This window comes from Aeromonas sp. TECH754, assembly GCF_056279295.1.
Genome location: NZ_JBWBRA010000001.1, coordinates 921,040 through 1,151,725, shown reverse-complemented (window position 1 = coordinate 1,151,725; position 230,686 = coordinate 921,040). Strand labels below are relative to the sequence as shown.

Genomic DNA, 230,686 nt, shown 5'->3' with positions numbered 1-230,686 from the left:
ACGAACAAATAGGGCATTGAAGTTGGAGACCAAGCTCTGCTTGTCGTGATAGAGAGTATGTTATTTAATTACAAAACGACTAATCACCTCTTATGTACAGTGGCAGGCAGACGTCGAACATTGCTCATTATTGTGTCGGCAGTCAGCAGGAATGCACTGGCCGGGGGCTTTGATCAGATGCGATTGAAGAGGATCCAGCCATGGGTGGGAACAACTCTCCTGATGACTTACTGAATCTGAATACCCAAACTTCTGAGCAATTCAGTTGTCATTGTCCCTGTGGCACTTAACCCATAGTCACGCTGATAGCGTTTTATCTGGGCACGGGTTTTGGGGCCAAGCTTGCCGTCAATGATGCCCACATCATAGCCTTTGGTGAACAGGGATATTTGTACTCGCATAATCAGATCCATCATTGCACTGTCATTTGCAGTAGGGCGTTTTACCGTAGAGGAAGAGCCGGTTGCAGGGTACAGACTGTCGGTACTGCGAGTGGCGCTATTGGCGCTGCTGCCCGTTGAGATGGACGGTGTAGCCACGGGCGCTGAATAGGTCGAGGTACCGTAGCCCGAGTAGTGGGAACGATGGCTTGAATGTGAGCGATGCGAACTGTGCGAGCGATGTGCTGCATAGAGGTTATTTACGTTCAGATTCAGCGACGACTCCATGTTTGGCAGGTTGTCCAAGTTCAACTGGTTCAACGCTTCGTCGGAAAAATGCGCTTGGCTGGCCGTGGCACCATGCCCGCCCAACACACCCAGACCCAATACCCCCCATCGTTGCAACGTAGACATGAGTTTTTTCATAGCTGCTCTTTTACCCCAATATAAGATTCATCATTAATGCTACTTAATGATTTAATTAAAACACCGGATTTATGATAAAGGTTCGACTCAAAAAAGCCACAACAGATCGCTTTCGAGGCACAGTCGTCACAGCCTTGAGGAAATCCATTTTTCCAGTCTGAAATACTTTGCACAGAAAAATCTCGCAAGCTCAGTGGAAGATGACATTGTGGAATATTGTAAAGGCAGGGCTGAACACCATTCATTTTCAGAGTATTCGTGGCTGAGAGCAAAGCGGGTAAATACTCAGCCATTGGGGAGTACACCATGGCGTAATTCCGCTTGGCAAAACCGGTTAATTCGACACCCATGAGCGCCACAAATGAGACAAACGATAAATTTCTGGCGATAAACTCGCACAACGCCTCGATATTGTTCAGCACATCTTTGGTTAAGACGATACGCAGCTCAATATGTTGCCCAATGGTTTTTAGGTGATAGAGGCCATTGATGGTCTGGTTGAATGCGCCGTGAGACTGCACATGGTAATCGTGTTCGAAGGCAGTCGCCCCATACAGCGGGACACCCCACAGTACACACTGGTGACCGATCTGCTGAATTTCTTTGATGAAATCCCTGTTACTCAGTTTTTTGCCATTGGTCAGAATGTGGAGCTGGGTTTGAGGCAGTTTCTCACGACAGTGGGCCAAGACTTTTAAAAAGCCGGTTCCAAGGGTTGTCGGCTCACCGCCACTGATCCCCAATGTTCGTGGCTCATCATCAAGCAAATTAATGATACCCAGTGCGTCATTCACCCGCCAAGAGTCATCAACATTTTTCGGCGGCTGCGAGCACATGATGCAGAAGTTATCGCACCGTTCGGTCAGAAACAGCGAGTTGGAGTCACTGCGCTGCTTGTATGCGATATACACAGCATCCATTAAGGTCACAATAATGTCGCCATCCTCAAGGCGCTCGGCTAGCTCGGTCACCTGGATGATTTGACCTTTAAAAAGCGGGGTTGCTTGGCCATAAATGACAACCGCCCCCCAATTGATGGCGAGCAGGGCTTCTCCTTGGTCTTGTCAGTCTAAGTAGATCAGACAGAGATCTTCCGGTGATCGCCCAGTAGCAATGTAGCTCTCAATCGTCGCCACCCGCAGCGGGCGGCGAGTGGTAGAGGGATGGTGAATGTCAGCTTTTAATTTCAGTTTGAAGCTCATCGCACTTACCCTTTTGTGATCCATGAAGTGAATACGTCCTTGTTGTCTTCAAGGAGGGTGAACAGGTGGCGATACAACGGCTTTTGCTTATTGCAAAAGTCATTCTTGGCCCTGTGTCCGCACATATCCCCAGTACGGGAATAGTTTTGGATGGGGTTGGCACCACAGTAAGGTAAATAGGCACAATAGGCACAGCCCGGAAGGGATTCGGCCACCCCATTCAGCAAGATCTCAGCCATTACATCAGACGAAATTAGCTCCACGTAAGGTGTATCTACCGGGCCCAAACAGAACTTGTTGTCGCCCATGTCATAGAGCATTCGGGCTTCATCGGAGGGATAAACGTAACCATTGTAGTGGTAGACCAGCACCCCTGTACCATCCCCACAGGGCGAGCGCAGATCTACATAGCCCACCGCACGTCCTGTCAGCATATTGTTCAGTGCCAAGGACGCCGTGACCTCATCGAGGTAGTAGCCTGCTTTGTTGATGTCAATGACGTATTGCAGGCTCTTTTGATAAAACTCAAAATATTCGGTAGAGGTATAGCTAACCTTACTTTCCTTTTTTACGGCAAAGCCATACATGTTGAGCGGGCGCAAGAAGATGGAATGAAACCCATGCTTTACATACTCGTCAACGATCTCTTGGTGATAGGGCAGACTCTCTTTGGTGATAGTGGTCATGGCAGCGATGGAGTCATCGCCAATGATATCTCTCACCTTCCGAATACCCGCGAGGGTACTTTGATAGCTGTTACCGCAAGTGGATGGCCGGTTTTTGTTGTGCAACCACTCTGGGCCATCCAGCGAAGTGGAGACCTGAATGCCGTTGAGCTTGATGAAATCCAGCATCTCATCGGTGATGCATTGAAGGCTGGTGGCAATGACAAACACCAGGCTCTTGCCATGAGCACGATTTTTATCGTGAGTGTAATCAACGATAAATTTAATTAAATCGAAGGCTAGCAAGGGCTCACCACCCTGAAACTCAATGGTGATGTGCTGGTTGGGTGATTCGAACACCCGATCTACCGAATGTCTGGCCGTCTCTTGTGACATATCGTGCTGTGATGAGACCACCGATTTCCGGCTCGCCTGACAATACTCACAGGAATTTCCACATCGCAACGTCACCACGAATATATGTAGTCCTGGCCCACCGTTCAGGAAGGATTTCCGCTGCCTGTATTTGGCGGATAAGCATCGCAGTGCGTAGCTATCCTCTGAGCCCGCTAAGAAGCTCTTTCGTTTTAACTCTTGATACAACTCAGTATCAGTTGGCAGTTTACCCACTACCAAGTCTTGCAACTCGCAATGTTTAACAAATGAATATTCGCCCACCAAATTGACTATTAGTACGTCTTTTGAATTCAGTCGTTCAAAATTGAAGGGCAACAGCGAGTAATCTTTGTCGGCGAAATCCATTTTACTTTTAAATTTAGCACTCATCAGATGGCTCGCTCCACGCTTCGCGCAGCGCAGCATAAACTAGGGCGTCTTTCACCACCTTTGTTTTTTCCTCAATCACCACCCGTAATTCATAGTCAATCAACGCATTTTTAAATTCAGCCTCAAAGCTGCTGACTATCGGAGTGACGCCCAATGCCGTTACAGTAATGGAATACATATCATTCTTCATTTGGATATCGAAGTAAAAACAATCTTCGAATTTGTAACAAGTTCGCAATATGGCATCCTTGCTGAAAAAACGGTCGATAAGTATGATCATGATAACACTCAGGCAATAAATTTGAGGGAAACAAAGAACGTAGTCATTACACCACAGATGAGGTATTTTAGTGAATTTACAAGTTAGGATTATTTGGATTATTTGAACAATGTTTGTGATAGCTCAATATTTAGGTGCAACTCCATCTGCTGAATATCACATCTCAGGTGTTGTTACCGTTGTGTGTTGGTAAGTCATGTTACGCTCTATGCACCCATTGATAGGTGTCTCTCGGAGACCAAGCTATCCTTGGAAACCATGCCAGTGGTTCGCCAGATAGACGAATTTGAGCAATGATGCCAATTTCTTATTAAATATACGGCGCCCTTGAAATATAAATGCCACCGATCTATTAACAACACTCCGACATATTCTTCACTTGTAATTTAATTACATTTTATCAGGGCAAAATAAAAAAGCCCTGCTGTTACAGGGCCTTTTAGTTTCCAACTTCAATGTCACGGTTTCCAACTTAAATGGCCGTGATCAGTCGCCGCTATCAGTCAGCGTAATCCTCGGTCGGGATGCAGGAGCAGAACAGGTTGCGATCGCCGTAGACGTCGTCGATGCGATTGACCGACGGCCACAGTTTGCTGGCGCGCACCGCGTCGGACGGGAACACCGCCTCGGCGCGGGTATAGCCGCGAGCCCACTGCTCGTCCATGACATCATCCTGGGTGTGAGGCGCGTGCACCAGCGGGTTGTCGGTCAGGCTCCAGTGGCCGTCCTGCACCTTGCCAATCTCGGCGCGGATGCGCGTCATGGCCTCGACGAAGCGATCCAGCTCGCGCTTGGATTCGGATTCGGTCGGCTCGACCATCAGGGTGCCCGCCACCGGGAAGCTCATGGTCGGCGCGTGGAAGCCGTAGTCCATCAACCGCTTGGCCACGTCCATCTCGCTGATGCCGGAGGCTTCCTTGAGCGGACGAATGTCCAGGATGCACTCGTGGGCGACGCGGTTGTTGCGACCGGTGTAGAGCACGGGGAAGGATTCCCCCAGCTTCTTGGCCAGATAGTTGGCGTTGAGGATGGCCACCTGAGTGGACTTCTTCAGCCCCTCGTCACCCAGCATGGCGATGTACATCCAGCTGATGGGCAGGATGCTGGCCGAACCGAACGGGGCCGCCGACACGGCGCCGTTGTTGCGGCTCTCCTTGTCGGTCTTGACCACGGCGTGACCGGCCACGAAGGGGGCCAGATGCTGCTTGACGCCGATGGGGCCCATGCCCGGACCGCCACCGCCATGGGGAATGGCGAAGGTCTTGTGCAGGTTGAGGTGAGAGACGTCCGCGCCGATGAAGCCCGGTGCCGTCAGCCCAACCTGGGCGTTCATGTTGGCGCCATCCAGATACACCTGACCACCGTGCTGGTGCACGATGTCGCACACCTCCTTGATGGTCTCCTCGTACACCCCGTGGGTGGAGGGGTAGGTCACCATCAGGCAGGAGAGTTGATCCCCTACCTCGGCGGCCTTGGCGCGCAGGTCGTCCAGATCCACGTTGCCGAACTTGTCGCAGGCGGTGACGATGACCTTGAGGCCGGCCATCTGGGCGGAAGCCGGATTGGTGCCATGGGCAGAGGCCGGGATCAGACAGACATCGCGATGCCCCTCACCACGGGACTCGTGATACTTCTTGATGGCCAACAGGCCCGCGTACTCGCCCTGGGCACCGGAGTTCGGCTGCATGCAGACGGCGTCGTAGCCGGTCACCTTCACCAGCCAGTCTTCGAGGTCGGCCAGCAGCAGCTGATAGCCCTTGGTCTGGGCCAGCGGGGCGAAGGGGTGCAGCTTGCCGAACTCGGGCCAGGTCACCGGGATCATCTCGGCGGTGGCGTTGAGCTTCATGGTGCAGGAGCCCAAGGAAATCATGGCGTAGTTGAGCGCCAGATCTTTGGCCTCGAGACGGTGGATGTAGCGCAACATCTCGGTCTCGGAGTGGTACTTGTTGAACACCTCGTGGGTCAGCACCGCATCGCTGCGCAGCAGATCCTGCGGGATACCGTGGTGAGACTGCGCCTTGGCATCCAGGGCGGCGACATCCAGCCCGTGACCCAGGCCCAGGAAGAGTGCGAACAGCTCGGCGACATCCTCACGGGTGGTGGTCTCGGACAGAGACACGCCCACGGCACCGTCCAGATCAGTACGCAGGTTGATGCCCTGCACCTCGGCGCGAGCGATCAGCGCCGCCTTGTCGGCGGTCAGCACGGTGAGGGTATCGAACCAGCTGTCGTGCTTGAGGATCAGCCCCTTGGCCTTGAGGCCGAGTGCCAGGATGCTGGTCAGGCGATGGACGCGGGAGGCGATGGTCTTGAGCCCCACCGGGCCGTGGTAGACGGCGTAGAAGCTCGCCATGTTGGCCAAGAGCACCTGGGCGGTACAGATGTTGGAGTTCGCCTTCTCGCGGCGGATGTGTTGCTCGCGGGTCTGCATCGCCATGCGCAGGGCGGCCTTGCCACGGGCGTCCTTGGAGACGCCGATGATGCGGCCTGGCATGGAGCGCTTGTAGGCGTCGCGGGTGGCGAAGAAGGCGGCATGGGGGCCACCGTAACCCATGGGCACGCCGAAGCGCTGGGCGGAGCCGAACACCACGTCGGCACCCAGCTCACCCGGGGATTTGAGCAGCAACAGGGAGAGCATGTCGGTGCCGACGCAGGCCAGCCCTTTCTGGGCCTGGACCGCGGCGATCAAGGCCCGCAGATCGGTCACGTTGCCGGTGGTGCCGGGGTACTGGAACATGGCCCCGAACACTTCCTCGCTCACCGCCTCGCTGGCGGGACCGACGGCGACCTCGAAACCGAAGTGCACCGCCCGCTCCTTGACCACGTCGATCACCTGAGGGTGCACGTCGTCGGCCACGAAGAAGAGGTTGGACTTGGATTTCGCCATGCGCTTGGCAAGCGCCATGGCCTCGGCGGCGGCGGTGGCCTCATCCAGCAGGGAGGCGCTGGCCAAGTCCATGCCGGTCAAATCCAGGGTCAGCTGCTGGAAGTTCAGCAGCGCCTCGAGACGGCCCTGGGCCAGCTCGGGTTGATAAGGGGTGTAGGCGGTGTACCAGCCCGGGTTTTCCAGCACGTTGCGCAAGATGACGTGGGGCACGTGGGTGTCGTGATAGCCCATGCCGATGTAGCTCTTGGCGATCCGGTTCTGGGCGGCATAGCCTCTGAGTTTGGCCAGGGCCTCCACTTCGGTCATGGGGGCACCGATGCCGAGGGGGCCGGGGCGGCGGATGGCGGCAGGCACGGTCTGATCGATGAGATCGTCAAGGCTCTCGGCGCCGACTTCCGCCAGCAGGGCACGCAACTCTTCCTCACCCGGGCCAATGTGGCGGCGGATGAAATCGGTTTTTTGTTCAAGTTCAAACAGTGACTGGGTCATTTCCCTATTCCTGCTAATTAAGTCCTGATAGATATTTCTGAGCCGGCATGGGCCGACTCCACTCATGTTCGGGTGTCGCGGGCACGGTGTGCGGACACGGGATGCGGCGGGCGCATCCATGGGGGTCGCGGTTCTGGCGCCCTCTCCTGCACCGCGCAAGGCGAGCAGAGAGGAGGCGCGGGCGACTTCACCCGACCGCCACAGGACGCGGGTCGCTGGCGGCCATACAAAAAAGCCCTGCAAATCATTGCAGGGCCCGACATCATTACGCTTCGTCCACCACGTTCTGGTAGCCGTCGGCATCCAGCAGGTTGGCCAGCTCCTCTTCGTCGTCCAGCTTGATGCGGAACAACCAGCCAGCACCGTAAGGGTCGGAGTTGACCAGCTCGGGGCTGCCTTCCAGCTCTTCGTTGATGGCCAAGATCTCGCCGCTCACCGGACTGTAGATATCGGAGGCGGCTTTCACCGACTCGGCCACGGCGCAATCGTCGCCGGCACCAATTTGTTTGCCTACTTCCGGCAGATCGACGAACACCATGTCTCCCAGCAGATCCTGGGCGTGCTCGGTGATACCGACCACGGCCTCACCGTTGGCTTCAACGCGGATCCACTCGTGGGAGGTGGCATATTTCAGTTCGCTCGGGATATGGCTCATGTGTGCTTCCTTTATGCTCTTGAATCGCTTCTACAAAAAAACTGGCGAAGGGGGTCGCCCTTCGCCGCAATAGATTGTTACACCAGTGGCTGGCCGTTGCGCACGAACACCGGCTTGGTGACCTTCACGGTGACCAGCTTCTTGCGGATCTCCACCTCGGCCTGATCCCCGATGTCACGGGGCACCCGTGCCAGGGCGATGCTGTAGCCCAGGGTCGGCGAGAAAGAACCCGAGGTGATCACCCCTTCCCGCTGCTCACCGCTCGCGGTGGTAAAGGTGACTGGCATGCCGGCGCGCAATACGCCCTTCTCGGTCATCACCAGCCCCACTAGCTTGGGCTGTGTACCCGCCGCCTTTTGGGCTTCCAGCGCGGCGCGGCCGATAAACTGACGGTCACTCGGCTCCCAGGCCAGGGTCCAGGCCATGTTGGCGGCGAGCGGGCTGATGCTTTCGTCCATGTCCTGGCCGTAGAGGTTCATGCCCGCTTCCAACCGCAGGGTGTCGCGGGCGCCGAGGCCGCAGGGGGCCACGCCGTTGTCCAGCAGCGCCTGCCACAGGGCGCAGGCCTGCGGCTCGGGCACCACGATCTCGTAACCGTCTTCGCCGGTGTAGCCGGTGGTGGCGATGAAGAGATCCCCCGCCTGCACCCCGAAGAAGGGTTTCATTCCCGCCACGGCGGCGTTTTGTTCTGCACTGAACACCTTGGCCGCCTTGGCCTTGGCCTGGGGGCCCTGCACCGCGATCATGGCGAGCTCGGGGCGCTCACAGACGCTCACCCCGAAGTCGATGGCGTGGTGGCGGATCCAGGCCAAGTCTTTCTCGCGGGTGGCGGAGTTCACCACCACGCGGTAGAACGTATCGCCAAGATAATAGGTGATGAGGTCATCGATGACGCCACCTTCCGGATTGAGCATGCCGCTGTAGAGGGCCTTGCCGGGGACGGTGAGTTTGGCCACGTCGTTGGCCAGCAGGTGTTGCAGGAAGGCTTTGACCCGCTCGCCGGTCAGGTCGACGATGGTCATGTGGGAGACATCGAACATGCCCGCATCGCTGCGCACCGCGTGGTGCTCTTCCAGCTGGGAGCCGTAGTTGATGGGCATTTCCCAACCGTGGAAGTCCACCATCTTGGCGCCGGCTTCCAGGTGCTTGGGATGCAGTACAGTAGTCTGGATCATCGCATTCTTTCCTTAGCAAAGAGCCCTAAAGCGTTAGCGACAACACTCGCGACCCATCCTTCTCTCTTACCTCTCGGGAAGAGAGACAGGATCACAAGGTCTGTGCTCGTTCCTGCCCTTGCCGGGCAAGAGTGATTCCTTGAACGGAGCGGATTATATGACAAGAGCAGGATGCTGCCGCTCAAAAAAAACTAATCCCCTCCCCGTAAACTGGCACCAGACACTAAGGCAAAAACAGTGATAAAAACAGTATTGACCGGACATTTGCGAGATTTTATTTTGATTTTTACCGTTTCATCACAATTTACAGAAAAACGTTTCGCTTCGCGCCAACATTAAAGGCTGATGCCCCACAGGGGCATTTTGCCTCATCAGATTAGTTTTGTTGTGAAAAACCCTGAGTAGTATTAGATTTTTTCACCCTTGGCCAGGGCGGGCAACTCGCCATCGAGTCCCATCGCGGAGCGGATCACCTGCCCCTTGAGCGGGGTCAGGGCATCGAACGCCCGCAGCCCCACCCCACGCACCAGCTTCTTGAGCGGGTGGCTGCCACCGAACAGCCGCTTGAGCCCCTCCATCGCCGCCAGCATGCGGGCGGCCTCGCTCTTGCGCCAGCGCTCGTAGCCGCGCAGGTTCGCGAGCTGGCCGATATCGGCCCCCGCACGCTGGCTCTTGAGCAGTTGCTCGGCCAGGGCCGCCGCGTCCAGCAGGCCGAGATTGACCCCCTGCCCCGCCAGCGGGTGTATGGTGTGGGCCGCATCCCCCACCAGCACCAGCCGCTCGCGGGCAAAGTCGCGGGCATAGCGGGCGGTGAGCGGGATGGCGCCGCGCGCCCCTTCCACCTTGCACAGCCCAAGCCTTGCGTCGAACGCCGCGGTGAGCTGACGGTTGAATTGTTCGTCATCGCAGGCACACAGTGCCTCGGCCCGGGCGGCGGGCACCGACCAGACGATGGAGCAGAGATCGGGCTGCCACAGGGGCAGGAAGGCGAGCGGCCCTTCCGGGGTGAAGATCTGGCGCGCCACCGCCTCGTGGGGCTCGCTGCTGCGCACCGTCGCCACCAGGGCGTGATGACCATAGTCCCAGCTGGTGAGCGGAATGTCCGCCTGACGGCGCACCCAGGAGTGGGCCCCGTCGGCCGCCACCACCAGTTTGGCCGAGAGGGCGCGGCCATCCTCCAGCAGCAGGACGGCTCCCGCCTCGCCACATTGCAGGCTCTGGGCCCGGGCGGGGGTGAGCAACTGGATGTTGCTTGTACCTTGAATGGCATCGAGCAGCGCCAGCTGGATGACCCGGTTCTCGACGATGTGGCCGAGGGCGCTCTGGCGCAGGCTGGCGGCATCGAACGCGATGTGGCCGAAGCTGTCTTGCTCCCACACCGCCATCTTGTCGTAAGGCTGCAGGCGACGCGCCTCGACCCCGGCCCAGGCACCAACCCCCTGCAGGATGCGCTGGCTGGCGAGGCTCAGGGCGCTGACCCGGTTGTCCGGCGCCTCCCCGAGCGCGGCTTCGGGCAACTGTCCCTCTACCACGGCCACGCTCAACGCACTGTTTTTAAGGGCGGCGGCGAGCCCAAGGCCCACCATGCCGCCCCCTACGATCACCACATCCACCGTCTGCATTTGCATTCTTTAGTTCCTTCGCTGGCCGGCCGCCTCGGCCACCGGCATCATCAATCGGTTAGCAGGCGAGCCTGCCTGTCGGAGCCGCCACGCTCATCTCGTCGTCTGGTTGACGAAGCCCAGGGTCTGGGCCGCCAGCGGCCCCTTGAGGCAGGCAAATCGTCCCATCAGGGAGAGCGCCAGGTTGCGACCCGCCACCAGCGGGCCGTGGCCGTTGGAGAAGAGCTGGGCCAGGGACGAAGTCAGCCAGATGGTGTGGGCCTGATCGTCCTGACGCTGGCGCCAGTAACCGCTCAGCACCCCGAAACTGCCGATGTCCTCCCCCGCCGCGAGCGCGCCGGCGACGGCCCGGGTCAGCAAGTCCAGATCCCGCATGCCGAGGTTGAACCCCTGGCCGGCGATGGGATGCAGCAGGTGGGCGGCATTGCCCACCAGCACGGTGCGCTGGGCCAGCGGATAGTCGGCGGCGGTCAGCGCCAGCGGATAGCGGTGGCGCGCGCCGGTGCGCTCGAAGCGCCCGAGCCGCCAGCCGAAGGCCTGTTGCAGGCGGGCGAGGAAGGCGGCGTCATCCAGTGCCATCAACCCGTCCGCGTCGTCATGCCTTACGCTCCACACCAGGGAAGAGAGCCCGTCCTGCATCGGCAGCAACGCCAGGGGGCCCCCCTCGGTGAAGCGCTCGAACGCCCGCCCCGCAGGCGCCTTGGCCGTCTTGACTGTGGCGATGATGGCGCTCTGCTCATAGTCGTGGCGGCTGACCGCCATCTTGAAGTGCTGACGCACGAAGGAGTTGCCTCCATCGGCCGCCACCAGCAGCCGGGTCTGGTAATGCTCACCGCTGGCCAGGGTCAGTTTCACCCCCTCTTCCTGCGGCTCGATCGTCGAGAGCTGGGCCGGGCAGCACAGCCGGATCTGCGGACAGGCGGCGAGCCCCTGCTGCAGCACGATGCCTGCTGCCGACAGCTCGATCACCTGACCGAGTGCCGGTAAGCCGTATTCCGCCGCCGACAGGCGAGCCTGGCCGAGATGGCCCCTGTCCGAGACATGGATGTCGGTGATGGGGGCGCAGTGCGGGGCGAGACGGGACCAGAGGCCGTGACGGGCCAGCGCCTCGCAGGTGCCCGCCGACAGCGCGATGGCACGGGCATCGAAACCGGGGTGAGCGTTGAGTTCGGGGGCGCTCGCCTCCAGCAGCAGGATCTGCAGGGGGGCACCTGTCGGCCCGCGCAGGGCCGCGAGGGAGAGCGCCAGCACGGCGCCACTCATACCACCGCCGACGATAGCCACATCGACGTGAACCAGAGAGGATTGAGACATGAGATGAGGGGAAGCAGCTGAAAACATGAAGGAGATGCTACCACAAAGCCGCTCCCCGGGATGCGAAGCCACGGGCAAAAACCGCGTTGAGGCCATATGTTGGCCGCGCCGGCACCCGGCGCCCCGCCATGCAAAAGAGCGCCACCGGGACGCTCTCTTGATAGGGACTGACAGTCGCCTGCTGGCGGGGATCAGTGCAGGGTCGGTGGCGTGCTCGGGGCGTCCGGGCGCTTGCCGAACTCCTCGAAGGCCATCATGACCCCGAGCCGCACGTGCTCGTAGAGCACCAGGAAGGAGGCTTCGTTCTCGTCGTCCTCCTGATCGAACTCGGCGGAGACCTGGGTGATGCTGGCGATGTCCTGGATCATCTCCTGCAGCTCTTCCGAGGCCCGAGACAGCTCCTGCTGCACCACGCCAAAACCGGCGAGGAAGGCCTGGGACCAATCCACCAACGCGTCGATGCGCTCATCCAGCGGCGCCTCGTCGCTTGGCAGCAACAACTCGACGCCCTTTTGTGCCATCAGGCCCTCGATGACGCCCTGATAGAGATCGGTCATCACCTGGCGCACCGGTGCCGGCAAGCCGAAACCGTCGTTGACCAGATCGTTGAAGGGCGGCAGCCAGCTCTTGTCATCCAGTACCACACCACCGCAGACCAGGCCGCAGATCACGCCATGGGCCTCGACAGCCGTTGCCATCAGCTCATGTCGCTCCATCAGGTCGGCCACGGCCGCGTATTTCAGGGGGTTTGTTTTGCTCATCTAAGATCCGCTCAAAGTTCAGGCAAATATGCGAAATTTATGGTCAGGATCCTAGCATTCTGCCCCTTCCAGAGCCAGCAAGGCCTTGAAACTTCTGCATCTGCGCTATATAGTCCCGCCCAGTTGTCCACGTGGATAAAGGCGGAAATCAGCCCCGCCGTATTGAGGAAGGCATGAGCATAGAGGCCGTAGAAATCGTCATTCTGGGACGTCCCTACAAGGTATCCTGTCCCCTGGGACAACAGGACGCCCTGCGCCAGGCCGCCGACCAGCTGACTGACAAGCTCATCGAGCTGCGTCAACGCTCCAAGGTCTCCAGCAACGAACAGCTTGCCGTCATGGCGGCGCTCAATTTCTGTCATGAGCTCTGCCTTGAAAAAGAGAAAAACCACCAATACTCTGAGACCATGGACAAGCGGATCAAGATGCTGCAGCGCACCATAGAAGCGGCCCTGATCGAACACGGACAATATGGCGAATCCAGCGAAGAGGGCCGACAGCCCTAAGCGCGACCCGTTTTAAAATTCCCTGGGATGTTTGTCAGCCGGTTCAAGTCCCCGAGCCGATAATCATACCCAACAGGAGGTCTATCTTCTGACTATTGCGCATGCTCGGCCCGACCGAGAAGCCTGCGGCCAGTTTAGATCTCCGCCTTGAACTCACGGTTCAAGGGCCCAAACCGGCAACGGCATTCCGGGGTACCAACAGCAAAAAGCCCGTCAGCATATGACGGGCTTTTTCTTTGCCTGCGAAGAAGACTTCCCCGCCCCTCATCGCACAAGCAGTGCACCAGCACTCTATTCTTGCGCTCAACCAGCCGTTTTCTCTACCACCATGACCTCTCCTCCCGGCCATGACCAAGTGTCGCCCTCTCCTTCACCCGCAGTCAGGCAATAAAAAGCCCGCCGACGAGGGCGGGCTGTTTGCTGCAAGCGAGCGAGCTAGACGGCCATCTGCTCGTGGGGCGAGCCGTGGTGGCGCAGCCAGGCGAAGCTCATGGCCACCAGCACCACCATCAGCGTCATGATGGCCCCCAGGGTCAGCTGGCCCTGCATCGGGAAGCTGGCGGCCAGCAGGGTGACCACACCGGCCCCCAGGTTCTGCATGCCCCCGAGGATGGCACCGGCGGTACCCGCCTGACCCGGGAAGGGCTCGATGGCGCAGGAGGTGGCGGTCGGGTAGAGGATGCCGCTACCGATGAAATAGACTGCCGCGCCGCCCACCAGGGAAGCCGCACTCACCAGCCCGAACAGGCCGGGCACCAGGATGATGAGGGAGCCCAGCGCCAGGAAGGCAATGCCAAGGCGCATCAGCTTGCCCTGACTCAGGCGAAAACTCAGCTTGGCGGAGAGCCAGGCGCCAAACAGGTAGCCGGGCAGCGGCAGCACGAACAACACGCTGACGGTACGGGCGCTGAGCTTGAGCACATCGCCGAGCAACACCCCGGCCGCCGCCTCGAATACCGCCAGACCGGCGAAGGTCGCCATCAGGCAGAGCAGGTTGCCCTGAAAACGCGGATTACCGAGCACGTGGCGATAGGCGGCGCTAACCCGCAGCGGCTGCTGACGAGCGGCCTCCGGCAGGGTCTCGCCAAACCAGGCAAGCAGCGCCAGAGTGGTCAGGGCGCCAAAGCCGAACAGGAACCAGTAACCGGCGCGCCAGTTAAACAGCTCGGTCAACCAGCCACCCAGCACAGGCGCCAGCAGCGGGGAGAAGATCACCCCCATGCTCACCAGGCTGTTGGCCCGGTTCAGCTCGGCACCGTTGTAGCGATCGCGCATCACAGTCCGGCTCATGGCGCCACCGGCGCCGGTGCCCAGGCCCTGGATGAAGCTGCCAGCCAGCAGGGCACTGAAGTGCGGGATCAACTGGATCACCAGGGTCCCGACCAGAAACACCATCATGCCGATGAGCAGCACGGGGCGACGACCAATCCTGTCCGACAGCGGCCCGTAGACGAACTGGGAGAGGCCGTACGGAATGAGGTAACAGGCCATCACCGCCTGCAACTGGCCGGAGGCCACGTTGAAGTCCCCCGCCATCATGGGAATGGAGGGCACATACAGGGTCTGGGTCATCTGACCCACGGCGACCATCAGGATGGTCAGAAAAAACAGAGGATAGAAACTGTGCCGAGTCATAGCTGTAGTCCCGCAAATCATCAAAAAGCTGCCACGCCCCTGGCAGATTGCTGCAGGGGATCCAAACAAGGGTCACTGAAGGGTAAAAACAAGGCGGAGGACCCGCACCAGCCGAAAGCAGGACGCTCTCTTGGCTGCGGTAATATTAGTGATTCATGTCACAAAAAACGAACGAATCTTTATAATCTGCTTTCCCCAGTTTTTCTAATGTGACCTGATTTCTTCTTTGTTGTGGATGAAAATCAAGCGGTTATTGCCGGCGACTCCCCTGTCTCAGCCCACGAACTAGGCCGATGGCGCAGGGGCCAGCGCTTGTGCAGAGCCCGGGCCCGATATGCCGCTCACGAGTCCAGGTAAAAGGCCCCTTTTTATCAAGCTAGGCCTCGTTTGTGCATCGACAGGGATCCGGCCCTGCTCTACCAGCCTCCAGCGAGGCTTCCTCCTCTGATCGGCCAGCACCTCAATATGCTCACCGACAAGAGGCCACGGCCCATTTCACCCGAGCGAGACCGATTTTTCCTTCGCGGTACTGGCCGGGAGACGCCAGCCTGAAGAGAGTGTTGTCGACAAATGACACCGAATATCCCCACGGCGGCATTCTAAACAGCCCAATAAAATCAACGATATATAATTTTGTTATTTTTTTGTTACTACAAACTTGCGAACTCGGCTGACCTCGCCTAAAAATGTAATCGATTACATTTCACCCGCAGGTAACTGGAATGAGCCGAGCCCCCTCCCCCGTCAATCCCGTCTCCATGGCCGCCGTGGCGGTTCAGGCCGGGGTGTCGGTCGCCACCGTCTCAAGGGTGCTCAACCAGCAGGAGGGGGTCACCACCAAGACCCGGGCCAAGGTGGAGCGCGCCGTCCACGAGCTCGGCTACAGGGTCAATCATCTGGCCACCAGCCTGCGCACCGCCAAGAGCGGGTTGCTGCTCATCATGGTGCCCGACCTCACCAACCCCTTCTACATCGAGGTGGTGCGCGGCATCGACCGGGTAGCCCGCCAGCACGGCTACTTCGTGCTGCTGTGCGACACCGGCGCAGATCCGGGTCGGGAGCGCTCGGCCTTCGAGCTGCTGCGCACCCACAGGGCGGATGGCGCCATCTGCCTGGACCCCGACTCCATCCAGCAGGGGCTGAGCCAGGAGATCAACGCCCTGCCCTGGGTCGCCTGCTGCGAATTTGATCCCGCCATGGCCGTGCCCTACGTGGGCATCGACAATCAGGCAGCGGCCGCGGCGGCGGTGCGCTATCTGCTGAGCCGGGGCCATCGCCGCATCGCACTGATAGGGGCGGATCCCGCCTACCTCTATGCCCGCCAGCGGGAGGCGGGGGTACGCCAGGCTCTGGCCGAGGCCGGCCTCACCCTGGCACAGGAGTGGAACATCCAAGTCACCAGCTTCAGCTTTCTGGCCGGGGCCGAGGCGGCGCAGCAGTTGCTGCGCTGCCCCCAGCGCCCGACCGCCATCTTCGCCGTCGCCGATGCCCTGGCCATCGGCCTGATGCACAGCTTGCAAGAGGCGGGGCTGCGCATCCCGGATGACATCGCCATCATGGGGTTCGATGACATAGCGCTGGCCGCCCAGCTCAATCCGCCGCTCACCACCATGGCCCAACCCATGGACGAGCTCGGCGCCGAGGCGGCCCGCCTGTTGCTGCAACGGCTGAGCGCCCCCGAAGCCCCGCCGACCGGCTCTCTGCTCCCCCACCGGCTCGTCGTCAGAGGCAGCGTCTGATGCCCCTCATCCCGCGTTGCCTGCAGCCTGAACGGGTCTGCCATCACAGGAGAATGTCATGAGTCTCAGTGTCGAATTTCGCGGCGTCTGCAAGGACTTTGGCCCCATACGGGTGCTGCACGGGGTCGATTTCGACCTGGCGGCAGGCCGGGTCTACGGCCTGCTCGGGGAGAATGGCGCCGGCAAGTCCACCCTGATGAAGATCCTCGCCGGTTATGAACCCATCAGCACCGGCGAGATCCGCATCGATGGCGAGGCTTGTCGCTGGCGCTCCTCCCGCGAGGCGGAGCAGGCGGGGATAGTGCTCATTCACCAGGAGCTCAACCTGGCCGAGCACCTGACTCTGACCCAGAACCTGTTCCTCGGCCATGAGCTGAAGCGGGGCTGGTTGCTGGACGAGGCCACCATGGCCAGCCAGACCCGACATTATCTGGAGCTGGTCGGGCTGCAGCGCCCCCCGGCCACCAAAGTGCGGCAGCTTATCGTGGCGGAGAAGCAGCTGGTGGAGATCGCCAAGGCCCTGTCGCGCCAGGCACGGCTGCTGATCATGGACGAACCGACCGCCACCCTGACCCCGGGGGAGACGGCGCGACTGTTTGCCCTCATCGCCAGGCTCAAGGCCCAGGGCACCACCATCGTCTACATCTCCCACAAGCTGGACGAGGTCAAGCGAGTCACCGACGAGATAGTGGTGATGCGCGACGGCCGCTTCGTCAGCCGTGGCGAGACGGCGGCGTTCAGCCGCCAGCAGATGGCCAACCTCATGGTCGGGCGCGAGATGTCGGACATGTTTCCCCCGCGCCGCCCTCCCCCACAAGGTAGCGACATCGCCCTCGCGGTGAACGGGCTTTGCGTCCCCGGCTGGGTGGAGAGCCTCGATTTCGAGGTACGCAGCGGCGAGATCTATGGCTTCGCCGGGCTGGTGGGGGCCGGTCGCACCGAGGCATTCGAGGCCATCCTGGGGCTGCGCGAGCGCCAGGCGGGCAGCATCCGGCTGGCCGGCAAAGAGGTGCGCATCGACAGTCCGCGCGCCGCCATGAAGCAGGGGCTCACCTACCTGCCGGAGGATCGCAAAGGCAAAGGACTGCACATCGACCTCGGGCTGACCGAGAACCTCACCCTGATGACGCTGGCCCGCTATGCCCATCCCTGGCTGGACAAGGGCGCCGAGCGGGCGGCCCTCGGCCGCGCCATCACCGATTTTGGCATCAAGGCCGGCGCCCACGGGATCCGGGCCCGCATGATGTCGGGGGGCAATCAGCAAAAACTGGCCCTCGCCAAGTTCCTGCACCCGGACCCCAGGGTCATCGTCCTCGACGAGCCGACCCGGGGGGTGGATGTCGGCGCCAAGCGCGACATCTATTTCCTGATCCAGCAGCTGGCCGCCGAGGGGCGCGCCGTCATCGTCATCTCAAGCGAACTCATTGAACTGATCGGCCTGTGCCACCGGGTCGCCGTGCTGCGGGCAGGTCGCCTGCAGGCGGTGCTGCCCGCCCATCATCTGACTGAAGAGGAGTTGATCGCCTATGCAACCGGTACCCACTGACACCCGCAAAGCGCGGCTCTCTTCCCTGCTGTCGGGCACGGGACCGCTGCTTGGCCTGATCCTGCTGTGCCTGCTCGGGACCCTGCTCAATCCCGACTTCGCCACCCTGGACAACCTGCTCAACGTGCTGACCCGCACCGCCTTCATCGGCATCATCGCGGTGGGCATGACCTTCGTTATCATGTCCGGCGGCATCGATCTGTCGGTCGGCGCCATGGCGGCCCTGATCGCCGGCGCCATGATCCTCATCATGAACCAGCTCGGCACCGGAGCACTGGCGGATGCCCCCCTGCTGGTGGTGATCATCGGTATCCTGCTGGCCCTGGGGCTCGGCCTGCTGTTCGGGGCCGGTCACGGCCTGCTCATCACCAGCGGCAAGATAGAACCCTTCATCGTCACCCTCGGCACCCTCGGCATCTTCCGGGCCGTGCTGACCTATCTGGCCGATGGCGGCGCCCTGACCCTGGACGATACCCTCGGCAATGTCTACGGCCCCGTCTATTACGGCAGCCTGTTGGGGATCCCCATCCCGGTCTGGGTCTTCCTGCTGGTGGCGCTGGCCGGGGGGCTGCTGCTCAACCGTACCGCCTTCGGTCGCCATGTGCAGGCCATCGGCTCCAACGAACAGGTGGCGCGCTACGCCACCATCCGGGTCGATCGAGTCAAGCTGCTCAGTTATGCGCTGCTCGGGCTCTGCGTCGGCATCGCCACCCTGCTCTATGTGCCACGTCTGGGCTCCGCCACCCCCACCACCGGACTGTTGTGGGAGCTCGAAGCCATCGCGGCCGTGGTGGTGGGCGGCACCTCCCTCAAGGGGGGCGAGGGGCGCATCTTCGGCACCCTGGTGGGCGCCATCCTGCTGTCGGTCATCAGCAACATCCTCAATCTGACCAGCATCATCAGTGTTTACCTCAATGCGGCCGTGCAGGGCGTCGTGATCATCATGGTCGCCTTCATGCAGCGCAGGCGTTGAGGCGGATAGAAAAAAGGCAACACAGAAGTGAAAGAGGTAAACCCCGTGGCGAGGCCTCCCCTCGCCGGACAAGGAATGGGCAGATGCCCAACAGTCAAGAGGCTATCAAGATGAACAAGATGCTACACACTCTGGGCGCCTGCGCCCTTATGCTCGGTGCCGGCAGTGGCTGGGCGGCCGAGAAGATGACCCTCGGGGTCTCGATCCCGACCGCGACCCACAGCTTCACCGCCGGCATCGTCTGGTGGGCCAACAAGGCCAAGGCGGATCTGGAGAAAGCCCACCCCGACCTCAAGGTGATCGTCAAGACCGCCGCCACGGCGCCGGATCAGGCCAACCAGTTGCAGGATCTGCTGACGGTCAACAAGATAGACACGCTAGTCATCTTCCCGTTCGAGTCAGCCTCCCTGACCAAGCCCGTGGCCCAGCTCAAGCAGAAGGGGGTCTATGTCACCGTGGTCGATCGCGGGCTGACCGACACCAGCGCCCAGGACGCCTACGTGGCCGGGGACAACACCGCCTTCGGCAAACTGCCGGCGGAATTCATGGCCAAGACCCTCAATGGCAAGGGCAATATCGTCGCCCTGCGCGGCATTCCGACCACCCTCGACAACGAGCGCTTCGACGCCTTCACCGGCGTGATGAAGCAACACGGCGACATCAAGATCCTCGACGCCAAATACGGCAACTGGAACCGGGATGACGCCTTCAAGGTGATGCAGGACTTCCTGACCCGCTTCAAGCACATCGATGCGGTCTGGGCGGCGGATGACGACATGGCGGTCGGGGTGCTCAAGGCCATCGATCAGGCCAAGCGCACCGACATCAAGCTGGTGTTCGGCGGTGCCGGTGCCAAGGGGGCGATCAAGACCCTGATGGAGGGCAGCGATCCCCGCATCCAGGCCAACGTCTCCTACTCCCCCAAGTTCATGTATGACGCCATCATGATCACCGCAGAGGCGCGCCTCAAGGGTGAGCGCCTGCCGGCCAACACCATCATCCCCTCGGTGCTGATCACCCCGCAGACCGCCAAGGAGTTCTACTTCCCCGACTCCCCGTTCTAAGCCGTCACTGGCGACCGGCCCCGCCGGTCGCTCATTTAATCCGCTTATCGCACTTTTATTCAGGAGTGCCCATGAAGACCATCAAGGGACCGGCCATCTTCCTCGCCCAGTTCATGGGAGACCAGCCACCGTTCGATACCCTCACCGGGCTCGCAGACTGGGCCGCCGGCCTCGGCTTTCGCGGCCTGCAACTGCCAACAGACCCGCGCCTGTTCGATCTGACCAAGGCGGCCGACAGCCAGGATTATTGCGACGAGGTCAGCGGCCTGCTGGCCGAGCGGGGGCTCGTCATCACCGAGCTCTCCACCCATCTGCAGGGCCAGCTGCTGGCGGTCCATCCCGCCTATGACACGCTGTTTGACGGCTTCGCCCCCCCGGCGGTGCGCGGCAAGCCCGCCGCCCGCACCCAGTGGGCGGCCGATCAGCTCAAGGCAGCCGCCAAAGCCTCCCAACGACTCGGCCTCGATGCCCATGTCACCTTCTCCGGCGCCCTCGCCTGGCCCTATCTCTATCCCTGGCCCCAGCGCCCCGCCGGGCTCATCGAGGAGGCCTTCGCCGAGCTAGCCCGTCGCTGGCTCCCCTTGCTGCAGGCCTTTGACGAGGCCGGGGTCGATCTCTGCTACGAGCTGCACCCGGGGGAAGATTTGTTCGATGGCACCACGCTGGAGCGTTTCCTCGAGGCGACCAACCACCACCCCCGGGTCAACGTGCTCTACGATCCCAGCCACATGCTGTTGCAGCAGCTCGATTACCTCGCCTTCCTCGACAACTATCACGAGCGGGTGCGCGCCTTCCACGTGAAGGACGCCGAGTTCAGGCCCTCGGGACGCCAGGGCGTCTACGGCGGCTACGCCCCGTGGCTGGAGCGGGCGGGACGCTTCCGCTCCCTGGGGGATGGCCAGATCGATTTTGGCGCCATCTTCAGCAAGCTTGCCCAGTACGACTATCCCGGCTGGGCCGTGCTGGAGTGGGAGTGCGCCCTCAAACACCCGGAGGATGGCGCCGCCGAAGGGGCCGACTTCATTCGCCGCCATATCATCCGGGTTGCCGAGCACGCCTTCGATGACTTCGCAGGCAGTGGCCTGGCACAGGAAGAGGTCAGACAGCTGCTCGGCCTCGGCGATCATCCGAGTGATAAAAAAGGAGCTAAAAAATGACACGACGACTGCGTCTGGGCATGGTGGGCGGCGGCCAGGGAGCCTTTATCGGCGCTGTGCATCGGCTGGCCGCCCGCATGGACGATCACTATGAGCTGGTCGCCGCCGCCCTCTCCGCCGATCCCACCAACGCCCGGACGAGTGCCCTCGCCCTCGGGCTGGATCCAACCCGTAGCTACGAGGATTACGCCGCCATGGCCCAGGCAGAGGCGGCCCGGCCCGACGGCATCGAAGTGGTAGCCATCACCACCCCCAACCACCTGCATGCCCCGGTGGCGAGCGCCTTTCTCAGGGCCGGGATCCACGTGATCTGCGACAAACCACTCGCGCTGTCCCTCGCCGAGGGGGAGGCGCTAGCCCAGCTCGCCCACCAGCAGCAACGACTGTTCGCCCTCACCCACACCTACTCCGGCTACCCCATGGTGCGCCACGCCCGCGAGCTGGTCGCCGCTGGAGAGCTGGGAGAGCTGCGGTATGTGCAGGTGGAGTACCTACAAGATTGGCTCGCCCACGCCATCCCCCCTGGCCAGAACAAGCAAGCAGACTGGCGGGGGGATCCCGCCCGCGCCGGGCGGGCGGGTTGCCTCGGTGATATCGGCACCCACGCCTACCAGTTGGCGGCCTTCATCACGGGACAGCTGCCGAGCGAGCTTGCCGCCGAACTCCACAGCCTGGTGCCGGGGCGGCCGCTGGATGACCATCTGCAAGTCTGGCTGCGCTACTCTAACGGTGCCCGTGGCTCGCTCAACGCGAGCCAGGTCGCCAGCGGCGAGGAGAACCGGTTGCAGATCCGCCTCTATGGCAGCAAGGCCAGTCTGGTCTTTCGTCAGGAGGAGCCGAACCAGCTCTGGTTTACCCCGATCGGGGGCAGTAGCCAGCGTCTGACCCGGGGCCGGGTGGATAGCCCGGCGGCGCGCCATGCCAGCCGCGTGCCTGCCGGCCACCCCGAGGGCTATCTGGAGGCCTTCGCCCAGCTCTACACCGATGCGGCCCTGCAGATCCACGCCCTCCAGGCGGGCCAGGCCCCTCCCCCCGAGAGCCTGGCGCTGACCACGGTCGAGGACGGGGTGGCCGGCATGCGTTTCATCGAAGCCAGCCTGGCCAGTCACGCCGCTGACGGACGTTGGCACCCGCTCTCCCCCTGACGCCGCGCTGGGGGAAGAGCCTCGACAGACAGGCCGGACGGCGCCATTCACCCGGCGCCGTCCGGCGGTTTGTCAGCGGTTGTACCGGTTTGAGCTTATGCACCCTCATCTCCTTTTCATCGCGGGACACCCCTGCCAGTGGCAGTGTGTCGAACTTTAAATTATCAAAAATTCAGTCATTTATTTCATCATTGCGGAATATTATGTCGCGAATTGCGCACGATCTTGCCGCCACTGTGACGGGGTCATCCGCCCTGCGAAGGGGCGGCTCAAAGAGCCCGCCTCGATAAGCCGCCCGGCTGTTTTCATCCAGCCCACCATCTGGCTGTCGTTCCTCGCCCCTCAGCCAGACGGCCCGCCCCCCAGCCGCAGGCAGCGATCGCCGACCTTGTCGGCCAGGGCCTCGTCGTGGGTCACCAGCAGCAGGGCGCAGCCGATCTCGCCGAGCTCCTCCAACAGGCAGGCCATGGTCTGCTGCTGGCTGAGGGGATCAAGCCGGGAGCTGGGCTCGTCGGCAAACAGCAGCACGGGGCGCAGCAGCAGGGCCCGGATCAGGGACAGGCGCTGCAGCTCGCCCCCGGATACCTGGGTCGGCAGGCGCATCAACAGGCGCTCGTCGAGCCCGAGCCTCCCTAGATAGTCCGCGAGGCGCTGGCGGGGCAGCCGATGGCGGCGCAGCAGATCGTCAAACAGGGTGCCGAGGCGCACCCGGCTGGCGAAGGCCTGCACCGGATCCTGATAGAGCTTCTGCCAGCGGTGGGGGGCTATCCCTTCCCGGCGCAGCACCCGCCCTTGCAGGGGCCGCTGCAAGCCGAGCAGCACGTTGCCGAGGGTGCTCTTGCCCGCCCCGCTCGGCGCCATGATGGCCAGTCGCTCCCCTTGCGCCAGCTGCACATCGAGCGCCTCGAACAGCCGCTGCTCGCCATAGCCCATGGTCAGGCCCTCCCCCCGCAGCAGCCAGTCACCGGGCACGGGAGCACTCGCCCTCGGCCAGGCCCCAGGCTCCGCCGCCAGCAGGGAGCGGGTGTAGGGGTGGGCTGGCTGTTGCAGTACCCGCTCGGCGGGCCCCTGCTCCACTATCTCACCCCCCTTGACCACCAGCACCCAACCTCCCAGGGCGCGGGCCAGGGCCAGATCATGGGTAATGGTCAGCAGTTGGCTGCCCCGCGCCAGATAGCCGAGCAGCAACTCTTGCAGCCTCGTACAGGCCTGCCGGTCGAGCCCCTTGGTGGGTTCATCGGCGATGAGCAGCCGGGCCTGCCCCAGGGTGGCCGCCGCGAAGGCGGCGCGCTGGGCCATGCCACCGGAGAGCTGGTGCGGCAGCTGACGCTCGTGCCCCGCCAGCCCCAGGCGCTCGAGCAATGCCCGGGCCCGCGAGCGCGCGCAGGGGCCGTTAGCCAGCCAGCCCTCCTCCACCTGACGCAGCAACCCCATGGTGGGATCCAGCGCCAGCACCGGCTCCTGCGGCAGCATCGCCAGCGCCCGCCCCCACAGGGTCCGCAGCCGACGGGGCTCGGCCAGATCGTGATGCTGAGCCGCCACCTCGAGCCGCCCCAGAGCCCGCAGGGGCGCGGGCAACGTGCCCATCAGGGCGTGGGCCAGCAGGGATTTGCCCGAGCCGCTCTCCCCTATCAGAGTCAGCGCCCTGCCCGGCGTCAGGGTCAAGTCCAGCGCCTGCAGCAAGACCTGCCTGCCGTCGCGCACCTGCAGGCCCTTGATATGCATGGCCGTCATGGGGTAACTCCTTGTGAACAACGGGAATGAGGGGCGGCCCGCTGATTGAGCAGCACCAGTGCCAGCAGCATCAGCCCCATCACCACGATCGGGGCCAGCAACAGGCGAGGCGCCTCCTGATAATGGGGCAGCGCCTCCGTCATCATCAGCCCCAGCTCCGGGGTGGGCGGCTGAATGCCCACCCCGACGAACCCCAGGGTCGAGAGGGTCAGGATGGTGCCGCCGAGGCCAAACGCCATCATGGTCAGCAACTGGGGCGCCAGCACGGGCCAGAGGTGGCGGCGCGCTATGTAGCCATGGCCAAAGCCAAGCAACCGGGACGCCTCCACCTCGGGCGAGGCGAGCAAACTGCGGCTGCGGGCCCGCACCACCCGGTAGTACTCCACCCACTGCGCCATCGCCAGACCGAGGTAGAGGATGGCGAAACCGCCCTGGGCCATGGCGGAGAACAGCAGCACCAGCAGCAGGCTCGGCAGGGCCAGCACGGCGTCGGCCAGGCTGCGCAGCAGCCCATCCACCCACCCCCCGCGCCAGGCGCAGAGCCACCCCAGCAGCATGCCGAGCAGGGCGGCGGTCATGACGCACAAGATCCCCAGCAGCAAAGACAAACGGGTCGCCGCCCCGAGCCGCGCCATCAGGCTGCGGCCCAGCTGATCGCGGCCCAGCGGCTCCTGCCAGCTTGGGCCCGCCAGGAAATGGGCCAGATCCTGGGCGGCGGGATCGGACCAGACGAGGGGGGCCAGCACGGCAAACAGCAGCACCAGCAGGAGCAGACCCGCCCCCGCTTTGACGGAAAAAGACATGATCAGGACTCCTTGGGACCGCGGGGATCGATGGCGAGGCACAGCAGATCGGTCAGGGTGTTGAGCAGCACGAACAGCGCCGCCAGCACCAGCACAGTGCCCTGCACCATGGGCACGTCGCGCCAGAAGATGGCATGCACCAGCGCATGGCCGATGCCGGGCCAGGCGAACAGGCTCTCGACCACCACCACCCCCTCGATCAGGATCACCAGTTGCACGCCGGTGTAGGCGATGACGCTGACCCCGATGTTGCGCAGCCCGTGCCGCCAGAATACCCGCCAGGGGGAGAGCCCCTTGGTGAGGGCGAAGCGGTAATAATCGGACTGCACCACGCCGAGCACGCTTTCCCGCACCACCCGGGCCAGCACGCCGGACAGGCCGAGCCCCAGGGTGAGCGCGGGCAGCCAGAGGTTGTGTCCCTCCCCGTGGCCGGCGGCGCGAAACCAGCCCAGCTCGACCGAGAGCAGCACCATCAACACCAGCCCGAGCAGGAAGGGCGGCAACGCCCGCATCACCGTGCTCCAGCCCAGGGTCAGCCGATCCCACAGCCCGCCCGGGTGCAGGGCGCTCAGGCTGCCAAGGGGCAGCGCCAGCAGCAGGGCCAGCACCACGGCGGTGAAGGCCAGCGACAGGGTCGCCCCCAGATGATGGGCAATCTCGCCCGCCACCGGGGCCCCCGTCACCAGCGAGCTGCCAAGATCCCCCTGCAGCAGGGCGCCCAGCCAGTCCCCGAAGCGGGCCAGGGCCGAACCCGCCAGCCCCAGCTCGCTGCGCACCGCACTCGCAGCCTCTGCGGTGACATAGTCATAGCCGTAGCGACCCGCGGCGATGCGAAAGGCGATGTCGCCTGGCAGGGCTTGCACCATCAGAAAACAGAGCCCGGCCACCAGCAGCGCCACCATCAGCGCCTGTATCAACCGCTGGCCGAGGAGAGCCACGACGCTCGACAAGGGAGAGACCATCATTGGGCGCCCCATGTCAGCCTGGTCAGGTAATAACTGCGTTCCTGGGGATCCAGTTCGAAGCCCTTGAGCTCCCGGCTGACCGCCGCACTCTGGCGATACCAGGCGATGGGCAGCAACGGCAGATCCTGTTGCAAGATGCTGGCGATGCCCCGGCGCAGCGCAGCGGCCTCCTCCGCTGGCAGGGTTTCACGTCCAAGCCGCGCCAGTTGGCTATCAAGGACGGGGGATCGCCAGTTCATCACCCCCCAGTCGGCACCTGCGGGCGCCAGATCCCCCAGCAGGGTCACCAGGGGATCCGGCACCAGCGCATAGTTGCGGGCATAGAGGCCGAGCTGGAGCGAGCCATCCTGATGGCCGGCCGGGATCTCGCTCGAGTTGCCCACCGCCACCTTGAGCTCGACCCCCACTTCCTTCCACTGCGCCTGCAACGCCGTCGCCAACTGCGGCAACTCGGGGCGATCCGGGAAGGTACGCAGGGTCAGGGCAAAGCGCTGCTGTCCCTTGTGCAATACCCCGTCGGCTCCCCTCTGCCAGCCCGCCGCGGCAAAGGCCGCCTGCGCCGCCTTCACGTCATAGGCAAGGGGAGTCAGGCCGGGTTGGTGCCATTCCCTCAGGCTGGGAGGAAACAACTGGGTCGCCGCCATCTCGGGATCCCGCAGCAGGGCGGCCGCCATACCGCGGCGGTTGATGGCAAGACTGAGTGCGCGGCGCACCGCCGGATCCCTCAGGTGCGGATCGGCCCCATTGAGTTTGAGCTGTATGGTGCGCGGCAGGGTCACCGAGGCGATGGTCACGCGAGGGGCCTGCTGCAGACGGCGGATGCTGACCGGATCCAGTCCCCAGGCGATGTCGGCCTGACCGCTCTCGGCCATCAGGGTGCGGCTCTCGGCGCGGCCGACCGTCAGATAGCTGACCTGCTCGATGGCGGCTTGGGCGCCATCCCAACCCTCGAAGCGGCTGACGTCAATGCGTTGCGGTTGCTGCAAACGGGTGATGCGATAGGGACCCGAGCCAATCACCCGAGTCACCTCTCCCTTGTCGTCATAGGCCCCCCTGGCCAGGATCTGGGTACTGGGATGGGCCAGCACCGCCGCCAGCGAGGGGAATGGCCGGGCCAGGGTAACGAGCAGCCTCCCCTCGTTGGCCTCGATGGTGGCGATCGGCGCACTGGTCAGTACCCCCGGCTTGCGCCAGGCCTGTTGCAAGGCGAAGGCGACCTGCCCGGCATTCACCTCGCTGCCATCGTGAAAATGGGCGTGGGGGCGCAGCCTGAACTGCCACTGCAAGCCATCCTCGGAGCTCGACCAGGCACGGGCCAGTCCGGGTTGCAGGCGGCCCTTGCTATCAACCTCCACCAAGGTCTCGGCGACTTGCAAGCGGGTAAAGAAGACCCCGTTGCTGGCCGGATCCAAGCTGTGGATCTCCCAGGGTCCCACCATGGTCAGCGGCTTGCCATGGGCCGCGTTCATCCCGACCAGCAGTGCCAGTGCGCACCATCCTGAATAGGCGTACTTTTTTGTCATTCTCTCCACCAGAACAATAATCATTATCGACGAAATTGGTTTCGTTATAACATAACAATTTCTCTGGCAAAATAGCGTTTATCTCTTGATGAATCGCTTATTTGACGAAGGTGAATGGCGCAATCAGCCCTTGAGGATCAGGGCCCTGTCGAGATGACCAGTGGGAATAACGATGTAAAAACGAGGGAAAAAATACTGAAAAAATGGCCCCTCACAGGGCCATCCTTGTCAGCTTAACGAGTAACCATCTGCTGCACCCGCTTGGCCGCCTCTTCTGGCGTCTCCTCCTTGCGCGGGGGTATGGTGATCCCTTTCTGGCAGGCGGGGCGAGCATCCAGACGCGCCATCCAGGCCTGCAGATGGGGCAAACCCTCGATGGAGATCCCGCTCCAGTCGTAAATTCTCACCCAGGGCCAGGTGGCGATGTCGGCGATGCTGTATTCGTCCGCCAGATACTCGTGGTGGGCCAGATGCGCATCGAGCACCTCGAACAGACGACGCCCCTCCTTCTGGTAGCGTTCGATGGCCGCCGGGATCTTCTCGGGGAAGTAGCGATAGAAGACGTTGGCCTGCCCCATCATGGGACCCACCCCGCCCATCTGGAACATCAGCCACTGGATGGCCTGAGAGCGGCGCTTGGGATCCTGCGGCAACAGCTTGCCCGCCTTCTCCGCCAGATAGAGCAGGATGGCGCCGGATTCGAACACCGCGAAGTCGCCGTTGTCCCGATCGACGATGGCCGGGATGCGACCGTTCGGATTGATCGCCAGGAAATCGGGCTGCTTCTGATCCAGCGCCGACAGATCGAGGGGGATCACCCGGTAGGGCAACCCCAGCTCCTCGAGGGCGATGGTAACCTTGAAGCCATTGGGGGTGGCGGCGGTATAGAGATCGATCATGCTGGACTCCTTGTGATTCAGGCCTTGGCGCTGGGACGGGCACTGACCCGCTCGTGCCAGGCCTGCAAATGAAACTGGGTTGGGCCGATGCGCAAGTCCACGACCTTGCCAAAGTCGATGGTGCACAGGGCCAGAATGTCGGCGATGGTGAAGCGCTCACCGGCGATATAGGGGACGTCCGCGAGGCGGGCGTCCAGCTTGTCAAACCACGCCTGTGCGTTCTTCTTGCACTCCTCTCCCCACTCGGGGAAGGTGGTCTCTCTGTCCTTGTAAAATCCCGTGATATGGCGAAACGCCATGCCGGTGGGCAGCCATAAATTGAACTCGATAAAGCGGCTCCACATCTCGATGGTTGCCCTCTCCAGCGGCGTGTTGCCAAACAGATTGGGCTCAGGATTGAGCTCTTCGAAGTAACGGCAGATGGCCAGGGTTTCACTGAGATGGGTACCGTCATCGAGCTCGAGCACCGGGATGCGCCCCGCCGGGTTCTTGGCGAGAAATTCAGGTGCAAGGTTCTCCCCCGCCCCCAGATCCACCTGCTGGTACGTCATCTCGATGCCTTTTTCCGCCAGAAACATCCTGACCCGGCGGGCGTTGGGGGCACGCCTCAGCTCATACACCTTCATCTCATTCTCCGTTGACCTGGCACTCGCTTGTCGTCATCGCCCGCAAGCTTGGGCATGGCAGCGATCACGACGGCGCAATACCGGTCTGTTATGACAAATATTGCGCCGTTTGAATAGTCCGGTATGAGAAGCAGAGCCTAGTTGCGCAGACCCAGAGGCTGGCGCTGACGCAGCAGGGTGAGGCGGGAGAGGAGCGGGAAATAGGACTCGAGCTTGCTCTGCAAGATATGGCTGCAGGCGGGATCCGCCAGCTCCGCCTCATCCAGCACTATGCCATTGGAAACAAAGTAGAAACGCGGGTCTCTGACATCCGGTCCCTGGGGAAGGCTGTCATCCTGGCGGTGTACCAGCAACGGCAACACGGGCAACCCGAGAGGGTCACCGCTGGCGGACCAGGCCAATTCGGGCCAGGTGTCATCGTCCCCTTCCAGCAACAAGATGGCCGCCTCCTCCTTCGAGGGTTGCCATTGGCCTGGCTGTGCGACCCGCACCTCGCTGAAATAGTCCCCATATCCGCTGGAGGCTCGCAGCGCAGCCAGCACTCCCAGCGTCGTCGCGGCTGACGGTTTTTGACTGACTAATGACAGATTCATGGTTCATATCCCTATGCTCACCACAGCCTGTTATCCGGCTGCCGCAATAAGACTAGACCAAAAAGAGTCTTTATTGGAGCCGTCAGATCTGGCAGTCAATCCCGTGACGGCGTCTGCGGATAACGGTTGCCATTCCAGAATATCTTGGTAAGATACCGCGTCCTTTTATCCCCCGTTCTTTAACATCCAGTGGTGAACCTATGCATCCGATGCTGAATATCGCCGTGCGCGCTGCGCGCAACGCCGGTCAAGTTGTAGTAAAAGCCTTCTCCCAGCCTGAAAACATCGAGGCTATCCAGAAAGGCAGCCATGACTTCGTGACCAACGTTGACCGTGAAGCCGAAGCGGCCATCATTCATACCATCAAAAAATCTTACCCGGAACACAGCATCGTGGCTGAAGAGTCTGGTGAGATCGCCGGTACCAATCCGGATTACCAATGGATCATCGACCCACTGGATGGCACGACCAACCTGGTCAAAGGCATTCCGCACTTTGCCGTCTCCATCGCCCTGCGCGTCAAGGGCAAGACCGAACAAGCCGTTGTCTACGATCCGATCCGCGATGAACTGTTTACCTCTACCCGTGGTAACGGCGCCCAGCTGAACGGCTACCGCATCCGTGTCGGCAAGGCCAAAGAGATGGCCGGCACCGTGCTCGCGACCGGTTTCCCGTTCAAGCAGAAGCACCACATCGAACCTTACCTGAAGATGTTCCAGAGCATGTTCATCGAGTGTGCCGACATCCGCCGTGCCGGCGCCCCTGCGCTGGATCTGGCCTACGTGGCCGCCGGCCGCATCGACGGTTTCTGGGAAATCGGCCTCAAGCCTTGGGAAACCGCAGCCGGTGAGCTGCTGGCCAAGGAAGCCGGCGCCATCGTCACCGACTTCGTGGGTGGTCACAACTACGAGAACTCCGGCAACATCGTGGTCGCCAACCCGCGCGTGCTCAAAGAGATGCTCGGCAAGATCCGCGAAAACCTGCCGGACTCTCTGGCCAGATAAGCTCAGGCTTTCCTGAAAAAAATGCCAGTCGGCCCAGTCGACTGGCATTTTTTATGCCCGTTACTCATGAAAAACAGGGAGCGCCAAGGGAGTTCGGCAGACGCCGGGAGGCACGGGATCTGGCTGGCACTGACCAGCATAACACTTCGATTACGAGTGAAATAAAAGCAGGAGACAAGGGGATATGACAGTTGAGCAGTCTAAAAGACTGCCCGCCTAGATGGTGCCGTTGCGACCCATATTGATCACCACTCGCCGGTTCTTGGCGCGACCGCCGTCCGTCTCGTTGGACGCCACATGCTGCTTCTCGCCGTGTCCCTCCACCGAGATCTTGCCCTCCTCGATCCCCAGATCCACAAACACCTGCTTGATGGCATCCGCGCGCTTCTCGGAGAGTTTCTGGTTGGGCCAGCGCCCGCCGTAGCTGTCGCTGTAGGCGTCGATCACCACCACATTGATGCTCTTGTCCGCCTTCACATAGTCGCCGATCATCGCCAGCCGACGCTTGGAGGCCGGCGACAGGGCATCGCTGTTTTTGTCGTAGGAGAGCACGCTGAAGGCGATGTCGTTGAAGCTGTAGGGCAGCAGGCCACTCAGGCAGTCCATGAAGGCCTGGTATTTGACCCTGAAGTTGACCGAGGAGAGCGACACCCGCACCGGTTGATCCTGACGATACCAGTCCCGGTACTGGAAGGTTGGCATGCGCCCTCCCTCCAGCTCGTCCAGCATGGTCCAGGCGGTCTGCCCGGCCACCAGGCCGTCGAACTGCTGGTAGAGCTGCAACTGGCTGATCTCGCGGCCCGCCACGCCCGGTCGCCAGACCGGCGGCATGATGCCGAGGCTCACCCGCTGGGTACGGGCCTGGGGCCGTTGCCCCTTCAATTCAAAATCCAGGTTGATCTTGCGGCCGGCACGGCTGACGAAGGCCCCGGTTCCCCAGCGGGGAATGGGGTGCTCGAGGCGACATTCGATCTGGCTGTCCGAGGTCAATCGCCAGACGGATTGATCCAGGCCGGCACCGAATTCGGTGACCCCCGCCTGCAATTGCATACTCACTGATATGCTGACCAACCCTAACACCCAAGCATTCAACGGCTTGCCCTCCATACGATCTCGGATTAACTATCGGCAGGGGGCTGGCAAGCTTTAGCAACAAAGCGGGGAAAACCGGGTGGCGACGCATCGGGCCCCAGGACGGGGCCGCAAGCCCCCTGGTGCTGGCGGACGCCGCGGGCCGGGCGTGAACCACCCCATCGCTCGGGAGGGACAAGGCCGTGCTTTTTTGCCATAATGCCGCCTCCTTTCACGCCGACAGAGATACCATGACCGACGCCGTTCACACTCTCAAGGGCCGCTTTCGAGGCTTTTTCCCCGTCGTCATCGATGTTGAAACCGCCGGGTTCAATGCCAGCACCGACGCCTTGCTGGAGATCGCCGCCTATACCCTCAAGATGGATGAGCAGGGCTGGCTCATGCCCGATCAGATCTTCCATTTCCATGTGGAGCCATTTGAAGGTGCCAATCTGGAGAAGGCCGCGCTGGAATTCACCGGCATCGATCCCTTCAACCCGCTGCGCGGCGCCGTCAGCGAGAAAGAGGCGCTGACCGAGATCTTCAAGGGGGTGCGCAAGGGCATGAAGGAGAGCGACTGCGGCCGGGCCATCATCGTCGCCCACAACGCCACCTTCGATCACGGTTTCGTGACCGCGGCGGCCGAGCGTGCCGGCCTCAAGCGCAATCCGTTCCACCCCTTCGCCACCTTCGATACCGCCGCGCTCGCCGGCCTCGCGCTGGGCCAGACGGTGCTGGCCAAGGCGTGCCAGAGCGCCCGCATTCCGTTTGACAATAAAGAGGCGCACTCCGCCCTCTATGACACCGAGCGCACCACTGAGCTGTTCTGCCACATCGTCAATCGCTGGAAGAGCCTGGGGGGCTGGCCACCGGCCAACCCGGACGAGATGCCCGCTGACGAGCCGGATGCCTGAGTCAATCCCGACCTCGCCCAGACAGGCTGCCAGATGGCAGCCTGTCTGTTTTTAGCGGGGCAAAACGGGGAATAAGGCGGCCGCGCTGGTTTGACCAGAAGCCAGTGCTGGCGCGGCTGGCAGACCAAACGCCGGTCTCGATCAATTTTGTGCAACAAGATGCTGCCCAGTAGCCTGTTTGCCTGATTTTTTACTAGACATTTGTCACATTTTTCGCAAACTAGCTGCCTTTCAGACGACAGACAGCTATACAAACTATAAGGAAAACAAATGAATCCTGTTGTTATCGCGGTGGCGCTGATGCTGGTGCTCAGCCTGCTGCGGATCAATGTGGTGGTCTCCCTCGCCATCGGCGCCATCGTCGGCGGCCTGATCGGTGGGCTCTCCCTCGAGCAGACCCTCAGCACCTTCAGCGGTGGCCTCGGTGGTGGTGCCGAGATCGCCCTCTCCTACGCCATGCTGGGGGCCTTCGCGGTCGCCATCTCCCGCTCCGGGATCACCGATCTGCTGGCCCGCAAGGTGATAAGCCAACTGGGCAAGGATGCCAGCAGCTCCCGCATCCTCTGGGTCAAGACCCTGTTGCTCAGCTCGGTACTGGGGGTCTCCATCTCCTCCCAGAACCTGATCCCGGTGCACATCGCCTTCATTCCCATCCTGATCCCGCCGCTGTTGCACGTCATGGCCCAGATGCAGATCGACCGCCGTCAGGTGGCCTGCGTCATCACCTTCGGCCTGACCGCGACCTACATGCTGCTGCCGGTCGGCTTTGGTGGCATCTTCCTCAACAACATCCTGGCCAAGAACCTGATCGACAACGGTGTTGCCGTAGAGCACAGCCAGTTGCCGCTGGCCATGGCCATCCCGGTGTTTGGCATGTTCATCGGCCTGCTGATCGCGTTGTTCTTCAGCTATCGCAAGCCGCGCCAGTATGACCTGGAGAAGATCCTGGCCGCCGAGCCCGAGACGGTCAATCTCAACCTCAACCACATCTGGGTGGCCCTGCTGGCCATCGCCGTGGCGCTGGGGCTGCAGCTGATGACCAACAGCATCGTCCTCGGTGCATTGGCCGGTTTTGTCATCTTCACCTGTGGCGGCGTCATCAAGTTTCGCGAGAGTCAGGACGCCTTCACCCAGGGCGTACGCATGATGTCCCTCATCGGCTTCATCATGATCTCCGCCGCCGGTTTTGCCGCCGTGATGAAAGAGACCCACGGGGTGGAAAGCCTGGTGCAGGCCGTCTCCGGCATGATGGCTGGTCACAAGGGACTGGCCGCCTTCCTGATGCTGCTGGTGGGTCTGCTGATCACCATGGGAATAGGCTCGTCCTTCTCCACCGTGCCCATCATCGCCACCATCTATGTGCCGCTGTGCATCCATCTGGGCTTCTCCCCGCTGGCCACCATCTCCCTGGTGGGGACCGCCGGTGCGCTGGGGGATGCGGGCTCTCCCGCCTCCGACTCGACCCTGGGCCCCACCTCGGGTCTCAACGCCGACGGCCAGCATGACCATATCTGGGACAGCGTGGTGCCCACCTTCATCCACTACAACATCCCGCTCATCATCTTCGGCTGGATTGCCGCCATGGTGCTCTAAAGGCGCGGCGACTGTCATTGCATGCAAAAGGCGACCCTGGGGTCGCCTTTCTCGTTTTCATCCCTCTACCGCTGGCTGCACCTCATGAATTGGCCGGGCTTGTCCCCTTGCCGAGCACGCCGCTGAGCAGCGCCAACGACGCCAGCACCAGTCCCACGACGCCCACGCCTGCCCAATCCCCCTGTTGCCAGGCCAGCATGGCCAGGCTCGAACCCAGGGTGCCTCCGAGGAACATGCCGGTCATGAACAGGGTATTCACCCGCCCCCTCGCCTCTGCCCGCAGGCCGTAGATCAGTTGCTGATGGGCGATGAGGGCACTCTGTACCCCCAGATCCAGCAGGATGACCCCCAGCGCCAGCCCGAGCAGGGAGTGCCATGCCTCGAAGCCTATCCAGGCCAGTACCACCAGCAAGGCCCCTGCCAGCACCACGGATCTCGCACCCAGCTTGTCGGCCATCCGTCCGGCCAGCGGCGCGGCTACCACCCCCGCGACCCCGATCACCCCGAACAGGCCGGCGACCTCGGACCCGAGCCGGTATTCGGGAGCCGCGAGGTAGAAAGCCAGCACAGTCCAGAAGGCGCTGAAGGAGGCAAACAGCAGGGCCTGGGTCAGGGTCGCACGGCGCAGGCTGGGCTCTTCACGCCACAGGCCGACGAGGGAGCGCAACAACCCGCCATAGCTCAAGCGGGAGCGAGGCAAGCCAAGCGGGATCATCCGGGCCATCAACAGCGCCCCCAGCAGGGCCAGAGGCACTCCGAGCCAGAACATGGCCCGCCAGCTACCATAGGCCGTGATGACACCGGCCAGGGTGCGGCTGAGCAGGATCCCGCCGAGCAGCCCGCTCATCACGCTGCCAACCACCGCGCCCCGTCTGGCAGGGTCCGCCAGCGTCGCCGCCACCGGCACTATCTGCTGGGCAGCCGTGGCACCGATGCCAAGCAGTATCGAGGCCAGCATCAGCATGCCGGGTCCGCTGGCCAGCGCCGCCAGCATGGAGGCCAGTGCGATCAGCACAAACTGCCCCACGATGAGCCAGCGCCGCACCAGCACATCCCCGAGCGGCACCAGCAGCAACAGGCCGGCGGCATAGCCGAGTTGCGTCAGCATGGCGATCATCGGGATGGCGGATTGGCCGGGAAAATCTTGCGCCATCACCGCCAGCATGGGCTGGTTGTAATAGATGTTGGCCACCGCCAGGCCGCACGACAGCGCCATGGCGAAGACAAGTCCAGGGCTGAGCAGAGTCACTGGCGCCGTGGTTGGCTGGGTGGATATCGATGTACTCATGTTGTCATCCTCGATGATTGAAGACCATGTCAGGCACGGTCTGGATGAGCACAGCCTAATCATGTGCGGGGCGCCGCAGTAGCCGGCCCGGCGTGATAACAGCTATTCCTGGCGGGAATAAGCCTGCGACTGCAGAGCGGGCAAGCTGGTCACGAACTCCACGAAGGCGCGGGACTTGGCACTGAGCTCGCGGCCGGAAGGAAACAGGGCCCACAGCTCGAGCCTGGGGAGCTGCCAGTCGGCAAGAACAGGGATCACCTCGCCCCTGGCCAGCTCGGGAGCAAACATCCACTCCGAGCTGATGGCCAGCCCCATGCCCGCGAGCACGGCGGCGCGCATGCCCTCGGCGGCGGAGACCGTCAGTCGTCCGCGGCCGGCAAAGGCGGCTTGCTCGTCCCCCCGACGGAACTGCCACTGCAGCCCCATGCCGGGTTTCGGGCTGTAGATCACCAGGGCGTGCTCCTGCAGATCGACGGGCGACATCGGCATGCCCCTGGCTGCAAAATAGGCCGGCGTCCCCACCACTCGCCGCGCACAATGGGACAAGCGGCGGGCAACCAGCGCCGAGTCCGCCTGCTCTCCGAGCCGCAGGGCGACGTCTATCCCGGCCGAGATGAGATCGACGTTGCCATCGTCCAGTAGGATCTCGATATCGAGCTTAGGGTGAGCGTCGAGGAACTCAGGCAGATGGGGAATGATGTGCAAGCGGGCGAAGGTAACGGGTGCGCTCACCCGCAGGCGACCGCTCAATTCGCCGCGGCACTGCGCCACCAGGGCGTCCGCCTCCCGGATGTCGCCCAGGATCTGCCTGGCTCGCAGGTAGTAGGCCTCACCGGCCTCGGTCGGGGTCAGGCCGCGGGTCGAGCGCAACAGCAACCGACTGCCAAGCTGCGCCTCCAGCTGGGCGATCAGCTTGGACACCGCGGGCTGACCCAGGCTCAGCCGACGGGCCACCGCCGAGAAGGATCCCGTCTCCACCGCCAGCACGAAGGCCTCCATCGCCCCTAATCGATCCATCCGTCCATCTCCCATCCATCTCGCCACGCGGCGGCTTGCAGCCAGCGCCCACTCTCCAGTAGCACAAGGTAACACCCTGCCCCTCATCGGCTCCACCGCTGTTCCATCAAGGCGCCACCAGAATAGGCGTTCGACGAGGCGACATCAGGCCGTACAGGTCACTTTCCAGGTTTGCGCAGGCAACAAAAAGGCCGCTCGATGAGCGGCCTTTTATCAGTGCAATCAGGACTTAGCTGTCGCGGCGCTTGTTGCCACCGAACTTGCGATCCTTGTTGAAGCCACCTTCACGGCGCTCTCCGCTCTTGTTGAACGGACGGTCACCGGCAGGACGGCGATCCTTGTTGAAAGGACGGTCCTTGTTGAAGGCAGGACGATCGCTGGACGGACGGGGAGCCGTGTTGGTGCCGGCCGGTACTTCGGTGTAGCGGCTGATCTGCAGCGGACGCTGGCAGACACGGGCCTTCTTGATCACTTCCAGCACATCGGCGGTCATGCCCTTGGGCAGATCGACGGTGGAGAAGTCATCGGCGATGTCGATGTTGCCGATGAAACGGCTCTCGATGTTCGCTTCGTTGGCGATGGCGCCCACGATCTGACCCGGCTTGACGCCGTGATGGGCACCCACGTCTACGCGGTAGCGTTCCATCTCTACGTCAGGATTGTCTTTCAGCGGACGCGGCTCGAGGGACGGCATGCGACGGGCAGGACGATCGCCACGGTCGGCGAAGTCACGGCCACCACGGTCATTGAAGTCACGACCACCGCGATCGTTGAAGTCACGACGCTCGAAGCTACCGCGATCGTTGCCGGCGTTGAACGCAGGATCCGGGATGGATTCATCCAGCAGCAGCGGCTGGTCGCCTTGTACCAGTTTGGCCAGTGCGGCAGCCAGTTCCAGCGGATCGGCGGAGTCTTCCTGGATCAGCTCGTTCACTAGGTTGTGGTAGATCTCCAGCTCTTCGCCCATCATGGTTTCCCGGATGCGCTCCTTGAACTTGGTCATGCGGTGCTGGTTGATGTCCTCGGTGCTCGGCATCTTCATCGGCTCGATGGCCTGACGAGTGGCGTGCTCGATGGCGCGCAGCATGCGGCGCTCGCGCGGTGCCACGAACAGGATGGCCTCGCCCTTGCGACCGGCACGACCGGTACGACCGATACGGTGTACGTAGGATTCGGTATCGTAGGGAATGTCGTAGTTCACCACGTGGGTGATGCGCTCAACGTCCAGACCACGGGCGACCACGTCGGTGGCGATCAGGATGTCCAGCTGGCCTTGACGCAGCTTGTCGACGGTACGCTCACGCAGCTTCTGCGGGATGTCACCGTGCAGGGCTTCACAGGCATGGCCGCGCGCAGCCAGCTTGCCAGCCAACTCTTCGGCAGCGTTCTTGGTACGAACGAACACCAGCACGGCTTCGTAGGGCTCGACTTCCAGCAGACGGGTCATGGCGTCCAGCTTGTGCAGACCGGTCACCTGCCAGTAGCGCTGACGGATGGTCGGTGCAGTGGAGGTCTTGGAGACGATCTTGATCTCTTTGGGCTGTTTCAGGTGCTTCTGGGCCACACGACGGATCTGATCCGGCATGGTGGCGGAGAACAGGGCAACCTGACGAGTGCTCGGGCACTGATCCATGATCCAGTCGACGTCGTCGATGAAGCCCATGCGCAGCATTTCATCGGCTTCGTCCAGTACCAGGGCTTTCAGACCGGAGAGATCCAGGTTCTTGCGACGGATCAGGTCCATCACACGACCTGGGGTACCCACGACGACCTGAGCACCGCGACGCAGGGCGCGGGTCTGGGTTTCGTAGGAGGCGCCACCGTAGATCGGCAGCACGTGGAAGTCAGGCATGTGGTGGGCATAGCGTTGGCACGCTTCGGCCACCTGCAGCGCCAGCTCACGGGTCGGTGCCAGCACCAAAATCTGAGTGTTACGGTTACCAGCTTCCAGACGAGACAACAGAGGCAAGGCAAAAGCAGCGGTCTTCCCTGTACCGGTTTGCGCCTGCCCCAGCAGATCGTGTCCCGCCATCAGGTGGGGGATTGCTGCGGCCTGGATGGGAGACGGGCGCTCATAGCCCACGTCCTGCAGCGCTTTCAGTACAGGCGCGGCGAGTCCAAGCTCACTAAAAAGGGGCAGTTGTTCGGTATCAGACATAGATTCTTCCAGATTAAGGCAGGCGGCTAAACACCGCGGAATAGCAAAAAGGCGGCGATTATAGCGCCACTTTGTTCTGCTGTCTTGAAAAATGTGATAAGCATCTCAAGACGTTGGCAATTATAGAGGGATCTCGCGACTATGGCTTGCATATTTTGCACTCATGGTGCGTTATTGCAGATCACTCCTCGCGGGAGTCCTTGTCCCGCTTGTGTTTGAGCACCGCCATGGTCAGTCGGCTGGTGCACAATAAACGCGCACGCTCATCCCGGATCTCTATCTGCCACACCTGAGTCGTCGTCCCCAGATGCAGAGGGATACAACGCCCGGTTACCACCCCTTCCCGCTTGGCTCGCAGATGGTTGGCATTGACCTCCAGTCCCACGCAATAGCTATCCTCCCCGACCGCCATGTTGGCCGCAAGCGATCCCAGCGTTTCCGCCAGCACCACGGAGGCGCCGCCGTGCAGCATGCCGAGCGGCTGATGGGTACGGTGATCGACCGGCATGCTGGCCTCCAGCCAGTCGGGGCCAAAGGCGGTATAGAGGATGCCAAGGTGCGCCATCAGGGTGTTGCTGGAGCTGGCGTTGAGGCCGTCCAGACTCATGGGCTTGCGCCAGATGGGGGCGTTCTCTTGACTCATGATAGTCAGACTCCTTATATGATTAATGAGTATGATCAATGGGTTGGCATTAACGATATCAAAACGACCGGGGTCAGTGCAAAACGGTTCGATAAAAAATGCCCCGCTCAGGGGCATTGAATAGAGGGAGCCAGCAGGTGCTCGACCTCACCAGGGATAGGTCACTCCTGGCCACTCCTCCCAGGGCACTTCTCGCCCCGGCAGGCAGGGTGTCGACCAGTGCCAGGCCTTGCCAAGCCAGGCGCGCAACTCGGTCTCCAGCTCGACATCTCCAAGGGTTGCCTCGGCCACCTTCCAGAAGAACAGCTCGACTTCAACCTCCGGCAACACCGAAGGATAGAGGTAGACTCCGCCCCAGAACTGCGGCTCCCGCTCCGGGCTCCAGAGGCCATAAGCAAAGGAGCGCTTGGCCAGAAACTCGGAATGCTGCCACTCCAGATCCGCCTCGTGCTGGCTCAGGCTGAAGCTGGCAGAGGGCCAGAGATCATCCGGCCGAAACAATCGGTGCAACTGATCCCGCTCGCGCAGCATGGCCACGAACTCCACCACTGCCTGAGTCGGGCTGGTCGGTATCAACAAGAAGCTCGGGTGCCGATAGGCTTGCGGCACCCGAAACCGCTTGGGCAGCGTCAGCATCAGAGCAGTTCCAACAGGGCCTGCAACGGGTGCTTGAGTTTCTCCCCCTCCATCCGTTTCACCTGGCTGCGGCAGGAATAGCCGGTGGCCAGACAACGCGCCTTGGGCAGACGAGCGAGCGGCTCGGCCCAGCTAAGCCCATAGATCCCCTTGGAGTTGTCTACCTGTTTGGCGTCGTGACCATAGGTACCGGCCATGCCGCAGCAACCGACCGACACCGGCTGCAACCTGGCACCGAAGCGCTGGAACAGGCTGCCCCAGTCGCCGTGAGTCGAGGGCTTGGCGGTCTTCTCGGTGCAGTGGGCGAACAGATACCAGGGCTCGGCCTCGGCCTGCTCGGCGGCGTCCATCCTGGGGACCGGTAGCGTTTCTGCTGGTAAAGAGAGCAGCCACTCCTGGGGCAACATCACCTGGAAATCGCCGCGGGCGGGACCGAGCACCTTGGCGTACTCGTCCCGATAACAGAGCACCAGTGAGGGGTCGACCCCCACCATGGGAATACCCAGCGCTGCCATCCTGTTGAGGAACTGGGCGCCGCTCGCCGCGGTGCGGGCGAAGGCGCGCAGGAACCCCTTCACGTGCTGGGGCTTGCCGTTGGGCTTGAACGGCAGCAAATAGGGCTGAAGCCCGAGTTTGCTGGCGAGTTTCACCAAGTCGCGCACCACGGGGGCGTCGTAATAACTGGTGAAGGGATCCTGCACGATGAGAACCACTTTTTGACGCTGCTCTGGGCTCATGGCCTCCAGGCCCGGCAGGTCGAAGTAGCGAGCCTTGTGATCGCGCAACTCCTCCGCCAGGGTCGGCACCGAGAGCAGCGGCACGTCCACCATGCCGATGCTCTTCTCGGTCGCCTTCTGGGCCCACTCTTTTTCCAGGAAGAAGTTGACCAGTTTCGGCGCCTTGGCGAGCAGGGGGGCATAGCTCTCGACGGTGCCGACGAAGTAATCCTTGGGACCGCGCAGGTAGCGGCTGTGGTAGAGCTGCATGAAGCGGGCACGGAAGGTAGGCACATCCACCTTGATGGGACACTGGCTGGTGCACGCCTTGCACGCCAGACAGCCTTCCATCGCCTCCATCACCTCGTGGGAGAAGTCATACTGGCCGCGGGCGCGGGCCAGGGTGTAGCGGGCCTTGTCGACGATGGCCTTGAAACGCAGACCGCCGCTTTGCAGCGCCACCTCCTCGGCCAGGGGATCGAAGCCCTGCTCCGCCAGCTGGCGCAGCCATTCGCGCATCAGCCCCGCCCGTCCTTTCGGCGAGTGGCGTCTGTCCTTGCTGATCTTGACCGAGGGACACATGGGGGAGTCGGTCTCGAAGGTGAAGCACAGGCCGTTGCCGTTGCAGTCCAGCGCCCGGGTATAACTGGTCCGCACCGCGAGGGGGATCTGGCGGTCGAACTTGCCACGTTTGGGCCCGTCCACCGACACCAGCTCGGCCCCGCTACCATAGGGCACGCAGATCTTGCCGGGGTTGATGCGGTTCTGGGGATCGAAGGCCCCCTTCACCCGCTGCAGCTCCTCCCACAGCACCCCGAAGAAGGCGGGGCTGTATTCGGATCGGAACCCCTTGCCGTGCTCCCCCCACATCAGGCCGCCATATTTGGCGGTGAGCGCCACCACCTGATCCGAGATGGCGCGCAGCAGCACCTCCTGCTCGGGGTCGCACAAGTCCAGCGCCGGGCGCACGTGCAAGACGCCCGCGTCCACGTGGCCGAACATACCGTAATCCAGGCCCTTGTCATCGAGCAGGGCGCGGAACTCCATGATGAAGTCGGCAAGGGATTCCGGCGGCACGGCGGTATCTTCGGTGAAGGCCACCGGCTTCTTGCGTCCCTCGGCGTTACCGAGCAGTCCCACCGACTTCTTGCGCATGGCGTAGATGGTTTCGATGCTCGGCAGGTGGTTGCACACTTGGTAGCCGATGATGCCCGCCTCCCCTTTCGCCAGCAGCCCGTCGATACGGCGGCACAGCTCGGCCACCTTGGCCCCATGCTCCGTCTCGTCGGTGTCCGCAAACTCGACGATGTTGAGGCCTTGCAGATCCTTGCCCGGCACATCCTGAATGAACGCCTTGACCGAGTGCCAGATGATGTCGGCCCGGGCCAGCCCCAGCACCCGGGAGTCCACCGTCTCCACCGACAGCGCATGGGCCTGCACCATGAAGGGGGCATTGCGCAGGGCCGACGGGAAGCTGTCGTACTTGACGTTGACCAGGGTGCGATAACGGGGGATGGGGGTGATGTTGAGGCGCGCCTCGGTGATGAAGCCGAGGGACCCTTCCGAGCCGCACAACACCCGGCTGACGTCCAGGGTATCGGTCTCAGGGGTATAAAGGTGCTTGAGATCGTAGCCGGTCAGGAAACGGTTGAGCTTGGGGAAGATGGCCTCGACGTCGGCGCGGCGTTCCTTGCCGATGCGGTACAGGGTGCGATAGATCTCCCCCTCCCGGTTGTCGAGCGCCAGCTTGTCCGCCAGACGTGAGCCATTGACCGGCTCCGTGGTCATGAGGTCGCCGTTCTCCAGCACGGCTTTGAGCCCCAGCACGTGATCCGAGGTCTTGCCGTACACCAGCGACCCTTGTCCGGAGGCATCGGTGTTGACCATGCCCCCCAGGGTGGCGCGGTTGGAGGTGGAGAGATCCGGCGAGAAGAAGTAGCCGTGGGGCTTCAAATAGGCATTGAGCTGATCCTTGATCACCCCGGCCTGGGCTCTCACCCACCCCTCCTCCAGGTTAATTTCCAGGATCTGGTTCATATGGCGAGAGAGATCGACGATAATGCCGCCGCCCAGCGACTGGCCATTGGTGCCGGTGCCGCCGCCGCGAGGGAAGAAACTCAAGGCCGCATAGGCACTCTCCTGGGCCAATCTGAGCATCACTGCAATATCGTCCGCGCTGCGCGGATAGAGGACCGCCTCTGGAATAACCTGATAGACGCTGTTGTCCGTCGCCATCGCCAACCGGCTTGCATAAGACTTTTCGATATCACCACGAAATGCGCTGCGTCCCAATACATCGAGGAACTGCAGGGTTGTGGATGACAAACTGTCCTGGTAATCGAGTCTCGGGATCATGAATCCTTGTTCCCTTCCTTTGCTTGATGCCGGAACACCGGCGACAACGACCGCCAGACCCGCCTCTCTCGGGCTGCCTTGGCCGGTCCGCTCACATGTGAGCCGGCAGTATATCAGCTAGAAAACCGCTTGCGCGCTCAATCTTCACCATTTGAAAGGAGGACTTTTATGGCTCATTACAGCCATGTTATCAGTACGCTTATTCGCACCGAGAAACAGGCCCTGACCCTGTCGCTGTTCGGCTGCATCGGCTTCGCCCTGTTCGGGATCGGCTACGGTCTGTTCGTCGGCTCCAACGCCATCATGCTCGATGGCATCTTCACCCTGTTCAGCATGGGCATGACGGGCCTCGGGCTCATCACCGCCTATCTCGTCACCCGCCCCTCCGATGCGCGCTTCCAGTACGGCTACGCCCACTTCGAGCCCATCACCAATGTCATCAACGGCAGCATCATCCTGCTGCTCTGCCTCGGCGCCTTCTACAGCGGCATCACCACCCTGCTGGACGGCGGACGGGAGATCGATCTCGGCCATGCCCTCGTCTACGCGGCCGTCTCCACCTTCTTCTGCGCCATCATCTACCGGGTCGAGGCCGAGGTCGCCGAGCGGGTCAACTCCGAGCTGGTGCGGGTCGACTCCAAGGAGTGGCTGGTCGACACCCTGCTCAGCGCCACCCTGCTGGTGGGCTTCGTGGTCGCCATCGGCCTCGATGCCCTCGGCTACGGCCACTACAACCGCTACATAGATCCGGTGCTGGTCACCCTGCTCGCCCTGTGCGCCACCCTGATCCCCATCAAGGTGCTGGGCCGCAACCTGCGCGAGGTGCTGAAAGTCGCCCCCAAGGGGGAGGTCACCGAGCGGGTCGAGCACGAAATAGAGGCTCTGCGCCAGCGCCATGGCATCGAGTGTTACAGCCATCTGGCGAAAAGCGGGCGCCGCTTCGATCTCGAACTCAACATCCTGGTCGCACCGGGGCAGGAGTGGCCCATCGAGCGCCAGGATGCCCTGCGCCATGAGCTCTGGTCCCGCCTCGGCGATACCCTGGGGGATGCTTGGCTGTCGGTCTGCTTCACCCGCGAGAAACGCTGGCTCTGACCCGTTTCGCCCGTGCATGTCACGCGGGGCCCTGCCCCGCGTGACCGTCTGCCGGCAACACCACTTCTTCCATATCCCCTCCAGGCCATCCATCCCCTGTCCCACGACCAACGGCAAGCCACCATAATCCATCCTCGCGAGTCTCCTCCCATCGTTATGTTTCCCCCTTATTCGCAACAGGTTTTGAATATGGATATCACCCGATTTAAATACCGTTCCCACGGACAAGGAATCAATAACCATTATCAGCACCAAAAATAACTCGCAAAAATTCGTTGCTAAAATTAAGTATCGCGGTTATTTATTTCCAGCACGGATGAAAGGCTATCTCCGCCCGACAATGGAATTGTTACCAACCGGAAAAACAACATAATAAATAACGTATCATTTAACAGTGAAGGTAATGTCCATGAAGAAAATACTGATGACAGTCATGACGCTGGCCATGGCAGGTACGGCCCATGCCGCGCTTCCCCAATTGAACTATCAGTGTCCGGGTCAGATCCAGATGCACAGCGACGAAGGTGGCTCCGTCTATATCAATGGCAAGCAGGCCAAGCTCAAGAAGTACAGCGATGACTTCCATGAGGCCAAGGGCGCCGGCGTCACCCTCTCCATCAGCAAGACCGGCAACCAGTACGATGTCTCCTACAGCAGCAAGAAGGGTTCGGGCGTCTGCCAACCCGTCGCAGGCAGTGCCCCCCAGGCAGCCAGGGCCAGCAAGGCCTCGCCCGCCGAGCAAGCCTGTCTGAAGGCGGTCTCCGCCAAGACCGACGTGGCCCTGAGCCAGTTGCAGGTCATCGACGTGATGGACTCCGAAGCCGGGGTCGGTGTCACCATCAAGGTGCCGGGCGCCGACGCGCCCTGGTCCTGCCTGAGTGACAAGAAGGGCCACGTTCAGGGCGCCGCCTACACCGGCAACTAATGCCGTCTGCCTGCCGCGCACCGCGCGACTCGGCATGAGAGCTGTGTGATCACAAACGAGGAGGCACTGCCTCCTTGCTTTATGTTTACGACCCCGCGTTATTGGCACAGCCCCACGATCTGTACAGCCCAATATATCAGTGACAATTATCACATTAGTAAATGCAGCGTTAACTTGAGAATAAAGGCTCTATATTTGTTTGATATGGATCAAATCCTGTCCAAGCCAAGCGCCGACATGTTGAAATATATCCAGCAGGAAAGAGCGAGAAATGATTTGTTACAATATTGGAACCCGGCGTAATAACGACAATTATCGTCAAAGCCCTTGCCGGCGATAATAACGACTCTTCGCACCGCGTCATGGTCACGGCAAGATCCCGTCAACGTCAGCCGATGGTCTGCCGATATTCTCATCCCCTCAATACCGTTTCGCGGCAGTGAGTGCCCGTTGCCGCCACCCTGACCGGCACCGGTCCCTCATACCCCCGCGAGCTGCGCGGATGACAAGCCCCCACGCGGCGAAGAGAGCCTGCCGGCGCGCCCCTGGCGCCACATCGCCATAACCCCTCTTGCCAAATCAACGACAGCCGTTATCATCAGGGTTCATTTTTAACCCGAGGTTTTATTGCCCATCATGGACAATCCCCGAAGTTGCCCTTCGATTTTTCCCATCAAAGCCTATCTTTACCTGCTCAATCAGCGCCTCTGAACAACAGCCTTGCACTGCCGCGGCCCTTGCCGTGACTGACATCCATTCTGTTTGTTTTTATTGAGGTTTTTGACATGGAATTCTTGCTGGACCCCTCTATCTGGGTCGGTCTCTTTACCCTGATCATCCTGGAGATAGTGCTCGGGATCGACAACCTGGTCTTCATCGCCATCCTGGTGAAAAAACTGCCCCCCGCCCAGCGGGACAGGGCGCGGATCATCGGCCTGTCGCTGGCGCTGCTGATGCGCCTGGGGCTGCTGAGCGTGATGTCCTGGCTGGTGACGCTGACCACCCCCATCTTGCAACTCGGCGACTTCGCCTTCTCCGGTCGGGATCTGATCCTGATGGGGGGGGGTCTGTTCCTGCTGTTCAAGGCCACCACCGAGCTGCACGAGCGACTCGAAGCCAAACCCGAAGAGCATGGTCAGGTCGGCGTCTATGCCGGTTTCGGGGTGGTGATCGCCCAGATCCTGGTGCTGGATGCGGTCTTCTCCCTGGATTCCATCATCACCGCCGTCGGCATGGTGGATCACCTCGGCGTCATGATGGCAGCCGTGACCATCGCCATGGTGGTGATGGTGCTGGCCTCCAAGCCGCTGACCCGCTTCGTCAACGCCCACCCCACCGTCGTCGTGCTCTGCCTGAGCTTCCTGCTGATGATCGGCTTCAGCCTGGTGGCGGAAGGCTTCGGCTTCCACATTCCCAAGGGCTATCTCTACGCCGCCATCGGCTTCTCGGTGCTGATCGAGTTCTTCAACCAGCTGGCCCAGCGCAGTGCCCAGCGCCACGAGTCCAGGCAGCCCCTGCGTGAGCGCACCACCGCCGCCATCTTCACGCTGATGGGCGGCAGCAAGGCCGGCCAGCACCTGCAGCAGGATGAGGAAGAGGAGCAAGATGCCCCGCGCCCCATCAGCTTCGGTGAGGAGGAACGTTACATGGTGACCGGGGTGCTCTCCCTGGCTGAGCGATCCATTCGTACCATCATGACCCCCCGCGCCGAGATGGAGTGGATCGACGTCAATGACAGCATCGACGAGATCCGCGCCCTGCTGCAACGGGCTCCCCACAGCCTGTTCCCGGTCTGCGACGGCGGGCTGGACGATCTCGTCGGGGTGGTAAAGACGCGGGATCTGCTGTTTGCGCTGAACGAGGGTCAATCCTTGAGCGAACTCGCACGCCAGAACGATCCGGTCATAGTGCCGCAGAGCATCAACGTGATCCGGCTGCTGGCGGAGCTGCGTCAGGCCAGGGGCAGCCTCATCCTGGTGACCGACGAGTTCGGCATCATCCAGGGGCTGGTCACCACCCACGATCTGCTGGAGGCCATCGTCGGCGAACTGCCGGACGAGGACGAGACCCCGGACGTGGTGCGCGAGGGCGACACCTGGCTCATCAACGGCAGCACCAACATCCACCAGGTAGAGCAGGCGCTGGGGATCGACGGACTGGTGAGCGAGAGCGACGAGTACGTGACGCTGGCGGGCATGCTGCTCTCCCACTTCGGCAGCCTGCCCAGCACGGGTCAGCAACTGCGACTCGGTCAGCACTGTTTCGAGGTGCTGGCGGTGAGCGAGCGGCGCATCGAGCGGGTGCGTGTCACCCCGCAGGGCGCCTGAGCCGACCACCGGTAACGACGGGCAAAACTATACCAAGAGGGCCCGACGGCCCTCTTTTTCATTCCCCCATTGCTGCACACTCTGCAATTCTCTTCTGCAATTACCCCTCTTTTTCACAATGACATTGGCACGTAGAGTGGCCTCAATCCCAAATGAGGAATTCAAGATGAGCCACGACAACCTGTTCTGCCCCCTGCGCCTCGGTCAATTGCACCTGAACAACCGCATCGTCATGCCGCCGATGACTCGCTCCCGCGCCAGTCAACCCGGCGATGTGGCCAACGCCATGATGGCGACCTATTACGCCCAGCGCGCCGAGGCCGGCCTCATCATCTCCGAGGGCACCCAGGTAGACCCCCTTGGCAAGGGCTATGCCTGGACACCGGGCATCTATAGCGCCGAGCAAGTCGCGGGCTGGAAGCAAGTGACTGAGGCGGTGCACGCCAAGGGCGGCACCATCTTCGCCCAGCTCTGGCACGTGGGCCGGGTCACCCACCCTGACAACATCGGCGGCGCCCAGCCCATCTCGGCCTCCGCCATTCCAGCCGCAGGGGTCAGGGTCTTCGTCGATAACGGCAGTGACGCTCCCGGCATGGTCGACACCGTCACCCCGCGCGCCATGACCCAGGCCGACATCGATGCGGTGGTGGCACAGTTCCGCCAGGCCGCCCGCAACGCCATGGATGCCGGGTTCGACGGCATCGAGCTGCACGCCGCCAACGGCTACCTCATCAACCAGTTCCTGGACTCCGAGTCCAATGCCCGCACCGACAACTACGGCGGCTCCCTGGAGAACCGGTTGCGCTTCTTGAGAGAAGTGACAGAGGCGGTCAGCGCCGAGATAGGCGCAGACAGAGTCGGCGTGCGCCTGGCCCCGCTCACCACCCTCAACGGCACCGTCGATGCGAATCCGGAGCAGACCTATCTGGCCGCCGCCCGCCTGCTGGGTGAACTCAATGTCACCTATCTGCACATCGCCGAGGCGGACTGGGACGATGCCCCCCTGATGCCGGAGAACTTCAAGCAGGGGCTGCGGACGGCCTTCCCCAACACCCTCATCTATGCAGGCAAGTACGACGGCGAGCGGGCACGGGCCGCGCTCAAGGCGGGCTGGGCCGACATGATTGGCTTCGGTCGTCCCTTCGTGGCGAACCCGGATCTGCCAAACCGGCTGCGCCACGGCTACCCCTGGACCCTGCACGATCCGGCCACCCTGTTTGGCGGCGCCGAGCTGGGGCTGACGGACTATCCCGTCTATCAGGGCGCCGCCGAGCCGCAACCGGCCTGATCCGATAACCCGGCTCAAATAAAAACAGCGCATCCGCATGGCGGGTGCGCTGTTTTTTTGGGCGCGATAAACGCAGACATCACGAGAGCACCGTCAGCAAGCAGGGCCCGAGTCCTCCCCTGCGGCGGATAGCTTGCCGCTAGATGGCGACTCCGTGACTGGCCCCGTGGGCACGAATGTCGTGGGTCAGCCGCGCCTTGTCCGCGAAGCCGAGCCAGCTCGCCTCCACCGCATTGAGGGAGAGCCGACAGAGTTGCGTCCGGCTGGCGCCGAGATCGCTGGCCAACGCCTGGAAATTGGCTCCCAGGTATCCGCCGAAATAAGCAGGATCGTCTGAATTAACAGTGATACATAGACCCCGTTCTAACAGAGTTAGTACATTGTGCTGCTCCATCCGCTCAAACACCTTGAGTCGAGTATTGGAGAGCGGGCAGACGGTGAGCGGCAGCCGGGTATCGGCGAGATGGCGCAGCAGCTCGGGGTCGTCGATGCAGCGCACCCCGTGATCGATGCGCCGCACCTGCAACTCATTGATCGCTTGCCAGATATAGGCCGCCGGCCCCTCCTCTCCCGCGTGACAGACCACCGGCAAGCCGAACGCCCTCGCCTTGGCAAAGACCCCGGTGAACTTGGCCGGCGGGTTGCCAAGCTCCCCCGAATCGAGCCCGACCCCGTGAATGCGCGCGAGATGAGGCTCGGCCTCGGCCAGGGTGGTGAAGGCTTCCTCCTCGCTGAGGTGGCGCAGGAAACTCATGATGAGTCGCCAGCTGATCCCGAAGGTCTCTTCGCCGGCCTGCAAGGCCTGCTCTATGCCCCTCAGCACGGTGGCGAAGGGCACGCCGCGGGCAGTGTGGGCCTGGGGATCGAAGAAGATCTCCACGTGCACGACCTTGTCGGCAGCGCAGCGCTCCAGATAGGCGAAGGTGAGATCGAAAAAGTCCTGCTCGGTGATGAGCACACTGGCACCGAGGTAGTAGAGATCGAGGAAGGATTGCAGGCAGTCGAACTCGTAGGCGGCCCGCAGACTCCCGATGTCGGGCCAGGGCAGGGCCACACCGTTGCGGGTGGCCAAGGCAAACATCAGCTCGGGCTCCAGGGTGCCCTCGATATGCAGGTGCAACTCCAGCTTGGGCAAGCCGGCAATAAAGTTATCCATGGTAGCGGCCTCCTTGTCAGACTCCGGGCGCTCAGGCGGGTTGGACACCAGCTGCACGCCCCTCCATCACCATTGTGCACCCATCCGTCGCGCCGGGGGAGACTTGTCATCAAAGCGCCTTATAATGGCGGCACAAAAACCATAACTGATTGAAGACATTCGAGGTTGGCCACCACCTCCCCCTACAAGGAGTCCCTATGAAGAAAAACGTCATCTGCGATATCGACGGCGTCATACTGCACAACAACGATCTCATCCCCGGGGCCGACCGCTTCGTGCACCGCCTGCTGGAGCAGGGCAGCAAGCTGCTGTTTCTCACCAACTACCCAGCCCAGACCCAGAAGGATCTGCAAAACCGCTTCCGCTCCGCGGGCATAGAGGTGCCGGAAGAGTGCTTCTATACCTCCGCCATGGGCACCGCCGATTTTCTCAAGCGCCAGGACGGCAAGAAGGCCTACGTGATCGGCGAAGGGGCCCTGACCCACGAGCTCTACAAGGCCGGCTTCACCATCACCGACATCGATCCCGACTTCGTGGTGGTGGGCGAAACCCGCAACTACAACTGGACCATGATGCAGCTCGGCGCCAAGTTTGTGGATCAGGGGGCGCGCTTCATCGCCACCAACCCGGACACCCACGGCCCCATGATGCACCCGGCCTGCGGCGCCCTCTGCGCCCCCATCGAGCGGATGACCGGCAAGAAGCCGTTCTATGTCGGCAAGCCGAGCGCCTGGATCATCCGCGCCGCACTCAACCGGATGGAGTCCCACTCCGACGACACCATCATCATCGGCGACAACCTGCGCACCGACATCCTGGCGGGCTTCCAGGCCGGTCTGGAAACCGTGCTGGTGCTGTCCGGCGTGAGCAAGGTGGCGGACATCGACCGCATGCCGTTCAGACCGAACCACATCTTCGACTCGGTGGTCGACATCGATATCGTCTGACATCGCCGCCCGAACCACGGGCGGCCCTCTTGGCAAGTCGGGGCAGATCGTTTAACTTAAACGCAACATTGTTAAGAAAAGTAAACGAACACGGGATCAGGACGGTCCCGTTGCCCCTCAAGCCCTTGCAAGGAAGCCCTATGAAGAGCCTCAACGACTGGATCCTGCTGGACGATCATTTCGTCACCGCTACCCCTCTCACCCCACCAGCAGATCGCATCAAATCCGGCAACCCGAGCCAGACCCTCTGGAACCACTATTCGGATCCGAGCCAGCAGTTTCACGTGGGCTTCTGGGCCTGCGAGCCGGGGCGCTGGGCCGTGCACTACACCGAGCACGAATATTGCCAACTGCTGGAGGGTGAGGCCCTGATCCACGACGGCCAGGGCGGCAAGCTGCACCTCACCCCGGGCAGTCAGTTCGTCATCCCGGCGGGCTTCGTCGGCGAGTGGGAGACCCTGGTTGCCTGCCGCAAACTCTATGTGATCTTCGAGCCCGCCGCGGCCTGACGCGCGCGTCAACCCCGCCCCTTTTTCCTGCCTGCTGCCGAGACCGCCGACTTGACGTTGGCGGCATGATTTTGTGCGGTTTTCCCGCTTGCAAAAGGGTTTTGCGCTAGGCATTGTGATTGGCGAGGAATGTAAATGGAATTTCGAGCCCAAACGTGGGGGGCTCCATAAAAATCAAGAGGATTACCGCCAATGTGTTCTATTTTCGGCATTCTGGACATCAAATCCGATGCAGCAACCCTGCGTAAATCGGCACTGGAAATGTCCAAGCGACTGCGTCACCGCGGACCCGACTGGTCCGGCGTCTACAGCTCCGACAAGGCCATCCTGGTGCACGAGCGCCTCGCCATCGTCGATCCGGGCAATGGCGCCCAGCCGCTCTACAACCCCGAGCGCACCCACGTGCTGGCCGTCAACGGCGAGATCTACAACCACAAGGAGCTGGAGAAGGGCCTCAAGGTCGACTTCCAGTTCCAGACCCACTCCGATTGCGAGGTGCTGCTGGCGCTCTACAAGGAGAAAGGCCCCGCCTTCCTGGACGATCTGAACGGCATCTTCGCCTTCATCCTCTACGATGCAGAACAAGACGCCTACCTGATTGGTCGCGATCACATGGGGGTCATCCCGCTCTACACCGGCCGCGACGAGCACGGCAACTTCTATGTCGCCTCCGAGATGAAGGCGCTGGTGCCGGTGTGTAAGAGCGTCGAAACCTTCCCGCCGGGACACTACCTGTGGAGCAAGGACGGCGAGCTGAAACAGTGGTACCAGCGCGACTGGGCGGAATACGGCGCGGTCGAGCATAACCACAGCGACAAAGCCGAACTGAAAGCCGCGCTGGAAGCGGCGGTCAAACGCCAGCTGATGTGCGACGTGCCCTACGGCGTGCTGCTCTCCGGCGGTCTGGACTCCTCCGTCATCTCCGCCATTGCCAAGATCTACGCCGCCCGCCGGGTGGAAGACGACGACAAGAGCGCAGCCTGGTGGCCCCAGCTGCACTCCTTCGCCGTGGGCCTGGATGGCTCGCCGGATCTCGCCGCCGCCCGCAAGGTGGCCGATCATCTGGGCACCGTCCACCACCAGATCCACTTCACGGTGCAAGAGGGGCTCGATGCCCTGCGGGACGTCATCTATCACCTCGAGACCTATGACGTCACCACCATCCGCGCCTCCACCCCCATGTACCTGATGGCGCGCTACATCAAGGCGATGGGCATCAAGATGGTGCTCTCCGGCGAGGGCTCCGACGAGCTGTTTGGCGGCTACCTCTACTTCCACAAGGCGCCGAACGCCAAAGAGTTCCACGAAGAGAACGTGCGCAAGCTCGCCTCCCTGCACCTCTATGACTGCCTGCGGGCCAACAAATCCATGGCCGCCTGGGGTGTGGAGGGTCGCGTGCCCTTCCTCGACAAGGAGTTCATGGACGTGGCGATGCGCCTGAACCCCGCCGACAAGATGTGTGGCAACGGCAAGATCGAGAAACACATCCTGCGGGAAGCCTTCGAGGAACTGCTGCCCCACGAGGTCGCCTGGCGCCAGAAGGAGCAGTTCTCCGACGGCGTGGGTTACTCCTGGATTGACAGCCTGAAGGCCATGGTCGAGGTCGAAGTGACGGATCAGATGTTCGAGGCGGCGGCGTTCCGCTTCCCCGTCAACACCCCGCTCACCAAGGAGGCCTACTACTACCGCGCCATCTTCGACGAGCACTTCCCGCTGCCATCGGCCGCCCTCACCGTGCCCTATGGCAAATCGGTCGCCTGCTCCACCCCCACCGCACTGGAGTGGGATGCCAAGTTCAAGGAAATGGCCGACCCCTCCGGTCGCGCCGTGATGGACGTGCATCAGCAGAGTTACTGATCCGCTGACGGACATTCCTGTAGGCCCAACCGCCCACATCAAAAAGCCCCTCTCGAGGGGCTTTCTTTTTATCGCGAGCGCTCGTCGGCGCAGCTAACCACCGCTGCCGCTTGTGACGGCATCAATCCTTCTTCGCCTTGTTGGCAAAGAAGATATCGGCCTGAATATCCTGAGTGCGGACGGTGAAGACCTGGTTGGTCAGATCGTCGGTCAGTGCTTCCGCCTCCTTCATCACCCGCAGATTGAAGTCGTTGAGCATACGGTTGGCGGCGGCCTTATCTGTTTTGACCGTTTTCAGGTACTTGGCCTCCATCTCTGTTTGCTCTTTGGCGATCTTCGCCTCCCAGCTCTGGTATGCCTGCTTCACCATGGGCGCCAGCTTGGGGTAATCGGTCATCACCAGGGTCTGCAGCTTGCGATATTTCCAGTAGATGGAGTCACTGTCCGCCTTGTCGCTGCCCAGGGCATAGTGGGCAGGATAGGCCTCCAGGCCGCTGTAATAGGGCACAAACGCGGTCAAGTCCGCCATCCCGAGGCCCACATAGGTCACCTCTCCCACCTCTTTCGGCATCCAGGGACGCACTTGCATCACATGGGCCTCGTAGGTACGAAACACGCTGATGGGGCGCCACGGCTCCTGGCCGTTCAACCCCTTGCTGTAGGGATCATGCTCGGTGCCGTCATAGTGATTGCGCAGCACCGCCTTGACCTCATCCAGGGTCATCTTCTTCTCGGGGATCAGGGTGACAGGGAATTGTCGTCCCGCGTCAACCGCCTGCTTGAGTGAGGGGTTGAATATCTGCTGTATGGTCCAGACCCGGGGATCGTTATAGGTACGATCCCGCTCGTCATCGCGGGTATAGGCTTTCGAGAAATTGAACTTCCCATCCTTTTGTGGCTGGTAGAGCCCCTTCTCGGTAGCGAACTCGATGAGATTTTTCGAGCCCATCATGTCGTCACTCTTGGGATCGTATTGCTGCAGGCGCCCCTGATTGCCCGAGGCAAAATACTGGTCCTTGGGCAGACGCTGCGCCATCCAGCGGTGACCGGTGGCGGTCTCCAGATACCAGAGCTCGTTATCGTCCACGACGGCGACGCCGAAGCCCTCACCCGCCCCTATGGTTTCGATGATATTGCCAAGCAGGGCAACGGCCTCGCGGGCCGTACCGGCGCGGGAGAGCAACACATCGGGAATATCATCTTCCGTAATGCCCTTATCCTCGACGTAGGGGTCGAAGGCGAGCGCCGCGGGTGACGCGAAAATGGACTCGGTACCACTGACTCCGACCCCTTTCTCGTTGAAACCCGTGGCGCCGTGCAACTGGGTCTTCCAGTTCGGCACAGTGGTGTAACGCAGGGAGTTTTTGGGCAACGGGTAGCTGAAATCATTGGCGCCGTTATGGGCTTTTGAGCTGTGAACGCCGCTCTGCCCCTGTTTCGCCGGATGGATCACGAAATGCTGGGCCTTCAGCGCATCGCTGTCGGCACTGCGGGCCACAATCATGGAGCCATCGGCGGTGGCCTCACTGCCAACCAGCAGGGTCGTACAGGCGAACGCCGAAGAGAACAGAGCAAGATTGATGGAGAGTGCAACGACGCACTTCTTGAAGGAATGCATGATATCTCCTTGTTGCAAAATAGCGCTGGCTCGCCCGCACGCTGGCATCCATCACAACGAGTCGCGGCGGTTTGCCCAAATCAGGCGGTATATAGCGGGCCATAAAGCAATAACAAACGAGGAAGAGAGGCGCGAGTCGATGTTGCATCGCCCACCATGCACCAGGTATTGCGGGATAACAGGCGACCTGTTCGCATCTCCCCTTGGCCTGGCGATACTAGGCCTTATCTAGGGGTTTAAGTGTGACAGGCAGCTCAAAACACCAACAATAAATGAAATGTCAATTTAAAATATTAATACACATAAACAATACCGAATTTACATCTAAAAAACTGTATCCCCTCACCAGCCCAGACAAGCCGAGTACGGCGCACCCTGGCCTCCCTCGGAACAGGGCTGCACTGTGTGGAGATGAAACAGGCAGATCTTCGGTTCAGCCGGCAGGGGCCTGACGAGGGGGAAACGAAGCGTGCTGGTGAAGGCGAGGTTGATAGCCAGAGTCGCAGCACACACATCAGAAAGGGGCACATCACGCGAGGGGGGATGGCCAGAAAGCGGGGATGGCGTGATAACACCATCCCGTTGTTCCCTGATGTCTCAGATCAGGCCTGCGCATCCGGTTGATTGGCTGGGGCGGCCTTGATAAAGGCCTGCAACTGCTCGCAGTTGGCGACGATGCGGGCGATGGTGGGGTAGTCGTCCAGCGTCATGTTGAAGCGGTGGGCGTTGTAGACCTGGGGCACCAGCATGCAGTCCGCCAGGGTTATCTCGTTGCCGACGCTGTAGACACCGGCGGTGGTCATCAGCAACTGCTCCAGGGCGGTGAAGGTCTCGTCAATCCAGTGGCGATACCAGATGTCCCGCTGCATCTTGCCCTGCCCCAGCTCCTGCTCCAGATAATTGAGCACCCGCAGGTTGTTCAGGGGGTGGGTGTCGCAGGCGATCATATTGACTATCTGCCGCACCCTGGCCCGATCGATGGGTGCCGAGGGCATCAGGGGATAGGCGGGATAGGTCTCGTCAAGGTATTCCATGATGGCCACGGACTGGCCAACCTGCACCTCGTCGTCGATGAGATAAGGCACCAGCCCCTGAGGATTGAGCCGGCGATAGGCTTTCTCTTTCTGTTCGCCCTTGCCCAGATGCACCGGGTGCTGCTCATAACTGAGCCCCTTGAGTTGCAGCACCAGACGCACCCGATAGCTTGCCGATGAACGCCAATATCCAAACAACTGCAGCATATTCTGTCCCTGTGATGGCAGGTGTCCGCCACCTGCCGTGTCGCCTACCGGCCTTCTAGCGGCCCAGGCTTCCCTCGCTCGCCTGACTGGCCTCCATTTGCGTGACGCGCTGCAAAATGGTGCCAAACAGACTCATCCCGTTGCGATCCTGCATCGCGATGGACACTGTATCACCAAAGCGCAGGAAGGGTGTAGTGGCTTGACCTGACTCGATAATTTCCAGCATGCGCAGCTCGGCAAGGCAGGAAGATCCCCTGCTTCTGTCGTAGTTGGAGACGGTGCCGGAGCCGATGATGCAGCCCGCCCCGAGCGGCCGGGTCTTGGCGGCATGGGCCACCAGCTCGAAGAAATTGAAGGTCATGTCAAGCCCCGCATCCGGGGCGCCAAACAGGGCGCCGTTGAGGTGAGTCAGCAGCGGCAGGTGCACCTTGCCTTCGCGCCAATCCTGGCCGAGCTCGTCCGGGGTGATGGCCACCGGTGAGAAGCCGCTGGACGGCTTGGACTGGAAGAAGCCAAAGCCCTTGGCGAGCTCACCGGGGATGAGGTTGCGCAGGCTGACATCGTTCACCAGCATCAGCAGCTTGATGTGCTGGGCGGCGCCGTCCGGCTGGGTGCCCATGGGCACGTCGTCGGTGATGATGGCCACCTCGGATTCAAAATCGATGCCCCACTCCTCCGAACCCATGCAGATGGGGCCCCGGGGGGCGAGGAAGCTGTCGGAGCCCCCCTGATACATCAGGGGCTCGTGCCAGAAGCTGTCCGGCAGCTCGGCACCACGGGCCTTGCGCACCAGCTCCACGTGATTGACATAGGCACTGCCATCGGCCCACTGATAGGCACGGGGCAACGGCGAGAGACAGGCCGTCTCATCGAAGGGGAAGGCATCGGCCCGGGCGCCGTCATTGAGTGCCTGATAGATGACGGCAAGCTGCGGGGCAAGCTCGGCCCAGTCGTCGAGGGCCGCCTGCAGGGTCGAGGCTATCTGGGTCACGCGCACCGCAAGGCGCAGGTCGCGACTCACCACCACCAGGGCGCCATCGCGTTTGCCGTTAGTTAGCGTGGCGAATTTCATAGAAGCTCCTCATGGTTGACGAACCAGGTGATCGTCGTCTGCGTGGCATAAGCCCGACTCACCGCCATACTCGGGGCGCCATCGCGCTTGCCATTGTTCAAGGTTGCCAGTTTCATAGAGGATCCTTATTTGCCGCTTGGCGCAGTAGAGGGGGCGGGACGCAGCCAGCTGTTGACGTAGCGGGGGTTCTCCACCCCCTCGCACAGACTGCCCACACTCAGGGCATCGCGGGTATCGAGCATCACCGCCACCTCGTCGGTGAAGGTCTTGGCATGGGCGCGACCGGCCGCAAACGCCTTGGGATGGGGACCGTGGGTGAAACCGGCGGGGTGGAAGGTGACCATACCCCGCTCGATGTTGTCCCGGCTGAAGAAGTCTCCGGCGTGGTAGAAGAGCACCTCGTCGAAGTCGTCGTTGCTGTGGTAGAAGGGCACCCGCAGGGCACCGGGATCACTCTCGATGGGGCGCGGCACGAAAGTGCAGACCACGAAGCGGCTCGCCACGAAGGTGGAATGAGCCGAGGGTGGCAGGTGGTAGCGATGGCTCATCAACGGGCGAATGTCGCGCCAGTTGAGGCGCACCACGCACAGATCCCCGTGCCAGCCCTGAGCATCGAGCGGGTTGAACGGCCAGGTGACGACCGACACCTGGTTGTGGCGCTTGATCTGCAACGACCAGGGCTGCTCATCCTGCTGGGCCAAAAAGGCCGGGTCGATGGCGGGCACGTCCAGCGCCGCCGGATCGAAGATGGCATGATTGCCCACCAGCCCCTTGTCCGGCAGCTGATAGCTGTCGTCCGTCGCCTCTATCATCAGGATAAACAGCGGTGCTGTAGGCGCGATGCGCCACATGGTGCCACGGGGGATCACCACATAGTCCCCATCTTTCAGCGTGAGATGGCCGTAGTCACAATAAAAATCGCCGCTCCCCTCGTGGATGAACAGCAGTTCATCGCCATCGGCGTTGCGCACCAGAAACGGCATGGGCTCACTCAAGCGCCAGACCCGGTAGCGACAATGGGCATTGTGCAGTATGTCCGGCATCACCCAGGGGGAGAGAGAGCTTATCTCCTCCTGCAAGCCGTTGAGATCGAAGGCCCTGGGCCGCAGCGGCCCCTCCCAGCCCACCCAGTCGGTGGGCGGGTGTTTGTGATGCATGTGCGTGGCGGGGCCGAAGAAGCCGGCACGCCCGATCTCGCGCTCGTAGATGGCCTGCTCGGGCAGGTCGGCATGGGCCTGACGGGAGTGGGTCCCCTCCCGGTGGGGGAAACTTATCCAGTTACGCATCGTTCAGTTCTCCATTTTTCTCGCCATGCCCCTCTCCAGCCAGTACGCCACGGCGAATTTGGTCCAGTTCGATGGATTCGAACAGTGCCTGGAAGTTGCCTTCCCCGAACCCTTCGTTGCCCTTGCGCTGGATGATCTCAAAGAACACGGGGCCGATGACGGTGTCGGTGAAGATCTGCAGCAGGATGCCGTCCTTGGTGGGCGAGCCGTCGATCAGGATGCGCAGCTCCTTGAGCGCCGCCAGATCCTCCTGATGGCCCTCCACCCGGCGATTCACTCCCTCGTAATAAGTATCCGGCGTCGGCATGAAGCCGGTGCCCCGGCCACGCAGGGTGCGGATGGTCTGGTAGATGTCGCTGGAAGCGAGGGCGATGTGCTGGATCCCCTCCCCCTTGTATTGACGCAGGTACTCCTCGATCTGGGACTTGTCATCGGAGGACTCGTTGATGGGGATGCGAATTTTGCCGCAGGGGGCGGTCATGGCGCGGGAGTGCAGGCCGGTCAGCTTGCCCTCGATGTCGAAGTAGCGAATTTCCCGGAAATTGCCGATCCGCTCGTAGAACTGGGACCAGAGGTCCATGTTGCCGCGCTGCACGTTGTGGGTCAGGTGGTCAATCTCGTAAAGCCCGGCGTCTACCTCGGCCATGCGCGCCTGCCAGCCGGGGTAAAAGACGAAGTCCACGTCATAGATGGAGCCCTTGTCACCGTAGCGGTCCACAAAGGAGAGGGTGCTCTCGCCGATCCCGTAGATGGCGGGGATGTTGAGCTCCATGGGCCCTATCTTGCCGACGAACGGCTTGGCCCCCTTGGCGATGGCATGTTGCTGGGCACGGCCCGCATCCGATACCCGAAACGCCATGCCGCACACGCTCGGCCCGTGCGCGCCGGCGAACTGCTCCGCCTGGGAGTGGGGCTCGGCGTTGACCACGAAGTTGATGTCCCCCTGACGATAAAGCCAGCACTGCTTGTGCTTGTGCTGCGCCACCTCGGCAAACCCCAGGGAGACGAACAGCGCCTTGAGGGCAGCAATGCCGGCGGCCGTCGGCGCCGTGTATTCGACGAACTCGAAACCATCGGAACCAAGGGGATTGATGGTGCGGGAAGAGGAAGAAGAGGGGGTCATGATGTGCTCCTTGCGACTGGCCTGTGAACGAAACGGGGTAACGCCGGATTGACGGAGCGGGCCAAGGCCTGGTGCTCGCCAATCGAGATTGTTAACAACTTGTTTCATTAGAGACATGAGGAAAGCAGAAGAGAAGAGGCAGGCGTCAGATAGTCTTGCGGGCTGGCACCCGCAAAGATGTAAATAGATTGTAACACTGGGATCGCGGCCTTGTGGCTAGCCTCTTTACGACTCCCGGGGCTGTCAGCTTTGCCTTACAGGGACCAGTACTTGGGCCGAATATGCGGCAAACGAGCCTGTATTTTTTGCAGCCGCGCCGGGGTCGGGTTGATGAGCCAGGCCTGCTCACCCAGCGCCAACAGCGGCAGATCGTGCGGGCTGTCGCTCAGGCTCAGCGCAGGTGCGAGGGCGCGTATCTGCGGCAGCAGCTTGTATTGGCCGTGGCAGTAGAAGCGTGGCAGCAGGCCGCCAAAGCGGTAGTGCATGCGCGAACCCAGAATGCGGTGGGGCAGCCTGCCTGGCAGTTGCCGATGGAGCTGCGCGCGCACCAGGGCGCGGGGACTCGCGGAGATCACCCAGCAGCGGCTCCCTTGCTCCAGCAGCAGGGTTCGCGCCTCCCGATAGAGGCCGGGCCGGATGCGGCAATAGGCGCGCACCAGCGTGCGCCAACCGAGGGGCGAGAGGCCGAGGGTGATGGCCCACCAGATGAGGGAGATGCCCTGCCGGCGCCGGTTTGGCAGCAGATAGATGGCGCCCCCCAGCGCGATGACCGGCAGCAACAGCAAGGGCCAGAGGCGACGGCGCAAGATGAACCGCAGCAGACCGGCGTGGCTGTCATCCGGCGCCAGGGTGTCGTCAAAATCCGCCAGGATCCAGCCCTTGGGCGGCACTCCATCTACCGGGATCATTCCTCCAGTCCGGCGATCGCTTGGTGCAACTCGGGCAGGAGGAACAACGACCCTTCGTCCGGGGAACAGACGAAGTCGAACGCCTCATCCGCCAGGCTGAAACCCAGCCGCCAGGCGTGCAGGTAGCCGCGCTCCGCCGCCGTGCCGCCGTAGCGCTCGTCCCCGAGAATGGGGGCGCCGATGCTCTTCATCGCGACCCTGATCTGGTGGGTCTTGCCGGTCTGAGGCTTGATGCGATAGAGCCGCAAACCCTCGCGCACCGGGCCGGAGTCAAACCAGCTGATGGCGGGGTTGTCCTGGGTTCGCGCCAGCATCCAGCTGCCGCCACGCCCCTTTTGCATGTCTCCCTTGACCCAGCCCTGCTTCTTCTTGGGCTTGCGATCCGACAGTGCCAGGTACTGTTTGCTCACCCGCCGCTCGGCAAACGCCATGCTCAGCGCCCGGTTGGCCTCAGGCGTGCGGGCCAGCAACAGCAGCCCCGAGGTCATCTTGTCGAGCCGGTGCACCGGATAGAGCTCCAACCCCGTCTCGGCACGTACTCTATTGACCAGGCCGGGTGCACCCGCTTCATCGTGCATACCAAGGCCAGGCCCCTTGTTGATCACCATGAAATCTTTATGCTGTGACAGTATCCGGTACATCTAGAACCCTTTAGAATGTCATTTATTAATAAAATGTGAATGGGCCTTCAGGCCATATCCCATGGACCCTCAGCACAAGAATCGCACGGATGAAGATATGCTTGTTTTGGCTGCTATTGCTTGGCGCCAGTTATGCTTTCCCCCTCCTGGCAAGCGACCGCTCCCATGAGCCGGAACGGGTGGTGTTGCAGCTGCGTTGGCTGCATCAGCCCCAGTTTGTGGGCTACCACATGGCCAAGGCCAAGGGATACTATGCCGACGCCGGGCTGGATGTCGAGATAAGACCCGGCGGCAAGGGGATAAGCCCGGTGCAGGAGGTGCTGGCCGGGCGCGCCGATTTCGGGGTCGGCAACACCGAGGTGCTGACCAGCTACGCCAGCGGAGAGCCCCTGCTGGCTCTCGCCAGCGTCTATCAGCATTCACCGTCCATCTTCCTGGCCCGGCGCGACAGCGGCATTCTCACCGTTGCGGACATGCGTGGCAAACGGATCATGATGTTTCCCGGCCACCAGGACGCCGAGCTGCTCGCCACCCTCTACTATCAGGGGCTGCACGAGCGCGAGCTCACCCCCGTTCCCACCTCGGTCAATGTCGACGACCTGATCGCGGGCAAGATCGATATCTTCAACGCCTATCTGAGCAATGAGCCCTTCTATCTGGAAGAACGCGGCATCCCTATCTCCATCATCAATCCCCGCAACTACGGCATCGATTTTTACAGCGACATTCTCTTCACCACCCAGGCCGAGGAGCAGGCCAGCCCGGATCGGGTGGAGCGTTTTCGCAGTGCCAGCCTGAAGGGGTGGCGCTACGCCCTCTCCCACCCGGCCGAGGCCATCGCCCTGTTGCGCCAGGAGTATGGCGTCCAGCGCAGTCAGGCCCACATGGAATACGAGCTGCAAATGAGCAAGGAGATGATCCAGCCGCTCTATGTGGAGATCGGGTATATGAATCCGGATCGCTTCGCCCACATCATGCAGCAGCTGACAGAGATAGGCCTCATCCCGCGGCCCGTGCCGCTGACGGACTTCCTCTATCAGGCCCCCTCGGAGCAGTGGGCATTCTGGCGTCCCTGGTTCTTGCTGAGCCTGGGGGTCGGTACCCTCATCCTGCTGCTCGCCATCTATTTGTTCGTCAGCAACAAGCGGCTCAATCGGGAGGTGGCCCTGCGCAAGCAGCGGGAAGAAGAGATCCTGCAACTGGCCCGCCATGATCCCCTCACCGGCCTGCCCAACCGCCTGAGTCTGATGGAGCAGTTGGACAAGCAGGTGCGGGGGGCCAACCCCGGCTGCCTGCTGTTTTGCGATCTCGATGACTTCAAGCGCATCAATGACAACTTCGGCCACAGCCAGGGGGATGCCATCCTCTGTCAACTGGCCCGGAGGATCGACGATGCCATCGATCACCGCTGTTTCTTTGCCCGGCTGGCGGGGGACGAGTTCATCATGCTGCTGCCCGATTGCGGTGTCCGGCAGGCCGAGGATGTGACCGAGGTGATCCGGCTGGCCATGGCGGCGCCGTTCGAGGTGGATGGCCAGCTCATGCACATCGGGATCAGCATAGGTGTCAGCCACTATCAGCGCGGCTGGAGTGCGGAACAGTGGCTCATCGAGGCGGACAGGGCCATGTATTGCGACAAGAGCGGCAGCGTCACCGCCCTGGTGGGGCAATCCGGTTGACCTCCTCGCCGCGCTCTGCGAGAGCGGTATTCCCTCTCTTGCATTGAACCGTCGATGAGTGCCAAGTCAGCAACCGCAAAGAAGCAGCGAGGCCACCCCGGGGTGGCCTCGCTGCATGCTGACGGCTGACTCGCAAGCTCGGGGCTCAGCCGAAGGTCTGCCCCAGAGATTTGAGCTGGCGCGCCTTGGTGAGCAGAATATCGCTCGATGCATCCATGTCCTGCATCTTGTTGCTGTTGGTGTGGGAGTGCTGGGAGATGGCGTTGACGTTCTGGCTGATGTCTTCCACCACCGCCTGCTGCTGCTCCGCCGCCGCCGAGATCTGGGTCGACAGGTCGACCACCTGTTCTATCTCCGCCAGCACCTGGTGCAGGCTAGCTGAGCCCTGCCGGGTCAGAGTCACGCATGACTGGGTCTGATCCAGGTTCTGCTGCATCATCCCCTTCCAGCCGTTCAGGGTGCGCTGGATCTGGCCAATGCTGCCCTGGATCTGCTCCGTCGCCTTGTGGGTGCGCGTGGAGAGGGTGCGCACCTCGTCGGCCACCACCGCGAAGCCGCGTCCCTGCTCACCGGCCCGTGCCGCCTCGATGGCCGCATTGAGGGCCAGCAGATTGGTCTGATCCGCGATGCCCTGGATCTCGCTCATCAATACCCCGATGCGATCGGACTCCTCCGCCAGCGCTACCGCCGCACTGAAGGCCTGCTCGGCCTGAGTGGCCAGCTCGGTCACCCTGTGCTGGGTGTCTTCCAGCTGCTTGTTGGTGTGCTGGCAATGCACCTTGGCCTGGGATATCTGGTTGTCCGTCTCCTGGATGTTGCGGGCTATCTCGTGGGCCGTCGCCGCCATCTCGGTGATGGCGGTCGCCACCTGTTGGGTCTGGATATCCTGCTCGGCGATGTCGGCACTCGCCTCGCTGGACGCCGTCTTGAGGTGCACCGCCAGCTCCTGCAGGGAGAGCGTCGCGTCATCCACCCGCCCGAGCACGGTCCGGATCCTGGCCTGCAGCAGCTTGATGTGAAAATCGGCGATGGCGCTGGGCTCATTCCCCGAGTAGATGAGCCGGGTCAGGCTGTCATACTCGCGGCTCAACTGCCCCAGATAGCGGGGAGTGGTGATGATCTCGTGCCGATAGATAAGGGCGAGCCACAACAGCGGCAGCAGCATCAACAGGGGTTCCCATCCCCCCATCCAATAGGCCCCCGCCGCCAGCATCACTACCAACCCGGCGATGGCCAGTCCATGGCGCATTTGACCGAGGGAGAAACCGGCCTTGCGCTCTCCCCGCTCGATCGCCTTCAGCCTGGCGTAGGTGCGGGTCGCGATGGCTTTCAGCTCCGGCTCGGCGCGGTTGCGCACCGACTGGTAGCCGTTGATCCGGCCCTGCTCGAAAATGGGAGTGACATAGGCATCCACCCAGTAGTAGCGGCCATCCTTGCAGCGGTTCTTCACCATGCCGCGCCAGGCCTTGCCCTGTTTCAGCTTGCCCCAGAGATCGGCAAAAGCCGCCTTGGGCATATCGGAGTGGCGCACCATGTTGTGGTGCTGGCCTATCATCTCGGCCCGGCTGTAGCCCGCTACCCGACAGAAGTGATCATTGGCATAGGTGATGACTCCCTGCAGATCCGTGGTGGAGACAAGTTGTTCATTAGCTGGAAAATCCACCTCTTCATCCACGAGATGAGTCTGGGTTTTATTCATGACGCACGCCTCTTGTGTGATAACTCAACTAGCGTAGTCAAGCGAGTAGGGCCAAGCAACGCGGCCCCTCAGACAATAAGGATACCTGAGGGGCCGCGGTGCGATTTTATGATGGCGCGCTCAATTCCCGCTCGGCGCATCTTGCTCCCGCTCACGAATCAGCTTCTTGTTCACCTTGCCGACGCTGGTCTTGGGGATCTCCAGGACGATGCGGATCTGGCGCGGGATGGCCCAGCGATTGATGCGACCACTCTCCACATATTCCTGCAGATGCGCCTTGATGACCTGGGGATCCAGACACTCCCCCTCCTTGCCGACCACCAGCGCCAGCGGGCGCTCTCCCCACTGCTCATCCGGCACCCCCACCACGGCCACCGCGTGGACCGAGGCATGGGCACTGATGAGGTTCTCCAGCGCCAGGGAGCTGATCCACTCGCCACCGGTCTTGATCACATCCTTGATGCGATCCTTGATTTCGACCGTGCCACCCGGGGTGATGGAGGCCATGTCCCCGGTGTGCAGCCAGCCACCCAGCCAGAGCTCGGCCCCCTTGTCCGGCTCCTTCAGATAGCCCTGAGCCAGCCAGGGGGCGCGCACCACTATCTCGCCCATGGTCTCCCCATCGTGCGCCACCTCGCGGCCCTGCTCATCGATGATGCGCAAGTCCACCAGCCCGATGGGTTTGCCGGTGCGGATCCGCAAGGGCAGTTGCTCATCCATGGGCAGCGCCAGCTCGGCCTCGCCGAGGTGCACCACGCACAGCAGCGGGCAGGTTTCAGACATGCCGTAGCCGGCGTGTACCAGAATGCCCTTGCGCTGGGCCTGGGACGCGAGCCCAAGCGGCAGCGCACTGCCCCCGAGCAGCATCTTCCAGCCGTCAAAGGAGCTCTGCTTCGCCTCGTCGCAGTCGAGGATCATCTGCAAGATGGTCGGCACGCAGTGGGAGAAGGTCACCCCCTCGTCCCGATACAGCCGCACCAGTTTGTTGGGCTCATAACGCCCCGGATAGACCTGCTTCACCCCCAGCATGGTTGCCACATAGGGGACGCCCCAGGCGTGCACGTGGAACATGGGGGTGATGGGCATGTAGACATCGTTTGATTGCAGCAGCGACTGGCCGGCGTGAGCCGCCAGGGTGCCCAATTCATTCAGGGTGTGCAGCACCAGCTGGCGGTGGCTGAAGTAGACCCCCTTGGGATCCCCCGTGGTGCCCGTGGTGTAGAACAGGGTCGCCACCGAGTTCTCATCGAAGTCGGGGAAATCGAACTGGCTCTGTGCATCGGCCAGCAGCGTCTCATACTCTCCCAGCACCGGCAGGCTGGTGGCGGCCGCGTGCTCGTCGGTCAGCTGAATGTAACCGCGCACCGTGGGCAGCTGATGCTGGATGGACTCCAGCACGGGCAGGAAGTCGTCGTGCACCAGCACCAGATGATCCTCGGCGTGGTTCATGGTGTAGGCGACCTGCTCGGGGGAGAAACGCACGTTCACCGTGTGCAGCACGGCGCCGATCATGGGCACCGCGAAGAAACATTCGAGGGAGCGGTGGCTGTCCCAGTCGAGCAACGCCACCGTGTCGCCGGGGCCCACTCCCGCCGCCGTCAGCAGGTTGGCCAGCCGATGGATGCGCTGGTTGAGGGTGCGATAGTCATAGCGCAACCTGTCGGCATAGACGATCTCCTGATCGGGATAGTAACGGCTCCCCGACAACAGCAGGCTCTTGATCAGCAGCGGATAAGCATGGGCTCCCTGCGCTGGCGGTATGATCCGGGTCTTCACCATATGGACTCCTTTCGATTCATGCTCACAGAGGTGTGGACTGCAGGGGAAACTCCGTCCCCTTGAAGAAATAGATAATCAGCACTCGAGGCGGGCCAGCAGCGCTCGTGCCTGAGGCCAGGGACCGAAGCCACTGGCCGGGTTGAGGTGACCCACGGCCCCCGCGTCCACCAGCTCGCTCCCCCAGTCAAAGGCCATGGCCTGCACCGCCTCGCAGCTGGCCAGGGGATCGTTGTGGCTCATCACCACCAGGCTCGGGAACGGCAACCGGGTGCGTGGCAGCGGGTGCCAGCCGCCGGCCTGCATGGCCTCCGCGCTCGGGTACTGGGCTGGCCAGCTGGCCGCCAGATCCGGTGGCGTCACCAGCAGGGCACCCTGGATCTGGCGCTTCGTCTGTGCGGCCCAGTGCACCGTCATCAGCACGCCGGCGCTGTGAGCCACCAGGATCACCGGCCCCTCGATGGTGGCAAGTGCCTGCTCGATGGCCTCGACCCTGGCCTGGCAGTTGAGCTTGTCCGAGGTTAAAGGCGGCACTGTGACCACCCTGTCCAGCTCGGCGGCGAGCAGCGTCTGCCAGTGATCCGCCACATGATCGCGCAAACCAGGCACGATCAGCACTGTGGCCTTGGGCTGCATTGGTTTCATCTCACGACCCTCTCCAGGTAACCCGGCGACGACCGGGCGATATGGTCATCACAGTAAGATGCGCGGCGCCCGGCTGCTTTACCTTGGGTGCCATGGACTTGTCTTTTTGTGACAGAGACGCAGTTGCCTTGTGACAAGGTCGCGGCCATCCAGTGACAAAAATGCAACCCTATGATGACAAAGAGGAAGCGGCGAACAGATCCGTGAAAGAGGCCTGAGGAGCGGGATGATCGCATGAAACCCTGACGCTCTACGACTAATAGACCTATTAATAAGCCTTTCCATGATGTAAGCAAAATGATAAAAAACGGTTAACAACCAGCAGATGAGCTGTCGCCATGGGAACCGCATTATGACCCTCCTTGCCAGAGCCGCCACCCTCACCAATTATCTCGACGTCGCCCGTCAACTGGGCCTGAACACCCCCAACCTGTTGTCCCAAGCCGGACTCAGCGCCTCCATTCTGGATGTCCCCAACCAACGCATCCCCGTCGCCACCATCGTCAATCTGCTCGAGCTCTCGGCCCGCACCGGCGACTGCCAGAGCCTGGGACTGCGCATGGCGGAGCATCGCCAATTGTCAGATTTTGGCGAGGTGAGCCTGTTGCTCAGCTATCAGCCCAATCTGCGCGAGGCCCTGCAGGTGATGGTGCAATACATCCACCTGTTCAATAATGCGCTGGCCATCTACATCGAGGAGGCGGGCAAGGCGGTCATCATCCGCGAGGAGATCATCACCGACGCCCCCATGCCATCGCGCCAGGCCACCGAGCTCGCGGTCGGCGTCATGTTCCGCTTCTGCGCATCTCAGGTCGGAGTCGGCGCCAACTGGCATCCCATCAGTGTCAACTTCACCCATGCGGCGCCGGCGGATCTCTCCATCCACAAGCGCCTGTTCGGCTGCAAGCTGGAATTTGGCAGCGAGTTCAATGGCATCGTCTGCCAATCCGCCGATCTGGATATCCCCAACCCCCTGGCCAACCAGGCCATGGCTCGCCACGCGCGCCAGTATCTCGACACCCTGCTGGTGGAGACCCAGCAATCCCTGCTGACCGATGTGCGCAAGGCCATCTACCTGCTACTGCCCATGGGACGCGCCACCATAGAGCAGATCGCCCGCACCCTGGGGATGAACGTACGCACCCTGCAGCGCCATCTGGAAGAGAGCGGCGCCACCTTCAGCGAACTCATCAACGAGGTGCGCCGGGACCTGGTGATGCGCTACCTGCAAAACTCCGGCTACTCCCTCGGTCACATAGCAGACATGCTGGGCTACTCCATGCCAAGCTCCTTCACCCGCTGGTTCAACGCCCAGTTCGGCATGCCGCCGGCCACCTGGCGCACCCGCCACAAGATAGTGCCCAAGGTACCCCAGAGCGTGCGCACCAGCCTGGCCTACGGCTAATTTGCCAGACGGGCATAAGAAGGGAGGCTGATGCCTCCCTCTTCTTTTGCTTGTTAACCCCTCCCTATCTTCCTTTCACAGGGGAGATGCCTTTGCCCTCCTCTCGCATAAGTGAGGCGTATTCGCCTCCTCTCAACCTTCCCTGTGCAAGAGAGCCGCGGTTCGGCTCCCTTATGAAGAGGAGAGAAAGGTGGCGCTCCTGCCATCTTCTTTGGCGACGACTCGGGGCTGGCAATAGCAAAAAGAGGAGGGAGGCATGGTGCCTCCCTCCTCTTTTTCAGGGGAACAACCCCCTCCCGATCTCCCCCTTCGTCAGGGAGAGTCAATACCCCTGGCGGGCATCGGCCGGCAGCGGCTCCGCCGCCATCCTCCCCTGAGGTGTGCCGTGCTCCTCATGTGTATGCGGTACCTCGACCGCAGTCTTTGCCTCTGCCGGGGCTTGCCCGATGTCTCGCAGCAGGAAGTAGGAGAGCGCAGGCACCCCGATCAACGCTCCCAACATGTTCCACAGGAACATGAAGGTGAGCAGTATCCCCATATCCGCCTGGAACTTGATTGGCGACCAGGCCCAACCCACCACACCGGCGGCCAGGGTGATCCCCACCAGCCCCACTACCCGGCCGGTGAAGGCCACTGCGTTGCGGTAGGACTCCACCAACGAGAGACCCTGGCGCTGATGGTGCAGTTGCACGCTCAGCAGATAGAGCGCGTAGTCCACGCCTATGCCGACCCCGAGCGCGATCACCGGCAGGGTCGCCACCTTGACGCCGATCCCCATGAATACCATCAGCGCCTCGCACAGCACCGAGGTGAGCATCAGGGGCACCAGGGCCACCACGGTCGCCCGCCAGCTGCGGAAGGTGATGAGGCAGAAGACGGTCACCGCCAGATAGACGTAGAGCAACATGGTGCGGTTGGCCTCGTGCACCACCAGATTGGTGGCGGCCTCGATGCCGGCCGAGCCTGCGGCGAGCAGGAACTGGCGATCCGCCGTGCTGTTGTCACGGGCAAACTGCTCGGCGATGGCGACCACGCCGCTCAGGGTCTCGGCCTTGTGATCTTTCAAGTAGGCGATCACCGGCATCAGCGAGCAGTCGGTGTTGAACAGCTCCGGGCTGTTGACCGAGGCCTGCTGGGCTGCGTAGTTCAGCACGTTCTGGTTGCGCTGGATGCCGGCAAGCTTGGGGTTGCCCTCATAGGTGCCGGCAGTGATCTGGCGCACCGCATTGACCAGCGAGGTGGTGGCCTGCACCCCGGGGTGCTGCTGCAACTCCCAACCCAGGCGATCCGCCAGGATCAGGGTCTTGTAGTCGAGGCAGCCTTCCGGCGCAGTCTTGATCATCACCGCAAACAGGTCGCTCGAGAGCGCATAGTGGCTGGTGATGTAACCGTTGTCCTTGTTGTAGCGGGAATCGGCGCGCAGCTCAGGCGCCCCGCTGTCCAGATCGCCGACCTTGAGGTTCAGACTCACCAGATAGCCGCCTATCCCCATGGCCAGGCCCAGCACCACGACAACGGTGGCCCACTTGCGCTCGGTGCAGCGATCCAGCAGATCCCAGAGCCTGCCAAAGCCCTTGTGGACGGCGGCGTTGTTCTCCATCCGCAGGGCCCGCTCGGCCGCCTTGCGACCGACCCCCACATAGGAGAGGGCCACCGGCATCAACAGCAGGGAGGTGAAGATCAGCACGGCCACGCCGATGCTGGCGGTGATGGCAAGATCCTGGATGACCGGGATGTCGATCAGCATCAACACAGCGAAACCCACCGCATCGGCGAGCAGTGCCGTGACCCCGGCCAAAAACAGCCGGCGGAAGGTGTAGCGAGCCGCTATCTGGCGATGGGTGCCGCGGGCGATGTCCTGCATGATGCCGTTCATCTTCTGGGCCGCGTGGGAGACCCCGATGGCGAAGATGAGGAAGGGTACCAGCACAGAGTAGGGATCGATGGCGTAGCCGAGCCAGGCGACGAGCCCAAGCTGCCACACCACGGCGATGAGGGAGCATCCCACCACCAGCAAGGTGCTGCGCACGCAGCGGGTGTAGAGGAAGATGATGGCGAGCGAGGTTGCCACCGCCAGGGCGAAGAACATGATCACCTGAATGAGGCCATCGATGAGATCCCCCACCAGCTTGGCAAAGCCGATGACCCGGATCTTGTACTTGCCCGTGCCCTCCTCCCCCGCCTTGTGGGGCTGGCCGGAAAACTCGATCTTGCCGCGCAACTGCTCGATACGCTGGGAGAACTCGTGATAATTGAGGGGCTTGCCGGTGGCCGATGCCTTGTCCAGCAGAGGCACGATCAACATGGTGGACTTGAAGTCGCTCGCCACCAGGCTGCCGACGATGCCGGCGCGGTTGATGTTCTGGCGCAACTGTTCGATGTCAGAGGCAGACCCCTGATAGGCATCCGGCATCACGGGGCCACCCTGGAAGCCCTCCTCGGTCACCTCGGTCCAGCGCACCGCCGGGCTCCAGAGGGATTTCATCCAGGCCCGGTCGACCCCTTCGGTGAGAAACAGCTCGTCATTGACCTGCTTGAGCACGCCGAGGTAGTCGGGGTCGAAGATGTCTCCCTGGGTGTTCTCCACCACCACCCGCACTGAGTTGCCGAGGCCGCGCAGGGAGCTGCGATTCTCCAGGAAGTTTTTGATGTAGGGCTGGCTCTGGGGGATCATCTTCTCGAAGCTGGGTGCCAGCACCAGGCGAGTCGTCGCCATGTAGCCAAGCACCAGGGTCGCCAACGTCATCAACAGCATGAACAGCGGGCGGTGGTTGAACACCAGCCGTTCCAGCAGATTGCCGGAGCGCCGATCGAACTGTGCCAACTCGCGGATCACCGGCATCGCATCTTGCTTCACATGGCCCATGTCTGGATCCTCATTCTCTTGTTATCGTTATCGGCCGTCATTCCATGACGGCTTTATTTGACGGTCAGGGTGCGCACACCGCGACTGCCGACCAGCGCCAAGACCCCATCCGGGGTCAGCACGGCGCCCGCCACCGGTGCGGGCTCGGCCTCTGCCACCAGTGTCAGCGGATCATTGCCACGCTGGCGCAACATGTGTCCGGCCTGGGTGAACAGGCGGAAGTGACCGTCGGCATCCTGCACCGCCGCACTGATGCTGATGGGCAGTTGGCTCACCAACCGGGTCCAGTTTTCGCCCCCGTCCGTACTGCGATAGACGTGGCCGCGCAGGCCGTAGACCAGCAGTTCGCCGGGTCGACCGATGAGACCGAAATAGCTGCCCTCGTAGGGCGTCGGCAAGGCAACGAAACGTTGCGCCGCCTCGTCCCACTTGCGCAGCAACCCCTGCTCGCCAGCGAGGTAGAGACCCTCCCCCGTCGAGTTGATGGCATTGAGGTGCAGTCCATCCGGGTTGTCGGTGCGATCCTGCATCGGCGTCCAGTGCTGGCCGCCATCGTCGGTGCGCAGAATGAGGTTGAAGACCCCGACCACGTAGCCCACCTTGTCGTTCTGGAACCAGACGTCGAGCAGCGGCTTGTCGGCCCCCTCCTCCACCAGACGCTGACCCTCTTCCACCAGCGCGGCCCACTGTTCGTTATCCGGCTCGATCTCGGCCTTGGCGGAATAGTACTGGTGTACCAAGTCGCCAATCTGACGACCGTCCAGCTGTTTTTGCCAGCTGAGGCCGGCGTCCTGGCTGTGCAGTACCACCCCATCACCGCCCACCGCCCAGCCCTGCTCGGCCGTGGGGAAGGCGACGGCGGTGAGATCCGCGCTGACCGGCACCCTGGCCTGCTGCCAGCGCTGACCCTCGTCATCGGAATAGAGGATGTGACCCCGCTGTCCCACCGCCACCAGCCGGCTGCCGGCACGGGCCAGATCCAGCAAGGGGCTCTGCTTGGCCAGTGCGCTCGGCTTGGCCGGCAAGTCCAGCACGTCCACATAAGCGGTCGCCTGCCCGGCCAGCACCCCGGCGCTCTGCAGCAGCAGGGCGCAGCACAGCGCCAACGTCTTGAATGAACCCATACTACGTCCTTGTCTCACGGTGCATCGGGACGCGAGAGCGGCCCGACGCCAACATCGAGGAGCCCGGTTCGCCAATGACGAACCGGGCTCCTGTTAGGGCTAGCGGATCCCGGCGCCAGCCAGGGACTCCGGTGACCACTTCGCCTTCGACAGGGAGGCACCGTACTTGATGCCGCCGTAGGGCCCTACCACGCCGTTGATGTTGTAGGTCCCCGCCACCAGGTCATAGATCATGAAGGGGGTGGCGTCCGGGGTCTGCTTGTCGTAGCTCTGGCTCAGGAAGGCGAAGGAGCCGCGATAGAGCTGACCACGGGCGTCGTACTGATCCGAGGCCAGGGCCACCCAGCTGTCTTCGTCCAGATAGAAGCGACGCTTGGCATAGATGTGGCGCTCACCGGCCTTGAGGTTGCCCTCCACCACCCAGACCCGGTGCTTCTCCCAACGCACGTGATCCGGCGACAGGAAGTTCGGGGTGGTCAGCGCCTTGGCATTGGGCTCATAGGTCAGCTTGTAGGTGTTGTAGGGGACGATCATCTCCTGCTTGCCCACCAGCTTCCAATCGAAGCGGTCCAGCGCGCCGTTGAAGACGAAGACGTCGTCATAGGTGCCGGCGCCGGAGGTGCCCGGGTTCGGGGTATCGTAGGCCAGGTTCGGTGCCAGCTTGACCCGGCGCTGCCCCGGCAGGTACTGCCAGGCCTTGCGCGGCTGCTCAAGGGGGTTGGCGGCATCGCGCAGCATGATGGCTTCACCGGCACGGCGGGCGGGCCCGGTGTAGTACAGCTTCATCTGGTAGTAGGTGTCTTTGGCCGCGATGGGCTTCTTCATGTCCTCGTAGATGGCGTAGTTGATAAACGCCTGCCCGGTGGTGGAGAGGGCCGCGACCCCGGCAGAGTCGACGTTCCAGGAGTCGTATTTGGTGGCGATGTTCACCCCCTGGTAACGCAGCAGGAAGTTCCACATCGCCTCGGCGCCGGTCTGCGGGATCGGGAAGGGAATGCCCGGCAGCACCTGATCCACCGCCATGCCCCCTTCCAGGGTCTTGGCGTTCAGCGCGTTCTGCTTGGTGTTGTCCAGCACCGCCTGGGGCAGCGCCACGCTGCGGTGAGTCGGGTAGACATCGACTCTGAAGTCCGGGAAGCGGCTCAGCAACTCGGCGGTGGTGGCGGTCAGCTCGCCCTTGTACTTGGCCGCGTTCTTGCCGTCGATCACCAGCTGCGGCTTGTCGCCCGCATAAGGATCCGGGCGCATGCTGTCACCGGCCTTGAAGCTGGCGGGCGCTGTGGTCAGGCCGCCGGTATAGGCGGGGATGGAGCCGTCGGCGTTGGCCGCGGCATCGGCGCCGACCTGGGTCAGGCTGGTGCCCAGCTTGCCCGCTTCGCTCGCGGAGACCGCCGCCTGGGCCTGGCTGGTGAAGGCCAGGGCGAGGGACAGGGCCAGCATTGTCTGTTTATGTTTCATCATCTTGTTCTCCGACTCGGTCGCTTGACTCAATAAGTGCTCTTCAGGGTCAGGTAGACGGCCCCTCTGTCTTCCGTGGTGGCGCCGCCACCGGAGAAGGAGGAGTAACCGCCGGCATAACAGGTATTGCGCTGGGTCGCATCCAGGGCATTGGGGGTGGAGCCATCGGTGGCGCCGTCGTTACAGTCGGCAGACTTGCCGAAGGAGTCCACGTACTTCAGATCGACGAAATACTGGTTGTAGATAGTGGCGCCGAGGCCAACCGCGTAGTTGCCGGTGTCCCTGGCGCCGCCGCCCTGCACCGGTGATACCCCCGCCAGACCGAGGTTGACCGACAGCGGCATGCTCATGTCGACACCGGGGAACACCTGATACCAGGTCGGGGTGAAGTTGACCGCCAGGCCCCAGTTGTCGGTGGTCGACTTGTCCAGGCCCTGGTAGCTGTCCTCGCCCTTGTAGAGCGCCTTGTTGTGGTCGTTGAGGCTCAGCAGATTGCTGTAATAGAGCTCAGCCAGCAGGGCGGCGCCATCGAACAACGGGGTGTCGGCGATGGTCATCAGGCCGTTCAGGGTCCAGTGCAGGGTCTCGCCGGTGGCGCTGTAGCCATCGCTGTCATCGGTGATCACCCCGGTGCTGTCATTGCGGGCAGGCAGTGCACCGAGACCCTGTTTCAACCCGAATGGACCCGATGCACTCAGCAGCGCCGGAATGCTGGAGAGCGGCATGTTGTGGCGATAGTTCAGATCGCTGCCGACGCTGACCCCGGCGATGTCCTTGGACAGGCTCAGACCGAAGATATCGATGTCTTCTCCGTAGGCCAGGGAATAGCTGGTATTGGCAATCGAATTACGCAGGTTGGGAATTGCCCCGGCCGGCAGGGGATTGGTCCCGCGGACACTCAGGCCGCGAGCATCCAGTACCGCCTGGGGCAGGATGTCGGCAGTACGACGGTAGTAGGCACCGAGGGTGGCATCCAGCGCCTCTGGGGACCACTTGGTCATCATGCCCCAGTCACCGTGCTTGCCCGGCTCGATGTCATCACCGCGGCGAATGTTGCTCAAGGTACCGTTTGGCCCGGCCAGACCGGGGCCGCCGGTGTGACCAAGCAGGAAGGCGCGGGCTCCGTAGCCCACCAGATCCGAGCTACCGTAGAAGGTGCCGGCCTCGGGCAGGCGGGCCGCATCCCAGTCAAAGAAATACTGGGCGGCGAAGGTCCACTCCGGATTCAGGGTGAAGGAGGCGGAGATCTGCTTGCGGGGCATGAACAGCTCTTTTGCCTCGGTGCCAGGGGATGCCGCGAGCTTCGCGAGATCCAGGCCGGACTGGCCGTAGCTGATGGAGTGCACCGGATTGAGCAGGGTCTCGCCCCAGAAGATGTTGTGCTGGCCTATCTTGACGCCGAGCAGCGACTCGTCACCGATCTCCATGTTATGGAACACGAAGGCGTCGAGGATCTCGCCGGAGGGACCGTTGTAGTAGCGATCCGCATAGTCGCTCAACCCCGGCTGGCCAAACATGGTCGACCTGGCGGGGTTGGATCCCCAGCCCGGGATACCGGAGGCATCGCCGTTGTTGTTCAAAAAGGGGTTGTCACTCGCGCCGACATCGTCATAGGCATAGTCGTACCAGCTCGCCGCACTGATGCGAAAGCCGGTGTTGCCCTTGTTCACCACGTCCAGCTCGGTCAGCAGATCGAAACGGGTGGTGACGGTGTCGCCGGCATCTTTGAAGTTGTAGTCACCGTCGTTGTTGTTCGGGGTGGCGAGCATGCGGGAGTCCGCGCTCTCGGTGCGCACGCCATAGTTGAACTTGCCGGTGTTGTCGAAGCGCACGGACCAGTCTTCACTGTCCGTGTCTATCTCGACCGCCTGAACGGTTGGCAGGAGAACGGCCGCGATGGCCGTCGCCAGCAGGCTGAGGCGCAGGGCACCGCAACCATGACTCGTGTGCTTGTAATCCATTACAGTCTCTCCGAGTATCGTCATCTGTTATTTGTTGTTTGTTTTTCTATGTTTAATCGCCGTTTCCGTTGGCTTTTTCTTCATGCAAGGGGAGATGACCTTCCTCATGGCGCACCGCCTTGTTTGGCTCGCGAGGATGCAGCTCTGTGTTTGCATCGGCCCCGGGGTGTCGCTCACTGTGATGAGACAGTCTTTCTCTCTTGTGTGCCGACTGTAAGGCCTAGCTCCAGGGCCGCGCTTGCCATTGAACGTCAGCCACTTTTCATTTGATGACAGGGGCGACAAGCACTGACAACGGCCCCCGAAAGCGGTGTCAGACAGTTCCTGTTCAAGGCTGTCTACCGATGAAAATAGAGCGGGTAGCAAGGGGGTTCAGTCTCAAGGGCGCGGGTCAGCCTGGTCACCACAAGGAAAAATACGAGCGCACCAAAGTAAAAACGGCGGGGAAGGCCCAGGCCCCCTTCCCCACCGAAAACTCACGAGATCAGCGTGCGATGGCGCAGCCGGTCGCGGCCTGCAGCTGTTCGAAGTCGATGCCGGGGGCCATCTCCACCAGCTTGAGGCCACTCGGGGTGACATCCAGCACGGCGAGATCACTGATGATGCGATCCACCACCCCGACCCCGGTCAGCGGCAGGTTGCACCACGGAAGTATCTTGTGCTCGCCGCCCTTGGCGCAGTGCTCCATCAGCACCACCACCCGCTTGACCCCGGCCACCAGATCCATGGCACCGCCCATGCCCTTGACCATCTTGCCGGGGATCATCCAGTTCGCGAGATCGCCGCGCTCGGACACCTGCATGGCCCCGAGCAGCGCCAGGTTGATGTGGCCGCCACGGATCATGCCGAAACTCTCGGCGCTGTCGAAGAAGCTGCTGCCGGGCAGGGTGGTGATGGTCTGCTTGCCGGCGTTGATGAGATCCGGATCCAGCTCGGCCTCGCTCGGGAAGGGGCCGATGCCGAGCAAGCCATTCTCGCTCTGCAGCCACACCTCCATGCCGGCGGGAATGTAGTTGGCCACCAGGGTCGGCAGACCGATGCCGAGGTTCACGTAGAAGCCGTCCTGCAGCTCCTGAGCGGCGCGCTGCGCCATTTCTTCACGGGTCCAGGCCATGATTTAGTTCCTCGCTGCGCACGGTTGGAAAAAGAAAGCCAATGGAAGCTTCTGGGGGATGTACTGCACCAACTCTTCACGGGTCCAGAGCATGTCAGTTTTTCTCCATGACGGTACGCACTTCGATGCGCTTCTCGGGATGGGGGTTGAGCACCAGTCGCTGCACATAGATGCCGGGCAGGTGGATCTCGTCAGGGGCCAGCTCGCCGACCTCGACTATCTCCTCCACCTCGGCGATGCAGACGCGGCCCGCCTTGGCGCAGAGCGGGTTGAAGTTGCGTGCGGTCTTGTTGAACATCAGGTTGCCCGCCTTGTCTGCCTTGGCGCCCTTGATCAGTGCGATATCGGCGGTCAGGGCGCGCTCCATCACGAACCACTCGCCGTCAAACTGGCGGGTCTCCTTGCCCTCGGCGATGAGGGTGCCGTAACCGGTCCTGGTGAAGAAGGCGGGAATGCCGGCGCCACCGGCGCGCAGCTTCTCGGCCAAGGTCCCCTGGGGGGTGAATTCCAGCTCCAGCTCGCCTGCGAGATACTGGCGCTCAAACTCCTTGTTGCCCCCCACGTAGGAGGAGATCATCTTCTTGATCTGGCGGCTGTAGAGCAGCGGCCCCAGCCCGAACTCATCCACTCCACAGTTGTTGCTGATGACGGTGAAGCCACGCTTGCCGGTCCCCTGCAGCGCCTCGATGAGGCGCTCGGGGATACCGCACAGGCCAAATCCGCCCGAGGCGATGGTGATGTCGTCCTGCACCAGGTCCGCGAGGGCCGTGCTGGCGTCGGGATATATCTTGTTCATGAATACCTCTTTCGGCTAATCCGTTGGCCACAGGGGCGCTGTCGTTTTATTGCTGTTTTCTTGATTCGGCGGTGTGCCTGGTGCGCAGCCCCTCCCCTTTATCAAGGGGAGGGAGTCGCTCTTTAGGGTTTCACGCCCCAATGCATCAGCACCAACACCAGAGCGATGAGGAAGAGGGTCTCCCCCACCATCAGCAGGATGGGTTTGATGCCGACCGCGGCCAATTCTTTCAGCTGGGTCTTCATACCGATGGCGCCGATGGCGATCACCAGGCACCAGCGCGACAGATCGTTGACCCCGCTCTGGATGATGCCGGGCACCCAGCCGGTGCTGTTGATGCAGGCCAGCACCAGGAAGCCGACGGCGAACATGGGCAACAGGGGTGGACGCTTGCCGGAGGCGGGATCCGCCCCCTGCATGCGGGTAATGGTGGCGGCGACGACGATCACCGGCAGCAGCATGGCGACTCGCATCAGCTTGACCACGGTCGCCACGTCCCCGGTCTCGGTAGACATGCTGTAGCCGGCGCCGACCACCTGAGCCACGTCGTGAATAGTGGCGCCAAGGAAGACCCCCGCCTCCACCGGCGTCAGCTCGAAATAGCGGGCGATCATGGGATAGGTGATCATCGCGATCGTCGAGAGCACCGACACCCCGATCACCGTGAACAGGGTGGCACGCTCTTTTTGCGGGTGATTGGGCAGGGAAGCGGCCAGCGCCAGGGCGGCGGAGGCGCCACAGATCGCGGTGGCACCGCCGGTCAGCATGCCGAACAGGCGTTGGAACCCCATCAGCTTGGCCGCGACCACCGACAGGCTGATGGTCACCACCACCAGGGTCACTACCAGGGCAACCGGCATCCAGCCGAGCTCGGCTATCTGGCCGAGGGTGATGCGCATGCCGAGCAAGGCGACGCCGATGCGCAAGACGCTGCGCGCCGTGAACTCGATCCCCTTCTTGCAGGTGCCCTCGGCGCTAAGGAAGTTCAGCGCCATGCCGAGCAGCAGGGCAAACAGCAGCACAGGAGCACCGTAGTGTTCGGCCAGGAAGGTGGCGGCGGCAGCCACCACCAGACTCACCACCATACCGGGGGCGAGCTCGCGTACCCGCGAGACATGGTTCGTCAGAGCGAGGGCGTGCATGGGAGACTCTCCTGTGAGGCGATGACAATAAAGAGGCGGCCCCCCTCCTGCTCGACCGGGTAGCGGCCGACGTTGAGCTGGGTCGATCCCAGCAGGTATCCGGTACGCAGGTTGAAGCGCAGGCCGTGGGAGCGGCACTGAACCACCTCTCCCTCCAGCTTGCCACCACACAGGGAGGCACCCTGATGAGGGCAACTGTCATCGATGGCATGAAACTCGCCGTCGATGTTGAACAGCACCAGACTCTTGCCCTGATCTTCGACCAGGATGCGTTGGCCGGGGGCCGGCACCCGGTTGGCGGGCACCTCGATGCGCGTCTCCTGCTCCCTCGGCTGAGTCGCCACGGCCTGGCGCAAGCTGGCGAGCAGATGTTCGACCGGCTGGGCACCGGAGAGGGTCAGCGCGCCACCGATCACAAAGCTGGGCACCCCCTGACTGGCGGGCCCCACGGCGACGCCAAGGAAGGGACTGCCATCCCCGTGCAGGCCGCTCACCAGCGTCTCCAGCGCAAAGCCAGCCTCGTCGGCGAGTTTCAGCAGGGTGCTGCCATCCCCCAGATCGCCCCCTTGCTGGAAATGACAGGCAAACAATCGCTCCAGCAAAGCCTCTTGCTGGGCCGGCGAACCAGACTGGCTGGCCCGCTGCCACAGGCGATGGGCATCGGCCGTGTTTGGCATACGCGGGATAGTGGTGAAGTCCAGGGTCACGCCTACGCTGGCCGCAGCCTGCTGTACCTGAGCCTGGCGCAAACGCACCGCCTGCTCGCCACCGAGCCTGCGCAGATAGAAGGCGTGGAAATCCTCCCCCTGTGCCGGCAGATAGGGCAGCAGTTGCACCCCGTGCCAACACAGTTCCACCCGCAGATCGGGCCGATCGGCCCGCAGCAGGGCCAGGGCCTGATCCAGCTGACGCTTGCCAATCAGGCACCAGGGGCAGATGAAATCGAAATAAATCTCTATTTTCAGCGTCTTTTGCAGGGTACTGCTCATGCCCTTCTCTCCGTGTTATCAACCTCAGTCCGGCGAGTCGCCGCCGGACAGATAAAACTCACTGTGCTCCAGCGGGCGCTTCAGGCCCTCGCCTCGGCGGGCGCCGGGTCGACGAGAGAGGCATTGGCAACCGGCGGCGACTGCTCCCCTTCCAGCCTGGCCACATCTTTGTGGTAGTGGCGCTTGGCATAGAGGAAGACGATCGCCGCCGCGATGCTGATGAGCGGCACCAGCTGGAATGCCTTGTCCAGACCGATATGGTCGGACACCTTGCCGGTGATGAAGGGGCCAGGCGCGAGGCCGAGCAGGTTGTTGGCAAGCGTCAGGGTGGCAAAGGCGGTACCGTGGATGCTGGCGTGAGTCAGGTTCGCCACCATGGCGCCGGCCGGGCCCGAGGTGCCGGTGGCGATGAACATGCCGAGGCAGATCAGCAATATCTGTGGCAGACCCACCGGCAGGGCGAACGCCAGGGAGAGCAAGGCACAACTGCCGAGGCAATAGCCGATGGCGAGGCTTATCTTGTGATCCGGGCGGGCCTTGCACAGCTTGTCGCTCAGCATGCCGCACAGGATCATGCCGGCGCCGCTGCACAGCACTATGATGGCCGCCGCCGCCCCCGCCTTGTCCGTCTCCATGCCGTAGTAACGGTTGAAGTAGCTCGGCATCCAGACGATGACGGTGCCGCCGACAAACAGTTGCAGACCGCTGCCCACGTAGGCGGAGATCACCGAACGGCTGGAGTAGAGACTGCGCAGGGGATTGCGGGTCGCCTTGCCTGCCTGGGACGTCCGATTGGCCGGCGAGATCCGCGCCTCCTTGACGATCAGCGGATAGAGCGCCGCCAACAGCAGGCCGAACAAGGCCATGCCGGCGAAGGCCCAGCGCCAGCCCATCAGATGGGCCAGTACGCCCCCCGTGGCCATGCCGAGCACCGAGCCGAACAGGCCGCCGGAGATGAAGGCTGCGGAAAGGGTGGCTCGCATCTCCCGTGGGAAGACGGAGACCACCACGGCGATGCCGACGCTGCCGTAGGCAGCCTCCCCCACCCCCACCAGGAAGCGGGCGACAAACATCTGCTCGTAGTTCTGGGCCAGGGCGCACCCCAGGGTCGCCAGACTCCAGAGCGCGGCCATCAGGGCCAGGCTCTTCACCCGACCGAAGCGATCGGCGAGCAGGGAGAGCGGGAAGGTCAAGAGCCCGACCATGAGCGCGACTATGCCGCTCAGCAGGCCAAGCTGGGTATCCGAGAGCACCCATTCCCCCTTGAGCATGGGGAACACGGCATTGAGCACCTGGCGCGACATATAGTCGGAGATGAGCAGACCAAAGGTCAGTGCAAACACTATCCAGGCATAACGACGGGGCACGGCAACCTTGCCAGCCTCTGCGTCATCATCGATATGATACGTAGCCATACAATCCCTCGCGCTACCACAAGATGGGTTGAGTTCTCGGTCGACGAACCGACGGACGGCTCGACAATATTGATTCATCCCTCAATATGCCCGAGTGCTGCATAGTGCAAGGACAAACGGTTTTTGGCAAACAGAGTTAGAACAGGTTCTTAGGGTCGCCACCCGCAGAATGGCGACCCTTTTTACTTATGGCGCTTGGCTTGTGGCCTTGCGCCCCGACACGCAGATCTGCGTGGGTATTACACCCTATGCCTGCAGGCCAATCACTTCGTCAGGAAGCCCTGCTGACCGCCCTTTGGATTCGGAGCGAAGCCGTTGGCTGCAAGGGTTTCTTCAACCGTCTCATAGAAAACACCGATTTTGAGGATCTCGCGGGCTTCCTTACCGTTGGCAACTGGACGGCCGATCTCGTTGGCAAGGCGCACCAACTGCTCGATCTGCTCGACGGAGGTCATCTTACGCGAACGGTCCTGGGTCCAGAGGTTATCCTCAATACCGCAGCGCACGTGCAGGCCCATCGCCATGCCCATCAGGTTGATTGGCAGGGTGTTGAGCATGGAACTTTCCACCGTCAGCATGGTGCCGTCAGGGATGGCGCGCAGGAAGTTGGCCATGCTGTAGATATGCGGCTGGTCCATGCCACCGCCAATCGCCACCCAGTTGCATACCAGCGGGCCCTTATAGACACCGCGGCGGATCAGGCGCTCCACCGACTCGTAGCTGTTGATGTTGTAAAACTGGAAGGCACTCTGGATGCCAGCGGCACTCAGACGCTTGACGTGCTCCTCGATGAAGCCAGGGCCGGAGGGCACGATCATCTCGCGGTACGCTTCGTAGGTATCGGTCCCCATAGAGGTGCCGGCGTAGTCACGCTTATCCATCTGCTCGACCACGTTCATCTGCGTGGTGTTGACGGTCACAGTGACTTGGTCGGGTTTGGGCTCGAGTTCGGCGAGCATGTGCCGAGTGTCGTCGTGCAACCACTTGGCGGCCGCGCCATCTTCTGGCGGCGCGAAGGAGATGGAGCCGCCGACCTGGATGATCATGTCCGGCACGGCCTTGCGCACACCGGCGATCAGTTCGTTGAACATCGACAGGCGCTTGGATCCCTTGCCGTCCAGTTCACGCACGTGCAAGTGCAGTACGGCGGCGCCCGCTTCGTAACAGTCAACGGCCTTCTGGACCTGCTCTTCCATGGTCACCGGGATGTCTTCCGGATAGTCGGAGGGGAACCATTCTGGCCCATATGGAGCTACGGTAATAACCAACTTGTCTTGATTTTCAGGGAAGAGAGAACCATCAAGGAAATTCATGTCTATTGCCTCAAGTTATTGAAAATTAGCGGTATCACTGGGATGTTACGACTCAGTAAGGTTTGTCGCCCATGATCCCGGCGCGTTCCATCTTGCGATGGCAAGGTGCGTAATCCATGGCGGCGTAGTGCTGAGTGCTGCGATTGTCCCAGATGGCGATGCTGTTGGGCTGCCAGCGCCAGCGCACCTGATACTCCGGGATATAGGCCTGGCTTATCAGGTAGCGCAGCAGATCGCTGCCCCCCATGCTGTAGTCCTGACCGACCCGCACGAAGGCCGGGGTGTGGAAATTGGTGAGGTGCGTGGCGAAGGCGTTGACGAACAGGATCTTCTCGTCCGTCTCGGGATGAGTGCGCACCACAGGGTGCTCGGCATCCGGGAACTGCGCCTTCAAGGCGAGCCGCTTCTCGATGGGCATGGCCGCCCCGAAGCTCGCCTCTATGCTGTGGCGAGCCCGCAGCCCCGCGATCTTCTGTTTGATCTCCTCAGGCAGCTGCTCGTAGGCCACCACCATGTTGGCCCAGAGCGTATCGCCTCCCACCGGCGGGGTCTCCACGCAGCGCAGCACGCAGCCAAAGGGCGGCTTTTCGCGCCAGGTGGCGTCGGTGTGCCAGGCGTTCTCGTAGCGATCGTTTGGCACCTCCGGCGACTTGTAGATCCGCACCAACCCGGGATGTTCCGGATCGCTGCCGGCCACCGGGTGATCCTCCAGCTCGCCAAAGCGGCGGGCGAAGGCCACGTGATCCCCCCGGCTGATGTCCTGATTGCGTAAAAACAGCACCTTGTGCTTGAGCAGCAGGGAGCGGATCTCCGTAAACAGGCCACCATCGTGGACGGCATCCGCCAGATTGACGCCGCTGAGTTCGGCGCCGATATGACAGGTCAGTTGTTCTACACGCATGTCTCTCTCCCTAGATGACAAGTCGGTGCTGCCCGGCAGACCCGGGCACCGCCTCTATGGGCAGGCCCGGGCCACTGGCCTAGATAACGAAGACGGAGGAACCCGTGGTCTTGCGCGACTCCAGATCGCGATGAGCCTCTGCGGCATCCTGCAGCTGGTACTTCTGGTTGACTTCGATCTTGATCCGCCCGCTGGCGACGTGGCCGAACAGCTCGCCTGCCAGGGCCGTTTTCTCGGCCGGATCGGCGATGTAGTCGGCCAGTGCAGGACGGGTCAGATAGAGGGAGCCCTTCATGGCCAGCAACTGCGGATTGAAACCGTCGATGGGGCCGGAGGCGGTACCGACGCAGACCATCAGGCCACGGCGTTTGAGGGAATCGAGCGAGCCCAGGAAGGTGCTCTTGCCGACGCTGTCGAACACCACGTCGACACCGGCCCCCTCGGTCAGGGCGCGCACCCGCTGGGCCACGTCCTCGTGGCTGTAGTCGATGGTGTAATCACAGCCGTGGGCACGGGCCACCTCGGCCTTGGCATCGCTGGAGACGGTACCGATCACGGTCAGGCCCAGCAGCTTGGCCCACTGGGCGACGATGAGGCCGACCCCGCCCGCTGCCGCGTGCAGCAGGATGCTGTCGCCCGGCTTGAAGCCATGGATGCGGCGCATCAAATAGGCGGACGTCAGGCCACGCATGGTCATGGCGGCGGCGGTCTCGCAGGAGATGTTGTCCGGCAGCTTGATGAGCGGCGCGGCCGGGATCAGGCGCTCGGTGGCATAAGCGCCGAGGGTATTGATGAAACCTGTGTAGGTGACCCGATCGCCGACGGCGACGTTGGTGACACCCTCGCCCACCGCCTCCACGATACCTGCCGCCTCGACCCCCAGGCCGTTTGGCAGCGGGATCGGGTAGGTGCCGTTACGGAAATAGGTGTCGGCATAGTTCAGGCCGACCGCAGCATGGCGCAGGCGGACCTGGCCCGGGCCGGGTTCACCGACGGTCACTTCTTCGTAGCGCAGGACCTCGGGGCCCCCGGTTTCATAAAAGCGTATGGCGTGGGCCATGGCTGTTCTCCAGATTCATTCATGGGTGAAAACATCGTCCAGAGTGAATCTAGGGGGTTACGTAAACGTCCGCTTTGCATCGGGCGACAGCCACTTTTCATCTCATGACACCCCCCGTCGAATTCGTTGCCCGCCCGAGGTGAAGAGGCCAGAATCCCCCTGACCTGGAGTGGCGACAGCCCCATAAACAGTGGCAATACGCCGCAATGAACGGGCTATCGACGTGAATGGAATAACGCATTGCCCCGCCCGGGAAAGGGGCCGGCCAGCGCCGGATCTTCTACCTAAGCAGCATTGACGTTAACGTAAACGTGGTGTGAGATGGTTCTATCCGCAGCAAGACATGAGCAGCATGAAAGGAGTCAGTATGTCCAAGCTATCCCCCTCGGCCGGCCAGCGTTTTCGCATCGCCCTTGCCAACGAAAAACCCCTGCAGATCGTCGGCACCATCAACGCCTACATGGCGCTGATGGCCGAGCGTAGCGGCTTCAAGGCCCTCTATCTGTCCGGTGCCGGGGTGGCCAACGCCTCCTATGGCCTGCCGGATCTCGGCATGACCTCCATGAATGACGTGCTGATCGACGCCGAACGGATCACCGCCGCCACCCAGGTTCCTCTGCTGGTGGATATCGATACCGGCTGGGGCGGCGCCTTCAACATCGCCCGCACCATCCGCGCCTTCGAGCGGGCCGGTGTCGCCGCCGTGCACATGGAAGATCAGGTCGCCCAGAAGCGCTGTGGTCACCGCCCGAACAAGGCCGTGGTCAGCATCACCGAGATGGTGGATCGCATCAAGGCGGCGGTGGATGCCCGCCAGGATCAGGACTTCGTCATCATGGCCCGCACCGACGCCCTGGCGGTGGAAGGGTTGGGCTCGGCCCTCGAGCGCGCCGCGGCCTACAAGGAAGCGGGCGCCGACATGATCTTCGCCGAGGCCGTCACCGAGCTGGAACAGTACGATCGCTTCAAGCAGGCGGCCGGGGTGCCCATCCTTGCCAACATGACCGAGTTCGGCAAGACCGAGCTGTTTGACAAGGAAGCGCTCGCAGCGCACGGCGTGGACATGGTGCTCTACCCCTTGAGCGCCACCCGCGCGGCCAACCAGGCGGCACTGAACGTCTATCAGCAACTGCGCCACGATGGCCACCAGCGCGCCGTGGTCGACACCATGCAGACCCGGGAGTCTCTCTACGACTTCCTCGGTTACCACCATTACGAGCAGACCCTGGATCGTCTGTTCACCAAGGACTAACCCCAGCGACCAGCCGTCTCATGCTGGCGGCTGGCGCTTCAACGGACTGAATGAGGAAACATGTGATGAGCGCCATTCCAGAAACCACCGGCTTCAAGCCGAAGAAATCCGTCGCCCTCTCCGGCACCGCCGCCGGCAACACCGCCCTGTGCACCGTCGGCCTCTCCGGCAACGATCTGCACTACCGTGGCTATGACATCCTGGATGTTGCCACCACCTGCGAATTCGAAGAGATCGCCCACCTGCTGGTACACGGCAAGTTGCCCAATGCCGCCGAGCTGGCCGGCTACAAGGCCAAGCTGAAGGCCCTGCGCGGCCTGCCGGCCGGAGTCAAAACCGCCCTCGAGCAGTTGCCGCCATCTGCCCACCCGATGGACGTGATGCGCACCGCCGTCTCGGTGCTGGGCTGCCTCTCCCCCGAGAAGGACGATCACAATCACCCTGGTGCCCGCGACATCGCCGACAAGCTGATGGCCTGCCTGGGGTCGGTGCTGCTCTACTGGTATCACTTCAGCCACAACGGCAAGCGCATCCACGTCGAGACCGACGACGACTCCATCGGCGGCCACTTCCTGCACCTGCTGCACGGTGAGAAGCCGCGCGACTCCTGGGTGCGCGCCATGCACACCTCCCTCATCCTCTATGCCGAGCATGAGTTCAACGCCTCCACCTTCACCGGCCGCGTCATCGCCGGCACCGGCTCCGACATGTACTCCTGCATCACCGGCGCCATCGGTGCCCTGCGCGGGCCCAAGCACGGCGGCGCCAACGAGGTGGCCTTCGAGATCCAGAAGCGCTATGACAACCCGGCCGAGGCCGAGGCCGACATCCGCGCCCGGGTCGAGAAGAAGGAAGTGGTCATCGGTTTCGGCCACCCGGTCTACACCGTCTCCGATCCCCGCAACAAGGTGATCAAGGAGGTGGCGCGCGAGCTCAGCGAGGAACAGCACAACACCAAGATGTTCGACATCGCCGAGCGGCTGGAATCCACCATGTGGGAGGTCAAGAAGATGTTCCCGAACCTCGACTGGTTCAGCGCCGTCAGCTACCACATGATGGGCGTGCCCACCGCCATGTTCACCCCGCTGTTCGTCATCGCCCGCACCTCCGGCTGGTCGGCCCATGTCATCGAGCAGCGCATCGACGGCAAGATCATCCGCCCGAGCGCCAACTATGTCGGCCCGGAAGATCTGGTGTTCGTCCCGCTCAAGGATCGCAAGTGATGATAAACACTCAGTATCGCAAGCCCCTGCCCGGCACGGCACTGGACTACTTCGACGCCCGTGCGGCGGTCGAAGTCATCCAGCCAGGCGCCTGGGACAGGCTGCCCTACACCTCCCGCGTCCACGCCGAAAACCTGGTTCGCAAGTGCGATCCGGCCATCCTCACCGAGTGCCTGACCCAGATTGCGCTGGGCAAGCGTGAGCGCGACTTCCCCTGGTTCCCGGCGCGCGTGGTGTGCCACGACATCCTGGGCCAGACCGCCCTGGTGGACTTGGCCGGCCTGCGCGATGCCATCGCCGATCAGGGCGGTGACCCCGCCCAAGTCAACCCCGTGGTGCCGGTGCAGCTGATCGTCGATCATTCCCTTGCCGTCGAGTGTGGCGGCTTCGATCCCCAGGCGTTCGAGAAGAACCGTGCCATCGAGGATCGCCGCAACGAGGATCGCTTCCACTTCATCAACTGGACCAAGCAGGCGTTCAAGAACATCGAGGTGATCCAGCCCGGCAACGGCATCATGCACCAGATCAATCTGGAGAAGATGAGCCCGGTCATTCACAGCGATCGTGGCATCGCCTACCCGGATACCTGCGTCGGCACCGACAGTCACACCCCCCACGTGGATGCCCTCGGCGTCATCGCCATCGGCGTCGGTGGCCTCGAAGCGGAGAACGTGATGCTGGGTCGCGCCTCCTGGATGCGGCTGCCGGAGATCGTCGGCGTCGAGCTGACGGGCAAGCCGCAAGCCGGCATCACCGCCACCGACGTGGTGCTCTCCTTAACCGAGTTCCTGCGTCAGCAGAAAGTGGTCGGTGCCTATCTGGAGTTCCGGGGTGAGGGCGCCGCCGCCCTCACCCTCGGCGATCGGGCGACCATCTCCAACATGGCACCGGAATACGGCGCCACTGCGGCGATGTTCTTCATCGACAACCAGACCATCGACTACCTGCGCCTCACCGGCCGCGATGCCGAACAGGTCAAGCTGGTGGAAACCTACGCCAAGGAGGCGGGCCTCTGGGCCGACGCCCTGGTGAACGCCCAGTACGAGCGCGTGCTCAGTTTCGATCTCTCCACCGTAGTGCGCACCCTAGCCGGCCCGTCCAACCCCCATCGTCGCCTGCCGGTCTCGGCATTGGCCGAGCGCGGTATCGCGGTGGATCTGGACAAGGCCCGCGCCCAGGAGGCCGAGGGCCTGCTGCCGGACGGCGCCGTGATCATCGCCGCCATCACCAGCTGTACCAACACCAGCAACCCGCGCAACGTGATTGCCGCTGGGCTGCTGGCACGCAACGCCAACAAGCTCGGGCTGGTACGCAAACCCTGGGTCAAATCCTCTCTGGCGCCCGGTTCCAAGACCGTCGCCTTGTACTTGAAAGAGGCCGGTCTGGACGAAGAGCTGACGCGGCTCGGTTTCGGTATCGTCGCCTTCGCCTGCACCACCTGCAACGGCATGTCCGGCGCGCTGGATCCGGTTATCCAGCAGGAGATCATCGACCGGGATCTGTATGCCACGGCGGTGCTCTCGGGCAACCGCAACTTCGACGGCCGCATCCATCCCTACGCCAAGCAGGCGTTCCTGGCCTCCCCGCCGCTGGTGGTGGCCTACGCCATCGCGGGCACCATCCGCTTTGACATCGAGAAGGATGTGCTGGGCGTGGTGGACGGCAAAGAGATCCGTCTCAAAGACATCTGGCCGACCGATGAAGAGATCGACGCCGTGGTGGGTGCCTCGGTGAAGCCGGAGCAGTTCCGTCAGGTCTATATCCCGATGTTCACCATCGAGGAGGATCACGGTCCCAAGGTTGCTCCGCTCTATGACTGGCGCCCGCAGAGCACCTATATCCGCCGCCCCCCCTACTGGGAAGGCGCCCTGGCGGGCGAGCGCACCCTGCGTGGCATGCGGCCGCTGGCAGTGCTGCCGGACAACATCACCACCGACCACCTGTCGCCCTCCAACGCCATCATGATGAACAGCGCGGCGGGCGAATACCTGCACAAGATGGGCCTGCCGGAGGAGGACTTCAACTCCTACGCGACCCACCGTGGCGATCACCTGACCGCTCAGCGCGCCACCTTCGCCAACCCCCAGCTGGTGAACGAGATGGCGGTGGTCGATGGAGAGGTCAAGAAGGGATCGCTGGCGCGTATCGAGCCGGACGGCAAGGTCACTCGCATGTGGGAAGCCATCGAAACCTATATGGCGCGCAAACAGCCGCTGATCATCGTCGCCGGTGCCGATTACGGCCAGGGCAGCTCCCGTGACTGGGCAGCCAAGGGCGTGCGGCTGGCGGGGGTGGAGGTGATCGCGGCCGAAGGTTTCGAGCGCATTCACCGCACCAACCTGATCGGCATGGGCGTGCTGCCGCTGGAGTTCAAGCCGGGCACCACCCGCCTGACCCTCGGCCTCGATGGCACCGAGACCTATGATGTGCTGGGTGAGCGCAAGCCCCGCGCCGATCTCACGCTGGTGATCCGTCGCCGCAACGGTGACACTGTCGAGGTGCCCATGACCTGCCGTCTCGACACCGCCGAGGAGGTCTCGGTCTACGAGGCGGGCGGCGTGCTGCAACGCTTCGCCCAGGACTTCCTGGAGTCGACGACCCACAAGGCTGCCAGCTAACATCCCCCTCCCAACCTCCCTCTTTATAAGGGGGAGGAAGATAAGAGGAAGGAGTAAAGCCCCTCTCCCTTTGGGAGAGGGTTGGGGTGAGGGGAAATCCCCCTCATCCGCCCTTCGGGCACCTTCTCCCCAAGGGGGAAGGGTTTATCACCCATTTCAGGACTACCCTATGGCCCACACACCTCAAGTCAGAATCCCGGCCACCTATATTCGCGGCGGCACCAGCAAGGGCGTCTTCTTCCGCTTGGGCGATCTGCCCGAGCGCTGCCAGCAGCCAGGCCCGGCCCGCGACAAGCTGTTTATGCGGGTCATCGGCAGCCCCGACCCCTACAGCGCCCATATCGACGGCATGGGGGGCGCCACCTCTTCGACCTCCAAGTGCGTGATCCTCTCCAAGAGCCAGCAGCCCGATCACGACGTGGACTATCTCTACGGCCAGGTCGCCATCGACAAGGCGTTCGTGGACTGGAGCGGCAACTGCGGCAACCTCTCCACCGCCGCCGGTGCCTTCGCCATCCACGCCGGATTGGTGGATGCTGCCCGCATCCCCGACAGCGGTATCTGCGTGGTGCGCATCTGGCAGGCCAACATCGGCAAGACCATCATCGCCCATGTGCCGGTGACCCATGGTCAGGTGCAGGAAACCGGTGACTTCGAGCTGGACGGGGTCACCTTCCCCGCCGCCGAAATCGCGCTGGAGTTTCTCGACCCCTCCGACGACGGTGAAGACGGCGGCGCCCTCTTCCCCACCGGCAATCTCATCGACGAGCTGGAAGTCCCCGGTATCGGTACCCTCAAGGCCACCATGATCAGCGCTGGCATCCCCACGATATTCGTCGAGGCCGAGGCCATCGGCTACACCGGCACAGAGCTGCGGGAAGCCATCAACACCGATCCAGAAGCCCTCGCCCGCTTCGAGCAGATCCGCATCGCCGGCGCCCTGCGCATGGGCCTCATCAAGACATCTGAAGAGGCGGCGACCCGCCAGCACACCCCCAAGATAGCCTTCGTGGCCAGGCCGAAGGACTACCTCAGCGCCAGCGGCAAGCAGGTCAAGGCTGGTGATATCGACTTGCTGGTGCGCGCACTCTCCATGGGCAAGCTGCACCACGCCATGATGGGCACCTGCGCGGTGGCCATCGGCACCGCCGCGGCCATTCCCGGCACTTTGGTGAACCAGGCTGCGGGCGGCGGCGAGCGCGAGGCGGTACGCTTCGGCCATCCGTCCGGCTCCCTGCGGGTTGGCGCCCAGGCTCGACAGGTGGATGGGGAGTGGATGGTCACCAAGGCCATCATGTCCCGCTCCGCCCGCATCCTGATGGAAGGTTGGGTACGCGTACCGGGAGATGCCTTCTAATTCGCCGGGCCGCGACCTGCCTGCCGACGACAGAAACGCAGAACCCAGGCGACGGCCTGGGTTCTTTTTTAGCAAATATTGTACTGACTAATTCGTATTCTTCACTTTAGACGTGCCACGCACTCCACCTGACGCGGGATATTCTTCTGCGCATCTCCCCCGATCAGCTGCTTTACCTGACCGGCCGGGCACTGGCCATCGTCCACATAGACCTTCTTCCCGTACGCAATGCCGCCCGGCGGGGGATCCTGCGGCAGATATTCGATGGGGGCCGGGGTGACGATGGCACAACCGGACACCAGGCTCACCACTGGCAACAGCGCCAGCAACATCGTTCTCTTCCATGCAACAGCCATAGGCCACTCCCTCTGTGTGATCCGAATGCGCCTGGTTCATACCCCAGGCCGCATCGACTCACGCAGTGTAGTCACCCCTGCCCCCGAGCCGATACCCATCCCCGGCTGCGCTGTGACGGATCCAGACACAAACAAGCCAAATATGACGAAGGCCAGCCCCGCGAGAGTCGGGCTCGCTCATGGTCGGCTCCCGACCCGGCTCAGCCCCGGCAGCAGCGCTTCACCGCCCGCACCACGTTCTGGTAGCCGGTGCAGCGGCAGAGGTTGCCGGCCAGACCGCGGCGGATCTCCTCGTCGGTCAGTGGATGGCGATCCGTCTTGTCCAGCAGGGCGGCGCTCGCCATCACCAGTCCCGGGGTGCAGAAGCCGCACTGTACCGCCCCCTCGTCGATGAAGGCCTGTTGCAAATCGGAGAGCTGGTTCCCCTTGCGCTCTCCCTCCACGGTGCGGATGGACTTGCCATCGGCCCAGACCGCCAGATAGAGACAGCTGTCGATGGCTACCCCATCGACCCGCACTGTACAGGCGCCGCACTCACCGACGCTGCACCCCTCCTTGACGCTGATGAGCCCCTGTCCGCGCAAAAAATGGAGCAGCGACATGCTGGGGGAGACCGCATAGGAGTAAGGCTTGCCGTTGATCTCGCACTGGATCGCCACGGCGGGACAGGCTTGTGGTTGCATCATAGGATCTGGCCTCCGGCCCGTTCGACGGCGCAGGCGACCACCCGCTGCGCCAGGATCTGGATAAGATGCAGGCGAAATGCTTTCTCCGCCCGCCAGGAGGAGCGCGGCGCCACGTCCGCCACCACCGCCTCGGCGATGGCCGCGAGCGTCGCCTGGGTCAGGGGTTGCCCCTCGGCCGCGGCTTCTGCGTGAGGTGTTCGCACCGGCGTCGGCGCCGCCACCCCGTAGGCGAGGCGCAGCGTCTTGAAGTGGCCATCCTCGAGCTGGCAGTAGGCGGCACAGCCGATGGTGGCGATGTCCATGGCACCGCGCATGGCGTATTTGAAGTAGTGGGAGCCCACCTGGGGATGGGGATCCGGCGCGAAGTGAAACGCCACCAGCACTTCCGCTGCTTGCAGCGCAACCTTGCCGGGGCCGGTGTGAAAACCGGCGATGGGAACGCGGCGAGTGCCGACGGGCCCTGCTATCTCGAGCTCGGCCTCCAGCGCCACCGTGGGGGCCGCCGAATCGGCACTGGTGGCGCCGTTGCAGATGTTGCCGCCATAGGTGGCTATGTTGCGGATCTGCGGGCCGGCGAGGGTGGCGGCCGCCTCCGCCAACATGGGCAGGCGCCGTCGCACCAGTTCATTTTCAATCAGCTCGGTGAAGGTGGTGCCCGAGCCGATGCGAACCGAGCCGTCGGGGATCTCGCTCACCCCCTTGAGCTCGGGCAGGTCGTGAATGTCGACGATGTGGCGATAGGCGGGGTTGAGGTGATGCAGCTGGATCATCACATCGGTGCCGCCGGCCAGCAGCCGCGCTTGCGGGTCTGCCTGCAGCAGGGCCACGGCCTCGGCGATGCTGCCAGCCTTGTGGTAGCGGGCGATATCAAACATGGCGTTGCTCCTCCCTTGCGCCCTCGATGAGGCCGGCCCGCACAAACTCCCGGTAGAGGGTCTTGGGGGTGATGGGCAGTTCATTGATGGCGACCCCGGTGGCCATGCGGATGGCGTTACGGATGGCGGGCCCCGGCGAGATGATGGGGGGCTCCCCGAGGGACTTGTGGCCATAGACCGACTGGGGCTCAAAGGTCTGCACGAAGTCACACTCGAGCTCGGGCAGGTCCAGCATGGTGGGGAACTTGTAGTCGAGCAGGTTGGGATTGCGCACCACCCCGGTCCTGGCGTCGATGATCATCTCCTCGAACAGGGACCAGCCGATCCCCATCCCCATGCCGCCGTGCACCTGCCCCTCTGCCAACTGCGGATTGAGGATCTTGCCCGCATCGTGCAGGTTGAGAATGCGGTTGATGGTCGCCTTGCAGAGATCGATGTCGACACTGAGATCGACGAAGGTGCAACCAAAGCTCGGCGGGTTGGTGGTGGTCTTGTGGGAGACTTCCGATGTGATCTGGCCGCCGATGGTGAGGTGGTAATAGGCATTGACCGACACCTCGGCGACGCTTATCAGCACCTTGTCCGGCGCGCCAGCCAGCACCACGTAGCCGTCGATCAGGGTCAGCGAACCCACATCCTGATGGCAGAGCTGGGCCGCCAATGAGAGGATGCGCGCCCGCAGTTGCAACGCCGCCTGATGGATGGCGGGGGCCGCCACATAGCTCTGGCGCGAGGCGAACGAGCCCGGATCGTAGGCGGTGATGTCGGTATCCTGGGTCGAGATGACCCGGATCTGCTCAAACGGGATCCCCAGGGTCTGGGCCGCCATCTGGGCAAAGACGGTATCCGATCCCTGCCCTATCTCGGTGGCGCCGATCTGCAGATTGACGGTGCCATCCTGGTTGAGCAGCATGCGGGCGCCGGCAATTTCGACCCCCACCGGGTAGGTGTTGGAGCCGTAGCTAAAGCACGCAACCCCGATGCCGCGCCGCACCCTGAGCCGGGGATCCTGCGCCAGACACTCGGCCTTGAGCTGCTCCCACTCGAACTGCTCGCCGCCCCGTCGCAGACACTCGGGCAAGCCCGCGCTGTAGATGGTCTTCTGGTTGACCTGGTTGACGTCCCCCTCGCGGGCCACGTTGGCGATGCGCACCGCAAGCGGGTCGAGCCCCAGCTCGGCACAGGCGTCATCCAGCAGGCACTCGAGGGCGAACACCACCTGGGGCGCACCGTAGCCGCGCATGGCCCCGGCGGTGGGCAGGTTGCTGTAGAAGGTGCGGGCATCGTAGCCAAAGGCGCTGCGTGGGTAGAGGTAACTTATCTTGTTGGCTCCGGCGCTGGCGATGGAGTGGCCGTGGGAGGCGTAGCCACCGGTGTTGGAGAGCACGTCGAGGCGATAGCCTTCGAGCACGCCGTCCCGACTCATGCCGAGTTCGCCGTCGATGGCGAAGCCGTGGCGGGTGCGGGACGCGAAGAAGCACTCCTCCCGGCTCAGGGTCACCTTGACCGGCACGCCGCCGAGCTTGTGGCTGAGGAAGGCCGCCATCGGCTCCTCCAGCACGTCCTGCTTGTTGCCAAAACCGCCCCCCATGTAGGGCTTGATCACCCGCACGCTGGACCAGGGCAGGCCGAGGGACTTGGCCACCCGGCTGCGCACTATCTGGGGGATCTGGGTGCTGGAGACCACGACTATATGATCCGGCTGATCCATGTAGGCGTAGCAGGTCACCGTCTCCAGGTGGCAGTGCTGCACCACCGGGGTCCGATAATGGCCCCGATACTGAAACGCCGCCCCGGCGATGCGCTGCTCGGGCTCCCCCGCCCGGATCTGGCTCTGGCGCAGCAGGTTGCCGCTCGGGTGTATGGGGTAGGCGTTCTCGGCCAGGGCACTCTGGGCGTCCGTCATTACCGGCAGCGGCTCGTAGGTCACCTTGACCAGGGCAGCGGCCTTCTCGGCGACCAGCGGATCGCGCGCTACTACGATGGCGACACCATCACCAAAGTGGCGCACATGGTCGGTGAGCAGCCGCCTGTCTTTGACGTCGCGCTTGGCCTCATCGAGGGACCAGGCGTGGCCGGCGGTGCGAAAACAGCGGCTGGGTACATCCTCGTGGGTGAACACGGCCTCGACCCCGTGCAGGGCGAGTGCCTCGGTGCAATCGATGGCGAGCACCCAGCCGTGGGCGATGGGGCTGCGCACGTACTTGGCGTGGCGCATCCCCAGCATGATGTGGTCATCGGTATAGCGGGCGCCGCCAGTCACCTTGGCCTCGGCATCGACCCGCTTGAGCGGTAATCCTATGGACATGATCAAGTCCTTGTGTCGCAGGAATAAAATCCAGAACCAAGACCAAAACAGCAAGATATGTGCCGATTTCCCGGTCGGCCGACCACCATGGGGATAAATGGAGAGAAGTGTGAAGAAGATCCCGTCCGGCACCCGATTACACCTTCAGGACGGAGCGGCGAGTGGCGTGAACGGGCGGGTTGAACCCGGCGGCCTTATCAATCTGGTAGGCCCCATTATCAAAATGGTACCGGGCCTTGAAAAAAACGGGGCCACCCGGTGGCCCCTGTCCCGTTGCGCGCCGCGCTAGATGGCCCAGCCGCCGGCATAGAAGAGCACCAGCGCCAGGGCGATGATGACGGTGCCCGGGTTAAGTCTGCGCCACTCGTTGGAGCAGATGCGGCCTATCACCAGCGCGCTGAAGCCCAGCATGATACCGGTGACTATGTTGCAGGTGAGCACGATGAAGACGGCGCACACCAGGCCGGACATGGCGCCCACGAAGTCATCGAAGTCGAGCTTGGTAACGTTGCTCAGCATCAGCAGCCCCACGTACATCAGGGCCGGCGCCGTGGCATAGGCCGGCACCAGATAGGAGAGTGGCGAGAGGAACAGCATCAGCAGAAACAGCCCCCCCACCACGGTGGCGGTGAGGCCCGTCTTGCCGCCCGCAGCCGTTCCCGCCGCAGATTCGATGTAGACCGCGGCCGGCGCCGCCCCCACCAGACCGGAGAAGATGCTGCTGATGGAGTCGGCGCTCAGCGCCTTGCCGCTGTTGATGATGTGGCCGTCCTTGTCCAGCAGGTTGGCCTGCCCCGCCACCGCCCTGATGGTGCCGGTGGCATCGAACACTGCCGTCATCACCAGCGCCAGCACGCTCGGCAGCACCAGGGGCGAGAGGGCCCCCATGATATCGAGGCTGAAAATGAGGGAGTTGCCCTGCTCATCGGCGAGGCTCGGCATGGCGAACAGCCCCTGATAGGTCACCGCCGGATCGAAGATGAGCCCGAACAGGGAGATCCCGATGATCACCAGCAGGATCCCGCCAGGCACCCGAAGCTTCTCCAGGCCGACGATCATCGCCAGCCCGATGAGGGACAGCATGACCGGCATGGAGGTAAAGGCCCCGAGCGCCACCGGCAGCCCCTCCAGCGGGTTCTTGATCACCAGCCCCACCCCGTTGGCGGCGATCAGCAGCAGGAAGAGCCCGATGCCGATGCCGGTACCGTGGGCTATCCCCATCGGCAGGTTGTCAAGGATCCAGCTGCGCACCCCGGTCACCGAGATAGCGGTGAACAGGATCCCCATCAGGAAGACGGCGCCGAGGGCCACCGGAATGGAGATCTGTTGCCCCAGCACCAGGCTGAAGGCGGTGAAAGCGGTGAGTGAGATGGCGCAGCCGATGGCCATGGGCAGCTTGGCCCAGAGCCCCATCAACAGCGACCCCAGCCCCGCAACCAGGCAGGTGGCTACGAACACGGCCCCCGGCGGAAAACCCGCCTTGCCGAGCATGCTCGGCACCACTATCACCGAGTAGACCATGGCGAGGAAGGTGGTGAGCCCCGCCAGCACCTCCTGGCGCACGTTGCTGCCCCGTTCGCTGATCATGAAGTAACGATCGAGTGCTCCGATGTCGGATGGCTGTTGCCCCTGGTCCTGGCCTGCGACGGCCGCTTCCACACTGCTTGTTCTGTTTGCCTGGCTCATAGCCAACTCCTTCCTGCATCCCTGAATATGTCGTGACGAAATGGTGGCCAGTGCCGTGGTCTCTGCTGTCACGGTCGCAGGCATCATGGGTTTGCAGGCAAGACAAAGGTTTGACTTGCCATTCAAAAAAACCGGGCCATTTCACCTTCTGTTGCGGGACAAACGCCCCGCCCGTCGTGCGGGGCCGGCACCTTGCGGGGTGCCAGCCACCGTATTTGCCTCCCTAACCCCGCTCGTGCACCAGCTGACCGGCCACATAGGTGCGGTAGATGGATCTGTCATCCCCCAGGGTCAGCAGCACAAAGAGCTTGTCCCGCAGGGTGGTGGAGTTGTCATAACGCAGTTGCTGCAACGGGGTGGCGACCGGGTCCAGCACCACGAAATCCGCCTCCTTGCCGATGGTAAAGCTGCCTATCTTCTCGTCCAGCCCGAGCGCATGGGCGCCACCCAGGGTTGCGAGATAGAAGGCCTGATAGGCCGACAACCGCTCCCCCTGCAGCTGCATCACCTTGTAAGCCTCGTTGAGGGTCTGCAGCATGTTGAAGGTGGTGCCGGCGCCGATATCCGTGCCCATGCCCACCTTCACCTGTTTGCGCCACGCCTTGTGCAGCTTGAACAGACCGCTGCCCAGATACAGGTTGGAGGTGGGGCAGAAGGCGATGGTGGAGCCGGTCTGCTGCAGGCAGTCCCACTCCTGTTCTTCGAGATGCACGCAGTGGGCAAACACGCAGTTATGACCGGTCAGTCCGTGCTGGTGGTAGACGTCGAGATAGCCCTGATGCGTCGGGAAGAGCGACTTCACCCAAGCGATCTCGTCCTTGTTCTCGCTCAGGTGAGTGTGCAGATAGGTGCTGGGGTACTCTTCGCGCAGACGCCTGGCCATGGCCAGTTGCTCGGGGGTCGAGGTGGGGGCGAAGCGCGGCGTGATGGCGTAGAGCAAACGCCCCTGACCGTGCCAGCGCTCGATGAGCGCCTTGCTCTGCTCATAACTGCTCTGCGCGCTATCCAGCAGATAGTCGGGGGCGTTGCGATCCATCATCACCTTGCCCGCGATCATCCGCATATTGATGCGGCTCGCCGCCTCGAACAGGGCATCCACCGACTCGGGGTGGACTGTTCCGAACACCAGCGCCGTGGTGGTGCCGTTGCGCAGCAACTGCTTGATGAAGAAGGTGGACATCTCGCGGGCATAGTCGAGATCCTGATAGCGCCGCTCCGCCGGAAAAGTGTGGCGATTGAGCCACTCCAGCAGTTGTTCCCCATAGGCGCCCACCATTTCGCTCTGGGGATAGTGGATATGGGTGTCGACGAAGCCCGGCACGATGAGCTTGCCGCGGTAGTCGCGGATCCGCACCTCGGGCGGGACCCGCGTCCGGCCCTCCTCCCACTGGCCGATCCAGTCGATGCGGCCCTGGCGGATGATCAGCAACCCATCCTCCATGAGCCGTGCACTGGCCTCTATTTCCTCGGGCTGCGCCACCACCTTGGTGATGTCGAAGAAGCTGCCCCTTATCGCCTTGATTCCGTTGTCATGGTTCATCTGTCACTCTCCTCTGATCCGAACCGATGAGAGCACGGGCTCGTCAACCAGGATGCCGGCGGGCGACAGGGGGTCGCTCTTTTCGGAGACCACCTGGGTGGCCACCTCGGCCTTGTCGCTGAGCCGGATCAGCTCCACCTCCCGCTGGTTCGCCGCCGCGGCTTGCTGCTTGCGACTGAGGGGGATCAGCAGGTTCATGATGATGGCGGTGATGCCGCCGGCGCAGATGGGGTTCTCCACCAGCACGTAAAGGGCGTCAGGCAGCACCCTGAACACGCTCGGATCATAGGAGACCCCGAGCCCCAGCCCGAGGGAGGTCGCCACTATCAGGGTCTCCCGCCGATCCATGCCATTGGTCATGATGATGCGGATCCCCGCGATCGCTATCATGGAGAACATCAAGGTCATGGCGCCCCCCAGCACCGGCGAGGGAATGGTGGTGAAGAAGCGCCCCACCACCGGGAAGAGCCCCATGATCACCAGGATCATGGCGATGAACTTGCCCACGTGGCGCGAGGCCACCCCGGTCATCTGGATCACCCCGTTGTTCTGGGAGAAGGTGGTGAGCGGCAGAGAGCCGAGAGCCGAGGCGATCACCGAGACCAGACCATCCGCCAATACGCCCCCCGTCAGGCGACTCTGGTACTCCTCCCCCTCCACCGGGCGATGTGAAACCATGGCCGTAGCGGTCAGGGCACCCACCGCCTCCAGCACGCTCAGCAGGTAGATGGTGCCCGCCACCAGGAAGGCACCAAAATCAAACGAGAAGCCAAATTTGAACGGCACCGGCACCGTCACCAGCGGCAACCCCTGCAGCACGGAGAAATCCACCATGCCCAGCATGATGGAGGCCAGGTAGCCCGCCAGCAGCCCGATGGCGATCCCCCCCATCCTCAGCAACGGGCTCTTGCAGCAGTTGAACCCGATGACCACCGCCAGCACCAGCAGCCCCACCCCTATGTTCTCGTAAGTGCCGAAGGTGCCGCTGCTCTTGGCCGACATGCCGCCACCAAAATCGATGATGCCGACCTTGATGAGGCAAAGCCCGATCATCAACACCACCACGCCGCTCACGGTCGGGGTGATCACCCGGGTCAGGTAGGGCAGCACGAAGGAGGCCCCCATCACCAGGAAGGCCCCGACAAAGGAGATCCCCAGCAAGGAAGAGATGATCTGGGCTTCGTCTATTCCCTCCTGCCCCATGGCGGTGCCGATGGAGATCATCACGGTGACAAAGGAGAAGTTGACCGACTGGATCGACAGCAGGCCCGAGCCGATGGGCCCGTAACGGTTCACCTGCAGCCAGGTGCCGATGCCGGAGGCGATCATGGACATGGAGACCAGATAAGTGGTGGTCTCTGGCGAGAGCTTGAGGGCGGCCCCGACGATCAGCGCCGGGGCAACCATGGGAACCAGTATGGCGAGCAGATGAGTCACGGCCCCGATCAGCGACTGGCCGAAGGGGGGCTTGTCTTCCAAGGCGTAGATCAGCTCAAATTCCGAGCGCGATTTATCAGACATCCTTATAACTCCCGGGTTATCGAAATGAGGGCCTGCCATCCCGGAGCCCGGGCAGTGCCCGGAATCCGGATTGGCCGATCGGCCGGCGCAGGCCCGCCGATCGGTATCAGGCGATGCCGTTACTGCAGCTTGCCCAGCCCCCGCAGAATCTGCTCCGGCGTGAAGTGCCAGCGGCGCAACCAGACCCCGCAGGCGTCGTGGATGGCGATGGCGATGGCCGGCGCCGCCCCGTTCACCCCGATCTCCGAGATGGACTTGGCACCGTAGGGGCCGACCTTGTCGTCACTCGGCACCAGATAGGCCCGGAAGTCCCGCGGGATGTCGCCTATCTTGGGGGCGCCATAGCTCTTGAGATCCCGGGTGATCGGGTTGCCCTTGCCGTCGTAGCAGATCTCCTCGGTCAGGGAGTGGCCGATGGCACGCAGGGTGGCGCCATAGATCTGGCCAAGCGCCAGCTCCGGGTTGATGGGGGTGCCGCAATCGAGCAGGGCGTGGAACTTGTCGAGCCGGATCTCGCCGGTTCTGAGGTTGACCGCCAGCTCGACGAAGTTGGCCCCGTACGGGAAGGCCAGCTCGGTGGTGATGTAGCTGGCGGTGCCCACCAGGACCCCGAAGCCGGTGCCGGTCTCGGCCTTGTGGGCTATCTTGGCCACAGACACCTCCCCCAGCTTGCCGCACACTATCCCGGGATGGGTAAGCTCGACGTCCTCCACCGGCTCGCCCAGCATGGCCGCACCGTGGAACAGGATCTTCTCCTTGAGGTTCTCGGCCGCCTTCTTGGCCGCGTTGCCGGAGAAGCAGGTGCCGGACGAGGCGTAGGCCCCCTTGTCGAACAGGGCGTGGTCCGTGTCCCCCGAGATGACGTGCACATCACCGAGCGGGCAGTTGAGCACCTCGGCGGTCAGCTTGGTCACCACGGTATCGAGGCCAGTGCCCAGATCGGCGCCGCCGGAGTGGACGATGAAGGTGCCGTCCGATTCCAGCTTGACCATGCAGTTGGCCTGATCTATGTCCGGGATCCCGGATTTTTGCATGATGATGGCGACCCCACGGCCGATACGCCAATCCCCCTCTGCGGCTTTGGGGCTGTCCCACTGGATCAGCTCCCGCCCCTTTTTGAGGATGGGCTCGAGCGCGCAGCTGGCGGCGTGGGGCACCGAGGTCGGCATCTTGCCCTCACCTATGGCCCCCAGCACCTTGAGCACGTCCCCTTCCCGCACCCGGTTGCGCTCCACCATCTCGAGCTGATCGATGCCGAGCTGCTCCGCCAGTTCGGCAATCGCCATGGTCAGCGCGAAGTTGCCCTTGGGGGCACCATAGCCCTGATAGGCACCGGTCGGGCAGATGTTGCTGTAATAGGTGTTGACACAGAAACGCACGTTGTCGCAGGGGTAGAGCGGCAGGGAGAGCGCCGGGCCATTGCTCGGCACCGTCAGGGAGTGGTTGCCGTAAGGGCCGGTGTTGGCGCGAAAATCCATCTCGATGGCGGTCAGGGTGCCATCTTTCTTCGCGCCGACCTTGACGGTGACCTTGGCCACGTGGCGGGAAGTGTTGCTGATGAACTCCTCCTCGCGGGTGTAGCGGAACAGGACGGGACGGCCGGTGACCTTGGTGGCCCAGGCACAGACCTCCTCCAGCAGAATGTCCTGCTTGGAACCAAAGCCCCCCCCTACCCGCTCCTTGATCACATGCACCTGATGCTGCTTCATGCCGAGGATGCGCGCGACCTGACGGCGCACGTGCCAGGGCACCTGGGTGGAGGCGTGAATGACCAGCCGGTCCCCATCCATGTAGGTGAAGCAGATATGGGGTTCGGTCGGACACTGTTGCGCCTGGGTCGACTCGTAGGTGCGCTCCAGCACCAGATCCGCCTCGGCGAAGCCCTTGGCCACGTCGCCAATCTGGCCGTGGACGCTGGCGGCCAGGTTCTCGTGGGGACGCGATCCTATCGGGAAGTTGATGACCATGTGCTCGTCGCCGCGATAGACGGCATTGGCGTTCTGCGCCTCCAGATCCGCCGGTGCTCCCGCCATGTAGACGATGGGTTCGTCGTGCACCAGGGGGGCATTGGGCGCCATCGCCTCGTCGATGCTCATGACCGCGGGCAGCACCCGGTATTCCACCTCGATCAACCTGAGGGCGGCGAGCGCAATGGCCTCGCTCTCGGCCACCACGGCGGCGATCCTGTCCCCCACGTGACGCAGCTTGCGGCCAAACATGCGCCGATCAAGCGGTGACGGCTCGGGGGCACTCTGACCCCCCGGGGTGTAGTAGACATCCGGGCAGTTGAGGTGGGTGATGACGTGCACCACGCCGGGCAGCGCCTCGGCCCGGCTCACATCCAGCCTCGTGATCAGGGCATGGGGGTGGGGGCTGCGCAGCATCTTGATCACCAGCGCGTCCGGGCTGACCCTGTCCTCCACATAGCAGGGCTTGGCCTGCACCATCTTGGCGGCGTCCACCTTGGGACAGCTCTTGCCGATGTGGCGCAGATCGCTTCGAAACTCGGGGGCGACCTGGCACAGGTAGTCGGGATCCTTCATCCGCGCGCTGGCAAGCTCGATGGCCTGATAGAACTGCTGGTAACCGCCATCGCGGTGGAACAGGCCGGAGAGCGCGTCGTCCACCTGGGCACGGGTCGGCTCGGGATGGCGATCCAGCAAGTCGGTGACGATCAGGGCGGCGGCGGGATCGTTGTAACCGGACTGCACCACGCCGACGTCCACCATGGCCTGTTGCGCCAGGCTCAGCTGATTCCAGCTGCCGAGGGATTCGGCGGTGCGCACCTGAGCCCCGTTCAGCTGGGCGGCGATCAGCAGGGAGGCATTGACCAGCTTGCCGTTGAACAGTATGGCGTCGGAGCCGGCGAAACCGAAACCGTCGTCGCTGTTGCGCACCGAATGCATGCGGCACTGTTCGAACAGCAAGCGCTGGGCATTTTCCCCCGCCGGGCAGATGACGGTGCGCAGGGCACCGTTCAGTATGAAGTTGAGTTCCATCATGCTTGCACCTCCTGCTGCTGGCAGTCCACCAGCAGATCCGCCACCACCACGCCGCTGATATAGCGCTTGTACGCCACGCTGCCCGCCAGATCGGCGCGGGGCACCAGCAGGTTGCTCACCGCCGTCTCCAGCGCCCCGTCATGAAGGCCGTGGCGCTCCACGTCCCGCAGCCGCATCGGCTGTGGTGTCACTCCGGCCAGGGCCACCCGCATCTCGCCGAGGCTGTCGAGGGCCACGGCGGCGGTCATCACCGAGAGGCCATCGGCGTTGCGGCTGATGCGACGGGTGGCGCAGCGCAACTCAGGCTCAGGCAGCACCAGCCCCAGGATCAGGGCGTTGCGCTGGCCGGCCAGGTATTCCTCTATGGGTTGCAGCCGGTTGTGCTCCAGCACCAGCACCGCCTCCAGCACCAGCAGCACCGGCAACAGGGGGGAGTCCTGCTGCTGGCAGGCCAGCTCGCCACCGAGGGTGGCCTGATTGCGCAGGTGACGGGAGTAGACGAAGCCCAGCGCCTCGCGCAAACAGGCCGGGGTACGGGGATCATCCCTGAGCGCCTGCAGGGTGACGGTGGCGCCGATGTGGAGCTGGCCGTGCTGTTGCTCGATCTGATCCAGCCCCAGCCGACTCAGGGAGATGGCGACCTTCTTGTCGGTACGGGTCGGGGTGGCGTTGAGCTTGCTGCCGCCCCCCATGTAGACGGCGTCGTTGCCAAAACGGGCCTTGACATCCAGGGCCTGACCCAGGAGTTCGGGTCGGAAGAATTGCTCTATCATGTGTCGTCCTTACTGTCCGGATCCCCGCCCGGCACGGGCAGGAGATCACTTGCGTTAGCTTGAGCGCGCAGGAAAAACCCTCACGCCAGTTCATCCATGCGCCGCCACAGGCGGCTCGCCACCTTGCGCGCCTGCTCATAGATCGGGACCACATCGAACGGGAACTCCCGGTCCTGATAGACCATGCGCCCCTCCACCATCACGCTGTTGACGCAGGCAGACCCCAGGCCGAAGGCGAGATGGCCGCCGAGATTGCGTGGCGCGAGCGGGGTCGGCGGGTCGTAGTCACAGATGGTGAGATCGGCCTTGTAGCCAGCCTCCAGTCGGCCAAATCTGGCGCCGAAGTTGCGCTCGAGCAGGGTGTTGCCGCTCCACAGGAAGTGCGCAAAGCTGTCGGGCCAGAGCGCGCCCCCCGCATCCTTGTGCTTGAAGTAGGCAAACTTGAGCTCCTCGAACATGTCGGCGCCGATGCCGTCGGTGCCGAGCGCCAGGTTGCGGTACTCCGGCAGGTGCCGGTTGTAGCCGACGTAGTTGTTCATGTTGGAGCGGGCGTTGTGTACCAGGAAGGCATCCTGGCCGTTGAGCAGTTCGATGTCCGCCAGCGACAGGTAGAGGCCGTGGGCCACCAGGGTCTTGTGGTCGATGAGGCCAAACTCCGCCAAGCGGGCGATGGGCTCCTTGCCATGGTGGTGATGGCCGTGCGCCATGTCGTAGCGGTCTTCCGCCACGTGGATGTGCAGGCCGCGACCGGTGGTCTGCACCGCCTCGCGCAGCATGGCCAGCCCCTCGTCCGGGACGGTGAAGGGGGCGTGCGCGCCGATGTGGGCCTCCACCAGATAGGGCTCACTCCCCTTCGCCCGGGCGGCGTCTATCTGCTGGGCGAACAGGATGTTCTCCTCCACTCCGGCCTGCAGCTCCCCCAGGCCGCCGTTGCGATCCGTGGCCTCGAAGCAGGTCATGCCGCGCAGGCCCGTCTCCATGAAGCCCTTGCGCAGTATGTTCAGGGATCCCTTGATGAGGTTCGGCGAGGCGTGGTGATCGATCACCGCGCTGCAGCCGCTCTTGAGCGCCTCCAGCGAGCAGATGAGGCCGCTGTAGTAGAGGGACTCCTCATCCAGCGCCCGATCCAGCCGCCACCAGAGGTTCTTCAGGGTGGAGATGAAGTCCGGACAGGGGGCTATGTTGGCCATGATCCCCCGTGACAGACCCGAGTAGAAATGGTTGTGGGCGCAGACGATGCCCGGCATCACCAGCTTGCCCCCCATCTCCCGGTAGTTGGCCTCGGGGTAAAGGGCCCGCAGGTTGGGGCCAATCGCCTTGATGAGGGTGCCCTCGATGGCGATGTCCACCCCTTCCAGCACCTGGGTCGGCTCAAACTGCACGGCGGTGACGTTTTTCAGAATCAACATGGCTTACTCCTCGACCCGCCCCAGCAGGTAGTGATGATGGGCGTGAACATGGCTGATGATGCGGCACAGATCGGCCAGTGCGGCGGGCACCTCCTGGATCCGGCTCTGCCCATCGATGTGCAGACGGTGGATTTCCCCCTGCTGGCGCACCAGCAGCTGACCGCCCCCCTCCTGGCCATGGGCCAGATAGAAGCCGGGGTTCTGGCTGTGCTCGAAGTCCTGGGGCAGGCTGAAGATGGTGACCTTGTCCTGATAGGGCTTGCCCTGCCAGGGGCAGAACTGGGCACAGTTGCCGCACTCGTTGCAGTAGGCATCCAGGTGCAGGGTCTGGAACTGGTCCTTGAAGCCCGGCACGGCGATGGCGACGTTGGCCCGGTTCGGGCAGACATCCACGCACTTGCTGCACAGGGTGTTGCACTCGAGGCAGCGGTGCGCCTCCTGGGCGATGAAGGCGGTGCGCTCGCCCTTGTCCACCAGGGTGACGGCGATGCTGCCCTTGCGGCGGTAAATCTCGCCCTGATCGGAGGCCTGCGTCGGTACCTGCTGCTGGCTGGCGATGTGCTCGCGGGCCAACACCAGATCCACGGCGCGGCGAGCCCCGCCGATGGCGCCGACGATGGAGGACGGGCCGCTCTGCACGTCACCGATGAGGAAGACGTTGCGCCGAGCTGTCTCATTGGTCAGGGGATCCACCGCTGGCCAGCCGTCGCTCCCCAGCGGCACGCCCATGGCTTCGATGATGTCGCAGTCGGGCTGTTCGCCGATGGCGGTGATCAGCGCATCCATCTGCAGCACCTCGGTCTGCTCCGTGGGCACAGGACGGCGGCGCCCCTGCGCGTCCGGCTCGCCGAGCACCATGGTCCGCACGGTCAGACGGCCGTCGGCCTCGAAGCGCTCCGGATTGGTGAGGAAGCAGAAACGCACCCCATCCTCCACCGCCTCCAGGTACTCCTCGCGATAGGCCGGCATCTCTTTCTCGCTGCGGCGATAGATGACGGTCACCTCGCTCACCCCGGGCACCTTGAGGGCCGCACGGGCGCAATCCATGGCGGTGTTGCCCGCCCCGATCACCGCCACCTGGCGGCCCAGCGGCAGCGGTTTGCCCTGGTTGAAGCTGCGCAGGAAGTGGAAGGATTTGTAGACCCGATCATGACCTCCTTCCAGACGCATGCCGCCGTTCTTGTCGGCACCTATGCCGACGAAGACATAGGTAAAGCCCTGGGCGTGGAGCTTGTCGACGGTGAGCGCCGGATCGCAGCCAAACTCGAACTTGACCCCGTGGGCGGCGACAAAATCGATGTCGTGCGCGATGAGCTCCGCCGGGATGCGGAACGCGGGGATGATGTGCTTGACCACGCCACCGGCATCCGCCTCGCGCTCGAAGATGGTGACCGGATGGCCGGCACGGGCCAGGAAGTAACCGGCGGAGAGGCCGGCGGGGCCTGCCCCAATCACCGCCACCGGGTGCTTGTCACCGCTGCCTGCCGGCTTGTGCCAGCGGGCCTTGTACCCTTCCCAACCCAACTCGAGGGCCACCTTTTTCAGCTCGCGGATGTTGAGCGGGCTGTCGTAGTCCAGGCGGGTGCAGTTGTACTGGCACTGGTGATCGCAGATATGGCCGGTGATGGCGGGCAGGGCGTTGCGCTGATAGATGAGCTCAAGGGCCGCCACGTACTCCCCCTCGCCCATCAGGCGAATGTACTCGGGGATGTCCTGGTGAATGGCGCAGGCGGTGACGCAGGGCGCCACGTAACAGTCGGTCATCGGCAGCGCGCCACCCACCTCGATGCGATCCTCGGACTTCCACTCTTTTTGGGTGTAATCCATGGTGAGCGCCCTGGCGGCCAGGGCCTCCAGCTTAGCCACATCCACCCGGGTCATGTCCCAGCTGGCGGAGGCATCGATCTCGTTCAGGCACTCCAGCTGGCGCAGGTAGCCACCGGGTTTGAGCAGATCGGTCGCCATGGTGATGGGGCGAATGCCGGTCTCGAAGATATCGCTGATGTTGAACTTGCTGGCACCGCCCGAGTAGGAGATGGGCAATTTGCCGTCGAAGGCGCGGGAGAGCACCGCCGCCACGTTGATGGAGAGCGGGAACAGGGCGCGGCCGGACATGTACATCTCATCCCCCGGCAGCGCCCCCTTGCGGTTGATCGTGCCCAGGGTGTTGGTCAGCTTGACCCCGAAGGCGAGCCCCTTCTCGGCCCCCAGCGCCATCAGCCGTGCCAGCATCGCCTTGGCCTGATCCAGTTTCAGATCGTGATCGAAGGACGCCTCATTCAGGCCGATGTAATCGAAGCCGCAGGTATCGAGGATCTCGCGCACCTGCGGATAACCGAGCAGGGTCGGGTTGAGTTTGACGAAGGTGTTGAGCCCCTTCTCCTCCAGCATGTAGCGGCAGATGGCCTCGATCTCGTTCGGCGGGCAGCCGTGCATGGTGGAGAGGGTGACCCCCTGCACCAGCCTGGCGGGGACCGTCTCCGCCAGGCTCTGCAGGCCAGCGCGACTACTCTCCAGCCCCAGCCCGGCGAGCAGGGTCTCGTCCTTGAGCCAGTCGCGCAGCACCTGCCGGTACTCGGCAAACTGCGGGCTCTGGCTCGCATCCATCAGGCTGTGGATGAACTGCTGCATGGGGGGCTGCTTGATGCCGTCCAGGTTGTAACCGACGCTCATGTTGAAGATGAAGGACTTCGCCTCCCCCTCCTGGCGGGGGTCGAACAAGGCCTCCAGCAGGTGGAGGGCAAACCAGGCCTTGAGGTACTCGTCGAAGGCCTTTTGCAGGGTGAATTCGGTGGACCACTCGGTGTTGAAGCACTCGTCCTCCGCATCGATGCAGGGCTTCTCCAGCTCGAGGCGATCCAGAATCTGCACCGTCTTGAGTTCGATGAAACGACCGCCCGTGAGCCAGGAGGTGACGATGTTCTGGGCCAGCTGGGTGTGGGGACCGGCGGCCGGCCCTATGGGGGTCTCGCAGGTTTCACCGAAGACGGTAATCTTGCGCTCGTCCTGCTTGCGATAGAATTGCGCGGCGGGAATGCCGAAGATGGTGTGGCTCTCTTTATATTCTTCGCAAATACGGGTCAACAGGTCCTTGAACGGGACGGGTCGCATTATATCGCCCATGATGATCTCCTCGCAGCTAATCTGCTCTTATCGTGAATACATGGGACAAACTCACCGTGTTGTCCCTTGCTACAGACAGGAGCAACATTCAGGCCAGACCCGTTTCGTTTTTATTTACGAGGATAAAAGCGTGAGGCACATCGAATTAATGAAACATCGAAAGGCGATGTCTGTTTTGGGGATGATAGTGGCTATCAACATCAAATTTAAATAATGACTCAAAGCTGAACCCCAGCTTGCACAATCTCATTAAGGTAGGCCGAAATATCAGTTTGATAATGCCTGGCCGCCCCGATTATCAGGCGGCATCGGGTGATAATGCGCGAGAAGGGATACTGCCGACAGCGTAATTATGCTCAATGGATGGATAGGTAGATTTGTAATCAACCCGATTGATCGGCGGCTAACAGCCTCTGATAGCGCTCGGGTGTGTCCACATCCAGCAGGATGGCATCGCTTTGCACCTCGATGAAGCGATGGGGATGGGCCAGCAACCAGCGGCGGACTGAGCCCTGTAACGGCGCCGCAGCCAGCGCCTGTCCCAGCTTGCGTGGCAGCAACACCGGGTGACCCGCCTCCCCCTGGCAGCACGGGAACAGGCTGTGCTCCCCCCGTGCCTGCCAGAGCGTCCGATAGACCTCCCGGGGGATGCAGGGCAGATCGCCGTGGGTGATGAAGAGGTAGTCACTGGTGCTGGCCGCGAGCGCCAGCCGGATGGAACCGCCGAGCCCCAATGCATAATCATGATTATCCACCAGCTGGATCTCGGGGCGACCACCATAGCGGGCGATCAGTTCATCACCGCGATGCCCCACCACCAGAATAACCCGATCACAGAATGTGAGCGCATTTTTGAGACTCTCATCAAGAATCGTACTCTGGCGATACGGTAGCATCATTTTCCATGCCCCCATCCGCGACGAGAGCCCGGCGGCCGTTATTATGCAATCGCATCTCTTCGGTGAGTCACAATATATATCGCCGTTGTCACTATAATTTGGAACTGCCTCTTTCATGTCCCTTCCCCTGCCCACCTCGATTGCTTTTCCCGATATTAACGCACTATTAGCCCCCTTGCTTGCCAATAAAGATGGCCACACCAGCCTAATTAGCCTGTGCGGTGCCGGTGGCAAAACCAGTACCCTGTACTGGCTGGCCGAATATTTTTATCGGCAGGGTAAAAAGGTGCTGATTACCACCAGCACCAACATGTTTCTGCCGGCCCCCTCACAATACCGGCATCTGATCATCGAGGCCGATCCCGCGCTGCAACTCGCTCGCTGCCAGCCAGGCTCGGATGCCCCCTGCCTGCTGGCCCTGTTCAGCCACCACGACAAGGCCAGCGGCAAGGTGCGCGGGCTCGCCCCCGAGCAGATCGACCGCATCAAGGCGAGCCAGCGTTTCGATCTCATCCTGGTGGAGGCCGATGGCGCCCATCAGAAGCTGCTCAAAGTGCCCGCCTTGCACGAACCTTGCATTCCCCACAGCAGCGACTGGGTGATCGCCCTGGTGGGGGGCGCCATGCTGGGGGCCAGCGCCGAGCCGGCGCAGATCCACCGCTGGGTCGAACTCCAGGCGCTGTGCGGGATAGCGGCCGGTGAGCCGCTGGACTGGGCCCTGTTCGATAGGCTGCTGTCCCACCCCCTTGGACTGTTCAAGGGCACCCCGGCGCGGGCACGGCGGATCTGGTTTATCAACGGGGATTATCAAAATGAGCGGCTGTGGCAGCCGGCATTGATAAACCTGCTGCGAGGACACCCCGAGCTTCACGCTATCTGGCAGGGGGCCGTGCGCGAGCACATCGCCATTCGTCGCTGTCTGGTTCACACCCCATCGGGGCATACCGCCATCCATGATGGGCCAAGGATAATCTGAGGTACCTTATGAATTTGTTTGCACATGCAGCCCGACTGGAACAAGAGAACCGACCCTTCGCCCTGGCCCAGATCATCGAGAGCCGCGGCTCCACCCCGCGCCATCAGGGACAGATGCTGGTGATGGCCGATGGCCAGATCCTTGGCACCATAGGCGGTGGCATGGTGGAGCGGCTGGTGATCGACGAGGCCCTTGCCGCCCTGGCCGAGCGCAAGCCCCGCATCTTCCACGGCCGCATGGCCCGCAACGGCGACCACGCTGTGGGCTCCGACTGTGGCGGCGCCATGTCGGTCTACATTGATGTCCATGGCTTGAAGCCAAGACTGGTGCTGATCGGCGCCGGCCACGTCAACCGGGCCCTGGCCCAGGCGGCGGCCCCCCTCGGCTTCGACATCCACGTGGGGGACTGCTTCGAGGGGAGCCTCAACCCGGATCTCTTCCCGGCCGGCACCCACCTCAAGCAGGCCGACACCATGAGCGCGGTGATCGAGGCGCTGGCCATCGAACCCGCCAACTTCGTCATCATCGCCACCAACCATCAGGACAAGGAGGCACTGGAGAGGCTAGTCGATCGCCCCCTCGCCTATCTCGGCCTGCTCGCCAGCAAGCGCAAGGTGCAGACCTTCACCCAGGCTCTGCGCCAGCGTGGCGTGCCCCACGAACAGCTGCAGCAACTGCACGCCCCCATCGGCTACAACATCGGCGCCGAGACCCCGGAGGAGATCGCTATCAGCATACTGGCGGAGCTGTTGCAGGTAAAAAATGGCAAGACGGTTGGCCTGCTGCAAGACGACGTCCGCCTCAAGCGAGATCGGCTGGTGGTGATTCGCGGCTCGGGCGACATCGCCACCGGGGTGGCGCTGCGGCTGCACCACAGCGGTTTCAAGGTGGTGATGCTGGATCTCGATAAGCCCACGGTGATCCGCCGCACCATTGCCTTCGCCCAGGCCATGTTCGACGGTGAAACGACGGTGGAAGGCGTCTGCGCCAGGCGTGCCGAGCACGTCGAGCAGGCATTCGCGCTGCTGGATCAGGGGATCATTCCGCTGCTGGTCGATGAGGATTGTCAGACGCTGAGCGAGCTCAAGCCCCGTTACCTGGTGGATGCCATCCTGGCCAAACAGAACCTCGGCACCCACAAGGCGCTGGCCCCCATCACGGTGGCGCTGGGACCGGGCTTCGAGGCCGGGCGGGATTGCGATGCAGTGATCGAGACCAACCGTGGCCACCACCTGGGCCGGGTCATCTATCAGGGGCCCGCCCAGCCCAACACCGGCATTCCCGGGGTCATCGAGGGGCATTCGGCGCGGCGGGTGGTGCGCGCCACTGCCGCCGGGGTGATGAAGAGCCTGATCCGGCTCGGCGATCTGGTACAGGAAGGGGATCTGATGGCCCACGTGGGGGATGCCCCCATCATAGCGCCGCTGTCCGGCATGGTGCGGGGGCTCTTGAGCGATGGCATAGAGGTGCCGGTCGGCTTCAAGATCGGTGACATAGACCCCCGTGGCGAGCGGGCCGATGCCACTACGGTATCGGACAAGGCCCGCGCCATCGCTGGCGCCGTGCTGGAAGCCATGATGCACCTGTCACAGCCCAGATAAGAGCCCCTGGCCTCGCCATCTCGCTGAGGGCTCCCTTCACCCAACATAAGCAGGCCCGCCATTGGCGGGCCTGCTGCCGTCTGCCTGCGAGAAAGTCCGCTCAACGACGGGTCGGCGACTCGGTACCCTTCTCCCTCACCACGGAAGTTCGCTTGCGCATGCTGAGCACCAGGAGTGCCAGCACGATCAGCCCGATGCCGCTCCCCTCCACCGGCCCCGGCTCCTCCCCGAGCAGCCACCAGGAGAGCAGCACGCCGCTCACCGGCACCGCCAGGATGCTGAGCCCGGCGATCCCCGCCGGCAGTGCCTTCAGCACGAACAGCCAGAGGCTCCAGGCCAGGGCGGTGGCGAAGATGGCGCTGTAGGCCAGGGCACCGAACACATAGGGTTGCCAGTCGATGGGACGCTCCGGCACCAGGGCGGCCACCAGCGCCATGATCAGGGTGGCGTAGATCATCTGCCAGGTGGTCAGCCGCAGCAGATCGCCCCCCGGGTGGCGGCCATACATGCGCTTGGCGATGATGGCGCTGATCCCCCAGCAGATACCGGAGGCTATCCCGAGCAACGCGCTCTTCATGGAATCGAGGTGCAGCTGCCAGGGCTCGATCACCAGCAGCAGGCCCCAGGCGGCCACCCCGACCGCCACATAGTGCAGCCTGCGCATCCGCTCGCCGAGGAAGAGGGCGGCGAAGATCACCACCCAGAATGGCATGGTGTAGCTCAGGATGGCCACCTTGCCTGCCCCACCACTGATGAGCGCCCACTGGGCCAGCCCCACCATGCCACAGGTCTGGAACAGGGCTATGCCTAAGGTGTAGCGAAAGGGGGTGGGTCTCAAGTAGCGGCGGCCGCGCAGACACTGCACCAGCAGCAACACCAGGGCACCACACAGGCAGCGCAGGGCGGTGAATTCGAAGGCCCCCGCGTAGAGCATCACCTGCTTCATCACTATCCAGCTGTAACTCCAGATGGCGGTGAGCAAACCCAAGCCCCCCAGCGCCGCTATATTGATCTTCGTGCTCATCGCTCTGACTTCCCGCCTCTTCGCTGTTGCTGGCCAACCTGTGCCAAGGGGGGCCATCTTACGCCTCTCCCTCCGTCCTGCCCATCGTGGATCACAGGGTCATTGCGGCCAATGCAAAGGGGGCCCGCGGCCCCCTTTGCTTGTTCAGGTGAAGCAGGATTACTGGCTGATCAGGGTGCCCGTCTTGCCGGCGATCCCCTCGGCCGCCTTCTCCAGCAGGGTGATGAGGGACTTGCGCCCCGCCAGGGAGCCGGCAAACGAGACTGCCGCCTCCACCTTGGGCAGCATGGAGCCTTTGGCAAACTGCCCCTCGGCGATCAGGCCCTCGGCATCGGCCACGCTCAGGGTATCGAGCCACTGCACGTTCGGCTTGCCGAAGTGGATGGCCACCTTCTCCACCGCGGTCAGGATGATCAGCATGTCGGCATCAATGAGCTCCGCCAGCCTGGCGCTGGCCCAATCCTTGTCGATCACCGCGCTGGCACCGCGCAGGTGATTGCCCTCCCGCAACACGGGAATGCCGCCACCCCCGACGGTGATCACCACCTGACCCGCCGCCAGCAGGGCGCTGACAGTCTCCTTCTCGATGATGTCGATGGGCCTGGGGGACGCCACCACCCGCCGATAGCCACGACCGGCGTCCTCCTTGAGCCGCTCCCCTTTGGCCATCAGCGCCTGGGCCTCCTCCTTGCTGAAGAAACCGCCGATGGGTTTGCTGGGGTCGAGGAAGGCGGGGTCATTTTTATCCACCTCCACCTGGGTCACCAGGGTGACCACCGGCTTGTGGATACCGCGCGCGAGCAGCGCCTCGCGCAGGGCATTTTGCAGGTCATAGCCGATGTAGCCCTGACTCAGGGCCACGCACACCGACATGGGCAGGTGCGGCGCGTTGGCGTCGTGGCGGGCGGCCACCTCGAACGCCTGCTGGATCATCCCCACCTGGGGGCCGTTGCCGTGGGTCACCACCACTTCGTGGCCTTCTGCGATAAGCTCGGCGATGGTGCGGGCCGTGCCCTGCACCGCCTGCATCTGCTCGGCCAGGTTGTTGCCAAGGGCGTTGCCCCCCAATGCCAGTACGATTCGCTGTTTCATCTCGTTGTCTCCGGGTGAAGAGGTGGGCCGGCGCCAGGCCGACCCAGTAGATCAAGGTGTGTAGTGCCTTAGTGCAGCACCCCGTTGAGGCCGGGATCGAAGGGCAGGCGCGCCAGGAAGCGGCCGCGGCCCCGCTGGCCGAGAAACGCCCCCTCCTTCGCCACTATTTCGCCACGGCTGAGGGCCATTCTCAGCTGGCCGCGGCAACGCATTCCCTCGTAGGGGCTGTAGTCGCCGTTATCGTGCAGTGCGGTGTGGCGGATGTGTGTCTCACCGCGGGGATCCAGGATCACCAGATCCCCATCGGATCCGGGTTGCAGATTGCCCTTGCGAGGCCAGAGGCCAAACAGTCTGGCGGGGTTGGCGCTGGTGAGTGCCACGAAACGGGACGGCGAGAGGCGGCCGCTCAGCACGCCCTCCGAGAACAGCAGCAGCATCCGGTTCTCCACGCCAGGCAGGCCGTTGGGGCAGCGGCTGAAATCCCCCCCGGACAGGGCCAGGCGCTGGGCGTGGGAGAAATTGCAGTGATCGGTGGCGACGGTGTCGATGTCGCCGACGGCGAGCCCGACCCAGAGCTTGTCCAGCTCCGCGCGGGCGCGCAGCGGCGGGCTGAGCAGGTAGTCCAGCCCGTTCTCCTGGTGATAACACCGCTCGTCGAGCAACAGGTACTGGGGGCAGGTTTCCACCCAGACCGGCTGACCCTGGTGGCGCGCCAGTTTCAGGTACTCCAGCCCCAGGCCGTTGGAGAGGTGAACGATGTAAAGCGGCGCATCCCCGGCCAGCCGGGACAAATTGATCATCCGGCCGATGGCCTCCGCCTCGCACGCCAGCGGGCGACTCTCGGCGTGATGCCAGGGCGCGCGGTGGCCGGCGGCCAGCAGGGCCGCCCGGCGCACGGCGATGGCGGCGTCGTTCTCGGGGTGAACGGTGGTGAGCGCCCCCACCTCCTTGAGGCGAGCCAGGGCACGCAGCACGTCGTCGTCCCCCAGCTTGTACTGGTAGGTGAGGTAGAGCTTGAAGCTGCTGATCCCCTCCTCCACCATGGCGGCCATCTCGTGGAGGATGGCGTCGTCCACGTGCTGGACGACGCCGTGAAAGCCGTAGTCGATCACCGCCTGACTGGCGGCGTCATCGTGATAGCGGGCCAGCTGATGATGCAGGTTGCAGCCCGCCGGGCCAAACCCCATGTGATCGATGATGGTGGTGGTGCCACCACAGGCGGCAGCCCGGGTACCGCTGAAGAAATCATCGCAGCTGCGGGCAATCCCGACATCTATGTTGAAGTGGGTGTGTACGTCTATCCCCCCCGGCATCACATAGCAGCCGCCGGCATCGATCACCTCGGTCTCGCCATCGGGCTGGATATCGGCAGCCCGAGCCCGGATCACCCCGTTTTCGAGCAGCAGATCCTGGCGATACTCCGCATCCGCATCGACCAACACGCCGTTTTTGATCAGTCGTCTCATCCCTCGCTCCTTAAACGCCTGCGCCCCGGCTCGGTTCAGAGGCGGGGCGGGATCAAGATGGACGGCGGTGGCAGGCCACCGCCGTCTTGGCGCTTAGTCTTCCAGCTCGGCCAGATAGAGCAGCGGGATCACCGCGTACATGGCGGCGCACTTGACCAGGTGATCCTTCCAGGTCTTCTCGTTCGGGGCGTGGGCCTCCGGCTCCTTGCCGGGACCGAAGCCGATCACCGGGATGCCGTGACGGCCCATGATGGAGACCCCGTTGGTGGAGAAGGTCCACTTGTCGACCACGGGTGCCTTGTTAAACAGCCCCACATAGGCCTTTGACAGGGTCTTGACCGTGATGTGATCCTCTTCGACCTTCCAGGTCGGGAAGTAGCACTCGGTGGGATAGACCAGGCCGGTGTAGGCCGGACGATCGTACTGGTACATGGAGACCTCGGCACCGGCTGCCTTGACCGCTGGCAGCGCGCGGATTTCCTCTAGCGCACCCTGCCAGCTCTCGCCCCAGGTGAGGCGACGGTCGATGGAGATGGCGCAGCTGTCCGCCACGGCGCAGCGGCTCGGCGAGGTGAAGAAGATCTCGGAGACGGTGAGGGTACCCTTGCCTAGGAAGTCGTCGTGGCCGAGGTGCTGACTCAGCTCCTGCAGCTCGCCCAGGATGGGGCCCATCTTGAAGATGGCGTTGTCACCGCGCTCCGGCGCCGAGCCGTGGCAGCTCACCCCCTGCACCTCGACCCGGATCTCCATGCGGCCACGCTGGCCACGGTAGATCTGGCAGTCGGTCGGCTCGGTACTGACCACGAATTCCGGGCGGATCTGGCTCTGCTCTATGATGTACTGCCAGCAGAGGCCGTCACAGTCCTCCTCCTGCACTGTGCCGGTCACCAGCAAGGTGTACTGATCCTCCAGCCCCAGATCCTTGATGATCTTGCCGGCATAGACCATGGAGGCCATGCCCCCCTCCTGATCGGAGGCGCCGCGACCACCGATGATCTCGTGATCCTCCATCCCCTCATAGGGATCGAAGGTCCAGTTAGCCATGTTGCCGATCCCCACGGTATCGATGTGGGCATCCATGGCGATCAGGTGCGGGCCATGGCCGATGTAGCCGAGCACGTTGCCCATGGGATCGATCTCGACCTTGTCGAAGCCGACCTTCTCCATCTCCTCCTTGATGCGCAGCACCACCCGCTTCTCGTCGCAGCTTTCGCTGGGGATGGCGATCATGTCGCGCAGGAACTGACTCATCTCGGCCTTGTACTGGTGGGCCTTCTCCAACACCATTTCAAACGGAATTTGCTTGCTCATTGTGATTCTCCATAACGACTGAGAGTGCGAAGCCTTAGTCACCAGCCCCGTCCCGTATCTTTCATGGCACCGCCGGTGCCGTCAGCGCTTCGATTGCCTTAATCGCAGGCGGGGTGCTTGCCTTCCCACACCACTTCCCGATAGTGCGCCACATCGGTATCCCCCTCGGTGTTGATGATGAGCACCACCGAGTCCTCGTTCAGGCCGAGACGGGCCATCAGGGCCTCCCGCTCGGGGTGATGACGCACCGCTACCAGCACCCCGGTGCCGACCGAGCCGGATTCACCGGAGAGGATGCGGGGATCCTGGCCAAGGGGGTTACCGAGCACCCGCATGCCCAGCGCCGAGACCTTGTCATGACAGGAGATGAACTGGGTGCTGCAGTTGCGCAGCACGGGCCAGCCGAGGGGATTGGGTTCGCCGCACGCCAGGCCCGCCATGATGGTGCGCATGTCGCCACCGACGTTGACCATCTCGCCGGCGACGCCGGAGCGGTAGATGCAGTCGGCCTGATCCGGCTCGACGATGATGCTGTGCAGGTTGTGGGCCCCGAAGCTGTCCGCCAGATAGCCGAGCACCCCGCCCGCCAGCGCCCCGACCCCGGCCTGCAACAGCACGTGGGTGGGCTGGGGAATGCCGTGCTCTTGCATCTGCTCAACCGCCTCGTCGGCCAGGGTGGTGTAGCCCTGCATGATCCAGGTCGGGATCTCGGTGTACCCCTCCCAGGCGGTGTCCTGCACTATGTACCAGCCGTGCTCCTCGGCCATCTGCATGGTGAGGCGCACCGTGTCGTCATAGTTCATGTCGGTGACGATGCACTCGGCCCCCAGGGCCCGGATGTGCTCCACCCGCTCCTGAGCCGAGCCCTTGGGCATGTAGACCACGGCGTGCTGTCCCACCTGCTTGGCGGCCCAGGCGATGCCACGGCCATGGTTGCCATCCGTGGTGGTGGCGAAGGTCATGGGGGCCTTGATGGTGGCCTTGATGAGATCGAAGGAGAAATCCTCGACCGCGACCCCGAATTTCGCGCACAGGAGGTTGGCGATGGCATAGACCCCCCCCAGCATCTTGAAGGCATTGAGGCCAAAACGTTTCGACTCGTCCTTGACCAGGATCTTGCTCACCCCAACGTGGGTGGCCAGCGCATCCAGGCTGCACAGTGGCGTCGGCTGATAGCCCGCCAGCTTCTGGTGAAAGGCCCGCGCTTTCTGCGCTTCGAGCCGGGAGAATTGCGGGAGAGACTCACCGGTAAAAAAGCGATTATCGGCGATATCCATTTTCAGCGAAAATTCAGACATAGAAACCTCGCAGGCATTATTCCCTGTGACAAAGAGCAGGACGCAGTCTGCCGCGCCCTGTCTATGGCTAACTGTTATTTAACCCGAGGCTGAGCTTCTTTTATCAACTGCTCGAGGGCGACACCCGGTGCGGAGAATTTACGGGCGACTATAATCGCGGCGATAATATAAGGCTTCCAGCTCGCCTCCTTATAAGTGGCGATACGGTATTTCTCGAATACCCCTTCGGTCACTTCGCCCTCCTCACAGGAGACCCCGGAAATATCCGCCGGCAGACAGTGCATATAGAGCGCTTCGCCCCCTTTGGTGAGGCTCATCATCTCTTCGGTGCAGTGCCAATCCTTGTGCTTGGCATTCTGTGCCAGGCACTGCTGCTCCAATGCCTTGAGGCCGGAGTGGTCGCTCGCGCGCAGCAGCTCGGTGCGCTGCTCCATCACCTTGTAGGGGGCCCAGGACTTGGGATAGACGATGTCAGCGTCCTTGAACGCCTCTTCCATGGAACTGACCTGACGGAAGCTGCCACCGGAGGCCTTGGCATTCTCGTGGGCCACGGCGATCACGTCCGGGATCAGGTCATAGCCGTCCGGGTGCGCCAGGGTCACGTCCATGCCGAAGCGGGTCATCAGGCCTATGATGCCCTGGGGCACCGAGAGCGGCTTGCCGTAGCTCGGGGAGTAGGCCCAGGTCATGGCAATCTTCTTGCCCTTGAGGCTCTCCAGGCTGCCGAAGTGCTCCTGCAGCCAGGCGAGATCCGCCATGGACTGGGTCGGGTGATCGATGTCGCACTGCAGGTTGACCAGCGCCGGGCGCTGGGGCAGCACCCCCTTCTCGAACCCTTCATCCAGCGCCGCCCCCACCTCACGCATGTAGGCGTTGCCGGCACCGAGGAACATGTCGTCGCGAATGCCGATGGCATCGGCGCAAAACGAGATCATGTTGGCGGTCTCGCGCACCGTCTCGCCGTGGGCTATCTGGGATTTACCTTCGTCCAGATCCTGCTGGGCGAGGCCGAGCAGGTTGAGGGCAGAGGCGTAGGAGAAGCGGGTACGAGTGGAGTTGTCGCGAAACACCGAGATGCCGAGGCCGGTGTTGAACAGCCTGGTGGCGATGTTTTCGGTGCGCAAATTCTTCAGGGCTTCGGCCAGCTTGAGTACCAGCTCCAGCTCCTGGGGACTCTGCTCCCAGGTCAACAGGAAGTCTTTTTCATGCAGGTTGGATGTGAGTGCATTGATCTCTTTGATTAGCTGATTCACTGCTTTCATCGTTAACTCCAATCTAGTGATGAGATATGGAATGCCGCCCTTCCACTCGCAGGTCATCAGAATATGGCCATCGGTGAGTTCGTCGGTTAGCGTCGAATAAGAGCAATCAATTAGCGTGCCAAGCCGATAATTCGAATAAAAGAAACAGACCGGTCTGCATATATGTGAGCCAGGCCACGAATTAATTGAAAGCGGAGCACGTCTTTGGGCTATCAATCGATGGCTGGATGTGAATTCAAGGTCGCTCGCGGATATATCGACAAGGTCCATTGATAATTATCAGCGGGCACCTCGGGATCCTGGCTGGAATTGATAGGTGGGTGGGGGATTTTCTCATAATGATAATGATGCGCGACTCGCCGGATTAAATAGGGCTGGGCCTGGGGCCACAACGGGGATGTTCCGCTTGCCATGCCGGCGCGTTGTGAGTCTCGCTATCCCGGAGTGAACACGAAATGGGCAGGCCCGAAATTGTCCCTTCGCAAGAAGAGTCGCCAGCCGCAGCAGACCCGCCCTCTGGCGGGTCCGTGTCAGAGCTGCGCGGCGATATCGTACTTCTTTATCTTGCGATAGAGGGTGGCAATCCCGATCCCCAGCGCCTGTGCGGCCAGCTTCTTGTTGCCAAGGCGCAGCAGCGTCTCCTCAATCATCTGCTTCTCCATGCTCTCGAGCCCCAGCTCGGCCACCGGCGGCTCAATGGGTTTCGCCGCCAGAGGCGCTGCTGGCTCCGGCGCCATGACAGCCGCGCCTTGCCCCTCGCCGGGCATGCCGCGCCACTGATTGCGCAGAATGCTGGGGGGCAGCAGGCTGCTCTCGATCACCTCCCCCGCCTGGATCACGTTGACCAGGTACTCGATGAGGTTGCTGAGTTCGCGCACGTTGCCAGGCCAGCGGTATCCCTCGAGCAGCGCCATCACCTCCGGCGTCAGTCCAGGGTAGACGAGGCCGATGCGGCTGGTGTGCAGGTTCAGGAAATAGTGGGTCAGGAGCGCCACGTCCCCGATCCGCTCGCGCAGCGGCGGCAGGTTGAGCGGGATCACGTTGAGGCGATAGAAGAGATCTTCGCGAAACTTGCCCTCGGCGATGTACTGCTCCAGATGCTGGTGAGTGGCGGCGATGATGCGAATGTCTACCGGCACCGGCCGGCTGGCACCTATGGGGGTCACCTCCCGCAACTCCAGCACCCGCAGCAACTTGGCCTGCATGGTGAGCGGCATGTCCCCTATCTCGTCGAGAAACAGAGTGCCCTTGTGCGCCGCCTGAACCAGCCCCTGCTTGCCACCGCTGGAGGCGCCGGTGAAGGCCCCCTTCACATAACCGAACAGCTCGCTCTCCAGCAGTTGCTCCGGGATGGCGGCACAGTTGATGGCGATAAAGGGTTTGTCGCGGCGCGGGCTGAGCCGGTGCACGGCACGTGCCACCACCTCCTTGCCGGTGCCGCTCTCGCCACAGATCAGCACGCTGGAGGGGCTCAGGGCGATGCGATGGAGCAACTTCTTGAGCGTGCGCATGGGCTGGCTTTCACCGATCAGCTGCATCAGCCCCTCCTCGGACTCCGGCGGCTGGCTCGGAACCCCGTGGGACTGATGGAACGCCATCAGAAACAGCTGCTGCCCCTGCACATGGTGCAGCTGGCCGATGATGATCTCCTGGCGATCCGCCAGGGTGATGATGTGCTGCATGTGCCCCGTCAGCCCCTGCTGGCCAAAGGTGAGCGGGCGCAGACCTATCTCGCGGCCCAGCAACTGCTCCTTGGGGCAGTGGAGCTGTTTGAGAGCCACCTCGTTGGCATAGCGCACCTGGCTCTGCTCATCGAGCAGCAGACAGCCTTGATCCATGTTGGCCATCAGATCCAAGAACACCTTGTTGACCCCCTCAGACAGGCCGCGGGAGTCGAGCAACTTGGTCACGAAGAGCCGGGAGATGTGCTGCACATAGTCGCACACCTCCTGCAGATTGTGGTTGAGTCGGGCCTGCTGCACGGTGTTGAAGGCCACCAGGCTGATGACCCCGATGCAGCGATCCTCCACCATGATGGGCACACCGAGAAAGGCGCGCTCCCGACAGTTATCCCTGCCGCCACACCCCTCGCAGACCGGATCCTCACTGGTGTGGGTGACTATCTTTTCGCGCTGGTGCTCGATCACATGGCGCAACAGGCGGGAGTCTCCCTCCAGCTGGCGACCGAAGAACTGGCCATAGGGGCCCGTTCCTGCCACCCGCACCATGTTGGCATCGACGATTTCGACTTCCAGTTGCAGCACGCTGGCCAGCATCTTGGCGAAGCGCAAGATGGTGGGCTGGATCTGCATCAACAGGCATTCATTACTGACGGGCATCATGTCTCTATCCCTTGCCTCGGCCCCTCTTTAGGGATAGCCAGATGTTATGCTAATAGACTCTGGACAACTCAGGTCAAGATCACGAAAAGAGAATCACAACAGTATCTTGTGCTAAGCCCGAGCTGCCTGTACTTGGATCAGGCACCTCCATCCCGCCGAAGCGAACCGTGAGGCATGTGAACCCGCCCCTCACGGCTGCAACCGGCTTATCGCGGTTGCAGCCAGGGCTCGGCTCCCGAGCTTATTTTCCGTAATAGTGCTTGATCAGGGCATCTGCCTCGGCCGGGGAGATCTGCTTCTGGGGCCAGCGAGTCGCCTTGTCCCTGATATCCTTCAGATTCTCCTGCTCCGGCTTGAGCTCGCTGCCAAGTTGCCGGTTCAGGACATCGTAGCGGGCGATGACCCCCTGCCGGTTGAAGACCCCCGGGGTCAAGTCCAGCCGGTAGCCCCGAAACAACCACTGCAACCCCTGATAGACCGCCAGGTGGTAGACGCTGTGGTGATCTTCCTCCTCATAGTAGCGATGGGTGACGTGCAGGTGCTGGCCGGGTCGGGCCATCACGCTCCGGGCAAACTGGCGCAGGTGATTCCGGTGAAACTCGGAGCGCCCGAAGCCTGGCGTGTAGGGGTTGTTGACCACCGCGATAAACAGCGAGGCCGGGTGCTTGAGTGACCGGGTCAGGGCCCGCTCGATGCGCTGGTAGTTGGCCGGATAGTCAAACCAGAGGCTGGCATCCACCGAGAGGTAGCCCTGAAACTCGCCTTTGTCTTTTGCCACCGTGTCCAGAGTCAGCAAGCCCCCGAGTGAGTGGCCCACCAGCAGGGCCGGTGAGGCGGTGCGATAGCGACTCTCGATGAGGGGGCACAGCTCCTTGGTCAGGTACCGCATGAAGGCAGGGCCGCCCCCGGTCTTGGCATAGCCGGCCCCCGCCGGCGCCCCGTTGGGCAGCGCCATGGTGTGGCTCGGGGTGTAGTCCCGCATCCGATCGGTGTTGTGCACCGCCACTATGATGAGGGACGGGATCGCCGGATTGAGCCCGGCCCGCAGCGCCTGGGTGATGCCAGCCACCTCCAGCAGGAACTTCTCCCCGTCCAGGAGATAGAGCACCAGGAAGCGCTGGTCCGGCTTTTGTACATAGTCATCCGGCAGATAGACGCTGTATTGCCGGGTTTCGTCGAGCAGGGCCGAGTGATGGCTGAAACCCTCGGCGTAATGGCGCATGTCGGCCTGGGCAGACGAGAGAGTGATCATGGTGAGCAGTATCGCGATGAGTCTTGTCATAGGGTGAATCGGACGAAGTGGGTTCGGATAGGTGACAACAGGGCCACCGGGCCCTGTTTTCCCTTGGGTTACAGCTTGTAGCTGAAGCCCGCCATCAGGTTGGCCGGTTCGCCATACATGTTGAAGGTGGTGGTGGAGCCGACGCGATAGAAGTACTCGCGATCCAGGATGTTGTAGAGGTTCAGGGTCGCCTGCATCCTGTCGTTGATCTCATAGCGCACTGCCGCATCAAACAGGGCATAGCCCCCCTGATGAGTCGAGATCCCCTTCTGGTTGAAGGAGTAGTCGCTGACCGCCGTCATCCCGCCCCCCAGATGCAGCCCCTGTACCCAGTCCGCCAGGTGGTAGTCGGTCCAGAGGGAGAGGGTGTGGCGCGGAATAGCATCGAATTTCGGATTGTGATCGCCGGATTTCTCCTCGATGTCGGTGAAGGTATAGCCGGTCATGACCATCCAGTGCTGGCTCAGGTAGCCGGTCGCCTCCAGCTCCACCCCCTGGGTCTCCACCTTGCCGGTGGCCCAGTAGGTGTTGGTGATGGCGATACCCTGATCGTCATAGGCCTGGGCCGCGATGTTGGCGTCCTTCATCAGGAAGGCGGTCGCCCGGGTATTGAGCAGGCCGTCCAGCAGGGAGGACTTGATGCCGGTTTCCCACTGGCTACCCTCCCGCGGCGTGAGCATCTCCCCCTTTTCATCCTGACTGGTCTGCGGCTTGAACACCTTGGAGTAGCTGGCATAGAGCGCATGCTCCCCGGTCAGGTCATAGACGGCCCCGGCATAGGGGGTAAATTTCCCCTTGAAGTCACCGGACTGGCTGCTCTGCGCCCCCGAGCTCAGGGTGGTGTTGACGACCTCGGTGTCATACCAGGAGACCCGGGCCCCGGTGATCACCGCCAGCGGCTCCAGCAGCCGCCAGGTCACCTTGCCATAGAGGCCCAGCTCGGACTGCTCTTCGTGGTCGTTCTTGGTGTACTGGTAGTTTGGCTTGGCGACCCCGGTCGGATCGAAGTCGAACACGTTGATCTTGCCGATGTTGCGGTTGGTGTAGGTCTGGATGTCGGACTCGTAGCGCTTGTAGTCAGAGCCCAGCACGAACTCGCTCTTGTGCCCAAGCAGGCCGAACAACTGGCTGTAGTTGGCATCGAACGCCATGTTTTTCTGCTGGTTCGCCTGGGCATTGAACATCAGCCCCGTGTTCCCTGCGGCATCCACTGGGCCATTGGTGTAGGTCTGCTCCAGGCGCATGTCGTGGTCCATGTAGCGGGCCGAGAACTGCGCCACGCCTCCGTTGGCGAAGGCATGCTGGAGGGCGGCCCCCACATCCGTGGTGCTTGCATCGAAGAAATCTTCATCCGAGCCCAGATAGGTGCTGCGGCCGATGTCGAGCATGGTGCCATCGCGGTAGGCCGGCAGGCCATTGGTGGGCAGTATGTCCTTGGTCTGGTGCAGGGCATAGACAGACAGCAGGGTGCGATCCGACAGGTCGAACTCCAGGGTACCGTAATAGGTGCCGTTGTCGTTGTTGTTGTAGTCGACCTGGTTCTTGATGTCGGCGTTGGCCACCACCAGGCGACCGAGCACCGAGCCCTCCTCGTTGAGTGCCCCGCCCAGGTCCGCCTCCAGATAGTGTCTGTCCCAGCTGCCATAGCGCGCCGTGACCGAGCCCTTGAACTCGTCGGTCGGACGCTTGAGCACCATGTTGATGACGCCCCCCAGCTCGCTGGTGCTGTTGAACAGGCCGGAGGGGCCGCGCATGATCTCTACCCTGTCCACGGCCGCCAGAGACGGCAGGGTGCCGAACTTGCTCTGCATAGGCGATGGCAGGCCGTTGAGGTTCACCTCATCGTATTCGTAGCCGCGGGAGAAGATGGAGGAGCGGCCGCTGTCGTTGACCATGGTGCGCAGGCCCGGCGTGTACTTGGCCAAGTCGTCCACCGCGACGAAGTTGCGCTCCTCTATGTAGTCGTTGGTCAGCACAGTGATCGACTGGGGAATGTCTTTCAGGGCCGCCGGGGTCTTGGTCCCGACGGTGGCCGAGTCGACGCCGTAGCCCCCCGTCTCCTCCGACGGCGCCATCCCGTAGAGCGGGTTGCCATAGACAACCAGGGTTTCATCCGGCTCGATGTTCGCCGTTTGTGCCCGGACCGGGGAAACGACAGTGACAGCCAGGGCGGCAGAGACGGCCAGAGCCAGCGGGCTCGGCGCTTTATCCTTGAAGACAACCATAGAAAGAGTGACCCCCAAACAGAGATGATAATCATTTTCATTTAATTTTGCGGGGGCTAATATAGCATTCGAGTATCCGCAGTAGTTTTGCGGGTTGGTCATTTAATACTTCGAAATGGTCAAAGTGAGCATGACTGACACTGTGGTAAGAGATACCCGCGTTCGCAAACGGGGTTTGTTCACAGGAAGAGTAGAGAACCTGATGATTCAGGACGGCATCCTCTTTCACAACAAGGACATCGTCCACAAGGCCGACTTTGCCACCGAGCGGGAGCTGCCGCCGCAGCTCATCATCGCCATCCCCCTCGAGAGCAAGGCGCTGATGACCTATGGGGCCACCCATCAGCTGCGAGGCTGCCGTTTTCACACGTCCGATCCCATCGTCGCCACCGCCATCTTCTATGCCAGACCCGACATGGTGCAGGGCGCCGCCAAGGCCCAGGTGCGCAGTCGCAGCATAGTCCTGTCGCTCAGTCCCGCCTGGCTTGAGCGCAAGATGACGGGCCCCCAGCGCGAGCGGTTCGAGCGGGTATTCAGCCATCACCTGAGTCGCGTCGACTGGTCGCTGCCCCCGCATCTGGGGCAGATTGCGGAGGCGCTGAACCTCACCAGCAGCCAGAATGCCCCCGAGATGCTGATGCGGGAGGCGTTTGCCCTCACCGTCTGGGAGAGCCTGATGGTCAACCTTCAGCAGATCGCCTTCGTCTCCAGCCAGCGGCACAACGAACAGCCGACTCGCCTGAAGATGTTGCTGATGGATGAGAAGGTGGACGAGATGACCCTCGCCGACATTGCCGATGCGCTCGGCATGAGCGTCTCCACCCTGCAGCGGGCGGCCAAGAAGGAGCTGGGCATCAGCCTGCAGCGCTACTTGCGCGAGCGAAAGTTGCAGGAGGTAAAGGTGAGGCTGGAGGAGCGCAGCATGTCGCTGCAGGACGCCGCCGAGCATGCGGGCTACAACCACGCAGCCAACTTCATCACGGCATTTCGAAAGCTGTTTGGCTTCTCGCCAAGGCAGATCATCAGACAGGGCGCGGCAAGCGCAGAGGTGTGACGGGCGGCGAGCCCGGTAGCGACCCAATCCCCTTTCCCACCTAGTCCGGCGGTACATCAGAGATTACAGATACAAAAAAGCCCATCTCAATCGATGAGATGGGCCGTATAGATGGCGGAGGAGGTGCCCGCCGCAATTAAGTCCAACCCACTCCACATCAATCAAGAAAGCCCTTTACTATCATCATATTAGAAACAAACTCTGTCCAATCCATCCCAATCACATATTACCACTGCGCATGCTTGGTGGCATACTGTGTGGCATACTCAATTCTCAAGGAGGTTACCTGATGGCAATCCTCACCGATACCAAAGCTCGTAGCATCAAGCCGGAAGATAAACCCCTTGCTCACGGTGGCGTCACAGGGTTGACGCTACATTCCTCAACCGTCAAAGGAAGAGGTAAGTGGGTATTCCGCTATGTCAGCCCAGCGACAAAGAAACGACGTAACGCTGGCCTCGGGACTTACCCCGAGATCTCAATAGCTGACGCAGCTCGAGACGCACAGACAATGCGGGAGCAGTTGGCGAATAATCGGGATCCGCTAGAGATCCGACTGCAGGAGCAGAACAAGCCGAAGATCCCGACATTGGAAGCATCCGCCAGACTCATCTATGAAAGCTTGTTACCTGGTTGGAAGAACCCAAAACACGGCAAGCAATGGATCACCACATTGGAACAATATGCCTTTCCTACCATTGGCCCTGTCTCTATTGATGCCATCACCCCAACTCATATCGCTTCCGTTTTGCAACCGATATGGCTGACAATCCCGGAAACAGCAAGCCGTGTTAAGCAGCGCCTACACGCAGTGATGGCTTGGGCATGGGCCCATGGCTATACCTCTGCAAACCCAGTGGATGTGGTAAGCCACCTATTACCGACTCAACCCAGCAAATCTGTGCGAGTAGAGCATCAGCCTGCTATGCCCTGGCGTGATATCCCTGCATTTGTGCAAAAACACCTGAGAACAGCGCAACAGTACGATGTAACCCGTTCGATGCTCGAGCTCTTGATCCTGACTGCATGCCGTTCAGGTGAGGTCCGAGCAATGAAATGGTCTGAGGTAGATCTGGAGGCAAGGGTCTGGACCCTGCCAGCCGAGCGTATGAAGGCCAAGCAACAACATCGTGTTCCGTTATCTCTTCGTGCCGTCGAGATCCTGCTGGGGTTAAGGGGATTACATGACGAGTTGGTATTTCCTTCTCCCAGAGACCAGGTACCGCTCTCAGACACAGTGCTGACGATGTTTCTGAGAAGAGCCAAAGCTGCAAGCTGTACTCCTGGCCGAATGGCAACAGCTCATGGTTTTCGTTCCAGCTTTCGGGACTGGTGCAGCGAGCAGGGCTATGCCAGAGATCTTGCTGAACGAGCGCTCGCCCACCTTATACAGAACAAGGTAGAAGCTGCGTACCACCGCACTGACTTGCTGGATCAACGTCGACCTATGATGGATGCTTGGGCGAAATTTGTCGGAAGTGGATTAGCTGGGATATAAGAAAGCGGCCCAGTTGGGCCGCAGTCTTCTTCGTTTTCATTTTTTGTCTTGTCTGTTGGGTTGGTGTACTACGGATCAGGCTCTACCTGAGTGAATCGCCCCTACTTTCCTAGACACCCCAAGAGCCTCAAACTGAGGTCATTCAGGAGGTGTTATGAGCAAGCAGCAACGTTACACGGAAGAATTCAAACTGGCCGCCGTCAAGCAGGTGACTGAGCGCCATTACCCAGTGGTAGAGGTCGCTGAGCGACTTGGTGTTTCCAGCCACAGTCTCTACGTCTGGATCAAACGCTACAGCCAGCCCGACGTGCAGCAACAGCACGACGCCAGCCAGCAAGCCGAAATTCGGCGCCTCAAGGCTGAACTGCGCCGCGTCACCGATGAGCGAGATATCTTAAAAAAGGCCGCTGTAGATTCAATTGATCAACGCAACAACCATGTGAAAGCATGCCGTTGCGGAGGATTGTTGAATGAAGCGAACATTTACAGCAAAGGAAAAAGCGTTTGTTTTTGATCTGTGGAAGCGGGGAACAGGCTTCAGCGAGATAGCGAGAATCTTGGATTCAAAGCCCGGCACCATTTTCACCATGTTGAGGGACACGGGAGGCATCAAACCGAGCGAGCGCCGTCGAGCAGTAGCTCACCTGACGTTATCTGAGCGTGAGGAGATTCGAGCCGGTCTATCGGCACGAATGAGTATTCGTGCCATAGCACGCTCCCTTAACCGCTCTCCTTCAACAATATCTCGGGAAGTTCAACGTAATCGTGGTAGACGCGGCTACAAAGCTGTTGATGCCAATAATCGCGCTAATCGAATGGCCAAAAGACCCAAGGTATGCCTTCTGGAGCGGAATCCGCAACTGCGAAATCTGGTGCTGGAAAAACTCGAGTTAAAATGGTCTCCGGAGCAGATCTCTGGGTGGCTCAGAAGAACGTTCCCCCGCCAGAACATGATGCAGATATCCGCCGAGACGATTTATAAAACGCTGTATTTTCGCAATCGGAGTGCGCTGCACCACCTGCTTGTCAAACATCTGCGCCGTTCTCATAGCCTGCGCCATGGAAAACGCCATATACGCAAGGGAGAAAGAGGCACCATCAATATCGTGAATGGCATATCAATCCACGAGCGCTCCAAGCACATCGATAACCGACGATCATTCGGTCACTGGGAGGGGGATTTGGTGTCCGGCACTAATAACTCTCACATAGCCACACTTGTAGATAGGAAATCGCGCTATACCGTTATTCTCAAGCTAAATGGAAAGGATGCAGGGTCTGTAAATCAAGCGCTTATAGATAAATTCCAGGCACTGCCACCCACGCTCAGGCTGTCCCTGACGTGGGATCGCGGCATGGAACTGGCCAAGCATCTGGAGCTTACTGCCAGTACAGGAGTAAAAGTTTACTTCTGTGATCCTCAAAGTCCCTGGCAACGGGGCACGAACGAGAACACCAATGGTCTGATACGACAGTTTTTCCCCAAAAAGACATGCCTTGCCCAATATTCCCAGCAGGAGCTGGATAAGGTTGCAGCCCAACTAAACAGCAGACCGAGGAAGACCCTGAAATTTAAAACACCAAAAGAAGTTATTGAAAAGGGTGTTGCGTTGACAAGTTGAATCTACAGCCGCGTACTTTGCCAAGCTGTCAGGGTAAGGTACGCCTTCATCCGGGAGCACGCGTCCACACATCCCATCCGCCGACTGTGTCGGATGATGAATGTCCACCCGAGCGGTTATTACGCCTGGCAGCACCAGCCTTTATCTGCCCGAGCACTTGAAGACCAACGCCTTCTGGGCCAGATCAAGCAATGTTGGCTAGAAAGCGGCGGCGTCTATGGTTATCGCAAGATCCGGGACGACCTGCGAGAGATTGGCGAGACCTGTGGGAAACACCGGGTGGCGCGATTAATGCGTCATGAAGGTTTACGTTCACAAACCGGTTATCGTCGCCGTCCCGGTCATTATGGTGGCCGGCCAACGGTGGTTGCACCGAATCATCTTGAACGCCAGTTCGATGTAACTGAGCCAAATAAGGTCTGGGTAACGGACATCACTTATATTCGAACCCATGAAGGCTGGCTCTATCTGGCCGCGGTATTGGATTTGTTTTCACGACAAGTCATTGGTTGGTCAATGGGACCACGGATCGACCGAGAGTTGGCCATCAGCGCGTTACTGATGGCGGTGTGGCGACGGCAACCCGAACAGGAAGTGCTGGTTCATTCTGACCAAGGGAGCCAGTTTAGCAGCTATGACTGGCAGGATTTTTTGCGGGATCACCGGCTCAAGGCCAGCATGAGCAGACGTGGCAATTGTCATGATAACGCGGTGGCGGAGAGTTTTTTCCAGCTCCTCAAACGCGAGCGGATCCGACGTAAAACCTATACGGATCGCGAGGAGGCCCGGCAGGATGTGTTCGATTACATTGAGATGTTTTACAACCCCAAGCGTCGGCACAGTTTCAACAATGGGTTATCGCCAGTAGAGTGTGAGAAGCAATATTTCGAACGGCTCAAAAGTGTCTAGAGAAGCCGGGGCGATTCAGTGCAGTGATGGGGCGGGAGTGTATACGAGCTTTGCCCGTAGCCAGGGATTGAGTCATCAGGTGCTGCATAACCGGGCGGGACAGCGGGTGATAGGCGGTGCTTACCATATCCAACATGTGAAACCCATACCGGCGGCACGCGGATCGACGCAGGCATCCTAGGCTGTGTTCCTAAAGTGGTTGAAAAACGTCCTCCCTATCATATGGGACTCGATCCTTCCAGAAAGACCGCATTCATTCACTTCAAAACTGCCTAAACAGGCCTCTTTAGAGGACCTGTTCATGGTTGAAAATTGAGGCGATTGAAATTTGAACACTTTGAGAACACAGCCTAGTGCTGAGCGGGGCAGGCACCTTGGGTTGATCGGAATGCCAAAATTTGAATCGCGACTCAATCACTTGCATCGTGAAATCAAATTGAGTTCTTCCCCGTTTCTTCAACCTGATATATGGCTGAATCCGCCCACTCAATGAAGTCATGAGGATCTCTTTCGTCAGCATTGAATACTGCAACACCGATATTGGCGGTGCAATGGTGCTCAATCACCATATCAGGTTGACTATCATGTTCAACATCCAATTTGTATGGAGTAGACATGACAGCTTGCAGTTTTATTGCTATGAGACCAGCCTGATAAGTTGCCTCTGTTTTATCTGTGCTTAACCATCGAGCCAGTACCACAAATTCAACACCGCTGAAGCGAGCTACTGTATCTATTTCTCGTACACTATTTTTTAGTCGGTTGGAAACCTCAATCAGAAATAAGTCGCCTGTAGATTCCCCATACTCATCACTGAGCGATTTGACGTTATCAAAATTAATAAATAGCAAGGCTGCGTGGCGGGTGTTACGCTTATTTTCTGCAATAACTTGATTTAGTCGCTCAGTAAGAAGATTGCGGTTGGGGAGTCGTGTCAACGTATCGTAGAACGTGACACTGCAGTTTTTCACTTATGCATGTATCTGCTCTGTGATAGCTTCAAGTATCGCCAATATTATGTTACTTCCATCAACTTCAGTAAGAATGATACCACTTATCCTGACGGGATAACGCCTTCCATTTTTGCGAATGTATTCTTTGTTAATTGGTCCAAAACGGCCAGTTCGATGGAGCTCTTCAATCTGCGAAATTAACTGAGGTTTATCTTCCTTTGGTATAAGGTCCCAATAACTAATATTTAAAAATTCCTTTCGCGTGTATCCACTTGATATTAAAACGGAGTTGTTTGCCTCAAGAAATTTCCCGTTAACATAATTCACCATGGCCATGCCAATAGGTGAATGTTCGAAAAAAAATTGAAACCTCTCCAATGCATGTGGAATCTTCAATATGTTGCTGCCTGAAATATCAATTTCATTCATCTCGAACCGGCCTTAAATGACAGTTAAAAATACTAGCACACTGGAGAAAGGGAACTCTGCCCAGTTTATGCGATTTGAACAATCACCCCCTAATTCTCCGCCACCATCAGACGTGTTGGGTGTTACTCATCAAGCCAGCATCCAATTTCGTGTGAAATAGAATCCATCAATGTTTGTACCTTCTGACTCAATGCGATGCTCCTGTCCAACCGGTTTAGACGGGCCTCCACCTCCAATTGAGCTGCCTCTGTGGCCAGAGCAGATTGCCCGACCATGCGGGCAGCCCCAGTAATACGATGTGCGATCCCCACCAGAGCTTGGGTATCCTGTCGTGACAGCACCTGTATCATCGCCTCGCCATCTTTGCGATTAGAATCCAGATATGCCCGTGCCATATCGCGCGCTAACGCTTCCGTTCCAAACAGGGATAACCAGATCGAAGCTTGTTCTTTGGCCACTTTCTGGACGGTGGTTTCAGTTTCGCTCGTCAGCTCGGAGACTGGTAACCAGCGTACCAACGTCTGACGCAGCCTCTCCAGACTGTAGGGTTTAAACAATATGTCGTTCATGCCAGCCTCCTGCATCAACTTGCTGGCCTCCTCCGAGGTATCGGCTGTCACCCCGATGATGGGAGCGTGCATCCCTGATGCTCGTAGGGTACGTGTCAAGCTGTAGCCATCCATCACTGGCATGTGGCAGTCCGTTAGCAGGAGATCGAACGGTTGGCGCTGCCAGGCATGCAGTGCCTGTTCACCGTCGTTAACCAGCTCAACCTGGATGCCGAGGATGGCGAGCTGACGAGCCAGTAGCGCACGGTTGATGGGGTGATCGTCTGCCACCAGTACATGCCCCGTCAACAGGGGGGGAGGTGTGAACCCAGTCACGTTTTGGCGGCTGGTATTCATCAGTTGCAGGCAGGTTTCTAACAAGAGGTCTGGATAGAGGAGGGATGAACCCAGCCGCCACCACGACAAGGGTGTCAAGACACTCCTTAGCGCTTCCTTAGGAGACAACACAATGCCCTTGAGCGGCATGTTTTGCAAATGCGCCAGCCAATTATCCCCCAGTATGCTTTGAAGACTATGCTCATTGGCCAGCAGATAGCCCTCCACTCCACCTCTCAGCTGTTCGCGACTCAAGGGGTGCACTGATACCCCCATGTGCACCATCAGTTCCCGTGCCTCATCGTGTTCCGTGAGCAGCCACCATTTGCTCCCGGCCAGCGGTGGGACTTCCCGCACGGGGGCTTCCAGCGGTAAGGTAAAGGTAATGCGGGTACCCTGTCCCAGTTGGCTGGAGAGCGCCAGCGTCCCTCCCATGAAACTGAGCAGTTGGTGACAGATGGCGAGCCCGAGCCCAGAGCCACCATAGCGTCGGGCGATGTCGGATTCGCCCTGCTCAAAGGGGGTAAACATCTTAGCCTGCTTCTCTTTGGCGATACCGATGCCGGTGTCGGTCACCACCACACGTAAGGACACTCCCTGCATGTCCACCTCGAGACGGATCTCGCCCTGCTCGGTAAACTTGACCGCATTACTCAGCAAGTTGGTCAGTACTTGCCCCACCCGAACTGCATCTATCTCAGTCTGTTCTGGTACGGCCGCCGACCAGTGGAGCGATACCGTCAATCCCTTGGCATAAGCCTTGGCCACATAGCCACGGATCACATCACACAATACTGTCTGCAACCGGCACGGACGAATTTCCAGGTGCATCTGACCCGTCTCTATCTTGGAGAAGTCCAAGATATCATTGACTAAGTAGAGCAGGCTGTTGGCCGAGGTTGCTATGTTGCGAAGCATGTAGCGCTGGTCCTCATCGAGGGTGCTCATCTGCAGCAGCTCCAGCATGCCGTGCATGCCAGAGATGGGGGTTCGCAGCTCATGGCTCATTGTGGCGAGGAAGCGGCTGCGCGCCTGGGTGGCCTCTTCCGCGACTCGCCTGGCTTGACGCAGCTCCTGTTCCTGGAGCTTCAACTTGGTGATATCCTGCACCACCCCGTTCAACACCACCCCTTCGAACTCCGCATGGTGCACGAAGTGCCCCCGGATCTGCAGATAGCCCGATTGCCCCTGGCGCAGGATCTCCACCTCCATATCCAGCGGCTCCATGGCCCTAGCATTGTGCTCGACGGTAGCCACGAACTCCTGATGAGCCTGCCCCGTCAAGCCCAGGATGGCGGCACCGGTCACCCTCTCACCGACGGGATCTCTGTCATAACCCACCATCTCCTTCAGCCCTTGCGAGGTGTAGAGGAAGCGCCCGTTGCTCGGCCCTAGCCAGTGGTATTGATAGACCAACCCCGGCATGCTGTCGGTGATCTGGGTGAGGCGGGTCTGCGCCTCCTGGGCTGCGAACCGCGCTCGCTCCAGCTCGGTCACATCGGTCAGTACGGTAAGGATCCCGAGCCGCTTGCCATCCGACCCCACAAAAAGCTGCTTGGTGTAGAGCATCTGGTGCAGGCTGCCGTCATCGTGCTGGCGCTCACCGCTGCCATGCAGCTCCTCCCCGCTCTCCCACACCCTAGTATCCTCCTCCATGATCCTGGCCCGGATCGCCTCCGGCAACCGGTCTTTGAGCAATTGCTCGTAAGACCCTATCAGATTTTTCCCATTCAGGAATATCCGCCGGTACGCCCGGTTGGTCATCGCGACCTCATAGTGCTCGTTGGTCAGCACCACCGGGTTTGGCAGAGCATCGAGCATCAGCTGGACGAACGCCAGCTGCTCCTCTAGTCGCCGCTCCGCCTCCCGTCGCTGGCTGACCTGACGGCGCAGCGTCCGGTTCCACCCGAGAAACAGTAGGAGGCTGAGCAGGAGAAGTCCGCCACCGAGGGAAGACCAGAGCAACACCTCCTGCGGATCTAGCCCCGTCTGTACGGTCAGGGAGAGCCATTTCTTTTCCAGGACGGTCAGGTCCTCCGGAGGGATGGTGAGCAGCACCTTGGTCAAAATTTGTTGCAGCATGGGATCCTGCAGCTGGGTCGCCATGGCGATGGGCACCCGCAGCTTGCTGCCGGAGAAAACCACCTGGTAACGATCGCTGAATCCCCTCTGCAGTGACTGCTCCAGGGTGGTCATGCTCATCAGCACATAATCGACCTGCTGCCGATCTAGCAGCGGTAGCAGTTCGTGATCGCTTGCGACCGCCACGGGCTCGGCTCCCACTTTGGTCAGCAGCATTTTTTCCACCGAGCCCCCCACCATGCCAACCCTATGCCCTTTCAAATCCTTAGGACTGGTCAATTCCGCCATCCCCTGCCTAGCTACAATTACCCGGTTAAGAGAGGCATAGTTGGGGGTGAAACTGGCAAACTTCTGGCGTTCAGCAGTCGGCGTCATGGCCGGGATGACATCCAGTTTGTGCGCCTGGAACAGCGCCAGACTCTGAGCCCAGCTTTCAGTCGGTACGAGGGTAAACCGAAGCCCGGCACGCTGACTCATCATCTGCAGCAGCTCGGCAATGAATCCCTTGAGCCGTCCTCGCTCGTCTATCTCGCTCATCCCGGGCCAGTTTGGGGCGACCCCGTATCGGATCACCGAGTGCGCCTGTAACCACGCCTGCTCCTGTGGGCTGAAAACAATCTCCTTGATCCCTTTCACTAGGGCGTAATCGAGGATACCCCCCGCCTCGAGAATACGACGCCGTTCCAGCGTAGAGATGTCGTCAAGGGCTTGCTCCAGCAGCCCCAGTAGGGGGAGTTGCTCCGGAGCGACCGCCATGGCGAGCGAGGTATCTCTCATCCAGTCCACCGTGACCAGCGTCATGCCAGACATGGATTGCAGGCGATTCAGCATGGGTTGTTCGGACAGATAGGCATCCGCTTGCCCATTCTTGAGCATGAAGATCGCCTCGTCTCGGCTGTCCACCGTAACCAGGTTCGAGATGCCAAGGCGCTGCAGCTCGTCGCAAGCGCTGACGCCGAAGACGCAGACCCAGCGCACACCGTAGGCTTCCTCCAGGGAGAGGTTCTCCCGCCCTCCTGTCAGCAGGATGGCGCGAGGCAGTGCCATCAGCTCGGAGGTAAATTGCATCTTCAGTTTGCGGGTCGGGCTCGGCGCCACGCCGATCAGTATGTCGACCTCGTCGTCCAGCAAGGCCTGATGGAGACCCGCATTGTTGGCATAGGCCCGGTAGCGCACCCCCAGTCCCAGTCGGCCTGCAATTTGGGAGGCGAATTCATTCAGAGGGCCGGTGAAGTTGCCACGGCCATCGGTATAGACATAAGGGGGCCAGGCCGTCGCTGGCATGCCGATCACCAGCTCATAGTGGGTCGCGAGCCAGTGCTGCCCTGCTGGCGTGAAGGCGCTTCTGTCCAACTGAGGCGAGACGGCAGTCACCACTAGGCTCCAGCAACTTAGCCAACACAACAGAATGAGACGGTAGAACATTGTTATATCCTGAATAAGCGGGACGATGGCACGTCAATATGTGTAAAACAGGTTGCCCCCTTCCATCACACGGGTGTTATTGGAGTAACAAAACAGACTCCCTTCTTGCCATTCCTCTTTGACAAGTACATCGCCTGATCCGCCTGCGTGAGCAGTTGAGCTGGATTATCTCCGTCACCGGGGTATATAGCGACACCGACACTCGCTGTGACGGACATTTGATGTCCGTCTATGTTCATGGGCTCACCTATCGTTTTAACTAATGACAATGCTTTCAAGTGAGCATCCTGATGGGTCATGCCTCCTTCCAGGAGAACGGTAAATTCGTCACCGCCCAAGCGCGCGACAGTGTCGTTTGTGCGCAAGTGGGTCTTGAGGCGATCTGCAATGATTTTGAGCACTTCGTCGCCCACATTGTGACCATAACGATCATTGATAGGCTTGAAGCCATCAAGGTCGAGAAACATGACAAAAAGCTGGTTTGAATTGCGTAGAGCTCGAGTGATAGCCTGTTCCAAGCGGTCGAGGAACAGGGCGCGATTGGGTAAGTCTGTTAAGCTGTCATGCATCGCAATGTAGCTCAGGTGTTCCTCTATCTGTTGACGCTTTGTGATATCGGAGCATATCGCTATGTAGTGGAAATAATCTTCCTGTGCTATTTTTACCCCAGAGATTTCTTGGTACTGAAGATATAAACTGCCGTCTTTCCTGCGGTTCCACAGTTTGCCCTCCCAATATCCGCCCTTCATCAGACACTGCCAGAAATCCCGGTAAAACTCCGGCGGCTGAAGTCCCGATTTAAGAAGAGACGGGTTGCGCCCTACTATTTCCGACCTGGTGTAGCCCGTCATTTTCTCGAAAGCGGGATTTACATTTTCAATGTTTCCATTGGTGCCGACCAGCATCACACCATTCGACATATGTTCAATGACGTATTCAGATACCCACGTTTGAAACTGGGTCTCATCAATTGCCTTATTTAAAGCGCGCAAGAAGTAGGTCATCACACCCATGACCACAGCTGTACTCACGAATAGCAATATCGACCAGAACCCGAATAGCCCCTTCAAGAGGGTTTTGTTTTTATCCATGATATCAAAGGACTCATGCTGGTTTCTAGCGATTCTTTTTGTTACGAGAGCGGAGAGCTCGTTTGATGAAGCGATAGTTAGCTTGCCCAACAAATGGGCTTCATCGTATTCGTTAAGTGCTATCAGCGAGAGGAATTTCTCCACGAGTTCTTTGAATTGAGACAGTTCGACGTTTACCCGCTCTGCTTGTACCCGCTCGTCGTAGTTGGATACTTCATGGGGATAGTATTGTGCCCAAGCCTTATTAATACGCTTTATTTCTGTGTGAACGGTCTTCACCAACATGTCAGATTGGCCGTTGCGAATTTGCAAGGTAAGTAAAAGCTGGCGTCTGATGGATAGGTGGGCATCACGTATCTCAGCCAGATTCACGATCGCAGCGAGGTTATTGTTGTGCATCAACTCTACGTTTGCGTTGAACTGTTTCATATAGTACCACCCCCCAGCAATGGGCGTCAGTAATAATAATAACCCCACTAGCCCTAGCATGATGAGTTTGTCACGAGAAAGGCTGATTTTTGATTTCATGTCGTTTTACCTTGAACAATATATAAATACATGCTGCCTCAGATGAGATGCCAATGATTTCAACTGCCCACAATGACTCAATACTGTCTGTGACAGGCAAGAGCACAACAATAAGCTCCAGGGCTAGGGAAAGGGTGAACAAGTCGGCGAAATACCACCATGATGTTCATAGAGGGTACTTTTGAGGTAGCACGTCCATGAATGGTCAACATCTCCCATCAAAAAACTGCTTTGAGCCACTTTCCGGGCGCTGTTCCCGTTTAACATCACCAATTGCTGGCCGTTTTTCAGCAATCCATTGTATCGAGCCTTCACAAAACCAAACTAGCATTTGATGATCCAGAAAGGATGTTCGACCTTCCCACGGATGCTGGCCTTGAGCATCTCGAACTTGATTTTTGCCTTGTTTTTATGGGGGTATTTTTTGAGATCTTTGACCTTGCTCGGCCGTTCGGCGATAAACCAGTCGGCCTTTACGTCGGCCAACTCTTCACGCAGCTCAGCCCAATCTTGGCGTCGACCCTGACATGGGCTTTCATGCCGAAGTGCCTCTGGTTGTCCTTCTTTGTTTGGTACATCTCGGGTTACGCTCTTTCTGCTTGTTGTTGGTCAAGCAGGACGTCTTGATGATGGCAGCATCGACCAGCGTTCCTTGGGTCATCATTAAGCTCGTATCGGATAGCCACTCATTGATAGTCTCTAATAGCTAGCGGTTAGCTGATACTGCTCGGGTAGGTGGCGAAAATTCATGATGGCGATGCGGTCAAGGGTATCTTGGTCGAGTGAGAGCCTAGCAACCAGCCGCATTGAGATGATTTCGTAGAGGACATCTTCCATGGAGCCGTATCCCACTGTTGCAAGCAATGAATGTGGTGCATGGTCTCCGGTGGATAGGGGCGGCGACCGCTACTAGCCTTGGGATAGACAGGTTCAATGACGTCGAGCATCTTTTTCCAAGGCAGCAATTGCTCCATACGTGACAGGAAAATCTCTTTTCTGGTCTGGTAGTGTTTGTTATTAAACTGGCCGCCGACAAAAGTAAGTTGACTCAGTTGGACCTTGCCCCTAATGCCAAGATAATGTGGCTAGGATTTCACACCAAGAACTTGTTCGCACCGTTCCTAGTTTGTGATATATATTGTTATTATTTTTAATGTATTGATTCATTTCAAATGGAAATATACTGCTACCATTTAGGTCTACTGTTGGTGTCAAAGTATGCCTAATAGAACCAGAGCATAGAGTGCTTGCCTGCATCATCGAACCCCTCTATTTCAAGCCCCGCACGATGTGGATAAAATATATAACCAAATTTGGCTATAGTAACTATGCACCGACAGTCAAGCTTTGCTTTTCTAAAGATCTTTCTTATCCCGGAAAGTGTCACCAGAACTGTATTTTCGTGTACACTTCGCTCGCGCCAGACATGATTCAGCAATTCCGCCTTGGATATCATATACCCATTGTTTTTTGCCAAATATGTCAACAGGCACACCTCTTTAGCTCCCATCTTTATAGTTTGAGAACACAACGCACCAGAACTACTGTCACTTGATAAGACCACGCCATTTATCAAGTCGATGACAATACCTTTTTCTTTATTTTTTAGATACACAACCCTTCTCCGATCTCACGCTCTAGAACCATGTAAATGGGTGTTCACGCTGTACATAAACTGAATCGAAGACTCAATGTTTCCTATCTTTGCTATCCGTCATCACGCTGATGCACTATCATCCACACAATCCATGCTAGATTAAATAATAAAAATATCAAAAGTGAAAATTAGTAATAAAAACCATATAAAACAAAATCATAACGACAGCATAAGTCAGTTGTGGATTCAAATGGGGTGGTTTTATAATTCAAAAAAACAATTACACCAGCATTTTTCTCTGCAAAAAAAATGGTTGTTAACCACATGTTTGGTTTTTGGCTGGCATACGGTGTTGTTTCACAAATCAATATGTCTTGAATGGAGCTAACTGAAGAGGTGGTGGACTGAATCGCCACAGCTTCTCTAGACACTTTTGAGCCGTTCGAAATATTGCATCTCACACTCTATTGGCGATAGCCCATTGTTGAAACTGTGCCGACGCTTGGGGTTGTAAAACATCTCAATGTAATCGAACACATCCTGCCGGGCCTCCTCGCGATCCGTATAGGTTTTACGTCGGATCCGCTCGCGTTTGAGGAGCTGGAAAAAACTCTCCGCCACCGCGTTATCATGACAATTGCCACGTCTGCTCATGCTGGCCTTGAGCCGGTGATCCCGCAAAAAATCCTGCCAGTCATAGCTGCTAAACTGGCTCCCTTGGTCAGAATGAACCAGCACTTCCTGTTCGGGTTGCCGTCGCCACACCGCCATCAGTAACGCGCTGATGGCCAACTCTCGGTCGATCCGTGGTCCCATTGACCAACCAATGACTTGTCGTGAAAACAAATCCAATACCGCGGCCAGATAGAGCCAGCCTTCATGGGTTCGAATATAAGTGATGTCCGTTACCCAGACCTTATTTGGCTCAGTTACATCGAACTGGCGTTCAAGATGATTCGGTGCAACCACCGTTGGCCGGCCACCATAATGACCGGGACGGCGACGATAACCGGTTTGTGAACGTAAACCTTCATGACGCATTAATCGCGCCACCCGGTGTTTCCCACAGGTCTCGCCAATCTCTCGCAGGTCGTCCCGGATCTTGCGATAACCATAGACGCCGCCGCTTTCTAGCCAACATTGCTTGATCTGGCCCAGGAGGCGTTGGTCTTCAAGTGCTCGGGCAGATAAAGGCTGGTGCTGCCAGGCGTAATAACCGCTCGGGTGGACATTCATCATCCGACACAGTCGGCGGATGGGATGTGTGGACGCGTGCTCCCGGATGAAGGCGTACCTTACCCTGACAGCTTGGCAAAGTACGCGGCTGTAGATTCAACTTGTCAACGCAACACCCTTTTCAATAACTTCTTTTGGTGTTTTAAATTTCAGGGTCTTCCTCGGTCTGCTGTTTAGTTGGGCTGCAACCTTATCCAGCTCCTGCTGGGAATATTGGGCAAGGCATGTCTTTTTGGGGAAAAACTGTCGTATCAGACCATTGGTGTTCTCGTTCGTGCCCCGTTGCCAGGGACTTTGAGGATCACAGAAGTAAACTTTTACTCCTGTACTGGCAGTAAGCTCCAGATGCTTGGCCAGTTCCATGCCGCGATCCCACGTCAGGGACAGCCTGAGCGTGGGTGGCAGTGCCTGGAATTTATCTATAAGCGCTTGATTTACAGACCCTGCATCCTTTCCATTTAGCTTGAGAATAACGGTATAGCGCGATTTCCTATCTACAAGTGTGGCTATGTGAGAGTTATTAGTGCCGGACACCAAATCCCCCTCCCAGTGACCGAATGATCGTCGGTTATCGATGTGCTTGGAGCGCTCGTGGATTGATATGCCATTCACGATATTGATGGTGCCTCTTTCTCCCTTGCGTATATGGCGTTTTCCATGGCGCAGGCTATGAGAACGGCGCAGATGTTTGACAAGCAGGTGGTGCAGCGCACTCCGATTGCGAAAATACAGCGTTTTATAAATCGTCTCGGCGGATATCTGCATCATGTTCTGGCGGGGGAACGTTCTTCTGAGCCACCCAGAGATCTGCTCCGGAGACCATTTTAACTCGAGTTTTTCCAGCACCAGATTTCGCAGTTGCGGATTCCGCTCCAGAAGGCATACCTTGGGTCTTTTGGCCATTCGATTAGCGCGATTATTGGCATCAACAGCTTTGTAGCCGCGTCTACCACGATTACGTTGAACTTCCCGAGATATTGTTGAAGGAGAGCGGTTAAGGGAGCGTGCTATGGCACGAATACTCATTCGTGCCGATAGACCGGCTCGAATCTCCTCACGCTCAGATAACGTCAGGTGAGCTACTGCTCGACGGCGCTCGCTCGGTTTGATGCCTCCCGTGTCCCTCAACATGGTGAAAATGGTGCCGGGCTTTGAATCCAAGATTCTCGCTATCTCGCTGAAGCCTGTTCCCCGCTTCCACAGATCAAAAACAAACGCTTTTTCCTTTGCTGTAAATGTTCGCTTCATTCAACAATCCTCCGCAACGGCATGCTTTCACATGGTTGTTGCGTTGATCAATTGAATCTACAGCGGCCTTTTTTAAGATATCTCGCTCATCGGTGACGCGGCGCAGTTCAGCCTTGAGGCGCCGAATTTCGGCTTGCTGGCTGGCGTCGTGCTGTTGCTGCACGTCGGGCTGGCTGTAGCGTTTGATCCAGACGTAGAGACTGTGGCTGGAAACACCAAGTCGCTCAGCGACCTCTGCCACTGGGTAATGGCGCTCAGTCACCTGCTTGACGGCGGCCAGTTTGAATTCTTCCGTGTAACGTTGCTGCTTGCTCATAACACCTCCTGAATGACCTCAGTTTGAGGCTCTTGAGGTGTCTAGGGAACCGGGGGCGATTCAATTGAAACATCGCCTGGCGCGCCACCGTTCTTTGCTGCACTGAATACACCATACTGATTCAGTTTTCATGTAGAACCTCCAGCGTTCAAGGTACGGGAAAATTCTACTTATGAGCACCCCGGTTTTTCGGGGGGATTACCCTCCAAGTGTTCAAATAACAAGCGCGTTAAGCTCTAGTTAGGCTTTGATCAGGCATGTTATGAAATGTTGCAGTTCTGTAAGTGAATCTCCCCAGTTCCCTAGACACCTTACGGCCTTAAATGCAGCTAATTGATGAAATTGAGTTTATTCATTTCTGGAGGCAAGGATGTACAACCAATTCACGTCTAAATATTCTGCTAATTTATGTATTCATCATCTATTTGAGGCACAAGTTGCACGCAATCCTGAAGCCACCGCGTTGGTCTTTGAGGGAGAAACTCTCAGCTATAGGGAACTCAACGCCAAGGCCAATCGATTGGCACATCAGCTTATTACTTTAGGTGTCAGACCTGACCAACATGTGGCGATCTGTGTTGAACGCTCCCCGGCGATGATTGTTGGCCTGATGGCGATCTTAAAAGCAGGCGGTGCCTACGTGCCGCTCGACCCAGAGAACTCGGGGGAGCGACTAGCTTTTATTCTTGCCGATACAGCACCGGTTCTGGTGCTGGCTGATGCAGCAGGGCGCCAGGCGCTCGGGGATGTTTTACAGGCGCATACCGTGCTCGATCCCCGTAATGACTACGCTGAAATGGATGCCAACCCTGACGTCCCGGGTCTTAGTCCCAGTCACCTCGCTTATATCATCTATACCTCGGGCTCAACCGGACAGCCCAAAGGGGTCATGATCGAGCATGCTCAGGTGGTACGTCTGTTCGACACAACATACGACGCCTTTGGTTTTGGGGCCAATGATGTTTGGTGCCTGTTCCACTCTTTCGCCTTCGACTTCTCGGTTTGGGAATTGTGGGGAGCCCTTCGTCATGGCGGCACGCTGGTGCTGGTTCCACATGCCATTACTCGCTCTCCACAGGCATTCTGCCGGTTAATTTGCGAGCAGGGCGTCACCGTCTTGAACCAGACTCCGAGCGCATTTACTGCCTTAATGGGGCATATAAAACCGTTATCTAACCAGCTGCGCTATGTCATCTTTGGTGGTGAGGCGTTGCAGCCATCGACACTACGCGACTGGTATGGAGTGCATGGTGAATCTTCCCCACAAATGGTGAACATGTACGGGATCACAGAGACCACGGTCCATGTCACCTATTACCCGCTGACCTCATCGGATGCACAACAAGGCGACAGCGTGATCGGAAAACCTCTGTCGGATTTGAATCTCTACCTTCTGGATGCGTATGGCCAACCTGTTCCGATGGGGGCCGAGGGTGAGATGTTCGTAGGGGGTGCCGGTGTTGCGCGTGGATATCTGAACCGCCCCGAACTGACGGCTGAGCGTTTCTTACCAGATCCTTTTACCGATAAGTCTGGAGCGCGAATGTATAAAACAGGGGATCTAGCCCGTTACCTTCCTAATGGAAACCTAGTGTTTCTTGGTCGCAATGACGACCAGGTCAAAATTCGAGGTTTTCGAATTGAGCCAGGTGAAATTGCGGCCAAATTAGTCGAGCACCCATTCATCCGCGAAGCGGCAGTTGTGATGCAAGGATCCGATGTTAACAAGCGGTTGGTTGCTTATGTTGTGGCCCATGAGCCTCACCAAAAAAGAGATATAGCGTGGGAACATAATCAAGTTAGCGAGTGGCAAACAATCTACAACCAAGAATATAGCAAACCGAAAGATATACCCTTTGGTGAAGATTTTCACGGCTGGATCAGTAGTTATGATGGTCAACCAATCCCATTGGATCAAATGCGAGAATGGCGTACTGAAACAGTGACCCGCATTCTTGACCTTAAGCCTAAGCACGTACTTGAAATCGGCGTTGGTAGTGGCCTGCTACTGTCTAAAATTGCCCCACATTGCCAAACCTATTGGGGCACAGATTTATCGTGTGAAGTTATCGATAGGCTACAAGGGCAGCTTGCTAAACGTCCAGAATTGGCAGGTCATGTTAATTTATTCTGCCAACCAGCCCATCAAATTTATGACTTACCAACTAGTTATTTTGACGTTATCGTCTTAAATTCAGTAGTGCAATACTTTCCAAGTAAAGAATATTTCATCGAAGTGATGCAGCATGCCTTGAGTTTACTTGCCCCAGGAGGAGCTATCTTCCTGGGGGATATCCGCAATCTGCGATTACTACGTAGCTTTGCTACGGCAATTCAACTCACTAACATCAACGATGTATCAGACATTAATACGCTACATTGGGGAATTGAAAGTCGTCTGAAAGTAGAAAAGGAGTTGCTATTCGACCCTTCCTTCTTTGTCGAATTGCAATTGATGTTAAAAGACATAACTGGGATTGATATCCGACTTAAGCGTGGGAAAAGCTTAAATGAATTGAATCGCCACCGTTACGATGTTTTATTGAGAAAAGGACCAATTACAACACCCTCCCTAAATAATCTACCTAGATTGCATTGGGATAATGAGAACAATAATCTTGATAAGTTAATGAAATATTTAGCAGAACACAATAGTGAAGATTTTCGTTTTTGTAATGTACCCAATGGATTTTTGACTAATGAAATTGCTGCTCTGAAGAAGCTTCAACAGGGTAAGCCACTAGCAGAAATTCTCGAAGAGTATAACTCTGAGAAATTTTCCCTTCACCCTGAAGATTTTCATGCCATTGGGGCTAAATTTGGCTATCAGGTAATCACAACATGGTCCGGTGATGGAGAACATGGCGAACTCGACATTCTTTTTTTACATCATGTGGGGAATACCCTGACAGATACTTACCGCTTTCCTAATAAGGTTGAAAATATATCCCGATTAACTAATGTACCAGCGAGTCAAGATGATTCTCGCCAATTAATGCTGGAGTTGAAAGCAAAGCTATCTAGCCAATTACCTGATTACATGGTGCCGTCTGCTTTTGTGTGGATGGAAAACTTGCCTCTGACGGGCAATGGCAAGCTTGATCGGAAGGCTCTGCCTGTGCCACAGGATGAAGCGTTTGCCCATGCTGTCTATGAGGCGCCTCTGGGCGAGATCGAGATTTTCGTGGCTGAGCTCTGGTCAGAACTTCTTGGAGTTGAACGGATCGGGCGTGATGACAACTTTTTTGCTCTTGGTGGCCATTCGCTTATGGCCGTTCGGCTAATCAGCCGTCTTGCGCCTTTAGGGGCAGATTTACAACTTGTAACTTTATTTGCATCTCCAACACTCAAGGCGCTGTCTTTGGCGATCGATGTTCAGCGCAACCTTGACTCCATGGCGCAAGCAGCGATCAATATTATACCTCGTGATGAGTCTTTACCTCTGTCGTTTGCCCAGCAGCGATTATGGTTCTTGGCACAACTTGATAGTGGAATCAGCGAAGCCTATCACATCCCCTTGACCCTTCGATTGAGAGGTCAATTGGATGTTGCTGCTTTGCAGCAGTCCCTTGATACACTGTGGTATCGCCATGAAGCATTGCGCTCGGTCTTTGTCAAAATAGATGGTGAGCCTGAAGTGCATCTACTACCCTCCAGCAAAGGTTTGCCGCTGAGTAAGATTGATTTATGTGATGGTTCGAATAGCTTGTCTGATGCGCAGGCTAAGCTTGTCAGGCTGTGTGCCGAGGAAGCTCGTAGGCCCTTCGAACTAGCTACTGGTCCGCTCATTCGGGCTTGTTTGATCCGGGTGAGTGCCCAAGAGTCTTCTCCTTCATCTGTTGATGAGCATGTATTGCAGCTCACACAGCATCACATTGTCTCGGATGGTTGGTCGCTCGGCATTCTTTTGCCTGAGTTAAGTACGCTGTATACGGCTTTTAGCAACCATCAGGCCAATCCATTGCCACTGCTGGCGATCCAATATCCAGACTATGCCGCCTGGCAACGGCAAAGGCTGTCGGGAGAGATCTGGAATGAACAGACTGCTTACTGGAAGCAGGCATTGGCTGATGTTCCAACACTGCTCGACTTGCCAACAGACCGGCGGCGACCTGAGCAACAGTCTCTCGTAGGTGCCTCTGTGCCGATAGAACTCTGTGCAGAGCTGACAACAGCCCTTAAGTGTTTTAGCCAACAGCAGGGGGGGACACTATTCATGACACTGTTGGCGGCCTGGGCCACAGTGCTATCACGACTATCGGGGCAGGAAGACATTGTCATCGGAGTGCCCAGCGCCAACCGGGGCCATTGTGATATTGAGCCGCTGATCGGCTTCTTCGTCAACACTCTGGCGCTGCGGATTGATCTCAGCGACAACCCGAGCGTTGTTGACCTCATTACTCGAGTACGCGAGTGTGCACTCAAGGCCCAGGACCATCAGGATCTGCCGTTCGAACAGGTGGTGGAGATAACGCAACCGCCAAGGCGGTTGAGCCACACGCCACTGTTCCAGGTGGTGTTTGCCTGGCAAAATTATGATGCAGGCCAATGGGCCTTACCCGGCATCGAAGTCAGTCCGGTTAGTTCTACCTATGAAGTAGCCAAGTTCGATCTGGAACTGAACCTGGCCGAGGCTGGCGATCAGATCGTTGGTGCTCTTACCTATGCGAGCGCGTTGTTTGACTCAACCACTGTTGAGCGCCATGTTGGCTATCTGAAGACCGTCCTTGCCGAAATGGCCAGGGATGCCAGCCAGTCTGTAGCCAGAATAGACCTGCTTGATGCGTCCGAACGTACATTGTTGCTTAAGACTTGGAACTCGGTAGAAGAATCCTGTCCAGCTCATCTGTGTATTCATCATCTATTTGAGGCCCAGGTTGCACGCAATCCTGAAGCCACCGCGTTGGTCTTTGAGGGAGAAACTCTCAGCTATAGGGAACTCAACGCCAAGGCCAATCGATTGGCACATCAGCTTATTACTTTAGGTGTCAGACCTGACCAACATGTGGCGATCTGTGTTGAACGCTCCCCGGCGATGATTGTTGGCCTGATGGCGATCTTAAAAGCAGGCGGTGCCTACGTGCCGCTCGACCCAGAGAACTCGGGGGAGCGACTAGCTTTTATTCTTGCCGATACAGCACCGGTTCTAGTGCTGGCTGATGCAGCAGGGCGCCAGGCGCTCGGGGATGTTTTACAGGCGCATACCGTGCTCGATCCCCGTAATGACTACGCTGAAATGGATGCCAACCCTGACGTCCCGGGTCTTAGTCCCAGTCACCTCGCTTATATCATCTATACCTCGGGCTCAACCGGACAGCCCAAAGGGGTCATGATCGAGCATGCTCAGGTGGTACGTCTGTTCGACACAACATACGACGCCTTTGGTTTTGGGGCCAATGATGTTTGGTGCCTGTTCCACTCTTTCGCCTTCGACTTCTCGGTTTGGGAATTGTGGGGAGCCCTTCGTCATGGCGGCACGCTGGTGCTGGTTCCACATGCCATTACTCGCTCTCCACAGGCATTCTGCCGGTTAATTTGCGAGCAGGGCGTCACCGTCTTGAACCAGACTCCGAGCGCATTTACTGCCTTAATGGGGCATATAAAACCGTTATCTAACCAGCTGCGCTATGTCATCTTTGGTGGTGAGGCGTTGCAGCCATCGACACTACGCGACTGGTATGGAGTGCATGGTGAATCTTCCCCACAAATGGTGAACATGTACGGGATCACAGAGACCACGGTCCATGTCACCTATTACCCGCTGACCTCATCGGATGCACAACAAGGCGACAGCGTGATCGGAAAACCTCTGTCGGATTTGAATCTCTACCTTCTGGATGCGTATGGCCAACCTGTTCCGATGGGGGCCGAGGGTGAGATGTTCGTAGGGGGTGCCGGTGTTGCGCGTGGATATCTGAACCGCCCCGAACTGACGGCTGAGCGTTTCTTACCAGATCCTTTTACCGATAAGTCTGGAGCGCGAATGTATAAAACAGGGGATCTAGCCCGTTACCTTCCTAATGGAAACCTAGTGTTTCTTGGTCGCAATGATGACCAGGTCAAGATCCGGGGCTTCCGGATTGAATTAGGTGAAATTGCGGCCAGATTAGCCGAGCACCCCTCCATCTGCGAAGCGGTAGTGGTGACCCAAGGCAAGGAGACCGACAAGCGCCTAGTTGCTTATATAGTGGCACAACCCGGAGTTCAAGACACGTCGGCAGACGCTGGGACCGGCTTGACGATGGCGGGAACACTGCGTGATTACCTGCGCGGCCGTTTACCCGACTATATGGTGCCGTCTGCCTTTGTACGCTTGGATAGCTTACCGTTGACGGGGAATGGCAAACTTGATCGGCGGGCATTACCGGTGCCCGAAAGTGATGCCTTTGCTCATGCGGTATACGAGGCACCGTTGGGTGAAACAGAGCTCACTCTTGCTGGAGTTTGGTCAGAACTGCTTGGCGTTGAACACGTTGGTCGCCATGACAACTTCTTCGCCCTCGGAGGTCATTCACTCTTGGCTGTGCGCTTGATCGAGCGGTTACGGCGCCAAGGTTTAAGTCTTGCTGTACGTGATCTGTTTCAGACTCCCGTGTTATCGGCTCTGGCCAACACTCTTGGGCAGCACGAAGAGATAGTGGTACCGCCAAATCTGATCAAGCCAGAGACGTCAAGAATTACGCCCGAGCAGTTGCCATTGATAGACCTCAGCCAATCAGACATCGACCTGATCATTTCAAAGGTTCCTGGGGGGGCAGCCAACATCCAGGATATCTATGCACTCTCGCCTATGCAGGACGGCATCCTGTTCCACCACATGCTGGCAAAAGAAGGTGACCCGTATTTGCTGGTTGCCCAGATGGCCTTTGCTGATCGTGAGACATTGGAGCGGTATCTAGCTGCAGTGCAAAAAGTTGTAGATCGCCACGACATTTTGCGTACCGCCTTTGTTTGGGAAGGATTGTCTCGATCGGCGCAAGTTGTTTGGCGACAGGCTCCACTCTCCGTCACGGATGTTGCCCTCAATCCGGCAGATGGCCCCATTACCGAGCAACTTTCCAGGCGCTTTGATTCATGCCGGTACAGAATTGACCTGACTCAAGCACCGGTGCTGCGCTTTATTGTTGCCCATGACCCCGTCTCAGGCCGCTTCATTCTGATGCAATTGCAGCATCATTTGATTGATGATGCTTCTTCCTTACAGTTTTTTTATAACGAAGTGCAGGCTTTCCTGGCCGATCAGGGTGAGAAATTACCGTCGCCTCAGCCGTTCCGCAACCTGATCGGTCAAGTACAGTTGGGCAAAAGCAAGGAGGAACATGAATATTTCTTCAAATCAATGCTGGCTGACATAGAAGAACCGACGCTGCCGTTCGGATTAGCGGAGGTACATCTGGACGGCGTGCAGATCAATCAGACACACCGCATGGTTTCGGCCGAACTCAATCATCGGTTGCGAACGCAGGCGAAGCGTTTGAACGTGAGTCTCGCAAGTCTTTGTCACGTTGCTTTTGCTCAGGTACTAGCATGCATCAGCGGCCAGGAAAAGGTTGTGTTTGGTACAGTATTGTTTGGACGTATGCAATCTGGCCATGGGTCAGATCGCGCCATGGGCATGTTCATCAACACGCTACCAATCCGATTTGATTCCGGTGACATTGATACAGCTGAGAGTGTCCAGCAGGCTCATATTAGGCTGTCAGAGTTGCTCGCCCACGAGCATGCTTCTTTGGCACTGGCGCAGCGGTGCAGCGAGGTTGCCACAGGTACGCCACTGTTCAGCGCATTGCTTAACTACCGGCACAATAATCTGTCTGGTGAGGACAACATTGTCCAAACCATGCGGAAAATGCCGGGCGGTGAGTTCTTGAGTGAACAAGAGCGGACCAATTATCCTTTAACATTGTCTGTGGAAGATTTCAGCCATTCACTGGGATTGACAACCCAAGTGATCACGCAGTTTGATTCCGAGCGTGTATGTAGCTATATGGAACAGACATTAGACCGTCTGGCACGAACCTTGGAACAATCACCGCACCGTCCGATTCGACAGTTGGACATTCTGCCTGAGTCTGAACGTACATTGCTGCTCAAGACATGGAATGCAACGGATGCATCATGCCCGGATAATTTGTGCATTCATCATTTATTTGAGGCACAGGTAGAGCGCAGTCCAAAAGCAACAGCACTGAGCTTTGAGGGAACAACTCTCAGTTACGGTGAGCTCAATGTCAGGGCAAATCGACTGGCACACAGGCTAATCGCGTTGGGCGTTGAGCCAGACCAGCGGGTGGCGATCTGTGTCGAACGCTCTGTCGCCATGGTTGTTGGCCTTATGGCGATCCTGAAAGCTGGTGGTGCCTATGTGCCGCTTGATCCGACCTATCCGAGGGATCGGCTGGCCTACATCCTTGCCGATACAGCTCCGATCTTGGTGCTAGCCGATATGGCCGGGCGGCAGGCGTTGGGTGAGTCCTTGAAATCCCACATCATACTTGATCCTAATGAACCCCAAGTAAGGATATTGACGGAGGCTGATGCCAATTTTCAGGTTCCTGGTCTTACACCACGCCACCTCGCTTATATCATTTATACCTCAGGTTCAACCGGGCACCCTAAGGGTGTCATGATTGAACACCGTGGATTAATCGCATCAACCCTGGCAAGAACTACGGTTTATAAGGCTAATTCCGAAGCTGTATTTTTACTCCTCTCATCAATGGCGTTTGACAGTTCCATAGCAGGCATCTTCGGAACGTTAACAACCGGTGGCACTTTGTGTTTGCCAGGGAACAATACCGTCGTAGATCCACGAATTATCAGCCGTCTGTTAATTGAAAACAAAGTCACCTCCGTGTTGCTGGTGCCGTCTCTCGCCAGATTAGTTCTGCCGCAAGTGGCCCAACTCGGGTATGGCCAACTCCGTCAGGTGATCGTGGCGGGGGAATTGTGTCCAGCGAAATTAGTTCAGGAAGTGACCTCAGTATTTACGGATGTTGAATTATTCAATGAATACGGCCCAACTGAAGCAACAGTCTGGGCAACGGTCTATCGCTGCCTCCCTAGTAACGTTGATCCGGTTCCGATAGGCCGTCCGATTTCAAACACATACATTTACCTTCTCGACGCACATGGTCAGCCTGTTCCGATAGGCACGGTGGGAGAGATGTATATCGGAGGGATGGGTGTTGCACGTGGATACCTTAACCTCGCCGAACTGACGGCCGAGCGTTTCCTGCTCGATCCATTTTCAGACAAGCCTGACGCACGTATGTACAGGACGGGGGATTTGGCTCGCTATCTGCCTAACGGGAACCTGGTGTTCCTGGGCCGCAATGACGATCAGGTTAAGATCCGCGGTTTACGAATTGAACCGGGCGAGATTATGGCCAGACTTACCGAGCATCCCTCTATCCAGGAGGCGGTTGTGGAAGTACAAGGTGTAGACCCGAACAAACGACTGGTCGCCTATGTCATGGTTCACCCAGAATTCTCAGGACACGATACCTTCATATCCCAAGCTGGCTCAGAGGAAGGCTCACCACGTTCAGGACAACTGCGCGATTATCTGAGTGAACGTTTACCCGCTTACATGGTGCCGTCTGCTTTTGTACTCATTGAGCGTTTGCCGCTAACCCCTAATGGCAAACTTGATCGGAAGGCGTTGCCTATACCTGAGGACGAGGCCTTTGCTCATGCGATTTATGAGGCCCCACAAGGTGAGATTGAAACTATCCTAGCAGCGCTTTGGTCAGGGCTGCTCGGAATTGAGCAGATCGGTCGCCATGACAACTTCTTCTCCCTCGGTGGTCATTCACTCATTGCCGTTCAACTTATACAAAAAATCAGGAGCTATGGCTTGGAGTGTTCGCTCAGTAACATTTTTGAACACCCGCGATTGGCTAGCCTTGCCTTACAAATCGCACAAACTTCCGGGCTTCATACACATACTGGAGCAATCACGGTGCGCGCTGTCGGAAGTGAACCACCTGTTTTCTTTGTACCCTCGGGACTTGCTGACTATTCGTATGTAATTTCTCTGGCCCAACAAATCCACGTTAGCTGCCCTATCCATATATTGCCGTGGTCGGCCATTGGTGACCCTCTACCTCATTCAATAGAGAATATGGCCGAAAGAATGGTACCACTCATCCAAGCGATACAGCCTGAAGGGCCTTATCGAATTGCGGGTTATTCTTCTGGAGGGATCCTTGCTTATGCTATCGCCTATGAGCTTATTTTAAAAGAGGAAAATGTTGAATTTTTAGGATTTATCGATGTCCCTGCTCCACAGGATTTACTTTATAAAAATAATGATATTAAGCACTATTTTATTGAGCATGTTAAAGCAGTGAGTTCCGAGACAGAGCGCCATAGATTCGATACGTTAAATAAAGGAGATGAGCTTGCTGTGCTAATTAAAAAAGCACAGGAATTAGGAGGCTATGATTTAAATTTAGACATTTCACTGGAAACAGTCAGATGGCAAGCTATTTATCACTTCTCACAAATTGCCAGCGCCTATGAACCCTTGCCATTGCCATTGCCATTGCCATTGCCATTGCCATTGCCATTGCCGATCAATCTATCTTATTTCTACGCAGCTGAAAGTGAACACTCTCATCTGCCTAAAATTGATATGATTGGCGGTTGGCAAAAATTATTGCCGAATTTAAAAATTAGTTCTGTTTCTATCCCTGGCAGGCACTTGTCAATGATGGAGGACGTTAATAATCGCAAGTATTTGGCAGAAGCATTCGACCGAGCACTATTGTAAAAGCAATCATTGAGCAGTACGCTCATCTATGGACAAGTGAGGTTGTTAAACATGCTGTAACTCCCTCACTTGCTTGCGCGATTTAATGCACCATTATTATGGCCAGTAAACCATCTTAAAAGTTTGCGTCCCGTGCAGCGGGATACACATCAGCATCGAATTATAAACCGGAGAAACCATGGCTAATCCCTACCGCGAACTTCTCACAACCCCCGGAGTCATGGGGCTAGTGATAACGAGTTCCATTGCTCGTCTACCACAAGCAATGTTCGGCATCGGCATTATTACTATGTTAGTACAGCATACAGGTCTATATTGGCTGGCCGGTTCGGTCGCCGGAACCTTTACCTTGGCGAATGCGATTATCAGTCCGCAAATCTCGAAACTCGTTGATCAGCGGGGCCAGAGTCGGGTTTTACCCTTTGTGACCGCTTTCAGCATTGGTATGTCGCTGGCACTGATAATTGCTGTCTATATGAGTGCTCCGACCCTACTGTTTTTTATTCTTGCTGCATTGGCGGGCACGATGCCAAGCATGCCTGCCATGATAAGAGCACGCTGGACACAGCTTTTCCGTGGCAAGCCGCAATTACACACTGCCTTCTCGCTGGACACAGTTCTCACTGAACTCGCTTTTATAATCGGCCCACCACTCGCCATTGGCCTGAGCACCAGTTTTTTCGCAGAAGCCGGTCCTCTTGTTGCCGTGTTGCTACTGATCACCGGCGTGACTGCGTTTCTTCTACAGCGAGAGACTGAGCCGAAAGTCGTCGTAGGCATCAGGAGGAATGCAAGAAGCTCGACCTTACTTATTCCCGGCGTTCGTACCATTGTTCTGGCACTACTGGCGATGGGTGTAATTGGTGGTTCAATCGATGTGGCTGTGGTTGCTTTCGCCAACGCACAAGGTTGGCCAGCGTCTGCCAGTTTCATCCTGGCAGCCTATGCACTTGGCTCAATGATTTCGGGCCTGACGTTCGGCGCATTAAGGGTTCCCTTACCCATTGAAAAGCAGTTCTTCATTGGGGTACTGCTAACTTCAGTCACAGCTGTATTGCCTATTTTTTCACCGGACGTCTATATCCTTTCCATGATACTCTTTGTGGCAGGTATGTCATTTGCACCAACGATGGTCGTTGTTATGAATCTTGGTACGATCATTATTCCGCCATCCAGACTTACCGAGGGACTTACTTGGATGACGACGGGCATCAGCATCGGTGTAGCGCTCGGGAGCGTCATCGCAGGCATGGTCATCGACATCTATGGTGCACGAGCAGGGTTCAGTGTAGCCATTCTTTCGGGCTTGTCCATGGTAGTTATCGTGCTATTGGGACTACGTACACTTCGTGCCACGTCAGCTGTTGGCGCAGAACCAACCTTCTCGTAATCCGTCCCAATGGTATTCCCTGTAAAACCTTGTATCTGGTAAGGGGTGATGATTAACTATCATCACCCTGACAGGGGAAGCTCTTGAGTAGAACCTTAAGGCTCTGACTTGGACTGATCTCACATCATAGACTGGATCGCACCTTCCCTAAGCAACTTGATACTATGCCTATTGGGCAGTACATTAAATTTTTATCACTTGTATCGGTTAGTTATGTATAGAGATCTGCTGAAACATTATTTATCTGTCTCATCCCCTGCCGCATACCTCTCTCACATTGATCTCTATGCTGGTCAAAGCAACTTAACATATTTGTGCCAATGCCAATTTAACATTGACAAATTTCACGAAGATTTCGCATCGACACTAAGTATTTCTGTGCCACAGTCCATCACCAAAAGTGTAGAAAAAAGGCAGGCTGAGTTTATTGCTGGACGATACATGGCGAAGCTATGTTTCAAACTAATAACTCCACAAGAATATGAGCTTGAAATAGGTCACCACCGAGAACCTATCTGGCCAATAGAATATGCAGGCGCTATTTCTCATACTAGTAGTCAAGCTATTGCCTTGGTTTCGAAACGTACTGCTTATCGCTACGTTGGTCTTGATATCGAGAATTTTCTTGACTCTACAATTGCTAAACAGATTGCTAATGACATTCATAACCGACATGAACTTATGCTATTTTCCGAGCATGGTATCAGTGATACGATTGCGACATCGATCATCTTTTCAGCCAAAGAAAGCTTGTTTAAAGCAACCTTTTCATACATTGGTAAATATTTTGGTTTTGAATGTGCCCGTGTCACCGAGGTCAATTCGCTTGAGCGCTCACTCCTCTTAGCTCTAGATATATCCCTTTCACGATATTGCAAAAATAAGCAATTTTTCAAGTGCCACTACTTTTTAGACTCTAAGTGTGTAACTACAGTGATTTTGAACTAACCTCATATTTATACCCAGCAACTACTTAGATTTTTTTCAGCCATAACAGTATCACTCTGCTATTTTTAACTTAGTTTGTACCTATTCATACAGCGTTATTGGGATGGTCACCCCCCCTAAAATATCATCTGAGTGCCAAAGTGGCGAATGCAAGCTCCCACTAATAAGAGAGGCAAACACTACGAAGGCCACACCCCATCGGCATAGCCTTGTCTATTTAGATGAGGAAGTCATCCAATTGGCGACCTTGCTCGAGTTGCTCAGCTAGGAACTTGGGTGTACGGCCCTGACCGGTCCAGGTTTTCTCTACGCCATTCTCAACGTAACGGTATTTCGGGGGACGAGGTGCTCGTTTAGCTTTAGCCGCAGTCGCTGCTGCCGGGGTACTGCCCACCAACTCAGTCGGGTCGATACCTGCTTGAGCCAACATCGCTTGGAACTCAGCAAGCTTTTGCTGACGCTCAGCATTGGCAGCTTGTTCTTTCTCCGCCTGCTCTAAACGCTCCAGATAAATCGCTTCAATCTTCTCATGGGCTTCTTTGACTTGCTCCAGAGACAGCTCCCGCAGGGCCGCACGCAGACTGCGGACGTTCAACAGCACTTTCAGAAATTCACTCATAATAGTCCCACTCTCATTGGAGAAAATAGTTTGGCTAGATGTACATCAAGGCGTAAACACCAAACACAACGCTTCACTTTGATAACATTGCGCAAGATTGTATTGCTGAGTTGATACCTGAAGCAATACGAATATCATGATGAGCATATTACCATATTGACCCCATGGGGTTCATGCATCTTTGATGGGCCTCGCAACCATCGATGACTGAGCATATGGATTGACGCTAACCTCTTTGCTAACCATCATCATGGCAACTATCATTCGCTCTATTTTGAAGGGCTGTGCCGCATCACAACGAACGCCAGATATTGACCTGGCCTTACCCACCCTGCCAACGCTGAAATGTCTTGGTGGCGACGCCAGGGTGATTAAAAATGATCGACAAAACTCAATTGAACCTCATCAGTTCACAACCCGCTATTTCTAGCGGTACTTTCACTTAACTTAGCAGGTTTATCGCGCTAAACATGGCATTCCACCCAAGTCATGACTCAGGCACCACCTCCGCTTGACCCCTTGGCGCTTCACCCCAAAGTACATCTCGCCCCAGCGACTAACAACGACACGCTGCTTGAATAATGAAATGACTAAACTTGGCTGCAACCCATGTTGCGCTGACCATCACCAATGTCCTTGGAGTGGGTTTTGCAGAGATAAGCAAGGCGTAACAGAAAGTGATTGAAATCCTCAGGCTTCAGATGCAGTGAATGCTGGTCAAGCAGATAGCTACCATTGGGAGGGAAATGAACCAACGCTGCGTAATCTGGATAAACAAGCCCCAGGGCACTGCACCAAGCCCTCTGTATCCTGGTGGCCATGTTATCGGCATCTGAATTGCTATAGTCGCCTCTAAATCCATAGACGTCTTTCTTGAAGAGCAAAACCAGATGATAATGCCAGTGGTCACCACTCACTAGCTCTCTGACCCAGATGTACAATGGGTAAGCCGGCTCACCAGGTCTTCCTTTGCGTTTATGGTCCGCCTTGATTTGGCTTTTCAGTGCCTCTATAAAACGAGTAATCGCTTTAGGGTCACTGCGCTGAAAGCAGATGGGCATGTCATATTCACCACCACACATATCTTGTGCAAAACGCAGGTCTACTCGCAGAGCGAAAACTCGCCCAAACTTGGTGGCAGCCCCCTGCACCACCCCCAAACACCTTTCCAAGTGATAGGGGGATATTTCACCATAGAGGCGCTGAGCCTCTGCCATTAGTTTATTCAATTCTTGGTTCACCTGATTATTACAGTGCATCATATTCATAATACCGTCCTTACTGGCCATGCTTATTCACATACCCTTATCTAAACATTAGATAGATTGCTGAATTGATTAATACACTGCAGTCCATTGATGTGCAGCCTATTTACAATGGGGTTTATTGGTTTAGCTCTTGGTATATAACCCTCCTCTGCGTTCTCATAACCACTCCTAGTGGGGATAGTAGTCGGGGGCAGATGAACTGCCATTACAAGAGACAATAAACCCAGAACAGGAGTAGTGTTCTTATCAAAGCGTGACGCCTTTATGCTTTAATGAGCGTTGCTATGGTCAGTGTTAGATATCTTGATATACTCAGCATACTGAGCAAACCAGACACTGCGTATAGCAGTGGATGTTAATCCTAGATAGGATGTAGAATAGTAAATACATAGAGGTTAATGTACAGCTGTAGCCATATAATAAATGTAGACTAGGTATGTGTAAGCTAGACACATATAAACCAGGCGTATATATGCTAGATGTATAATACATATACCGGCATTGACCACAACTTTAATTTTCGGCATCTACCGTGTTTTTTAGATTTAAGAAACCGACAATACCATGTATTTACTTCCGCCTGATGAAAGGATTTACTCTGAAGTTATACAGTTCAACATCTCGTTATTCAGGCGTAACGTCAAAGCGGGATAAAATCCAATCATCTACCTCACTCTCCAACCAGCCTACGCTGTTGAGACCTATCTTTACCCTTTTGGGGAACGTGGGGTCATGGCGGGGAGAGCGTTCACTCATCCAGTCATACAGCGTACTACGTGCAATATTGAGCTTGAACAGCATGTCCTTCAGACGAAGCACACGAACAGGTTTATTATGGGCATTCATGATACCAGACTCCTGATAGAAAGAGAGATAACGCCAGGCGAACTCAACCGCCGACAAGAACCCACTCAGGACTCAGTTCAGGTGAAACTATCGAATCATGGTCTGTTCTCATATCAGTAGCCCATGATGTATTTTTTGACATTCATCACAGAGAAACGCGGATTTTGACCCTGTCTGTCACATTTTCCAGCTAATTATTAGCGCATTCTGTGGATGTGTATGACGTACCTTGGAGCCGATGATGCAAAATCCCCCCTTATCCCCACCTTTCCACATAGCCAGCCAGATGTGCCGTTTCTTGCCTTTACCCCTACAACATGTCGTCACCGAGCTACGCCTGCTCACCCAGGCACATGATGACATCATCATCAACAGCATGCTCAATGCCATGGCCGTTGCGGTACAAGCCTCAACCGATATTCTTCACCCTTTTACCCATAAACCTATTCCCCTCTCACTTTATTGCATCACAGTGGCTGAATCCGGGGCCCGAAAAAGCACGGTAGAAAGCCTCTTAATGGCGCCATTCAGACGTTTCGAACAACTCCAGGAAGATGATGGTAAAAAACGTAGGAGACGCTATGAAGATGAAATTGATATTTATGACATTCGGCTGAAGGTACTCAAGGCTAAATTAAAAAAGGCGATTGCCAACCAGAATAAAGAGGAGGAAGTCAAGAGCGGGGCCGAACTTAAACTACATAAAGAAAACAAGCCCATTGTAGAGCCAACACCACGAATACTCGTCAGTGACATCACGCAATCAGCATTGCAAAAGGCATTGAGTGCATCATGGAACGCCTTGTGCCTCAATACCGATGAGGCCGGTAAAATCCTCAATGGCAAGGATTTCTCAATGCCCAGTTTCTACAATGGACTCTGGGATGCAACACCATTTTCCATTGAGCGAGTAGCAACGGGGCGCAGCCAGATTTCTAACTACCGCTTCAGTATGAACTTGATGCTACAGCCTTCCACTTTTGCTAAGTACATTCGCATTCATGGTGAGCAAGCCAAGGAGAGTGGCTTTTTTGCACGCTGCTTATTTGCCTTTTCACAACCATCACTTACCATTCAGCAACCTGTTGTTAATAAGGTGCCGACGCCACACCTTGATAACTTTATTGCTCGTATCACCACGCTATTGGACTCCGCTTATGAGCAGTTTCTGTGTGGCCAACTTCATGAGCGTAGAGTATTAGAACTACAAGATACTGCCAGAATATCAACATTGGAACATGCCAAAGAGGCCTACCGCATTCAATTAAGTACGAATGACAACCCCCACAATCCTCAATTCATTCAGCGCGCAATAGAACATGCGTTAAGGCTGGCCGGGGTAATACATGCTTTCTTAGAGGAAGATGAAAATGACGTTGTCGACGATAGTTTTATTTCCTCCGCATGTCAGATAATGCAGGAATATTCCAATAGGTACCAACAAGCCGTGGATTACCACGAAATAACAGAGCCACTTATTCAAGCATTACTGACCTTTATTCAACAACACACTCATTATCATTCATCCCTCAACCTCCATGCCACCAGCAAAACGCTGTTGCTGCAAAAAGGCCCCTCAAAGTTACGTAAAAAAGAGCAACTCGATGTTGCACTGGCGATTCTGGAGTTGCGAAGCGCCATTCAAATAAAACGAGTATCCAATGGCACCTACATTATCCCATCCATTATACCGAAAACCTCTCTGCTTCCTGGGATGCGACATATCTAACTCATTATCGACGTAGTTAGACTGAGCGCATTGATATCATCATGCGCTCCATTCTCTGTTTAGAATCCATTTCAACTATATTTCACACCTATATCATCTCCATGAGTTAGCGGGCTGATACCTGCGTTTCACTGTTCCTGGAGGATTTATGGCTCATCTGATTGATACCATGGCCTACACCGGCCAAACGCCCTGGCATGGCCTCGGTAATACACTGTCCCCACAGCAATCCCTCGATATCTGGTTGCAAGCAGCCGGGATGGATTGGACCATCGAGCAGAGCGACGTCATGTTTAACGTCGCCTCCGACGCCCTGCATATCCGCTCCTACAGCGACAGCAAGGTGCTCTACCGCTCCGATACCCTCGCTCCCCTTTCGGTGGTTTCCCGTCGCTACAACGTGGTACAGCCCCACGAGGTGTTGCACTTCTATCAAGATTTGGTACAAGCCAGCGGCTTTGAATTGGAGACCGCCGGTTCACTCAAAGGCGGTCGCAAGCGGTGGGCACTGGCCAAAACGGGTCAAGATATGAAATTGAAAGGTGGAGAAAGGGTGAAATCATACCTGCTGCTCGCCACCAGTTGTGATGGTACGCTGTGCACCACGGCACAATTTACCTCGCTACGAGTCGTCTGTAATAACACTCTACAAATAGCGCTACGGAATAATACTGGGGCGGTCAAGGTTCCCAATTCAATGCTGCTGCCGTCAAAGAGGCATTGGGCCTTGGTATGGCAAATTGGGATCGTTTCCAACAAGAGATGACATCGTTGAGCAATCGTCCGGTATCACCAGTGAAAGCCCTTAATTTCTTCGGTGAGCTACTCAATGATCCGGCTGGCGATGATGAGAATATTATTCTCAGCCGTCCCGCCCAAAAACTGCACGAGCTGTATATGGGCGCGGGCATGGGCTCAGAACTTGCCAGCTCCCGCAATACCGCCTGGGGGCTGGTCAATGCGGTTACCGAATACATTGACCATCACCGTCGCGCTCGCAGTCAAGATCATCGGCTCGACTCCGCCTGGTTCGGTCAAGGAGTCCAACTCAAATCCCAAGCTTTGAGTCAGACACTCACCCTGCTGCAGTAATCGCCCTTCCCCCTTCAAACCGCATAATAACCTCACCCGGACTGGCGCAAGCCAATCCGGGCAAGGGGCGTTTTATGCTGCTCGTAAGGAGCCGCCATGAAAGCAAGAGAAAAATCTGGCCAGGTCTTGCGACTGCTTCCCTTCCTCTTCCTGAGTCAGGGCTTGGACAAGCGCTCAACCAGCCGGTCGAACGTCTCGATAAGCAAAGCCCGGTCGGCACTGTCCAATCGGGCGAGTTTCTGGCTAAGAACGATGCCTTGCTCGGTCGGGCGCGGACTCGTCTCCCGCAGGAAGTCAGCCAGTTCGCAGTCAAATCGCTGGGCTAATTCAGCAAGACGGGCGACGGTCGGCACCACGATGCCACGCTCCATGCGTGACACTGCCTCCATGCCGATACCCAGATGTTCCGCCACTGCCTCTTGAGTCAGCCCGCAATGCTGGCGCTGGCGGGCAATTGCCTTGCCCACTGACACTGCCAGCTCTTTCATGTTGATGTCTGTCATAACTCCTCCATTCGACTCATATGGTCGAAGGAAGACGCATTGACATGAAGGACTCAGAGGGTAGAGTCACAACCCAAAGGGTTGCCTATGGACGTAGTGAGAGGTCAATACGCAAACTCCGCCAACCTGTGCGTCCTGTGCTCTTTTATGTGTCTACCCATTTTCACGTCCTCTCCATGCCATCACCCGCTTGGAGCAGACTAAGAATTTTTTCAAGGAGGAGAATGATGAGACGTTACTTAATCGCCCCGTTACTGCTAATAAGCACTACAGCATGTGCTGTTGGCGAACCCGGTCGCTGGAGCACGGGATGGGGCCAAGGCGTGACCGAATACATGGCGACGGTCGATGAGCAGAACTCTTTGTACATTGGCTGTGGTGATGCCAAGAAAGTCTTCATGATGGTGACGATTCAAGGGAAAGAGTATGTCCCTGAACAGCACATCTATGACCCTGACGACAAACATGCCTTTGCCCTCATCGTCGACGGACAGCGCTATGACACCCCATATCTGACCGAGTCCAACGTAGGAGAGCAGAACTTTTATGACCTGTGGGATAAATTGCGCAGTGCAAAAAGTATCACTGTCGAGACAGCGGATAAACAGCAGCTCACGTTACCGACGCAGGATGCTGCCGCTATCCTGCCCTCAACCAAGACGGCTGAATTTGGTTGCCTGATGTGGGATGAAAGTGAAGAACCTGCACCGGCAGCAGCTTCTAATCCTCCCCCTGCCCCAGTGACAACCTCACTCCCTTCGTCAGCATTTGATGTCAGTTGGCGCGTTGAAGATGTCTGGGTCAACCTGCCCGCCAAAGTGCTGCAGGTCGTTTCCCATCACGACAACATCACCATCCAGAGTGCCATTGTCAATCGCGGCAACTGCCGCAGCACCCCACATCAGAAACTACCGCTGACGCTCGGCTTTGGTGGTACTGCCAAATTTATCGTTCCCCAAAATTGCAACATTCTGGAACTACGCCTGCTAACCAACCAAGGGGAAGCCTTATACCAATTTGACGCACAATCCTAGCATCCATTCCCCCCTAGAAATGGGGGAGTAGTTTGAGCACCAACACGGCAAGAGAAGAGGAAAAAAAAATCACATGGAAAAAATTCATTACGACGACTTGGATACTGACAAATTAACAGCGCTCATTAGCAACAGGCTCTCTTTCGAGGTAACGGGTTTATCTGGACGGATGAGTAGCGCTGTCAGCAAAATTGAGAATGCAATTGAGCCTGCTGGATTAAAATGCAGGGTTTACACCAGTGGGCGCATTACCGCCGCAGGCGCAAGCCTCCTCGGCGGCCCTGCCGGGGTAGCCGGTGTCGTCTCTGCCGCCGGTATCGCCGTTCATAACCTCGCCACCTATAACCCGGACTATGAAATAGCCAAACATCTGGTAGATAACACCCTCAGCGTACTCTACAAAAAATAATCATCTCGTGGTCATACTGAGTCCATCACGTAGACGATGGACCGAGTTCTGGCCCCCACTACCGTATCCACCGAGGAGGCAAGTGCCTCCTCTTTTCATTTCTGCAATTCCCCCACCTGTGAAGGAGACGCACTATGCCACCCTGCATTCCCCCCGATAAACCGTTCGACCATAATGGCTTCTGGCACAAGCTCTGGGCGTTTACCAAGCGGGTCGGACGACCCCTTATTGAAGTCTGCTTATTGCTCTACTACACCAGCCAAAAGTCGGATTTACCGGTTTGGGCCAAGCTGCTCATCTACAGCGCCCTGGTCTACTTTATCTCCCCCATCGACGCCGTACCGGACCTGCTGCCATTCGGATTCGCTGACGACTTTGCGGTGCTGAGCGCCACATTAGCCACAGTCAGCGCCTTCATCGACGAACAGGTACGCCAACTCGTTACCCACAAGCTGACCGAACTCTTCGGCGACCGCTGATTATCCCCCATTTCTGGAGACACATATGACCACTCCCTTCTCTCGGGGCGGCTTTGCCCTGCCCGTTGCCCAGACCCTGCTGACGCTGCTCAATCAGGAAGTAGCAAAAAATGAGCTCAATCTTGAGCACCTGACCCAACTTACTTTCAATTTCCGCAATCCCGGCTATAGCGCCGACACCGGTGGCGTACACCCGGTAGAACTCAGGCTTATTCGGGGATTACATGGCTGGGTCTTCGACTACGTCACCGACTTCAGTTACCAGGGGCTCGGCCAGGATGCCGAACTCTGCAAGGAGCTCGATTTCAACCTCTCCTGCGATGAGCACTACCTGCAAGGATGGGGGCCACTGCCCGGTTCGGAAGCACGAGAACTGTTCGATCTGTGGCAGAGCAATTTCATTAGCTACGCCCAGCTGGGGTATTTCACTGTCACGGTGAGCGGGGAGTAGGAGGTAAGTGATGACTGACGAACTGCCGCTCTCCCACTTCTCACGCCAGTGGCTGGGATTGGTCGCCGCCAAAGCCAAGCTGCAACCGCAGCGCAGCGGTGAGCGCTGGTTGCTCCACCTGACCCCGGATAGTCCACACACCCGCACTGTCACCCTGCAGGTGCGCTGGTCCGGCGCCCAGTGGCAACTGATCTCCCTCACCAATGCCGAGGACTGGCACACCATGAGCCAACCCATCGACGAAATTTGCATTGACCCCAAGCGTCGGTGTTTCTGGCGCTGTCAGACGGGACCGGTTTCTCTCACCGAGCAACCTCGCGTGCTGGCAAGCTTCTTGGCTGACCTGCAGCGTACCTGCACGCATAGTGGCTTTTCCGTGGAGAGTGACCCCTTACCCCAAGAGGAGGCGCAAGATGCCAAAGCAACCGATAGCCGTTGAGCTCGAAGCGATGAATCGGGACGGCGAGATACAAGTGGTCCGTGACAGCGGCCTGACCGTACACGGCTACAGTGTCTACCTGCGAGCAGTGGAAGCCAGCGGGCTTGCCCTAGCCACTTGGGTGGCTGACTACGACACCATAGGACCGGCTTACCAACTGGCTGAACGGCTGAGTATTGCACTTGCTATCCCGCTCACTGCGCTGGTCCTTGAAACGCTGATCCCGGTGAAACGGGAACCCACAGCCAAGGTAGGAGACATCGATAGGCCCAGCTGAACTACCCTCAAAGAGAACCACCAACCTCTCTACCTTTGACCCCGGTATGTCTCGCGCTGCCGGGGTCTTTCTTTTTCTGGAGACCTCACATGCGTTACCACAAACTCAAAGCCGGGGAATGCCCAGGCACCTATGTCGTTACCGAACCGGTGACCGAGCAAGACCTGCTGCGTATCGCCAATCAGATTGCCCGCAAGCGGCTGGCCAAAGGCTCAGCAATCACCAGCACCACAGAGGCCGCCCAGCGACTACAAACCCTGCTGCAGGACCGGGAGCACGAAGTGTTTGGCGCACTGTTCCTTGACTCCCAACATCGTGTACTGGCCTTTGAGGAGCTGTTTCGCGGCACCTTGGACAGCGCCAGCATCTATCCACGGGAAGTGGTCAAAAGGGCCTTGCTGCTGAACAGTGGCGCGCTTATCGCTGTGCATAATCACCCGAGCGGTGACCCTGAGCACAGCCAGTCCGACCGGGTCTTTACCCAGGCCCTCAAAGAGGCATTGGCCCTGGTGGATATCCGCCTGCTCGACCATCTGGTAGTTGGCGCAGAGGGCGTTGTCTCGCTGGCTGAACGAGGTCAACTATGAACCCCATCCCCGGTAAAGCACACCTCACCACCATCGACATCCTCATTGAGCTGCGCGGCTGACTTGCTGATAACGTCGAGATGCAGGCAGAGCCCGCTATCGTCGCTCACCTGCCGAGCGGCTACCCGCTCACCCAGGCCGACCGCATAGGGGCAATTGATGCACTGCTGCATCAGCTACGCCATTAGCCCACCTAAGAAGGGACAACACGATGCGATTACCTAACCCCTATTCCCTGGAGAAAACCTTGGCCAAGCTGCGCCATGGCCTGACAGCCGCCAGCAACCAAGGGGCCTTGGCGTTGTTGGAGCAAGCAGTCACCAAGGCTCGTGATGACCCGGTTTATGCCAGGCAGCTTGAAGAGACCTTGCTGCACGGTTCTACCGTTGAGATACGCGAGTGTCTCAGTTGCTTTGGCGACTACTTTGAGCGCTCCCGAGACGCACCGCCCTATTACCCGCACCACGATGCCGTCAATGGCATTGATTCCACACTCTACGCCATCCTGTTCGATGCGGCTCACCCAGACGCAGAGCCCGCCAACATCCCCAAACCCGGATCATCTGGTCCAACACCATGATCTGGATATCCCGACACAACCCACAGGGCCACCTCACTGCAGGTGGCCTTGTTCATTTCAAGGAGTCATCCCCATGTCTGCTTTCATGATCGATCGCCAGGACTACCTGGCCTTTGCCGTGCAGTTGCATCGCTTTTGCAATGCACAGATGCCACCGCACTACACCCTTGAGTTGCTGCGCACCCTCTGGTGGATACCGCCAGCAGACACGACCAGTACCTGGACGTGGCGGGTTGACCGGTTAGCACGGCTGATGATGCTCGCCAACCGCCGTGCAGTCTGGCATCGCTATCAGTTGGGGCGTCAGCAGGACCACAAGGAACCACGTCAGCACCGCTCGACCAAGCTGAGTCCACTTAAACCTGCTCACCGTTACCACCAGACACCACTCACCGATGCCGAACTGATGGCCCTCTACAAATTCACCTGCTGCGCCCTGTACCAGTCGAGCGAATGGAGCGGGAGCCCTGAGCAGGCTCCCCGGCTGGTGAAGGTGATACAGCAGTTGCAACAGGCTCTCGCACAAGACGTGCTGACCCGGCTGTCACTGTGGGAGCAAGCACCTTGGGGGGAGATGTGATGAACCTTTCCATCACTCTGAAGATGACGAGTTCACATCCGAGCTCAACCGCCCAGATAGCCCAACGCATCGCCGATGACATGGCACTCCTGCATCAGCATCTCGGGGATGGAGTCAGTGATGAACTGGGCATCAGTATCAGTTATCTGGTCGAACAGTTTGCGCTGCTGGCAGCGGCTTACCGTGCACCAGCAGAAAGGGAGAAACACCCATGATTGAGTTCAATGACAGCTTTAGCCAGGCCGCCGTAGCGGAGGCCATGTGTGCTCACTCAGGGCTTGCCAAGCTCATCAGTCAGCAATTGATGCTGCCGGGCTTTGCCTATGCCCACGATGTAGAGGGGCGGCGTATTGGTGGCCCGCTGGTGGCCCCCAACCCGGTGCTGCACAAAACCTCGCTCTTTGTCAGTCCACGGGATATGCGTGAGCACCTGCCACGAGAGATTAACTTCGCCCGCTTTCGCTGCGCCTGTAATGCAGCGGGTCAGCCGGTTGGTGAGTGGCAACGGGTAATTGTCGGGGCCTACGTCAACCACGGTAGTAATGACAAGCCGGATTGGAGTAGTCACACCTGAGCCACGGCCACCAGCACACACAAGACCTCTAACAGACCCTCACGCCGAGGGGCTGTTTGCATTTGAAGGAAGCCCAACCATGCATGACTTACGTGATTACAAAACTCTATCCACCCGGCAGATAACCGCCGCTATTGGTCAGCTCCACCACAACACCGCGCCGAAGATAATGAGCCACCTGGCATTACGGGCTAAGCAGCCACTCCCGTTCGGTAATGGCCGCAGCCGAACCAAGGCCCTCACACTCCTGCGCCGGGTCAAGAAGGCTCTGAAGGTAGGGCGTATCCCGCTTGAGCTCACCGTAACGGGTTGCCGCATCGACCGGGGGAGCCATCAGGCTGACCGTTACTACTACGACCGGACGCTGCTGGCCCAGGGCTGGCAGCAATACGACACCGACCAAGATGCCTGGTATTTCGGAATCTGGATTAACACGGAGAAGCTGGAGACCTTTACCTACGCCGAGGGGGATACCAACCATGTGATTGCACCGAACCTCGACGCGTTTCGTGCCGAGCTGGCGCGGATATACCAGTACCACCCGCAAGCCCCGGCGTTTATCAGCATCGACCCGGAGGCGGGCGTTGTGACCCACCATTTTGTAACCAAACCGGAGGTGTGAGATGGCGAAAAACATCACCATCAAGGTACCTGGCAAACACCCGCAAACTAGCGAGCTCACCACCTTCGAACTCAAGGGCCAGCGCATGGATATCGACATCGGCGGCCAAGCAGTGCCTTTCCTCATTCACGGAAAGGGCATCGGTACCTCGCTCACCCACATCCCGAGTGGCTACCGCATCGCCCTGCTCGGTGGCTGGCTCACCGCGCGTTACGCAATACCTGAGAATAAGCCCAGCAGAGCGGCCTGCGCCCAGATGGCCATAGACCGACTGGTAGCCCAGTACGGCTCGCTACACCTGCTGGACCGACTCAATTGCAAGCCTGTTATCAATCAACAATACGCACCGCCCAGACAACAAGGAACGATACGATGACCCCTCTCCTCCCCACAACACCCGCCCTACAGGTCGGCTATACGGTGATGAAAATGCTGGATGTCGCCATGAGCACCATCGTGGGCGATTACGATGACGCAGACCAGGTACCTGAATGGCAATGAGTCAAGCGTATGGCCTCCCATGAACATGTCGGCGTGAAGGATGGCTCCGCCTACGAATATATGTTGAACCTGGCCTTGGAGCTCGATGCCTACCCGCCAACGCTACAGCCCTTGCTCGCAGCCGCAACGCAGGCTGGGGTGAGCTACATCTGTTTTACAACGACTAGCCACTGCGCCTGTCACTGCGGCCCGGCAGCTTTCTGCAGCCTCGGCACCAACAGCCACGACCACCTAACCTCGCTCATCCACAAACAGCATAAAGGCCAGCCCTCACAGGCTGGCCCTTGGCATCATTGGAGTCACCGAACATGACCCGTCTTATCACCGGGCTCGAGGTGCATCACTATGCCCCCGAACTCAACAAACTGCATCTGCGCAACCGCCAGACGTTATCCGCCCCCGGCATCACCTCCATCAAAGAGGCCAAAGCCCGCCTGTTTGGCCGATGGCATCCAAGGCATCAGGTGACCATCACCGTGCGCCATCCCGACTACATCAATCTCTCCCGGCTCTACCGGGGGCGACTGGTCAACCTAGCCGAGCTTCCAGAGCATCTAACCAGACTACGCCAGCGCCACAACGTGCCCGGCACCCGCATCGACATTCAACTTAGGTATCGTTAATCATGACCACGACGACTAGCAACACCCATGGCCAACAACCTGAAGCACCATACCAGCCTACCCGGATCTTTGCGCAGTGGGGCTTGCCCCATACCGTTACACCACGCTTTGGGGCTCGTCTCATTCAGGAGCATCATCGGCTGCACTTTCTGTCAGACCGAGCCTCATTGATTGGCGAATGGAAGGAGGTGGCGATCGATCGGCTTGAAGCTGCCTTCCCGACCATCATCAAGGAACTGGAGGGCAGACTGCTGACCAGTGAGCTCGATGCCCGACGCCAGCAGCGTACCACCCTCCAGCACGACTGGTTCACCTGTGAAGCCGATAGCCTTGGTAGTCACGGCTATGTCTACATAGCGATTTATCCTGCGATGGGAGAGGGAGCCACACACAGCGCCAAGGGGCAACAAAGGACTCGAATGTAGCAACGCGCCTTGCATCATCCGTGGGTAGCGCATCGGCGAGACAGTCCAAAACGATTCAACGAGATAGCACTACAGCCAACATCAAATGGCATACCCAGTGGCACACCAAAAATCGCAGAAACAAAAAAGCCCAACCGAATCAATCAGTTGGGCTATATATATGGCGGAGGAGGTGGGATTTGAACCCACGGATGGTCGCCCATCGCCGGTTTTCAAGACCGGTGCATTCAGCCGCTCTGCCACCCCTCCGAACGGCGGGCATACTACGTCAAGCCCTTGTTCATATGCAATACATATTTGTTCTGGAACAATAGGGTACAACTGGTTGGAGGGCCGCTTGAAATCAGCGCTCGTCATCCTTACATTCAGTGCATACAATGCGTTAACGAAGCGGAATGTGCCGCCTCAACCCGGAAATCAAGAGGACATCAAGATGGATACCCGTTCTATCTACACTGGCACCCAGAGTGCCGTGCGTGACACCAACAAGGTGCTGCGCAACACCTATATGCTGCTTTCCCTCACTCTTGGCTTCTCTGCCGTGGTGGCCGGGGTTGCCACCGTGATGAACATGCCGCCCCTGCACTGGGCCGTGTTCCTCATCGGCGTATACGGGTTGATGTTCCTGACCCAGAAGAACCGCGATAACGGCATGGGGCTGGTGTTCACCTTCGCCCTGACCGGTCTGCTCGGCTACAGCCTGGGCCCCATCATCAACATGTACATGAACAATGGTGGTGGCGAGATTGTGATGACCGCCCTCGGCGGCACCGCGCTGACCTTCTTCGGTCTGTCGGCCTATGCCCTGACCACCAAGCGTGACCTCTCCTTCATCGGCGGCATGCTGTTTGTCGGGTTCTGGGTACTGCTGGTGGCCATGGTTGCCAACATCTTCCTGCAGATGAGTGCCCTGAGCCTGGCGCTGTCCGCCATGTTCATGCTGTTCTCCTCCGGTGCCATCTTGCTGACCACCCAGCAGATCATCCGGGGCGGCGAGACCAACTACATCTCCGCGACCGTGACCTTGTATGTCTCCATCTACAACATCTTCCTGAGTCTGCTGAGCCTGCTCGGTGGCAACCGCAACTAAGCGTTGCCTCTGATGAAGAAAACCCCGCTACGGCGGGGTTTTTATTGGCCGCTCACCCTGCTAGGGTGGAGGCGACCCGGTGTGCAACCTGATGCATGAACACCGGGGCCCTGATTTGGATCAGGGCTCTTTCGTGACCGACAGAGTATCCTTTCGCTTTCGATTCGCTCAAGGGTTGTGCCTATACCATGCCCATGGTTTTCTCCGCTCTGCTGACCGACCGTCAGATGATGTTCACTTCGCTCAAGGATGGTATCTAGCATGCCCATGGATTTCTCCGGCCTGCTGCGCCGTCTGTTGTCTGACAGTCACATCTATTTTGCCCTCAAGGTACTGCTGGCCATTGTCGGATTGCTGGCCTTCGCCCTGGTGCAAGGGGACATCCAGCTCACCGTGCTGCTCTCCCTCGGGGTAGTGGCGGGGGCCATCGCCGAGACCGATGACAGCCTCTGGGGCCGGGTCAAGAACCTCGCCATGACGCTGGTCTGCTTTCTGTTCGCCTCTCTGTGCGTGCAGTACCTCTTCCCGACCCCCTGGCTGTTCGTCCTGGGGCTCGCCGGCTCGACCTTCCTCTTCGTGATGGTGGGGGCGCTCGGCCAGCGCTACGCCACCATCAGCTTCGGCGCCCTGCTCATCGCCATCTATACGATGCTGGGGGCCGCCAACGCACCGGATCTGTTCTACCAGCCGCTGGCGCTCGGCGCCGGCGCCCTCTGGTACGGGCTGGTCTCCCTCGTCTGGCTCTGGCTGCTGCCCTACAAAACCCTGCACGAGCAGCTCGCCCAGAGCTACTTCGCCCTGTCTCGCTACCTGCTGGAAAAATCCCGCTTCTTCCCGGCCGACGAGCACGGCGCCCAGGCCATTCGCCACAACCTGGCCCAGCTCAACATCAATCTGGTCAACGCTCTCAACCTGACCAAGACGGCACTCAACGCCCGCCTCAGCACCCGTCACAAGGCGACACCCGAGCTCGCCAGCCTGCTGCGACTCTATCTGCTGGCGCTGGAGATCCAGGAGCGCGCCACCTCCAGCCACTACCCCTACAGCAAGCTGGAGGCCGAACTCAAGCAGGGCATCGTCCTCGACGGCTTCCAGGAGGTGTTCCTGCAACTCTCCGAAGCCTGCCAGCAGCTGGGCTACGCCATCCTGATCCACAAGCCCTACGTCCACCACAAACGCATCCACTGGACCCTGGAGGCCCTCGGCGATCAGCTGGAGTTCACCCATCTCAAGCAGCACTACCCCAAAACCTTGCTGACGCCGATGAAATTCCTGCGCCGCAATCTGGCCAGCATCAACCAGCTGCTAGGAAGCGCCGAGGAGCTGCAAAACCCGGCCCTCCCCCCCCAGAGCCTGCCCAGCCTGGCAAGGCCTGCGCCCCTGCCGCTGTTGACCCAGCTCAGACAACACCTCACCCCGAACTCCATGGTATTTCGCCACGCCCTGCGCCTCACCCTGGGGTTGGTGGTCGGCTATGGCATCTTGCAGGCCTTCCATCTGGACAAGGGTTACTGGATCCTGCTGACCGTCTTGTTCGTCTGTCAGCCCAGTTACAGCGCCACCCGCCGCCGGCTGGTGCAGCGGATGCTCGGTACCTTCGCCGGCATCCTGATCGGGGTGCCCGTGCTCTGGCTGTTCCCCGAGTTACATCTGCAACTGGGGATCATGGGGCTCGCCGCCTTCCTGTTCTTCACCCAGGTGCGCAGCAACTACAGCGCCGCCGTCTGCTTCATCACCCTCTATGTGCTGATGGCGTTCAACCTGCTGGACGGCATCGGCTTCGCCATCCTGGGGCCGCGCCTGCTCGACACCCTGCTCGGCTGCCTGCTCTCCTACGCCCTGGTGGCCTGGCTGTGGCCGGATTGGCAATACAAGCGGCTGCCCAGCCTCATCGCCAATTCGCTGTCGGCCAACGCCCGCTATCTCTCGGCGGTGCTCGCCAGCCTGCATCGCCAGCGGGATGAATCCCTCGACTACAGAGTCGCCCGCAAGTGTGCCCATCTGGCCGACAGCGAGCTGGCCATGGCCTGGCAGAGCATGCTGGTGGAGCCGAGCAAGCGCCGCCGCTTCCTGAACCTCTGCTTCACCCTCACCTGGCGCAATCACGCCCTGCTCTCCTACATCTCGGCGCTGGGGGCTCATCGCGACAAGCTCGAACCCATCGCCGATCTCGACGAGATCAGCCGCCACATCAGCCATACCCTGGAGAGCGCGGCCGGTCACATGGCGGGGGAAATGCCGGCGCAGCTCGAGGGTCAGTGCCCGCTCATCGCCCCGGACAGCAGCGAGGAGCAGCTGATGCTGACCCAGCAGCTCAACCTCATCAGCCAGCTGGCGGACGAGTTACTCAATCTGGCCAACGAGAGCCGGTTGCTCACGCGGGATCAAGGCGCTACCATGCCCGCCCAATCCCGATAGCCCTTTGCGAGGAGCCCCTTATGTCTGAGTCGCAGTCTGAACATCATCCGTTGGTATTCAATGGTCACACCATCGAGACCGATGCGAAGGGCTATCTGCGTCACATCACGGACTGGAGCGAGGAGTTGGCGCTGGTGCTGGCCGAGCAGGAGGGCATAGTGCTGGAGGAGCCGCACTGGGAGGTGGTGCGCTTCGTGCGGGCATTCTATCTGGAGTTCAACACCTCCCCCGCCATCCGCGCCCTGGTCAAGGCGATGGAGAAGCAGTACGGCCCCGAGAAGGGCAACAGCCGCTATCTCTACAAGTTGTTCCCTGAGGGACCCGCCAAGCAGGCCACCAAGATAGCCGGCCTGCCCAAACCGGTGAAATGCATCTAACAACCGGTTCGAAGTCTTGCTACCCGCCCCAGAGCCGGGGCCAAAAAAATACCGCGCCTATCTGTGAAATGAGGCGCGGTATTTTTTTATCTGCTTGAACCATCAGGGGTTATAAGCCACCACGGATCCGCCGAGCCCGGTCATCTGGCTTATTTTGCTCTGCATGCCCTGCAGCTTGGCCTTGGACACATCCGGTCCGACGAAGACCCGGGTGATCTGGCCCTGCACCGGGGTTCTCGGTGAAGTCTGAGCCGAGTAGCCCGCCGCCCGCAGCTTGCTCACCAGCGCCTTGACACTGTCTGCGTTCTTGAAGGCGCCGAGTTGCAAGATCCAGCTGCCCTGGGCAGGTGCCGCCGCGGCAGGCGCCGGCGTGGTCGGGGTCGTCATCTTGCTCGCGATGAGATCGTCCATGGACTTGATCTGGCCTCCCTGCGGCTTGGTTTCCACCGGTTTCTTCACTTCCACCGGCTTGGGGGGAACCGGTTTTGGCTTGGATTGTTCCACCGGTTTCTTGGCTATCACCTCGGGCTTGGGCTGAGGCTGGATCACGGGCTGCTGTGCCTGGGCCGCGGGTTGATTCTGGTTGGCACCCAGCGTCACGGCTCCCCCGATCTCCTCCACCTGCCACTGATCGGCTGCCGCCGCCTGCTGCTGGCTGGCGACGTGATCCGCCGGCAGGGTGCTGGCGGCCGAGACCTGCAACGCAGGCTTGGCTGGCTCAAGCTCGGGGCGCAGCGGGATGTTGGCAAAGGCCTCGTCCTTTTGCTCCAGCTTGTTGCCGTCCATCAGATCCGGCAGGAAAATGACAACCAGAGCGACCAGAATAACGGTCCCCACCAATCTGTTTTGAAACTTCGAAGCCAAGTTAATACCCACCCATGTTACTTAGACTCAATTGCAATTTTGCAGACATCAATGATGCGAAGAGGCGACTCAGGCACTCGCCGCCAGCACGTCGGCGACAGTGTAAAACGAGCCGAAGACAATGACCATATCCTCAGGACTCGATGCCGCCAGTGCAGCCTGATAAGCCTCGTCGACCGACTCACACTCAGTGGCCGTCCCCTGTTTGCCCAGCGCCGTCGCCAGTTGGGCCGAGGTGGCGGCACGCGGGCCATGAAGGCTGGCAAGATACCAGTCGTCGATCAGGCCATTCAGCTCGGCAAGGGAGCCTGCCATGTCCTTGTCTTTGAGCATGCCCACCACGGCGCGGCGCGCTCCCTTGCAGGGGATGAGCCGCAGCTGACTGGCCAGGTAGGCCGCCGAATGGGGATTGTGGGCCACGTCGACGATGACCAGCGGCTCGCTTTGCAGCCGCTGCATCCGGCCCGCCAGGCGAGCCTCTGCCAGCCCCTGGCGGATGGCGTGCTCCGGCAGCGGCAAGCCAAGGGATTCCAGCGCCGCCAGCACGGTCACCGCGTTCATCAGCGGCAAGGCCGGTTTAGGCAGACTGCGCCAGTGGTGAAGGCCCTGATAATCCCAACCGCCGTCGTGCTCCTGGCTGGCGAAATCAACGCCGACCTGGCGCAATTGCGCCCCGAGGCGCTGCGCTTCGCTGGCGATGGTAGCCGGGGGATTGGGCTCGCCGCTGATGGCGGGTTTGCCGGCGCGATACACTCCGGCCTTCTCCACCGCCACCGCCTCACGGGTATCCCCGAGCCAGTCGCAGTGATCCAGCGCGATGGAGGTGATCATGGCGACATCGGACTCCACCACGTTGGTGGCGTCGAGCCGACCGCCCAGCCCCACTTCCAGCAGCAGCACGTCCGGCGCGGCGCGCCGGAACAGCCACAAGCCCGCCAGGGTCGCAAACTCGAAGAAGGTCAGCGCTATCTCGGCGCGGGCGGCTTCCACTGCGGCGAAGGCGTCGCAGTGCTCGCTGTCCGCCAGCTCGGCGCCATCAACCCTTACCCGCTCGGTGAAACGCAGCAGGTGCGGTGAGGAGTAGACCCCCACCCTGTAACCGGCGGCCATCAGGATACTGGCGGCCATGGCGCAGGAAGAGCCCTTGCCGTTGGTGCCCGCCACCGTGACCACCTTGAACGGCAGCTCGGTGAGGCCCATGCGCCGGGCGACGGCCCCGACCCGATCCAGCCCCATGTCGATGTTGACCGGGTGGATCTGCTCCAAATAAGAAAGCCAGTCGACCAGCGACCGGCTTTGGGATTGTTGCATGTGTGAACTCATGTTCAGTCTTCGATGACCTGGGTGTTCATCAACTTGGCCAGCAGGCCGGCCAGACGATTGCGCATCTCGCGCCGGTCGATGATGAGATCGATGGCACCCTTCTCCAGCAGGAACTCGGAGCGCTGGAAGCCTTCCGGCAGCTTCTCGCGCACGGTTTGCTCGATGACCCGGGGACCGGCGAAGCCGATCAGCGCCTTGGGCTCGCCCACGTTGATGTCACCCAGCATGGCCAGACTGGCGGAGACGCCACCCATGGTGGGGTCGGTCAACACGGAGATGAACGGCAGGCCCGCCTTGGTGAGCCGGTCCAGCGCTGCACTGGTCTTGGCCATCTGCATCAGGGAGAACAGCGCCTCTTGCATCCGCGCCCCACCGGAGGTGGAGAAGCAGACCAGGCCGCGACCTTCCTTGATGCACTCCTCGACGGCGCGCACGAAGCGGGCACCGACCACGGAGGACATGGAGCCACCGATGAAGGAGAACTCGAATGAACAGGCGACGACCGGCACCCCCTTGAGGGTCCCCTTCATCACCACCAGCGCATCTTTTTCTCCCGTCTCTTTCTGAGCGGCAGACAAACGATCCTTGTAGCGCTTGGAATCCTTGAATTTCAAGATGTCCTGCGGCTCCAGCTCGGCCGCGACTTCGCTGCGGCCTTGCTCGTCGAGGAAGCTCTCGAGGCGGGCGCGGGCGCGGATCCGCATATGATGATCACACTTGGGGCACACTTCGAGATTGCGCTCCAGTTCTGCCCGGTAGAGCACCTGTTCGCAAGCGGTACACTTGGTCCACACCCCTTCCGGAATGTTGTGACGACGCGGTGTAGTGATCTTGCTCTTGGGAAGGATCTTCTCAAGCCAGCTCATGGAATTCCTTAATGCTTTTGTGCCTGACAAAACGCATCGTGCCTTGGTAGTTCAATGACTTACGGCGCGATGGCAATAAATGACGGATCATTAAACCACAAATTTTCGGGGCCAGTTACTAAAAACTGGTCGTACCCGGTGCCGAGTCCGGCAGCCAGAGCGGGCCGAGCGGCAACTGCGGCAGGGCGAACTCGGCCGGGTAATCCACGTCCACCAGATAGAGGCCGCCAGCCTTGGCGGTCGGCCCGGCCAGATTGCGATCCTTGGCCGCCAGCACCTCGGCAATCCACTCCACCGGTTTGAGGCCCTGCCCCACCAGCAGCAGGGAGCCGGTGATGTTGCGCACCATGTGGTGCAAGAAGGCGTTGGCACGGATATCCAGCACGATATAGGGCCCCTGCCGGCTGACGCACAGGTGGGTAATGTTGCGCCAGGGGGTGTTGGACTGGCAGGCGATGGCCCTGAAGGTGCTGAAGTCATGCTCCCCGAGCAGGCTCTGGCCCGCCTGGTGCATCAGGGTCGCATCGATGGTCTCGTGGTAGTGGCTGACGCCGCTGCCGAGGATGGCGGGGCGGTAGTTGTGGTTGTAGATGACATAACGGTAGCGACGGGCGGTGGCGCTGAAGCGGGCGTGGAAGTGCTCGTCCACCTGCTTGACCCAGCGCACGGCGATGTCCGGCGGCAGATTGGAGTTTAGTCCCAGGGTCCAGGCCCCTTCGGCGCGGTTCGCGTGGGTATCGAAATGGATCACCTGGCCGGTGGCGTGAACCCCGGCATCGGTGCGACCGGCGCACTGGATGGAGATCGGGTGGTTGGCGATGCGGCTGAGGGCAGTCTCCAGCTCGGCCTGTACGCTGATCACTTCTCGCTGACGCTGCCAGCCGAAATACCGGCTGCCGTCATATTCAATACCTAGGGCAATTCGCATGGAGGACATTTGTCTTATCAGGAAACGGTGAAAGAAACGGGGCGGATTATACCCGCTTGCGTCAAAAAATCCCAAATCGCGCAGCTCTCGCCCTGACCGGGTTCACCACGGCGCCGACTCATCATGAGAAAGGGCAGCCACTGGCTGCCCTTATCTCTGGCTATCTCACACCACTCTGGCCATCAACCCAGCCGCTTGAGCAGCCTCTGCGCCTCGGTGCGCTGGTGCTCGCTGCCCTGGGCCGCGGCTTCTTGCAGCAGCTCGCGGGCGCTCTCCTTGTCGTCGATCTCGAGGTAGGCGCGAGCCAGATCCAGCTTGGCCCCGACCCCGCCATCGTCGGCATCCACGTCAAACCCGGTGGACTGGGGCAACACCTCGGGGAAGCCGTCCAGCCCCACGTCAAGGGAGAAGCCCTGATAAGGCTCCTGCTCCGGGTTGCTGGCGTTGGCCTCGGCCAGCAGCTTGTCGATCTCCACGTAGTCGTTCGCCTGCACCTGCTCGCGGGGCTTCACCTCGCCCGGATGCAACTCCACCTCGGTGAAGGCATCCTCGAAATCGGCGAGAGCCAGCTCGTTGGGATCCCAGGCGGGCGCCGTCGACGTGGCCTGGGTGGGCTCGAGGCCGAGCTCGGCCAGCATGTCGTCTACGTCGCTCTTGCCGTAATCGGCCGCATCACTCTTTGCCGTCGGCGCCGGATCGGCGACCGGCTCGTCGAAGGCGGTGCCGAAATCACTCAGATCGAAGTTGGCAAGCTCCTCGTCACGGCGACGAGCGCTGGCCGTCGACAGCTGGTCCTGGGCCAGATCCGTGTCCAGATCCGTGTCCAGATCCGCATCCAGCTCGGCAAACAGGGCGGCTTGCAGCTCCTCCTCACTCAGCAGATCGTCGGCCGGATCATGCCTGGGCTTGGGGGTATCGAAGTCGTCCTCATGGGCCAGGTCGAGCTCGGGCACCAGATCCGGATCACGGTTGGCGGTGGCCACCGCCGGCTCGATGTCGAAGGCGGACAGCGCCAGATCCCCATCGTCGCTGAAGATGACGTCGTTGGACTCGTTGAATGCCGCAGCACCATCCGGTCCATTGAGATCCGGCATGGGGTGCATGGGTTCATCGTCGGCGATGCCGACCGTCATCAGCTGATCAAACTCGCTGCTCTCCTCCCCCATCACCATGGCGGTGGATTCGGACAGGCTCTTCTCCTGCTCTTCCAGCTCACGGCGGGCACGGGCCCGCAACCAGAGCGTCACCAGCGCCAATACCAGCAGCACGGGCAGCAGGATGATCATGGCGAGGTTGAGCGGCGAGGAGAGCAGGTCCATCAGCCAGTTCTGCTTGTGCACCGGGGCCACCACCGGCGGGACCGGCTTGGCCTTGAGCTCGGCCACCTCTTTCTCCAGCGCGGTCTGATCCAGCAACTGGGCCTTGAGGGTCTCCACCTCTTCGGTCAGGGATTGCAACCGCAGCTTGAGCCTGTGGTTCATCTCGGTGACCTGACCGAGCTGGGCATTGGCATCTTCCAGCGCCAGCGCCATCTCGGTGGAGGGCTTGCCGACCGGAGCCGCGACATCCGCAGGCAGAGGGGCCGGCGCGCTGGCCACGGCCGCACTGGTCACGACCGCCGCACTCGGGGCTGACTCGACCGTCTTGACCTGCGCCTTCACTTCGCTCGCCACTGGCGGCGTGCCGACCTTGGGCGCAGCCGCAGGCAATGGGGCCGCCTTGGGCGCGGTGGCGACCCTGGTCTCGACCGGCTTGGCAGGCTGGGCATGTTTGCTGGCCAGGTATTTGGGACTCAGCCCCTTCCAGCTGGCGTTGTCGCTGTTGAAGCGGCGGCGAGCCTCGGCATCGGTGATGCGGCTGGCTTCGGCGGCGCTTGGCAGCAGAATGTGGGATCCCACCAGGATGTGGTTGATGTTGCCATCGGCAAAACTGCGGGGATTCTTGTCGTAGATCGCCACCATGGTCTGGTAGACGCTGACCCGACTGGAGGGCCTATGCTTGCTCGCCAGGCTCCAGAGAGTGTCGGTGGGACGGACGGGGCCATAACTGCCCGCCTGGGCGGGAGCGACCTGACGGACGATGGGCTGCGCCTTGGGCAACGGCTGTGCCTGAGGCTGTACTTGCGGCTGCGTCTGAGGTTGCACGACCGGCGGCGCACCATCCGGGCCCTTGAGTTCGACAAAGAAAGGCTCGCGCCCCGCCTCGTCGGCCTGAACCGTGCCCAGAAGACCCAATGCGAATAGTATTGCCAGCGTTATGCGGGAATGTCCCATATTCGTTCCTTCGGATGATGGCCCTATCACATTGAAAAATCTGGATAGTTACCCCAAAACAATCGGCTCAATATAAATCAGGCGCCAGTCTCAAGCCAGCGATCCGACATATTTAGCGTGCAACTCGTGCCTGGCGTCGCCCCAATGCGGGTCCGCCTACCGGACAGAGTGTAGAAAAAAACTTAATCGACTGATCTCACGCAACATTCTCAACACCGGAGACTGCGTGTCTGGTCACATCTGGAAACGCTGGCTCGGGGCGAGGCTCCTTCCCCGCCACCGGCCGCCACCCCCGGCTTAGAGGTAGTCGCGCACCAGCAGTTCGGCGATCTGCACGCTGTTGGTTGCCGCGCCCTTACGAACGTTATCGGCCACGATCCACATATTGATACCACTCGGGTGAGAAATATCCTGGCGTACCCGGCCAACCAGCACCTCGTCCTTGCCGGTGGCGTCGCGCACCGGGGTCGGGTAGTCGCCATCGTCATCGAACAGGGTGACGCCCGGGGCGTTGCGCAGCAGCGCCTTGACCTGCTCGGCATCCAGCGGCTGGTGCAGCTCGACGTGCACCGCCTCGGCGTGGCCGTAGAACACCGGCACCCGCACGCAGGTCGGGTTCACGGCGATGCTGGCATCCCCCAGAATTTTCTGGGTCTCCCACACCATCTTCATCTCTTCGCGGGTGTAGCCGTTGTCGGTGAAGCTGTCGATCTGCGGAATGAGGTTGAAGGCGATCTGCTGCGGGTAGAGACTCGGCTCCGCCGGACGGCCGTTGAGCAGATGCGCCGTCTGGCCCGCCAGCTCGCTCACCCCTTCCTTGCCGGAGCCGGAGACGGACTGGTAGGTCGCCACGTTGATGCGGGCGATGCCCACCTCATCTTGCAGGGGCTTGAGGGCCACCAGCATCTGAATGGTGGAGCAGTTCGGGTTGGCGATGATGTTGCGATTGCGAAAATCCGCCAGCGCGTCCGGGTTCACTTCCGGGATCACCAGGGGGATATCCTCGTCATAACGGAAGCAGGAGGTGTTGTCGATGACGATGCAGCCGTGCTCGGCGGCGATCGGCGCCCACTTGGCGGAGACCTCGGCGCCGGCGGAGAAGAGCGCGATCTGCACCTGGCTCCAGTCAAACTCCTCCACGTCCAGGATCTCGACGTTCTTGCTGCCAAAGCGCACCGTATCGCCGGCGCTGCGGCTGGAGGCCAATGGATAGAGGGTGCCCACCGGGAAGGCGCGCTCCTCCAGAATTTCGATCATGGCCTGACCCACGGCGCCGCTCGCGCCCAATACCGCTACGTTGAATTGTTGACTCACTGCTGTTCTCTCCTGTGATGATGACGGTGACGACGGGCGTCACCGTGGGCAGGCTGACCTGCCTGATAACGGGCCCGGCATGACGCCGAGCCAGACGGGGACGGACCGCTGGCCCATCCCCTCTGTCAATAATGCTGACATGACCAAATCAACTTGGCCGGATGCCGAATCCAAGCCGGGCCAGGGTCTCGCCGGCGAAGGGGCCGCACACCAGCAAGGAGGATAGCTCGCGCCGCTCCGGGTAGTGCTTGCGCTGCTCATCGAAGCTGCCGGGCTCGGCTATCCGGTTGCGAAAACGGGCGTCGTCCCGACGCACGTCATAGATGAGGTGGACCAGCTGCTTGATGAGCGCCTGATCGCTGGCCTGACCCGGCGTCAACTCGCGCACCTCGGGGGCGGGCAGCAAGGCTTGCAGATCCTGGCGCGGCGTGCGATCCAGTTGCTGGCAGAGCGCCTGATACAACATCCAGGTGCCACGCGCCTTGCCTTCCAGGCTGTAGCCCGCGATGTGCGGGGTAGCGAGCTCGGTGTGAGGCACCAGGGCGCGCAGCGGATCTGGCTCCCCTTCCCAGACGTCCATCACCAGCCGCAGCGGCGCATCGCGCTGCTGGCGGGCGAGCAGGGCCTGGTTGTCCCACACCTCGCCCCGGGAGGCGTTGATGAAGATCTGTCCGGCAGGTCGGGCGGCGATGTCGCTCGCCCCCAACAGGTGGAAGGTGGCGTCAGGGCCGGTACGGGTCAGCGGCACGTGGAAGCTGACAATATCGGCACCGAGTGCCGTCTGGTAATCCACAAAACCGGCCTCGCACTCGGTGCGGGCCCGCGGCGGATCGCAGCGCAGCACCCGCATGCCGAGCGCCTCGGCCTTGCCCGCCACGCACTCGCCGGTGTTGCCCGCACCGATGACCGCGAGGCTCATCTCGCTCAAATTGAGCTCATGGCGCTCCGCCAGCACCAGCAGGGCCGAGAGCACATAATCGCCGACCGAATACTTGTTGCAACCGGGGGCGCTGAAGAAGGGAATGCCCCGCGCCGCCAGCAACGCCTTGTCGATGTGATCCGTGCCTATGGTGGCGGTGCCGACGAACGCGAGCCTCGGGCAGCTGGCGAGCAGCTCGGCATCGACCCGGGTCACGGATCGCACCAGCAGCACGTCGGCATCCTGCAGATCCGCCGCCGAGATCTGCCGTCCGGGCAGCGGCACCACCTCGCCAAACTCGGCAAACAGCTCCCGGGCATGGGGCATATTTTCATCAACGACGATTTTCATCAGTTTCTCTTATGAGCTTGAGGGTCACAACCGGCCACAGGGGCGCCATTCTAGCGCAAAGCGCCTCGAGTTTCAGATGCTTATTCTCATGGTCCAAGGGCGAGAGCGGCCACATCCAACCTGACATAAAGCGCCTCAGACTCCGTCCAGGGATTTCCCCTCACAGCCACGACGGCAGGCGCCAATATGTAACCGCATGTTGAGATCCCTCCTCGCAACTTGACCACCGAGCCCTGGCTGGCACAATGGCGCCTCTTTTTTAGCGGCCGACGGCCGCCCCGTTACGAGCCTCATCATGACAACGCCACCCTCTTCATTGCCGCGCCGTCAGGTGCTGGGTTTCAGCGCCGCCCTGATCCTGCCGCTGGTGCTGCTGGCCTGCCTGCCCTGGCAGCCCTTCATGCAGCATTCCCTGCAATCGGGCTGGCTGTGGTGGCCCTATGCCCTCACCCGGCTGGTGGACCTGCCCGGCATCGCCGTCACCGTCGCCGCCCTGCTGCTGCTGACCCGACACAAGCTGACGCTGGAGAGATCCGCCCTGCTGGCCCTGGCTGGCGCCCTGTTCGCGGTGCTGGCGGGGGACTGGGTGATCAAGAGCCTCATCAAGCAGCTGACCGAGGAGCCGCGCCCCTATCTGCTCTGGCTGGAGGGTCAGAACCTCATCCCCGCCATCCGCCAGTTCTATGCCGGGAGCTTGGAGCTGCGCAGCGAGCAGGTCCATGCCGCCAGCCAGTTGCTGGCGCTGCCCCAGTGGCTCGGCAACCACTGGCAGAGAGAGGTGAACTACGCCTTCCCCTCCGGCCACAGCATCGCCGCCATGAGCCTCGCCCAGTTCTTCGGGCTGATCTGGCTGGCCCGCGCCCCGCGCGGGGTCTGGCTGCTGCCAGCCTGGGCCCTCGCCATCGCCCTGTCACGCACCCTGATCGGCATGCACTGGCCGCTGGACGTGCTGGTGAGCGCCCTGCTCGGCAGCCTGACCGCCCTGTTCGCCGCCCGCTGGTGGTTGCACCATTACTAGCGCCCCCGCGCGCCGCCAAGCAAAACGGGCACCGAGGTGCCCGTTGTTTTATCCGCCGTGCGGGCTCAACCCTTGCTCTGCCAGCCCTGAGGGTACTTGTAACCCTGGAAGCGCTTGGCGGCGTAGGCCTTGAACTCGGGGGAGTTGTAGGCGGCGATCACGTCCTTGGCGAAGGGTTTGGCGGCGTCATCACTCTTCACCACCACCCAGTTGATGAAGTCGTAGCTGCGCTCGAGGAAGAGCCCGGTGCTGAACGGGATGCCGCTGGAGGCGGCGAAATTGCCGTTGATGACGGAAAAATCCACGTCTTCGCGGGAGCGGGGCAGCTGCGCCGCCTCCAGCAGCACCAGCTTGATGTTGTGCGGGTTGGCCACCACGTCAAACTCGCTCGCCTTGAGCGGGTTGATCCCCTCTTTGAGGGTCAGCCAGCCCAGATCCTGCAGCATCAGCAGCGCCCGTGCCTGGTTGGTCGGGTCGTTCGGGATGGCGACCGTGCTCCCTTCCTTAAGCGCCTTCAGCTCCGCCAGCTTGCCGGAATAGAGTCCCATGGGGCCGGTCGGCACCTGGGTGATGGGGGCCAGCGACAGGCCCCTGTCCTTGGCGAAGCTCTCCAGATAAGGCTTGTGCTGGAAACAGTTCACATCGAGGGAACCGTCCGCCAAGGCGATGTTGGGGGTCACGTAGTCGGTGAACTCCACCAGCTTGACCTTGTAGCCCTTGGCCTCCAGCTGCGGCTTGATGGACTCGGTCACCATGTCGGCGAAGTCCCCGACCGTGGTGCCTATCACGATCTCTTTCTTCGCCTCATCGATGGCAAAGGCTGACAACGGCAGGCTGCTGGCGAGCAGGGCCAGGGCGGAGAGGGTGACGAAGGAACGACGCTGCATAGGAACTCCCTGTAAACATGATCAAAACGGTGGGTCGATTGGGTGTCCCGTCGAAGACGAACACCGCAACCATCTAGCCATCCAAACGGCTAATTAAGAGCACCATAGCAGAGCTTTCTCCCTACGCCAAGCAACAAAACCGGGCAAGCTTATACATTTATATCCAGCAACTCTGGTATAAAGAGAGTCGATTGAGATGTAACCACCTCGGAGTGATCGACATGTTGATAAACAACTCCACACTCCATTAAGGAACCATTTGGAGATTTAATGTCTATTTTGACTATCCTGACGCTCCCGGACCCTCGGCTAGGTCTGCCCGCCATCACAGTGACCGATATTACCTCCGTACAACCCTTGATCGACGATATGCTGGAAACCCTCTATGCCACATCCAACGGCATCGGACTGGCCGCATCTCAAGTGGGTAGACGGGAGGCTGTGCTCGTGATCGATATCTCGGAAGACCGCAATCAACCGTTGATCTTGCTCAATCCCGAGATCATCGCTGGTGAGCAGAAAACTCTGGGAGAAGAGGGCTGCCTGTCTGTCCCTGACTATTACGCCGAGGTAGAGCGGTCTACTCATGTCAGGGTCAAGGCACAGGATCGCCATGGCCAGCCATTGATGCTAGAGAACGATGGCTTCCTGGCCAGGGTACTCCAGCACGAAATCGATCACCTCAAGGGCAACCTCTTCATCAACTATTTGTCCCCCCTGAAGCGTCAAATGGCTTTGAAGAAGGTCAAAAAGAGCACGGCTCGCAATCGTTAAGACCGGATGCGATTGAAAGGGCCATACGAGTAAATTTCAGCTCGTGCGATCAACAAAAAGCCCCGCCGTCATCGACGGCGGGGCCTTGGGAATGCACGAGCGATCACATCGCTATCGCCGGATTACTTGATCGCCTTGCTGGCGTTTTCCATCGCCTGCTTCTCGGCAGCCCCCAGGATGGCGGTCTGGCGATTCTGCTCCGCCAGATAGCAGGTGTCCTTGCTGACCCCCTGCGCCTGGCAATCCGCCATGCGTTGCGCCGGGCTGGAACAACCGGCCAGGAGGCCGATCAGGGAGATAAACAGGATTATTTTCTTCATGGTGATATCCATCGTTAATAAAATATCGTCCGACTACGAAGGCATGGTCATTCCCACTACAGAGACCGATGACAGCCGATGCCGCTCGCCACGCCGGGCGAGCACGACTGGTAACCCGTCTCATGGCGCGGATACTAACTCCGCCAGCCGGGGGCGTCAGCGCAAAATGTGTTTCGAGATGTACGAGGCAATGGGTCTCAATATGGCGCCCTTTCTCATCCGCTATTTATCGAGGAGACATCAATGCTGCAGAGCAACCAGACCGGCCTGCTGGTCGTCGACATTCAGGGCAAGCTGGCCCGATTGGTGGAGGGGAGTGAGGCGCTCATCGCCAACACGGCGCGACTGGTGCAGGGGGCGCAGGCCCTGGGCTTGCCGGTGATCTGGCTGGAGCAGAATCCGGACAAGCTCGGCGCTACCGTGCCCGAGCTGCAGCCGCTGCAGGTGGGCGCCCCCGTGCTGGCCAAGTTCAGCTTCGGTGCCCTGGGGGAGCCACAAGTGGCGGCGGCCCTCGCCCAGAGCGGGGTGAAGCACTGGCTGGTGTGCGGCATCGAGACCCATATCTGCGTCTACCAGAGCGTGCTGGGGCTGCTCGATAGCGGGGCCGGGGTCTCGCTGGTGGTGGATGCAACGTCGTCCCGCACCGCCGCCAACCGGGATCTCGCCATCGGCCAGCTGGCGGCACGGGGCGCGCGCCTCACCTCGGTGGAGATGTGTCTCTACGAGCTGATGGGGGACTGCCACCACCCGGCGTTTCGCCAGATCCTCTCCTTGGTGAGATAAACACCATGATGGATAACATGGCGCCCTTTATGTTTGGTCTGATCGCTTTCCAAGTGGCACTTGTCGTCACCATGATCGGCATGGCGGCGACGCGTCTCTATCTGGGCTGGCTCTGGCTTGGTTTCATGCTCTTTTACGCACTCTGGTGGCTGCTGCTCGGCTATCCCCCACTCCTTCCCGAGGGGTGGCCAACGCCGTCCCAATAAATAGCACCGAGGCCTGGGCCAATCACAGTGACCCCCCCTCCCCCAATCGCTCCTGCAGATAGCGATAGCCGCCGGCGCCATCCGGTACGAAGCTCAATCGGTGGCTGAGGCCGGGGGGCGCATCCTCGGCGTGGTGGGAGACGAACAGCAGCTGGGTGCCCTCGCCGATGAGGCGCACCACCAGCTCCCGCACCAGGTGGCGATTGAGGGGATCCAGCCCCTGCAGCGGTTCATCCAGGATCAGCAGCGGCGGATGCTTGACCAGGGCGCGAGCGATCAGCACCAGCCGCTGCTGGCCGAAGGAGAGGCTGTGGAACGGCAAGGCCCCCTGCTCCCCCAGCCCGAGCAGGGCCAGCCACTGGTTGGCGAGCGCCAGCTGGCGATCCCCGGGGCGACTGTAGAGGCCGATGGAGTCGTAAAAGCCCGATAAGATCACCGTCTGCACAGAGCAGTTGACGCGATAGTCCAGGTGCAGCGCCGGGCTGACCAGCCCGATGTGGCGCTTGATCTCCCAGATGCTCTCGCCGCTGCCGCGCCGCCGCCCGAACAGGGTCAGATCGTTGCTGTACCCCTGCGGATGATCGCCGGTGATGAGGGAGAGCAGGGTCGATTTACCGGCGCCATTCGGGCCGACCAGTTGCCAGTGCTGCCCCGGTTCTATGGTCCAGTCGAGCCCATCGATGATGACCTGCTCCCCGTAGGCGATGCGCAGCTTGTGCATCTGCACCCTGGGGCCTGCGGGCAAGGGAATGGGGGCCGCCAGGGGCGGTGGCAGCTCGGCCAGGGTTCCTTCGACCCGCGCCAGCTGGGCCACCTCCTGGCTCCCCAGCACCAGCCCTCGCTCTCCTGCCAGCAGCAGGCAGCACTCACCGAGCAGACCGAGGTGGCTGGCGAAGGGGGGGATCTCGTCGAAGCGGTTGACGATCACCACCAGCCGCTGCCCCTCCCCAACCAGCTGGGCCAGCAGTGCCATCAGCTCGTGGCGCGAGCCCTGATCCAGCCCATCGAACGGCTCGTCCAGCACCAGCAGCTCGGGTCTGCTCAGCAGGGCGCGGGCCAACAGCAGCTTGCGCCCCTCACCGCTCGAGAGATACCGGTAGGGGCGCTCCCAGAGCCCTTCGATGCCAAAGCGTGCCAGCAGGGCCCGCGCCTCAGGCTCCTCCCCCTCCTCCAGCATCAGGCTGGATACCTGATAGCCCGCCTCCTCCTCTTCTCCCAGCATGTCGGTGTTGCGCCGCTGCCAGTCGCGCTCACCGAGCTGCTGCTGCGACTCGAACGACAGGCGCACCGCCGCCAGTTGCCCCCGGGTCTGCCCCGAGAGCAGGGCGAGCTCGCCGCACAGGGCCGCGGCCAGCGCCGTCTTGCCGCTGCCGTTGCTGCCGACGAAGGCCCAGCACTCCCCCGGGGAGAGCTGAAGTTCGGGAATGAAGAGGGTGCGATCACCGCGAAGGGCCAGCCTGGCCGAGTGCCACTGCAATAGGGTCATGAGTCCATCCTGTGTGCGAGTCTGCCGTTACCTTAACAGGGATTGCGGTGGACCACAGCCATCCACAGCACAGGGGAGATGCCGGACGAAGAGCCCGGATCGAGATTAAAAACAGGGCGACCTATAGACAAAAAGATCACTAACGACAGATACGAATAGCTCTCAATAAAGCACGAGCATGACCCCATTGATACCCCCATATGGGCTCAGATGAGATTTGTATGAACCCCATCACAACGCTGAATTGAGAGTCTTTTGAATCGCAATTTCTCCTGTATAGATGCCAGCGCACCTCGGGATGGTGCGCCCTTAAGATGGAGTTTATCAATGAGAAGAACGACGTTAGCCCTGGCAATCACGGGCCTGCTCGGTACCCTGCCGATCGCCTCGGCTCAGGCCAATGAAAATTGTACCCCGCTCACCGGCAACGAAGCCGGCCTGGATACCGGCCGCACCAGCGCAGAGCGCTGCCTGCCCGGCATCAACCCCCTGCAGGCGCAGCAGTGGCACCTGCTCAACAGCGGTCAGAACGCCTTCAGCGCCCGGGGTGGCGTGGCGGGCAATGACCTCAACCTCTGGTGGGCCCACCGCACCTCGGTGCTCGGCCAGGGCATCAACGTGGCCGTGGTAGACGATGGTCTGGCCATCGCCCACCCGGATCTGGCGGACAACGTTCGTCCCGGCTCCAAGAACGTGGTGACCGGCAGCAATGATCCGACCCCGACCGATCCGGACAGCGCCCATGGCACTTCCGTCTCAGGCATAATCGCCGCGGTGGACAACGCCATCGGCACCCGGGGCGTAGCCCCCCGCGCCCAGTTGCAGGGCTTCAACCTGCTCGACGACAACAGCCAGCAATTGCAGCAAGATTGGCTCTACGCCCTTGGCAGCAGCCAGGCGAGCAGCGACAACCGCGTCTTCAACCAGAGCTACGGCATGAGCCTGGTCGACCCGCAGGGGGCCAACGGGCTGGATCAGGTGCAACTCGATCGCCTGTTCGAGCAGATGACCCAGCAGGATCAAGGGGCGGCCTACATCAAGGCGGCGGGCAACGGCTTCAGCCGCATCGCCGCCGGCAACTATGCGCTCAACCGCACCGGCGGCGAGCTCAGATTGCCGTTTGAAAACAGCAACATCGATCCTTCCAACAGCAACTTCTGGAACCTGGTGGTCAGCGCCAGCAACGCGGACGGCGTGCGCTCCTCCTACTCCAGCGTCGGCAGCAACGTGTTCCTGACGGCCCCGGGTGGCGAGTACGGCACCGCCTCCCCGGCCATGGTGACCACCGACTTGCCCGGCTGTGACATGGGCTACAACCGGGTAGACGATCCCAGCACCAACCGGCTGCACGGCAACCCGGCGCTGGATGCCAGCTGCGACTACAACGGCACCATGAACGGCACCTCCTCGGCCACCCCGAACACCGCCGGTGCCATGGCGCTGCTGATGTCCGCCTATCCGGATCTGTCGGTACGGGATCTGCGGGATCTGCTGGCACGCAACGCCACCCGCATCGACGCCAATCAGGCGGCGGTGCAGCAGAACTACAGGACGGCCGATGGCCAGCAGCGCCAGGTGACCGGACTGGAAGGCTGGGAGCGCAACGCCGCTGGGGTCTGGTTCAGCCCGACCTATGGCTTTGGCCTCATCGATGTGAACAAGGCACTGGCGAGCGCCGCCACTCACAGCCCCTTGCCGCCGCTGGTCCAACTGCCGTGGCAGAAGGTGACGGTGCAGGATCGCGCCGCGGGCGCCATCCCGGATCTGGGCAGCAGCCCGACCACTTCCAGCACCCGGGTCAATCAGCCGCTGACCGTGGAAGCGGTGCAGGTGCTGGTCACCCTGGATCACCAGCGCCTGCCTGACCTGCTGATCGAGCTCGTCTCTCCGTCCGGTACCCGCAGCGTGCTGCTCAACCCCAACAACAGCCTGGTGGGGCAATCCCTCGACCGGCAGCAGTTGGGATACGTGCGCACCAAGGGGCTGCGCGACATGCGCATGCTCTCCCACAAGTTCTACGGGGAATCCGCCGAGGGTGAGTGGCAACTGGCGGTGACCGACGTCGCCAGCGGCACCCGTCAGGTCTCGCTGCTCGATCGCAGGACCAATGCGCGCAGCACCCTGACCGAGCGCAACAACAGCCAGCCGGGTCAACTGCTCAACTGGTCACTCAAGGTGATCGGCCATGACGCAGCCCCCCTCTAATTTGCACAGGAGTCACAACATGAAACACAGCGTACTCAGCCTTGCCCTGGCAAGCCTGCTGGCCTCGGTCTCCGTTCAAGCCACGGCCGACGAATCCGTGGTGGTCGATGGCAAACAGTACCGCACCATAGAGGTGAACGGTCAGACCTACCTCACGCCGGATAACGGCAGCAAGAAGCGGGTCGCCCGCAGCCTGGACGGCAAGGCGGTGCAACCCAGTCTGCGCGGCGGCGACGTCTTGCTGCAAGGGGTCGCCAGCCCCGAGCTCATCGTCAGCGGCACCCTGCTGGTCGAAGCCGAGGAGCCTGCGGCCAAGGCACTGGCCAGCCGTCACGGCCTGCGCTTCAAGCAGAGCAGCGGCGGCATCGCCCTGCTGGAGGCCAAGCCAGGCACCGATCTGAATGCCATCGCAACCCAGCTCAAGCAGGAAGGGGTGAATGTGCAGATAGAGCTGGCCGGCGCCGAGCAGCAGCCCAGGTGAGATAACATCCGATCTCGCTGAGTCATGTCGAAGGGGCCGCTGGCCCCTTTTTTCATTGCCTGCCAGCCGCCGCTGGATGTGGTGGGAGAAGGAGGATTATCTTCGCGGCGTCAATGCCAGTGGGTATGGCGCGACAGCTTGGCTCGCCAATGAAATCCCTGTCCTTGCATCAGCCCCTGCGCCCTGACAAAGGAGAGATGATGCCTGTTTTCGACGCCCTCGACGATGACGTTCTTGTTGCCCCAGACTGCGGAGGCATGCTCCATAAACGCCACGTCATTTCTGCTGAAGCATTGCCAGAAGAAGCGCTTGTTGATCTTGATGCCACCGAAGGTGTGCAATATGTCGGCTGGCATTCTGGACAAGGCGTCATCGGCATTGTTCAACCAGAGCGTCACCCCCAGCGCCTTGAGTTGCAAGAGACGATCCAGCGCCTGTGGCGACAGGCCATCGACCAGACTGGCCATGTCACAGCCAATGCTCAGCCGAAATTGAAGGATGAAGGGGACGAAGTCTTGCCATGACAGCCAGCGCTCGAACAAGCCGGGCGCCACCTTGATAAAGGCCGACCGGTAGCGCTGGGGATCGTGCCGGTTCAGCTGCTGGAAAAACTCCAGCTGACGCGTCAGCAGCGAGACCATGGGATACTGCTCGACATCACCAAAGTACGCCTGATCGAGCGCGATCCGGTTCTCCAGAAATGAGCTGACTTCAAATGACAATATGTGGCCAACGTCGAGTTCGACGATGGGCTCAAGGGAGTGCCGAAGAGAATCCAGCTGCATCTTTTCCATCCTGTCAGTCATGGCTGCCCTCGACTGTGAAGCCCGAGCGATAGGGGTAGAATATGTAGCCGGCTCTTGCGACCGTCACCAGACAGCGGCAATCCGGATCCACCCTTCGCAAGAGTTTTCTGATATTGGACAATGCCACCGACACCGTATTTTCACACACGATTCTGCCATGCCAGACACTGTTCAATATTTCATCTTTTGATACCAGATAACCGCTGTTGCTCACGAGATAGCGAAGGACACAGGCCTCTCTCGAACCCATTCTTATTATTTGGCTCTGTTGCGTACCGGCAAAATACAGAAAGGTAAAAGTACCGTTGGTTAAATCAACGACGATGCTTCTGTCCTTGTTTACCAGATAGGTTGCCGCCGCACGTTCTTTGCGCTCTTTTATCATTTCAATTTCAAGCATAACCAGCCTCCGTGTTCACCGTAATCGACGATCCAGCATCCCCTCTGCGCTCCGTCATGACTCACCCAATCGTCGTATTCAGGCTGAACAACGGTATTCTCACAGAAGTGGTGCGTGAATTGATGATAATAAAATAAATTATTAATAAAACGACAAATCACATATATAACAAAAAGATACACGCTACCGCTCGATTAATAGGTCTCGTACGAGCAAGATCAAATCACTTTTAACGATGAACATTGCAACCAATACAACTGCAAAATTTATTTTTGTTAATGAAAATGATGGAGCTAACACTCAGCATCCGTGCCTGGTGAGTGCTCCTCTGAGTGATGGGATACGGGGTGGCTAGCTTGATGAGAACAATGCCAATACGGCAGGCATGGTTCTGTTGAATATCAGCGCCATATATTGAGCTGGCGCTCAGCACATGGATCAAGGTTGCCAATCACGGCTATTGGGATAAATATATTTCCTGCGATGAGTAACAGGCACCCATCAAATAAATAACAGGCGTAATTGGCCGCCGAAAAATATCACCTCAATAAAACCCGCGATAATTTCAGTGCCTGTTCCCCGTGAGCTCAATGCGAGCCAATAATAAAACAGGCAGTTTTCTTTGGATTACCGCCCATGAGGATGGCATTCCCATATAAAACCGCGCTCTCATCAGAGCACCATTTATCAGCCTTGCCGAACCCGACCAATGGGATCCGGGTCACAACTTCCGCCTCTTGCTCCCAACTGCACATTTCTCGCCCCCCCGGGGCAATTGTGCCCTGCGTCAACTTGCTAACCTGCTCGTGGCCCGGTTCATCGACCCGCAAGGGTGAGCCGGCCATCGATGCCCATGGCAAACCGCCACCAGAGCGACCATGTCACCATTTGGCGTCGATACCCTGTTTTCCATTTTTTATTCAGACAGTTAAAGGAAGTCTTCATGCCTATCACCACAACAAGAATGAAAGCGGTTTCACTCTGCGTCAGCCTGGCCCTCGCCGGGATCCTGGTCGGCTGCAACCAGAACGACTCGGATCCCCTGGTCAAGGACGATGCCTACTATCGTGGCCAGGCCGAGGCCATGGTGGCCAGGCTGACCCTGGACGAAAAGCTGAGTCTGCTCTCCGGCCCAGGCTACGGCAGCGCCGAAGGCGCCATCAACGTCAAGCAGGACGTGGCCGGCGTGGCGGGTTATATCAACGGGGTGCAGCGCCGCGCCGACGGCATCGACATTCCGGCCCTGAAACTAGCCGATGGCCCGGCGGGCCTGCGGATCAGCGCCAACCGCGACGGCGACAGTGCCAGCTACCATGCCACCGCCTGGCCCATCGGCACCCTCTTGGCCTCCAGTTGGGACGTCGCGCTGGTCAAGTCCGTGGGGGAAGCCATGGGGGACGAGATGCGCCAGTACGGCGTCGACATCCTGCTGGCACCGGGCATGAACATTCAACGCAACCCGCTCAACGGCCGCAACTTCGAGTACTACTCGGAAGATCCGCTGCTCACCGGCAAGATGGGCGCCGCCATCGTCAACGGGGTGGAGAGCAACGGGGTCGGCACCACCATCAAGCACTTCTTTGGCAACAACTCCGAGACCAACCGCAACCAGATCAACGACATCGGTGAGCCGAGAACCTTCCGCGAAATTTACCTTCGCGGTTTCCAGATAGCCGTGGACGAGGCGCAGCCCTGGGCGGTGATGACCTCCTACAACAAGGTCAACGGCACCTATGTGAACGAGCGCAAGGATGCGGTAACCGAGGTGCTGCGCGGCGAGTGGCAGTTTGATGGCCTGGTGATGTCCGACTGGTTCGCCGGGGACGTGGCCAACAACGCCTACAAGCAGGTGTTGGCAGGACAGGATTTGATCGAACCTGGCAACGTCAAGGAGCAGTTGCAGCAATCCATCGACCACGGCGATCTCAGCGAGGCCAAGGTGACGGAGGCGGCCATCAACATCCTGACCCAGGTGATGAAGAGCCCCTCTTACAACCAGCTGCCCGTTGGCAACAGCCCGGATCTGAGCGCCCACGCCAAGCTGGCCCGCCAGGCCGGGGCCGAGAGCATGGTGCTGCTGCGCAACGACGCCGCCGCCCTGCCCCTTGCCGCGACCAGCAAGGTGGCCAGCTTTGGCATCAACCAGACCAACACCTACAAGGGCGGCACCGGCAGCGGGGATGTCAACGCCGCCAGCCTCACCACCATCGCTCAGGGGCTGGCCGAGCGCTTCCCGGTGAGTGCGGCGCTGCAGGCTTACTACAGCGATTTCTATGAGGCCAACAAGGTCTATCACGAGGGGCAATTCGGCGCCAAGGGCTACTACACCTGTGCTGAGGCGGCCGTCAGTGCCGAGCTTGCCAGCCTCATCGCCAGCGCCGCCAGCGAACAGGACGTGGCGGTGATCAGCCTGGGCCGCCAGGCTGGCGAGGGGGCCGATCGCAGCAGTGGCAAGGGCGACTACCTGCTCGGCGACGACGAGACGGCCCTCATCGATGCGGTGAGCAGCGCCTTCCACGCCCAGGGCAAGAAGGTGGTGGTGGTGCTCAACGTCAACGGGGTGATCGATACCGCCCAGTGGGGCCACAAGGTGGACGCCATCCTGCTGGCCTACATGGCGGGTCAGGAGACCGGCCATGCGGTGGCGGACGTGCTCTCCGGCACGGTCAACCCGAGCGGCAAGCTGGCCCAGAGCTTCCCGCTCAGCTACGCCAGCGTGCCCTCCTCGGGCAGTTTCCCGGGTGAGGACACCGACGGTGACGGCGAACCGGACGATCTCTATTACAACGAGGGGATCTACGTCGGCTACCGCTACTACAGCACTTTCGATCAGGCGGTCTCCTACCCGTTCGGCTTCGGTCTCTCCTACACCAGCTTCGGCTACGGCAGCCCGGCGGTGGCCCAGAACACCCTGGCCAGCGGTGCGGCCGGCAGCCTGGTGTTGACGGCGACCATCACCAATACCGGCGCCCTGTCTGGCAAGGAGGCGGCGCAGGTCTACATCAGTGCCCCCGAGGTCAAGCTGAAGAAGCCGACCATCGAGCTCAAGGCGTTTGCCAAGACCAAGCAGCTCGCCCCTGGCGCCAGCGAGCAGCTGAGCTTCACCATTCCGGCCAGCATCCTCGCCAGCTTCGACGAGGCCGGCAACCAGTGGATAGTGGAGCCGGGCAGCTACAGTGCCTACATCAGCCCCTCATCGGACGTCTCGGCCACGGTGCCGGTGACCTTCACGGTGAGCAAGGAGATAGTGGTGAGCCACACCACGGCTGGGGCGCTGGCGTTGCCATCCGGAGTGGATGCCGCCACCGTGACCACGGTGACAAAATAACGGGGCGGGAGTGGGCGCCATGCCCACCCCCATTTAGCAGCCCAATGATCGCGGGACCAATGCTGGTCCCGTTATTTATTGGCGGGAGTTGCGATAGACCCGCGGGGTCATATTGGCATTGGCCTTGAAGAAACGGTTGAAGGCACTCTGGGAGGAGAAACCCACCAGATCGCTGATATTTTGCAGCGTCCGCTCCCCTTGCTCCAATAATCTGCAGGCCTCCGTCATCTTGACCTGTTTTAAAATGGTGGAGAAGCTGCCCCCCTCCCCCTGTAATTTCCGGTTCAGGGTCCAGCGGCTGATATTCATGGTCGAGCAAACGTCCTCCAGCACGTTATCGTCGCTCTCCATCCCGCCCTCGCAAATTTTATGACGGATCCGCTCCCCCACCTGATTGCTAAAAGGCACCCGCTCGGCTATCTCGGCGCAAATATGCTCGAGCTGGCCGATTTGCAAGCGGCCAAGGGGCTCGTTGTAACCATCGCTGCGCCTGTCCAGCAGGGTATTGGCGAGGGTCAGGGTATTCGCCTCCTGCTCCCAACGGCAACGAGTGCCGAAGAAGTGATCCAGTTGGCCATGATGGGCCGGTGGCTTGCCGATAAAGCCAACCGACACCTCGAACAGGGGTTGATAGACCCGCAGGATCCGGTAGAGGATGACAAAGTTGGGGATGGCCTGGCTCGCACCCAGGATGGCAGGCCCTTGATTGATATACTCATATTGCGTATGCAACGCCCCCGACTTGACCCGGAAATCGTCACAGTTGCCGATGACGGTGCGATAGGCCAGCAGGGCCTCGATGGCCGCTCGGGGGGATGGCCGGTTCAGGCAGAGGCTGATGAGCGGCGGGTAGTGTCCATAGAGCTGGTCTATGTCATAGGAGAGGATCTCCCTGGTTAAACCCGCTCAAATACCCCTGCATCAGGCTCAGTGCGCGGTAATGGCTCTGGGCCAGGATCCGGCCCTGCGTCCGATTGATATCGAATGCGGTCAGACCGGCCGCCATCAATATGGCCTCCGAATCTCCCCCTTGTTGTTGGCAGGCCGCCAACATTCTCCTGATCACCTGATTTGATACGCTCTGTGACATCCGCCTACCCTGGCAATATTGATGTGATTCATTGATGGCTAGCCCCAATGAGGCGCTATGTCGCATGGGGGAATATATCCAGCCCCATCCGATGACGGCTTATTATGAAACGCAGGGCAGGTGCGACGATGTAACGGAGTGTAAAACCGCGCGCTGGCACGCTTATTTTGAACGAGCAGCACAGAGGCATCGGACAATAGATGACACAGCTGCTGTCAGATATAAAAACGGCGCCTTGTAGGCGCCGTTTTTATTATCGTCCGCGACTGTCTAGTCGGATCAGTGAGCCTGGTGTTGCTCGGCCAGATAGAGCCAGGTGTCGACCACGGTATCCGGGTTGAGGGACACCGAATCTATGCCCTGCTCCACCAGCCAGGCGGCGAAGTCCGGGTGATCGGACGGGCCCTGGCCGCAGATGCCCACATACTTGCCCGCCTTGCGGGCGGCCTGGATGGCCATGGACAACAGCGCCTTGACCGCCTCGTTGCGCTCATCGAACAGGTGGGCGATGAGGCCGGAATCCCGATCCAGCCCCAGGGTCAACTGGGTCATGTCGTTGGAGCCGATGGAGAAGCCATCGAAGTGCTGCAGGAACTGATCCGCCAGCAGGGCGTTGGAGGGCAGCTCGCACATCATGATGACTTTCAGACCGCGTTCGCCACGGCGCAGGCCGTTTTCGGCCAGGATCTCCACCACCTGCTCGGCCTCACCCACGGTACGCACGAAGGGGATCATCACCTCGACGTTGGTCAGGCCCATGCCGTCGCGCACCCGCTTCATCGCCTCGCACTCCAGGGCGAAGCAGGGGCGGAAGCTGTCGGCGATGTAACGCGACGCGCCACGGAAGCCGATCATGGGGTTCTCTTCGTGGGGCTCGTAGTCACGGCCGCCCACCAGGTTCGCGTATTCGTTGGACTTGAAGTCCGACATCCGCACTATGACCCGCTCAGGCCAGAAGGCGGCGGCCAGGGTGGCAATGCCTTCGCTCAGCTTGGCCACATAGTATTCGCGGGGGCTGTCATAGCCCGCGATCATCTTGGTGATGGTGGCCTGGAGCTCCGGAGTCTGCTGGTCGAACTCCAGCAGCGCCTTGGGGTGCACCCCTATCATGCGGTTGATGATGAACTCGAGGCGTGCCAGCCCCACGCCGGCGTTGGGCAACTGGGCGAAGTCGAAAGCCCGGTCCGGGTTGCCGACGTTCATCATGATCTTGATGGGCAGGCGCGGCATGTTGCCCACCTCGGTCACCGCCACGTCGAAATCGAGTTCACCGTCGTAGATGAAGCCGGTGTCCCCTTCCGCGCAGGAAACCGTGATGAGCTGACCCTGCTCGATGCGCTTGGTGGCGTCGCCACAGCCCACCACGGCCGGGATCCCCAGCTCGCGGGCGATGATGGCGGCGTGACAGGTACGACCGCCACGGTTGGTGACGATGGCGGAGGCGCGCTTCATGATCGGCTCCCAATCCGGATCCGTCATGTCGGTGACCAGCACGTCACCGGGCTGTACCTCATCCATCTGGCTGATGGAGGAGATGACCCGCGCCGGGCCTGCACCAATCTTGTGGCCGATGGCGCGGCCCTCGATCAGCACCTTGCCGGATTGTTTCAGAGCAAAGCGTTCGAGCGTGTTCGCCTCCTGGCGGCTGCGCACGGTTTCCGGGCGCGCCTGGACGATGTAGAGCTGGCCGTCCTGACCATCCTTGGCCCACTCGATGTCCATCGGGCGGCCGTAGTGCTGCTCGATGATGAGCGCCTGTTTCGCCAGCGCCATCACCTCTTCATCGGTGATGCAGAAGCGGTTGCGCTCGGCATCCAAGGTGTCGACGATCTTCACCTGACGGCCGTGACTAGCGTCGCCCGAGTAGGTCATCTTGATGAGCTTGGAGCCGAGTGTCTTGCGCACCACGGCGGGGCGACCGGCCTTGAGGGTCGGCTTGTGCACATAGAATTCGTCCGGATTGACGGCGCCCTGCACCACCATCTCGCCCAGGCCCTGGCTGCCGGTGATGAAGACCACGTCGTTGAAGCCGGATTCGGTATCCAGGGTAAACATGACACCGGAGGCGGCGAGATCCGAGCGCACCATGCGCTGCACCCCGGCCGAGAGTGCCACGCCCTTGTGGTCATAGCCCTGATGCACCCGATAGGAGATGGCGCGATCGTTGAACAGGGAGGCAAACACATGCTTGATGGCGGTCATGACAGCGTCGATGCCGCGCACGTTGAGGAAGGTCTCCTGCTGGCCGGCGAAGGAGGCATCCGGCATGTCCTCCGCGGTGGCGGAAGAGCGCACCGCAAAGGAGGCTTCGAGCCCGGCACTCAGCTTGGTGTAGGCATCGCGCACGGCCTGCTCCAGCGCGCTCTGGAACGGTGCCTCGATCACCCAGTCGCGGATCTGCTGACCGGCCCGGTTGAGGGCGGCGATGTCGTCCACGTCCAGGCTGTCGAGCAGGTCGTGGATCTTGCCGTTGAGGCCGCTTAACTCCAGAAACTCGTTAAACGCAAAGGCGGTGGTCGCAAACCCGCCCGGCACGGATACACCGGCACCGGAGAGGTTGCTGATCATCTCGCCAAGGGATGCATTCTTGCCGCCGACGCGTTCTACGTCCTGCATACCGAGCTGTTCGTACCAGAGTACGTACTGTTGCATTTGCATGTCTCCAGGTTGGTGGGCCAGGGTGTCAACGCACCTGCTGTGCCGAATTTATGTGTTTTTGTTGGTGTGTCCTTGCCAACGGCATTGAAAACGTTTTCTACTGATTGCCAAAAAAATCCCCATGCAAGTTTGGGGATGGCCGTTTGACACAGACATTCTACAATGCCGACACAAAAAGGTAACGACTCAGGTTTGCAAGCGAGTTCACAACTTGGCAACGGCAGACCTGTTGACAAAGGTGATATGGTTTCGAGAGATACTTCCCCTCGCCACCGCACCGGATCGCACCACAGGAGCCCCCATTGCACACCGTATTCTATGTATCCGATGGCACCGCCATCACCGCCGAAGTGTTTGGTCATGCCGTGTTGAGCCAGTTTCCACTGGTGTTCGAGCAGGTCACCATCCCCTTCGTGGAGACTCAGGAGAAGGCCCGCCAGGTGCGCCTGCGCATCGACGAACAGTTTCGCCAAACCGGGGTGCGCCCCATCCTGTTTCACACCATCGTCGATCCTCAGGTGCGGGAAGAGGTGCTCAAGGCCCAGGCCAGCAGCCACGACTTTCTCAACACCTTCGTGAGCCCGTTGGAGCAAGAGCTCGGGATCAAGGCCGAGCCCAGGCTGCATCGCACCCACGGCATGGAGAACCGCAAGCTCTATGACGATCGCATCGAGGCGGTGAACTTCGCCCTCAGCAACGACGACGGCATCACCACCAAGGAGTATGACGAGGCGGACATCATCCTCATCGGGGTGTCGCGCTGTGGCAAGACGCCGACCAGCCTCTACCTGGCGCTGCAGTTCGGCATTCGCGCCGCCAACTACCCCTTCATCGAGCAGGACATGGGTTCGCTCGAGCTGCCCGCAGCCCTCAAGGCCAACCGTCACAAGCTGTTTGGCCTCACCATTGCGCCCCAGCGGCTGCACGAGATCCGCAACCAGCGCCGCGCCAACAGCCGCTATTCGTCGCTGGAGCAGTGCGATCAGGAGCTGGCGAGCGTGGAGCGGCTGTTTCGCCGGGAGGCGATCCGCTTCCTCGACACCAGCTCCCACTCGGTGGAGGAGATCAGCGCCAAGATCCTGGAGGCCACCGGATTGCGCCGTCAACTGTGCTGACAACAATGAAATGATTGGCGTGAAATTCCAACAGAGGAGGATGCGGCAATATAAATGAACGGTAGGGAGGAGAAAAAATAACGCCGACGGGGCTGGTCGGCGTCATTGTCATCATAAATGCGGGCGGGAACCCGGCTTGTTGAGCTCTCTATTGTTCATCAGCCAGCCATGCAGGGTCAGCAGACCGGGCCCCTTGCGCACCCGCTCGCTCAACCAGCAGGCGGGCACCAGACCAATGCCTGCGGCCAGAGCCAGCACCATGGTGATATTGCCCACCAGATAATCCGCCCCCTGCCATCCCCAGACGATGAGACAGGCAGCGGCCATCGTCAGCAGCATGGGAGAGAGCCAGAGCCCCAACCAGAGCGCGGCAAACAGCAGCCCCCCGACAATACGTTCGACCATATTGAGTCCTTATCAAAAAGAGCAATTACGCACGACGGCGAGACTGTGTCAATACGCCCCCAATCAGTCGCTCACAAAACCAGCAACCACTCCCAAAACCCCTTCCTGGATCATAAAAAACCTGCTTCGGTCCCAAAAAACGCGCCGATGATGAGGAAAACAGGTGCATGGGCGGTCGATTATCACTATTCTGCTCGGGTTGGTAGCCGCCATAAAAAACGATGAGCGGCACACCGTAACGAAATTAATACGGATTTCGTCACGTTTTCGGCACAGTGTGCCGCGCCGGGGCACAGGAAGTGCAAAGGTGGACGGGCGACAGACGAGTGACTTCAGCGACGTAAGGACGGAAGAATGGATCTTCAACAACAGGGCGGAGAGCTGAAACGCGGCCTCAAAAACCGCCACATTCAGCTTATCGCATTGGGCGGTGCCATCGGTACCGGCCTGTTCCTCGGCATTGCCCAGACCATCCAGATGGCGGGCCCCTCGGTGCTGCTCGGCTACGCCATCGGCGGCTTCATCGCCTTCCTGATCATGCGTCAGCTCGGCGAGATGGTGGTGGAAGAGCCGGTTGCCGGCTCCTTCAGCCACTTTGCCTACAAGTACTGGGGTGACTTCGCCGGCTTCGCCTCCGGCTGGAACTACTGGGTGCTCTACGTGCTGGTGAGCATGGCCGAGCTGACCGCGGTCGGCATCTACGTGCAGTACTGGTGGCCCGAGATCCCGACCTGGATGTCGGCGGCCTTCTTCTTCGTGCTGATCAACGCCATCAACCTCACCAACGTCAAGGCATTCGGCGAGATGGAGTTCTGGTTTGCCATCATCAAGGTGGTGGCCATCGTCGGCATGATTGGCTTTGGCGGTTATCTGCTGCTCTCTGGCGGCGCGGGCCCCGAGGCGAGCGTGACCAACCTGTGGGATCAGGGCGGCTTCTTCCCCAATGGCATCAACGGACTGGTGATGGCCATGGCGGTGATCATGTTCTCCTTCGGCGGGCTGGAGCTGGTCGGCATCACGGCGGCAGAAGCCGATGATCCCGAGAAGAGCATTCCCAAGGCCACCAACCAGGTGATCTACCGGATCCTCATCTTCTATATCGGCGCCCTGGCCGTGCTGATGTCCCTCTACCCCTGGGGTAAAGTGGTCGAAGGTGGCAGTCCCTTCGTGATGATCTTCCATGCGCTCGACAGCAATCTGGTCGCCACCGTGCTCAACATAGTCGTGCTGACCGCCGCGCTGTCGGTCTACAACAGCTGTGTTTACTGCAACAGCCGCATGCTGTTTGGCCTGGCCAAGCAGGGCAACGGCCCGCGCAGCCTGCTCAAGACCAACAAGAGCGGCGTGCCGCTGGTCGCCCTCTCGGTCTCTGCCGCCGCCACCCTGCTGTGCGTACTGATCAACTACCTGATGCCGGGCAAGGCCTTCGGTCTGTTGATGGCGCTGGTGGTCTCCGCCCTGGTCATCAACTGGGCCATGATCAGCCTCGCCCACCTCAAGTTCCGCAAGGCCAAGCAGGCCGAAGGGACCGAGCCCAAGTTCAAGGCGTTCTGGCATCCGTTCGGTAACTACCTCTGCCTCGCCTTCATGGCCGCCATCCTGGTCATCATGTACCTGACCCCGGGCATGGAGATCTCGGTGATGCTGATCCCGGTCTGGCTGGTTGTGCTCGGCATCGGCTATCAGTTCAAGCTCAAGCGCCGTAGCCCGGTCGCGACCAACCTCGGCTAAGCCTCCTCGCTCTGCTTACGCAAATGCCGGTCAATGACCGGCATTTTTCATTTGAGCATACCGCCCATGCAAGCGGTGATCCTCAGTTGCTTGCATCCCACCACGCTTGCCCATCCTGACCCAACCATGGGGTCAATTAGCGGTACTTTCTGCGCCACCAGGCGAGGCAAGCCAGCCCCAGCAACACCAGCGGCGAGCTGGCGCCAGCACCGAAGCCCTCGTCAGTGCTCTTGATCACAGGCGCACTCGCGGCATCGTCATTGCTCTGGACGGGCTCACTCTGAACCGGCGCCGGGCTGGTTCTTGCGAGCGTGATGGTGGTTTGAGCGGCACTGACCGCGGTGGCGTTGCCCCCGCGCAGGCCAAGGAGCAGCGTCTTGTTGCCACTGAAGTCCAGGTTTTTGCCGGTGAGCCGCAAGGTCTTCACCCAGCTGCCGTCGGCCGTGACCTGGTAGTCGGGGTTGTTTGGATCGAATGTCAGGGTCTGGGTGACATCATCGAAGTAGTGATCGCCAGCCCTGGCGGTGACGCCCTGGCTATAGAGCTCCACCGCGACGGGTTGCGCATACTGGCCGGCCCCCTTCACCCTGACGCTCAGGGTGAGGAAGGGCACCTCCCGCGAGAGGGCGCCGCCACTCACCTGCAGGCTGGCAACACGGTTACCATTGGCCGGCGCCGTCATCACCGCCGCCCCCGATGCCTTGAATGCGGAGCGGCTGCGGTTGATGCCTTTATAGGTCCAGTCCGTCATGGTCGAATCGGCTCTGTCGTAGAAACGCTGCAGGAACAGCTTCTCATCCAGGTACTGAGTGCTGCCGAACAGGTTGGCGTTTGGAACTTGGGGACTGCGACACATCAGACGCCCCGCCCAGGCGCCGTCAGACTGGCAGAGGGCATTCTCCGGCTTGTTGTAGAGATCGACGCCACCGAAGAAGTGCAGAAACTCATGTGCCAGGCTGCCCGCGGCGTAGTAGCTGCCGGTGGTGGTGACATTGTTGAGCTTCACCTCCGCATCCATCTGGCCTCTCGCCAACCCGATGGCATAGCCGTGCAGGAAGCCATCGTGCAGCGTGACCCAGAAATCCGCCCCCGAGCTGCGACCGGCAAGCCGAATGGCCTCGGCATCCTCGGGGGAGATGCAGGCGGTGTCGTACCCGGGCTCGCTGGGCGCCATATTGTCCTTGGCCGCAATTTGCCCATCCTGATAGAGCACCATGGCGGTATGCGCCAGGCCATCCAGACATTGTGCATCGGCGGTTTGGTCACTGAGCACGAGGATTTGACGCAGGTTGAAGTGGATGTCCTCCGGCTTGCCGTCGCGGGTGATCCCCGTGTACTGCGACAGATAGAACTCATCCACCTTGCCGAGGTTGGCGCGCAGGCCGGCAAACAACGCCTCGCGGCCCTGGCTATCGGCCATGGCCTGCGGCACCATGAAGTTCACGTCTATGGTGGTGGTTGCCGTCGCGGTGCCAGTGGCGAGCAACAGGCTCAGAGCAATCGGGTGTCCTTTCATATGCTGCATCCATGTGTCTTGTGACTGAGTAACAATCCAAACCGTTCGTCCATATCCAGCCAGGCCGCTCCAAGGCGCAGACTGCATCATTTCCCCGCACGCAAGCCCTCACCGCAGATGCTGGTTTGCGCCTTCCTCCAGGCATTGGCGCGCCAGCAGGGCGGCCCCCACGATACCGGCATTGCCATCCAGCGCCGCCAGGGCGAAACGGGTCTTGCCCCTGAGATAGGGGTAGAGCTTGTCATCGATTTGCCGCTGCAACTCGTCCCAGAACAGTGCCTGGGAGTTCATTACCCCGCCCCCCATGACGATGATGTCCGGGTTGAGGGTATGAATGACGTTGGCGACGCCGCTGCTCAGGTGGGCGACGAAACGGGCTCTTGGCTCGGCCTGGGCCAGCAGTTCGGCCGCATCCGTCAATCCCCACGCCTTCGCCTGTCGACCCAGCGCCGTGCCGCTGGTCAGGCTCTCCAGCGCCCCCTGGTTCAGGCCCTCGCCATGGGGCCCCTCTTCGGAGATGATCATGTTGGCAATCTCACCGGCGCAGTTGTGCGCGCCGCTGATCAGCTGGCGCTGGTAGACGAAACCGCCGCCGACGCCGGTGCTCACCGTGATGTAGAAGACGCTGGTATAACCCCTGCCCGCCCCGAGCAGGGCCTCCCCCAGAGCGGCGCCATTGGCGTCGTTCTCCAACCGCACCGGCACCTTGAACTCGCTCTCCAGCAGCGCCTTGAGGGGGACCTCATCCCAGTCCGGCAAGGTGGGCTGCGCATGGATCACCCCATTGACCGCATCCAGCGGCCCTGGCGCTATGACCCCAATGCCCGCGACTCGATGCGCCTGCATCAGACTCAGGCAGGCACGCTGCATATCGGCCACTATGCTCCGGTAACCACGAGCACTGTGGGTCAGCATCTTGCGCTGCTCCAGGATGACGCCCTGGCCCGTGATGGCGGCCACCCGCAGCTGGGTGCCCCCCAGATCGATGCCAATGAAAATGTCTGAACCCTGCATCTGTAATCCTCTCGACAGTCAAACGAGAAAGAGGAGGCAGTCATCTGCCTCCTCCGGTTATGCACTCAGGCAACGCTCCCCGTTATTCCGGTTTGGCCAGGAAGCTGTGGAAGCGTCCCATCCAGTACGGCAAGGTGTAAGTGGTCGAGCCTTCAAACGTGGTCGGGCTGCCATAAGCCGGGTTCGGCTTGGTACCGACATAGCTGCAGGCCGTGCCGGCATCGTTATCGAAGCAAGCGGCGTTGGCATCGAGCCAGTTGTGATACTGGAGCGGCTTGAAGCCCAGGTTGAAGGTACTGTTGTTGAACTTGGTGAGCATGCGCTCATCCAGCGGCAAGGTGGTGTGTGACCCCTCGGCCAGCACCTTGTCACGCATGGTCCGGCTATCGACGATGGCAGCATCATTGATCAGGATGATGGGGTAACGATCCTCACGGGTCGCAGCCTCGGAACCTATACCGGCTTTCCACACGTCGGGACGGGCGAAGTCATAGGCACCCCATCTTCTGGTGTCGATTGGGTGGCGATGCAGCTGCCAGGCGGCCGTTTTCTTCAGGTTTTGGCCCGAGGCGTTGGTCAGCTCTGTCTTCGGTTGGCCCAGCTGGCGGACGTAATCGAAGAAGGGGTTCTCCTGATAGCCCATGGAGCGGTACCACTCGTCGTATGCTTCCACGTACTGCTGATGCAGCTCGGTACCCTGCTGTTCGGTGGTGAACAGGATGTACCAGGCCAGCGCCGCCATCTCTTCATCGGAGGTGTTGACCACCTCACGCACCCACTCCTCGACCTGCACCGGATCGTTGGGATCTTCGATACCGTCACCACACATGCCGCCACCGTCGTTGCCACTGGCAAAGGTGCCGATGGAGGGGGAGTTGTGGGTGTTGTTGCCGGTCTCGACCACAGGGTTCGAATCCAGACAGCCGATGCTGGAGGTGTCGGCACCGTACTGGGCTCCGGCGAAGGCTGCCCAGCGGCTCCAGTACTCCTTGGCCAGGGTGGCATAGTCATAACCCTGCTTGCTGGCGAGAGCCTGATATTCGGACTCGTAACGCTGCTCACCGGTGACATAGGCGGCCACCTTCATCCCGGCGACCAGCACCACGGAGTTCAGGGCGGCATCTTCCCATGCGTAATCGTTGTTGAAGTAATCACGGGAGGTCTTGCCCCACTTGGTGGGCTGGCCACTGGCATCAACAAAGTTGTATTCGTTGGCGATCAGTTGGTCGGCCCACTTCTGCATGGTGGTGCGGATCAGATCCTTGGTGGCCTTCTCTTCCGGATTGCTCTCGTCGAGGATGTCGTAGGCAATACGATAGATGAAGAAGTGACCGATGGACTCGTCGTTGCTGGTATCCGCCTTGTAGAGCACCTGCTCCTCGGTAAAGGTGTTGCCCAGATCGTCTTCCATCGCATTGGCGCAATCACTCTGCGCGGCGAAGGCACCGGTACACTGCAGCACATCCGGGATCGGCAGCTCGGCATTGATCTCGAGGCCGGCCATCTTCTCACCGACCGGGCTGCAATCCTTGCTGCCGCCCAGATCTCTCGGTACCCCATCACAGTAGACAAACTTGGCAATCTTCTTGCCGGTCAGATCCCCCTTGGTCCCAAGCTCACCCGCGCGCGCCACTGTGTGGCCGCCGGGGAAGTAGTTGCTGGCACCGCCTTGCACGTAGCCCTCGGTGAAACCGTGTACATCGGCCCCCTGGAAGGCATAGGTCCGGGCGAAGAAGCCTTCGATGGTGCGGGTCTTGGTGTCATAGTCGATGTTGGTATCGTTCAGCGCACCGATGGCATAGGGATCGTCGATGAACTGGCTGTCATCGATCGGCTTCATGTTGTAGACCAGACCCACCTTGCCACCGTTGCCTGCCGGCCCGGTCGGCTTGTTGTTGATGGCGTATTCGCCATCCTTGCGCAGCACCAGCGTCTGCAACTTGTAGTCACCACCGTCCGCCCCCACGATAGGCCGGACCTTGGTCTTCACCTCGCCCTTGCGACCCGAGATGTTGCTGAGCAGCAGATCGAATTTGAGGGCACGCAGCGCTGTCTTGCGGGCGGCTTCGATCTCACCCTTGTCGGCCCCTTCCCGCTTGAGGGTGGCGTAGCGCATCAGCTCACCGCCGCCATACATGGAGGTCCACAGGCCATCGTTGTCGGTGATCTCCGGGTGCCAGGCACCGGTACCGCTGTCGGCACGATAGCTGGCATCGGACACAGAGCCACGGCGATCGACCACCCGCTGGGTCACCTCGCTCATCAGCGCAGCCTTGGCATCAGGGTTCATGGGCACCATGGCGATGTGGCTCAGGGCGCCACTGGCAGAGGTCACCCAGATCCCCTTGTTGCCGTCAGACATGATCTGGGTGGGCACCTGCGGCACATAGTTCACCGGGGCGTTGACTTCCACCTCACCGGTCAGGGAGATGTTGGCTTCGATGGGCAGATAACGGTTCCCCATGAAGTACATCATCCGGTCACGGTTGGTGGCGGTTCTGTCTTCCCGCACGATATAGACGCCTTCACGACCCGGGTTGGTATTCTCCTGGATCAGCCAGCGGATATTGTCCTGCAGGACTTCGTCGCTACCGTCGGCGGCCATCAGGGCACGAATGTCGACCAGATCCTGGCTGGTATTGGTGGAGGCATAACGGGTGACCTGTTTCTCCAGCAAGATCGGGTTCTTGGTGGGCTTGTCACCCTTGATCATGACGGTCGGGTTCTGCTTGTTCAGGGTCGGCGTGGCCACCACATTCAACTTGGCGACCCCCGCCACACTGGTATTGGTCACGGAGCGGGCGGAGATTTCCACCGAGCCGGTGCTCACGGCCTTGACCCGGCCAAATTTGTCGACGGTTGCCACCGCCTCATTGGAGCTGGACCAGGTGATGCCCTGCTTTTGCAGCACCTCTTCTGGGCTGCCGGGATAAGGCAATGACTCATCGGGGATCAGCATGGCTTCAACGGCGCGGGATTGGCCAACGACCAGCTCGGTGTTATTCCAGATCCCCATCTTGATCTTTGCCGGAGCAGCCAGATCCAGCACGGGGGCCGGCTCGGGATCCACCACGGGGTTATTCGGCGTAGTGGGAGTACCCGGATTGCTTGGATTACTCGGATTGCTCGGATTGCTCGGATTACTCGGATTGCTCGGGCTATTTGGATTGTTTGCATCCGTCGAAGTGCTGTCATCTTCAGAACAGGCCGACAGGCCGAGCATCGCGGTGATAATAACCACTGCTATTTTTGATTTATTGAAAATTCCATTTTTTTCCATGACAAAGCTCCATTTAAATAAATAAATGCATTCAGGGTTCTATTAAGTGGGCGTCAATTAAATTGACATTTATATTTCGAGCAAACGAACATTAATCATGTGTGATATCTAGCAATTATTTTTCTGCCAACCTCTTATAAACCTGTATCAGTTCGCCAATTAATTCGCGGGCGAGCATGGACGTCATCAAATGATCCTGTGCATGTACCATGATGAGGGTCATCCTGGTCTTGCCCTCCCCCTGGTCTTGTTCAATCAATGTCGTTTGTACCAGATGGGCTTCATTCAATGCGGCTCTGGCCGCCTGCATCACGTCCTCGGCCTTGATAAAGTTGCCTTGTTTGGCCAAGGCGAGCGCCTCATAAGCACAACTGCGTGCATTACCGGAATTAATGATCAATCCCATCACCTGTTCTTCCAGATCAGAGGTAGCATCCTCCGAGCCAGGCAGTTCAATATCAAACATATCCATCTGTTTCCTGCTTTTTGAGAACGGTTATTTTACTTGGTGTGCCTTAATCATGGCGATGGATGATTTCAGCAGTGCCAGGCCATCCATCTTGCCATAAATCAATGGGTCAATGACTGCCATGGGTTTATCCGGAAATTTATCGGAGAAGTCATTGAGCATATATTTTATCTGTGGGCCAAGCAGAATAAGATCGGCTTCCGCACCCTTCTCCAGAATCAATGCTTCGGAGAATGCCTGGATCTCTACCGGTACGGCATGCTTGGTTGCGTGTTCCTTCATCTTATTAACCAACAGCGATGTTGACATGCCCGCGGCACAAAACAGATATATTTTCTTGTTCATATGGCACCTGATTTTTGGTATCAATACTCACATACACGTTACTGTTTAATGACTCAATTTCGCAATCACTTTCTCGAATTGCGGCAAGTATTTTTGATGAGCTAATAGCATCTCATTCACAATAACCTTTGCCGATGTATCTGAATGAATCAGCGGACTCAAATTCATGGCTACGATCAGGTCTTGGTAATTCCCGGTCAGCGCTGCCTTGCTGGCGGCTATTTCAAAAGACTTTATTGAGCTGATGACACCCAGCACTCGCTCGTCAAAATATTCAATGTGTGCTTTTGGCTTGGCCCCCTCTTTACTGATGGTGCAGCTAATTTCAATGCACCAGTCATGGGGGATATTTTTAACATGCCCGTTGTTACATATATTCACATAGTGTTCGGTGTGGCTGTCATTGACAATAGCGCTGATAACATCACAGGCCGCATCAGAATAATAAGCACCACCACGTTCTTCCAGTTGCTTGGGTTTGATATCCAGCTCTGGATCCTGATATAGCTTGAAGAGATCGGCCTCAATCGCCTGTACCACTTCGGCACGGGTGAGCCCTTTATAATATTCACCCAACTCTATCGCCAACATCTCTTTTTCTTTGAAGTAATAACGCAGGTAAGGGCAAGGGATCAGCTTCAAGCCGTTGATAAAGTCCATATCAAAAGGAAGGTCGGATACGTTTTTCACCGAGGCCGACTGCTGGTTGCTGTCGCTGGTGACCTCCGCCAACAGTTGTTCCATCTTCGAATCGCCATCGATGAGAAAATCCTGCATGAACACCATATGATTCAGGCCGAAGAGATCCATATTCACCTGGGCATTCGCATCACATTGGAGCAATTCCTTGGCAAACATCTTCATGCCCACCGGCACATTGCAGACCCCGATGAAACGGCGAAAATCAGTGTGGCGCTGGACGGCCTCGGTAATGAGGCCGGCCGGATTGGTAAAGTTGATAAGCCAGGCATTCGGACACAGCTCTTCAATATCCCTGATGATGGAGAAGACGACCGGGATCGTTCGCAGTGCCTTGAACAGCCCACCGGCGCCGTTGGTCTCCTGCCCCAGCACCCCATGAGAGAGCGGGATCTTTTCATCCTTGGCCCGCGCCTCCAGCTGCCCTACTCGAAATTGTGTGGTAACAAAGTCGGCACCTGGCAGGGCATCGCGTCGGTCCAGGGTTTGATAGAGCTGGATGGGCACGCCCGCTTTTTTGATCATCCGCTGGCACAGGTTAAAAATGATCTCCAGCTTGTCTGCCCCTTCGGCGACATCTACCAACCAGAATTCGCTGATCGGCATTTCATGATAGCGCTTGATGAATCCCTCCATCAGCTCGGGGGTATAACTGCTCCCGCCGCCGATAGTCACCACTTTAATAGCTTTCTGCATATGCTCAACCTGATTATCTGTGTAATAAAGTGACGTTATTCAATTCATACTGCCAGCTATAATGTTCCGCCAATGTATAAGAGATGGTGTACTCCACCAGGCGATCACGCTCATAAGCGGCACGAATTACTTTTACTGCGCAGCTGAGCGCCGATGTATCTAGTTTGCTGGCGGTATCCAACAAGATGAATCCAGCAGATAATGTTTCAACGCCACGGTCGAATTTGACTTGATATTCTTGCAACAACAGTTGGTAAAGAGATTGATTACTTTCTACCTTCTTCTCCAGGTCAGGAAACCGCTCGGCGCAAAGATAATTGAGCTCCTGAATAGACTTTACCCCATCGACACTGCGCACACGTTCCAGACAAATAATATTCTCACCTGAGAAACCACTCAATTCCCCGTGAGTCGGAGTTGCCATCACATAGCAATTTATGAGCTCGGTAGCGACGTCTTTGCCAATTGTTTTCATGTCTTGGGTCAGGCTACCAAATTCAAATGAGTTAATCATCTTATTATTATTTATATATATTCCCGAACCGTGACGAACGTCAATTATCTTCTCTTCTTTTAATAATGCCAGTGCCTTGCGAATGGTTACCCGACTTACCGAAAATTGCTGTGCCAACGTCCTCTCATCAGGTAATTTCTGAAAATCTTTCTCGTTGAGAATAAACTCTTTCAGCTGTGCACAGACTTCTTGATAACGGTAACTGGACAAAATCATCTCCTCACATTGACTTCAAGCGACCGGCAAAATGAGCATAGACATCATCATTATTAAAACCATCGACGTTCTGACTGGAGAATATCAAGGGCGTGCAATGTCGAGCCAATGCCTGCTTTTGCGCTTCCACTACTATGGTGTTGAGCAGGACGACCCCTGCCACTGTAGAAAATGCGCCAGTGACTCGACCATTGACCAGGCACAAGCCATCTCCACTCGGAACACAATTATCAAGGACTATGTCTGCCACATCCAACAGTTTTTGCCCTGAAAGATGCAAACTTGGGTAGGCGCTCGACTGCTCTACCGAGGTGATGGCAACCACGCTATGACCATATGCCTGCGCTATCTGGGCAAATTCAATCGGCAAGGCGTTGCGTCCCGAATTGGAAACTACGACGATCACGTCCCCTGCACTGATGGGTTGCTCTGACCACAGGATGGCCGCCAACCCTGGCAACTTCTCCAGTTTGGAGCTGCGCAGCGCGCCGTCACTGGTCGTCACCGTCGAATCAAGGATTGCATTGATATTGCCAAGCCCCCCGGCACGAATGAACCCTTCCAGACCGACCATATGAGAATGTCCGGTGCCCAGGATATGAATCATGTTGTTGTTCAATATTGCATCTGCAAATAATGCAATGACTCTTTTCATATTTTCAGCATTGCCATTGATCAAGGTCTCAAGCCTGCGCTGCAATAACTCGACATATTCAAACATAAGTCACCCTGCCAATCATTGGCCACCAATATACACTCAGTCATTCACCAAAACCTTGTACGGTATTTTCAATGGGCACACCCTAGCTATTAAAACCATAACGCTGGCTGCCCCAAGGCTTGGTAATCAATGTTTGTTCAACCTGAATAATGCTTTCATCTGGCAGATCATCGGCCAATATCACATTCGAGCCGACCACCGAACGACAGCCGACTTTCACCCCTGGCATGATCACGGTATTCACGCCGGTGCGGGTGAAGTCCCCCATATAGACGACATTACTGTAATGATGAGGCGTCACGCGTTTCTGATTGATGAGATGACTGGTTTTGGCATCATCATATCTCAGCGTGCCGAAGGTCGTGCCGGCACCTATATCCACATTGCGGCCGAGTACCCCGGCAATCTCGCAATTATGGTACAGATAGGTACTCTCAAAAATAACACCCGCCAATTCGGCGCAGTGACCGATAATAGCCTGGTTACCCACCGTCGTATCATCGGCCAACTTGCAATACTCTTTGATGGTCGCACCATGACCGATAACCACGTTCTGGCCAATAATGGCACCGTCGGTTATCTGGCAATGGTCACCGACAATCGCATTACCCTGGAATATGACCCCATCACCAATATGACTGTGCTGGCCGACCTTGATATGTCCGCGTATCACGGCACGGGCTGAGATAGTGGCACTTTGTGCAATCTCACTCGCGTTCAGTGACTGACAACGCTGACGATTGAGGTAGCTGTTGACCTCCAGAATATTCCAGGGGTAATCGAGGTTGAAACTGGGCTGGTCGCAATGGATGAAATCGACGGCCACCTGCTGTGCCCAGCTCACCAGGGCTGACTCCAGAAATCTCTCGCTCGAAGGCATCATGCCAACCTGAACATGGTCATAAATGTCAGTCGTATAGGGCAATGCCTTGTTGAAGAAATCGGCACTCAACTTATAAGCGACGATCTCGCTATCAAAACCCTCTCGCCGAGGGTGCGCCAGCAACTTGAAATCCTGCTCGGCATTGAAACACAGGCGATCGGAACGCTCCTCGGCACGCAATTTTCTCAGCAATACGGCGTTGTCAGCGCTGCTGTGTATCAGTCGTTCAAGATCTTCCGCCTGAATGAGACAATCCCCGGGCAAGACCAGCACCGTGTCGGTAACAGGGTTGATCTGCTGATACTTCAACAAGGCCTCTATGATGTCCTGAGCCCCTGCCACCGAGTGGATACGGGGCGCAGGTACCACCTTGTTATGGTGAAAGAAGCGGGCAAGTTGGCCTTCATGCTCATCGGCAAGCATTGCCAGCTCATTTACCCCTGCAGCAGCCAGGGCCTGCTGCAACCAATAGACGAGCGGCATATTACTGACGGCGAGCATGGATTTACTTCTTATCTCGGTAAACGGCCATAACCTGGTGCCCTTTCCCGCTGTCATCACAATTGCCTGCATGATGCCTTACCCCGTTTTTATCGCAGACGTTAAACGTTATTGCCTAACGTCTGCTGCTGGCCGACTTAGAAGGAGAGTGCTGCCTTTTCGTCTTCTTCCTGTGTCTCTTTCGTCACCGTCTTTTCATTGGCCAGGCAGATGCTGTCCCATTTATTCATGAAGGGATAATAGATAGCCATGGCTGCCAGCAGGTTTATCAGCTGCATGACGGCGCCCGAGATATGCCCCCCCGTGGAGAGGTAACCACCGATGAAGATGGGCGTTGTCCAAGGCACCGAAATACCCGCGGGCAGCGCCACGAGGCCACTCGCCATGCCGATATAGGTCAGGGTCAGACCAACGACCGGGGCCAGGATGAAGGGAATGACCATGATGGGGTTGAGTACCACGGGCAGACCAAACATGATGGGTTCGGAGATATTGAACAGCGATGAAGGCAGACCCAACTTGCCGATGGAACGGCACTGCTCACTGCGGGCACGGAAGGCCAGCAACAGTACCAGCGCCATCATGCTGCCAGAGCCACCAAAGTTCAGGAAAATGGAGTTGGTTTGATCGGTGATGATGTTTTTGATCTCGGTGCCAGCCTGGAAGGCGATCCGGTTTTCATCGGTGAAGACCAGCCAGATTGGCAGCATGATGCTGGAGACGATGTTGCTGCCATGAATGCCCACGGCCCACAGCGCATGTTCCATGGTGGTGGCCACCAAGGCTCCGATATAACTGCCGCCGATCAGCTTGAGCGGCGCCGTCAGGATACTTTCGATGATGGTGTGCAGGTTGCCAAGATCGGCCGCTTCAATGGCGAGACGCACCAGCCACAGCGAGGTCAGCACCACGAACGCCGGGATCAGGGCCGCGAAGGATTTCAACACGGCTGGCGGGACTGAGTCAGGCAATTTGAAGCTGATATTCCTGACCATCAGCCACCGATAGACCTCGGTTGCATAGATGGCGATGATAATTCCCAGGAACATGCCGGCACTGCCCATATAGGCCAGGTTGATGCCACTGACACTGATCTCCTCACCGGTTGCCTCTATGGTGTGAGTAATGTTGTAGGGAGTGACGAGCATATAGGCAGCCAGCGCAACGGCGGCGGCGATAATAGGATCGAGCTGGGTATATCGCTGTGCCAGACGATAGGCAACCCCCAAGGTGGCAAAGATGGCGATCAGATCGTAGGTTGCACCGACCGGCAGCAGCAGCTTGTCCATCAAACCGCTCTCGGTCATGTACTCTTCGTAACCGGGGAAAGGCAGGAAAGCCAGGATAAGGAACAGCGAGCCAATGATCATGAAAGGCATGACCAGTGCCATACCATCACGAATGGCAATCAGGTGGCGATTATTTCCCAACCGCTGAGCCAGCGGCATCACATATTTTTCAATTGGATCTTTCGTCTTGGCATTATTCATAGCATCCCTCGCCATATATCAATGCAACCGCATTGTTTAAATACGCCTGATAACAGGCTCCATTTTAAAAACTATTCAATGTCATGAATTAACGACGCAGCCCTATCCGGCGATAGGTGTGCCGTTTGCCACGAATGGCGATAGAGCAATATTTGATGTTCTCCGGATCGGCAATACCGGCAAAGCCCGCATCACCGATGTGAATAATATCTGCGCCGGCCACCTTGGAATTCAGCGCAATTTTCTCGACGACGGCTCTATCGGCACCTTCCTGAGAGGTTCCCATGGCGCACAAGGCCAGTTTGCCGGCACCATGAATAACCTCGATCAGTGCCTTGGCGGTTTCGGGTGTCATGCCTGGGGTGGTGTAAGGCGCCGGGATCATGATGATGTCGGCCCCCGCCTGGCAATATTTGAGCAGCATGTCAGCCGCAACGTCCGTTCCTGTGCCAGCACCGTGCATCTTGCCGGCGATGATCAGCAATTTATTGTCGGCGACGGCCTTGGCCATGCGAATGGCGTCGATGATCCCCTCTTCGGTGATCATGGTGTTGGGGTTGCCGGTGATGACGACATAATCCAGCCCCAACGCCACTGCCTGCCTGATGTTGTCTGCCGATACCCGAAAACCGGCCGGATATCTGATCTCTTGCGGGACTGGCTCCAGGTTGCAGCCAATGAAGCGGCTCGATACCTGTTTCAGATCCTGCACCACCCGATTCAGGCTCGCTTGCTGGCGAATGAAGCTGGCATGCTGCTCATAACGGGTGGCGAGACAGGCATCGTCGTCGACCGCTTCTTCATACAGGCCTTCGACATAGGGTTGGCCCAGATCAAAGGTATTGAGGGTGATCATGTCTGCGCCAAACGAGGCGGCCAACTCTGGATTGCTCACCCCCTCGGAGAAGGGTTGGCAGCTGACCACCGTCTCGGCCATCAGGGTCCGCCCTTCGCTGTGCCGGATCATCTGCAGTAACTGCTCGGGCGTCGTCGCCAGGACATCCGCTCTGAGGACTTCAAACATTCTCTTCATAAAGACTCCAACCACATCGCAGATAAATACCAATTGGCATCAACATAACAAAGACCAATTTTGGTATCTACTACAATTTCACTGAAATGTGAGGGCGATTACAAAACCCTTCCGAGCCAATTCAGGCGGTGATGCACAGTCACCGCCATCGCCACCGCCATGCCTGACAGATCCTTGTGCCAGCAGGCGGTGCAAAAATTTCACCCTTTATATTGATGTTTGAATTAGTACGCAACAACTAAAAATAATCCATTAAAATCATCATCTTGTGATGTTTCCAATCAAGTACCATGATGTGTGAAGATACGATTTTCCATCATTGGGCATCATCCGAACCTCTTCATGACACAGCCAGACCAGCCACTCAGCCACAAGAAACAACGCTCTCTTTCATGAAAATAATCATGACTGTGATTGTGCTCACGATTATGTAACAGAGTGTATCAAACGCAAAATTGGTCTGATATGTTGATACCAATCTGAAGGGGGAGACCAAAGAATGAGTCCGAACCTTGAGGTCAGGATACCGATATGCGGCGCTTCATCGGCCGTTCAACGGATCTACGTTGCTGCCTTTGCCAACGCTGGGTGAGTCACATAACTAATAATAGGGATTTAGAGTTATGAAAAAATCGATCTGTTACACCATGGTTGCCGCCGCACTCGCCCTCGGGGCAACGAGCAGCATGGCGGCCGAGGGAACAACGACCGCTGACGTTCTGGCCACAGCAGCCAAGAACATTGATTTTTTTGGTTATTTTAGAGCCGGTGTTGCGGGTGGTGCCGATGGCAGCATGGAAAACAACATTGGCGGTGACTCTTTCGAGAAAAATAAAATAGGCCGTATCGGCAACGAGTTTGACAACTACGCCGAGGTCGGTTTCGGAACCGAGCTGTATAACGAAAATAATCGCTCCGTCTACGTACAGACCATGTTCAACATGTGGGACGGGGATACCAACAGCAGCACCGACGATAGTCCCTTCGGCTGGGAAAACATGAACATGCAATTGCGCAACTTCATGGGCTTGGGCGAAACCTCGTGGGCGGGTATCCGTCAATACAAGAGCAATTACTATATCGATATGACTGACCACTATTACTGGGGTCAAACCACCGTTGGTGCCGGCGTCGAGGATATAAAGGCTGGCCCGGGCAACCTCTCCCTTGCCGTACTGCATCGGGATCTCGATGGCGTCATTCACAATCCGAGCATCGACTCTGAAGAAGGAGCCCTGGAAGGTACCCTCATCGACGCCATGAACTACGAGATCCTCTACGACAATCTCTCTGTCTGGGACAAAGGCACGCTGGCAATGGGCTACCGGTTCCTCCATGCCGACCCAACAGACGCCCAAATCGACAATCCGGAACTGGGTGAACATGATTACGCCGATGGCCATGCCTTCCTGGTCGAACTCAAACAGGAAATTGGCGAATCTGGCTATAACCGCACTGTGCTGCAGTACTATCTGGATGGCTCGGCCCTGCAAGGCGTCCAATTCGGTGCGGCCGACGTGTTGAATGGAGAAGTGAAAGACGGTTCAGGGTTTGCCATCCGCAACTTTGGCGCGATCCCGCTCTCTGCTGATTGGGACTTTACCCATGTGCTCACTTATGCCGAGGCCAATAGTGTCGAGCAGTGGAATGGTGACGAGAGTGATGCCTCCAGCATGGCCGTCAACGCCGGCGTGGTTTATCACTGGTCGGATATTACCCGCACCTATCTCGACGCGGGGTACTTCCAGGACGACAAGAGCGTCAACAATACCGACTATGACCGCAGCGGTTCCAAAGTCACACTCGCCCAAGCGTTGTCTTTTGGCCGTGGCGAGCCAGAGTTGCGTGTTTACACCTCCTATCTGGACAGCGACAACAGCAACTGGGACGACACCACCCATAGCTTCGAAGGCCATAACAGCGACGATACCTGGGCCGTTGGCGCCATGGTCAATGTTTGGTGGTAAAGATCTTATCGGTTAACCCTGTTGAGCAGGGCGACTCGGTAATTTGATGCACATCAGATAGACAACCCTACCGGAATATCTGCAACTGGAATCCATATTGTGGTGCGCTCATCCGCTAGTTGGATGAGCGCATATATCGCTTAAAGCAATTCGAACGCTTTATTTTAAAAAAGGAAATAATCATGGGTATAATGAGCGACGGCTTTGCGCTTAATAAAACGTACATGTTGGTTCTTGTTGCAACCCTGGGTTTGAGCGCATGTACTGATTCCAGCTCTGACTCCAATCCTGATGCCACTCCCAATTCTGGCGCTAACTCAAATCCTGATTCCAACTCAGTTCCTAACTCCAACTCAGATTCGAATTCAAATTCAAACTCTGATTCAAATTCTGATTCGGATTCGGATTCGGATTCGGATTCGGACATTGTTGTCGTGGAGGATAACAGTCACTGCGTCACTGTTACGTCAACACCGAATAGTGACGGTCAGTATGATTTAACCGCCCCCACCAAAATAAAGATGGGGTTGTACAAAAACTGTGAAATGGTCGTCGGCCAGGCTAGAACCATTGAGGTGAGTCTGTTGCCTGATGAGAAGCTGTCGGCTCCCGCAGATCCATCAGCGGTGTTGCAGGAGCAAGGAGTGCGCTGGACAAGTTCAGACCCAAGCATCATGGACATTGATCAATTGGGTCGGGTCGAGGCCAAGAGAGCAGGTGATGTCAACATCACCGTATCCTCCCGGGTAAACACGGGGGTAACAGCCCAGGCTCACTTTACCGTGGTTGCCAACCCGACCATGAGCACAATCCCCTCCAACGGAATGTTATCTTGGCAAACGCCAGTACCAATGCCCAACACATTACAAAAATTTGTTGATAGATACAGCATTGCTGATGCCGTCACGGCACCAGTCTCTGCATCGGCTAGCAGCCAGCTGGCGGCCGGAAACACGATTTTAGAGAATGATTTCGTTAAATGGGAACTGGTCATGGCGCCCACCGTTGGATCTGGCAAGCCCTATGTCCTTCGTACGGATAAAACCATTTATAAACCGGAGCCATACAGCAAGAAATACTTTGATAAATACCAATACTTCATGGATAGCCGCTACCTTCCCATGGATGCGACTATCTCCCCCACCGGTTTTGCTAAAGACCCTCAAAAAGCAAAGAGTAACAATGGTGTCATTGACCGCCCGATCGCCATTGCAAGCGATGACAACAATGGGATCTGGATAAAAGGTAACAACGGCAGTCTGAGTCACATCTATTTCGAAAACCTGGATGCTGACACTAAAGCCGAAATGTTGAGCCACATCACACAGAACAACATCGCCCGCCGTGGCCAGATTATGGCCGGGGGCGTCAGCAGAGATCCTGCGTCTACTCCTGCCTGGACCGGGGGATACTCAGATAGCGATCCTATTACGACTGGCTTCTATGCCGTCGGTGAATTGATGCGATGGGCCGTGCAACAACGCGAAGGGGATGATTATTCTCAGGCACGTCAGAATGCCCTGGCATCCTTGAAGCAAATGTTGGCCTTGCCGAATATTACTGGTCGTCAGGGAAGTGTTGAGGCAAAGATAAGGCTGCCGGCGCTTAACAGTGACGTCTACCGCCCTATTTCATTGAAAAAAGAGAGAGACTTTGCAGTTAATATCAATCCATTTGGGCCAGCCGGGTTAACCAAAATATATGGCGATATTTATAATTTAGAGCCTATCAAGGCAGATGACTGGAACAGTCTCGACCCCAATCCATTCAATTATTCCGGCAGCAGCCTCTACCCACAGATTACTGATGTTGCAACGACAAAGAGAATGGTCGCAGGATTGCCGGTTCGTTATTTCTCCCTCAACGGTGCAATGTTCCATGGAAAACCACAGGGGCCATCAGGAACTTGGCAGCGAAACCGCGATGGAGATGGTACCGCAACCTTGTTGAGTTACTCATCAAATCGTTTCGGTGGTGAGTCTCCCTATCTGAATACCTGTTTATTAAAAGATGGTTCACCGGCTTTACCGGGCATTTCCTCAAAGGTTAACTGCACCATGGGGAGCAATGAGCCTTATGTGGTGGATGCGCAGGGAAGCATCCCTGATGTGCTGGCTTGCTCGGGAGATTTTTTGGCTCAATCAGACTGTGTGAGCATCATGCAGGATGAAGCCGGGACTGTATTTACAAGTTCCGATGTCGCTTTCTCCACAGATACCAGTTATGACGGCATGATCACCAACCTGTTCACTCAACGGGTTGCTTACGATATTTTGGATGAAAATAATCCTGAAGAGTCTGCACTCAAAGCGCTGATCCGTCAGAACATGCGTCAATGGGCAGAACATAATATTGCCAACGGCTATATGATGGTCGACGTTCAGGGACAACCCAATCGCTGGTCAGACATATCCAGGCTCAAACTCAGCAACGATCCATGGACATTTGAAGATCGTAACGAGTATGCGACTTTCCTGATGGCCGGAATGAAGTTGACTGCCTATGTCACTGGCGAGAAACGGTTCGAAGATGAGTACCAATCATTGGCGCTGTCTGATTTTTATCATTATGCAGACCTTGCACAAACTCGTTGGAGTGCTTATGAGCACCTGTTGACTACCTATTGCGAACAGGGCGCGGCTGAATGTGATCAGGATCTAAAAAATGACCCTGCTTATATTTCAGAGTGGGTCAGGGAGTACAACAACTTGGGTGATGCCAGCCATATGGCACAGGCATATTATATTTTGTTCACGCTGGAGCCTCAGGGAACCCCGCTGCATAAAAAATGGACTTCAGCATATGACTCTCAGTGGGAACTTGGTCCTAAATATGAAGACAATGCGTTCCATAGTTATGTCCGTCAGCTGGGGCAGCCAGAGACAACTCTGAATGATGGGTATGGTAACGAGATCGATTCAGCGAATGCCTGGAACCTCTCACGCCACCCGCTGGATTTAACCCAGTGGGGCGCTTATGACGATTCGAGACCTGACGTTGCTCGCACGTGCGTCAATGATGAGCTGTCTAACTGCCCGATATTGAAATCTCAAGATGGTACAGCGACCAATCTGGACGCCATGGATCTTGATAAATACACCGACCTTCCTCTGGATGAAAAAAGTTTGAGAACGCCGTATAGGCCAATGCGTGAAATTGACAAGGATGAGAGCCCTAACCAGATGGTGTCGCCTGGTTATTACACCTTGCCGTATTGGATGGGGCGTTATCATAACTTCATTGCCAAGCCGGCCAAGAACGCTCCGACCATGAATAGAGTGCTTCCATAAGCGTACAAATGGCCTGATTGGCCAATGCCGAGGCAAGGCGGTCTGTTCCCAGGCGCCTTGCCTCACTTCATGTAGAGGGCCTTAAGAAGGCACGTAACTTACGCCCTTACCTAAAAAACTGTTCTGTATAGATTTTCCTTGCTATGCATGACAGTTAGAAACAACAAACCCGAGGTTATCAGCCCCGGGTTTTGTGTTGCAAAGCCATGATGGAACAGGGCCGAGTGGCCATTTTGCTATTCCAGCAGGAACACGGCTTCCACGTTGTCCGTGATGCTGATCTGCTGCTGTTGATAGCTGTTTTCCACCATGTCGGCAGCAGGTGCCGCGGCGGCCTTCATGGCCCGGCTATAGACCGGCATCGGAGTATTGTTGCGATACTCGACGCTGTAAACCTTGCCGAGCTTCATGCCAAACGCCTTGGCCAGGGATTCCGCCTTGTTGGTGGCATCGGCTACCGCGCCAAGACGAGCCTGCTCCTTGATGACTTGCGGTGACTTGAGGCCGTACTCGATCTGGGAGACGGACTCCAGCCCCGCCTTGAGGGCGGTATCCATCAGCTGGCTCAGCTTGTCGAGCTGATAGAGTTTGACGGAGAGCTGGCGCTGGGCACGGTAGCCCACCATCTCGGGCTGCTTGTTCTGGGGATATTGATACTCGGGGGAGATCACCAGGTTACCGGCCTCCACATCGCTGCGCTTGATGCCCAGGCTCTCCAGTTGGCCAAAGAAGGCGGCCACCTTGGTATCGACCTGCTGCTTGGCCTTGATGCCCTGTTTCTCCAGGGCCGTGACCGAGACATTAAGCGTCAGCATATCGGGCTCGGCCTTCTGTTCGGCGTAGCCGCTGACCACCAGATGGGGAGCCTGAGGCACCTCGATGGCGAGCAAGGGGGCGCTGACGATCAACGCAGACAGGGTAAGAAGGGGACGCCACATAGAAAAAACCTCCATCAAATTGATGGAGGTCATTATGCCCGTCGTCGAATGAGATTCATATATCGTGCAACGGGGGGATATGTTCCAACACCTGATTGGTCATGTCGATGTTGATGCTGATCTCGCCGTCCAGCGGACTGCCACGGCTCGCGAGCACGGGCGCAAGTCCTTGGGCACCCAGCAGTGAGTCCTCCTCGAAATGAAAGGAGTCCCACGACAGAACATGACCCTGGGGAGGGGACATGGGCTCAGTTGCCGTCACCACCGCCAGCGAACTCCAGTCAAAATCATCCTCTTGGCTGAGCAACCCCTGCAAGGCGCTGTCGCTCAGGCTCTGCAGCGAGTACTCCTGTTGCCCCTGTTCATGGCCAACCAGCACCATCATATGGGGCAAGGGGGCATCCTCCGTCGGAGTGAAGCTGATATGGGGTGCGGCAAAGTCCACATTGAGCCGCCCCGCTACCTCACCATCCTCGTTCTCCAGATCGAGGGCACTTATCTTGTCGCCCTGCATAGTGGCCTGATAGCCAAAACGGCCGGTGCAGACGATACTGTCCTGCCCGTCCCAGCTGTAGCGAATGCCATCGATGTCGACCCAGTTGAATGACTGCATGGTGACTTTACTCCTGATACTGCCGCTATCTTAGCCGTCCTCGTCATCAAATAACAGGGACCGGACATGCCCGGCCCCCATCATCTGATTAGGGATCAACCTTCAGATTGCCCTGGGTCAGCAAGTCCTGGATGATCTGTGAGTCGTTTCGGGTATTGCCAAGCGTCAGATCTATGTTATCGAAGAAGATGGTATGGGTCGTGCTGCCACTCCCCGAGCCATCCAAATCGATCGTCAGGGTCGACTTGTTACTACCAGGACCCGATGCAAAGTTAAGATACTGATCCAGGCTGGCCGCATTGGAGTGCTCCCCGCTCAGCAGTTCACTCAGGTCCAACACATCCCCATTGGCACCCGTGGTGAAGTCCTTGATGGTGTCGGTACCGCCAGCATCCCCCGCCATCCACTTGAAGGTATCTTTGCCGGCTCCCCCCGTCATGGTGTCACTCCCGGTGCCGCCTATCAGCAGGTCATCGCCTCCCCCCCCGCTCAAGATGTCATCACCAGCCAGGCCACTTAGGATGTTGGCATTACCATCACCAGTCAGGTTGTCATTGAACATGGATCCCACCAAGTTTTCCATATTGCTCAGACTGTCGGTACCGGCACCACCGGTGTTTTGGCCGCTGCCATTGACGATGACGGTGACCCCAGCCGCACTGTCGATATAACTGGCGGTGTCGTTGCCCGCGCCACCATCCAGGATATCGTTGCCCGCGCCACCGACGAGGATGTCATTACCCTCCCCACCGTTCAGGTTGTCGTTGCCAGCACCACCCAGCAGGATGTCATTGCCGGCATTGCCATTGATAGTGTCATTGCCTGAACCACCGATCAGTATCTCATCGAGGTAACCCCCGGTGAGCGTCGTGCCGCTCTGTACATCCACAAACACCTTGGCCGTATCCGTTGTCGTGCTATTGGTGTAATTGAATGATCCCTGGTAGGTACTGGGTGTGATATTCCCAGACGTATCATCGAATGTTATCGAACCCACGTTGTCGGTCACAGTGCCACTCACTGCCCCAGAGACCCCAGTGATCGTCTGGGTCGCAGCCAGCGGCCCAGTATCGTTGGCAAGCAGAGCCCAATCCGGGATGGTCGACGGATCCTGGTTGGTGATGATGAAGTCATCACGCACCACTGTGGGTCCTATCGCCGGGTTGACGATGAGAGACAAGGTGCTGGAGGCGGTATCCCCATCGTTATCGATCACGCTGTAACCAAGCACCTGACTGATGCCGCCCACCGGGATCGAAGAGGGCGGTGTGTAGGTATACAGACCGTTATCCATATCGATCTTGAAGATGCCACCGGCAACCGTGATTGACCATTCGTTGGTGGTGGTATCGAAGGTACCGGCCGAAGCCCCACCAGTCACACCCGAGACATCGGTCTTCTGGTTGTAGCTGTAAGTTACACCCGCAACCGTGATGGAATTGATCCAGCCACCATCCGCACCTGTGCTGGCCGTCAACCCATCGATCAGCTGTCCGGCAAGGGGCGGCGCGACAACAGTGCTGAGCAGCGTAGCCGCCAACTGGCTGAAGTCGGTGACCACCACCGCAGAGGTGTTCGCCGGGCTTGCTCCGGTCACACCGTTGTAAGCGATAGGATCGAGCGCAGACTGGGTAGCACCTGAGCCCATTCCGAGTGCGAACGAATTGATGTTGTTCGCCTTCAGGAAATCGGTCCAGTCCTTCTCGTTGGCAACACTGATGCCATTTCCATCACCAAAGCTGTTGGAACCGTCCGGGACAGTCGCAGCATTGCTGACGGTGCTCGCATTGGGCAAGCCATCCGACATGAAGTAGGACACATTCTGCGCCCCGGCGATCTTGTTGTTCGCCGCGAAGGCATTGATGGCATCGTTCAGCGCATCGTCATAGTTGGTGGAATCGGTCGACGAGAGGCCAAGAATGATCGCCTTGGCCGCATCGACAGTCACCCAGGTCCCTGTCGGGTTGGATGCCATGGTGGCGAAGGTAATGATGTTAACCATTACATTGCCATAGGCATCGTACTTGTCGAGCAGCTCCAGAGCGGATTTCTGCATGACCTGCAACCGGCTCATGCCCTGATACCCAGATGGATCATCCATACTGCCGGAGATATCGAGGATCAGCATCAGATTCGTGTTCTGGACCTGGGTCGCCTGGCCTGCATTGGTAGCCCCATTGGCGATCGGCGCATCATCGCTGATGATCACCTGGAGCGTACCGGTGCCGGTATCACCGCTGGCATCCGTCGCAGACACCACGAAGCTGGGACCGTTGGCCGTGTCAGCGTTGCCCTGCACATTGTGGGTGAGGATGTTGTCTTTGAGCGTATAGGTGTAGTTCACCGTGAACACACCCGAGACTGGGCCGCTAACCCCGGTAACAACCAGCATCCCCTGGGTATTGTTGATCAGGGTCTGGCTGCCGCCACCGGCCAGATTGTAAACCTGACCACCTATGGTCAATGCCGTGAGGTTTTCACCCTGCGTGTTGATGGAGAAGGTGCCGTTGAAGATCTCGGAATTGCCACTGGCCGCTGTACCCGCAGGTTCACCCGCACGAGCTGGGAGCCCTTCCTCATCAACGGTCGCATTGCCGATAGTGAGCACAGGGATACGTGTATCCTGTGCGATATTGATGGTCAGGGTTGCCGGATCCGTGTCGTTATCCCCGTCCTTGAGCGTGTAGGTAAACACATCCGTTGCACCGACAGGCACTGATGCCGCCGTCAGGATGTAGCTGTATGTACCATCTACCCCCATGGTCAGGTTGCCGTATTGACCAGTGACAGTGAAGCCACCTGCCGGATTGCTGTCAATGCTACCGCCAAAGCCGACAACCTGGCTGATGGCAGCATCGTCCGCCCCCTTGACGTCAACCCCCGAGCCCCCTGTGCTACCTGTAGTACCAGCCCCGGTGATGACATTACCGGTGACGGCCGTAAATACGCCCTCGGTAGCACTGTCGGCATCGTCGTTCGCCGTCGGGGTGTCATCCACGATGCGCACTATCAGCTGGTCGCTGGCACTGGTACCGCCCACCCCGTTCACCGCAATGGTCACGCTGTCATCAAACTCCGTCAGCGTGGCACCCGCCTTGCTGTCGTTGTCGATGGTCGCGCTCAGGGTGTAGCTGTAGTTCACCGTCCCGCCACTGGCGGTCCCGCTGTAGCTCAGCAGGGTCAAGATCCCCTCCCCGGTGTTCACGCTCTGCGTGCCATTGAAGGCCTGCAGTTGCGCCAGAGTATAAGTCGTGCCCCCTATCACCACGTTCAGGATGCCGTCCGACGCCGATACCGTGAAGCTGCCCGCCACCGTCTCGGTGTTGGCCGCCGCATTGGAGCCGTTCGGGTTGAGGCCCGATTCGTACACCAGGTGGTCCGGACCGGTCGCCGCCACTGTCACCACGCTGGAGGTGTCGTTCGCACCCTGGATGGTGATGGTCAGCTTGGCGATGCTCTCATCCCCGTCCGCGTCCTTCATGGTGTACCAGACGTCGTAGCTCTGGTTGAACGCTGCCGTCAGTGCCTGGGTAGCCGGGCGGCTGTTGTCCAGCGCATAGGTCCAGCTCCCGTCGCCGTTCTGCACGAAGCTACCGTAGGTACTCAGCGCCGTGACCGAGGGACTGTTGTTGTGCCCGGTGGCACTCCAGCCCACGAAGGCGGCCGGGGTATCTGCACCGGACACATCGTTGCTCAGTACGTTGCCGTTCAGGCTGCCCGCCACGTCTTCGGTGACGGTGCCGCCGTTTTCATCCTTCGCCGTCGGGGTATCATCCACGATGCGCACTATCAGCTGGTCGCTAGCACTGGTGCCACCCACCCCGTTCACCGCAATGGTCACGCTGTCATCAAACTCCGTCAGCGTGGCACCCGCCTTGCTGTCGTTGTCGATGGTCGCGCTCAGGGTGTAGCTGTAGTTCACCGTCCCGCCACTGGCGGTCCCGCTGTAGCTCAGCAGGGTCAAGATCCCCTCCCCGGTGTTCACGCTCTGCGTACCATTGAAGGCCTGCAGTTGCGCCAGGGTATAAGTCGTGCCCCCTATCACCACATTCAGGATGCCGTCCGAGGCCGATACCGTGAAGCTGCCCGTCACCGTCTCGGTGTTGGCCGCCGCATTGGAGCCGTTCGGGTTGAGCCCCGATTCGTACACCAGGTGGTCCGGACCGGTCGCCGCCACTGTCACCACGCTGGAGGTATCGTTCGCCCCCTGGATGGTGATGGTCAGCTTGGCGATGCTCTCATCCCCGTCCGCGTCCTTCATGGTGTACCAGACGTCGTAGCTCTGGTTGAACGCTGCCGTCAGCGCCTGGGTAGCCGGGCGGCTGTTATCCAGCGCATAGGTCCAGCTTCCGTCGCCGTTTTGCACGAAGCTACCGTAGGTACTCAGCGCCGTAACCGAGGGACTGTTGTTGTGCCCGGTGGCACTCCAGCCCACGAAGGCGGCCGGGGTATCGGCGCCGGACACATCGTTGCTCAGCACGTTGCCGTTCAGGCTGCCCGCCACGTCTTCGGTGACGGTGCCGCCGTTTTCATCCTTCGCCGTCGGGGTGTCATCCACAATGCGCACTATCAGCTGGTCGCTGGCACTGGTGCCGCCCACCCCGTTCACCGCAATGGTCACGCTGTCATCAAACTCCGTCAGCGTGGCACCCGCCTTGCTGTCGTTGTCGATGGTCGCGCTCAGGGTGTAGCTGTAGTTCACCGTCCCGCCACTGGCGGTCCCGCTGTAGCTCAGCAGGGTCAAGATCCCCTCCCCGGTGTTCACGCTCTGCGTACCATTGAAGGCCTGCAGTTGCGCCAGGGTATAAGTCGTGCCCCCTATCACCACATTCAGGATGCCGTCCGAGGCCGATACCGTGAAGCTGCCCGTCACCGTCTCGGTGTTGGCCGCCGCATTGGAGCCGTTCGGGTTGAGCCCCGATTCGTACACCAGGTGGTCCGGACCGGTCGCCGCCACTGTCACCACGCTGGAGGTATCGTTCGCCCCCTGGATGGTGATGGTCAGCTTGGCGATGCTCTCATCCCCGTCCGCGTCCTTCATGGTGTACCAGACGTCGTAGCTCTGGTTGAACGCTGCCGTCAGCGCCTGGGTAGCCGGGCGGCTGTTATCCAGCGCATAGGTCCAGCTTCCGTCGCCGTTTTGCACGAAGCTACCGTAGGTACTCAGCGCCGTAACCGAGGGACTGTTGTTGTGCCCGGTGGCACTCCAGCCCACGAAGGCGGCCGGGGTATCGGCGCCGGACACATCGTTGCTCAGTACGTTGCCGTTCAGGCTGCCCGCCACGTCTTCGGTGACGGTGCCACCGTTTTCATCCTTCGCCGTCGGGGTGTCATCCACGATGCGCACTATCAGCTGGTCACCGGCACTGGTGCCGCCCACCCCGTTCACCGCAATGGTCACGCTGTCATCAAACTCCGTCAGCGTGGCACCCGCCTTGCTGTCGTTGTCGATGGTCGCGCTCAGGGTGTAGCTGTAGTTCACCGTCCCGCCACTGGCGGTCCCGCTGTAGCTCAGCAGGGTCAAGATCCCCTCCCCGGTGTTCACGCTCTGCGTGCCATTGAAGGCCTGCAGTTGCGCCAGGGTATAAGTCGTGCCCCCTATCACCACATTCAGGATGCCGTCCGAGGCCGATACCGTGAAGCTGCCCGTCACCGTCTCGGTGTTGGCCGCCGCATTGGAGCCGTTCGGGTTGAGCCCCGATTCGTACACCAGGTGGTCCGGACCGGTCGCCGCCACTGTCACCACGCTGGAGGTATCGTTCGCCCCCTGGATGGTGATGGTCAGCTTGGCGATGCTCTCATCCCCGTCCGCGTCCTTCATGGTGTACCAGACGTCGTAGCTCTGGTTGAACGCTGCCGTCAGCGCCTGGGTAGCCGGGCGGCTGTTATCCAGCGCATAGGTCCAGCTTCCGTCGCCGTTTTGCACGAAGCTACCGTAGGTACTCAGCGCCGTAACCGAGGGACTGTTGTTGTGCCCGGTGGCACTCCAGCCCACGAAGGCGGCCGGGGTATCGGCGCCGGACACATCGTTGCTCAGTACGTTGCCGTTCAGGCTGCCCGCCACGTCTTCGGTGACGGTGCCGCCGTTTTCATCCTTCGCCGTCGGGGTGTCATCCACGATGCGCACTATCAGCTGGTCACTGGCACTGGTGCCGCCCACCCCGTTCACTGCAATGGTCACGCTGTCATCAAACTCCGTCAGCGTGGCACCCGCCTTGCTGTCGTTGTCGATGGTCGCGCTCAGGGTGTAGCTGTAGTTCACCGTCCCGCCACTGGCGGTCCCGCTGTAGCTCAGCAGGGTCAAGATCCCCTCCCCGGTGTTCACGCTCTGCGTGCCATTGAAGGCCTGCAGTTGCGCCAGGGTATAAGTCGTGCCCCCTATCACCACATTCAGGATGCCGTCCGAGGCCGATACAGTGAAGCTGCCCGTCACCGTCTCGGTGTTGGTCGCCGCATTGGAGCCGTTCGGGTTGAGCCCCGATTCGTACACCAGGTGGTCCGGACCGGTCGCCGCCACTGTCACCACGCTGGAGGTATCGTTCGCCCCCTGGATGGTGATAGTCAGCTTGGCGATGCTCTCATCCCCGTCCGCGTCCTTCATGGTGTACCAGACGTCGTAGCTCTGGTTGAACGCCGCCGTCAGCGCCTGGGTAGCCGGGCGGCTGTTATCCAGCGCATAGGTCCAGCTTCCGTCGCCGTTTTGCACGAAGCTACCGTAGGTACTCAGCGCCGTAACCGAGGGACTGTTGTTGTGCCCGGTGGCACTCCAGCCCACGAAGGCGGCCGGGGTATCGGCGCCGGACACATCGTTGCTCAGTACATTGCCGTTCAGGCTGCCCGCCACGTCTTCGGTGACGGTGCCGCCGTTTTCATCCTTCGCCGTCGGGGTGTCATCCACGATGCGCACTATCAGCTGGTCACTGGCACTGGTGCCGCCCACCCCGTTCACCGCAATGGTCACGCTGTCATCAAACTCCGTCAGCGTGGCACCCGCCTTACTGTCGTTGTCGATGGTCGCGCTCAGGGTGTAGCTGTAGTTCACCGTCCCGCCACTGGCGGTCCCGCTGTAGCTCAGCAGGGTCAAGATCCCCTCCCCGGTGTTCACGCTCTGCGTGCCATTGAAGGCCTGCAGTTGCGCCAGGGTATAAGTCGTGCCCCCTATCACCACATTCAGGATGCCGTCCGAGGCCGATACCGTGAAGCTGCCCGTCACCGTCTCGGTGTTGGTCGCCGAATTGGAGCCGTTCGGGTTGAGCCCCGATTCGTACACCAGGTGGTCCGGACCGGTCGCCGCCACTGTCACCACGCTGGAGGTATCGTTCGCCCCCTGGATGGTGATAGTCAGCTTGGCGATGCTCTCATCCCCGTCCGCGTCCTTCATGGTGTACCAGACGTCGTAGCTCTGGTTGAACGCCGCCGTCAGCGCCTGGGTAGCCGGGCGGCTGTTATCCAGCGCATAGGTCCAGCTTCCGTCGCCGTTTTGCACGAAGCTACCGTAGGTACTCAGCGCCGTAACCGAGGGACTGTTGTTGTGCCCGGTGGCACTCCAGCCCACGAAGGCGGCCGGGGTATCGGCGCCGGACACATCGTTGCTCAGTACATTGCCGTTCAGGCTGCCCGCCACGTCTTCGGTGACGGTGCCAGCGGGGTCGTTGCTGGCCTTGGGCACATCGTCTTCCACATGGATCAGGAAGCTGCCGGCCAAGGTGCCACTGCCACCAGTAGCCTTCAGGATGCTGGTAAAATCGAGGGTCAGCAGTTCGTTGTCATCGCCATTACCCAGCGGATGATCCAGCGATTTCACCAGGTTGAACTGATAACTGCCATTTGAACCGACCTGGAGCGTGAACACCGTCGCCCCATTGGCCGTGGCTGTCAGGGTATCGCCCACCACCGTATAGACCAGCGCGACGCCGCCGGAGCTGGCCGCGGTCACACCGCTGGTGTTGGTATTGAGACTGACAGTTGCGGAGTTATCCGGCCCGACGATCAGCGGGGCGACGCTGCCACTGACGCTGCTGGTGACGCTGTCGTTGTCGGTGATGCCATTTGGCAGTTCATCCTCATCTACATAACCTTCCACCGCACCCACGTCTTCGACATAGAGATGCAGGGTCGCCGTGGCCGGATCACCATCCTTGTCGATGATGGTGTATTGGAAGTCCTCAGTCAGATCGCCGTTCACATTGGCAGGGGCCTGATAACTCCACGCCCCGGTTGAGAAATTGAAACTCAACTTGCCACCTGCGGGTGTGGTAACCGCTGTCATCTGCTGATCCCCATCGAGCACACCATCCCAGCTGTAGGTGGTCGCACCGATCTTGATGGACTGGATATAGCCTGGGCCATCTGCACCATAGGCATCATCGTCCCCACCGCCCACGACGTTGTTGGAACCGTTGAGCACATTGCCTTGCACCAAACCGCCAATGACCTGATTGAGCAGGGTGTCGACCAGATCGCCGAAGTTATTCACCCGCAACGGGGTATTGTTCGGGCCTGCATCCACGTCGATATCTTGCAGACGGGCATCAACGATGCCATTGCCGATCCCTATGGTGGTGACATTGATGCCGTTGTTATCGACGAAGTTGTTCCAACTGGTCGCCACAGGAGTAGTGAGCGAGGTGCCGCCAGGGCCTGTCTGCTCGTTGGGATTGCCATCACTGATGAAGACCACCTGATTGCTCCACCCCGGGATCGGGGTATAGGAGACCATGGTCTGCTCGATGGCATCGGTAAAATCGGTATCACCGTTGAATGGACGGGCACCACCGGGTTCTTGCGGGTTCAGCGAGTTCACCAGATTCGTGAACGCGGTAATGTTGTCGGTTGGCAGATACGCAATGGAATCGCCGGAGAACGCCACTATCTGGATCTTGACCTGACCACCAGAGGTATTGAACAGCGCCTGTCCTGCGGTACGCACTGCGTCGAGCATGGCGTTCAGTTCGTTATTATCGATACTGCCGCTGAAGTCGAGTACGAACACCATATTGATGTTCTGGGACTGGCCGGCAAGCACGGTGGCGTAGTCATCCTGAGCGACAGGAATGTCGTCCTGTACGTCGATGACAAACGAACCTTTCGTGAAACCTGTCACCTTGTCGCCATCACCATCGGTGGCAACCAGGACGCCCGAGAAGTCGATAGGTACCGGCAGCAACTCATTATCGCCATTCGGCAACCCTTCCTTGACGGGATGGTCCAGCGGCCCCTTCAGGGTGAAGGTATAATCGCCATCGGCAGCCACCGTCAGGGTGAAGATAGTGGTGCCACCTGCGGTGGCGGTCAGCACATTACCCACCACGTTGTAACTCAGCGCCACACCCCCACTGCTCAACCCCTGTGAGACCAGCGAACTGACGTTATTGGACAGACTGAATGCGCCGGGACCATCGGCACCAAAATTCACCAGGGTATTCAGAGTACCCGAAGTATCGCTGGCGACGATGGTCTGGCCTGGACCTTCGTGGTTGCCTTCGTGCGGCGCGCCACTGGCCAGGGTCAGGGCATCTTCCTGGACCACGCCATGCACATTGGGGCCTTGCCCGTTACCAGACTGTACCGGACCATCATCTTCGAAGCGGAACACACCACCCACTCCCAGATCGACGCTGGCCTTGGCGCTGTCACCATCGGCATCAGTCACTGTCTGCACCAGTGTCAGCA

The 230,686-nt window shown here is 59.5% G+C and carries 171 protein-coding genes, 1 tRNA gene, 1 other RNA gene and 8 pseudogenes (1 of these 181 cut by a window edge); 67 read left to right on the top strand and 114 right to left on the bottom strand.

The features are described 5' to 3' along the window. Positions 1–227: 227 nt before the first annotated feature. The 10 genes from hxsA to ACZ9IL_RS04905 all read right to left on the bottom strand — a co-directional run bounded on the left by hxsA (position 228) and on the right by ACZ9IL_RS04905 (position 12,642). On the bottom strand, positions 228–806 hold the full coding sequence (hxsA, locus tag ACZ9IL_RS04950; RefSeq protein WP_476002509.1) for a His-Xaa-Ser repeat protein HxsA: 579 nt from the start codon (positions 804–806) through the stop codon (positions 228–230). Continuing rightward, positions 803–1,777: a His-Xaa-Ser system radical SAM maturase HxsC gene (gene hxsC / locus ACZ9IL_RS04945; RefSeq protein WP_476002508.1), complete on the bottom strand. Its 975-nt coding sequence runs from the start codon at positions 1,775–1,777 to the stop codon at positions 803–805. Before hxsC ends, hxsA begins: the two co-directional genes overlap by 4 nt. Positions 1,778–2,013: 236 nt before the next feature. Beyond that, a complete protein-coding gene (gene hxsB / locus ACZ9IL_RS04940) occupies positions 2,014–3,459 on the bottom strand; it encodes a His-Xaa-Ser system radical SAM maturase HxsB (RefSeq protein ID WP_476002507.1) in 1,446 nt (481 codons plus the stop codon). Beyond that, entirely contained in the window at positions 3,449–3,739 is a 291-nt protein-coding gene (gene hxsD, locus ACZ9IL_RS04935) for a His-Xaa-Ser system protein HxsD (RefSeq protein WP_476002506.1), read from the bottom strand. Before hxsD ends, hxsB begins: the two co-directional genes overlap by 11 nt. A 499-nt stretch (positions 3,740–4,238) precedes the next feature. Beyond that, on the bottom strand, positions 4,239–7,115 hold the full coding sequence (gcvP, locus tag ACZ9IL_RS04930; protein WP_476002505.1) for an aminomethyl-transferring glycine dehydrogenase: 2,877 nt from the start codon (positions 7,113–7,115) through the stop codon (positions 4,239–4,241). A 265-nt stretch (positions 7,116–7,380) separates the two neighbouring features. Continuing rightward, a complete protein-coding gene (gene gcvH / locus ACZ9IL_RS04925) occupies positions 7,381–7,770 on the bottom strand; it encodes a glycine cleavage system protein GcvH (RefSeq protein ID WP_476002504.1) in 390 nt (129 codons plus the stop codon). A 77-nt stretch (positions 7,771–7,847) separates the two neighbouring features. After that, positions 7,848–8,945: a glycine cleavage system aminomethyltransferase GcvT gene (gene gcvT / locus ACZ9IL_RS04920; RefSeq protein WP_476002503.1), complete on the bottom strand. Its 1,098-nt coding sequence runs from the start codon at positions 8,943–8,945 to the stop codon at positions 7,848–7,850. Between the two features lie 407 nt (positions 8,946–9,352). After that, positions 9,353–10,573 carry an FAD-dependent 2-octaprenylphenol hydroxylase gene (locus ACZ9IL_RS04915; RefSeq protein ID WP_476002502.1) on the bottom strand — a complete coding sequence of 407 codons (1,221 nt, stop codon included), beginning with the start codon at positions 10,571–10,573 and terminating at the stop codon, positions 9,353–9,355. Between the two features lie 87 nt (positions 10,574–10,660). Next, on the bottom strand, positions 10,661–11,881 hold the full coding sequence (ubiH, locus tag ACZ9IL_RS04910; protein ID WP_476002501.1) for a 2-octaprenyl-6-methoxyphenyl hydroxylase: 1,221 nt from the start codon (positions 11,879–11,881) through the stop codon (positions 10,661–10,663). Positions 11,882–12,072: 191 nt separating this feature from the next. After that, entirely contained in the window at positions 12,073–12,642 is a 570-nt protein-coding gene (locus ACZ9IL_RS04905) for a UPF0149 family protein (protein ID WP_476002500.1), read from the bottom strand. A gap of 173 nt (positions 12,643–12,815) precedes the next feature. Between ACZ9IL_RS04905 and zapA the strand changes: the two genes are divergently transcribed. Both zapA and ssrS read left to right on the top strand, forming a co-directional pair. Next, positions 12,816–13,148, top strand: a complete 333-nt coding sequence (gene zapA, locus ACZ9IL_RS04900) for a cell division protein ZapA (protein ID WP_476002499.1) — start codon at positions 12,816–12,818, stop codon at positions 13,146–13,148. Positions 13,149–13,164: 16 nt separating this feature from the next. Then, a non-coding RNA gene (gene ssrS, locus ACZ9IL_RS04895) (6S RNA) lies at positions 13,165–13,346 on the top strand. A gap of 237 nt (positions 13,347–13,583) precedes the next feature. Here ssrS and emrD read toward each other — a convergent pair. Then, positions 13,584–14,783: a multidrug efflux MFS transporter EmrD gene (gene emrD / locus ACZ9IL_RS04890; protein WP_476002498.1), complete on the bottom strand. Its 1,200-nt coding sequence runs from the start codon at positions 14,781–14,783 to the stop codon at positions 13,584–13,586. Between the two features lie 722 nt (positions 14,784–15,505). Between emrD and ACZ9IL_RS04885 the strand changes: the two genes are divergently transcribed. From ACZ9IL_RS04885 to ACZ9IL_RS04860, 6 genes are all read left to right on the top strand, one after another. Further along, a complete protein-coding gene (locus ACZ9IL_RS04885; protein ID WP_476002497.1) occupies positions 15,506–16,522 on the top strand; it encodes a LacI family DNA-binding transcriptional regulator in 1,017 nt (338 codons plus the stop codon). 58 nt (positions 16,523–16,580) lie between these two features. Continuing rightward, a complete protein-coding gene (locus ACZ9IL_RS04880; protein WP_476002496.1) occupies positions 16,581–18,068 on the top strand; it encodes a sugar ABC transporter ATP-binding protein in 1,488 nt (495 codons plus the stop codon). Then, positions 18,049–19,041 (top strand): ABC transporter permease, encoded by a 993-nt coding sequence (locus ACZ9IL_RS04875; protein WP_476002495.1) that lies wholly within the window; start codon positions 18,049–18,051, stop codon positions 19,039–19,041. Before ACZ9IL_RS04880 ends, ACZ9IL_RS04875 begins: the two co-directional genes overlap by 20 nt. An 83-nt stretch (positions 19,042–19,124) precedes the next feature. Then, the gene (locus ACZ9IL_RS04870; protein ID WP_476002494.1) at positions 19,125–20,105 is read left to right on the top strand and encodes a substrate-binding domain-containing protein; all 981 of its coding nucleotides are present in this window, start codon (positions 19,125–19,127) and stop codon (positions 20,103–20,105) included. 71 nt (positions 20,106–20,176) lie between these two features. Next, positions 20,177–21,262, top strand: coding sequence for a sugar phosphate isomerase/epimerase family protein (locus tag ACZ9IL_RS04865; protein WP_476002493.1), 1,086 nt, complete (start codon positions 20,177–20,179; stop codon positions 21,260–21,262). Next, positions 21,259–22,407 (top strand): Gfo/Idh/MocA family protein, encoded by a 1,149-nt coding sequence (locus tag ACZ9IL_RS04860; RefSeq protein ID WP_476002492.1) that lies wholly within the window; start codon positions 21,259–21,261, stop codon positions 22,405–22,407. The genes ACZ9IL_RS04865 and ACZ9IL_RS04860 overlap by 4 nt, the downstream gene beginning before the upstream one ends. Before the next feature lie 342 nt (positions 22,408–22,749). Here ACZ9IL_RS04860 and ACZ9IL_RS04855 read toward each other — a convergent pair whose 3' ends face one another. The 7 genes from ACZ9IL_RS04855 to ACZ9IL_RS04825 all read right to left on the bottom strand — a co-directional run bounded on the left by ACZ9IL_RS04855 (position 22,750) and on the right by ACZ9IL_RS04825 (position 29,550). Further along, the gene (locus tag ACZ9IL_RS04855) at positions 22,750–24,141 is read right to left on the bottom strand and encodes an ABC transporter ATP-binding protein (protein WP_476002491.1); all 1,392 of its coding nucleotides are present in this window, start codon (positions 24,139–24,141) and stop codon (positions 22,750–22,752) included. After that, entirely contained in the window at positions 24,138–24,944 is an 807-nt protein-coding gene (locus ACZ9IL_RS04850) for an ABC transporter permease (protein WP_476002490.1), read from the bottom strand. The genes ACZ9IL_RS04855 and ACZ9IL_RS04850 overlap by 4 nt, the downstream gene beginning before the upstream one ends. A gap of 2 nt (positions 24,945–24,946) precedes the next feature. Beyond that, positions 24,947–25,909 (bottom strand): ABC transporter permease, encoded by a 963-nt coding sequence (locus ACZ9IL_RS04845; RefSeq protein WP_476002489.1) that lies wholly within the window; start codon positions 25,907–25,909, stop codon positions 24,947–24,949. Continuing rightward, positions 25,906–27,432 carry an ABC transporter substrate-binding protein gene (locus ACZ9IL_RS04840; RefSeq protein ID WP_476002488.1) on the bottom strand — a complete coding sequence of 509 codons (1,527 nt, stop codon included), beginning with the start codon at positions 27,430–27,432 and terminating at the stop codon, positions 25,906–25,908. The genes ACZ9IL_RS04845 and ACZ9IL_RS04840 overlap by 4 nt, the downstream gene beginning before the upstream one ends. Positions 27,433–27,665: 233 nt before the next feature. Beyond that, positions 27,666–28,331: a glutathione S-transferase family protein gene (locus ACZ9IL_RS04835; protein WP_476002487.1), complete on the bottom strand. Its 666-nt coding sequence runs from the start codon at positions 28,329–28,331 to the stop codon at positions 27,666–27,668. Between the two features lie 17 nt (positions 28,332–28,348). Continuing rightward, positions 28,349–28,957 carry a glutathione S-transferase family protein gene (locus ACZ9IL_RS04830; protein WP_476002486.1) on the bottom strand — a complete coding sequence of 203 codons (609 nt, stop codon included), beginning with the start codon at positions 28,955–28,957 and terminating at the stop codon, positions 28,349–28,351. 137 nt (positions 28,958–29,094) lie between these two features. Beyond that, a complete protein-coding gene (locus ACZ9IL_RS04825; RefSeq protein ID WP_476002485.1) occupies positions 29,095–29,550 on the bottom strand; it encodes a hypothetical protein in 456 nt (151 codons plus the stop codon). A gap of 200 nt (positions 29,551–29,750) precedes the next feature. Here ACZ9IL_RS04825 and suhB point away from each other — a divergent pair, with 200 nt between their 5' ends. Continuing rightward, positions 29,751–30,554 (top strand): inositol-1-monophosphatase, encoded by an 804-nt coding sequence (gene suhB / locus ACZ9IL_RS04820; RefSeq protein WP_476002484.1) that lies wholly within the window; start codon positions 29,751–29,753, stop codon positions 30,552–30,554. Positions 30,555–30,770: 216 nt separating this feature from the next. Here suhB and ACZ9IL_RS04815 read toward each other — a convergent pair whose 3' ends face one another. Continuing rightward, on the bottom strand, positions 30,771–31,646 hold the full coding sequence (locus ACZ9IL_RS04815; RefSeq protein WP_476002483.1) for a flagellar protein MotY: 876 nt from the start codon (positions 31,644–31,646) through the stop codon (positions 30,771–30,773). Between the two features lie 230 nt (positions 31,647–31,876). Here ACZ9IL_RS04815 and rnt point away from each other — a divergent pair, with 230 nt between their 5' ends. Then, complete coding sequence (rnt, locus tag ACZ9IL_RS04810) at positions 31,877–32,539, top strand: ribonuclease T (RefSeq protein WP_476002482.1); 663 nt, start codon at positions 31,877–31,879, stop codon at positions 32,537–32,539. 270 nt (positions 32,540–32,809) lie between these two features. After that, positions 32,810–34,132: a Na+/H+ antiporter family protein gene (locus ACZ9IL_RS04805; RefSeq protein ID WP_476002481.1), complete on the top strand. Its 1,323-nt coding sequence runs from the start codon at positions 32,810–32,812 to the stop codon at positions 34,130–34,132. An 82-nt stretch (positions 34,133–34,214) separates the two neighbouring features. Here ACZ9IL_RS04805 and ACZ9IL_RS04800 read toward each other — a convergent pair whose 3' ends face one another. From ACZ9IL_RS04800 to ydiJ, 6 genes are all read right to left on the bottom strand, one after another. Next, the gene (locus tag ACZ9IL_RS04800) at positions 34,215–35,420 is read right to left on the bottom strand and encodes an MFS transporter (RefSeq protein ID WP_476002480.1); all 1,206 of its coding nucleotides are present in this window, start codon (positions 35,418–35,420) and stop codon (positions 34,215–34,217) included. Positions 35,421–35,522: 102 nt separating this feature from the next. Beyond that, positions 35,523–36,437, bottom strand: coding sequence for a LysR family transcriptional regulator (locus ACZ9IL_RS04795; RefSeq protein WP_476002479.1), 915 nt, complete (start codon positions 36,435–36,437; stop codon positions 35,523–35,525). Between the two features lie 229 nt (positions 36,438–36,666). Continuing rightward, on the bottom strand, positions 36,667–38,595 hold the full coding sequence (locus tag ACZ9IL_RS04790; RefSeq protein ID WP_476002478.1) for a DEAD/DEAH box helicase: 1,929 nt from the start codon (positions 38,593–38,595) through the stop codon (positions 36,667–36,669). Positions 38,596–38,776: 181 nt separating this feature from the next. Further along, positions 38,777–39,238, bottom strand: a complete 462-nt coding sequence (locus ACZ9IL_RS04785) for a hotdog fold thioesterase (protein WP_476002477.1) — start codon at positions 39,236–39,238, stop codon at positions 38,777–38,779. 147 nt (positions 39,239–39,385) lie between these two features. Continuing rightward, positions 39,386–39,874, bottom strand: coding sequence for a hypothetical protein (locus tag ACZ9IL_RS04780; RefSeq protein WP_476002476.1), 489 nt, complete (start codon positions 39,872–39,874; stop codon positions 39,386–39,388). Further along, a complete protein-coding gene (gene ydiJ / locus ACZ9IL_RS04775) occupies positions 39,874–42,945 on the bottom strand; it encodes a D-2-hydroxyglutarate dehydrogenase YdiJ (RefSeq protein WP_476002475.1) in 3,072 nt (1,023 codons plus the stop codon). The genes ACZ9IL_RS04780 and ydiJ overlap by 1 nt, the downstream gene beginning before the upstream one ends. 168 nt (positions 42,946–43,113) lie before the next feature. On the opposite strand from ydiJ, the gene ACZ9IL_RS04770 reads away from it, so the two are divergent. The 4 genes from ACZ9IL_RS04770 (at position 43,114) to ACZ9IL_RS04755 (ending at position 48,580) form a co-directional block, all read left to right on the top strand. Further along, on the top strand, positions 43,114–44,040 hold the full coding sequence (locus ACZ9IL_RS04770; RefSeq protein WP_476002474.1) for a cation diffusion facilitator family transporter: 927 nt from the start codon (positions 43,114–43,116) through the stop codon (positions 44,038–44,040). A 409-nt stretch (positions 44,041–44,449) separates the two neighbouring features. After that, positions 44,450–44,965 (top strand): hypothetical protein, encoded by a 516-nt coding sequence (locus ACZ9IL_RS04765; RefSeq protein WP_476002473.1) that lies wholly within the window; start codon positions 44,450–44,452, stop codon positions 44,963–44,965. 785 nt (positions 44,966–45,750) lie between these two features. Further along, positions 45,751–47,292 (top strand): TerC family protein, encoded by a 1,542-nt coding sequence (locus ACZ9IL_RS04760; protein ID WP_476002472.1) that lies wholly within the window; start codon positions 45,751–45,753, stop codon positions 47,290–47,292. 166 nt (positions 47,293–47,458) lie between these two features. Beyond that, on the top strand, positions 47,459–48,580 hold the full coding sequence (locus tag ACZ9IL_RS04755) for an alkene reductase (protein ID WP_476002471.1): 1,122 nt from the start codon (positions 47,459–47,461) through the stop codon (positions 48,578–48,580). A 139-nt stretch (positions 48,581–48,719) separates the two neighbouring features. Here the strand turns inward: ACZ9IL_RS04755 and ACZ9IL_RS04750 are convergent, their stop codons facing one another. After that, positions 48,720–49,736, bottom strand: a complete 1,017-nt coding sequence (locus ACZ9IL_RS04750; RefSeq protein WP_476002470.1) for an adenosine deaminase — start codon at positions 49,734–49,736, stop codon at positions 48,720–48,722. A gap of 197 nt (positions 49,737–49,933) precedes the next feature. Here ACZ9IL_RS04750 and ACZ9IL_RS04745 point away from each other — a divergent pair, with 197 nt between their 5' ends. The 3 genes from ACZ9IL_RS04745 to asnB all read left to right on the top strand — a co-directional run bounded on the left by ACZ9IL_RS04745 (position 49,934) and on the right by asnB (position 53,049). Continuing rightward, positions 49,934–50,683 carry an HAD-IIA family hydrolase gene (locus ACZ9IL_RS04745; protein ID WP_476002469.1) on the top strand — a complete coding sequence of 250 codons (750 nt, stop codon included), beginning with the start codon at positions 49,934–49,936 and terminating at the stop codon, positions 50,681–50,683. 140 nt (positions 50,684–50,823) lie between these two features. Further along, complete coding sequence (locus ACZ9IL_RS04740; protein ID WP_476002468.1) at positions 50,824–51,192, top strand: cupin domain-containing protein; 369 nt, start codon at positions 50,824–50,826, stop codon at positions 51,190–51,192. A 192-nt stretch (positions 51,193–51,384) separates the two neighbouring features. Next, positions 51,385–53,049, top strand: a complete 1,665-nt coding sequence (gene asnB / locus ACZ9IL_RS04735; protein WP_476002467.1) for an asparagine synthase B — start codon at positions 51,385–51,387, stop codon at positions 53,047–53,049. Between the two features lie 121 nt (positions 53,050–53,170). Here the strand turns inward: asnB and ACZ9IL_RS04730 are convergent, their stop codons facing one another. The 7 genes from ACZ9IL_RS04730 to ACZ9IL_RS04700 form a co-directional block, all read right to left on the bottom strand. After that, positions 53,171–54,667: a C69 family dipeptidase gene (locus ACZ9IL_RS04730; RefSeq protein ID WP_476002466.1), complete on the bottom strand. Its 1,497-nt coding sequence runs from the start codon at positions 54,665–54,667 to the stop codon at positions 53,171–53,173. A gap of 602 nt (positions 54,668–55,269) precedes the next feature. Next, entirely contained in the window at positions 55,270–55,908 is a 639-nt protein-coding gene (maiA, locus tag ACZ9IL_RS04725; protein ID WP_476002465.1) for a maleylacetoacetate isomerase, read from the bottom strand. A gap of 55 nt (positions 55,909–55,963) precedes the next feature. After that, a complete protein-coding gene (locus ACZ9IL_RS04720; RefSeq protein ID WP_476002464.1) occupies positions 55,964–56,980 on the bottom strand; it encodes a fumarylacetoacetate hydrolase family protein in 1,017 nt (338 codons plus the stop codon). 125 nt (positions 56,981–57,105) lie between these two features. Beyond that, on the bottom strand, positions 57,106–58,266 hold the full coding sequence (locus tag ACZ9IL_RS04715) for a homogentisate 1,2-dioxygenase (protein ID WP_476002463.1): 1,161 nt from the start codon (positions 58,264–58,266) through the stop codon (positions 57,106–57,108). Beyond that, on the bottom strand, positions 58,259–59,389 hold the full coding sequence (gene hppD, locus ACZ9IL_RS04710) for a 4-hydroxyphenylpyruvate dioxygenase (RefSeq protein ID WP_476002462.1): 1,131 nt from the start codon (positions 59,387–59,389) through the stop codon (positions 58,259–58,261). Before hppD ends, ACZ9IL_RS04715 begins: the two co-directional genes overlap by 8 nt. A gap of 254 nt (positions 59,390–59,643) precedes the next feature. Next, the gene (locus tag ACZ9IL_RS04705) at positions 59,644–60,297 is read right to left on the bottom strand and encodes an HAD family hydrolase (RefSeq protein WP_476002461.1); all 654 of its coding nucleotides are present in this window, start codon (positions 60,295–60,297) and stop codon (positions 59,644–59,646) included. Further along, positions 60,294–60,938, bottom strand: coding sequence for a TIGR01621 family pseudouridine synthase (locus ACZ9IL_RS04700; RefSeq protein ID WP_476002460.1), 645 nt, complete (start codon positions 60,936–60,938; stop codon positions 60,294–60,296). Before ACZ9IL_RS04700 ends, ACZ9IL_RS04705 begins: the two co-directional genes overlap by 4 nt. A gap of 89 nt (positions 60,939–61,027) precedes the next feature. On the opposite strand from ACZ9IL_RS04700, the gene ACZ9IL_RS04695 reads away from it, so the two are divergent. Next, positions 61,028–62,617 (top strand): ABC transporter substrate-binding protein, encoded by a 1,590-nt coding sequence (locus ACZ9IL_RS04695; RefSeq protein WP_476002459.1) that lies wholly within the window; start codon positions 61,028–61,030, stop codon positions 62,615–62,617. Between the two features lie 145 nt (positions 62,618–62,762). Here the strand turns inward: ACZ9IL_RS04695 and ACZ9IL_RS04690 are convergent, their stop codons facing one another. The 3 genes from ACZ9IL_RS04690 to ACZ9IL_RS04680 form a co-directional block, all read right to left on the bottom strand. Continuing rightward, positions 62,763–64,316, bottom strand: coding sequence for a methyl-accepting chemotaxis protein (locus ACZ9IL_RS04690; RefSeq protein WP_476002458.1), 1,554 nt, complete (start codon positions 64,314–64,316; stop codon positions 62,763–62,765). A gap of 120 nt (positions 64,317–64,436) precedes the next feature. Continuing rightward, positions 64,437–66,095, bottom strand: a complete 1,659-nt coding sequence (locus ACZ9IL_RS04685; protein WP_476002457.1) for a fatty acid--CoA ligase — start codon at positions 66,093–66,095, stop codon at positions 64,437–64,439. A 75-nt stretch (positions 66,096–66,170) separates the two neighbouring features. Beyond that, positions 66,171–66,737, bottom strand: coding sequence for an RBBP9/YdeN family alpha/beta hydrolase (locus ACZ9IL_RS04680; RefSeq protein WP_476002456.1), 567 nt, complete (start codon positions 66,735–66,737; stop codon positions 66,171–66,173). Positions 66,738–67,089: 352 nt separating this feature from the next. Between ACZ9IL_RS04680 and ACZ9IL_RS04675 the strand changes: the two genes are divergently transcribed. Next, the gene (locus tag ACZ9IL_RS04675) at positions 67,090–68,142 is read left to right on the top strand and encodes an AraC family transcriptional regulator (RefSeq protein ID WP_476002455.1); all 1,053 of its coding nucleotides are present in this window, start codon (positions 67,090–67,092) and stop codon (positions 68,140–68,142) included. A gap of 322 nt (positions 68,143–68,464) precedes the next feature. Here ACZ9IL_RS04675 and ACZ9IL_RS04670 read toward each other — a convergent pair whose 3' ends face one another. From ACZ9IL_RS04670 to ACZ9IL_RS04615, 12 genes are all read right to left on the bottom strand, one after another. Further along, positions 68,465–71,008 carry an efflux RND transporter permease subunit gene (locus ACZ9IL_RS04670; RefSeq protein WP_476002454.1) on the bottom strand — a complete coding sequence of 848 codons (2,544 nt, stop codon included), beginning with the start codon at positions 71,006–71,008 and terminating at the stop codon, positions 68,465–68,467. Between the two features lie 53 nt (positions 71,009–71,061). Next, a complete protein-coding gene (locus tag ACZ9IL_RS04665) occupies positions 71,062–72,132 on the bottom strand; it encodes a WD40/YVTN/BNR-like repeat-containing protein (protein WP_476002453.1) in 1,071 nt (356 codons plus the stop codon). Positions 72,133–72,231: 99 nt separating this feature from the next. Beyond that, positions 72,232–73,593, bottom strand: a complete 1,362-nt coding sequence (locus ACZ9IL_RS04660; RefSeq protein ID WP_476002452.1) for a DUF1329 domain-containing protein — start codon at positions 73,591–73,593, stop codon at positions 72,232–72,234. Positions 73,594–73,619: 26 nt separating this feature from the next. Continuing rightward, complete coding sequence (locus tag ACZ9IL_RS04655) at positions 73,620–75,551, bottom strand: DUF1302 domain-containing protein (protein ID WP_476002451.1); 1,932 nt, start codon at positions 75,549–75,551, stop codon at positions 73,620–73,622. Positions 75,552–76,035: 484 nt separating this feature from the next. Further along, a complete protein-coding gene (locus ACZ9IL_RS04650; protein ID WP_476002450.1) occupies positions 76,036–76,665 on the bottom strand; it encodes a CoA transferase subunit B in 630 nt (209 codons plus the stop codon). Positions 76,666–76,759: 94 nt separating this feature from the next. Further along, positions 76,760–77,461 carry a CoA transferase subunit A gene (locus ACZ9IL_RS04645; protein ID WP_476002449.1) on the bottom strand — a complete coding sequence of 234 codons (702 nt, stop codon included), beginning with the start codon at positions 77,459–77,461 and terminating at the stop codon, positions 76,760–76,762. 122 nt (positions 77,462–77,583) lie between these two features. Beyond that, positions 77,584–78,603, bottom strand: coding sequence for a YeiH family protein (locus ACZ9IL_RS04640; RefSeq protein ID WP_476002448.1), 1,020 nt, complete (start codon positions 78,601–78,603; stop codon positions 77,584–77,586). After that, the gene (locus ACZ9IL_RS04635; protein ID WP_476002447.1) at positions 78,585–79,592 is read right to left on the bottom strand and encodes a DsbA family protein; all 1,008 of its coding nucleotides are present in this window, start codon (positions 79,590–79,592) and stop codon (positions 78,585–78,587) included. Before ACZ9IL_RS04635 ends, ACZ9IL_RS04640 begins: the two co-directional genes overlap by 19 nt. A gap of 80 nt (positions 79,593–79,672) precedes the next feature. Continuing rightward, a complete protein-coding gene (locus ACZ9IL_RS04630; RefSeq protein WP_476002446.1) occupies positions 79,673–81,007 on the bottom strand; it encodes an MFS transporter in 1,335 nt (444 codons plus the stop codon). A 263-nt stretch (positions 81,008–81,270) separates the two neighbouring features. Further along, complete coding sequence (locus tag ACZ9IL_RS04625; protein WP_476002445.1) at positions 81,271–82,320, bottom strand: beta-keto acid cleavage family enzyme; 1,050 nt, start codon at positions 82,318–82,320, stop codon at positions 81,271–81,273. 52 nt (positions 82,321–82,372) lie between these two features. Beyond that, a complete protein-coding gene (locus tag ACZ9IL_RS04620; RefSeq protein WP_476002444.1) occupies positions 82,373–83,221 on the bottom strand; it encodes a TauD/TfdA dioxygenase family protein in 849 nt (282 codons plus the stop codon). A gap of 79 nt (positions 83,222–83,300) precedes the next feature. Next, complete coding sequence (locus tag ACZ9IL_RS04615; RefSeq protein WP_476002443.1) at positions 83,301–84,281, bottom strand: quinone oxidoreductase family protein; 981 nt, start codon at positions 84,279–84,281, stop codon at positions 83,301–83,303. A gap of 367 nt (positions 84,282–84,648) precedes the next feature. On the opposite strand from ACZ9IL_RS04615, the gene prpB reads away from it, so the two are divergent. The 4 genes from prpB to prpF all read left to right on the top strand — a co-directional run bounded on the left by prpB (position 84,649) and on the right by prpF (position 90,731). After that, positions 84,649–85,533, top strand: a complete 885-nt coding sequence (gene prpB / locus ACZ9IL_RS04610) for a methylisocitrate lyase (protein ID WP_476002442.1) — start codon at positions 84,649–84,651, stop codon at positions 85,531–85,533. Between the two features lie 65 nt (positions 85,534–85,598). After that, positions 85,599–86,756 (top strand): bifunctional 2-methylcitrate synthase/citrate synthase, encoded by a 1,158-nt coding sequence (prpC, locus tag ACZ9IL_RS04605; RefSeq protein ID WP_476002441.1) that lies wholly within the window; start codon positions 85,599–85,601, stop codon positions 86,754–86,756. Further along, positions 86,756–89,374 (top strand): Fe/S-dependent 2-methylisocitrate dehydratase AcnD, encoded by a 2,619-nt coding sequence (gene acnD / locus ACZ9IL_RS04600; protein ID WP_476002440.1) that lies wholly within the window; start codon positions 86,756–86,758, stop codon positions 89,372–89,374. Before prpC ends, acnD begins: the two co-directional genes overlap by 1 nt. Positions 89,375–89,543: 169 nt before the next feature. Further along, a complete protein-coding gene (gene prpF, locus ACZ9IL_RS04595; RefSeq protein ID WP_476002439.1) occupies positions 89,544–90,731 on the top strand; it encodes a 2-methylaconitate cis-trans isomerase PrpF in 1,188 nt (395 codons plus the stop codon). A 101-nt stretch (positions 90,732–90,832) separates the two neighbouring features. Here the strand turns inward: prpF and ACZ9IL_RS04590 are convergent, their stop codons facing one another. From ACZ9IL_RS04590 to mocA, 12 genes are all read right to left on the bottom strand, one after another. Beyond that, positions 90,833–91,087, bottom strand: coding sequence for a DUF6719 family protein (locus ACZ9IL_RS04590; protein WP_476002438.1), 255 nt, complete (start codon positions 91,085–91,087; stop codon positions 90,833–90,835). A 200-nt stretch (positions 91,088–91,287) separates the two neighbouring features. Continuing rightward, positions 91,288–91,773: a xanthine dehydrogenase iron sulfur-binding subunit XdhC gene (gene xdhC / locus ACZ9IL_RS04585; protein ID WP_476002437.1), complete on the bottom strand. Its 486-nt coding sequence runs from the start codon at positions 91,771–91,773 to the stop codon at positions 91,288–91,290. Then, positions 91,770–92,648, bottom strand: coding sequence for a xanthine dehydrogenase FAD-binding subunit XdhB (gene xdhB / locus ACZ9IL_RS04580; protein ID WP_476002436.1), 879 nt, complete (start codon positions 92,646–92,648; stop codon positions 91,770–91,772). The genes xdhC and xdhB overlap by 4 nt, the downstream gene beginning before the upstream one ends. After that, complete coding sequence (gene xdhA, locus ACZ9IL_RS04575; protein WP_476002435.1) at positions 92,641–94,956, bottom strand: xanthine dehydrogenase molybdenum-binding subunit XdhA; 2,316 nt, start codon at positions 94,954–94,956, stop codon at positions 92,641–92,643. The genes xdhB and xdhA overlap by 8 nt, the downstream gene beginning before the upstream one ends. Before the next feature lie 285 nt (positions 94,957–95,241). Continuing rightward, positions 95,242–96,543 (bottom strand): NCS2 family permease, encoded by a 1,302-nt coding sequence (locus ACZ9IL_RS04570; protein WP_476005302.1) that lies wholly within the window; start codon positions 96,541–96,543, stop codon positions 95,242–95,244. Between the two features lie 322 nt (positions 96,544–96,865). After that, positions 96,866–98,182: a guanine deaminase gene (gene guaD / locus ACZ9IL_RS04565; protein ID WP_476002434.1), complete on the bottom strand. Its 1,317-nt coding sequence runs from the start codon at positions 98,180–98,182 to the stop codon at positions 96,866–96,868. A gap of 3 nt (positions 98,183–98,185) precedes the next feature. Beyond that, positions 98,186–99,703, bottom strand: a complete 1,518-nt coding sequence (locus ACZ9IL_RS04560) for a nucleobase:cation symporter-2 family protein (protein WP_476002433.1) — start codon at positions 99,701–99,703, stop codon at positions 98,186–98,188. A 119-nt stretch (positions 99,704–99,822) separates the two neighbouring features. Then, complete coding sequence (locus ACZ9IL_RS04555; protein ID WP_476002432.1) at positions 99,823–102,705, bottom strand: molybdopterin-dependent oxidoreductase Mo/Fe-S-binding subunit; 2,883 nt, start codon at positions 102,703–102,705, stop codon at positions 99,823–99,825. Next, positions 102,702–103,478, bottom strand: coding sequence for a molybdopterin-dependent oxidoreductase FAD-binding subunit (gene ygfM, locus ACZ9IL_RS04550; RefSeq protein ID WP_476002431.1), 777 nt, complete (start codon positions 103,476–103,478; stop codon positions 102,702–102,704). Before ygfM ends, ACZ9IL_RS04555 begins: the two co-directional genes overlap by 4 nt. Before the next feature lie 80 nt (positions 103,479–103,558). Then, positions 103,559–104,887: a putative aminohydrolase SsnA gene (gene ssnA, locus ACZ9IL_RS04545; protein WP_476002430.1), complete on the bottom strand. Its 1,329-nt coding sequence runs from the start codon at positions 104,885–104,887 to the stop codon at positions 103,559–103,561. A gap of 3 nt (positions 104,888–104,890) precedes the next feature. Beyond that, on the bottom strand, positions 104,891–108,010 hold the full coding sequence (gene ygfK, locus ACZ9IL_RS04540) for a putative selenate reductase subunit YgfK (protein WP_476002429.1): 3,120 nt from the start codon (positions 108,008–108,010) through the stop codon (positions 104,891–104,893). A 383-nt stretch (positions 108,011–108,393) separates the two neighbouring features. Continuing rightward, complete coding sequence (gene mocA / locus ACZ9IL_RS04535) at positions 108,394–109,026, bottom strand: molybdenum cofactor cytidylyltransferase (RefSeq protein WP_476002428.1); 633 nt, start codon at positions 109,024–109,026, stop codon at positions 108,394–108,396. On the opposite strand from mocA, the gene yqeC reads away from it, so the two are divergent. Together yqeC and yqeB are read left to right on the top strand one after the other, a co-directional pair. Beyond that, a complete protein-coding gene (yqeC, locus tag ACZ9IL_RS04530) occupies positions 109,025–109,885 on the top strand; it encodes a selenium cofactor biosynthesis protein YqeC (protein ID WP_476002427.1) in 861 nt (286 codons plus the stop codon). The two genes, mocA and yqeC, sit on opposite strands and share 2 nt — an antisense overlap. A gap of 8 nt (positions 109,886–109,893) precedes the next feature. Continuing rightward, on the top strand, positions 109,894–111,486 hold the full coding sequence (gene yqeB, locus ACZ9IL_RS04525; protein WP_476002426.1) for a selenium-dependent molybdenum cofactor biosynthesis protein YqeB: 1,593 nt from the start codon (positions 109,894–109,896) through the stop codon (positions 111,484–111,486). A 100-nt stretch (positions 111,487–111,586) separates the two neighbouring features. Here yqeB and ACZ9IL_RS04520 read toward each other — a convergent pair whose 3' ends face one another. From ACZ9IL_RS04520 to ACZ9IL_RS04480, 9 genes are all read right to left on the bottom strand, one after another. Continuing rightward, positions 111,587–112,510: a DMT family transporter gene (locus ACZ9IL_RS04520; RefSeq protein ID WP_476002425.1), complete on the bottom strand. Its 924-nt coding sequence runs from the start codon at positions 112,508–112,510 to the stop codon at positions 111,587–111,589. Between the two features lie 159 nt (positions 112,511–112,669). Beyond that, positions 112,670–113,602 (bottom strand): carbamate kinase, encoded by a 933-nt coding sequence (gene arcC, locus ACZ9IL_RS04515; RefSeq protein WP_476002424.1) that lies wholly within the window; start codon positions 113,600–113,602, stop codon positions 112,670–112,672. 68 nt (positions 113,603–113,670) lie between these two features. Further along, positions 113,671–115,068 carry a dihydropyrimidinase gene (gene hydA / locus ACZ9IL_RS04510; RefSeq protein WP_476002423.1) on the bottom strand — a complete coding sequence of 466 codons (1,398 nt, stop codon included), beginning with the start codon at positions 115,066–115,068 and terminating at the stop codon, positions 113,671–113,673. Positions 115,069–115,161: 93 nt separating this feature from the next. After that, positions 115,162–116,379, bottom strand: a complete 1,218-nt coding sequence (locus tag ACZ9IL_RS04505) for a YgeY family selenium metabolism-linked hydrolase (RefSeq protein ID WP_476002422.1) — start codon at positions 116,377–116,379, stop codon at positions 115,162–115,164. A gap of 98 nt (positions 116,380–116,477) precedes the next feature. Next, entirely contained in the window at positions 116,478–117,677 is a 1,200-nt protein-coding gene (gene dpaL, locus ACZ9IL_RS04500; protein ID WP_476002421.1) for a diaminopropionate ammonia-lyase, read from the bottom strand. A gap of 74 nt (positions 117,678–117,751) precedes the next feature. Further along, positions 117,752–118,939, bottom strand: a complete 1,188-nt coding sequence (gene ygeW / locus ACZ9IL_RS04495; protein ID WP_476002420.1) for a knotted carbamoyltransferase YgeW — start codon at positions 118,937–118,939, stop codon at positions 117,752–117,754. Between the two features lie 530 nt (positions 118,940–119,469). Continuing rightward, positions 119,470–121,281, bottom strand: a complete 1,812-nt coding sequence (locus ACZ9IL_RS04490) for a sigma 54-interacting transcriptional regulator (protein WP_476002419.1) — start codon at positions 121,279–121,281, stop codon at positions 119,470–119,472. A 241-nt stretch (positions 121,282–121,522) separates the two neighbouring features. Continuing rightward, positions 121,523–122,563 carry an alpha/beta hydrolase gene (locus ACZ9IL_RS04485; protein ID WP_476002418.1) on the bottom strand — a complete coding sequence of 347 codons (1,041 nt, stop codon included), beginning with the start codon at positions 122,561–122,563 and terminating at the stop codon, positions 121,523–121,525. A 68-nt stretch (positions 122,564–122,631) separates the two neighbouring features. Further along, a complete protein-coding gene (locus ACZ9IL_RS04480; protein ID WP_247626467.1) occupies positions 122,632–124,788 on the bottom strand; it encodes a TonB-dependent siderophore receptor in 2,157 nt (718 codons plus the stop codon). A gap of 202 nt (positions 124,789–124,990) precedes the next feature. On the opposite strand from ACZ9IL_RS04480, the gene ACZ9IL_RS04475 reads away from it, so the two are divergent. The 6 genes and pseudogenes from ACZ9IL_RS04475 to ACZ9IL_RS04450 all read left to right on the top strand — a co-directional run. Then, positions 124,991–125,842 (top strand): helix-turn-helix transcriptional regulator, encoded by an 852-nt coding sequence (locus ACZ9IL_RS04475; protein ID WP_476002417.1) that lies wholly within the window; start codon positions 124,991–124,993, stop codon positions 125,840–125,842. 289 nt (positions 125,843–126,131) lie between these two features. Further along, on the top strand, positions 126,132–127,340 hold the full coding sequence (locus ACZ9IL_RS04470; protein WP_476002416.1) for a tyrosine-type recombinase/integrase: 1,209 nt from the start codon (positions 126,132–126,134) through the stop codon (positions 127,338–127,340). Between the two features lie 154 nt (positions 127,341–127,494). Continuing rightward, positions 127,495–127,743, top strand: a pseudogene (locus ACZ9IL_RS04465) (transposase); the annotation flags it as partial. Positions 127,744–127,810: 67 nt separating this feature from the next. Next, positions 127,811–128,962, top strand: a complete 1,152-nt coding sequence (locus ACZ9IL_RS04460; protein ID WP_476001825.1) for an IS30 family transposase — start codon at positions 127,811–127,813, stop codon at positions 128,960–128,962. A 9-nt stretch (positions 128,963–128,971) separates the two neighbouring features. Next, positions 128,972–129,871: pseudogene (locus ACZ9IL_RS04455) on the top strand (IS3 family transposase); the annotation flags it as partial. 10 nt (positions 129,872–129,881) lie between these two features. Further along, positions 129,882–130,010, top strand: a pseudogene (locus ACZ9IL_RS04450) (IS1595 family transposase); the annotation flags it as partial. A gap of 292 nt (positions 130,011–130,302) precedes the next feature. Here ACZ9IL_RS04450 and ACZ9IL_RS04445 read toward each other — a convergent pair. From ACZ9IL_RS04445 to ACZ9IL_RS04400, 10 genes and pseudogenes are all read right to left on the bottom strand, one after another. After that, the gene (locus ACZ9IL_RS04445) at positions 130,303–130,842 is read right to left on the bottom strand and encodes a diguanylate cyclase domain-containing protein (RefSeq protein WP_476002415.1); all 540 of its coding nucleotides are present in this window, start codon (positions 130,840–130,842) and stop codon (positions 130,303–130,305) included. Then, positions 130,843–131,253: a PAS domain S-box protein gene (locus tag ACZ9IL_RS04440; RefSeq protein WP_476002414.1), complete on the bottom strand. Its 411-nt coding sequence runs from the start codon at positions 131,251–131,253 to the stop codon at positions 130,843–130,845. It lies immediately after the preceding gene. 122 nt (positions 131,254–131,375) lie between these two features. After that, positions 131,376–135,644, bottom strand: a complete 4,269-nt coding sequence (locus ACZ9IL_RS04435) for a transporter substrate-binding domain-containing protein (RefSeq protein WP_476002413.1) — start codon at positions 135,642–135,644, stop codon at positions 131,376–131,378. A 65-nt stretch (positions 135,645–135,709) separates the two neighbouring features. After that, positions 135,710–137,263 carry a diguanylate cyclase domain-containing protein gene (locus ACZ9IL_RS04430; protein ID WP_476002412.1) on the bottom strand — a complete coding sequence of 518 codons (1,554 nt, stop codon included), beginning with the start codon at positions 137,261–137,263 and terminating at the stop codon, positions 135,710–135,712. A gap of 261 nt (positions 137,264–137,524) precedes the next feature. Further along, a pseudogene (locus ACZ9IL_RS04425) lies at positions 137,525–138,315 on the bottom strand (transposase); the annotation flags it as partial. A 170-nt stretch (positions 138,316–138,485) separates the two neighbouring features. After that, positions 138,486–138,878 carry a winged helix-turn-helix domain-containing protein gene (locus ACZ9IL_RS04420; protein WP_476002411.1) on the bottom strand — a complete coding sequence of 131 codons (393 nt, stop codon included), beginning with the start codon at positions 138,876–138,878 and terminating at the stop codon, positions 138,486–138,488. A gap of 170 nt (positions 138,879–139,048) precedes the next feature. Continuing rightward, entirely contained in the window at positions 139,049–139,291 is a 243-nt protein-coding gene (locus ACZ9IL_RS04415) for a hypothetical protein (RefSeq protein WP_476002410.1), read from the bottom strand. Next, positions 139,284–140,183: pseudogene (locus ACZ9IL_RS04410) on the bottom strand (IS3 family transposase); the annotation flags it as partial. The pseudogene ACZ9IL_RS04410 and the gene ACZ9IL_RS04415, both read right to left, overlap by 8 nt. Positions 140,184–140,192: 9 nt before the next feature. Further along, positions 140,193–141,344 carry an IS30 family transposase gene (locus tag ACZ9IL_RS04405; RefSeq protein WP_476001825.1) on the bottom strand — a complete coding sequence of 384 codons (1,152 nt, stop codon included), beginning with the start codon at positions 141,342–141,344 and terminating at the stop codon, positions 140,193–140,195. Positions 141,345–141,411: 67 nt separating this feature from the next. Next, positions 141,412–141,660 (bottom strand): annotated as a pseudogene (locus tag ACZ9IL_RS04400) (transposase); the annotation flags it as partial. 370 nt (positions 141,661–142,030) lie between these two features. On the opposite strand from ACZ9IL_RS04400, the gene ACZ9IL_RS04395 reads away from it, so the two are divergent. The 3 genes from ACZ9IL_RS04395 (at position 142,031) to ACZ9IL_RS04385 (ending at position 154,775) form a co-directional block, all read left to right on the top strand. Then, positions 142,031–152,437 carry an amino acid adenylation domain-containing protein gene (locus ACZ9IL_RS04395; RefSeq protein ID WP_476002409.1) on the top strand — a complete coding sequence of 3,469 codons (10,407 nt, stop codon included), beginning with the start codon at positions 142,031–142,033 and terminating at the stop codon, positions 152,435–152,437. A gap of 178 nt (positions 152,438–152,615) precedes the next feature. Then, a complete protein-coding gene (locus ACZ9IL_RS04390; protein ID WP_476002408.1) occupies positions 152,616–153,827 on the top strand; it encodes an MFS transporter in 1,212 nt (403 codons plus the stop codon). 213 nt (positions 153,828–154,040) lie between these two features. Next, positions 154,041–154,775: a 4'-phosphopantetheinyl transferase family protein gene (locus ACZ9IL_RS04385; protein WP_476002407.1), complete on the top strand. Its 735-nt coding sequence runs from the start codon at positions 154,041–154,043 to the stop codon at positions 154,773–154,775. Between the two features lie 217 nt (positions 154,776–154,992). On the opposite strand, the gene ACZ9IL_RS04380 is transcribed toward ACZ9IL_RS04385, so the two are convergent. The 3 genes from ACZ9IL_RS04380 to ACZ9IL_RS04370 form a co-directional block, all read right to left on the bottom strand. After that, on the bottom strand, positions 154,993–155,394 hold the full coding sequence (locus ACZ9IL_RS04380; protein ID WP_476002406.1) for an H-NS family histone-like protein: 402 nt from the start codon (positions 155,392–155,394) through the stop codon (positions 154,993–154,995). A gap of 590 nt (positions 155,395–155,984) precedes the next feature. Further along, positions 155,985–156,662, bottom strand: a complete 678-nt coding sequence (locus ACZ9IL_RS04375) for an inovirus Gp2 family protein (protein WP_476002405.1) — start codon at positions 156,660–156,662, stop codon at positions 155,985–155,987. A gap of 624 nt (positions 156,663–157,286) precedes the next feature. Continuing rightward, positions 157,287–157,508 carry a helix-turn-helix transcriptional regulator gene (locus ACZ9IL_RS04370; protein ID WP_476002404.1) on the bottom strand — a complete coding sequence of 74 codons (222 nt, stop codon included), beginning with the start codon at positions 157,506–157,508 and terminating at the stop codon, positions 157,287–157,289. A 241-nt stretch (positions 157,509–157,749) separates the two neighbouring features. On the opposite strand from ACZ9IL_RS04370, the gene ACZ9IL_RS04365 reads away from it, so the two are divergent. Then, complete coding sequence (locus ACZ9IL_RS04365; RefSeq protein ID WP_476002403.1) at positions 157,750–159,237, top strand: DUF3987 domain-containing protein; 1,488 nt, start codon at positions 157,750–157,752, stop codon at positions 159,235–159,237. Positions 159,238–159,385: 148 nt separating this feature from the next. Next, positions 159,386–160,329: pseudogene (locus ACZ9IL_RS04360) on the top strand (DUF932 domain-containing protein). A gap of 155 nt (positions 160,330–160,484) precedes the next feature. Here ACZ9IL_RS04360 and ACZ9IL_RS04355 read toward each other — a convergent pair. Further along, the gene (locus ACZ9IL_RS04355) at positions 160,485–160,832 is read right to left on the bottom strand and encodes a helix-turn-helix domain-containing protein (RefSeq protein ID WP_456496639.1); all 348 of its coding nucleotides are present in this window, start codon (positions 160,830–160,832) and stop codon (positions 160,485–160,487) included. A 224-nt stretch (positions 160,833–161,056) separates the two neighbouring features. Between ACZ9IL_RS04355 and ACZ9IL_RS04350 the strand changes: the two genes are divergently transcribed. The 7 genes from ACZ9IL_RS04350 to radC all read left to right on the top strand — a co-directional run bounded on the left by ACZ9IL_RS04350 (position 161,057) and on the right by radC (position 164,508). Continuing rightward, positions 161,057–161,866, top strand: coding sequence for a hypothetical protein (locus ACZ9IL_RS04350; RefSeq protein ID WP_476002402.1), 810 nt, complete (start codon positions 161,057–161,059; stop codon positions 161,864–161,866). Between the two features lie 73 nt (positions 161,867–161,939). Further along, a complete protein-coding gene (locus ACZ9IL_RS04345; protein WP_476002401.1) occupies positions 161,940–162,275 on the top strand; it encodes a hypothetical protein in 336 nt (111 codons plus the stop codon). A gap of 134 nt (positions 162,276–162,409) precedes the next feature. Then, positions 162,410–162,754, top strand: a complete 345-nt coding sequence (locus ACZ9IL_RS04340) for a YkvA family protein (protein WP_476002400.1) — start codon at positions 162,410–162,412, stop codon at positions 162,752–162,754. 25 nt (positions 162,755–162,779) lie between these two features. Continuing rightward, positions 162,780–163,205 (top strand): DUF2787 family protein, encoded by a 426-nt coding sequence (locus ACZ9IL_RS04335; protein WP_476002399.1) that lies wholly within the window; start codon positions 162,780–162,782, stop codon positions 163,203–163,205. A 10-nt stretch (positions 163,206–163,215) separates the two neighbouring features. After that, entirely contained in the window at positions 163,216–163,644 is a 429-nt protein-coding gene (locus tag ACZ9IL_RS04330) for a hypothetical protein (RefSeq protein ID WP_476002398.1), read from the top strand. After that, positions 163,619–163,921, top strand: coding sequence for a hypothetical protein (locus ACZ9IL_RS04325; RefSeq protein ID WP_476002397.1), 303 nt, complete (start codon positions 163,619–163,621; stop codon positions 163,919–163,921). The genes ACZ9IL_RS04330 and ACZ9IL_RS04325 overlap by 26 nt, the downstream gene beginning before the upstream one ends. Positions 163,922–164,010: 89 nt before the next feature. Next, positions 164,011–164,508: a RadC family protein gene (gene radC / locus ACZ9IL_RS04320; RefSeq protein WP_476002396.1), complete on the top strand. Its 498-nt coding sequence runs from the start codon at positions 164,011–164,013 to the stop codon at positions 164,506–164,508. Here radC and ACZ9IL_RS04315 read toward each other — a convergent pair. Next, positions 164,499–164,681, bottom strand: a complete 183-nt coding sequence (locus ACZ9IL_RS04315) for a hypothetical protein (RefSeq protein ID WP_476002395.1) — start codon at positions 164,679–164,681, stop codon at positions 164,499–164,501. The genes radC and ACZ9IL_RS04315 overlap by 10 nt on opposite strands. 74 nt (positions 164,682–164,755) lie before the next feature. On the opposite strand from ACZ9IL_RS04315, the gene ACZ9IL_RS04310 reads away from it, so the two are divergent. From ACZ9IL_RS04310 to ACZ9IL_RS04270, 9 genes are all read left to right on the top strand, one after another. After that, entirely contained in the window at positions 164,756–165,088 is a 333-nt protein-coding gene (locus ACZ9IL_RS04310) for a hypothetical protein (RefSeq protein WP_476002394.1), read from the top strand. Between the two features lie 73 nt (positions 165,089–165,161). Then, positions 165,162–165,668 carry a hypothetical protein gene (locus tag ACZ9IL_RS04305; RefSeq protein WP_476002393.1) on the top strand — a complete coding sequence of 169 codons (507 nt, stop codon included), beginning with the start codon at positions 165,162–165,164 and terminating at the stop codon, positions 165,666–165,668. Continuing rightward, positions 165,668–165,883, top strand: coding sequence for a hypothetical protein (locus ACZ9IL_RS04300; RefSeq protein WP_476002392.1), 216 nt, complete (start codon positions 165,668–165,670; stop codon positions 165,881–165,883). Before ACZ9IL_RS04305 ends, ACZ9IL_RS04300 begins: the two co-directional genes overlap by 1 nt. Continuing rightward, a complete protein-coding gene (locus ACZ9IL_RS04295) occupies positions 165,880–166,242 on the top strand; it encodes a hypothetical protein (RefSeq protein WP_113738899.1) in 363 nt (120 codons plus the stop codon). Before ACZ9IL_RS04300 ends, ACZ9IL_RS04295 begins: the two co-directional genes overlap by 4 nt. Before the next feature lie 79 nt (positions 166,243–166,321). Then, positions 166,322–166,864: a hypothetical protein gene (locus tag ACZ9IL_RS04290; protein WP_476002391.1), complete on the top strand. Its 543-nt coding sequence runs from the start codon at positions 166,322–166,324 to the stop codon at positions 166,862–166,864. 1 nt (position 166,865) lies between these two features. Next, positions 166,866–167,240: a hypothetical protein gene (locus ACZ9IL_RS04285; protein WP_476002390.1), complete on the top strand. Its 375-nt coding sequence runs from the start codon at positions 166,866–166,868 to the stop codon at positions 167,238–167,240. After that, the gene (locus ACZ9IL_RS04280) at positions 167,237–167,365 is read left to right on the top strand and encodes a hypothetical protein (RefSeq protein WP_476002389.1); all 129 of its coding nucleotides are present in this window, start codon (positions 167,237–167,239) and stop codon (positions 167,363–167,365) included. Before ACZ9IL_RS04285 ends, ACZ9IL_RS04280 begins: the two co-directional genes overlap by 4 nt. A gap of 308 nt (positions 167,366–167,673) precedes the next feature. Then, on the top strand, positions 167,674–167,988 hold the full coding sequence (locus ACZ9IL_RS04275) for a hypothetical protein (RefSeq protein WP_476002388.1): 315 nt from the start codon (positions 167,674–167,676) through the stop codon (positions 167,986–167,988). A gap of 2 nt (positions 167,989–167,990) precedes the next feature. After that, a complete protein-coding gene (locus ACZ9IL_RS04270) occupies positions 167,991–168,413 on the top strand; it encodes a type IV toxin-antitoxin system YeeU family antitoxin (RefSeq protein ID WP_476002387.1) in 423 nt (140 codons plus the stop codon). A gap of 161 nt (positions 168,414–168,574) precedes the next feature. Here ACZ9IL_RS04270 and ACZ9IL_RS04265 read toward each other — a convergent pair. Further along, positions 168,575–168,662 (bottom strand) — tRNA-Ser (locus ACZ9IL_RS04265). Positions 168,663–168,846: 184 nt separating this feature from the next. On the opposite strand from ACZ9IL_RS04265, the gene ACZ9IL_RS04260 reads away from it, so the two are divergent. The 3 genes from ACZ9IL_RS04260 to ACZ9IL_RS04250 all read left to right on the top strand — a co-directional run bounded on the left by ACZ9IL_RS04260 (position 168,847) and on the right by ACZ9IL_RS04250 (position 172,298). Then, positions 168,847–169,503 carry a Bax inhibitor-1/YccA family protein gene (locus tag ACZ9IL_RS04260; RefSeq protein ID WP_241343815.1) on the top strand — a complete coding sequence of 219 codons (657 nt, stop codon included), beginning with the start codon at positions 168,847–168,849 and terminating at the stop codon, positions 169,501–169,503. Positions 169,504–169,764: 261 nt separating this feature from the next. Beyond that, a complete protein-coding gene (gene yccS, locus ACZ9IL_RS04255) occupies positions 169,765–171,921 on the top strand; it encodes a YccS family putative transporter (protein ID WP_476002386.1) in 2,157 nt (718 codons plus the stop codon). 20 nt (positions 171,922–171,941) lie between these two features. Next, positions 171,942–172,298, top strand: coding sequence for a TusE/DsrC/DsvC family sulfur relay protein (locus ACZ9IL_RS04250; RefSeq protein ID WP_476002385.1), 357 nt, complete (start codon positions 171,942–171,944; stop codon positions 172,296–172,298). Positions 172,299–172,400: 102 nt separating this feature from the next. Here ACZ9IL_RS04250 and dedD read toward each other — a convergent pair whose 3' ends face one another. From dedD to ACZ9IL_RS04215, 7 genes are all read right to left on the bottom strand, one after another. Further along, the gene (gene dedD / locus ACZ9IL_RS04245) at positions 172,401–173,162 is read right to left on the bottom strand and encodes a cell division protein DedD (protein ID WP_476002384.1); all 762 of its coding nucleotides are present in this window, start codon (positions 173,160–173,162) and stop codon (positions 172,401–172,403) included. A gap of 69 nt (positions 173,163–173,231) precedes the next feature. Continuing rightward, a complete protein-coding gene (folC, locus tag ACZ9IL_RS04240; protein WP_476002383.1) occupies positions 173,232–174,485 on the bottom strand; it encodes a bifunctional tetrahydrofolate synthase/dihydrofolate synthase in 1,254 nt (417 codons plus the stop codon). Between the two features lie 2 nt (positions 174,486–174,487). Further along, the gene (accD, locus tag ACZ9IL_RS04235) at positions 174,488–175,351 is read right to left on the bottom strand and encodes an acetyl-CoA carboxylase, carboxyltransferase subunit beta (RefSeq protein ID WP_476002382.1); all 864 of its coding nucleotides are present in this window, start codon (positions 175,349–175,351) and stop codon (positions 174,488–174,490) included. A 118-nt stretch (positions 175,352–175,469) separates the two neighbouring features. Further along, on the bottom strand, positions 175,470–176,279 hold the full coding sequence (truA, locus tag ACZ9IL_RS04230) for a tRNA pseudouridine(38-40) synthase TruA (RefSeq protein ID WP_476002381.1): 810 nt from the start codon (positions 176,277–176,279) through the stop codon (positions 175,470–175,472). Positions 176,280–176,461: 182 nt separating this feature from the next. Next, positions 176,462–178,552 carry a FimV/HubP family polar landmark protein gene (locus ACZ9IL_RS04225; RefSeq protein WP_476002380.1) on the bottom strand — a complete coding sequence of 697 codons (2,091 nt, stop codon included), beginning with the start codon at positions 178,550–178,552 and terminating at the stop codon, positions 176,462–176,464. Between the two features lie 297 nt (positions 178,553–178,849). Further along, the gene (locus tag ACZ9IL_RS04220) at positions 178,850–179,866 is read right to left on the bottom strand and encodes an aspartate-semialdehyde dehydrogenase (protein ID WP_476002379.1); all 1,017 of its coding nucleotides are present in this window, start codon (positions 179,864–179,866) and stop codon (positions 178,850–178,852) included. A 148-nt stretch (positions 179,867–180,014) separates the two neighbouring features. Then, entirely contained in the window at positions 180,015–181,136 is a 1,122-nt protein-coding gene (locus tag ACZ9IL_RS04215; protein ID WP_476002378.1) for a 4-phosphoerythronate dehydrogenase, read from the bottom strand. Positions 181,137–181,431: 295 nt separating this feature from the next. Between ACZ9IL_RS04215 and ACZ9IL_RS04210 the strand changes: the two genes are divergently transcribed. After that, complete coding sequence (locus ACZ9IL_RS04210; protein ID WP_476002377.1) at positions 181,432–182,154, top strand: phosphatase PAP2 family protein; 723 nt, start codon at positions 181,432–181,434, stop codon at positions 182,152–182,154. A gap of 65 nt (positions 182,155–182,219) precedes the next feature. Here the strand turns inward: ACZ9IL_RS04210 and ACZ9IL_RS04205 are convergent, their stop codons facing one another. Further along, complete coding sequence (locus ACZ9IL_RS04205) at positions 182,220–183,041, bottom strand: MetQ/NlpA family ABC transporter substrate-binding protein (RefSeq protein ID WP_476002376.1); 822 nt, start codon at positions 183,039–183,041, stop codon at positions 182,220–182,222. Between the two features lie 270 nt (positions 183,042–183,311). Between ACZ9IL_RS04205 and def the strand changes: the two genes are divergently transcribed. Next, positions 183,312–183,815, top strand: coding sequence for a peptide deformylase (gene def, locus ACZ9IL_RS04200; protein WP_476002375.1), 504 nt, complete (start codon positions 183,312–183,314; stop codon positions 183,813–183,815). 122 nt (positions 183,816–183,937) lie between these two features. Here def and ACZ9IL_RS04195 read toward each other — a convergent pair whose 3' ends face one another. Further along, entirely contained in the window at positions 183,938–184,135 is a 198-nt protein-coding gene (locus tag ACZ9IL_RS04195) for a lipoprotein (protein ID WP_476002374.1), read from the bottom strand. 243 nt (positions 184,136–184,378) lie between these two features. On the opposite strand from ACZ9IL_RS04195, the gene ACZ9IL_RS04190 reads away from it, so the two are divergent. Both ACZ9IL_RS04190 and ACZ9IL_RS04185 read left to right on the top strand, forming a co-directional pair. Next, positions 184,379–184,918 (top strand): hydrolase, encoded by a 540-nt coding sequence (locus ACZ9IL_RS04190; protein WP_476002373.1) that lies wholly within the window; start codon positions 184,379–184,381, stop codon positions 184,916–184,918. Positions 184,919–184,923: 5 nt separating this feature from the next. Further along, positions 184,924–185,124: a hypothetical protein gene (locus ACZ9IL_RS04185; RefSeq protein WP_476002372.1), complete on the top strand. Its 201-nt coding sequence runs from the start codon at positions 184,924–184,926 to the stop codon at positions 185,122–185,124. A 22-nt stretch (positions 185,125–185,146) separates the two neighbouring features. Here ACZ9IL_RS04185 and modF read toward each other — a convergent pair whose 3' ends face one another. Beyond that, the gene (gene modF / locus ACZ9IL_RS04180) at positions 185,147–186,610 is read right to left on the bottom strand and encodes a molybdate ABC transporter ATP-binding protein ModF (RefSeq protein ID WP_476002371.1); all 1,464 of its coding nucleotides are present in this window, start codon (positions 186,608–186,610) and stop codon (positions 185,147–185,149) included. Between the two features lie 327 nt (positions 186,611–186,937). Between modF and asp the strand changes: the two genes are divergently transcribed. Further along, positions 186,938–188,815, top strand: coding sequence for a serine protease Asp (gene asp, locus ACZ9IL_RS04175; protein ID WP_476002370.1), 1,878 nt, complete (start codon positions 186,938–186,940; stop codon positions 188,813–188,815). Between the two features lie 19 nt (positions 188,816–188,834). After that, positions 188,835–189,296 (top strand): serine protease chaperone, encoded by a 462-nt coding sequence (locus ACZ9IL_RS04170; RefSeq protein WP_476002369.1) that lies wholly within the window; start codon positions 188,835–188,837, stop codon positions 189,294–189,296. Between the two features lie 110 nt (positions 189,297–189,406). On the opposite strand, the gene ACZ9IL_RS04165 is transcribed toward ACZ9IL_RS04170, so the two are convergent. Both ACZ9IL_RS04165 and ACZ9IL_RS04160 read right to left on the bottom strand, forming a co-directional pair. After that, positions 189,407–190,081, bottom strand: a complete 675-nt coding sequence (locus ACZ9IL_RS04165; protein ID WP_476002368.1) for an EAL domain-containing protein — start codon at positions 190,079–190,081, stop codon at positions 189,407–189,409. A gap of 13 nt (positions 190,082–190,094) precedes the next feature. Next, positions 190,095–190,502, bottom strand: coding sequence for a winged helix-turn-helix domain-containing protein (locus tag ACZ9IL_RS04160; RefSeq protein WP_476002367.1), 408 nt, complete (start codon positions 190,500–190,502; stop codon positions 190,095–190,097). 943 nt (positions 190,503–191,445) lie between these two features. On the opposite strand from ACZ9IL_RS04160, the gene ACZ9IL_RS04155 reads away from it, so the two are divergent. Next, the gene (locus tag ACZ9IL_RS04155) at positions 191,446–193,830 is read left to right on the top strand and encodes a beta-glucosidase (RefSeq protein ID WP_476002366.1); all 2,385 of its coding nucleotides are present in this window, start codon (positions 191,446–191,448) and stop codon (positions 193,828–193,830) included. Positions 193,831–193,905: 75 nt separating this feature from the next. Here the strand turns inward: ACZ9IL_RS04155 and ACZ9IL_RS04150 are convergent. Continuing rightward, positions 193,906–194,884, bottom strand: a pseudogene (locus tag ACZ9IL_RS04150) (helix-turn-helix transcriptional regulator). Between the two features lie 315 nt (positions 194,885–195,199). Then, the gene (gene ppsA / locus ACZ9IL_RS04145; RefSeq protein WP_476002365.1) at positions 195,200–197,572 is read right to left on the bottom strand and encodes a phosphoenolpyruvate synthase; all 2,373 of its coding nucleotides are present in this window, start codon (positions 197,570–197,572) and stop codon (positions 195,200–195,202) included. A gap of 308 nt (positions 197,573–197,880) precedes the next feature. Here ppsA and ppsR point away from each other — a divergent pair, with 308 nt between their 5' ends. After that, positions 197,881–198,693: a posphoenolpyruvate synthetase regulatory kinase/phosphorylase PpsR gene (gene ppsR / locus ACZ9IL_RS04140; protein WP_476002364.1), complete on the top strand. Its 813-nt coding sequence runs from the start codon at positions 197,881–197,883 to the stop codon at positions 198,691–198,693. A gap of 111 nt (positions 198,694–198,804) precedes the next feature. On the opposite strand, the gene ACZ9IL_RS04135 is transcribed toward ppsR, so the two are convergent. Then, positions 198,805–199,098 carry a hypothetical protein gene (locus ACZ9IL_RS04135; protein ID WP_476002363.1) on the bottom strand — a complete coding sequence of 98 codons (294 nt, stop codon included), beginning with the start codon at positions 199,096–199,098 and terminating at the stop codon, positions 198,805–198,807. Between the two features lie 354 nt (positions 199,099–199,452). Between ACZ9IL_RS04135 and ACZ9IL_RS04130 the strand changes: the two genes are divergently transcribed. Beyond that, a complete protein-coding gene (locus ACZ9IL_RS04130; protein WP_476002362.1) occupies positions 199,453–200,829 on the top strand; it encodes an amino acid permease in 1,377 nt (458 codons plus the stop codon). Between the two features lie 136 nt (positions 200,830–200,965). On the opposite strand, the gene ACZ9IL_RS04125 is transcribed toward ACZ9IL_RS04130, so the two are convergent. The 11 genes from ACZ9IL_RS04125 to ACZ9IL_RS04075 all read right to left on the bottom strand — a co-directional run bounded on the left by ACZ9IL_RS04125 (position 200,966) and on the right by ACZ9IL_RS04075 (position 214,206). Further along, positions 200,966–202,345 (bottom strand): SVAGG family GlyGly-CTERM protein, encoded by a 1,380-nt coding sequence (locus ACZ9IL_RS04125; RefSeq protein WP_476002361.1) that lies wholly within the window; start codon positions 202,343–202,345, stop codon positions 200,966–200,968. A gap of 108 nt (positions 202,346–202,453) precedes the next feature. Beyond that, positions 202,454–203,359, bottom strand: coding sequence for an ROK family protein (locus ACZ9IL_RS04120; RefSeq protein WP_476002360.1), 906 nt, complete (start codon positions 203,357–203,359; stop codon positions 202,454–202,456). A gap of 82 nt (positions 203,360–203,441) precedes the next feature. Continuing rightward, positions 203,442–206,600, bottom strand: a complete 3,159-nt coding sequence (locus ACZ9IL_RS04115; RefSeq protein ID WP_476002359.1) for an Ig-like domain-containing protein — start codon at positions 206,598–206,600, stop codon at positions 203,442–203,444. Between the two features lie 154 nt (positions 206,601–206,754). Beyond that, a complete protein-coding gene (gene chbA / locus ACZ9IL_RS04110) occupies positions 206,755–207,105 on the bottom strand; it encodes a PTS N,N'-diacetylchitobiose transporter subunit IIA (RefSeq protein WP_476005301.1) in 351 nt (116 codons plus the stop codon). Positions 207,106–207,135: 30 nt separating this feature from the next. Beyond that, entirely contained in the window at positions 207,136–207,453 is a 318-nt protein-coding gene (locus ACZ9IL_RS04105) for a PTS sugar transporter subunit IIB (RefSeq protein WP_476002358.1), read from the bottom strand. Positions 207,454–207,498: 45 nt separating this feature from the next. Beyond that, positions 207,499–208,848: a 6-phospho-beta-glucosidase gene (locus tag ACZ9IL_RS04100; protein ID WP_476002357.1), complete on the bottom strand. Its 1,350-nt coding sequence runs from the start codon at positions 208,846–208,848 to the stop codon at positions 207,499–207,501. Positions 208,849–208,861: 13 nt separating this feature from the next. Beyond that, on the bottom strand, positions 208,862–209,572 hold the full coding sequence (locus ACZ9IL_RS04095; RefSeq protein ID WP_476002356.1) for a GntR family transcriptional regulator: 711 nt from the start codon (positions 209,570–209,572) through the stop codon (positions 208,862–208,864). 10 nt (positions 209,573–209,582) lie between these two features. Continuing rightward, the gene (locus ACZ9IL_RS04090) at positions 209,583–210,299 is read right to left on the bottom strand and encodes a sugar isomerase domain-containing protein (RefSeq protein WP_476002355.1); all 717 of its coding nucleotides are present in this window, start codon (positions 210,297–210,299) and stop codon (positions 209,583–209,585) included. An 82-nt stretch (positions 210,300–210,381) separates the two neighbouring features. Beyond that, positions 210,382–211,755: a sugar phosphate nucleotidyltransferase gene (locus ACZ9IL_RS04085; RefSeq protein WP_476002354.1), complete on the bottom strand. Its 1,374-nt coding sequence runs from the start codon at positions 211,753–211,755 to the stop codon at positions 210,382–210,384. 65 nt (positions 211,756–211,820) lie between these two features. Continuing rightward, complete coding sequence (gene celB / locus ACZ9IL_RS04080; protein WP_476002353.1) at positions 211,821–213,173, bottom strand: PTS cellobiose transporter subunit IIC; 1,353 nt, start codon at positions 213,171–213,173, stop codon at positions 211,821–211,823. A gap of 88 nt (positions 213,174–213,261) precedes the next feature. Then, entirely contained in the window at positions 213,262–214,206 is a 945-nt protein-coding gene (locus ACZ9IL_RS04075) for a DUF7916 family protein (protein WP_476002352.1), read from the bottom strand. A 623-nt stretch (positions 214,207–214,829) separates the two neighbouring features. Here ACZ9IL_RS04075 and ACZ9IL_RS04070 point away from each other — a divergent pair. Together ACZ9IL_RS04070 and ACZ9IL_RS04065 are read left to right on the top strand one after the other, a co-directional pair. Beyond that, a complete protein-coding gene (locus ACZ9IL_RS04070) occupies positions 214,830–216,173 on the top strand; it encodes a carbohydrate porin (protein ID WP_476002351.1) in 1,344 nt (447 codons plus the stop codon). Between the two features lie 182 nt (positions 216,174–216,355). Continuing rightward, positions 216,356–219,463, top strand: coding sequence for an Ig-like domain-containing protein (locus ACZ9IL_RS04065; RefSeq protein WP_476002350.1), 3,108 nt, complete (start codon positions 216,356–216,358; stop codon positions 219,461–219,463). A gap of 236 nt (positions 219,464–219,699) precedes the next feature. Here ACZ9IL_RS04065 and ACZ9IL_RS04060 read toward each other — a convergent pair whose 3' ends face one another. The 3 genes from ACZ9IL_RS04060 to ACZ9IL_RS04050 all read right to left on the bottom strand — a co-directional run. Further along, a complete protein-coding gene (locus ACZ9IL_RS04060; protein ID WP_476002349.1) occupies positions 219,700–220,401 on the bottom strand; it encodes an SIMPL domain-containing protein in 702 nt (233 codons plus the stop codon). A 55-nt stretch (positions 220,402–220,456) separates the two neighbouring features. Continuing rightward, complete coding sequence (locus ACZ9IL_RS04055) at positions 220,457–221,014, bottom strand: hypothetical protein (protein ID WP_476002348.1); 558 nt, start codon at positions 221,012–221,014, stop codon at positions 220,457–220,459. An 88-nt stretch (positions 221,015–221,102) separates the two neighbouring features. Next, on the bottom strand, positions 221,103–230,686 hold the 3' portion of the coding sequence (locus ACZ9IL_RS04050; protein WP_476002347.1) for a retention module-containing protein. The gene runs 3,859 nt beyond the window's last position; 9,584 of the gene's 13,443 nt are visible here — the last part of the coding sequence; the start codon falls outside the window, past its right edge — the gene reads right to left on this strand; its stop codon occupies positions 221,103–221,105.

Coding starts and splice junctions, on each gene's coding strand:
- ACZ9IL_RS04375 (WP_476002405.1), bottom strand. CDS start 156,662: ATGAATATGATGCACTGTAATAATCAGGTGAACCAAGAATTGAATAAA.
- hppD (WP_476002462.1), bottom strand. CDS start 59,389: ATGACCCCCTCTTCTTCCTCTTCCCGCACCATCAATCCCCTTGGTTCC.
- ACZ9IL_RS04695 (WP_476002459.1), top strand. CDS start 61,028: ATGAAGATATGCTTGTTTTGGCTGCTATTGCTTGGCGCCAGTTATGCT.
- ACZ9IL_RS04155 (WP_476002366.1), top strand. CDS start 191,446: ATGCCTATCACCACAACAAGAATGAAAGCGGTTTCACTCTGCGTCAGC.
- ACZ9IL_RS04475 (WP_476002417.1), top strand. CDS start 124,991: ATGATTCAGGACGGCATCCTCTTTCACAACAAGGACATCGTCCACAAG.
- ACZ9IL_RS04330 (WP_476002398.1), top strand. CDS start 163,216: ATGACTGACGAACTGCCGCTCTCCCACTTCTCACGCCAGTGGCTGGGA.
- hxsA (WP_476002509.1), bottom strand. CDS start 806: ATGAAAAAACTCATGTCTACGTTGCAACGATGGGGGGTATTGGGTCTG.
- ACZ9IL_RS04125 (WP_476002361.1), bottom strand. CDS start 202,345: ATGAAAGGACACCCGATTGCTCTGAGCCTGTTGCTCGCCACTGGCACC.
- ACZ9IL_RS04290 (WP_476002391.1), top strand. CDS start 166,322: ATGCATGACTTACGTGATTACAAAACTCTATCCACCCGGCAGATAACC.
- xdhC (WP_476002437.1), bottom strand. CDS start 91,773: ATGATGCAACCACAAGCCTGTCCCGCCGTGGCGATCCAGTGCGAGATC.
- ACZ9IL_RS04405 (WP_476001825.1), bottom strand. CDS start 141,344: ATGAAGCGAACATTTACAGCAAAGGAAAAAGCGTTTGTTTTTGATCTG.
- ACZ9IL_RS04370 (WP_476002404.1), bottom strand. CDS start 157,508: ATGAATGCCCATAATAAACCTGTTCGTGTGCTTCGTCTGAAGGACATG.
- ACZ9IL_RS04880 (WP_476002496.1), top strand. CDS start 16,581: ATGAGTCTCAGTGTCGAATTTCGCGGCGTCTGCAAGGACTTTGGCCCC.
- ACZ9IL_RS04795 (WP_476002479.1), bottom strand. CDS start 36,437: ATGGATCGATTAGGGGCGATGGAGGCCTTCGTGCTGGCGGTGGAGACG.
- ACZ9IL_RS04630 (WP_476002446.1), bottom strand. CDS start 81,007: ATGGCTACGTATCATATCGATGATGACGCAGAGGCTGGCAAGGTTGCC.
- ACZ9IL_RS04655 (WP_476002451.1), bottom strand. CDS start 75,551: ATGGATTACAAGCACACGAGTCATGGTTGCGGTGCCCTGCGCCTCAGC.
- ACZ9IL_RS04560 (WP_476002433.1), bottom strand. CDS start 99,703: ATGTCTGATAAATCGCGCTCGGAATTTGAGCTGATCTACGCCTTGGAA.
- ACZ9IL_RS04435 (WP_476002413.1), bottom strand. CDS start 135,644: ATGTTCTACCGTCTCATTCTGTTGTGTTGGCTAAGTTGCTGGAGCCTA.
- ACZ9IL_RS04740 (WP_476002468.1), top strand. CDS start 50,824: ATGAAGAGCCTCAACGACTGGATCCTGCTGGACGATCATTTCGTCACC.
- ACZ9IL_RS04075 (WP_476002352.1), bottom strand. CDS start 214,206: ATGAAGAGAATGTTTGAAGTCCTCAGAGCGGATGTCCTGGCGACGACG.
- ACZ9IL_RS04305 (WP_476002393.1), top strand. CDS start 165,162: ATGTCTGCTTTCATGATCGATCGCCAGGACTACCTGGCCTTTGCCGTG.
- prpC (WP_476002441.1), top strand. CDS start 85,599: ATGAGCGCCATTCCAGAAACCACCGGCTTCAAGCCGAAGAAATCCGTC.
- hydA (WP_476002423.1), bottom strand. CDS start 115,068: ATGAGACGACTGATCAAAAACGGCGTGTTGGTCGATGCGGATGCGGAG.
- ACZ9IL_RS04190 (WP_476002373.1), top strand. CDS start 184,379: ATGCTGCAGAGCAACCAGACCGGCCTGCTGGTCGTCGACATTCAGGGC.
- gcvP (WP_476002505.1), bottom strand. CDS start 7,115: ATGACCCAGTCACTGTTTGAACTTGAACAAAAAACCGATTTCATCCGC.
- accD (WP_476002382.1), bottom strand. CDS start 175,351: ATGAGCTGGCTTGAGAAGATCCTTCCCAAGAGCAAGATCACTACACCG.
- prpF (WP_476002439.1), top strand. CDS start 89,544: ATGGCCCACACACCTCAAGTCAGAATCCCGGCCACCTATATTCGCGGC.
- ACZ9IL_RS04325 (WP_476002397.1), top strand. CDS start 163,619: ATGCCAAAGCAACCGATAGCCGTTGAGCTCGAAGCGATGAATCGGGAC.
- ACZ9IL_RS04365 (WP_476002403.1), top strand. CDS start 157,750: ATGCAAAATCCCCCCTTATCCCCACCTTTCCACATAGCCAGCCAGATG.
- ygfK (WP_476002429.1), bottom strand. CDS start 108,010: ATGGGCGATATAATGCGACCCGTCCCGTTCAAGGACCTGTTGACCCGT.
- ACZ9IL_RS04470 (WP_476002416.1), top strand. CDS start 126,132: ATGGCAATCCTCACCGATACCAAAGCTCGTAGCATCAAGCCGGAAGAT.
- modF (WP_476002371.1), bottom strand. CDS start 186,610: ATGACCCTATTGCAGTGGCACTCGGCCAGGCTGGCCCTTCGCGGTGAT.
- ACZ9IL_RS04195 (WP_476002374.1), bottom strand. CDS start 184,135: ATGAAGAAAATAATCCTGTTTATCTCCCTGATCGGCCTCCTGGCCGGT.
- xdhA (WP_476002435.1), bottom strand. CDS start 94,956: ATGTCCATAGGATTACCGCTCAAGCGGGTCGATGCCGAGGCCAAGGTG.
- guaD (WP_476002434.1), bottom strand. CDS start 98,182: ATGAACCATGACAACGGAATCAAGGCGATAAGGGGCAGCTTCTTCGAC.
- ACZ9IL_RS04590 (WP_476002438.1), bottom strand. CDS start 91,087: ATGGCTGTTGCATGGAAGAGAACGATGTTGCTGGCGCTGTTGCCAGTG.
- ACZ9IL_RS04555 (WP_476002432.1), bottom strand. CDS start 102,705: ATGATGGAACTCAACTTCATACTGAACGGTGCCCTGCGCACCGTCATC.
- ACZ9IL_RS04755 (WP_476002471.1), top strand. CDS start 47,459: ATGAGCCACGACAACCTGTTCTGCCCCCTGCGCCTCGGTCAATTGCAC.
- ACZ9IL_RS04100 (WP_476002357.1), bottom strand. CDS start 208,848: ATGCAGAAAGCTATTAAAGTGGTGACTATCGGCGGCGGGAGCAGTTAT.
- ACZ9IL_RS04280 (WP_476002389.1), top strand. CDS start 167,237: ATGACCCCTCTCCTCCCCACAACACCCGCCCTACAGGTCGGCTATACG.
- ACZ9IL_RS04250 (WP_476002385.1), top strand. CDS start 171,942: ATGTCTGAGTCGCAGTCTGAACATCATCCGTTGGTATTCAATGGTCAC.
- ACZ9IL_RS04870 (WP_476002494.1), top strand. CDS start 19,125: ATGCCCAACAGTCAAGAGGCTATCAAGATGAACAAGATGCTACACACT.
- ssnA (WP_476002430.1), bottom strand. CDS start 104,887: ATGTTGATTCTGAAAAACGTCACCGCCGTGCAGTTTGAGCCGACCCAG.
- ACZ9IL_RS04865 (WP_476002493.1), top strand. CDS start 20,177: ATGAAGACCATCAAGGGACCGGCCATCTTCCTCGCCCAGTTCATGGGA.
- ACZ9IL_RS04315 (WP_476002395.1), bottom strand. CDS start 164,681: ATGCAGCAGTGCATCAATTGCCCCTATGCGGTCGGCCTGGGTGAGCGG.
- ACZ9IL_RS04225 (WP_476002380.1), bottom strand. CDS start 178,552: ATGGGACATTCCCGCATAACGCTGGCAATACTATTCGCATTGGGTCTT.
- ACZ9IL_RS04835 (WP_476002487.1), bottom strand. CDS start 28,331: ATGATCGATCTCTATACCGCCGCCACCCCCAATGGCTTCAAGGTTACC.
- ACZ9IL_RS04460 (WP_476001825.1), top strand. CDS start 127,811: ATGAAGCGAACATTTACAGCAAAGGAAAAAGCGTTTGTTTTTGATCTG.
- ACZ9IL_RS04765 (WP_476002473.1), top strand. CDS start 44,450: ATGAAGAAAATACTGATGACAGTCATGACGCTGGCCATGGCAGGTACG.
- ACZ9IL_RS04185 (WP_476002372.1), top strand. CDS start 184,924: ATGATGGATAACATGGCGCCCTTTATGTTTGGTCTGATCGCTTTCCAA.
- ACZ9IL_RS04705 (WP_476002461.1), bottom strand. CDS start 60,297: ATGATCCCGGTAGATGGAGTGCCGCCCAAGGGCTGGATCCTGGCGGAT.
- ACZ9IL_RS04720 (WP_476002464.1), bottom strand. CDS start 56,980: ATGAAATTCGCCACGCTAACTAACGGCAAACGCGATGGCGCCCTGGTG.
- ACZ9IL_RS04480 (WP_247626467.1), bottom strand. CDS start 124,788: ATGGTTGTCTTCAAGGATAAAGCGCCGAGCCCGCTGGCTCTGGCCGTC.
- suhB (WP_476002484.1), top strand. CDS start 29,751: ATGCATCCGATGCTGAATATCGCCGTGCGCGCTGCGCGCAACGCCGGT.
- ACZ9IL_RS04485 (WP_476002418.1), bottom strand. CDS start 122,563: ATGACAAGACTCATCGCGATACTGCTCACCATGATCACTCTCTCGTCT.
- ACZ9IL_RS04845 (WP_476002489.1), bottom strand. CDS start 25,909: ATGATGGTCTCTCCCTTGTCGAGCGTCGTGGCTCTCCTCGGCCAGCGG.
- asnB (WP_476002467.1), top strand. CDS start 51,385: ATGTGTTCTATTTTCGGCATTCTGGACATCAAATCCGATGCAGCAACC.
- ACZ9IL_RS04770 (WP_476002474.1), top strand. CDS start 43,114: ATGGCTCATTACAGCCATGTTATCAGTACGCTTATTCGCACCGAGAAA.
- yqeC (WP_476002427.1), top strand. CDS start 109,025: ATGTCCCTTCCCCTGCCCACCTCGATTGCTTTTCCCGATATTAACGCA.
- ACZ9IL_RS04570 (WP_476005302.1), bottom strand. CDS start 96,543: ATGATCAGCGAACGGGGCAGCAACGTGCGCCAGGAGGTGCTGGCGGGG.
- rnt (WP_476002482.1), top strand. CDS start 31,877: ATGACCGACGCCGTTCACACTCTCAAGGGCCGCTTTCGAGGCTTTTTC.
- ygfM (WP_476002431.1), bottom strand. CDS start 103,478: ATGATAGAGCAATTCTTCCGACCCGAACTCCTGGGTCAGGCCCTGGAT.
- ACZ9IL_RS04070 (WP_476002351.1), top strand. CDS start 214,830: ATGAAAAAATCGATCTGTTACACCATGGTTGCCGCCGCACTCGCCCTC.
- ACZ9IL_RS04285 (WP_476002390.1), top strand. CDS start 166,866: ATGGCGAAAAACATCACCATCAAGGTACCTGGCAAACACCCGCAAACT.
- chbA (WP_476005301.1), bottom strand. CDS start 207,105: ATGTTTGATATTGAACTGCCTGGCTCGGAGGATGCTACCTCTGATCTG.
- gcvH (WP_476002504.1), bottom strand. CDS start 7,770: ATGAGCCATATCCCGAGCGAACTGAAATATGCCACCTCCCACGAGTGG.
- ACZ9IL_RS04160 (WP_476002367.1), bottom strand. CDS start 190,502: ATGCTTGAAATTGAAATGATAAAAGAGCGCAAAGAACGTGCGGCGGCA.
- ACZ9IL_RS04885 (WP_476002497.1), top strand. CDS start 15,506: ATGAGCCGAGCCCCCTCCCCCGTCAATCCCGTCTCCATGGCCGCCGTG.
- ACZ9IL_RS04840 (WP_476002488.1), bottom strand. CDS start 27,432: ATGACAAAAAAGTACGCCTATTCAGGATGGTGCGCACTGGCACTGCTG.
- hxsD (WP_476002506.1), bottom strand. CDS start 3,739: ATGATCATACTTATCGACCGTTTTTTCAGCAAGGATGCCATATTGCGA.
- radC (WP_476002396.1), top strand. CDS start 164,011: ATGCGTTACCACAAACTCAAAGCCGGGGAATGCCCAGGCACCTATGTC.
- ACZ9IL_RS04490 (WP_476002419.1), bottom strand. CDS start 121,281: ATGATGCCCGTCAGTAATGAATGCCTGTTGATGCAGATCCAGCCCACC.
- ACZ9IL_RS04065 (WP_476002350.1), top strand. CDS start 216,356: ATGGGTATAATGAGCGACGGCTTTGCGCTTAATAAAACGTACATGTTG.
- ACZ9IL_RS04690 (WP_476002458.1), bottom strand. CDS start 64,316: ATGAATAAAACCCAGACTCATCTCGTGGATGAAGAGGTGGATTTTCCA.
- ppsA (WP_476002365.1), bottom strand. CDS start 197,572: ATGCAACAGTACGTACTCTGGTACGAACAGCTCGGTATGCAGGACGTA.
- ydiJ (WP_476002475.1), bottom strand. CDS start 42,945: ATGATCCCGAGACTCGATTACCAGGACAGTTTGTCATCCACAACCCTG.
- ACZ9IL_RS04355 (WP_456496639.1), bottom strand. CDS start 160,832: ATGACAGACATCAACATGAAAGAGCTGGCAGTGTCAGTGGGCAAGGCA.
- ACZ9IL_RS04650 (WP_476002450.1), bottom strand. CDS start 76,665: ATGGCCTGGACCCGTGAAGAAATGGCGCAGCGCGCCGCTCAGGAGCTG.
- ACZ9IL_RS04625 (WP_476002445.1), bottom strand. CDS start 82,320: ATGAATTTCCTTGATGGTTCTCTCTTCCCTGAAAATCAAGACAAGTTG.
- emrD (WP_476002498.1), bottom strand. CDS start 14,783: ATGACTCGGCACAGTTTCTATCCTCTGTTTTTTCTGACCATCCTGATG.
- ACZ9IL_RS04060 (WP_476002349.1), bottom strand. CDS start 220,401: ATGTGGCGTCCCCTTCTTACCCTGTCTGCGTTGATCGTCAGCGCCCCC.
- ACZ9IL_RS04915 (WP_476002502.1), bottom strand. CDS start 10,573: ATGCAAATGCAGACGGTGGATGTGGTGATCGTAGGGGGCGGCATGGTG.
- ACZ9IL_RS04295 (WP_113738899.1), top strand. CDS start 165,880: ATGATTGAGTTCAATGACAGCTTTAGCCAGGCCGCCGTAGCGGAGGCC.
- ACZ9IL_RS04715 (WP_476002463.1), bottom strand. CDS start 58,266: ATGCGTAACTGGATAAGTTTCCCCCACCGGGAGGGGACCCACTCCCGT.
- ACZ9IL_RS04345 (WP_476002401.1), top strand. CDS start 161,940: ATGGAAAAAATTCATTACGACGACTTGGATACTGACAAATTAACAGCG.
- acnD (WP_476002440.1), top strand. CDS start 86,756: ATGATAAACACTCAGTATCGCAAGCCCCTGCCCGGCACGGCACTGGAC.
- prpB (WP_476002442.1), top strand. CDS start 84,649: ATGTCCAAGCTATCCCCCTCGGCCGGCCAGCGTTTTCGCATCGCCCTT.
- ACZ9IL_RS04210 (WP_476002377.1), top strand. CDS start 181,432: ATGACAACGCCACCCTCTTCATTGCCGCGCCGTCAGGTGCTGGGTTTC.
- ubiH (WP_476002501.1), bottom strand. CDS start 11,881: ATGTCTCAATCCTCTCTGGTTCACGTCGATGTGGCTATCGTCGGCGGT.
- ACZ9IL_RS04855 (WP_476002491.1), bottom strand. CDS start 24,141: ATGACGGCCATGCATATCAAGGGCCTGCAGGTGCGCGACGGCAGGCAG.
- ACZ9IL_RS04215 (WP_476002378.1), bottom strand. CDS start 181,136: ATGAAAATCGTCGTTGATGAAAATATGCCCCATGCCCGGGAGCTGTTT.
- ACZ9IL_RS04875 (WP_476002495.1), top strand. CDS start 18,049: ATGCAACCGGTACCCACTGACACCCGCAAAGCGCGGCTCTCTTCCCTG.
- ACZ9IL_RS04275 (WP_476002388.1), top strand. CDS start 167,674: ATGACCCGTCTTATCACCGGGCTCGAGGTGCATCACTATGCCCCCGAA.
- gcvT (WP_476002503.1), bottom strand. CDS start 8,945: ATGATCCAGACTACTGTACTGCATCCCAAGCACCTGGAAGCCGGCGCC.
- ACZ9IL_RS04090 (WP_476002355.1), bottom strand. CDS start 210,299: ATGTTTGAATATGTCGAGTTATTGCAGCGCAGGCTTGAGACCTTGATC.
- ACZ9IL_RS04905 (WP_476002500.1), bottom strand. CDS start 12,642: ATGAGCAAAACAAACCCCCTGAAATACGCGGCCGTGGCCGACCTGATG.
- ACZ9IL_RS04780 (WP_476002476.1), bottom strand. CDS start 39,874: ATGCTGACGCTGCCCAAGCGGTTTCGGGTGCCGCAAGCCTATCGGCAC.
- ACZ9IL_RS04830 (WP_476002486.1), bottom strand. CDS start 28,957: ATGAAGGTGTATGAGCTGAGGCGTGCCCCCAACGCCCGCCGGGTCAGG.
- arcC (WP_476002424.1), bottom strand. CDS start 113,602: ATGAAACAGCGAATCGTACTGGCATTGGGGGGCAACGCCCTTGGCAAC.
- ACZ9IL_RS04750 (WP_476002470.1), bottom strand. CDS start 49,736: ATGGATAACTTTATTGCCGGCTTGCCCAAGCTGGAGTTGCACCTGCAT.
- ACZ9IL_RS04430 (WP_476002412.1), bottom strand. CDS start 137,263: ATGAAATCAAAAATCAGCCTTTCTCGTGACAAACTCATCATGCTAGGG.
- ACZ9IL_RS04390 (WP_476002408.1), top strand. CDS start 152,616: ATGGCTAATCCCTACCGCGAACTTCTCACAACCCCCGGAGTCATGGGG.
- zapA (WP_476002499.1), top strand. CDS start 12,816: ATGAGCATAGAGGCCGTAGAAATCGTCATTCTGGGACGTCCCTACAAG.
- ACZ9IL_RS04850 (WP_476002490.1), bottom strand. CDS start 24,944: ATGTCTTTTTCCGTCAAAGCGGGGGCGGGTCTGCTCCTGCTGGTGCTG.
- yqeB (WP_476002426.1), top strand. CDS start 109,894: ATGAATTTGTTTGCACATGCAGCCCGACTGGAACAAGAGAACCGACCC.
- ACZ9IL_RS04055 (WP_476002348.1), bottom strand. CDS start 221,014: ATGCAGTCATTCAACTGGGTCGACATCGATGGCATTCGCTACAGCTGG.
- ACZ9IL_RS04745 (WP_476002469.1), top strand. CDS start 49,934: ATGAAGAAAAACGTCATCTGCGATATCGACGGCGTCATACTGCACAAC.
- ACZ9IL_RS04675 (WP_476002455.1), top strand. CDS start 67,090: ATGACCCTCCTTGCCAGAGCCGCCACCCTCACCAATTATCTCGACGTC.
- ACZ9IL_RS04700 (WP_476002460.1), bottom strand. CDS start 60,938: ATGTACCGGATACTGTCACAGCATAAAGATTTCATGGTGATCAACAAG.
- truA (WP_476002381.1), bottom strand. CDS start 176,279: ATGCGAATTGCCCTAGGTATTGAATATGACGGCAGCCGGTATTTCGGC.
- ACZ9IL_RS04350 (WP_476002402.1), top strand. CDS start 161,057: ATGATGAGACGTTACTTAATCGCCCCGTTACTGCTAATAAGCACTACA.
- ACZ9IL_RS04825 (WP_476002485.1), bottom strand. CDS start 29,550: ATGAATCTGTCATTAGTCAGTCAAAAACCGTCAGCCGCGACGACGCTG.
- ACZ9IL_RS04165 (WP_476002368.1), bottom strand. CDS start 190,081: ATGCAGCTGGATTCTCTTCGGCACTCCCTTGAGCCCATCGTCGAACTC.
- ACZ9IL_RS04440 (WP_476002414.1), bottom strand. CDS start 131,253: ATGAATGAAATTGATATTTCAGGCAGCAACATATTGAAGATTCCACAT.
- ygeW (WP_476002420.1), bottom strand. CDS start 118,939: ATGAAAGCAGTGAATCAGCTAATCAAAGAGATCAATGCACTCACATCC.
- ACZ9IL_RS04730 (WP_476002466.1), bottom strand. CDS start 54,667: ATGCATTCCTTCAAGAAGTGCGTCGTTGCACTCTCCATCAATCTTGCT.
- def (WP_476002375.1), top strand. CDS start 183,312: ATGTCTATTTTGACTATCCTGACGCTCCCGGACCCTCGGCTAGGTCTG.
- yccS (WP_476002386.1), top strand. CDS start 169,765: ATGCCCATGGATTTCTCCGGCCTGCTGCGCCGTCTGTTGTCTGACAGT.
- ACZ9IL_RS04130 (WP_476002362.1), top strand. CDS start 199,453: ATGGATCTTCAACAACAGGGCGGAGAGCTGAAACGCGGCCTCAAAAAC.
- xdhB (WP_476002436.1), bottom strand. CDS start 92,648: ATGTTTGATATCGCCCGCTACCACAAGGCTGGCAGCATCGCCGAGGCC.
- mocA (WP_476002428.1), bottom strand. CDS start 109,026: ATGAAAGAGGCAGTTCCAAATTATAGTGACAACGGCGATATATATTGT.
- ACZ9IL_RS04760 (WP_476002472.1), top strand. CDS start 45,751: ATGGAATTCTTGCTGGACCCCTCTATCTGGGTCGGTCTCTTTACCCTG.
- ACZ9IL_RS04635 (WP_476002447.1), bottom strand. CDS start 79,592: ATGAGCAGTACCCTGCAAAAGACGCTGAAAATAGAGATTTATTTCGAT.
- ACZ9IL_RS04615 (WP_476002443.1), bottom strand. CDS start 84,281: ATGGCCCACGCCATACGCTTTTATGAAACCGGGGGCCCCGAGGTCCTG.
- ACZ9IL_RS04660 (WP_476002452.1), bottom strand. CDS start 73,593: ATGATGAAACATAAACAGACAATGCTGGCCCTGTCCCTCGCCCTGGCC.
- ACZ9IL_RS04380 (WP_476002406.1), bottom strand. CDS start 155,394: ATGAGTGAATTTCTGAAAGTGCTGTTGAACGTCCGCAGTCTGCGTGCG.
- ACZ9IL_RS04680 (WP_476002456.1), bottom strand. CDS start 66,737: ATGAAACCAATGCAGCCCAAGGCCACAGTGCTGATCGTGCCTGGTTTG.
- ACZ9IL_RS04105 (WP_476002358.1), bottom strand. CDS start 207,453: ATGAACAAGAAAATATATCTGTTTTGTGCCGCGGGCATGTCAACATCG.
- ACZ9IL_RS04685 (WP_476002457.1), bottom strand. CDS start 66,095: ATGGTGAAGACCCGGATCATACCGCCAGCGCAGGGAGCCCATGCTTAT.
- ACZ9IL_RS04120 (WP_476002360.1), bottom strand. CDS start 203,359: ATGCAGGGTTCAGACATTTTCATTGGCATCGATCTGGGGGGCACCCAG.
- ACZ9IL_RS04260 (WP_241343815.1), top strand. CDS start 168,847: ATGGATACCCGTTCTATCTACACTGGCACCCAGAGTGCCGTGCGTGAC.
- maiA (WP_476002465.1), bottom strand. CDS start 55,908: ATGCTGCAGTTGTTTGGATATTGGCGTTCATCGGCAAGCTATCGGGTG.
- ACZ9IL_RS04860 (WP_476002492.1), top strand. CDS start 21,259: ATGACACGACGACTGCGTCTGGGCATGGTGGGCGGCGGCCAGGGAGCC.
- ACZ9IL_RS04665 (WP_476002453.1), bottom strand. CDS start 72,132: ATGGGTTCATTCAAGACGTTGGCGCTGTGCTGCGCCCTGCTGCTGCAG.
- ACZ9IL_RS04340 (WP_476002400.1), top strand. CDS start 162,410: ATGCCACCCTGCATTCCCCCCGATAAACCGTTCGACCATAATGGCTTC.
- ACZ9IL_RS04505 (WP_476002422.1), bottom strand. CDS start 116,379: ATGAGCAAGCAAATTCCGTTTGAAATGGTGTTGGAGAAGGCCCACCAG.
- ACZ9IL_RS04270 (WP_476002387.1), top strand. CDS start 167,991: ATGACCACGACGACTAGCAACACCCATGGCCAACAACCTGAAGCACCA.
- ACZ9IL_RS04520 (WP_476002425.1), bottom strand. CDS start 112,510: ATGAGCACGAAGATCAATATAGCGGCGCTGGGGGGCTTGGGTTTGCTC.
- ACZ9IL_RS04300 (WP_476002392.1), top strand. CDS start 165,668: ATGAACCTTTCCATCACTCTGAAGATGACGAGTTCACATCCGAGCTCA.
- ACZ9IL_RS04790 (WP_476002478.1), bottom strand. CDS start 38,595: ATGTCTGATACCGAACAACTGCCCCTTTTTAGTGAGCTTGGACTCGCC.
- ACZ9IL_RS04785 (WP_476002477.1), bottom strand. CDS start 39,238: ATGAGTCAAGAGAACGCCCCCATCTGGCGCAAGCCCATGAGTCTGGAC.
- hxsB (WP_476002507.1), bottom strand. CDS start 3,459: ATGAGTGCTAAATTTAAAAGTAAAATGGATTTCGCCGACAAAGATTAC.
- ACZ9IL_RS04670 (WP_476002454.1), bottom strand. CDS start 71,008: ATGGGCCATGTGAAGCAAGATGCGATGCCGGTGATCCGCGAGTTGGCA.
- ACZ9IL_RS04395 (WP_476002409.1), top strand. CDS start 142,031: ATGTACAACCAATTCACGTCTAAATATTCTGCTAATTTATGTATTCAT.
- ACZ9IL_RS04645 (WP_476002449.1), bottom strand. CDS start 77,461: ATGAACAAGATATATCCCGACGCCAGCACGGCCCTCGCGGACCTGGTG.
- ACZ9IL_RS04135 (WP_476002363.1), bottom strand. CDS start 199,098: ATGGTCGAACGTATTGTCGGGGGGCTGCTGTTTGCCGCGCTCTGGTTG.
- ACZ9IL_RS04620 (WP_476002444.1), bottom strand. CDS start 83,221: ATGCGTGTAGAACAACTGACCTGTCATATCGGCGCCGAACTCAGCGGC.
- ACZ9IL_RS04170 (WP_476002369.1), top strand. CDS start 188,835: ATGAAACACAGCGTACTCAGCCTTGCCCTGGCAAGCCTGCTGGCCTCG.
- celB (WP_476002353.1), bottom strand. CDS start 213,173: ATGAATAATGCCAAGACGAAAGATCCAATTGAAAAATATGTGATGCCG.
- folC (WP_476002383.1), bottom strand. CDS start 174,485: ATGAGTTCACACATGCAACAATCCCAAAGCCGGTCGCTGGTCGACTGG.
- ACZ9IL_RS04640 (WP_476002448.1), bottom strand. CDS start 78,603: ATGCACGCCCTCGCTCTGACGAACCATGTCTCGCGGGTACGCGAGCTC.
- dpaL (WP_476002421.1), bottom strand. CDS start 117,677: ATGTCTGAATTTTCGCTGAAAATGGATATCGCCGATAATCGCTTTTTT.
- ACZ9IL_RS04805 (WP_476002481.1), top strand. CDS start 32,810: ATGAATCCTGTTGTTATCGCGGTGGCGCTGATGCTGGTGCTCAGCCTG.
- ACZ9IL_RS04205 (WP_476002376.1), bottom strand. CDS start 183,041: ATGCAGCGTCGTTCCTTCGTCACCCTCTCCGCCCTGGCCCTGCTCGCC.
- ACZ9IL_RS04385 (WP_476002407.1), top strand. CDS start 154,041: ATGTATAGAGATCTGCTGAAACATTATTTATCTGTCTCATCCCCTGCC.
- ACZ9IL_RS04335 (WP_476002399.1), top strand. CDS start 162,780: ATGACCACTCCCTTCTCTCGGGGCGGCTTTGCCCTGCCCGTTGCCCAG.
- ACZ9IL_RS04800 (WP_476002480.1), bottom strand. CDS start 35,420: ATGAGTACATCGATATCCACCCAGCCAACCACGGCGCCAGTGACTCTG.
- asp (WP_476002370.1), top strand. CDS start 186,938: ATGAGAAGAACGACGTTAGCCCTGGCAATCACGGGCCTGCTCGGTACC.
- ACZ9IL_RS04085 (WP_476002354.1), bottom strand. CDS start 211,755: ATGCAGGCAATTGTGATGACAGCGGGAAAGGGCACCAGGTTATGGCCG.